The 182,748-nt window shown below is 48.0% G+C and carries 128 protein-coding genes, 2 tRNA genes, 6 pseudogenes and 1 riboswitch; of the genes and pseudogenes, 71 read left to right on the forward strand and 65 right to left on the reverse strand.

What is annotated here, in order from left to right:
- The first annotated feature begins 212 nt into the window (after nt 1-212).
- Nucleotides 213-416: a transposase family protein gene (locus NG795_RS15135; RefSeq protein ID WP_367289493.1), complete on the forward strand. Its 204-nt coding sequence runs from the start codon at nt 213-215 to the stop codon at nt 414-416.
- Nucleotides 417-513: 97 nt separating this feature from the next.
- Here NG795_RS15135 and NG795_RS15140 read toward each other — a convergent pair.
- Nucleotides 514-766, reverse strand: a pseudogene (locus NG795_RS15140) (ISAs1 family transposase); the annotation flags it as partial.
- A 116-nt stretch (nt 767-882) separates the two neighbouring features.
- Here NG795_RS15140 and NG795_RS15145 point away from each other — a divergent pair.
- Nucleotides 883-2,276, forward strand: a pseudogene (locus NG795_RS15145) (ISKra4 family transposase).
- Between the two features lie 13 nt (nt 2,277-2,289).
- Here NG795_RS15145 and NG795_RS15150 read toward each other — a convergent pair.
- A pseudogene (locus tag NG795_RS15150) lies at nt 2,290-3,119 on the reverse strand (ISAs1 family transposase); the annotation flags it as partial.
- A 196-nt stretch (nt 3,120-3,315) separates the two neighbouring features.
- Here NG795_RS15150 and NG795_RS15155 point away from each other — a divergent pair.
- Together NG795_RS15155 and NG795_RS15160 are read left to right on the forward strand one after the other, a co-directional pair.
- Nucleotides 3,316-3,564 carry a tetratricopeptide repeat protein gene (locus NG795_RS15155; protein WP_367289494.1) on the forward strand — a complete coding sequence of 83 codons (249 nt, stop codon included), beginning with the start codon at nt 3,316-3,318 and terminating at the stop codon, nt 3,562-3,564.
- 294 nt (nt 3,565-3,858) lie between these two features.
- Nucleotides 3,859-4,041 (forward strand): hypothetical protein, encoded by a 183-nt coding sequence (locus tag NG795_RS15160; RefSeq protein WP_367289495.1) that lies wholly within the window; start codon nt 3,859-3,861, stop codon nt 4,039-4,041.
- 8 nt (nt 4,042-4,049) lie between these two features.
- Here NG795_RS15160 and NG795_RS15165 read toward each other — a convergent pair whose 3' ends face one another.
- On the reverse strand, nt 4,050-5,246 hold the full coding sequence (locus NG795_RS15165; protein WP_367289496.1) for an IS4 family transposase: 1,197 nt from the start codon (nt 5,244-5,246) through the stop codon (nt 4,050-4,052).
- An 88-nt stretch (nt 5,247-5,334) separates the two neighbouring features.
- Here NG795_RS15165 and NG795_RS15170 point away from each other — a divergent pair, with 88 nt between their 5' ends.
- On the forward strand, nt 5,335-6,267 hold the full coding sequence (locus NG795_RS15170) for a CHAT domain-containing protein (RefSeq protein WP_367289497.1): 933 nt from the start codon (nt 5,335-5,337) through the stop codon (nt 6,265-6,267).
- A gap of 124 nt (nt 6,268-6,391) precedes the next feature.
- On the opposite strand, the gene NG795_RS15175 is transcribed toward NG795_RS15170, so the two are convergent.
- On the reverse strand, nt 6,392-7,693 hold the full coding sequence (locus NG795_RS15175; protein WP_367289498.1) for an ABC transporter substrate-binding protein: 1,302 nt from the start codon (nt 7,691-7,693) through the stop codon (nt 6,392-6,394).
- A gap of 277 nt (nt 7,694-7,970) precedes the next feature.
- On the opposite strand from NG795_RS15175, the gene pilM reads away from it, so the two are divergent.
- The 7 genes and pseudogenes from pilM to NG795_RS15210 all read left to right on the forward strand — a co-directional run bounded on the left by pilM (nt 7,971) and on the right by NG795_RS15210 (nt 16,641).
- Nucleotides 7,971-9,086: a type IV pilus assembly protein PilM gene (gene pilM / locus NG795_RS15180; protein WP_367289499.1), complete on the forward strand. Its 1,116-nt coding sequence runs from the start codon at nt 7,971-7,973 to the stop codon at nt 9,084-9,086.
- Between the two features lies 1 nt (nt 9,087).
- A complete protein-coding gene (locus NG795_RS15185; protein WP_367289500.1) occupies nt 9,088-9,894 on the forward strand; it encodes a PilN domain-containing protein in 807 nt (268 codons plus the stop codon).
- Nucleotides 9,891-10,742 carry a hypothetical protein gene (locus tag NG795_RS15190; protein WP_367289501.1) on the forward strand — a complete coding sequence of 284 codons (852 nt, stop codon included), beginning with the start codon at nt 9,891-9,893 and terminating at the stop codon, nt 10,740-10,742. Before NG795_RS15185 ends, NG795_RS15190 begins: the two co-directional genes overlap by 4 nt.
- Nucleotides 10,743-10,994: 252 nt before the next feature.
- Nucleotides 10,995-13,343 (forward strand): secretin GspD/PilQ domain-containing protein, encoded by a 2,349-nt coding sequence (locus NG795_RS15195; protein WP_367289502.1) that lies wholly within the window; start codon nt 10,995-10,997, stop codon nt 13,341-13,343.
- A gap of 434 nt (nt 13,344-13,777) precedes the next feature.
- Nucleotides 13,778-14,059, forward strand: a pseudogene (locus NG795_RS15200) (HU family DNA-binding protein); the annotation flags it as partial.
- A 23-nt stretch (nt 14,060-14,082) separates the two neighbouring features.
- Nucleotides 14,083-15,195 (forward strand): threonine-phosphate decarboxylase CobD, encoded by a 1,113-nt coding sequence (cobD, locus tag NG795_RS15205; protein ID WP_367289503.1) that lies wholly within the window; start codon nt 14,083-14,085, stop codon nt 15,193-15,195.
- 18 nt (nt 15,196-15,213) lie between these two features.
- On the forward strand, nt 15,214-16,641 hold the full coding sequence (locus NG795_RS15210; RefSeq protein WP_367289504.1) for a dihydrolipoyl dehydrogenase family protein: 1,428 nt from the start codon (nt 15,214-15,216) through the stop codon (nt 16,639-16,641).
- Between the two features lie 81 nt (nt 16,642-16,722).
- Here NG795_RS15210 and NG795_RS15215 read toward each other — a convergent pair whose 3' ends face one another.
- Entirely contained in the window at nt 16,723-18,030 is a 1,308-nt protein-coding gene (locus tag NG795_RS15215) for a hemolysin family protein (RefSeq protein ID WP_367289505.1), read from the reverse strand.
- A 271-nt stretch (nt 18,031-18,301) separates the two neighbouring features.
- Here NG795_RS15215 and mfd point away from each other — a divergent pair, with 271 nt between their 5' ends.
- Complete coding sequence (gene mfd, locus NG795_RS15220; RefSeq protein WP_367289506.1) at nt 18,302-21,772, forward strand: transcription-repair coupling factor; 3,471 nt, start codon at nt 18,302-18,304, stop codon at nt 21,770-21,772.
- Between the two features lie 190 nt (nt 21,773-21,962).
- Here mfd and NG795_RS15225 read toward each other — a convergent pair whose 3' ends face one another.
- A complete protein-coding gene (locus tag NG795_RS15225) occupies nt 21,963-22,511 on the reverse strand; it encodes a Uma2 family endonuclease (RefSeq protein ID WP_367289507.1) in 549 nt (182 codons plus the stop codon).
- A gap of 6 nt (nt 22,512-22,517) precedes the next feature.
- A complete protein-coding gene (locus tag NG795_RS15230) occupies nt 22,518-22,847 on the reverse strand; it encodes a hypothetical protein (RefSeq protein ID WP_367289508.1) in 330 nt (109 codons plus the stop codon).
- A 133-nt stretch (nt 22,848-22,980) separates the two neighbouring features.
- On the opposite strand from NG795_RS15230, the gene NG795_RS15235 reads away from it, so the two are divergent.
- Both NG795_RS15235 and NG795_RS15240 read left to right on the forward strand, forming a co-directional pair.
- The gene (locus NG795_RS15235) at nt 22,981-23,811 is read left to right on the forward strand and encodes an alpha/beta hydrolase (RefSeq protein WP_367289509.1); all 831 of its coding nucleotides are present in this window, start codon (nt 22,981-22,983) and stop codon (nt 23,809-23,811) included.
- A gap of 205 nt (nt 23,812-24,016) precedes the next feature.
- Nucleotides 24,017-24,646 carry a precorrin-8X methylmutase gene (locus tag NG795_RS15240; RefSeq protein ID WP_015148597.1) on the forward strand — a complete coding sequence of 210 codons (630 nt, stop codon included), beginning with the start codon at nt 24,017-24,019 and terminating at the stop codon, nt 24,644-24,646.
- A gap of 32 nt (nt 24,647-24,678) precedes the next feature.
- Here the strand turns inward: NG795_RS15240 and NG795_RS15245 are convergent, their stop codons facing one another.
- On the reverse strand, nt 24,679-25,371 hold the full coding sequence (locus tag NG795_RS15245) for a DUF8619 family protein (protein ID WP_367289510.1): 693 nt from the start codon (nt 25,369-25,371) through the stop codon (nt 24,679-24,681).
- A 162-nt stretch (nt 25,372-25,533) separates the two neighbouring features.
- Entirely contained in the window at nt 25,534-26,361 is an 828-nt protein-coding gene (gene dapB, locus NG795_RS15250) for a 4-hydroxy-tetrahydrodipicolinate reductase (protein ID WP_367289511.1), read from the reverse strand.
- Nucleotides 26,362-26,697: 336 nt separating this feature from the next.
- On the opposite strand from dapB, the gene NG795_RS15255 reads away from it, so the two are divergent.
- The 3 genes from NG795_RS15255 (at nt 26,698) to ruvC (ending at nt 31,604) form a co-directional block, all read left to right on the forward strand.
- Entirely contained in the window at nt 26,698-29,397 is a 2,700-nt protein-coding gene (locus NG795_RS15255) for an EAL domain-containing protein (RefSeq protein WP_367289512.1), read from the forward strand.
- Nucleotides 29,398-29,944: 547 nt separating this feature from the next.
- Nucleotides 29,945-31,036 (forward strand): magnesium chelatase ATPase subunit I, encoded by a 1,092-nt coding sequence (gene bchI, locus NG795_RS15260; RefSeq protein WP_367289513.1) that lies wholly within the window; start codon nt 29,945-29,947, stop codon nt 31,034-31,036.
- 67 nt (nt 31,037-31,103) lie between these two features.
- The gene (gene ruvC / locus NG795_RS15265) at nt 31,104-31,604 is read left to right on the forward strand and encodes a crossover junction endodeoxyribonuclease RuvC (protein ID WP_367289514.1); all 501 of its coding nucleotides are present in this window, start codon (nt 31,104-31,106) and stop codon (nt 31,602-31,604) included.
- A 91-nt stretch (nt 31,605-31,695) separates the two neighbouring features.
- Here the strand turns inward: ruvC and NG795_RS15270 are convergent, their stop codons facing one another.
- From NG795_RS15270 to NG795_RS15285, 4 genes are all read right to left on the reverse strand, one after another.
- Nucleotides 31,696-33,015, reverse strand: a complete 1,320-nt coding sequence (locus tag NG795_RS15270) for a nucleoside recognition domain-containing protein (RefSeq protein ID WP_367289515.1) — start codon at nt 33,013-33,015, stop codon at nt 31,696-31,698.
- 74 nt (nt 33,016-33,089) lie between these two features.
- Complete coding sequence (locus tag NG795_RS15275) at nt 33,090-33,680, reverse strand: FHA domain-containing protein (RefSeq protein WP_367289516.1); 591 nt, start codon at nt 33,678-33,680, stop codon at nt 33,090-33,092.
- 560 nt (nt 33,681-34,240) lie between these two features.
- Nucleotides 34,241-34,531, reverse strand: coding sequence for a DUF7219 family protein (locus NG795_RS15280; protein ID WP_367289517.1), 291 nt, complete (start codon nt 34,529-34,531; stop codon nt 34,241-34,243).
- A 40-nt stretch (nt 34,532-34,571) separates the two neighbouring features.
- Complete coding sequence (locus NG795_RS15285; protein WP_367289518.1) at nt 34,572-34,712, reverse strand: hypothetical protein; 141 nt, start codon at nt 34,710-34,712, stop codon at nt 34,572-34,574.
- 252 nt (nt 34,713-34,964) lie between these two features.
- Here NG795_RS15285 and NG795_RS15290 point away from each other — a divergent pair, with 252 nt between their 5' ends.
- From NG795_RS15290 to NG795_RS28505, 4 genes are all read left to right on the forward strand, one after another.
- Nucleotides 34,965-35,807, forward strand: coding sequence for a prohibitin family protein (locus NG795_RS15290; RefSeq protein ID WP_367289519.1), 843 nt, complete (start codon nt 34,965-34,967; stop codon nt 35,805-35,807).
- A 114-nt stretch (nt 35,808-35,921) separates the two neighbouring features.
- Nucleotides 35,922-37,256, forward strand: a complete 1,335-nt coding sequence (locus NG795_RS15295) for a cytochrome P450 (protein ID WP_367289520.1) — start codon at nt 35,922-35,924, stop codon at nt 37,254-37,256.
- A gap of 267 nt (nt 37,257-37,523) precedes the next feature.
- Nucleotides 37,524-38,519: an IS630 family transposase gene (locus NG795_RS15300; protein WP_367289521.1), complete on the forward strand. Its 996-nt coding sequence runs from the start codon at nt 37,524-37,526 to the stop codon at nt 38,517-38,519.
- The gene (locus tag NG795_RS28505; protein ID WP_495855882.1) at nt 38,500-38,667 is read left to right on the forward strand and encodes a DUF8778 family protein; all 168 of its coding nucleotides are present in this window, start codon (nt 38,500-38,502) and stop codon (nt 38,665-38,667) included. The genes NG795_RS15300 and NG795_RS28505 overlap by 20 nt, the downstream gene beginning before the upstream one ends.
- A 105-nt stretch (nt 38,668-38,772) precedes the next feature.
- On the opposite strand, the gene NG795_RS15305 is transcribed toward NG795_RS28505, so the two are convergent.
- Nucleotides 38,773-38,853 (reverse strand) — tRNA-Leu (locus NG795_RS15305).
- A gap of 71 nt (nt 38,854-38,924) precedes the next feature.
- Nucleotides 38,925-39,875 (reverse strand): DNA polymerase III subunit delta', encoded by a 951-nt coding sequence (locus NG795_RS15310; protein WP_367289522.1) that lies wholly within the window; start codon nt 39,873-39,875, stop codon nt 38,925-38,927.
- A gap of 75 nt (nt 39,876-39,950) precedes the next feature.
- Here NG795_RS15310 and NG795_RS15315 point away from each other — a divergent pair, with 75 nt between their 5' ends.
- A complete protein-coding gene (locus tag NG795_RS15315; protein ID WP_367289523.1) occupies nt 39,951-41,264 on the forward strand; it encodes an FAD-binding oxidoreductase in 1,314 nt (437 codons plus the stop codon).
- Nucleotides 41,265-41,652: 388 nt separating this feature from the next.
- Nucleotides 41,653-43,047: a (Fe-S)-binding protein gene (locus NG795_RS15320; RefSeq protein WP_367289524.1), complete on the forward strand. Its 1,395-nt coding sequence runs from the start codon at nt 41,653-41,655 to the stop codon at nt 43,045-43,047.
- A gap of 132 nt (nt 43,048-43,179) precedes the next feature.
- Here NG795_RS15320 and NG795_RS15325 read toward each other — a convergent pair whose 3' ends face one another.
- From NG795_RS15325 to glyS, 4 genes are all read right to left on the reverse strand, one after another.
- A complete protein-coding gene (locus NG795_RS15325) occupies nt 43,180-43,746 on the reverse strand; it encodes a hypothetical protein (RefSeq protein ID WP_367289525.1) in 567 nt (188 codons plus the stop codon).
- A gap of 467 nt (nt 43,747-44,213) precedes the next feature.
- On the reverse strand, nt 44,214-44,414 hold the full coding sequence (locus tag NG795_RS15330) for a hypothetical protein (protein ID WP_367289526.1): 201 nt from the start codon (nt 44,412-44,414) through the stop codon (nt 44,214-44,216).
- 475 nt (nt 44,415-44,889) lie between these two features.
- Nucleotides 44,890-46,266: a UDP-N-acetylmuramoyl-L-alanine--D-glutamate ligase gene (murD, locus tag NG795_RS15335; protein ID WP_367289527.1), complete on the reverse strand. Its 1,377-nt coding sequence runs from the start codon at nt 46,264-46,266 to the stop codon at nt 44,890-44,892.
- 346 nt (nt 46,267-46,612) lie between these two features.
- Nucleotides 46,613-48,775, reverse strand: a complete 2,163-nt coding sequence (gene glyS, locus NG795_RS15340; RefSeq protein ID WP_367289528.1) for a glycine--tRNA ligase subunit beta — start codon at nt 48,773-48,775, stop codon at nt 46,613-46,615.
- A 377-nt stretch (nt 48,776-49,152) separates the two neighbouring features.
- On the opposite strand from glyS, the gene NG795_RS15345 reads away from it, so the two are divergent.
- A complete protein-coding gene (locus NG795_RS15345; protein WP_367289529.1) occupies nt 49,153-51,177 on the forward strand; it encodes a CHASE domain-containing protein in 2,025 nt (674 codons plus the stop codon).
- A gap of 33 nt (nt 51,178-51,210) precedes the next feature.
- Here NG795_RS15345 and NG795_RS15350 read toward each other — a convergent pair whose 3' ends face one another.
- Nucleotides 51,211-52,080 carry a tetratricopeptide repeat protein gene (locus NG795_RS15350; RefSeq protein WP_367289530.1) on the reverse strand — a complete coding sequence of 290 codons (870 nt, stop codon included), beginning with the start codon at nt 52,078-52,080 and terminating at the stop codon, nt 51,211-51,213.
- 397 nt (nt 52,081-52,477) lie between these two features.
- On the opposite strand from NG795_RS15350, the gene NG795_RS15355 reads away from it, so the two are divergent.
- The 5 genes from NG795_RS15355 (at nt 52,478) to cheB (ending at nt 62,888) form a co-directional block, all read left to right on the forward strand.
- The gene (locus NG795_RS15355) at nt 52,478-54,526 is read left to right on the forward strand and encodes an elongation factor G (RefSeq protein WP_367289531.1); all 2,049 of its coding nucleotides are present in this window, start codon (nt 52,478-52,480) and stop codon (nt 54,524-54,526) included.
- 510 nt (nt 54,527-55,036) lie between these two features.
- Nucleotides 55,037-56,362 carry a methyl-accepting chemotaxis protein gene (locus NG795_RS15360; RefSeq protein WP_367289532.1) on the forward strand — a complete coding sequence of 442 codons (1,326 nt, stop codon included), beginning with the start codon at nt 55,037-55,039 and terminating at the stop codon, nt 56,360-56,362.
- Nucleotides 56,363-56,710: 348 nt separating this feature from the next.
- Nucleotides 56,711-58,189, forward strand: a complete 1,479-nt coding sequence (locus NG795_RS15365; protein ID WP_367289533.1) for a methyl-accepting chemotaxis protein — start codon at nt 56,711-56,713, stop codon at nt 58,187-58,189.
- Nucleotides 58,190-59,007: 818 nt separating this feature from the next.
- Nucleotides 59,008-61,608, forward strand: coding sequence for a hybrid sensor histidine kinase/response regulator (locus NG795_RS15370; RefSeq protein WP_367289610.1), 2,601 nt, complete (start codon nt 59,008-59,010; stop codon nt 61,606-61,608).
- A gap of 83 nt (nt 61,609-61,691) precedes the next feature.
- Nucleotides 61,692-62,888 (forward strand): chemotaxis-specific protein-glutamate methyltransferase CheB, encoded by a 1,197-nt coding sequence (cheB, locus tag NG795_RS15375; RefSeq protein WP_367289534.1) that lies wholly within the window; start codon nt 61,692-61,694, stop codon nt 62,886-62,888.
- Between the two features lie 466 nt (nt 62,889-63,354).
- Here cheB and NG795_RS15380 read toward each other — a convergent pair whose 3' ends face one another.
- The 5 genes from NG795_RS15380 to NG795_RS15400 all read right to left on the reverse strand — a co-directional run bounded on the left by NG795_RS15380 (nt 63,355) and on the right by NG795_RS15400 (nt 73,379).
- Nucleotides 63,355-68,649, reverse strand: coding sequence for an AAA family ATPase (locus NG795_RS15380; RefSeq protein WP_367289535.1), 5,295 nt, complete (start codon nt 68,647-68,649; stop codon nt 63,355-63,357).
- A 16-nt stretch (nt 68,650-68,665) separates the two neighbouring features.
- Nucleotides 68,666-70,015, reverse strand: a complete 1,350-nt coding sequence (locus NG795_RS15385; protein WP_367289536.1) for a cytochrome P450 — start codon at nt 70,013-70,015, stop codon at nt 68,666-68,668.
- Nucleotides 70,016-70,316: 301 nt separating this feature from the next.
- Entirely contained in the window at nt 70,317-72,557 is a 2,241-nt protein-coding gene (locus NG795_RS15390) for a TOMM precursor leader peptide-binding protein (protein WP_367289537.1), read from the reverse strand.
- Nucleotides 72,558-72,682: 125 nt separating this feature from the next.
- Nucleotides 72,683-72,997: a hypothetical protein gene (locus NG795_RS15395; protein WP_367289538.1), complete on the reverse strand. Its 315-nt coding sequence runs from the start codon at nt 72,995-72,997 to the stop codon at nt 72,683-72,685.
- 100 nt (nt 72,998-73,097) lie between these two features.
- On the reverse strand, nt 73,098-73,379 hold the full coding sequence (locus tag NG795_RS15400) for a hypothetical protein (RefSeq protein WP_367289539.1): 282 nt from the start codon (nt 73,377-73,379) through the stop codon (nt 73,098-73,100).
- A gap of 675 nt (nt 73,380-74,054) precedes the next feature.
- On the opposite strand from NG795_RS15400, the gene NG795_RS15405 reads away from it, so the two are divergent.
- Nucleotides 74,055-74,624, forward strand: coding sequence for a Uma2 family endonuclease (locus NG795_RS15405; protein WP_367289540.1), 570 nt, complete (start codon nt 74,055-74,057; stop codon nt 74,622-74,624).
- A gap of 20 nt (nt 74,625-74,644) precedes the next feature.
- On the opposite strand, the gene NG795_RS15410 is transcribed toward NG795_RS15405, so the two are convergent.
- The 6 genes and pseudogenes from NG795_RS15410 to NG795_RS15435 all read right to left on the reverse strand — a co-directional run.
- Nucleotides 74,645-75,139 (reverse strand): chemotaxis protein CheW, encoded by a 495-nt coding sequence (locus NG795_RS15410; RefSeq protein WP_367289541.1) that lies wholly within the window; start codon nt 75,137-75,139, stop codon nt 74,645-74,647.
- A 255-nt stretch (nt 75,140-75,394) separates the two neighbouring features.
- Nucleotides 75,395-78,244, reverse strand: coding sequence for a hybrid sensor histidine kinase/response regulator (locus NG795_RS15415; RefSeq protein ID WP_367289542.1), 2,850 nt, complete (start codon nt 78,242-78,244; stop codon nt 75,395-75,397).
- A gap of 303 nt (nt 78,245-78,547) precedes the next feature.
- A complete protein-coding gene (locus NG795_RS15420; protein ID WP_367289543.1) occupies nt 78,548-82,231 on the reverse strand; it encodes a methyl-accepting chemotaxis protein in 3,684 nt (1,227 codons plus the stop codon).
- Nucleotides 82,232-82,556: 325 nt separating this feature from the next.
- Nucleotides 82,557-86,327 carry a PAS domain S-box protein gene (locus NG795_RS15425; RefSeq protein WP_367289544.1) on the reverse strand — a complete coding sequence of 1,257 codons (3,771 nt, stop codon included), beginning with the start codon at nt 86,325-86,327 and terminating at the stop codon, nt 82,557-82,559.
- Nucleotides 86,328-86,374: 47 nt separating this feature from the next.
- A complete protein-coding gene (locus NG795_RS15430; protein ID WP_367289545.1) occupies nt 86,375-86,896 on the reverse strand; it encodes a chemotaxis protein CheW in 522 nt (173 codons plus the stop codon).
- A gap of 604 nt (nt 86,897-87,500) precedes the next feature.
- A pseudogene (locus NG795_RS15435) lies at nt 87,501-87,851 on the reverse strand (transposase); the annotation flags it as partial.
- 90 nt (nt 87,852-87,941) lie between these two features.
- On the opposite strand from NG795_RS15435, the gene NG795_RS15440 reads away from it, so the two are divergent.
- On the forward strand, nt 87,942-88,937 hold the full coding sequence (locus NG795_RS15440; protein ID WP_367289546.1) for an IS630 family transposase: 996 nt from the start codon (nt 87,942-87,944) through the stop codon (nt 88,935-88,937).
- Between the two features lie 358 nt (nt 88,938-89,295).
- Here NG795_RS15440 and NG795_RS15445 read toward each other — a convergent pair whose 3' ends face one another.
- From NG795_RS15445 to NG795_RS15460, 3 genes are all read right to left on the reverse strand, one after another.
- Nucleotides 89,296-89,619 (reverse strand): helix-turn-helix domain-containing protein, encoded by a 324-nt coding sequence (locus tag NG795_RS15445; protein WP_367289547.1) that lies wholly within the window; start codon nt 89,617-89,619, stop codon nt 89,296-89,298.
- 7 nt (nt 89,620-89,626) lie between these two features.
- On the reverse strand, nt 89,627-90,040 hold the full coding sequence (locus NG795_RS15450; RefSeq protein ID WP_367289548.1) for a type II toxin-antitoxin system RelE/ParE family toxin: 414 nt from the start codon (nt 90,038-90,040) through the stop codon (nt 89,627-89,629).
- A gap of 526 nt (nt 90,041-90,566) precedes the next feature.
- On the reverse strand, nt 90,567-90,926 hold the full coding sequence (locus NG795_RS15460; RefSeq protein ID WP_367289549.1) for a response regulator transcription factor: 360 nt from the start codon (nt 90,924-90,926) through the stop codon (nt 90,567-90,569).
- A 611-nt stretch (nt 90,927-91,537) separates the two neighbouring features.
- Nucleotides 91,538-91,633: riboswitch (TPP riboswitch) on the forward strand.
- 6 nt (nt 91,634-91,639) lie between these two features.
- Between NG795_RS15460 and thiC the strand changes: the two genes are divergently transcribed.
- Nucleotides 91,640-93,013, forward strand: coding sequence for a phosphomethylpyrimidine synthase (gene thiC / locus NG795_RS15465; RefSeq protein WP_367289550.1), 1,374 nt, complete (start codon nt 91,640-91,642; stop codon nt 93,011-93,013).
- A gap of 71 nt (nt 93,014-93,084) precedes the next feature.
- On the opposite strand, the gene NG795_RS15470 is transcribed toward thiC, so the two are convergent.
- The gene (locus NG795_RS15470) at nt 93,085-94,557 is read right to left on the reverse strand and encodes an N-6 DNA methylase (protein ID WP_367289551.1); all 1,473 of its coding nucleotides are present in this window, start codon (nt 94,555-94,557) and stop codon (nt 93,085-93,087) included.
- A gap of 74 nt (nt 94,558-94,631) precedes the next feature.
- Between NG795_RS15470 and NG795_RS15475 the strand changes: the two genes are divergently transcribed.
- Both NG795_RS15475 and NG795_RS15480 read left to right on the forward strand, forming a co-directional pair.
- Nucleotides 94,632-96,023 carry an FAD-dependent oxidoreductase gene (locus NG795_RS15475; RefSeq protein WP_367289552.1) on the forward strand — a complete coding sequence of 464 codons (1,392 nt, stop codon included), beginning with the start codon at nt 94,632-94,634 and terminating at the stop codon, nt 96,021-96,023.
- A 262-nt stretch (nt 96,024-96,285) separates the two neighbouring features.
- The gene (locus NG795_RS15480; RefSeq protein WP_367289553.1) at nt 96,286-97,833 is read left to right on the forward strand and encodes an adenylate/guanylate cyclase domain-containing protein; all 1,548 of its coding nucleotides are present in this window, start codon (nt 96,286-96,288) and stop codon (nt 97,831-97,833) included.
- Here NG795_RS15480 and tsaE read toward each other — a convergent pair.
- Together tsaE and NG795_RS15490 are read right to left on the reverse strand one after the other, a co-directional pair.
- Nucleotides 97,805-98,335: a tRNA (adenosine(37)-N6)-threonylcarbamoyltransferase complex ATPase subunit type 1 TsaE gene (tsaE, locus tag NG795_RS15485; protein ID WP_367289554.1), complete on the reverse strand. Its 531-nt coding sequence runs from the start codon at nt 98,333-98,335 to the stop codon at nt 97,805-97,807. The genes NG795_RS15480 and tsaE overlap by 29 nt on opposite strands.
- Nucleotides 98,336-98,588: 253 nt before the next feature.
- Nucleotides 98,589-99,986 (reverse strand): gluconeogenesis factor YvcK family protein, encoded by a 1,398-nt coding sequence (locus tag NG795_RS15490; RefSeq protein WP_436836056.1) that lies wholly within the window; start codon nt 99,984-99,986, stop codon nt 98,589-98,591.
- A 410-nt stretch (nt 99,987-100,396) separates the two neighbouring features.
- Here NG795_RS15490 and NG795_RS15495 point away from each other — a divergent pair, with 410 nt between their 5' ends.
- The gene (locus NG795_RS15495) at nt 100,397-101,179 is read left to right on the forward strand and encodes an ABC transporter ATP-binding protein (RefSeq protein WP_367289612.1); all 783 of its coding nucleotides are present in this window, start codon (nt 100,397-100,399) and stop codon (nt 101,177-101,179) included.
- Nucleotides 101,180-101,320: 141 nt separating this feature from the next.
- On the forward strand, nt 101,321-103,024 hold the full coding sequence (locus NG795_RS15500; protein WP_367289555.1) for an MlaD family protein: 1,704 nt from the start codon (nt 101,321-101,323) through the stop codon (nt 103,022-103,024).
- A gap of 154 nt (nt 103,025-103,178) precedes the next feature.
- Here the strand turns inward: NG795_RS15500 and NG795_RS15505 are convergent, their stop codons facing one another.
- From NG795_RS15505 to rlmD, 4 genes are all read right to left on the reverse strand, one after another.
- On the reverse strand, nt 103,179-103,604 hold the full coding sequence (locus NG795_RS15505; RefSeq protein ID WP_367289556.1) for an AbrB family transcriptional regulator: 426 nt from the start codon (nt 103,602-103,604) through the stop codon (nt 103,179-103,181).
- Nucleotides 103,605-103,905: 301 nt separating this feature from the next.
- Nucleotides 103,906-104,955, reverse strand: coding sequence for a UDP-3-O-(3-hydroxymyristoyl)glucosamine N-acyltransferase (gene lpxD / locus NG795_RS15510; protein WP_367289613.1), 1,050 nt, complete (start codon nt 104,953-104,955; stop codon nt 103,906-103,908).
- 479 nt (nt 104,956-105,434) lie between these two features.
- Entirely contained in the window at nt 105,435-105,755 is a 321-nt protein-coding gene (locus NG795_RS15515) for a YkvA family protein (RefSeq protein WP_367289557.1), read from the reverse strand.
- A 255-nt stretch (nt 105,756-106,010) separates the two neighbouring features.
- On the reverse strand, nt 106,011-107,441 hold the full coding sequence (gene rlmD / locus NG795_RS15520; protein ID WP_367289558.1) for a 23S rRNA (uracil(1939)-C(5))-methyltransferase RlmD: 1,431 nt from the start codon (nt 107,439-107,441) through the stop codon (nt 106,011-106,013).
- A 78-nt stretch (nt 107,442-107,519) separates the two neighbouring features.
- On the opposite strand from rlmD, the gene apcD reads away from it, so the two are divergent.
- From apcD to recJ, 4 genes and pseudogenes are all read left to right on the forward strand, one after another.
- Nucleotides 107,520-108,005 (forward strand): allophycocyanin subunit alpha-B, encoded by a 486-nt coding sequence (apcD, locus tag NG795_RS15525; protein WP_367289559.1) that lies wholly within the window; start codon nt 107,520-107,522, stop codon nt 108,003-108,005.
- 581 nt (nt 108,006-108,586) lie between these two features.
- Nucleotides 108,587-110,029 carry a right-handed parallel beta-helix repeat-containing protein gene (locus tag NG795_RS15530; protein WP_367289560.1) on the forward strand — a complete coding sequence of 481 codons (1,443 nt, stop codon included), beginning with the start codon at nt 108,587-108,589 and terminating at the stop codon, nt 110,027-110,029.
- Nucleotides 110,030-110,292: 263 nt separating this feature from the next.
- A complete protein-coding gene (locus NG795_RS15535; RefSeq protein ID WP_367289561.1) occupies nt 110,293-112,560 on the forward strand; it encodes a DUF1565 domain-containing protein in 2,268 nt (755 codons plus the stop codon).
- Nucleotides 112,561-112,662: 102 nt separating this feature from the next.
- Nucleotides 112,663-114,438 (forward strand): annotated as a pseudogene (gene recJ / locus NG795_RS15540) (single-stranded-DNA-specific exonuclease RecJ); the annotation flags it as partial.
- 692 nt (nt 114,439-115,130) lie between these two features.
- Here recJ and NG795_RS15545 read toward each other — a convergent pair.
- On the reverse strand, nt 115,131-116,267 hold the full coding sequence (locus NG795_RS15545) for a PAS domain S-box protein (protein ID WP_367289562.1): 1,137 nt from the start codon (nt 116,265-116,267) through the stop codon (nt 115,131-115,133).
- An 857-nt stretch (nt 116,268-117,124) separates the two neighbouring features.
- Between NG795_RS15545 and NG795_RS15550 the strand changes: the two genes are divergently transcribed.
- Together NG795_RS15550 and NG795_RS15555 are read left to right on the forward strand one after the other, a co-directional pair.
- Nucleotides 117,125-117,586: a response regulator gene (locus tag NG795_RS15550; RefSeq protein ID WP_367289563.1), complete on the forward strand. Its 462-nt coding sequence runs from the start codon at nt 117,125-117,127 to the stop codon at nt 117,584-117,586.
- A 743-nt stretch (nt 117,587-118,329) separates the two neighbouring features.
- Nucleotides 118,330-118,566 (forward strand): hypothetical protein, encoded by a 237-nt coding sequence (locus NG795_RS15555; protein ID WP_367289564.1) that lies wholly within the window; start codon nt 118,330-118,332, stop codon nt 118,564-118,566.
- Between the two features lie 434 nt (nt 118,567-119,000).
- Here the strand turns inward: NG795_RS15555 and psb30 are convergent, their stop codons facing one another.
- A complete protein-coding gene (gene psb30 / locus NG795_RS15560) occupies nt 119,001-119,132 on the reverse strand; it encodes a photosystem II reaction center protein Ycf12/Psb30 (protein WP_367289565.1) in 132 nt (43 codons plus the stop codon).
- 280 nt (nt 119,133-119,412) lie between these two features.
- On the opposite strand from psb30, the gene NG795_RS15565 reads away from it, so the two are divergent.
- The 3 genes from NG795_RS15565 (at nt 119,413) to NG795_RS15575 (ending at nt 120,828) form a co-directional block, all read left to right on the forward strand.
- Nucleotides 119,413-119,790, forward strand: a complete 378-nt coding sequence (locus NG795_RS15565) for a YkgJ family cysteine cluster protein (RefSeq protein ID WP_367289614.1) — start codon at nt 119,413-119,415, stop codon at nt 119,788-119,790.
- A 131-nt stretch (nt 119,791-119,921) separates the two neighbouring features.
- A complete protein-coding gene (locus NG795_RS15570) occupies nt 119,922-120,407 on the forward strand; it encodes a TMEM165/GDT1 family protein (RefSeq protein ID WP_367289566.1) in 486 nt (161 codons plus the stop codon).
- Nucleotides 120,408-120,489: 82 nt separating this feature from the next.
- Entirely contained in the window at nt 120,490-120,828 is a 339-nt protein-coding gene (locus tag NG795_RS15575; RefSeq protein WP_367289567.1) for a TMEM165/GDT1 family protein, read from the forward strand.
- 87 nt (nt 120,829-120,915) lie between these two features.
- Here NG795_RS15575 and NG795_RS15580 read toward each other — a convergent pair whose 3' ends face one another.
- A complete protein-coding gene (locus NG795_RS15580; RefSeq protein ID WP_367289568.1) occupies nt 120,916-121,431 on the reverse strand; it encodes a hypothetical protein in 516 nt (171 codons plus the stop codon).
- A gap of 250 nt (nt 121,432-121,681) precedes the next feature.
- On the opposite strand from NG795_RS15580, the gene queC reads away from it, so the two are divergent.
- Both queC and NG795_RS15590 read left to right on the forward strand, forming a co-directional pair.
- A complete protein-coding gene (gene queC, locus NG795_RS15585; protein ID WP_367289569.1) occupies nt 121,682-122,368 on the forward strand; it encodes a 7-cyano-7-deazaguanine synthase QueC in 687 nt (228 codons plus the stop codon).
- 586 nt (nt 122,369-122,954) lie between these two features.
- The gene (locus NG795_RS15590; protein ID WP_015148666.1) at nt 122,955-123,128 is read left to right on the forward strand and encodes a ribbon-helix-helix protein, CopG family; all 174 of its coding nucleotides are present in this window, start codon (nt 122,955-122,957) and stop codon (nt 123,126-123,128) included.
- 72 nt (nt 123,129-123,200) lie between these two features.
- Here NG795_RS15590 and NG795_RS15595 read toward each other — a convergent pair whose 3' ends face one another.
- Nucleotides 123,201-124,928 (reverse strand): hemolysin family protein, encoded by a 1,728-nt coding sequence (locus NG795_RS15595; RefSeq protein WP_367289570.1) that lies wholly within the window; start codon nt 124,926-124,928, stop codon nt 123,201-123,203.
- 178 nt (nt 124,929-125,106) lie between these two features.
- Nucleotides 125,107-125,781 carry a hypothetical protein gene (locus NG795_RS15600; RefSeq protein ID WP_367289571.1) on the reverse strand — a complete coding sequence of 225 codons (675 nt, stop codon included), beginning with the start codon at nt 125,779-125,781 and terminating at the stop codon, nt 125,107-125,109.
- A 350-nt stretch (nt 125,782-126,131) separates the two neighbouring features.
- On the opposite strand from NG795_RS15600, the gene NG795_RS15605 reads away from it, so the two are divergent.
- A tRNA-Ile gene (locus tag NG795_RS15605) sits at nt 126,132-126,204 on the forward strand.
- On the opposite strand, the gene NG795_RS15610 is transcribed toward NG795_RS15605, so the two are convergent.
- Complete coding sequence (locus NG795_RS15610) at nt 126,176-126,322, reverse strand: hypothetical protein (RefSeq protein ID WP_367289572.1); 147 nt, start codon at nt 126,320-126,322, stop codon at nt 126,176-126,178. The genes NG795_RS15605 and NG795_RS15610 overlap by 29 nt on opposite strands.
- 20 nt (nt 126,323-126,342) lie before the next feature.
- Nucleotides 126,343-126,747: a hypothetical protein gene (locus NG795_RS15615; RefSeq protein WP_367289573.1), complete on the reverse strand. Its 405-nt coding sequence runs from the start codon at nt 126,745-126,747 to the stop codon at nt 126,343-126,345.
- Between the two features lie 93 nt (nt 126,748-126,840).
- On the opposite strand from NG795_RS15615, the gene pyrE reads away from it, so the two are divergent.
- Nucleotides 126,841-127,461: an orotate phosphoribosyltransferase gene (gene pyrE, locus NG795_RS15620; protein ID WP_367289574.1), complete on the forward strand. Its 621-nt coding sequence runs from the start codon at nt 126,841-126,843 to the stop codon at nt 127,459-127,461.
- Between the two features lie 1,135 nt (nt 127,462-128,596).
- Here the strand turns inward: pyrE and NG795_RS15625 are convergent.
- Nucleotides 128,597-129,934 (reverse strand): dihydroorotase, encoded by a 1,338-nt coding sequence (locus NG795_RS15625; protein ID WP_367289575.1) that lies wholly within the window; start codon nt 129,932-129,934, stop codon nt 128,597-128,599.
- 535 nt (nt 129,935-130,469) lie between these two features.
- Between NG795_RS15625 and lepB the strand changes: the two genes are divergently transcribed.
- The 5 genes from lepB (at nt 130,470) to NG795_RS15650 (ending at nt 137,480) form a co-directional block, all read left to right on the forward strand.
- Nucleotides 130,470-131,099: a signal peptidase I gene (gene lepB / locus NG795_RS15630; protein WP_367289576.1), complete on the forward strand. Its 630-nt coding sequence runs from the start codon at nt 130,470-130,472 to the stop codon at nt 131,097-131,099.
- Between the two features lie 166 nt (nt 131,100-131,265).
- Complete coding sequence (locus NG795_RS15635) at nt 131,266-131,427, forward strand: hypothetical protein (protein ID WP_367289577.1); 162 nt, start codon at nt 131,266-131,268, stop codon at nt 131,425-131,427.
- Between the two features lie 77 nt (nt 131,428-131,504).
- Entirely contained in the window at nt 131,505-132,914 is a 1,410-nt protein-coding gene (locus NG795_RS15640) for a sensor histidine kinase (RefSeq protein ID WP_367289578.1), read from the forward strand.
- A 651-nt stretch (nt 132,915-133,565) separates the two neighbouring features.
- Nucleotides 133,566-136,280: a sensor domain-containing diguanylate cyclase gene (locus tag NG795_RS15645; RefSeq protein ID WP_367289579.1), complete on the forward strand. Its 2,715-nt coding sequence runs from the start codon at nt 133,566-133,568 to the stop codon at nt 136,278-136,280.
- 276 nt (nt 136,281-136,556) lie between these two features.
- On the forward strand, nt 136,557-137,480 hold the full coding sequence (locus tag NG795_RS15650) for an Npun_R2821/Npun_R2822 family protein (RefSeq protein WP_367289580.1): 924 nt from the start codon (nt 136,557-136,559) through the stop codon (nt 137,478-137,480).
- 113 nt (nt 137,481-137,593) lie between these two features.
- On the opposite strand, the gene NG795_RS15655 is transcribed toward NG795_RS15650, so the two are convergent.
- The 4 genes from NG795_RS15655 to iscB form a co-directional block, all read right to left on the reverse strand.
- Nucleotides 137,594-137,971, reverse strand: a complete 378-nt coding sequence (locus NG795_RS15655; protein ID WP_367289581.1) for a hypothetical protein — start codon at nt 137,969-137,971, stop codon at nt 137,594-137,596.
- 234 nt (nt 137,972-138,205) lie between these two features.
- Entirely contained in the window at nt 138,206-139,891 is a 1,686-nt protein-coding gene (locus tag NG795_RS15660) for an ABC1 kinase family protein (RefSeq protein ID WP_367289615.1), read from the reverse strand.
- A gap of 393 nt (nt 139,892-140,284) precedes the next feature.
- Complete coding sequence (locus tag NG795_RS15665; RefSeq protein ID WP_367289582.1) at nt 140,285-141,409, reverse strand: DegT/DnrJ/EryC1/StrS family aminotransferase; 1,125 nt, start codon at nt 141,407-141,409, stop codon at nt 140,285-140,287.
- Between the two features lie 78 nt (nt 141,410-141,487).
- Nucleotides 141,488-142,765, reverse strand: a complete 1,278-nt coding sequence (gene iscB, locus NG795_RS15670; RefSeq protein ID WP_367289583.1) for an RNA-guided endonuclease IscB — start codon at nt 142,763-142,765, stop codon at nt 141,488-141,490.
- 485 nt (nt 142,766-143,250) lie between these two features.
- Between iscB and NG795_RS15675 the strand changes: the two genes are divergently transcribed.
- From NG795_RS15675 to NG795_RS15685, 3 genes are all read left to right on the forward strand, one after another.
- Complete coding sequence (locus NG795_RS15675) at nt 143,251-144,030, forward strand: ABC transporter permease (protein WP_367289616.1); 780 nt, start codon at nt 143,251-143,253, stop codon at nt 144,028-144,030.
- 564 nt (nt 144,031-144,594) lie between these two features.
- Nucleotides 144,595-145,329: a ZIP family metal transporter gene (locus NG795_RS15680; protein ID WP_367289584.1), complete on the forward strand. Its 735-nt coding sequence runs from the start codon at nt 144,595-144,597 to the stop codon at nt 145,327-145,329.
- Between the two features lie 82 nt (nt 145,330-145,411).
- Nucleotides 145,412-146,395, forward strand: coding sequence for a TIGR03885 family FMN-dependent LLM class oxidoreductase (locus tag NG795_RS15685; protein WP_367289585.1), 984 nt, complete (start codon nt 145,412-145,414; stop codon nt 146,393-146,395).
- Nucleotides 146,396-146,587: 192 nt separating this feature from the next.
- Here the strand turns inward: NG795_RS15685 and NG795_RS15690 are convergent, their stop codons facing one another.
- From NG795_RS15690 to NG795_RS15700, 3 genes are all read right to left on the reverse strand, one after another.
- Nucleotides 146,588-149,596 carry a DUF7948 domain-containing protein gene (locus tag NG795_RS15690; protein WP_367289586.1) on the reverse strand — a complete coding sequence of 1,003 codons (3,009 nt, stop codon included), beginning with the start codon at nt 149,594-149,596 and terminating at the stop codon, nt 146,588-146,590.
- A gap of 142 nt (nt 149,597-149,738) precedes the next feature.
- Nucleotides 149,739-152,816: a DUF7948 domain-containing protein gene (locus NG795_RS15695; RefSeq protein WP_367289587.1), complete on the reverse strand. Its 3,078-nt coding sequence runs from the start codon at nt 152,814-152,816 to the stop codon at nt 149,739-149,741.
- A gap of 117 nt (nt 152,817-152,933) precedes the next feature.
- Nucleotides 152,934-154,802, reverse strand: coding sequence for a hypothetical protein (locus tag NG795_RS15700; protein WP_367289588.1), 1,869 nt, complete (start codon nt 154,800-154,802; stop codon nt 152,934-152,936).
- A 512-nt stretch (nt 154,803-155,314) separates the two neighbouring features.
- Between NG795_RS15700 and NG795_RS15705 the strand changes: the two genes are divergently transcribed.
- The 3 genes from NG795_RS15705 to NG795_RS15715 all read left to right on the forward strand — a co-directional run bounded on the left by NG795_RS15705 (nt 155,315) and on the right by NG795_RS15715 (nt 158,900).
- Nucleotides 155,315-156,499, forward strand: a complete 1,185-nt coding sequence (locus tag NG795_RS15705; RefSeq protein WP_367289589.1) for an ATP-grasp domain-containing protein — start codon at nt 155,315-155,317, stop codon at nt 156,497-156,499.
- 10 nt (nt 156,500-156,509) lie between these two features.
- The gene (locus NG795_RS15710; protein ID WP_367289590.1) at nt 156,510-157,427 is read left to right on the forward strand and encodes a succinate--CoA ligase subunit alpha; all 918 of its coding nucleotides are present in this window, start codon (nt 156,510-156,512) and stop codon (nt 157,425-157,427) included.
- Between the two features lie 135 nt (nt 157,428-157,562).
- Nucleotides 157,563-158,900, forward strand: coding sequence for an ATP-binding protein (locus NG795_RS15715; RefSeq protein ID WP_367289591.1), 1,338 nt, complete (start codon nt 157,563-157,565; stop codon nt 158,898-158,900).
- A 43-nt stretch (nt 158,901-158,943) separates the two neighbouring features.
- On the opposite strand, the gene NG795_RS15720 is transcribed toward NG795_RS15715, so the two are convergent.
- Complete coding sequence (locus tag NG795_RS15720; RefSeq protein WP_367289592.1) at nt 158,944-159,414, reverse strand: GIY-YIG nuclease family protein; 471 nt, start codon at nt 159,412-159,414, stop codon at nt 158,944-158,946.
- 189 nt (nt 159,415-159,603) lie between these two features.
- Here NG795_RS15720 and NG795_RS15725 point away from each other — a divergent pair, with 189 nt between their 5' ends.
- From NG795_RS15725 to NG795_RS15760, 8 genes are all read left to right on the forward strand, one after another.
- Nucleotides 159,604-160,191: a 2'-5' RNA ligase family protein gene (locus tag NG795_RS15725; protein ID WP_367289593.1), complete on the forward strand. Its 588-nt coding sequence runs from the start codon at nt 159,604-159,606 to the stop codon at nt 160,189-160,191.
- Between the two features lie 311 nt (nt 160,192-160,502).
- Nucleotides 160,503-161,222 carry an SRPBCC family protein gene (locus tag NG795_RS15730; RefSeq protein WP_367289594.1) on the forward strand — a complete coding sequence of 240 codons (720 nt, stop codon included), beginning with the start codon at nt 160,503-160,505 and terminating at the stop codon, nt 161,220-161,222.
- A 120-nt stretch (nt 161,223-161,342) separates the two neighbouring features.
- On the forward strand, nt 161,343-161,711 hold the full coding sequence (locus NG795_RS15735; RefSeq protein WP_367289595.1) for a hypothetical protein: 369 nt from the start codon (nt 161,343-161,345) through the stop codon (nt 161,709-161,711).
- Between the two features lie 332 nt (nt 161,712-162,043).
- Complete coding sequence (locus NG795_RS15740) at nt 162,044-163,210, forward strand: zinc-dependent alcohol dehydrogenase (protein ID WP_367289596.1); 1,167 nt, start codon at nt 162,044-162,046, stop codon at nt 163,208-163,210.
- A gap of 159 nt (nt 163,211-163,369) precedes the next feature.
- On the forward strand, nt 163,370-163,996 hold the full coding sequence (gene rimM / locus NG795_RS15745; protein WP_367289597.1) for a ribosome maturation factor RimM: 627 nt from the start codon (nt 163,370-163,372) through the stop codon (nt 163,994-163,996).
- 293 nt (nt 163,997-164,289) lie between these two features.
- Nucleotides 164,290-164,445 carry a hypothetical protein gene (locus tag NG795_RS15750; RefSeq protein WP_367289598.1) on the forward strand — a complete coding sequence of 52 codons (156 nt, stop codon included), beginning with the start codon at nt 164,290-164,292 and terminating at the stop codon, nt 164,443-164,445.
- Nucleotides 164,423-170,455, forward strand: coding sequence for a hybrid sensor histidine kinase/response regulator (locus NG795_RS15755; RefSeq protein WP_367289599.1), 6,033 nt, complete (start codon nt 164,423-164,425; stop codon nt 170,453-170,455). Before NG795_RS15750 ends, NG795_RS15755 begins: the two co-directional genes overlap by 23 nt.
- The gene (locus NG795_RS15760) at nt 170,452-171,951 is read left to right on the forward strand and encodes a hybrid sensor histidine kinase/response regulator (RefSeq protein WP_367289600.1); all 1,500 of its coding nucleotides are present in this window, start codon (nt 170,452-170,454) and stop codon (nt 171,949-171,951) included. The genes NG795_RS15755 and NG795_RS15760 overlap by 4 nt, the downstream gene beginning before the upstream one ends.
- 286 nt (nt 171,952-172,237) lie before the next feature.
- Here the strand turns inward: NG795_RS15760 and NG795_RS15765 are convergent, their stop codons facing one another.
- From NG795_RS15765 to NG795_RS15780, 4 genes are all read right to left on the reverse strand, one after another.
- A complete protein-coding gene (locus tag NG795_RS15765) occupies nt 172,238-173,242 on the reverse strand; it encodes an Npun_R2821/Npun_R2822 family protein (protein ID WP_367289601.1) in 1,005 nt (334 codons plus the stop codon).
- A 27-nt stretch (nt 173,243-173,269) separates the two neighbouring features.
- On the reverse strand, nt 173,270-173,401 hold the full coding sequence (locus NG795_RS15770; RefSeq protein WP_367289602.1) for a hypothetical protein: 132 nt from the start codon (nt 173,399-173,401) through the stop codon (nt 173,270-173,272).
- A 110-nt stretch (nt 173,402-173,511) separates the two neighbouring features.
- Complete coding sequence (locus tag NG795_RS15775; protein ID WP_367289603.1) at nt 173,512-174,798, reverse strand: Glu/Leu/Phe/Val family dehydrogenase; 1,287 nt, start codon at nt 174,796-174,798, stop codon at nt 173,512-173,514.
- 496 nt (nt 174,799-175,294) lie between these two features.
- On the reverse strand, nt 175,295-175,435 hold the full coding sequence (locus NG795_RS15780) for a hypothetical protein (protein ID WP_367289604.1): 141 nt from the start codon (nt 175,433-175,435) through the stop codon (nt 175,295-175,297).
- Between the two features lie 30 nt (nt 175,436-175,465).
- Between NG795_RS15780 and NG795_RS15785 the strand changes: the two genes are divergently transcribed.
- Entirely contained in the window at nt 175,466-176,068 is a 603-nt protein-coding gene (locus NG795_RS15785) for a DUF4126 domain-containing protein (protein ID WP_367289617.1), read from the forward strand.
- Between the two features lie 87 nt (nt 176,069-176,155).
- Here NG795_RS15785 and hemH read toward each other — a convergent pair whose 3' ends face one another.
- Nucleotides 176,156-177,319: a ferrochelatase gene (gene hemH, locus NG795_RS15790; RefSeq protein WP_367289618.1), complete on the reverse strand. Its 1,164-nt coding sequence runs from the start codon at nt 177,317-177,319 to the stop codon at nt 176,156-176,158.
- 122 nt (nt 177,320-177,441) lie between these two features.
- Here hemH and NG795_RS15795 point away from each other — a divergent pair, with 122 nt between their 5' ends.
- Nucleotides 177,442-178,074, forward strand: coding sequence for a class I SAM-dependent methyltransferase (locus tag NG795_RS15795; protein ID WP_367289605.1), 633 nt, complete (start codon nt 177,442-177,444; stop codon nt 178,072-178,074).
- A gap of 317 nt (nt 178,075-178,391) precedes the next feature.
- On the opposite strand, the gene alaS is transcribed toward NG795_RS15795, so the two are convergent.
- From alaS to NG795_RS15810, 3 genes are all read right to left on the reverse strand, one after another.
- Nucleotides 178,392-181,022, reverse strand: coding sequence for an alanine--tRNA ligase (gene alaS, locus NG795_RS15800; RefSeq protein ID WP_367289606.1), 2,631 nt, complete (start codon nt 181,020-181,022; stop codon nt 178,392-178,394).
- Between the two features lie 273 nt (nt 181,023-181,295).
- Nucleotides 181,296-181,562 carry a hypothetical protein gene (locus NG795_RS15805; RefSeq protein WP_367289607.1) on the reverse strand — a complete coding sequence of 89 codons (267 nt, stop codon included), beginning with the start codon at nt 181,560-181,562 and terminating at the stop codon, nt 181,296-181,298.
- A 556-nt stretch (nt 181,563-182,118) separates the two neighbouring features.
- Nucleotides 182,119-182,748, reverse strand: a 630-nt coding sequence (locus tag NG795_RS15810; protein ID WP_367289608.1) for a DNA cytosine methyltransferase, incomplete at its 5' end; no start/stop codon positions are given.

A 182,748-nucleotide genomic window follows, 5' to 3' on the forward strand; every position in this document is an offset into this window, starting at 1 on the left:
TAAAGACCTCCAAATTCGGAAACGGGAATAGCCCAAACTCTTCTTTTTTCAACCCGGTTATGCCCTTTTTCTATTTGCAGGGTAAGCGCATCTAATTTGGTATTAAATGTAACAGACCAACAAAAGATGGTGCAGTATTATAGCTGCCCAGTTTGTCCGAGAGATTCTAAAATGACTCTCTTTTATCAGTAGAAAATAGGAATGAATATTCTATGACTAAAGGATTTTCACCCCGGGTCGCAAGCGCTAAACTAAAAACCCTCAAAACCCAGCCTCAACCTATTTCTATGCAAGAACTAGAAGGGGGTTTGTTGAATTATTTTGATGATGTACCTGACCCGAGAGTTGACCGCACTAAACATCACTTACTTAAAGATATTCTAGTGATTGCTTTGTTAGCAATAATAGCAGGGTAAGAGCATCTCAATCAGGCTTGACACAAGGATTTGAGAATAAGCATCATGTACTCCTCACTCATGGCTGCCCGGTTCCTTTTTTGTCTCAAGCTACGGGATAGGGTGGTTTCTTGATTGAGGGCATTAAGGGCCATCCGTCTAAGTACAGCCAAATTTCGAGGACTATTAAACGCTCGGACCCTAGATTTATCTTCTTCAAAAGTTACATCTAAAACCCAATGTTCTTTATTTTCAATGCTCCAATGTTCCCGGATAATAGAACCATGTTTTTGGGCATCTACGGTTAAAAAACTTAGATAAAACTGGACTTCATGAGATCTGCCATTCTGCCATTCGGGCGCATCCAGCAGTTAGGGGAGGGGCCTTCACAGGTTGGAGTGAGGGAGACGACCAGGAAGGGGTAGAATAAAAAGAGGGAATGCGTGCAAACACATTCCCATTTCACTAAAAATTTAAACTTAAGAGTATGATAACACGCCTCGAAGAATTGATAGCTGCTCACATAAACTGTCCAAACCATTGGTCAAAACTAGAAACCGCATCGAGTCTGGGGGCACTCGTGTGGGTAGCATGGGGCATTGGATTAGAATTGGCTAGGTTTTTGGTAGAGCGCGAGTTGACAAGACGCGCCCTCTTACCGACCCAATGGCCTTCTTGTCCACATTGTGGGACTCGTTTGAATAGCAAGGGTTTTCAACCCCGTTCAATGCTAACCCTTGTCGGACAAGTCAAGTGGTCTCGCCGAGTGGGGCGTTGCCCGAAAAAATGTCCGGGTAGTTTAAGAGTACCTCTTGATGAATGCTTCTTAATAAAACCTGACCAAAAAACCTCAGAGGAAGTGGTTAAACTGGGATGTTTATTAGCAATTTTTGTACCGTTTGAAATCACTTCTCATTTACTCGAACAGTTAACGGGCATTAAAGTTTGCGCTCAAACAATAGCCAATTGGGTTACTCAAAAGGGACGGCTGGCAACGTCCAACCTTTCGTTTGAGCTCACGGCTTTTTCCCAAGGAGAAAGCCCAACTCCTGAACAGCTATCGACTAAGGTAGAGTCAATGACTTTAGCTGTGGGGGGGGACGGGGTGATGGTGCCTTTTAGACCCCAGGAAAAAAGTCCGTCGGGAGCTACACAATGGAGAGAAGTAAAAGTCGGGATAATAGCCAGATTAGGAGCGCATTTTACCCGCAAGGGTAAGCCCGCCACCCGGTTACATCACCGTCGTCTAGTCGGCGTTCTCGGAAATATTCATGACCTAGCTCCCCGACTGATGGTAGAAGCTGTGCGCTCTGGACTTGAGGATGCCTCTAAAGTAGCCTGGTTATCTGACGGAGCCGTAGGATTTTGGAATTTATATGAGCAATTTTTGGAGCCGTTAAATGTAGTGGGGGTTTTAGATTTCTATCATGCGGCTGGACATTTATGGTCGGCTGCTGCTGCATATAAAGATGGCCGGACTCGGGCTGAAGAAAAGACTGGTTTAAACATTGGCGGCATGAATTGAGGCATGGCAATTCAATTGGAGTAATCAGTGAGCTAAATAGTCTGGCCAATTCTCCATCTTTAAAAGCTAGTCAACGCCAGAGTATCCGACGAGTACATGATTATTTTAAGGCTCATGAAGAACACATTACTTATCAATCTTTTGAAGAGCAAGGAATACCTAGAGGCTCTGGTATGGTCGAGAGTGCTTGTAAATGGTTGATACAACAGCGCTTTAAAGGGGTGGGTATGCGGTGGAGTAGTCAGGGATTTAATCACCTGTTACATTTGCGTCTGGCCTGGGTAAATAGTCGCTTTGATGACTTGTTTGAAAAAGGGAGTTGTTTTGAGCCTTCTACCTCCTCCCCCAACTCCTAGATGCGCCCCTGCCATTCCACTCGTCTCGAAACCGCTCGACTATAACAATCGTCTGGAGTCCCGCCCATTTGTCTTGATTATAAAGACCTCCAAATTCGGAAACGGGAATAGCCCAAACTCTTCTTTTTTCAACCCGGTTATGCCCTTTTTCTATTTGACGATACTCGGTCATTTTAACCCCAGAAAATTGGCTCTTTACTTGAAATTGAAACCAAGATTTAACTTGATTGTAAAGAGTTGGGTGATTGCTTTTTAAGCAGACTACATAATTAGCTTTTTGATGAACAATCTGTTTAACAATATCCGTTTGAGTTCCCATTGCATCCATCGTAACAATTGCGCCAGTTACGTCGATTAATTCTAACAGGGCTGGGATTGCTGTAATTTCATTGGAATGGCTGTCTACCTTAACTTGGCCGAGGACTCAACGATTTTTTGAAGCCCACGCTGTCACTAAATGTAAATTTTTTTTGCCCTGATTTCGGTCATAAGACCCTCGAAGACTTTTTCCGTCAATCGGAATAACTTGGTCAGCAAATGAGCCTATAAATTTTTGAACCCATTGAGTTAACTTCTTTTCTAAAATTTTGGGGTCGATTTTTTCAAAAACTCTACGAAACGTATCATGATGAGGAATCCCATTTGGTAATTCTAAAAATTGTTTGAGCCAGTTTTTTTACTTATTCCATAATTTTCCATATCTTCCCATCCGTTACCTCCAGCTATTATTGCTAACAAAGCAATCACTAGAATATCTTTAAGTAAGTGATGTTTAGTGCGGTCAACTCTCGGGTCAGGTACATCATCAAAATAATTCAACAAACCCCCTTCTAGTTCTTGCATAGAAATAGGTTGAGGCTGGGTTTTGAGGGTTTTTAGTTTAGCGCTTGCGACCCGGGGTGAAAATCCTTTAGTCATAGAATATTCATTCCTATTTTCTACTGATAAAAGAGAGTCATTTTAGAATCTCTCGGACAAACTGGGCAGCTATAATACTGCACCATCTTTTGTTGGTCTGTTACATTTAATACCAAATTAGATGCGCTTACCCTGCTACAACAGCCAAGAAAACTATCAACTCGCCACAGAATTCTATGAGCCAGCCTTGATGATTCGGTGGGAATTAAACGATAGAGAAGGATTGGGTAATACCCTCCATCACTTAGGATTAGCTTACTATCGGTTGGAACAGTATGACCGGGCAGAAGAATATTTATTCGCCGCCATTGAAGTCGGAGAAAAATTGTATCCCAGCTTAACCGATGACCAAAAAATATCATTATTTTAACAACAATTATATACTTACGACCGGCTACAAAAAGCCCTGATTGCTCAAGATAAAACCGATAAAGCCCTGGAAATTTCAGAACGGAGTCGAGCCAGAGCGTTTGTCGAACTCCTCGCTCAAAAAAACACCGAACCGTTAGAAGAAAACCGGCTATTAGTCCCGCCTCCTACCCTGGAAGAAATTCGCCAAATTGCTGCGTCTCAAAATGCTACCCTAGTCCAATATTCCTGAGTTCGTGGAGATTTTTCTCGGGAAAGCCCAACATTTTTAAAAAATTTAGAACTCTATATTTGGGTGATTAAGCCAACGGGAGAAATCACGTTTCATCGCACTGACCTCCATGATTTATGGCAAGAGCAAGACACTTTGTTAGCTAAAATTGTGGCCAATGCCCGATGTTTTGACAACTGGGTTTGTCGCCAGAATATTACAACGGCTCAACGGAGTGATATTTCGGAAGTTTACCTGAGAGGGTGACAAGACAGCTAGACCAATTGCTGTACAAGGGATAGAGCATTTAGTCCTTGCCGGAAATTCTGAGCTTTATGAGGCTTAAGGGCCATCAATGCTAACATCTCTTCTTGCCAGAAAAGGAGGGACTGGCTCCAAGCATAACCCGATAATCCGAGCCAAAAAATACTATGATGGGGAAAATTATTCGGAGTTTTTTCGCTACGACCGAGGTAAGGTACTAAGTGGTTAGATTTCAACTCATGACCCGAATTAGTCGCTAACCAATAAGCGAAAGTAATCAACAAAACCAAGGCCAAAAATCGGGTTGAATCCACCCGAGTAGATTCCATATTATAGCCGCCACTTTTACAATCTCTAAACATCATTTCGATACCCCATCGCGCTTGATAAAGTTCTTTAACCAGCTTAGGGTTAGAAATCGTAGTTAGTAAATACCACGGTTCTTTCACCTTTTTGCCTCGATGACTTTTTTCCCAATAAACTCCTAGATTGAATCCCTGAATAGGCTCAGATTTTTGAAAGGTTACATCAGTGAAAAAATGGGATTCTCCCGATTTAAATCCTTGGGTTTTTAAAGACTTACCTCTCTGGCATGAAGTGGCTACAAAAGCACTCTTTTTCTGGCGGAATACAACGTCTATACTCCTTACCCTGAGCCAGTCTGCGAGTTTAGCGCTATGAAATTCTCTGTCTCCTATCACTACAACCGGATAAGGTTTTAGAAGGGCCAGCACCGGCCCTAATACCCGTTTCTGTTCCCGGAAAGAGCTACTGCCTAACTTTGGGAGTAGCTCCCAATATATTGGTAAAGCATGATTTCCCCAAATTATCGTGACCATCAGGAGATTACGGTCTCTCCATTGAGTGCGGTCGAGAGCAACCGCTACATAATTTTTGGTTTTAAATCTTAATTTTGAGCGCTTTCTCCGTTGCGCTCTATTTAAATGTTTTTCTCTGAATTCGGATTTTAAAGCGGCCTTGATTATAGGAAACCAGAGCAACTTCGCCGAAAGTTGGGGGAGTTGCAGAAATCGTTGAAGACTTTTGACGCGACTCTTATATTGAATGGGTTGTGGAAAAATATTGGCAAGGGTTGATAATCTGACTTGCCGATAACTTTGAAGCATCAAAACTAAGAGTTCTAAGGTCTGTGTTTGACTCTCGCTCAAATGGATTCGTAATACCTTTTGATATAATGTCTTTAGCATTTTTTGTTAGGGTGGCTCCAAGGGCCACCCGCTTTTTTACGACTTCTCCATTATCTCAAACAACTGCCCTGTCTGGGTTTTACCTCCGTTGTCACCCTCTCAGGAAGTTTACAGTCAACCGATTTCGGAATTTAATCAACAGGCTGCCCGGGGCCAAACGGTTAATCCCTCGCAACGGGGCAATGAGCAAGAGTTGCATCAACTCTATCAATTATTAATTGAACCCATTGCGGATTTATTACCCTCAGACCCCAATGAACGGGTGATTTTTATTCCACAAGATTCATTATTTTTAGTCCCCTTTCCCGCCTTGCCCGATGCCAACGGGAAATATTTGATTGAAAAGCATACAATTCTCACTGCGGCTTCGATTCAAGTCTTAGATTTAACTCGCAGACAGAGACAGCGACTTCCCCAAACTCAGACCGATATCTTGATTGTCGGTAATCCCACCATGCCGATGAGGGGAGAGCAACGACTTTCGCCTCTAGTGGGTGCAGAAACAGAAGCGCAGGCGATCGCCCAACTGCTGAATACAACGCCCTTGATTGGGTCAGAAGCCACCAAAGCCCGGGTAATCGAGAAGATGGCAACCTCCCGAATTATACATCTGGCGACTCACGGCAGTTTCGACCCTGAGCGTGGGATTGGCAGTTGGCTGGCCCTGGCCCCTACCGGGTCCGATGATGGATTTTTGACCGCAGAGGAAATTTTGGACCTCCAACTGAGTGCCGAGTTAGTGGTGCTTTCCGCCTGTGATACGGGACGGGGGAAAATTACTGGGGATGGGGTAATCGGGCTATCTCGGTCGTTTATTTCCGCTGGGGTGTCTAGTATTCTGGTGTCATTATGGAAAGTGGATGATAGAGTGACCGCTTACCTGATGGGTGAGTTCTACCAAAACTGGCAACAGGGGAGTAACAAAGCTCAGGCACTCCGTGAGGCGATGCTGAGGACGATGCAGCAATATCCGGGGGTAGAAAATTGGGCCGCTTTTACCCTGATTGGAGAAGCAGAGTAAGGCGATCGCCCTCGATCCAACCCGAACCTAAAAGAGCAGAGATCGCCATCCCACGATGACAAAATGGGGGGCAGTTCCAAAACTGCCCCCCATCTCAGAGTCCAGGAGATCCGGTACAGTGAGTCTAATTGCGGGCTTCCCACTGCTGGGCCGCATTGGTAACCGCTTGATCCACCGACTGTTGACCCAACATGGCCCCTTGCAAATTATCGTAAATAATCCGTTGCAGTTGCTGGATATCTTCCATCGCCGGGATGAGGGCCTCTGCACTCTTGAGATCCTCAGCACTAATAATTCGGGCGCGATCGATCTGGGGGGCATCAGCGGGCAATACCTGGAAATGACTATCCTGGAGAGCTTGCAGGGTAGAAGGCAAGACGTTGGCATCCTTGGCAAAGCTCAACTGATTCTGATCATTGGTGACAAAGAGGGCAAACTTAACCGCTGCTTCTGGGACATCCGTATCCCGAGGCACCACCAAATTCATGACGGCGGCGGTTTTCTTCCCAGTTTGGCCGGTGATTTGGGGGGCCGCCGCAGAGACAGCAGCAATACTCGGGGCATTTTCGGCGATCGTCTTGAAAAATTGGGGTCCGGAACCGAGGATGGCAATTTCTCCCGCTTGATACAGTTGGACCGCTTGACGATGCCCTTGGGTGAGGACTTCCCGAGGCAACAGACCCTTTTCATAGAGGTCTACCCAATATTGAAAAGCGGCGCGTCCTTCTGGAGTATTAAAAGCAGCTTTGCCTTGCTCATCCACCAGTTGCATTCCCATTTGGACCATCGATTCGAGGACCTCCGAGGAATCCCCGGGAACAAATGTCACGAATAGGGCATATTTGCCGGTTCTGTCGCGAATTTGTTGGGCCACCTGTGCTAATTCAGCATAAGTGCTGGGAGGTTGGTCAATGCCCGCTTCGTTGAAGAGTTGGGTATTATAAATAGAAATTCGGGTGGTCAGATACCAAGGAATACCAAAGCTTGTGCCATTTAAGGTACTCGCTTTCCAGATATTGGGAAGATACTGCTGGCGAATCTCATTTGGGATCTGATCATCCAGAGTGAGCCACGCATTGCGACTGGCAAGAAGCGTGGCAAAATTAGGATTCAGGTTGACCACATCCGGGGCAGTTTTGGCGGAAACGGCGGCCAAAATCTTGCTTTCCATCGCGGACCAAGGCACATCAACCCAACGCACTTTGATTTCGGGATTTTCTGATTCAAATGTAGCGATTAAACTGTTGAAATAGTCCGTAAACTGGGGCTGGAGTTGCATTGTCCAAAATTCAACTTCCGCAGTCCCCGAGGCGGGTTGGCTCGAATTGGAGCCAGTACCGGGAGTGCAGGCGATCGCCCAACTCAGCAACAAACCCGACAAGACAAAGAGTCCAAAGCGTTTCCAACGGTTGATTCTTACTCTCATAACCTAATTAACATTATGACCCAGAGGGTCGGGTGAGATAACGAGCATCAAGGGAATTTGACCCAGGCAAAGCCTGCTGATCGTAACGTAAATTGGTTAGATTATGAATACTGTATCCCCCTCGGGGACTGTTTTGCGAGACTCCCAGTTAGGGAGAGCCTGGGGCGGTTTGGTGTCTGGGCGGCCAGGGTAAGATTAGGGAGAAGCACTGCCTGCTGTCTACACTGGTTTTGATGACTTTCAACTCACCACCTTGAATTTAATATGGGACAAAACCGTGGTTAATTTCTTTAAAAAATTCCTGTCTAAAGGATCCAATGGAATTGGACTGGAAATTGCTCCAGAACGACTCAATATCGTGCAACTGCGTCAACAGGGTGCCTCCTATCAACTAGAAACTTATGCTACGGCGGAAGTCCCCGAAGGCGTTGTGCAAGAAGGGTTGATTGCGGACCCCCCGGAGATGGCTCAACTGATCCAAGAAACCCTCGCCGAACACAATTTAACAAATATCAAGCGGGTCGCTACGGCTGTACCGGCGCGGGAAGGGGTAATTCGGATTATTCCCGTTCCCAAAGAACTGAATGATTTGGAATTGCGGGAGTACATGAACCAAGAGGCGGGACTCTATTTGCCCTTTCCCCGAGAAGAGGCGGATGTGGACTTCCAAAAGTTAGGGGAGTTCATGGATGAGGATGGCATCGAAAAGGTCCAGGTGCTGCTCGTGGCCACTCGCAAGGAAGTGACGGATACTTATATTAGTACCTTTCAAGAAGCGGGTTTAGGGATAGAAATTCTGGAGATTTCGAGTTTTGCCCTGTTACGGACGATTCGAGAACAACTGCTCCAGTTACCGCCAGAAGAGGCGGTGGTGCTGACAGATATTCAGTTTGATAGTACCGAAATTGCGATCGTGGTGGATGGGATTCCCCAGTTTTCTCGAACCATCCCGATCGGGACCTATCAGGTGCAAACGGCCCTATCCCAAGCGATGAATTTACCCCCTTCTCGCAATACGGATATGTTGCAGGGGATGACCATTCCGGCTAACCCAACAGAAAGTACGGGGTCAGGTACAATGGGGGGAGGAAGTAGCCCGGGGACACAGGCTATTATTAAAGTGTTTTCCGAGTTAGGGGACGAACTGCGGCGCTCAATTGATTTTTATATGAATCAGAGCGAAGGATTGGAGGTCGGACAGCTCCTGCTGGCAGGACCGGGCGCATCGATTGGAGGGTTGGATGACTTTTTCAATCAGCGATTAAGTTTATTAAGCATAGTAGTGGATCCAGTGGAGAATTTAGCCCTGGAAGTAGACGAAGAAAAAATGCCCCTAATGCAGCGCCCAGGATTGGGAGTTGTGCTGGGGTTAGCCATGCGGGAGGCCAAATGAAATGTATAGTCTAGAAATTAATTTTCTCAACGATCGCGCTGATTATAAGCCCCCAGTTGTGAAAAAAGCGCCCGGTGCAACTTCCAGGCAACAAACGACAATGTTGATTGGGGGAATGGCTGCCGGAATATCGGCGATCGCCGTAGTCATGGGGGGCTGGTTTGTGGTGAATAACCAAAACACCGAACTCAAGGGACAGTTGGCTAACCTGGAAAGTCAATCCGGGAGTTTGGGTGCTCAAGTTCAAGAGGTTGAAGCCATCAATGCTGAAATTCAGCAGTTGAATACCCAAATTACATTTTTTGCCAATATTTTCAATACTTCAGTCAAGCCGATGTCAGCGCTGTTACAAGAACTGCGCGATCGCCTCCCGCCCGGGGTCCAAGTGGCTAATCTCAACCATACAATCGAACAAACGCCTCCAGAAGAAATTCAAGCCTCCTCACCCTGGACGAAAGTCAAACAAAAGATTCAGATCCGGGGATATGCCAAAACCTTTGATGATGTCAATGATTTTGTGCTCACCCTGAAGCGATCGCCCTTCTTTAATGAGAGTCAAACCCAGTTAATCGATGCCACCCTGGTAGACAATCCGGTGGCGGTGGAATGCGACCCTAGTTTCCAGGGTCAACAAGTCACCTGTCCCCCGACAGACTTTCAACTGCCCAAAGTTGTCGAATATAACATTAATGCCACGGTGAGCAACGTTCTGGCTTCAGAAATTCTCGCTGATCTCCAGCGAACTCGGGCAGAAGGACTGACCACTCGCATCAATTCACTCGAACAACAGGGGGTAATTCAACGATGACCGTCAGCGAACAGTTTATGGCAATGGAGGCAGCCCGGGCTGAGGCGGCTCCACCGCCAGGAAGTTATAAAATTGGTAGCTTTGTCCTCACCCCACAAATTCAAGGGATTTTAATTGCCGTCCTTGGGTTGGGACTCGCCGGATTTGCAGGCTTTAAGATGCTGTTGCCTGCGATGGAAGAGCAGACGAACTTAAAGGCGCAAATTGCAGCAAAAGAAGCCGAAATCGCAACTCAACAATCAAAAATCCGCCAAAGAGACGAGGCCAGAGCAAATTTAGCCACAACCAAACAACAAAAGGAAAATGTCTTAGCCTTATTTGCTCAAGGGGCGACCTTAGAAACCTTGCTGTTGGACATTAACCAAATTGTTCGGCAAAGTGGGGGAAATTTAGAATCCTTCAAGCCCTTAGAAACCAGCCCGAATGACTGGATTTTTACCGAAGGCACCGCCACAGCTGCAGGGGCAGCAGCTCCTCCCCCGGCTGACCCAGCCGCCGCTGCTGCTGCCGCCCCTACGCCTTCCTTAACGCTGTCCCAAGCCGTGGAAGGGAAGACAATGGAGCTGGCAATGGCCGGAAGCTATCAGCAAACCCTAGATACCTTGCGACGGCTGGAACGGTTACAACAGATGGTTGTATTTGGTGAATTTACCAGTACATTGGGTGAAGGCAGTCAGAGGATTTTTGTCGATCCAGATGGTAAAATTACCGAACAGTCACCCGCAAATCTCGAAACCAATTTTAATTTGATAGCGGTGATGCCGTTACCACCAGAGCAGCTCGAAAATTTAGCAGCCCCACCGCCCCCACCCGCGGCGGCGGCAGGAGAACAACCACCGGCTCAATAAGGCTGAAAATGGCGATCGCAGTTACAGGAGTTTCAGAACATAAAGGTCACGGCAGCGGAAAGCAGGGTCGGGCGATCGCAACCCATTTCCATACAGCCGTGTCCCTTTACAAAAATTTAAAGTCAAAATCCGGATAGGGGAGTATGAATGAATCAAACCTATCCGTTTTTTGACAGTTAGGGATTGAAGGGCTATATAAGACTTTAATCGCAGTTTAATCAGAGTGGACTTTTTTTAAGGGAGGAGGGAACGGTGAAACAGCCTCATGCACTCGGGTGCTTATTCGGAGCTAGTGCGATCGTGATTATGGCCAGCGCCCCAGCAATGGCAGTCACTCAAATCACAGGAGTGAACGTCAGTACCAGCGGTGGCGGAGTCCAGGTAATTTTGGATACCCAGGGGGGCGATCGGCCCCAAGTCTTTACCGTCAACCGAGGTACAGACGTTATTGCAGATATTATCAATACTCAACTCAGCCTACCCGGGGGGCAGAGTTTCCGTCAAAATAACCCAGCACCAGGGATTACCTCCATCGTCGTCACCCCCCTCGATGCCAATAGCGTCCGGGTGATCGTCAGTGGCAGCAGCAGCGCCCCAGAGGTCGCCATCAACCAAGCCGATGCGTCTGGAATTAACCTTGGCTTCAATACCGGAGGGGGCGTTGCCGCCTTACCTAATGTCAGCCCTTCCACCCCTCCTCCACCTCCTGGCATGACGCCACCCCCGGGCATCCCATCGAGTCCAGACGTACTCGTGCCAAATCCGCAAATCACCATTGAGGGTGGCCCTGCTCCGATTGCCAGACCCAACCAGGCATCAGCACCCCCTTTTCAGCCGCGAGCGGTTGCCCCACCCTTAGGGGATATTGCCGTTGGCAACGTTGATTCTTCTGCCTCCATCATTACTTTAGGAACAACTGAAGTCATTCCCCGGCTGGTCCTACGGGATGCACCTGTGCGAGATGTATTGGCACTTTTAGCGCGATCGGCAGGTTTTAACCTAGCCTATAGTCCACCCCCGCGTAATGAAGGGGGTCAAGCGCAGAACGTAGAAGACGATGGGGGACCTAAAATTTCCCTAGATATTGAAAACGAGCCGATTGAAAATATCTTCAACTATATCCTCCGCCTAGGAGGACTTGAAGCAAACCGAGTCGCCGACACCATTTTTGTAGGAGTTCGACTGCCAGATTCGGCTCGCAACGTAGTTATTCGGACATTAAGGCTTAATCAAGTTAGCGCGCTAGATGCAGCTAACTTTCTTGTTGCACAAGGGGCAGAAAGACAAGAGATTGCAAGCCAAGTTCAGGTACAGACATTTTCCCAGGGAGAGGGTCTACCTCCGCGTTTGATAGAAACAGTAGACAACGATTTTCAACGATTAGCGCCTGAGCTACCAGAGCAAGAAGGAATACTGGGGCCAAATAGATTGGGCGCTCCCTACCTGCTGAATGGGATATTGGTGACCATAGACACGCGGATGAATTCCGTCACTCTCATTGGGGAACCTCGGAAAATTGAAATTGCTAGTGCTTTAATCAGTCAAATCGATCTTCGTCAGCGTCAAGTGGCAGTGAATGTCAAGATTATTGACGTCAACTTAGCTAATGTCGATAACTTTAGCAGTAGCTTTTCTTTTGGCATTAATGATAGTTTCTTTGTCAATGATGCAGGAGCAGCAGCCGTTAACTTTGGTGGAGTGAATCCCCCCAGCCGTACTACTCTGACCGCAAGTCCTTTAGTTCCTCCGGTTATTACTAATCCCGCTGGGGCAGATGTCCAGTTCGATCGCAACCAACTCATTCAAGTTCCCCTCACGGGTCCACGAGGAGCAGAGGGACTCTTTCTGCGTCCCATTCCTGGAATTAGTAGCGATCCTCTGAGGGTAAACATTTCAGAGTACGAGGGGTTTGAAGTCGATCCGACAACGGGGGTTATTACAGCCGGTGAGGCTACTTTTAGTCTGCCTACCTTGTTCCAATACCCGAAACGATTTTTGTCCCTACTCCAGGCGCAGATTCAGAGTCGGAATGCGAAAATTTTGACGGATCCGACCCTGGTCATTCAACAGGGAGAAAGCGCTCAGGTTAACTTGACTCAGGATGTTCTTCAAAGTGTTACCATTCAAACTCAAGATACGGTTGCAGGACCCCGAGAAACCAGAAGCCCTACATTGATCCCGGTGGGTTTAACACTGGCGATCGCCGTTGAAAATATTGATGACAATGGATTCATCACGGTGCAGCTCAATCCTGAAGTGAGCTCACCTGTGGGTCAAGAAACGACAGGTGACGGAGGATTTGTCACCCTGGTACAGCGCCGCAGCCTCTCTTCTGGACGGTTGCGCCTGCGGGATGGGCAGACTTTAATCATTTCCGGCATCATTCAGGACCAAGACCGAACCACGGTAAGCAAAGTCCCAATTTTAGGGGATTTACCTCTGATTGGTTCGTTGTTCAGAAGCACGAACCGGCAAAATGAACGGGCTGAGGTGATTGTCCTGGTGACGCCTCAGATTCTGGATGATTCGGATAATGCTGGCTTTGGTTATGGGTATTCCCCTGGGCAGGAGGTCCAACAAATGCTGAATCAAAATCGGTAATTTTTTGGGGTGAGCTCACCCTACTCCGGGCTTCTATTCCTTTAGATTTATTTTTTGGGGAGACTTCCCAAAGGAGAATCGAGAATTAATAAAACCTCCTGTTAAATAAAAAACAGGCGGTTTTATTGTTTAAAGGAGCTTAAGCAATTCCACTGTAGCTACGATTGTACAATTTTTTAGGACAACTCTTTGATGGATCCATTGGTGGAACCCTTGGGGACAATGAAAAAAAAATCCTCAAATCTATATAAATTAAAGGTTTCACCGATCCATATTGGGTTGACACCCTTTAGAATAATGCAGTGAAAAGTCGAATCAGTGGGAGTTTCAGCGATTTATTTCTGCTTTCTCCCTTAAACTATTGGGGGACCTCCTAAATTGCCCTGGCAATTGAGGTCCCTTGGATTCACTCAAATTAACCTGTACGGAGTAACAAAATGAACAAAGGTGAACTCGTCGATGTTGTAGCTGAGAAGGCTAACGTCACTAAAAAACAAGCAGATGCGGTCCTGACTGCGGCCCTCGATGCCATTATCGAAGCGGTCTCCTCTGGGGATAAAGTCACCCTGGTGGGATTTGGCTCGTTTGAAGCTCGTGAGCGCAAAGCGCGTGAAGGTCGCAACCCCAAAACCGGCGACAAAATGGAAATTCCGGCAACCAAGGTCCCTGCCTTCTCTGCTGGTAAGTTCTTTAAAGAAAAAGTGGCTCCTAAGTAAGGGAGTCACATCCCGATCGCCCTTTGAATCAGCCAAAGCATGGGGGGAATTTAGCCTGGGCAGCAACTCTGGCAGGCTGTCCCCCTTCCTCTATCCTGGATTTCTCCGCCAGCATTAGTCCGTTGGGGCCGCCCCCATCGGTCAATGCGGCTATTCACAGCCACTTGGGCGAACTGCGAAACTACCCTGACCCCAGCTACTATTCCTTGCGATCGCAGTTGGGTCAGGCTTGCAGTCTTCCTCCTGAGTGGATCCTGCCCGGTAATGGGGCGGCAGAGTTGTTAACCTGGGCAGGATACTCACTCTCGACCCTGCCTACTACGTTTCTGTTAACCCCCGCCTTTGGCGATTACCGTCGGTGTCTGCAAACTTTTGGCGCAACGGTGGTGGATTGTCCCCTTTTGGGAGATGAGGAAGGGGAATTCCTGGGGGTGGGTGAAGCAACAGCTAAAACCCCCTCGGGATTAGACTGCCTCATTCCTAAATTGCAGCAGCAGAAAGCCCCAGGCGGTCTGTTGCTGAATAATCCGCACAATCCCACGGGTCAACTATTTTCAAAAACCGAAATTCTGCCCTATCTGGAGCATTTTGCCCTGGTGGTGGTGGATGAAGCCTTTATGGATTTTCTCCCCCCCGAGGACCAGGAAAGTTTGATAACGGTGGTCCAGGATTACCCCAATTTAGTGATTCTGCGATCGCTGACTAAGTTTTACTCTATGCCTGGACTCCGCCTGGGTTATGCGATCGCCCATCCCGACTGCCTCCAACAGTGGCAACAGTGGCGCGACCCTTGGCCGGTCAATATCCTAGCGGCAGCAGTTGGGGAAGCGGTGGTCCAGGATATAGCCTTTCAGCAACAAACTTGGGCCTGGTTGCCGACGGCGCGATCGCAACTGTTTGACGGGTTAGCCGGAATACCCGGATTGCAGCCCCTGCCTTCAGCGGCGAATTTCTTACTGGTGCGATCGCAGCATTCCTGTTCCCAACTGCAACAGGACCTACTCACCCGTCACCGCATCCTAATCCGGGACTGCCTCAGCTTTCCCGAACTCGGCGACGCCTATTTTCGGGTGGCGGTGCGTCTCCCGGAAGAAAACCAGCGCCTAATTGCCGCCTTAACCGATATTTTGTCTTAGATTGGGGAATCGAACACCGTGACCTTGGATTACGATTTAGTCGTTATTGGCGGCACTCGCCCGGGAATAGAAGCGGCCATTACTGCCGCCAAACTGCAAGCGCGAGTGGCCCTGGTCCAACCGCCTCAACAGGCCGTCAATGCCCCTCCGTTTTATGAGGGGACAGGGCCCTTACAAACAGCGGAGTTATTTGATTCCCCTTCGATTCTCTGGGGTGCGCCATTTCCCAAGGACCTCTCGGAACTGGCCCGCGCCCTGGCGCAGTCAACCCAGGCCCTGGCATCCTTGGGGGAAGAACGGTCCCCGGCAGTTCTCGCTTCTCTCGGCATTGATGTGATTGCAGAGGCGGGAGAGTTTATTTGCATACCACAACTTACCCTAGATGTCAAGACTAGACGCCTAATTTCTCGCCATTATTTATTAGCCCCCAGTTTTCGGTCAGCGATTCCTGACATTCCGGGACTGGCAACCACGGGATACCTGACCCGGGAAACCTTCCATCACTTCACCCAAGGAACCCTCCCGAATAGCATTGCAATTATTGGCAGCGACCCCAATGGCATTGAACTGGCACAAATCCTAGTTCGGTTGGGAATTGCCATCACTCTGATCACTTCTGCACCCCAGATTTTGCCGAAAGAAGACCCCGAGGCGGCACAATTGATTCAGGCACAACTGGAAGCAGACGGCATTCTTGTCTTGACGGATTCCCCAGTTATGGCAGTTAAATCGAGTCAAGGGAAAAAGATTGTTCAGACTGAAAACCGGGCGATCGCCTGCGATGAAATTTTTATTGCCTGTGGTTTCCAGTCGAATATTGACGGATTAAACCTAGAAAACGTAGGCGTGAAATTCTACCGGACCCCCCTAGGTCAAAGGGTGCAACTTAACGCTAAATTACAAACAACTAACCCGCGCATTTATGGCTGTGGTAACCTAGCAGGGGGCTATCCGCTGGTTAATGTAGCCCGACATGAAGCTGAAATCGCGGTTAAAAATGCCTTATTTTTCTCCCGTCATCGCGTTAATTATGGGGGCATTCCCTGGGCGTTTCAGACTTATCCTGAAATTGCCCGAGTCGGACTGACTGAACCCCAGGCGAAAGCTCGCTATGATGATGTGATTGTTTTGAGGCAATATTTTAAAGGCATTGCCGGGGGTCGATTGCAGCAAGAAACCACGGGTTTTTGTAAGGTATTAGTCCGGAAAAAGGGAGAGATTTTGGGCGCGCATATTTTAGGACCGGGAGCATCGGAACTGATTCACAGTTTTGCTTTAGGGATGCAAAATAACTTGAAGGTAGAGGCGATCGCTACTTTACCCCATATTTGGCCCAGTCTGTCGGAGATTAATCAACAAACGGCCCAACTCTGGCAGGAGGGACGGTTCAAGCAAAATACGTTCTGGCAAAACCTTCTTGATATTTGGTTTAATTGGCGGAGATAATTCCCTAAATTCACTTCACCTGGGTTCCGCTTCCCTGGGTAAGGGGAACTCAGGTGAAGGTTAGCTCATCGGGAGAGAATTTTAGAGAGTCCCCTGTACCGGCATGACTAATATTTTATCAACGCGATTTCCATCCATATCCATGACTTCAAATCGAAATCCCGCCCATTCAAAATGGTCCGCTGCCATCGGAATCCGTCCCAAATGGGTGATGACGAAACCTCCCAAGGTGTGATAGTTTCCTTGTTGTTCTCCGGGTAACTCTTGCAAATTAAAAACTTCCCGGAATTTTTCAATAGAGACCATGCCATCTAATAACCAAGACCCATCCTCGCGCTGGACAATTTGCAAGTCATCCGGTTGATTCATGGAGGGCAAATCCCCAACGATCGCCTCTAAAATATCGTTCAAGGTCACCAATCCCTGAAGCACTCCATATTCATCGACGGCTAAGGCAATATGAGTGCCGGTTTGCTTGAATAACTCTAAGACTTTGAGGGCTTTGGTATGTTCAGGAACGAACAAAGGTTGCCGCAAAGCATCGGTGAGGTCAATGGGTTGGGAGAGCAGAGAACGGGCTAATAAATCATTAATCTGAATCACCCCCAAGACATTATCCAACACATTTTGACAGACCGGAAAACGGGTGTGGGTACTGCTAATAATCTTGTGGCGGTTCTCTTCTATTGAGTCATCTAAATTCAGCCAAATTACGTCGGGGCGGGGGGTCATTAATGAACTCACGCGCCGTTCATCTAAGCGAAACACGCGCTCAACCATCGCCTGTTCTTCTTGCTCAAATGTACCGGCTTCCGTGCCTTGTTCGAGTAAAATTTTAATTTCTTCTTCGATGACTTGAGGTTCGTTCGAGGGTTGAGTTCTCAACAGTCGCAACACCAAATCTGTAGAAGCACTCAACAAATGAACCACGGGTGCGCCAATTTTGCCTAACAAGCGCATGGGAATTGCAATGCGGGTGGCAATTCGTTCGGGATTGTTTAAAGCAAGGCGTTTGGGGACCAGTTCTCCTAAAATTAGAGACAGGTAAGTAATGCTAACCACCACAATTAAGAGGGCAACGGCCCCTTTATAAGGCACCGTCACCGGAAGACGATCTAACTGAACTACCACGTTCTCGGCAATGGTGGCACCGCCAAAGGCCCCAGCGAAGATTCCCACTAACGTGATCCCAATTTGTACCGTGGAGAGGAAGCGATTGGGGGAATTTGCCAATTCTAAGGCTACTCTGGCCTTAATGTCTCCCTGATTCGCCCATTGTTGCAGTCGGGCCTTCCTTGCCGAAACGAGGGCAATTTCAGACATGGCAAATATCCCGTTGATGAGAATCAGGAGTAAAATGATGAGAATTTCCAGGGTAAAAGAATTCATTGTGATGTGGAATTTGCCTCGGGTTTCGGCGAATATGGCCATCGCCCCTGATCATGGGGGCGATCGCCACAGTGAACATCAGCATTTATTGCCAGATTTTATGTAAGTTAACATTTCTCGGCAATAGCAGAATCATCCCCACCCTAGAAATTGTGATCCTAAATTTCTCCGTCTGGGGTGAGTGCACAGTTGGTCCCCTGGCTTCTAAAATAAATAGAGGAAAAAATCCGGGGATTTTTTTCAACCCAAGCTATCGCATTTGTGACAAGTCATGGCCTGTTCTTCCATCATCCGCACCTTGGGGCGATCGCCGTTAGCGACCGAACTCCTCACGAAACTCGATCGGCATCACCACATCGAACTCAACGGCATCTCCCGCTTCCCAAAAGGATTGGTCGTCTCGGCGATCGCTCAAAAACGGGACCAGAGTTTATTGGTCGTCACCGCCACCCTGGAAGAAGCAGGGCGATGGGCCGCCCAACTCGAAGCAATGGGGTGGCCTACGGTGCATTTTTACCCCACCTCCGAAGCATCTCCCTATGAACTCTTTGACCCGGAAGAAGAAACTACCTGGGGGCAAATGCAGGTCCTCGCAGATTTAGTCCGAGGAGAAAACAATCTCGCCATTGTCACCACAGAACGGGCGCTACAACCCCATTTACCCCCGGTCAATCAGTTTAAACCCTACTGCCTCACCCTCACCGCCAAAAGCGAGTGGAACTCCAAAACTCTGGATGAACAACTGGCGCGCATGGGATATGAACGTGTGGCCCTTGTGGAAACTGAGGGCCAATGGAGTCGCCGAGGGGATATTGTGGATATTTTTCCCGTTTCTGCCGAACTTCCGGTCCGCCTAGACTGGTTTGGGGACGAACTGGAGAACATCCGAGAATTTGACCCCTCCACCCAACGTTCCCTGGATAAAATTCCCCAACTGGTCCTGACTCCCACCTCCTTCAGTCCCCTGATTCAGGCCCATCTACCGGAGGCATTGAGAACCACAGGCACTCCTATCCCTGATGATTTAGGACTGGAAGACTCCGCCGAAATCCCCTCGGTGCAACGGTTTCTCGGGGTGGCCTTTGAGCAACCCGCTTCCTTGCTGGACTATTTGTCCCCGGATACTATTGTGGCGATTGATGAACCCGATCGCTGTGGTGCACATGGCGATCGCTGGGCGGAACAAGTGGAAGAACATTTCCGAACCCTCCCCTCGAAACCGATTCCCCTGTCTCGGGTGCACCGCAACTTTAGCGAATCTCTTGCCACCGCAGAAACTTTTGACCGCATTTCCCTTTCAGAACTCGACATCCCTCGTAAAAAAGACGGTCCTAATATTAGCTTTGATTTAGATAGTCGCCCAGTTCCGGTGTTGCCGCATCAGTTCGCTAAACTTGCCGAATTGTTAAGAGAAGAACGCGATCGCAGGTTTAATGTCTTTTTAATTTCCGCGCAACCGAGTCGATCGGTCTCTCTGTTGCAAGAACATGACTGTCCCGCCCAATTTATTCCGAATCATCGGGATTACCGGGCGATCGAAAAGCTGCAAGTCCAACATATTCCCGTTGCCCTGAAATATAGTGGACTCGCCGAACTTGAGGGGTTTATTTTGTCCGCTTTTAGAATCGTGATTATCACCGATCGCGAATTTTATGGACAACATACCCTCGCTACCCCCACCTACGTTCGGAAACGTCGGCGCGCCGCTTCTAAACAAGTAGACCCCAATAAACTGCGTCAAGGGGATTTTGTCGTCCATCGCCATCATGGAATCGGCCAATTTATCAAACTAGAAAAACTCCAAAACCGGGAATATTTAGTTGTTAAATATAGCGATGGACTGCTGCGAGTTCCTGTAGACCAACTGGAATCCCTCTCCCGCTTCCGGACGACTGGGGGGAAAAGACCGGAACTCAATAAACTCACCAGCAAATCCTGGGAAAATACCCGCAACAAAGTCCGCAAAGCAGTGAAGAAACTGGCGGTGGATTTGTTGAATTTATATGCCAAGCGATCGGATCAACAAGGGTTTGCTTATCCGCCGGATATGCCTTGGCAGCAAGAGTTAGAAGATTCCTTTTCCTATCAACCGACACCGGATCAGTTGAAGGCGACTCATGATGTGAAGCGGGATATGGAAAGTGAGCGCCCGATGGACCGCTTAGTCTGTGGGGATGTGGGATTTGGTAAAACCGAAGTAGCAATCCGGGCCATTTTTAAAGCGATTACCGCCGGAAAACAGGTAGCATTGTTGGCCCCGACCACAATTTTAACCCAACAACATTATCACACCATTAAAGAACGATTTGCTCCCTATCCGATTCAAATTGGATTACTCAATCGGTTCCGCAGTCAAGCAGAACGCCAAGATATTCAAAATCGCCTCGCTACGGGGGAATTGGATTTAGTCGTGGGAACTCATTCGGTTCTGAGTAAATCGATTCAGTTCCGAGATTTAGGACTGTTAGTGGTAGATGAAGAACAACGGTTTGGGGTGAATCAGAAGGAAAAAATCAAGGCATTGAAAACCCAAGTGGATGTGCTGACATTAACTGCTACGCCCATTCCTCGTACATTGTATATGTCTTTATCCGGTGTGCGAGAGATGAGTTTGATTGCCACCCCTCCGCCCTCCCGTCGCCCGATTCAGACTCACTTGGCCCCTTATGACTTAGAAACCGCGCGATCGGCCATTCGCCAAGAGTTGGACCGAGGGGGACAAGTGTTTTATGTGGTGCCTCGGGTGGAAGGCATTGAGGAAGTGGGGGCGGCATTGCAACAGATGGTTCCTAGTGCCAGAGTGGCGATCGCTCACGGTCAAATGAACCCCTCAGAATTAGAAGCAATTACGATTGCCTTTAGTTCGGGGGAAGCGGATATTTTAGTCTGTACCACCATTATCGAATCAGGATTAGATATTCCTCGGGTAAATACGATTTTAATTGAAGATGCTCACCGCTTCGGATTGTCCCAATTGTATCAATTACGGGGACGAGTGGGACGGTCTGGAATTCAAGCTCATGCTTGGTTATTTTACCCCAAAAGTGGCCGATTAACTGATGAAGCGCGCAAACGATTAAGGGCGATTAAAGAGTTTGCTCAATTAGGGTCAGGATACCAACTCGCCATGCGAGATATGGAGATACGCGGCGTGGGTAACCTATTAGGTGCAGAACAGTCCGGTCAATTGGATGCGATCGGGTTTGACCTCTATATGGAAATGTTAGAAGAGGCCATCCGAGAGATTCGCGGCCAAGAAATTCCGACGGTAGAAGAGACACAAATCGACCTCACCTTAACCGCGTTTATTCCTGGGGATTACATCGTGGATTTGGACCAAAAGATGAGTGCTTATCGGTCGGTAGCATTAGCAACCTCCGAGAAAGAACTGGCAGAAATCGAAGCGGATTGGCGCGATCGCTACGGACCGATTCCCAAACCCGTCAATCAACTCATGCAAGTCATGAAACTAAAACAAATCGCCAAACCTTTAGGATTCTCCCGAATCAAACCGGAGGGAACTCAAAACATTGTTTTAGAAACCCCAATGGAGGAACCCGCCTGGAACTTACTCGCCCAAAATCTACCCTCCAATGTACAAGAAAAGTTTGTTTATAGACCGGGCAAAGTCACCGTTCGCGGCATTGGCATCATGCGCGCCGAGTATCAATTAGAAACTTTAATTGATTGGTTAGGACGGATGCAAGGCGCGCTACCGGAAGCGGCCATTTCGCAGGGGTAATTCGTTCAACACTGGCGGTTCAAAACCGGCGGGGGTTAAAACCCCCGCCTAACCAATCAAGTCGGTTAAAACCGACTGCAAGAAACTCTTATAAGTTCATGTTTTTAGTCGGTTTTAACCGACTTTAGCTATTAGGCGGGGGTTTTAACCCCCGCCGGTTGTTGCTTGCTTACCCGTCGGGTATTGCCACTCACACAATAATTTCTGAAACCGCAATGGAAATATCAGGAAATGCAACCGGAGTGATTTCCCCCTCCGTAAAAGTCATTTTAGAACCATATTCCCCATCCCGAGGGGTTCTAAAAATAATCAGTTCACGACGCTTCAAATTGACTAACCAGTATTCAGGGATTCCCGCTTCGGCATAGATGTGATATTTTAGGTTTGCATCTTTTTCCAGGCTGGTATTGGCATACTCAATCACCCAAAATATTTGGTCAGGATAGGGATGATGTTGCAGATAAACTCGTCCCAAACGCTGCACAATAGCTAAATCCGGTTCGGGTTCTGAATTGTTCGGGAGGGTAATCGGTTTGGCATGACGAACTAGGGCTTGCTCACCCAATAAACGGGCCAGATAATCCCCAGCTTCTGTACTAAAATAAGCGTGGGCTTCTCCTTCTGGGGACCTTTCTACAATTTCTCCATGCAGCAGTTCCACCGGGCGATCGTCGAGTAATCCGATGTCCACCATGCGATGATAGTCTTCAATTGTCCATTTAGCCAGAGAGATGGTCATCTTGAGTTATCCTTTGACACCAAATAACGCATCATCCTGCATGGTAACATTGGGGACAATGGCAAGCAAATCCCGGAGAATGTCAAGCTGCGATCGCGCTTCGATGGTTTCCAAAGTTTCTAACATGACGCTCATAGAAACAGGGAAACCAGGGGTATCCGGATGGAGGGGTAAGATAACTGCCACCGCATTACCTAGGTTGATTTCTTTCCGCCAAATGATTGCTTTCTGGGGAATATACTGTTGTTGCTGCCAACCGCGATCGCTCAGATAAGCAGCAACTTGTGACGGTTGCAGAGTTTGAAGGATATCAATATCTTTGATTGTGACTTTCATAATGTTTTTCCTCGGGCAATCCGTATTTTTTATTTGATGATAAACTCTAGCATTGGATGATATTTTATAATTATAGCATTGGGCTGTTGATCGCCTGCTCAAAAGCTCCTTTATAACTGGGCTGCTGTAATTTATGAATCCTAAGCTGAAGCATCTTCTGATTGGCGAGTTCTCGGTCAAGCGGTTGGTTAAGTCGCTCCTGTTTGTTTATGTCTCCATTGGTATTTATGGCTACTTCTTTTCCGAACGGATGATATTTATCCCCCAACCCGCTTCCTATTCTCAACTGCCGGGGATGCGGATGTTGACTTCGGCGAATGAGAAGCAAATTGCAGCGGTTTATTTAGCAAATCCTCAAGCAGACTATACGATTCTCTATAGTCATGGCAATGCGGAGGATTTAGGAGATGTTTTGCCGGTTTTGACTGAATTCCAGACGATTGGGTTTTCGGTGTTGAGTTTTGATTATCAAGGGTATGGAATTTCTGAGGGGAATCCCACGGAACGGAGGGCGGTTCAGGATATAGAGGCGGCTTATTTTTATTTAACGGAAACCCTGAAGATTCCGCCAGAGCGGATTATTGTTTATGGGCGATCGGTGGGTGGGGGACCGGCGCTGGAGTTGGCAGTGCGCTATCCGGTGGGGGGATTGGTGGTGGAAAGTTCGTTTACTTCTATTTTTAGAACGGTGACTCGAATTCCAATTTATCCCGTGGATAAGTTTAATAATATTCGGAATATTCAACGGGTGAATTGTCCGGTGTTGGTGATTCATGGGACTAAGGATGAGGTGATTCCCTTTTGGCATGGGGAGGCATTGTTTGCGGCGGCAGCGGAACCGAAGCAGGCGCTGTGGGTGGAGGGTGCTGGACATAATGATTTAATCTCGGTGGCAGGCGATCGCCATTCTGCGGCCCTCCTGGGGTTTGTGGCGTTGCTGGAGGGGAACGAACCGGCAGAGTGAACCCGAGTTAAGCTCTAGGGCCGAAAATCCGGTCCCGCGAAACCAAAACGGAGCTATTGGTAGAAGGGCGATCGACTGGTATGATTGTGCTGGCTAAGGGAAATAGCACACTCTTTGCGCGATCGCTCTTTTAGGCTGTCCCGAAACCGGGATAAACTAGGGCGATTCAGTTTGAAAATTAATGATTCATCACAAAACGCTCAAGATGGAATGGCACGGTAGCGATGCTCAGAGTCTGGCAATTATTGACCGGGAAATCGGGGATCACATTTTCTCCCCGGCGGAGTATGAGATTGTGCGGCGCGTCATTTATGCCACCGCCGATTTTGAATATAAATCCCTGATTCGCTTTTCTGAACAAGCGCTCCAGGCGGGTGCGGCAGCGTTGGCGGCACGCTCAACGATTGTGGTGGATGTGCCGATGGTGCAAGTTGGCATTTCCCCCCACATCCAAAACACCTTTGCCAATCCGGTTTACTGTTCGATGGATGCGCTCACCCGTCCTCAAAAAGAGAAAACCCGTGCTGCCTGGGGCATCGAAACCCTCGCTAAACGCTATCCTGAAGGCATTTTCATCCTGGGTGAGGCCCAAACTTCCCTGACAACCCTAGTGGAGTTAATCGAAGCGGAGGAAATTCGTCCTGCTTTAGTGATTGGGACTCCTGCCGGGTTTGTCGGGGTGGATGCAGCAAAGGCGAGACTGAATGACTCGATGATTCAAAATATCCGGGTGGATGGACGCAAAGGGAGTGCGGTGGTTGCGGTTGCTATTTTAAATGGATTGGTAGATTTGGCATGGCAAGCGTATGGACAGGAAGGACGGGGAATGATTTGAGGATGAATTAGAGACTTTATAGTCCTCAATCTCTACCTAAATTCTTCTCGGCGGACTTTTTTTCTGCGGGGTCGCGGTTGATTTAATGCTTCCATTTCTTGGCTGATTTCTACAAATAAATCCCGGCGTAAATAGGGGTAATCACTAATCCAAAAGTCAATCCGGGGGAGGTAAATATCCGAGACTTTGGCGATGCGTCCGAGGTCCGGACGGTTGGACATGACTACCATTTCGGCCATATCTCCCGGGGCGATCGCCTTATGTTCTTTCCGCAGGGGAACCAGCACTCGCGTACTAAACCCAGTTTCGTCACCGACTTCTAAATTCAGTCTGCGTTCGCGGTTTTCCAAAATCACCAGTTCTCCCCGGGGACTGACGGTTTCTTTTGTGCCGACGACTTCTTCGGTGACAAAGACATCCCAAACTTCTCCTCGCCAAAATCCACTGTATTTATAACGCCGACATTGGTAGTTTTCTCGGGAGGCGGAGGCGATGGGTCCCCATAACCAATAAAGACCGAAGATGATGCCAATAATTAATAAAAAAGGTCGCCAGTTGTCGGGAAGTGCATTGGCGGTTAGGGTCAGCAGTCCAATTCCCGCCACGGAAATCAGGACGCGCTTTAAAATTTTGTCAATTTTGCCACCATAATAGGCATATTGCGCGCCGGTGGCAATGCCGGGAATGAGTTGTTCAAAGGTTTCACGGGTTAAGGGAATTAGCATTGTTAATCCGGTTCAGAATGGGTTGATTTATCAAAGATAAAGGCAAGAAACTGTTCGAGAAAGTTAGGGAAATTCAGGGCAGTTTTAGAGGTAATCCTCGTGAGGGGCTGCTGCCCCCTCACGAGGAAAAGCCCCCAAGAGGAAAACTGATAGAAAAAGCACTTACAAGAGTTTTTCTAGGCCATAAACGAGGGTTTTGAGTTGGAGAATTTTGCGAATAGAGAGCAAGACTCCGGGCATATAACAGGCCCGATCGCTGGTGTCGTGACGGAGAGTATAAACTTGACCCGGGGCACCAAAAATCACCTCTTGGTGAGCGATTAAACCCGGGAGGCGGATACTATGAATGCGAATCCCTTCTCCCGCATCACTCCCTCGGGCCCCGGCAATTTTTTCCGTTTCTTTAACCTGGGGAGGATTAAAGGTTTTACCCATTTCTGCTAACATTTGAGCGGTTTGAATGGCGGTCCCGCTGGGGGCATCTGCCTTTTGGTTGTGGTGGAGTTCGATGATTTCCACATGATCAAAATGTTGCGAGGCGGCGATCGCCGCTTGTTGTAACAAGACCATGCCAATGGAAAAGTTGGGAATAATGGCACAACCTATGCTCGATTTTTCCGCAAAAGCAGCGAGTTCTTGAATCTGTTGCGGACTCATGCCGGTGGTGCCAATCACAGGGCGGATCCCGTAGGCGATCGCCGCCCGGGTATTTTCATAAACCGAGTTGGGATGGGTAAAATCTACCATCACCGCTGATTGCTTTTCCTGCAATGCCATCCCCAGGGTGCCTTCCAGGTCATTTAAAACCGGAATTTCTAAAGGTCCGCATCCGATGACTTCCCCAATATCTTGACCCAGATATTCAGGATTGCGATCGACTGCCCCTACTAAAATCATATCTGGAGCCTCAGAAACCGCTTGAACGACTTCACGGCCCATTTTGCCCCCAGCGCCATTGACGACAACTGGAATCGGAAGTTGATTTGCCATACTTTAATAAAGTCCCCTGGAACTAGATGAGGGAATTTTACCCCGCTTCGGGGGAATCTCCATATCGATACTATAGTAAGGCGGAGTGGGAGTTGCCCGGTTGAGATTGCCGTGCGGATTGAACCTTGAGCCATTTTAATCCCGGGGGTGGGTGGATCTTAAGTTAAGGTGGGCCGTTGACAATCTAGGGCAGGAAAGGCAGGATCAAGAGGAGCGGAATTTAGACCGGAATAGACTCTACAACTGACTCAGAATGCGGCCAAACCGGATTGAGCCGATCGCTCCTTTTCCCTTGCTCCTCCATCCTCCTTTTAACCACTTTTTTAACCAATAACGGTGCTTGATAAATTTTCTCGCCAAGTCAACTCGTTGGTATCTGGGGTTTATGAACAGATTGCCAAAATCAAGCTCAATCGGGTGCATACCCCTGTCAGTTCCGTGACCCTTGCCATTGCCGTTGCGATCGGACTCGTTCTCACCATTCGAGAAACCGGCGGGTTTCAACCCTTAGAACTGGTCACATACGATTGGATGATGCGAAATCGCTGGTATAATCCGGGACTCGATGACCGATTATTACTGGTAAAAATTACCGAAACCGATATCCAAACTCAACAAAAATGGCCGCTTTCCGATCGCATTGTCGCCCGAGTTTTGGATGAAATCGCCAAATTGGAACCGGCAGTGATTGGGTTGGATTTGTATCGGGATGTCCCCCAGTCCCCGGGTCATCAAGACCTGCGTTTGCAACTCCAATCCCTGGATAACGTAATTGGCATTACTAAACTTTCTGATGCTCAGGAACCCGGAGTTCCCGCCCCACCTCATCTCCCCTCAGAGGCAGTAGGATTTAATGATATTGTCAATGATCCCGATGGCATTGCCCGTCGAAATTTACTTTTTGCCCAGGACCAAGAGGGAAATACTTTTTACTCCTTTGCCTTGCGGGTCACTCTCAAATATCTGAGCGATCGCGACATTGCGATCGACAATAGTCCCACCCATCCCCAGGGAATTGTCTTAGGAAAGGCCCACATCACGCAGTTAGAGTCTCATTCTGGAGGGTATCAAACCATTGATGCTGAGGGGTATCAAATTCTCCTCAACTATCGATCTCCCGGTTCGATTTCTCAAGAAGTGACCCTCAACCAAGTCTTAAATCGTGAAGTTGATCCCAGTTGGATCAAAGATAAAATTGTTTTAATTGGTACCACCGCATCCAGCGAAAAAGATTTATTTTTTACCCCCTATGGCATCAAAACGGAAACAGAAACCTTTAAAATGCCCGGGGTGAGATTACACGCCCAAATGGTGAGTCAACTCCTGAGTAGCGCCCTGGATGGTAAGCCAATTTTTTGGTTTTTACCCAACTGGATGGAAATTGTATGGATTATCAGTTGTGGTGTCATCGGAGGACTGGTCCCTTGGCAGATTCAACATCCCCTTAAACTGGGATTTAGGATTATCCTCGGGGTTGGGGGAATTATCGTCATGGGATTTGGGCTGTTTCACTGGGGTGCATGGATTCCGATGGCTGCTCCGACGGTGGCCTTTACGATCGCCCTTCTGGGAGTTGTTGCCTCAAAATTACTCTATACCGCCTTTCATGATGACTTGACCGGACTGCCGAATCGCGCCTCATTCATGAATGAACTGGACCGCGCCTATCGGCGATCGCAACCGAAGACTCTGCCCTTTTTCCTAACATTAGGAAAGTCCACCCAAACCGTTCCAAACACAAAAGTTCCTGTTGTCTCTTTAGACTCTAAATTTACCCCCGTACCCCGGTTATTAGCAGTATTATTCCTGGATTTAGACCGATTTAAAATTATCAATGATGGACTCGGCCATGAGATGGGGGATCTGCTGCTAATTGCGATCGCCGAACGAATCCAGACCCTGATGCGCCAACCCAGGACCGATGGCATTGAGGCAGTCACCCTCGCCCGAGTCGGAGGGGATGAATTTGCCATTCTCCTCGACAATCTCTATCATTCCGAAGATGCCATCCATCTTGGCGAATCCCTCTACCACCAAATTGCCCGACCCTTTACCCTGAAAGGTCAACCCATCTATACCACCGCCAGCATTGGGATGGCCCTAGGTCGGGCCGATGACTCCCGCAATTTATTACGAGATGCTCACACCGCCATGTATCGCGCCAAAGCGTTGAGCAAAGCTCGCCCTCAAGTCTTTGAAAGCGCCATGCAAAACAACGCCGTGGCCCGATTTCAGCTAGAAACCGACCTCCGGCGCGCCATTAATGCCGGGGCGACCCCAGTCAATGGCAAGATTGAATCTGAGTTTTTGGTCTATTATCAACCCTTGGTTGATTTAAAATCCGGTAAAATTACTGGATTTGAAGCCCTCGTGCGTTGGCAACATCCGGAACGGGGTTTAGTCTTTCCCGGTGAATTTATCCCCGTTGCCGAGGAAACGGGTTCAATCGTGCCATTAGGTGAATTAGTCCTCGTGATTGCCTGTTGGCAAATTTGCAAATGGCAACAAGAATTTCCCCAGTCTCCCCCCTTAATGGTGAGTGTAAATCTCTCGGGAAAACAGTTTGCTCAACCCAATTTAATTGAAGTCATCAAACGAACCTTAGACCAAACCCATCTTGATCCAACTTGTTTGAAGTTAGAAATAACCGAAAGTGTGGTGATGGATGAGGTAGAGTTGGCGATCGAGATGCTGTCTCAAATGAAAGCTTTAAATTTAAAGTTAGGCATTGATGATTTTGGCACCGGGTATTCCTCCTTGAGTTATTTGCACCGTTTTCCCACGGATACCTTGAAAGTCGATCGGTCCTTTGTGATGCGGATGGTGGAAGGGGACCAAAATTCAGCCATTGTTAAAACGATTATTGCCCTCGCCCATAATTTAAAAATGGACGTGATTGCTGAAGGGGTGGAAACAGCAGAACAATTAGCCCAATTGCGATCGCTCGGCTGTGAATGTGGTCAAGGGTACTTTTTCGCGAAACCCTTACCGGCAGAACAAATTGAAGCCCTATTAAAATCCAACCCCACCTGGTAATCCCACCCAGTCCCCCGTTCAACGTCCCGACTTCAGTCGTTTCTTTTTCCCCCGTTCAACGTAACGACTTCAGTCGTTTCTTTCTTAAGTTCAACGTCCCGACTTCAGTCGTTTCTTTCTTAAGTTCAACGTCCCGACTTCAGTCGTTTCTTTCTTAAGTTCGTAATCCCCTACAAACCAATTGGTGGTCGCAGTCCCCTACGAACCCGGAAACGACTGAAGTCGTTACTACAAACGAAGAGAACGACTGAAGTCGTTACTACAAACGAAGAGAACGACTGAAGTCGTTACTACAAACGAAGAGAACGACTGAAGTTGTTACTACAAACGAAGAGAACGACTGAAGTCGTTACTACAAACGGGGGAAACGACTGAAGTCGGGACGTTGAACAGTTAAGAACGACTGAAGTCGGGACGTTGAACACCGGATCACGACTGGGGGTGATGACCTAGGACCCCCAAGACCGATCGCAAAAGGACAGACAAGGGGGGTTAAACAATGGCACAATGAGAAACGCCATAAACAGATAGAAATATAGGTAAAGTCGTGAGTCCGATTGCCCAAGCTATTCCAACTCAACCCGCGATCGCGCGGCGTGCTGTGTTTCCCTTTACTGCTATTGTGGGGCAGGAAGAAATGAAACTGGCATTGCTGCTGAATGTCATTGACCCCAAGATTGGCGGGGTGATGATTATGGGCGATCGCGGCACTGGCAAGTCTACTACCATCCGTGCCTTAGCTGATCTGCTGCCAGAAATTGAAGTGGTGGCAGATGACCCCTTCAACAGTCATCCCTCGGATCCTGAACTGATGAGTGATGTGGTCCGCGATCGCGCCTCTCGGGGGGAAACGTTACCCTTGATGCAGCGCAAGGTGCAAATGATTGACCTCCCTCTCGGTGCCACAGAGGACCGGGTTTGTGGAACCATTGATATTGAAAAAGCCCTCTCAGAAGGGGTAAAAGCCTTTGAACCGGGTTTGTTAGCCAAAGCCAATCGCGGTATCCTCTATGTGGATGAAGTCAACCTCCTCGATGATCACCTCGTGGATGTCTTATTAGATTCCGCTGCTTCGGGATGGAATACCGTTGAACGGGAAGGGATTTCCATTCGTCACCCGGCGCGATTTGTGTTGGTGGGCTCCGGTAACCCGGAAGAAGGAGAACTCCGTCCCCAATTGCTCGATCGCTTCGGGATGCACGCCGAAATCCGCACGGTGAAAGAACCCGCTTTACGGGTGAAAATCGTTGAAGAACGCTCAGGATTTGACCAAAATCCTCAAACCTATTTGCAACAACACGAAACGGAACAACAAGCGTTACAGCAAAAGCTGATTGACGCTCAAAACCTGTTACCTTCGGTGAATTTGGATTATGAAATGCGTGTTCAAATTTCCCAAGTTTGTTCTGAGTTGGATGTGGATGGGTTGCGCGGAGATATTGTCACCAACCGCGCTGCCAAGGCGATCGCTGCTTTAGAAGGTCGCACAGAAGTTACCCTCGATGATATTAGCCGGGTGATTACCCTCTGTCTACGTCACCGCTTACGCAAAGACCCCTTAGAATCCATTGATAGTGGTTATAAGGTTCAAAAAGTCTTTAGTAGTGTCTTTGGTGTAGAAATGCCAACCGAAGGTTAAATCGGTGTAGTGGCGCTAGGGTGAAGTTCATCAGAAAAGCCCTCAAGCGCCTCTACATCCAACCGTTATGGAAAAGCGAATTTTAGGATTAGATCCCGGTTTAGCTACATTAGGATTTGGGGCGATCGCCGCTCAAACCGGAGGCACCGGCAGAAGTCGCAGCGAAACCGTTTCTCTGCTGGATTTTGGCATTATTCAAACTCCCGCCAAGACGGACCTCGGTCAGCGGTTATGTACGATTTATGAAGATATGCACGCCCTAATTGAGCAATTTAAACCTGACTTAGTGGCAGCGGAAAAATTGTTCTTTTATCGCATGGGAAATACCATTTTAGTGGCCCAAGCGCGAGGGATAATTTTACTGGTGGTAGCGCAACATCAATTACCCTTAGTTGAATATACTCCTGCACAAATTAAACAAGGCATTACCGGCTATGGCAATGCGGATAAATATGATGTGCAACAAGCGGTAGCTAGAGAGTTGAATTTAGAAACCATTCCCAAACCTGATGATGCAGCCGATGCCTTAGCTGTAGCCTTAACCGCCTGGTTTCAAATGGAACATTAAGAGGAATTTGCTGATAATTAAGGGAGATTTAGTATAATCACGCCTGAACCCGAGATTCCGGGGCGATCGCCCGGATCTCAAGGCAGAAGTCTCAGAACGTGAGATGACAAATCAGCAAAGAGGCGAGCATTCCCGTCACATCGGCTAACAGCGCAGCCGGTAAGGTGTGGCGGGTTCGGCTCACTCCTATACTACCAAAATAAACCGCCATCACATAAAAGGTGGTTTCTGTGGAACCTTGCATGGTAGAAACTAAGTAAGACAAAAATCCATCGGGGTCATTCTCCACAATTTCTGACATTACCCCAAATGCGCCACTGCCAGATAAAGGACGAATCAGTGCCATCGGTAAGGCTTCCGGTGGCATGGCAATCAAGTTGGTGACGGGGGATAAAACTGCCGTCATCACATCCAATGCGCCACTGGTGCGAAACATCCCGATCGCCACAAAAATTGCCACCAGAAATGGGATAATTCTCACAGCAATATCAAACCCTTCTTTCGCACCTTCGGTTAACACTTCATAGACTTTCACTCCCCGAAAGTAGCCAATCAGTAGGAAGCTACAAATCACCAAAGGTAACAACCCATTAGAAATTGCCTCAATGATTTGGGTGGTTGCCAATCCGGCAGTTCCGGTGATGGTTAAGCGATAGAGAATTGCACCAAAAAATAGCACAATTAACCCGCCAAAGAATAAGCGTCCCACCAGTCCCGGGGGTTCTAAGGGTTCAATCGGTTGGGCATATTCTGCGGGTTCTAAAGGGGTATCCGCGTCCGATTCTGGGGCATTTATCGGGGAATTTGGGGCAAAGTCTTGGTTACGATGGGCGAGGAATTTAGCGGCTACAATAGCTACAGTGGTGGAAGCAAACGTGGCAACAATCGAGGGAATAATGATAGCACCTGGATTGCTGGCCCCAGCAGAGGCCCGCACGGCGATCGCCCCAATGGGTAAAATGGTGACTGAGGAGGTGTTAATGGCTAAAAATAAGCACATGGCATTGGTGGCAGTGCCTGGGTCCGGATTCAGCCGATTCAGTTCCTTCATCGCCTTGAGTCCAATGGGAGTGGCGGCATTGCCTAACCCCAAGGCATTGGCGGAGATATTTAAGATAATGGCAGACATCGCCGGATGATCCGGGGGAATATCGGGAAACAGTCGGATCATCAAGGGACGAATCCCTCGGGCGATCGCCTCCATGAGTCCCGCCACTTCCACCACCCGCAAAATTCCCAACCACAAGGCTAACGCCCCAATTAACCCGATCGCCAAGGTAACCGCATTCGCTGCCGACTCAAATGCCGCTTCTGTCAGTTCCGGCAGAGTCCCACGCATTGCTGCTACGACGGTAGACCCTACCATCAGAAACAGCCAAATGCTATTGAGGGGAGATTCAGATTTTTTCACAGACTTTTCACCGGGAAAGTTTCCGAGTTATGGTAGCATTAGCGACCCAACGCGATGAACCCATCTCTCTCCCGTCAATCCGCATGAGTTGACATCAAAACGCTATTGGCCGAGTCCAAAGATGTGCCACACCAGGGACAACCAAAATCGAGCAGTTTATAATGAGAAATCTTCTGACAATTCGGACATTTTAAACCATAGGTTGGAAGCGGTTTGCGGTCCAAGCGACGGCGTAGGGGTTGACTGAAGGAGGGTTCGCTATCATCATCCTCTGGGGTAGAAACGGCGAAAGTCCGGTCCAAGCGAGGGTCAATCGCAATGACTTTGAGTTTGACTTGTCCCAAACAAATGATGCTTCCTGGGGTTAACATCGTCTCACCCTGGGTCAAAATTTGCCCATCCACTTTAGAAGGATTGCTGGGTCGCAGATTTCTCAGATAAAAATGACTTTTCTGGGAGTCATAAAAGATTTCAACGTGCAACCCAGATACCGTCGGATGAAGCAAAACGATATCGCAGCGGGTGGGATCGCGACCGATCCGGACGGTCCCGGGATTTTTGCTCGGTTGCTTATCCCATAAGGTTTGAGTTCTGAACTCACCGGCTTCAATCCACTTTAGGGTTAGTTCATGCATAGCGATCGCAAGTTTCCATAGTAGCAGCACCTGTTTTCCGCCCCTGACTCGGGAAGATTTCTTTATTATCTAGCTTTTTTCGATCCAGCGGCAAGTATAGAAGCACACCATTCGACGGATCCCTTCTCCTTTGTCCGTTTTCACAGAAAAGGTAGGAAGTTCACAGCGATTTCGAGTTTTGTACAGAAACGATTGAGTTTTGGCCCACATCAGGCCAAGAAACTCGGTTTCCCCTCGTCTGCACCGGCTGCCGATGCTGTGAGCTGTTTTCCGGTTGATCACTTCTGTTGAAACTGTACCTGGTTACCTCCCTCGATGGAGTAGGTTTAACGAATCTTCATACTTGCGATCGCCTTCGGTTCCTGTGTGAGCATCAGTGGTCTTTTCCTTCCTAGAGCATCGGTAGCAAAGGAGAGATCAAGGACCAGAAACCGGATTTTTGGCTCAAATTCGCTGCAAATTTCGCAGAATTTTTGCAAAAAAACCCGGTTTCTAACCTTTTCCTGGGTCACCCGGGCGAATCGCCATTGAGTCGCACCCCTTGACCCATTTACCCGTCCCGATGAGCCTGAAAAATTACCCTAATTTCCCTAGGGGACCGTCTCACTCAAATCCTCCCATAGGGTATTCATCTTGGCAAAAGCATCTTCTAAAGAAATTTTTCCACCCGTTGCCAAACTACTGAGGATACTGACGCGATTACTAAATTTTTGCAAATTTTGATGAAAAATCAATTGTTCTGCGTCCCGATTTCCGTGAGAATGATTGGGGGAATCAATAAATTGGAAATGAGCTGTCATGGCAGAACCCTCCCATCGCTGATTATTAACAGCGATCGCTTCTTGAATATTGTTATTATCTCCTAGAAACTCCAACGGCACAGCGATCGCCTGAACCTTCTAGCTGCGATCGTCATCAAATCTAGCCGTGACCCAAATCTGGCCGGAGTGCGATCGCGATCGCACGCCGTAGGACCTGTGGGAAAAACGCGGCGATCGCCTCCATGACTCCCTCGGGTTCCCCTGACCCCGCAACCCTTGCCCACTGCCACAGTCCCGGCATAGGTCAAGTTTCATAACATTTTATAACATTTAGAACCCATTTCTTAAATTGCCGTTTAGGATTTAAAGAGTGAATGAATCTGGAGCAAAGTTCGGGAGAACCCTGTCCGATGGCCCATTCTTCCTCGCTTTAATCTCCAGAGTAGACCCATCCGGACGCAACTGGTTAATACCTTAAGTCAAATTTCCTAACCGTTCGGAATCGAGTCTTGAATAGAAACCGATAGCTTCACCCTCATCAAGGTTAATTCCCATGAAAGCTAAAACCAGTTATTCTTACGACGCCAAGACCCTTTTTTGGATTACCGGGTCAGTCATTGGGGCAATATTTTTTTTAATCTTAGCCGTCAATTTAAAGCCCTTTGTGATTATCAACGCTGGGGAACGCGGCGTTGTCATGAAATTTGGAAAAGTCCAGGAAGGCATCCTGGATGAAGGGATTCACGGAATTATTCCCTTAGTCACTCGCGTGGAAACCCTCAGCGTTCGAGTCCAAAAAGACGAACTTAAAGCCGATGCTGCTTCTAAAGATTTACAGTATGTAACCATCAACGTTGCCCTCAATTGGCGCGTGGATGCCACTCAAGTGAATACGGTTTATCAGACCATTGGCGATGAAACTCAAATTGTAAATCTGATTATTTCTCCCGCCGTTTCTGAAGTCGTTAAAGCAGCTACGGCTAAAAACAATGCTGAAGAAATCATCACCCGACGCCGGGAGTTAAAAGAAGAAAGTGATAGCGATATTCGGCAAAGGCTGGCTAGTTATGGCGTTTTGGTTGATGATATTTCGTTAGTGAATATTGAATTTTCTCCCGAATTTGCCAAAGCCATTGAAGCCAAACAAATCGCTGAACAAGAAGCCCGACGAGCTTCGTTTATTGCCCAAAAAGCCGAACAAGAAGCAATTGCTGATATTAATCGGGCCAAAGGTCAAGCTGAAGCCCAACGCTTGTTACGAGAAAACCTAACTCCATCAATTCTCCAAAAAGAAGCCATTGAAAAGTGGAATGGACAGTTTCCAATGGTGATGGGTGGTAATGGAGCATTGCCTTTTATTAATATTACCCCGCCTGCTTCTACGGCTAATCCCTAACTCTAAAGGAGGCGGGAAAGGTCATCAATTCGCCTAACAAGATTGAGTCGGGTTTCACTTTCGGGCTCTCCAGTGTCAAAATAGAGGCGGAGTAATTTAGAGACAGCCAAACCCATGACTTCCAACGAGACCCGGCGATCGCTTCCCCTCCCTCCTGGAAAATTCGGATTACCCGTGATTGGGGAAACCCTGAGCTTTTTCGGCGATCGCGACTTCAACGACAAGCGTCAAAACCAATATGGGTTAATTTACAAAACCCACATTTTCGGACAACGAACTGTCATCATGAGCGGTTCAGAAGCGAATCGCTTTTTATTCACCCATGACAATAGCTATTTTACCTCCACTTGGCCTTATAGTACCCGCACCTTACTCGGTCCCCAATCCCTCGCCACTCAAAGCGGCAATGAACATACCAGTAGAAGGCGCTTAATGGCGCAGGCATTTCTTCCCAAGGCGATCGCCGGATATCTTCCCGGCATGGAACAAATCACCGATCGCTATCTCAAACAATGGGAAACCCCAGGAGAAATGACCTGGTATCCGGAACTCAGAACCTATATGTTTGACATTGCCAGCACTGTATTAATTGGCACAGAAACCGGATCCGAAACTGCCTATCTCAGCCAAATTTTTAAAACCTGGTGTGAGGGATTATTTTCTATTCCCATTAATCTCCCATGGACCCAATTTGGAAAAGCCCTGCGCTGCCGAACCTTGCTCCTAGAAAAAATTGAAGAAATTGTCCGCCGCCGTCAACAAGAAACCGGCCCAAGAACTGATGCGCTCGGCTTACTTTTAGCCGCCCAAGATGAAGAGGGAAATGGATTAACCTTAGATGAACTCAAAGACCAAGTATTGCTCCTCCTCTTTGCCGGTCATGAAACCCTAACCTCCGCCCTTTCTTCCTTCTGTCTCTTGCTGGCACAACATCCCCAAGTCATCACCAAACTGCGAGAGGAGCAGCAAAAAGTAGGCTTTACAGGGTCTCTCACGATGGAGATGCTCAAAGAAATGGCTTACTTAGAGCAGGTTATTAAAGAAGTGCTACGATTAATCCCCCCCGTAGGTGGGGCATTTCGCAGGGTGGTCAAATCTTGTGAATTTAATGACTATCAAATTCCCGAAGGTTGGATGGTTTGGTATCAGATTAATACCACCCATCAAGATAGTTCAATTTATCCCAATCCCAAAGAATTTGACCCGGAGCGCTTCCGTGCAGACCGGGCAGAAGAAAAGCAAAAAGCCTTTGGATTTATCCCTTTTGGCGGAGGGGCGCGAGAATGTGTAGGAAAGGCATTTGCAATGTTAGTATTGCGGGTCTTTGGAACCCATTTAGTCCACGGTTATGACTGGGAATTATTACCCGACCAAAACTTAGAATTAATCACCGTACCCACCCCCTCTCCTCGGGATGGATTGCGGGTCAAGTTTAAACGAAGAGGATAGAATGGGAGGGAGTTAAAAAGTTAAAGGAGTAGGGTGGGCACTGCCCACATAGCTGTTCGGACGGGGCATTGCCCACCCTACAATTGCTCAAATCTTGAGTTGATGCAGTTTTAAAATTTGTAGACACAATGACCCCCAAGCATACCCGTAGCCGATTTATTAATAATATTCTCTTAAGCGGTCATGCAAAATAAATTGCATATTTTATAATTTTGAGGTAAAATCAGTAATTTAGACATAAATATGCATAGACAAGGAGAATAATCTATGAAATTTATAAATTTATATCCCGAAACTGAAAAAATGCTAGAAAGAATTTATCACAATAGCCAGCATCATAAAGTTAGGCAAAGAGCTCATTGCATTCTTTTAAGTTATAGAGGCTTTAAAATGGAAAAGTTATTAGAAATTTTCAAAATAAGTCGTCGAACTTTACAATATTGGTTTCAACGCTGGGAGCAAAACAAATTAACCGGGTTGTATGACCAACCGGGAAGAGGAAGAAAAGCCAAGTTAACACCTCCCCAAAAACAGCAAGTTAAGGAGTGGGTAAAAGCAGAACCAAAAGACTTAAAAAGGGTCATAAACCAAGTTCAAGACTCATGGGGAATTAAAGTCAGCAAAGACACGATAAAACGAATATTAAAAAAGTTAGGTATGACCTGGAGAAGAATGAAGAGAGGATTGGCTGGAAGTCCCTTTGAATGGGAATATGAGTTCAAACTGGAAAAATTAAAAGAATTAAAAGAGTTAGATAAGAATGGAGAAATCGACTTGAATTTTTTAGATGAATCAGGGATGTCTTTGACGCCTTCACTACCTTACGGATGGCAAGATAAAGCAGAGAAGATTATTCTTCCAAGTTCTTCCAGTAAAAGGTTGAATGTATTGGGAGTAATGAATCGACGGAATGAATTAAAGTATGAAACATATTCTGGAAATCTAAACAGCGAAAAACTGATTAAGTTTTTAGATAAATTTAGTGAAAACTTAACCCAAAAAACTGTCGTAGTAATGGACCAAGCCTCAATTCACACCAGTAACGCAGTTCTAGGAAAACTAGAAGAATGGAAGACCAAGAACCTGGAGCTATTTTGGTTGCCTCCGTATTCACCTGAACTAAATTTAATTGAAATTTTATGGAAATTTCTCAAATATGAATGGATTAAAATAGAAGCTTATAAAAGCTGGCAAAATTTAGTTGATTATGTGACTAATGTCCTCGATAATCTGGGAAAAGAATATGCAATTAATTTTGCATGACTGCTTACAACAAAAACAAAATCGGTTGAGTAGAGAGCTTGCAGATGCTTATCGAGAACAAAGTAATGACCTCGAATTTCAACAAGAGGTCTTAATTTGGGACGTTACTGTAAGCGACGGTTTAAATGCCTCACCGCAGTTTCAATGATCCACAAGGCGAAATCTGGTGGGTGGATCTTCAGCCCGTTAGGTTAGGCCAAAATAAAAGAGTTTACAACTTTTTCTAATCTGTCAACTCTTGTTCATAATAGAGTGCGGACGGGGAGACTCGAACTCCCACATCAAAGACACTAGAACCTAAATCTAGCGCGTCTACCAATTCCGCCACGTCCGCATAAGTTCATCTTAGCAGAGGTTGCCTTCTTGCACAAGCATTTTGTGCCAACCCCCAAAAATCTCGGTTCCTCATCCCTTCATCCCCATGAGGGTGACTTCCCAGACGAGGCGGGGACTGGCATAACTCAGCAGATAGCGTCTGGCGCGATCGAGGAGATGGAGGGGGTTGGCATTGAAGGTCCCTCGCTGTTGGGACGATAACCAGTACGCTTGTTGCAGATATTCAATCAGCCAGAGTTGGGACTCGGTATCCAGACTGCGATCGATTTCTTTGGCAATTTCTAATGCTTGTTTGGTGGAGAGGGAGGGTTTCAGGGGTTTTTCCAGAAGTTCTGCCGGGATTTCCTGGAGTTTTTCCCAACAGGCGATCGCCGTTCCGGGAGACCCCTGCGCCATTGCCAATACTGCGGGATTCTCCAAAATCTGCGGGTATCCCACGGTTGCCAACACTTCCCCCATCTGTGCATCAGTGAGGCGATAAAAAGGAATTCGCTGACATCGAGAGACTAAGGTGGGAAGCAGAGAATCAATTCCCGGTGCAATTAAAATGATACTCGCTCGTCCCGGTTCTTCGAGGGTTTTTAGCAATCCATTGGCAGCACTTTCTTTCATGGTTTGTGCCTCTTCTAGGACCACCACCTTCCGGAGGGCCTCTAAAGGATGGCGTCCCAAAAATTCCCCGATTTGACGGATTTGTTCAAGACGAATTTGCGGGGGGGATTTGCGCTTAAACCCAGTTGCTGCCGCTTCTGTGGCAGTGAGCATTTTGCCTTTATCCAGATAGGTGGGTTCTATCCAGAGTAAATCCGGGTGATTTTCCAGTTTGCGGGTGGATGGCGGGGTTGCGCCTGGGTTTCTGGCGGTGAGGAGGAGTTCGAGGAAATACCGCGCTGCCAAACTTCGACCCACACCGGGAGCACCAGCAAAGAGGTAGGCGGGTGCAATGCGATCGCGATAGACTGCCTGATTCAGGAGTTCGATAGCTTGGGGTTGTCCGATGAGTTTAGCAAAAACAGTCATAAATTTTAGTTTTTAAAATTTAGATGGGAGAGTGCAAAGATAGTAAGAGATGTCCTAGGGTTCAACCGTTCTATCATGTCAGCGATCGCCCAAACTTTATCCAGTATTCTTGGTTCCGACAGCGTTATCGAGTGGCAAAATCTCGATTCTGACACCCAACAGCGTTTGTGTCGCGCTTTTCCTGAGTCTTCCCTTCCCCATTGCATTGCCTATCCTTCAACTCAAGCAGAATTAGTTGAGGCGATCGCCGCTATTGCTGCAAGTCGCTGTGCCTTCGTCCCTGCTGGGTCCTTGAGTAAAATCGATTGGGGTGGAGTTCCCTCGGGAGTGCAGGTGATTTTGAGCACCGCACGTCTGAATCGCCTGATTGAACACGCTGTTAATGATTTAACGGTGACGGTAGAAGCGGGGATGACTCTCGCCTCATTACAATCTATTCTGGCTGATTCGGGTCAGTTTTTGGCTTTAGATCCAGCTTATGGCGATCGCGCTACATTAGGAGGAATTGTTGCCACTGGGGATACTGGCAGTTGGCGACAACGGTATGGGGGAGTGCGCGATCAACTGTTGGGGGTTTCCTTCGTGCGATCGGATGGGGAGTTGGCGAAGGCAGGGGGTCGCGTCGTCAAGAATGTGGCGGGATATGACTTGATGAAATTATTCACCGGGTCTTACGGCACATTAGGGATGATTTGTCAAGTCACGTTTAGAGTTTATCCTCAAGCGGAGGCATCGGGGACGGTGATGTTGTCTGGGGATACGGGTGCGATCGCCTCTGCGAGTCAAACGTTACTCGGTTCGGCCCTCACGCCGACAGCAGCGGATTTGTTGTCACCGGGATTGGTGAAGCAACTGGGCAGAGGGGACGAGATCGGATTGCTAGTGCGCTTTCAAAGTGTAGCAGAAAGTGTGCAAGAACAATTGGCGCGGTTGATGGCGGTGGGGGAAACGTTAGGATTAAAGGGGACTTGTCATACTCAGAAGGACGAGGCGGATTTATGGCAAGGATTGAGAGAACGAATGCAACCGGATGGCACAGAAGAGGCGATCGGCTGCAAAATAGGAGTACGTCCTACAGAAGCGGTGGCAGCTTTATCGAAATTTGCGGCACTTTCTGAGGGTAGTGGGTTAGGTCAAATTCATCTTAGTAGTGGGTTGGGTTGGTTGCGGTTTCCAGAGGGGACGGTGAAAGAGTCGGTTTTATCGATGCGGCAATTCTGTCAATCTTCTGGGGGATTTTTGAGTGTGATGGTTGCACCGATTTCCGTTAAAAATCAGGTCGATGTTTGGGGGTATCAGGGAAATGCTCTTGAGGTGATGCGAAAGCTTAAGCAGCAGTTTGATTCAGATAATATTTTAAGTCCTCATCGATTTATTGGGGGAATTTAATTGGTATTAAGGTGTCATTCCCTCGTTCGTAGTGACGACTTCAGTCGTCTCCGGGTGAAGCATGAGTGTTTGTAGTGACGACTTCAGTCGTCTCCGGGTGAAGCATGAGTGTTTGTAGTAACGACTTCAGTCGTTTCCGGGTTAAACATGAGTTAGGAGAAGTCATGAAATTTTGGGATTGATGAAGAAGGGGATAACGACTGAAGTCGTTACTACGAACTAAGAAAAGAAACGACTGAAGTCGTTACTACGAACTAAGAAAGATAACGACTGAAGTCGTTACTACGAACTAAGAAAAGAAACGACTGAAGTCGTTACTACGAAATTGGGAAAGATAACGACTGAAGTCGTTACTACGAACATTGGGAAATATATTGAGTTGGTGAATATGCAACCTGTTGAATCTACTATTGCGGCTAAATCTAGTAACTTTTTGGGGCAAAATCCTCATTTGAATGAGTTAAGCGAGTCGGAAGTGTTGCCGGGATTTGATGCAAAACATCCACCGGATCCGAAACTGATTGATACTTGTGTTCATTGTGGGTTTTGTTTGTCTACTTGTCCGAGTTATCGGGTGATTGGGAAGGAAATGGATTCGCCGCGAGGACGGATCTATTTGATGGATGCGATCGCCACTGGGGAAGCACCTCTGGCAGAGGGAACAGTAGAGCATTTCGATACTTGTTTGGGATGTTTAGCTTGTGTCAGCACTTGTCCCTCGGGGGTGCAATATGATAAATTGCTGGCGGCGACTCGTCCTCAAATTGAGCGCAATTATGAACGGTCCCTAGGCGATCGCGTGATTCGTAGTCTGATTTTTAATTTATTCCCCTATCCCAATCGTCTACGTCCTTTGTTAGTTCCCCTTTATCTGTACCAAAAGTTAGGAATTCCCAAATTAGTGCGTCAGACGGGATTATTAAAGAAACTCTCCCCACGATTGGCGGCGATGGAGTCAATTTTACCCAATATTACCGGGGAGTTTTTCAAGGGGAATTATCCCGATGTGATTCCGGCACAAGGAGAGAAACGGTATCGGGTGGGGATGTTACTCGGATGTGTACAGCGGTTATTTTTTAATCCGGTAAATGAGGCAACGGTGCGGGTTTTAACTGCCAATGGCTGTGAGGTGGTGATTCCCAAAGGACAAGGCTGTTGTGCGGCGTTACCGGCACACCAGGGACAGGAAGAACAGGCACAGGCGATCGCCCGTCAGATGATTGATAGCTTTGAAGGCACTGAGGTTGATTTTATCATAATTAATGCCGCAGGATGTGGTCATACGCTCAAAGAATATGGTCATATTCTCCAGGATGACCCGAATTATCGAGAAAAAGCTCAAGCCTTTGCCAATCAGGTGAAAGATATCCAAGAATTCTTGGCAATGGTAGGATTAACGGCTAAACTTTCTCCTTTAACCGAAGGGAAATTAACCGTTGTGTATCAGGATGCTTGTCATTTGTTACATGGTCAAAAAATTAGTCAGCAACCGCGCCAGATTCTTAAACAAATTCCGGGGGTTGAACTGAAAGAACCCATTGATGCTGCCTTATGTTGTGGCAGTGCGGGGGTTTATAATATGCTCCAGCCGGAGGTATCGGAAGAGTTGGGTCAGCAAAAAGTGCAGAATTTGCTTAATACAGGTGCCGAATTAATTGCCTCTCCTAATCCGGGTTGTGCATTGCAAATTCAAAAGCATTTGCAGTTAGCGGGAAAAGATATCCCGCTGATGCACCCGATGGAATTATTAGATTTATCAATTCGGGGGGTGCGGTTGAAATAGGGGTGGGGGTGCGTCAGAATGTAGATCTCCTGATGGTAGGAATGAGTGAGATTCTGACGCACCTTTGAGGGCTAAAAAACCAGCACACTGACTAACAGTAGACACATTTTCGATGGGGTTGGAGAAATCGGGTTAAGTCAAGTCTTCGATCAGTCTTTCCAACTCGTTGCGGAGTTGGCGGGTATTGGGGTTGGTGGGTTCGATTTCCAGGGACTTCTCAAAGGCGAGGAGGGCTTGTTGCAGTAGGGGAACGGCTTGGTTGGGATTGGGTTTTTCTGCCGCAAACCGGATGAGGGACCCGCCAAAATTCAGCCAGCCACTGGCTTCGGTTCTGTCTCCCCAGTTGCCATCGCCAGTGAGGGCACGGCGACAAGAGTCTACGGCGTCTTGATAGCGATCGAGTTCCAGAAGGGCCATGCAGCGATGGGTTAATGCCAGGGAATAGTCAGGTTTGAGGGTAATCGCCCGCTCACAAGCGGCGATCGCCTCGCTGAAGCGCTGTTGCTCAACGAGATTGCTACATTCGTTTCCCCAAGCGTTATAGGTGTTTTCTGGGGCTTGGGCGATTTCAGCCGTGGCATTCACCGCCACCTCAAAGTCCAGTTCTGAATCAGCGGCAGTGGCTGCTAAGACTGGCATTTCCAGACAGAGGCAGGTTGCTACCGTGAGGAGTCCAGATCCAATAAGATTGGGTTTCATTGTTACGATTTGTGAACGGAGGAGTTTACTTTGACTATGAAACCATACCTGTTACCTCAAATGTCAAGTTTAATGATAAGATTTTAGCCGATTTTTATCTGATTAGAGAAAGTTATAGGCATCGGTGAGGATCACTTATATAGCGCGTCTAAATCATGGTGACCCTCAAAGTTAAGGAGTGGGAGCATCTTGCTCCCTTTTATTGAGAGGCGAACTCTTAAAATGGCCCAATTTTGGCAAGGTCATCCAGTCAGTAGAGGCTAAACCGGAATGGCCTCGACTCAGGATCGGGTGGCATTTCCCCCGATCCTGGACCCTGAACGGAAAAAATAACGACTGTATCAGTCGCTATTGCGTTGAGTGAGATAAAACAGTTTCGATCGCCCCGTAAACAGAAGCGGACCTCAATGGCGATCGCGCTTTCAAAAAATCAGGTGCAAAATCAGCAAGATTCGGCTGGGAATAGCTTACGCACTCACTTTGAGCCATCCGCGACGGACCGCATAAAACAAGCGATGAACGAGCAACACATCTTCCCGACTCAGAGCGTTATTGAGTAACGCAACCTGAAGGCGATGCTGTTCGATCGCGGTTAGTTTCCCGGAAAACCAGGCTTGGGCGAACAGATCCGTGAGGTTATCTTCCAGATTCAGAGTAGGTGCTGGCATAAGTTCGGATTCAACTCTACTGCGCTTCTAGTTTGCAGTACCGGGTGGAGGTGAGCGGTGATTTGAGTATTACTTCCCCCGTGGATTAATCACCGGCACTTGTGATTCAAATCGCAGCCCATTGAGATTTCCTGTAGTCAACAACCGGCGGGGGTTCAAACCTCAGCCTAATAGAATCAAGCTCAACACTGGCGGGTTTGAACTTTTTAGCCTGTAGAGGCGCTTTGATAAGCGCCTCTACGGCGGGGGATAAATCCCCCGCCTAATAGCTAAAGTCGGTTAAAAACCGACTGCAAGTCTGATACAGAGGTGTTTTCAGTCGGTTTCAACCGACTTGAGCTGTTAGGCGGGGGATTTATCCCCCGCCGGTTGTTGCAACAGGTGCAAGATCTCAGATTTATCCGACTTGAGCTGTTAGGCGGGGGATAAATCCCCCGCCGGTCCTAACACTAACCCTCTGACCCTCTCTCCCCCATCACTCTGGCAGCATTTCTAAACAGAGTTGACGGAAATGATCCCCGCGTTGCTCAAAGTTTTGATATTGATCAAAACTGGCACAAGCGGGAGACAGGAGGACCACCTGCGCCTCCAGTTCTTCTGCTAATTCGGCCCCCCGAATTACCGCCCGTTCCATGCCATAGACAATTTCATAGCGCTCATTCCCCACTTGTTCTAAGCGTTTGGCAAAGGCATCGGCAGCATCGCCAATCAGCAGCACTTGGGCAACTTTCGCCTCAATGGTTTGCAACCAACCCGTATCATCCCCTTCTTTCGCTTCACCGCCAGCAATTAAAATCACCGGCGCAGCAACGGAGGCTAATCCCACTTGTGCGGCATCGTAGTTGGTGGCTTTACTATCATTAATAAAGTCAATTCCATGCCAAGTGCGAATCAGTTCTAAACGGTGAGCAACACCGGGGAAGTTGGCAACAGCATCGGCGATCGCCGCTTTATCAATTCCCGCCAATCGCGCCACACCCACGGCCATTAACAGATTCGTCAGGTTATGTTCCCCCGGCATTTTCAAGGCATCAATGGGCAAGACTGCCTCGCCCATTGCCACCGCCCAACCGTCTTCAATATAAACGCCCTTATCGGGATTCCCTAATAACTCACTTTTACCTTTAATGCTCGTCCAGCAGGCATTCGGCCAGCGATCGCTTAAACTTTTTCTTAAGTAAGGGTCATCCCCATTTAAAACTTTTTGCTCAGAGCGTTCCAACAGAGATGCCTTAATATTAAAATAATTTTCTAACGTACCATGACGGCTCAAATGATCCGGCGTAAAGGTTGTCCAAACCCCAATTTGCGGCGCTACAGTTTCTGATGCCTCCACTTGATAGCTACTAATTTCCGCAATCACCCAATCGGGATACTGGGGGGTTGCCGGGTCCGAGTCAAATCCTTTTAATGCCAACTCCGTCGCTGCATATCCGATATTGCCACAAGCCGGTGCATTAAATCCGGCCGCTTGAAAAATTGCGGCAATTAAAGCGGTAGTCGTCGTTTTCCCATTGGTTCCCGTAATCCCCACCCAGGGACAAGCTTTGAGATTGCGCCAAGCTAATTCCATTTCCCCCAGGGTGGTAATTCCCATTTGCCGCGCCTTCACCAAGGCGGGAAGATCCCAGGGAACTCCCGGACTGACGACCACCCAATCTAAAGACTTCTCCGGTTCAAAGGACTGATTTAGATGTACATCGATGCCATCAGCAGCCAACAGTTGTTGTTGTTGTCGCAAGGAGTCATTATCTGAGCGATCGCTCAAAGTAACATCCCATCCTTGCTTTTTTAATAACCGCGCTGCGGCAACCCCTGACCGTCCTAGTCCAATGATATGAGCCTTTGGCATACTTTTATGGATCGCATTTTTTCAAAGTCTAACCTTCATCTTACCGTTTGTTGTTCTGTCTACAGGGTGTTTTCTCTGCAAAAAGATTTCAGGCAATAACCGCCGGGGGTTTTAACCCCCAGCTCAGAGTGGCAACAACCGGCGGGGGTTAAAACCCCCGCCTAACAGAATCAAGTCGTCTAAAGACGACTGAAAACACCACTGTATCAGACTTGCAGTCGGTTAAAAACCGACTCGCAGCTCTTAGGCGGGGGATAACAAGTCTTATCCCTTGGTGTTTTTAGTCGGTTTTCAACCGACTTGATTCTGTTAGGCCGCCAATCGATTTATCCCCCGCCGGTTGCAACTATTGGGGCTTGACAATCGGGCCGAAATCCGCCAGAACCCGCGCGTGATTTCGCAGTAAACCAATGGAGTTGAGGCGGTTACGCCGGATTTCTGGGTCCGGATCCATCACCAGTACGCTGTCCTCCCCATCAAAAAACTGACTGACGATTGGGGTAATTTCTGCTAAAGCATCCACCAACTGCTGATAGTTGCGCTGCGATCGCGCCGCTTGAGTCGTCGGCATTAACCGGATCAAAGCATCATAAAACCCTTGTTCTGAGGACTTTTGGAACAATTCCGGTTTCAGCACTTGAGTCGGATCTAGGACCGAAGTCTCTAAATCTCCTTGTTTCGCCAATCTTGCAGACCGATTCACGGTTTCATAGATAGTATCTAATCTGCCATTATTACGAATGGATTGGAGGAATAAAGCCCGATCGCGAACATCCAAAACATCCTCTAAAGCGCGTTGGCTATATTCCTGGTCTTCTTCCCCCAAAACTGCATTCACCAAGTCATAATCAATCCCCCGTTCCTCTTGCAACAGCGTCCGAATTCGTTGTAAGAAAAACTCCTGTAATTGCAAGAGCCATTCTGGGGAAGTTTTCGGATGGCTGGGTGGAAACAAGGCTGCAATCCTCCCTAATAATTCCCCTAAGTTCAAGGGTAAATTCGCAGTCCAAGTTAAATTAATTACTGCATTGGCGGCCCGTCGCAAGGCAAAGGGGTCGGAGGAACCTGTGGGAATCATCCCCAAGCGAAAAATAATGACTAACGTATCTAATTTGTCGGCTAATCCGACCACTTGACCTACAGGAGTTTCCGGTAATTTATCTCCGGCATTTCGGGGTAAATAATGTTCATAAATGGCAGTGGCGACGGCTTCCGATTCCCCACAGGCCCGGGCATAGTTTTCGCCCATGACGCCTTGGAGTTCCGGGAATTCATAGACCATTTGGGTGACTAAATCGGCTTTACAGAGTAAAGTCGCCCGCGCAATTTCCTCTTGTTGTTCGCCCTGAATTTGCAATTGTTTCGTAATCAAAGCGGCAACCTGACAGAGGCGATCGACTTTTTGGCGCATTGAGCCTAAATCTTCCTGGAAGGTGACTTCTTCTAGTTTAGGTAAGTAAGCTTCTAGGGATTTGGCCCGGTCGGTTTTATAGAAAAATTGACCATCGGCTAATCGGGCGCGAATCACCCGTTCGTTGCCGAGGCCAATGAGGTCAGATTTGGCCGGGTCACCGTTAGAAATGGTGATGAAATAGGGGAGAAGTTCGGGGGATTTGCCGGATGTTTCGGCGGATTTTAAGACCGGGAAATACCGCTGATGGCTGACCATGACTGTGGTAATCACTTCGGCGGGTAAAATGAGGAAGTCTTCATCAAATTTACCTAAAACTGCGGTCGGCCATTCTACCAAGTTGGTGACTTCTTGGAGTAAATCTGGGGAAATTTCGGCAGTTCCACCGACTTTTGCTGCTACGGCTTTTACTTGGTCTTGAATAATAGCTTGACGGCGGTCTGGATCTACGGAAACAAAGGCATTTTCTAGGGATTTGACGTAATCTGAGGCAGTGGCAATTTCTACGGGTTGGGGATGTAAGACGCGATGACCCGAGGAAATGCGATCGCTGGTGAGACTTTCGGACCCGTTGTCCAGTTGAATTGGCAAAATATCCTGGTCAAATAATGCCACCAACCAGCGCAAGGGGCGAGAAAACCTCATTTCGCCATTCCCCCAGCGCATTAAGCGTTTCCCTTCGAGTTTGCTAATCCATTGCGGGACCAGTTCCTGGAGAATGTCTGTGGTGAGACGTCCGGTGATGGTTTTCCGCAGGAAGACAAAATCCCCTTTATCCGTGGGGCGAATTTCTAAGGCATCGAGTTCGACCCCTTGTTTTTTGGCAAATCCTTCTGCCGCTTTGGTGGGTTTGCCGTCTTTATAGGCAGCGGAGGCGGGGGGGCCTTTAATTTCTTCCTCGCGATCGCCTTGTTGAACCGGCAATCCTTCTATCACCACCGCTAACCGGCGAGGGGTTCCATATACATGAACTGCGTCATTTGTCAAGAAATTTTCAGCCAGGGAGTCAGGAATGCGCGATCGCCATTGGGTAATTGCGCTATCGAGAAACCCTGCGGGTAATTCTTCTGTACCGACTTCTAATAAAAAGGTAGCCATATCGGATCGTACTCTAAAGGCTCTAAAGGACTAGAAGTCGCTTGTGCCTTCCCACTGAAGCCCACAAGCCACCCCATTTAACAACTCTTTCCAGAATACGCCAAGAAAGCCCCTGGATTCTACCCACCCTTGCCACTCCACGCCGGATTCCCCTAGACAAGGTGGTTGAGTGAAATCTGTAGAAAGGCGGGTTTTTTCGGATCCTATCCCCGGATTGAAAATGTTATTGTAGAACAGATTGTCCCAACCGTAGCGATTTTTGAACCCAATCAGCGATCACTCAGAGATTCTCAAGGCTCGAAGTTTTTTGACAGTAGTAATCAGCAGGGTTTTTCTAAGAGCGAAGCCGGTTAAATTAGAAAAAAAACAACGGTTCTATGGCGGTTCATTGGAAAAATGTCGGACGAATTAAAAACGCCCTTTTGGGAATCCAGACCTACCTTCCGGTTGGCTTAACTTTACTCGTTGGTTTGTCCCTGTCTGCGATCGCTGCCCGAGGAGTGTATGAATGGGAACGAAGAGCCGCACAGGACAACTTATTTCAACGCCGGGAGAGCATGAAGATCACCTTACAAAGTGATCTGGATGAATATGTTAAAGTCACCCGCTCCCTGGGTGCATGGTATGATATTTCCGGTCAGGTGACTGAGGAAAATTTTCAGCGGTTTTCCCAATCCTTTTTTGAGAATTATCCGGGAATTTTCGGGATGGCATGGCTAGAAAAAGTGCCGAGGTCACAACGGAGGGCTTTTGAGCAGCAAATGCAAGCTCAAGGGAAGGAAAATTTCCAGATTCGCGATCGCGACCCCGATGGCAACTTAGTCCCGGCGGGCGATCGCCGGGAATATTTTCCCATTCTCTATGGACAACCCGCCACTCGCTATAAAGGACCACTGTTGGGACTGGACCCCAGTTATGAACCCAGGGTGAGCGCGGCGATCACCCGAGGAAAAAACCAGGGAGAGATAGCGCTAACGGAACGATTTCTATTAGCCGATGGGAAGACTTATGGGGTGGCGATGTTTCGACCTGTGTACCGGGGAGGCGATCGGCCCGCCGGAATCCGCGATCGCCGCAATACTTTTAGGGGAATGACTTACACCGTCTATAGTCTCTCCAATTTGTTGCAACGGTCCCTCGGCGGATTAACCCTTCATCACCTAGATTTTTACTTACTCGACCCGGGAGCGGAACCCAATAATCAGGTCCTGATTTTTTATGACTCGGCCACCCAAAAATTTATTGCCGATACCCGTCTGAAAGAACCTGAACCCCTCTCTCCCCAGTCTTTGTGCTACAAAAATCCCAGCCTCTGTACCCAGACCCTTAACGTGGCCGATCGCGAATGGACTCTTGTCCTGCGTCCCACCCCAAGCTTTCAGGGATTCATTTGGGACACCTTAGCAATCCTGGCGATCGGCTTGCTCCTCACCATAATCATCGCCATTTATTTAGGACTATCCATCCGCCGGACCAGAGATTTAGAAGCAGCAATGCAGAAGTTACAAACCACCCAGGGTCAACTGATTCAAGCGGAAAAAATGTCCTCCATTGGTCAATTAGTCGCCGGGGTTGCTCATGAAATTAATAACCCCGTCAGTTTTATTTACGGTAATGTTAATCATGCCGACGAATATGTAAAAGACTTACTTTTCCTGCTGGGGCTCTATCAACAACACTATCCCGACCCGGCGGCGGAAATTCAAGAAGAAGCCGAAGCAATGGATGTAGATTTTATTATAGAAGATTTACCCAAAACCATTAAATCCATGACAGTCGGGGCCGAACGGATTCAAAATATCGTCTTGAGTTTGCGAAATTTTTCCCGCACGGATGAAGCAGAAATCAAGGCCGTAGACATTCATCAAGGGCTGAATAGTACATTGATGATTTTGCAACATCGACTCAAAGCCACCGCTGGACATCAGGCGATTCAAGTCGTCAAAAAATACGCCGAGTTACCCTTAGTGGAGTGCTATCCGGGGCAACTGAATCAGGTGTTTATGAATCTCCTAGCCAATGCAATTGATGCCTTGGAAGACACCCTGGCTGAAAACCCTTCAAAAGACTATATCCCCACCCTCACCCTCTGTACCGAAGTCCTGCAAAAAAGTCCACCGGCAAACCCGATTGACGGGGCTGCGGTGAACCCGGAGTTCATCGTAATTTGGATTGAGGATAATGGAGGAGGAATTCCTCCGGACATTCTTCCCAATATTTTTAACCCATTTTTTACCACTAAACCCATTGGGAAAGGAACCGGATTAGGGCTGTCAATTAGCTATCAAATTATTGTTGAAAAACATTTAGGAAAGTTAAACTGTTTTTCAAAACTGGGAAAAGGAACAGAATTCCGGATTCAATTGCCGGTGAGTCACATCGGGCAGAACCACCCATCGTAATCCAGAGCGATCGCTCAACCGAGAGCCTCCGAATTAGGGATTGCGCGATCGCTCTAACAATCGTTCAGCATTCATCGCCCGTTCTGTATTTCCCTCCAAAGTATAAAGGTCTCGGGCATATTCCAACACTCGTTGAGCCTCGGTGAAATTCCCCTGACGCAGAAACACTAACCCAGCCCCATAATAGGCATTAGCATAATTGACATTCCCTTGAGCCGCCTGACGAAATGAGTCTAAAGCCGCGTTCAAATCCCCTTGATTATAAGCAATAAACCCCAGATGATAGTGAGCCGCAGCATGAGTTGGAGTAATGCTGATTGCCCGGTTAAATGCTGATTTAGCCGCCTCCAGTTTCCCTTGTTCCAGATAAACCAGTCCGAGATGATAGGGCGGTTCAGGAGTCGTGGGACTATATTGCATCGCCTGCTGAAACGAAGCCGCAGCAGCATCCAGTAACTGTTGTTGCTCCAGGACCAGACCTAGATTATAATGAGCCAATCCCATTTGGGGGTCCAAGGCGATCGCCCGTTGTAAATAATCCCGGGCGCGATCGAGATTATTCCCTTCAATCAGGGCCGCCCCTAAATTGGCAAAGGCAAGAGTAAATCTAGGGTCCGCTTGAGTTGCTTGGTAAAATGAATCCGCCGCCCCTTGCAAATCTCCCGATTGCCGCAGAGCCAAGCCCAGATTATAATGAGCCACAGCTAGGGTCGGGTCCAGTTGAGTTGCTTGACGAAACGCCGCGATCGCCTCAGATACCTGACCCGCTTGAATCGACCCCAGTCCCCGGTTTACCCAATCCAGGGCCGCCTGGGAACTCCCCTGGGCGATCGCGCGCATCCCTGCGCCATCCCACGGTATCCACAGCAACGGCATCATCCAAATCCCCAGCGTCACGCCCACGATTCGGGCCCTTATGTTCCGTTGTAATTGCATCGCCCCTCCTGGAAATGAGTCGAGGTGGTTTAACCTAGTTTTACCGTGACATCCCTGCCTCTGACTAGAGTCGGCCAGAATTTTAGAGCCAACACTCACCCGCCACGATAATTTTCAAGGGATAACACTGCTTTAAAATTCAAAAAAAAAGGATTAAGCTTAGAAAAATAAGTCCCTCAATCGGTAATTCTTTGGTTCAAAAATACGGTAATCTAAAATACATCAAGACCCATCCGAGAAGTGCTGATGCTGATCACCTTGTTTCCCATAGAGTCAGGATAAGGATTTTACTTTAAATAGGCTATCCACCTTGGCCCTCTTAAAAATTTTTTAATCTTTAGTAACTAACTCACAGGAGTGAATCATGACCGAAAAAGTTGTCTCCGACGTGCGAAACGTCGCAATTGTAGGCCCATATCTGAGTGGAAAAACCACCTTACTCGAAAGCCTGTTGTTTGTAACAGGTGCAATTAGTAGGAAAGGGAACGTCAAAGAAGGGACAACCGTGGGGGATAGTTCCCCCGAAGCGCGCGATCGCCAAATGAGTGTAGAGATATCCTCCGCCACCACCGAATACAAGGATGTCCGCTTCACCTTCGTAGACTGCCCCGGGTCCATAGAATTTATCCAAGAAACCTACAACGCCCTCAAAGGAACCGGTGCCGCCGTCGTCGTCTGCGAACCGGAAGTCAGCCGGGTGCTCACCTTAGCCCCCTTATTTAAGTTCTTAGATGACTGGGAAATCCCCCATATCGTCTTTGTCAACAAAATGGATCGCGCTAAAGATAGCTTTATGGACGTACTCCACGCCCTCAAAGCCGTCTCCACCCGGCCCTTAGTCCCCCATCAATATCCCATTCTCAAAGGCTCAGACCCCGTGGGGTTTATCGATCTGGTCACGGAACAAGCCTATCACTACCACGGTGGCAGTGACCCCGACCCCATACCCCTCCCCGAGGAACTCAAACAAGAAGAACATGAGGCTCGTCAGGAGATGTTAGAAGAGTTAGCCAACTTTGACGATCGCCTCCTCGAAGAACTCCTTGAAGAGATTGAACCCTCCCAGGATGAAATCGTCGCCGACCTCAAAATGGAATTAGGGGCCGATTTAATCGTCCCCGTCTTTATGGGCGTAGCGGATTCAGATTATGGCGTCAGACCCTTGCTTGATGCTCTGATTCGGGAAGCACCGGAACCCAAAACCACCGCCGATCGCCGGGGAATCCCCCTGCATTCCGGTGAACCCTTAGCCCAAGTGATTAAAACCTATTACACCCCGCAAGGGGGCAAAATGTCCCTCGTGCGGGTGTGGAAAGGAGAAATCACCGATAACATGACCCTCAACGGCGTCCGGATTGGGGGAATGTATCGGATGAAGGGACAGCAAACGGAAACCATTCAGAAGGCAGTCGAGGGAGATATTGTCGCCCTCTCGCGCATGGAAGGGATTCAGACGGGAGATACCCTCACCACCGGGGAAGGTAAGCTCAAATCAGAATTACCCAAAGCAGAACAACTGCCTCCAGTTTTTGCCCTGGCGATCGCCCCAGAACGGCGCAGCGACGAAGTGAAAATCAGCGCCGCCTTGACCAAACTCCTAGAAGAAGACCCCGCCCTCGCCTGGGAACAAAATCCCGATACTCACGAAATTATCCTCTGGGGTCAAGGGGAAATTCATATCAAGGTCACCTTGGATCGTCTGCGGCGCAAGTACAACCTGCCGATGATTACCCAAGTCCCTCATGTGCCCTACAAGGAAACCATTCGCAAAGCAGCGCCCCGGGTTCATGGCCGCTACAAGCACCAAAGTGGGGGTCATGGCCAATTTGGAGATGTTTACCTGGAAATCAAACCCATGCCTCGGGGGGAAGGGTATCACTTCAACGATAAAATCGTCGGCGGCGTGGTCCCTAAACAGTATATTCCTGGGGTAGAAATGGGGGTGCGCGAGTACCTGAATCAAGGACCCTTGGGATTCCCGGTGGTGGATATTGCCGTTACCCTCACCGATGGGTCCTATCACTCCGTGGATAGTTCAGAACAGTCCTTTAAACAGGCCGCACGTTTGGCAATGCAAGAGGGGTTAGCCCAATGTGAACCCACCTTGCTTGAACCGATCGCCTCGGTGGAGATCTGTGCACCGACGGACTTTACCTCGAATATGATGCAACTGATCAGCGGACGACGGGGGCAAATTTTAGGCTATGAACCCCTAGAAAACTGGAAATCATGGGATAAGGTCTTGGCCTATTTACCCCAGGCAGAAATGCAGGATTTGATTGTGGAGTTGCGATCGCTGACGATGGGAGTTGGGTTTTTCCGCTGGAAGTACGATCACCTCCAGGAAGTCCCAGACAAACTGACCGATCGCCTCTTAGCTGCCGCCGCTAATGGCAACGGGAATTCTAAATAATCGGTGAATTCTAAACAGGCAAAAGGTCCGAGTTTTTCCTCAACCTTTTGCCTGTTTTTTTTTCTTCCAGGTCCTGTTACTACAATTGGAGGCGCTGAAAATCCCGGCTCTTTCTTATTCTCAAGTGCTCAGCCATAATTTTAACCCACAGTTGTTTGACGAGGCTTCCAGGGCAACAAATCCCCTTAGCACTTTTGAAAAAGCGTGATAAAATTAGAATTGTCAAGACAGTAAATCCGGTTTTTTGATATCGGGAGTTAGTTCGTTCAAATTTGGGGAAAACTTCTACTAATTTCTTAAGGTTCAGGCAGTTTATAGCAGTTTTCTGGCCCAGATTGCGCTTAACAAAACTTAAAATCCCCTGGTTGAGGAGAAGGTCAGGGTTACGGAGTGAATGGCTGCACCTGATTTACCTTAAAATTGCTATTTCGGGGTAAAAATCAAATACTGGACGAAGTTTTGAATTGAAATCAACCCGCCCGATTTGAAAATAGCACGTGAGGATTTTCCATGTTGTTTAATTTAAAGTTAAAAGCCAGAATTCTCTTAGGTTATTCCATCCCTTTAATATTTTCCATTAGTTCCGCAGCCTTAGTTTTTGTCAGCAGCCAGAAAGTTCAGCAAGAAGTCAGCAATTTAGAAGAGGGGGCGGCTCTAGTCCGGGAGTCTGACCGTCTAGCTCTAAGGTTAATGTCCATCCAACGCTCGGCAAGAGGTTACGTTATCGACCAGGAAGAATTTATTCCCGAGGCAGTTGAGGCCGACCTCACCCGCTTTGAAAATTCGGTAAACTATTTAAAAAGTCATGTAGAAGAACCTGGACAAAAAGAAAGATTAGAGGGAATTTTAACCCTGAGTCAAAGAACGATTGCCTTTAATAAAAATCTGATTAATTTAGTCCAACAAAACCGAGTACCGGAGGCGATAAAAGCCTATGCCACTCCGGAACGAGAACAATTGAATCGGGAACTAGAAACCCTCTTGGAGGAGTTCAACCAACGGGAAGATGAGCTTCAAAAGGAAAAAAGCGAGCGCACCAATGAGGTCCTCAACTTATTGAGCATCTTGGTGTTAGTGAGTACCGCAATCACGGCGATCGTAGCCTGGGCATTGGGATGGGCGATCGCCAGCCGGATTACCGACACCCTCAGCGACACCACCAACACCATCGCCTCCTCCTCCACAGAAATCGCTGCGATGACCGAACAACAAGAGCGCGTTGCCAACCAACAAGCCAGTGCAGTTCATGAAACCTGCACCACAATGGAACAACTGGGCCTCTCCTCTCAGGAGTCCTCCGAACGCGCCGAAGCCACCACCGTTCAAGTCGAACAAATTGCCAATCAAATTTTGCATCTGAGTGAGCAAGTCAACCAAATCGACAAAATTGCCGGATTAGTCAGCGATATCGCCAATCAAACCAATATGTTAGCACTCAATGCGGCGGTCGAAGCAGTCCGGGCCGGAGAGCAAGGTAAAGGCTTTGGCGTTGTCGCTTCAGAAATTCGGAAACTGGCCGATCGCAGCAAACAATCCGCCGAGAAAATTAGCGACCTAGTAACCGATATTGAACGGGCGACCAATTCAGCGGTGATGGTCACCAAAGACGGAACTCGCAGCGTAGAAAGCGTGGTTTCTGCCGTCAATCACATCGCCGTCAACGCGCAACAAATCTCCTTGAGTGCCAAACAACAAGCCCTGGCGATCCAACAAACCCTGGATGCCATGAATAGTCTGACTCAAAGCGCCCAAGAAACCGCCAGCGGGATCGCCCAAACCAAAATCAGCATTCAACAACTCAATCACATCGCCCTCAAGTTACAGCGGGAAATTTAGGCGGGAGAATCCCTAAATTCTATTGCCACAATGAGTTAGACTCGCTATATCAGAACCCCGGATCCGTAAGTCCGGTCGAGATCTCCGTGTCCTGAATGTGGAGGGGCTTTTCCGACGGGGAAAGCCCCCGACTCTCCCCTGGATACGAAACTCCTAAGTTAAGATAATCTGCAAGCGGGAACAACAATATAGCCGATGGGACAGTCAATCATCAGAATCCATAGATTCTGAGTTTACGCACCTCCTTCTGGGAAATCTCATCATAATTGAGGTAAGCCACTCAGGGCTGCAATAAACCCGGTTTAAATCGGTGGGTTGAGGTCAAAATTAAGGAGTCATCATCTGATTATGTTGGACAGCTTAAAACTGAGGGGACGAATTCTTGCCTGCATTATTATCCCATTGTTAGTGTCCGGTGTACTGGCTACCCTGATTGTTTCAACGGTTAAAAAAGCCGAGGAACTCGATGAACAGATTGGGGTTTCTTCAGAAGTCATTGATCATTTGGCCGAAGCCACCCTGCAAGCGATTCGCATGGAACGCTCAACCCGAGGATATTTGGTGAGTGCAACCGATCGCCATCGCCAAGGATTTGAAACAGGTAGCGAGTCCTATAGCCGGTTGATTAATAGCTTAGAACCCAAAATTGCTCAACTGGAGGACCCGGTACAACGGCAGCGATTTCAGGAGTACACTCAGTTAGGAAATCAACTGCGACAAGCTGATCTGCAAATGCTCCAACTGGCACAAACGGGTCAAAGGGAGGCAGCGGTGGCCTTATTTTCAACGGACCAAAGTAGCAATATCGTCCGGGATATCGAGTCGATTTACAATGCCTTTGTCCAACAAGAACGAGAGACAGTGGCGGCTAGAAAAGTACAAGCGCAAGCAGCGTTACATTTGTCCCTCGCCGTTGCCGGGTGGGGAAGTGCCCTCGTGGGGTTGATGACGATCGCCATTGGTGCCAAACTCGCCTCTAGCATCCGCGATCGCATCGAACGTGCCATTCATGAAGTGGCAACCTCCTCTACGGAATTTGCCGCTACCTTCAGTCACCAGGAAACTTCCACGAACGCTCAAGCGATTTCCGTCAACCAAACGACGAGCTCAATGGAAGAGTTGAATGCATCCTCCAAAGCCACTGCGGAACAAGCCGAATCTGCTGCGGCTAACGCGATTCTGGTCTTAAACTTAGTGGATTCCTCCACCCATCATGAACTGCCGGTGCATCTGTCCTACGGTTTGGGTTCCAATAACTCCACCCTTCTATCCCGCAATCGCCAGATTGGACAGCAAAATACCAGTTTAAAACAAACCGTCCATCAGATTGCCAACCGCATCGAACAACTCACCCAACAACTGTCTCAAATTGATGGAATTGCCAGTAACGTTAGCAATATCGCCAATCAAACGAATATGTTAGCCCTCAATGCTTCCGTTGAAGCCGTTCGGGCGGGGGAAGCGGGGAAAGGATTTGGGGTGGTTGCCACAGAAATTCGCAAACTGGCGGACCACAGTGGCCGATGTGCCGATCGCATTAATTCTCTGGTTAAAGAAATTCAATCGGCCACTTCCCTAACCGTTCAGGTTACAGAAGAAGGGACAAAAACCGTAGAAGTAGTGGTGGAAGCGATTGATGAAATTGTTAATAATACGCAACAAATTTCATTAACCGCCCAACAGCAGGCGATCGCCATTCAGCAGGTTTTTGAAGCCATGAATGCCCTAAATAGAATTGCCTCAGAAACTGTTAACAGTATTTCTCAGGCAAAAATGGGCACTGAAAAACTCAATCAAGCCGCCCTCGACCTCAAAGAAATGGTCTGAGTATTCTTTCTATTGGGGTTCTGGGGGATTCACAAGTTAGGGCTTTGCTCTTTCTTGGAGAGCGAATAGGAATCAGTCAGGGAGGCATCTTGTATTCCCGCTGAATTATCCTGAATCCGGTTATCCCTTGGGAAATCAGGCATCCATCAGAGGTGCTTTCCCTTGCCTTTGTCCGCAAATTATGCGAAAATTGCAATAGGCCAAAATATCGCAGCCGTTTCGATGAGGCCCAGAGGTGGAGAGAGTCCCCAGACCCAGACTTGGGCCGGAGAAAGAGCGGGAACGTCGGGGAATTGGGCCTCAATCTCCCGAGATTCAGGGAGGGAAAACTCCTGTGGGTGGGGTTTGCCGTCTGAATCGGCGACTGTTCATTGAGCAACCTGTTCAGGAATCCAGCGGGCGATCGCCTCGGAGTTTTGGCTCCTCACTGCTCCTCAATGGAGGTCTCTCCTCAACAAGCAGTTAAGTTACCAGAAAATCAGGGTGAAAACCATACCAGGAACGACCAAGTTCACCATCAGTTCAGGAACTAAACCGGGGATGATAGGAGCAAAAAGATTGCCAATTTCACCCCCCAAAAGATTGGCCTTTAGGAATGGGTCCAAACTGTTAAAATGAGCTTATGAAAACTCGAATCAATCTGGAGAGTTTTGGGCCAGGATTGCCAAAATTAAACCGGTCCAAAACCGAGTCGATCACGCCGGGAAACAGGCCGAGGAGAACCGGGGGAAATTTGAGTAAAAAAGGGGAATCTTCAAGGTAGGGGAAATTATCCCCCAGGAATCCCTAAATCGGACTTTGGAGGAGCTAAAACCATGATGATCGACGATGAAGAACTCAGAGTTACATTCAAAGTAGCCAGTGAAGAGCATCTGCAGAAACTCAACGAAGGGTTATTGCACCTAGAACAGCAGCCGGATGACTTGGGGAAACTCGAAGAATTGATGCGAGAAGCCCATAGTCTGAAAGGAGATGCGGGAATGCTGGGGGTGAAAGATATTGCCACCCTGGCACATCAGTGGGAACATCTGCTGGGAACGGTTAAGCGCAAAGAAACCCCCTTAACCCCAGAGTTGTGCGATCGCCTTTATCATGGCTTAGATGCGATCGCCAAACTCGTTGAGGAATCCGTCACCGGCGAAGATGCCGGAGTCAATACCTTTTACGTCCTCGCCTACTTAATGGGCGCTTCCTCCGACACCAAGGAGACCGAAACTAAAAGCGCGCCACCCCAACCCCAGGAAACCGAAAACTCCCCACCCAGAGAACCGATCCCCCCGGAACAGAGGGACAGTCTCCAAGAGACCTTAGACCGGGTAGACTCTGTAACGGAAACCGAAGGGACAGAAAGCTTCCAGGCAACGGAGGAACAGAGCGACCTAAACCGGGAACAAGCCCTAGAAGAAGCCCGCTTTGAAATGCTAGAGGTCATATCCCAGGTAGAAATCGCCGCCAGTTCCCCGGCCACAGTCAGCGCCACAGTCAATGGGCATAATGTGGCTCAAAAACATCCGATTCCGGGGAACTCTAAACCCCTGGGCAGTAGCCCACCTCCCCCACCCCTAGGGGGCGATCGCCGTCGAGACTCCGGCCTAGCTCAACCTCCAGTCCTGCCCCCCCTCGTCCCAGTCACCCCAGCTCAAACCGATACCAGCAACTACCGGATCGACACCATTCGGGTCGAAACCCGCAATCTGGATAGTCTGATGACCCAAACCGGGGAACTCACCGTCAGCAAAATCCGAATTGCCCATCGCCTCTCGGAAGTCGAAGAAATTGTCACCCTCTGGGAAGAATGGAGTCGCGATAGCTTTGTCAATCGCTTTGCCCTCGAAGAAGTCATGCGGGGCAACCGCAATGGCTCCTTAGACCGCTTGCAAAGCTTTCATCATCGCATCGAAGACCGACTCGAACGCCTCGGCCAAATTGTCAACCGCCTCAGAAATTCAGTTTATGAAGATAACGCCCGCCTCGACACCATTGCCGAGGAACTCGAAGAAGGCATCCGGACCTTGCGCCTGCTGCCCTTATCCACCATCTTTACCCTATTTCCTCGGATGGTGCGGGATTTAGCCAAACAAGAAGGCAAGCAAGTAGAACTGCTGATTGAAGGGGGAGACACCCGCGCCGATAAGCGCATCCTGGAAGAAATGAAAGACCCGTTGATGCATATCATCCGCAATGCGATCGACCACGGCATCGAAACCCCTGGCGATCGCCAACAAAAAGGCAAACCCCCCAAAGCCACCATTATCCTCAAAGGCTACCAAACCGCCAACAACATCGTCATCGAAATCCGCGATGATGGGCGCGGACTCGACCTAGAAAAAATCAAACAAACCGCCCTCAAGCGGGGAATCTGCCGAGAAGAAGAACTCGCTGCCATGACCCCCCACCAAATCCATAGCCTAATTTTCACCCCAGGATTCTCCACCCGGACCTTCGTCACCGAGGTATCTGGGCGCGGGGTGGGACTGGATGTGGTTCGCACCAACGTCGAACGGCTCAAAGGCAGTATTCATATTGACTCCACCCCGGGAGTGGGCACCACCCTGCGCTTATCTCTGGGCACCACCCTCGCCACAGCTCATGTTCTCCTGGTTGAAGTAGAAGGGATTGCCTACGCCCTGCCGGTGGAGTTCGTGCAACTGGCTCGTTTAGTTCCGGAGAGCGATATTTTTGCCCTAGAAGGACGGGAAACGATTATTTTAGACGGACAACCCGTTTCTGTGGTCAAACTCGCCGATTTGCTGGAACTGCCCCCAAGAGGCATTCTCAATTCCTCCAAAAGCATGAATACTTCCAGTCTGCCTTGCATTATTCTCCAAGTGGGGGAAGAACGCCTGGGAATCCTGGTGGATGCCTTGGTGGATGAGCAAGATGTGGTGCTTAAACCCCAAAGCAAACTGCTCAAACGGGTCCGGAATGTGGCGGGAGCAACGATTTTGGGAACTGGGGAAGTCTGTATGGTGTTAAATCCCCATGACTTGCTCAAGTCTGTGCGAAAGCCGAGAAAATCTATTGCTCCGGCGAAACCGCAGCCCGAGAGCGATCGCAAATTATTAGTCTTGCTCGTAGAAGACTCGATCGCCACCCGCACCCAAGAAAAACGCATTCTCGAAAATGCGGGATATGAGGTCGTCACCGCTGTGGATGGTGTCGATGGCTACAATAAACTTAGAACTCGGAACTTTGATGCGGTGATCTCCGATGTCCAAATGCCGAATTTGGATGGTTTAGGGCTAGTGACCAAAATTCGTCAGCATAAGGAATATTCTGAATTGCCGATTATTCTGGTGACCTCCCTAGCGAGTGATGATGATAAACGCCGGGGGGCCGAAGCCGGGGCTAATTCCTACATTCCCAAAAGCAGTTTCAATCAAGACCTGTTATTACAAACGCTCAAACGGCTGATTTAGACTCGCTATAGAGGGAGTTCCCGATTCCTACCTGAACCGGGTTCGGTGATGGGTCCCAGGGTAAGCAGCAGCCAGAGTAAAGTATGAACAAAAAGCCGATTCGAGTTTTGCTGGTGGAGGATTCTCTAGTGGCGTTGATGATTTTTAAGCGCCTACTGGGATCAACTCCCGAGATTGAAATTGTGGGGACGGCAAGGACGGGAATTGAAGGGTTGGAGTTGATTCCCCAGGTTCATCCCCAGGTGATTTGTACCGACCTGCATATGCCGAAAATGGACGGGTTGGAGTTTACCAAAGAGGTGATGGCAAGGTTCCCCTGCCCGATTTTGGTGATCAGTTCTTCGGTACAAGCGGAGGATACTCATACGGTCTTTAATTTGCTCAAGGCAGGGGCGGTGGATGTGTTTCCCAAACCTCGACAGGGGGTGATGGGGAATTTTGAGGCGATTCGCCACGAACTGATTTCTAAGATTAAAGTGTTATCTGGGGTGACGGTGTTTACGTTGCATCGTCGGGGTGCAGAACATCGGGAGACCCGACGCGCATCCCCGGAGGTTCTTCCCCCTAAAAATGCTGGCAAAATCCTCATCCCGGAACAGAAGCGAGTTGAGCCGGTGGTTCAAACCGTGAAAATTCCCTCGTCTTACACCCCGACTCCTCGTTATCCCTCTGCGCCTGCGAGTCCGGATGCGGCGGGTTCATTTCGGGGGGTAAAAATTGTGGCGATCGGGGCTTCGACTGGAGGACCCCAAGCGTTACATACGATTTTGTCTCAACTGCCTCCGAAGTTTCCGGTGCCGGTGATTTGTGTGCAGCACATTAGTGAGGGGTTTTTGAAGGGGTTGGTGGATTGGTTGGGTTCGGAATGTCACTTGCCGGTGAAAATTGCTCCGGCTGGTGAACGACCCGAAGCGGGAATTATTTATTTTCCCCCGGAACAAAAGCATTTAGAGTTGGATAATAGCGGTCGGTTTCTGTATTCAACTCTCGGTCCAGTTTCGGGACATCGCCCTTCGGTGACGGTGACGTTTAATGCCGTGGCGAAGTTTTATCGCCGTGCCGCATTGGGAATTTTGCTCACAGGCATGGGTCGCGATGGGGCGGATGGGATGTTAGAACTCTTCAAGCAAGGGGGGGTGACGATCGCCCAAAATGAGGCCAGTTCTGTGGTGTTTGGAATGCCCCGAGAGGCGATCGCCTTAAATGCGGCGCAGTATATTCTCCCGATTACGGATATTGCTCCCCTGCTCCTCCATCGCCTGATGAGCGATCGGCATTAGGGATTCTCACTTCATAGAAGGCGATCGGGAGCAATTATGGTGATTTACCTCAAATTTAAGTACGCCTCCCTCCGGTCCCCTCCCCTGTGTCTTGGGGAGGGTTAGGGTGGGGTCCTCCTGACGTGGCCAAGCCAAGTCAGGAAGAATGATTGGGTAGAGGGTCATAGTGACGAGGCGATCGCGCGTCACGAAGAAAGAGGTTGGACCCCCCTACATACAGGCGCTTAAGCTGGAAAGAGTGCGTTATGTGGCGGTAAGCGGAGCTATCCCGTAGGGAATCGCCACATAACGCGGACCCCACCCTAACCCGGACCTTGGCAAGGGGAGGGGACCGGAGGTGCAGTTCATAGAAAGGCGAATCACCATGAACATGAAAAACGTACTCTTGTAAGCATACTCCCCATCCTCCCCATCCTCCCCATCCTCCCCATCTCCCCCATCCTCCCCATCTCCCCCATCCTCCCCATCACCGCTGCTTCATCACCACCAAAGTAATATCATCAAACACCTTCTGTTCCCCAATAAACTCCCGCACATCCTGAATCACCCCTTCTCGAATCGCCTCCACCGACTCCTGCCAATACTGCGACACCACCTCACACAATCGGTCCATCCCATAGAACTCTCCCGCCATATTTTCCGCCTCCGGTATCCCATCGGTATAAAGCACCACCCCATCCCCAGGATTTAACTCCACTTCTGCCTGAGTAATAAAATCAGAAATATCCATCTCTAATCCCACAGGAAATCCTAAATCCACCGTATCCAGTCGCTCAATTTCTCCCGTTCCCCGAACCACCAAAACCTCCTCATGTTGTCCCGTAATCCGCAACAGGCCATCGGCATAATCCAGTAACGCCAACGTCAGATTCTTATCCGTCCGCATCCGCTGCACGTTATCATGAATCATCCGGTTGATGGTATTGAGAAACTTCACATAATCCGTTTCATCATTCACCAACAAAGTCCGCACAGCAGTTTGGACCATCACCATTACCATTCCCGCTTCTAATCCATGTCCCGTGACATCCCCAATCCCGATTTTGATATGTCCCTCATGGTTCAACACATCATAATAATCTCCCCCGATTTCATCAGCCGGTTCCATAAATCCAGCGATTTCTAACCCAGGAATCGCTTGCAATTCTTCAGGGCGAGGCAACATTTTCTGTTGCAATTGGCGGGTGACATCCAGTTCTGCACTCATCCGCAGGTTGTCGGATTTGAGCATCTCATTCAAGGCGCTGATTTCTTCGTTGGCTTCCGCGAGTTGAGCAGTCCGTTCAATGACTTTATCTTCTAAGGTGCGATAGAGTTGGGCATTTTCTAAGGAAATTGCGGCTTGGGCGGAGATGACTTGTAACAGTTCAATCCGTTCTGGGGTAAATGCGCCGGTTGCTAAGTTGTTTTCCAGGTAAAGAATGCCGATGAGTTTGCCTTGGTTGACAATGGCGGCACAGAGAAGGGATTGGGTTTGCTGTTGGAGAATGTAAGGTTCTGAGGTGAAAATTCCCTCTTCGGTGGCGTTGGCAAGGATGACATTTTCCTGAGTCCGGGCGACATAATTAATGATACTTGGGGGGACAAAATTTCCGGTTTCTAGGGGGAGGGATTCCAGGATTTGGACTTCCCCATTTGGGAGTTTGGCGGCTTCAATTTTGAGTTGATTATTGTCCGATAAAATCAGCACGCCTTTTTGTGCACCGGCATTTTCTATGGCAAGATTCAGGAGTTGGGCGAGGAGTTTATTGAGTTGGATTTCGCTGGAAATCGCTTGGGAGGCTTTGAGCACCGTGGCGATATCCAGGGTTTCCCCGGAACTGCTGCCACTGGTGGAGGTGGCGGAGAGTTTGCTGCCGGTGGAGGTTCTTAACTCAATGAGTTGGGGATAGCGGGTTTCTAGGTGTTGAACTTTGGCGGTGGCCCCCCAGCGTTGATAGGCATAGTGGGCTTCTTGGAGGTAGAAGCGGGCTAAGTGAGGGATGTTGCGCGCGATGTAGAAACGGGCGGCGAGTTCGTAGGCGAGGGCTTCTTCGTTGAGGTATTCGTGTTCTTTGGCGAGGGTAATGGCGCGATCGTAGTAGTCTCGGGCATCGGAGGGGTTGCACAAGACTCGGGCGCGTTCGGCTTCGACGAGATAATATTTATGCAGGTAGTTCATGGGGGCGTGTTGCGCCCAAAGTTGCATTTTTTCCTGGTTGGCAGTGACTTTTTCCAGGATGCGCTGTTGTTCGGGTTCGGAGGACTCGGGATAGAGGGCGAGGTGGGTGAGGGAATCGTAGAAATGGAAGAGAGGAACCGGATACTGGGCGATCGCCATTCCCACATACTCTTCCCCCAAGGCTACATTTTCAGCCGCTTCTGGGAACCGTTCAAACAGGTAGCACAACATGATTTTGTTTAAATAACTCAAACAAAGCGCAATTCTATCCCCTGTTTGTTGATAAGATAACAGTTGACTCGATTCATCAAACGTATCACTATTGAGCGTCCAAGGTTCTTCAGTCGGAGTTAATAGCTTAAAACCCGATTCTCGAAACGATTCCATCCACCGTAACGATATAGCTTGCTTTAATTTGATGAGTTCATCGCTGTAAGTAGAAATTGCATTGTTGATATGAAGCAGTTCTTGGCCTGCCCAGTAGGAATGGACGCAGTACATCAACAACGCAGAACCCCCATACAGGATATCTCCGGTTTCTAATCCACTTTGATAGGCTTGTAACAATTTTTCTACGCTATGGCGGATAGGCTCCTTCCAGTGTCGAATGAACGTATTAAAAATATATAAAGTTTTGGTTTCTATCTCTTTGGTGTTTAGGCGATTCTGTAAATTCAAACCTAATAAACCAAATTCATATCCCGATTCTAAATCATTTTCTACCCCACATAAAAGTATGGCATAAGCTACATATCCTCCTGGAGATTGAGAGGTAGTACCATACTGGAGGAATAAACCAGCCATCCGGAGTAAAATGAGGGGATAAATTTCAGGAAATCCAATAGCGGCAGCGCTAGATAAACTCACAAAAACCCGAGTGGCTGCCAACTTATAAGGGTCGAGCATCGGTGGCATATCAATTAAATCGGAAATCCGCTTTCCTGCCCAAACTGATCGAGTTTCTGTCATCGCCTGCCCAATATCAGAGGGAGTGGGTTGCTCCGGAAGTGGCATTCCTAACCGTTCCAGAATTTCTAGCCCACTTTTTTTCGCTTCTCCTAGTTCATTCTGTGCAACATACCCTTGTATCTTCAGTTCATACACTTTCACGGTGTCCAAAACCGTGATAGCTTGGTGCAAAATTACTTCACTGAATTCTTCCATCAAGGCATAAGAAGCACTAAACAAGGCGGCTTCAACCGCTTCTAAATACAGGGCCAAAGTTAAATCATATTGATCTTCCCAACTGTTTTGGGGAAGTAACTCGATCGCCGTCTGGAAGTAACGTAAGGCCGATTTAAAAGCAGCCGAGGCTTTGGCTTTTTTACCAGCTCTCTCATTTAATAAAACTAACTCCTGTTGTAAGGATTCCTCAACAATGGCTTCCCGGCCCAAGTTGAGTTGATGGACGATATCAAAGATATTCTGCTCGCGGTTTTCTAAGGGGATATTTTCGAGGAATAACTGACCAATTCTTAGATGGACCGCTTGTTTATCAGTGTCCGGAATTAAAGAATAAGCCGCTTGCTGGATGCGGTCATGAGCAAATTTATACCCCACTGTTACCCCCTCTGCAATCTCGGGGATATCCAATTCCATTAGCTTATAGTCGTCCCCCAGGGGTAAAATCAAAGTCTCGGAGATGGCCTCCCATAATGCGGCTGCCGTTTCTGAACGGGATTTCTGAGAGACAAGGGCCAAAGTTTCTAGGTCAAAGCGATAGCCCATACAAGCCGCTAATTTTAAGCAAGTTTGGGTAGTTTCGGGTAGTTTTTGAACTTGCTCTACCATCAAATCCACCACATTATCTGTAATATTTTGGGCCGCTATTTGATGAATATCCCACTGCCAGCAGCGACGGTCCGAGTCAAAATTTAAGATTTTATTTTTATAAAGAGAGCTTAAAAACTGGGTGAGAAAAAATGGATTTCCCTTAGTTTTGACCTCTACTAACTCCGCCAGGGGTTGGGCAATTTCTTCCGTAGTATTTAGGGTATCGGCAACCAACTGGGTGACATCACTCAGACTCAACGGAGTCAGAAAAATTTGATTGACGATCGCTTGGTTTTTTTGAAGTTCCTCTAGGGTGAGCATCAAGGGATGTGCGGAGGAAACTTCGTTATCGCGATAGGCCCCGATGAGATATAAATACTGACTCGCCGGGGTGGTCATCAGAAGTGCTAACAATTTCAGGGAAGCGTTATCAGACCATTGCAAATCATCTAAAAAGACAACCAGGGGATGTGACGCTTGGGTAAAGACTTGGATAAAGTTTTGGAAGACTAATTTAAAGCGATTTTCCGCTTCTGTTCCCGGAAGTTCGGGGATAGGGGGTTGTTCACCAATGATGGCTTTCAGTTCGGGAATGACATCAATGATAATTTGTGCATTAGGCCCGAGTGCCGTCAGCAGTTTCTCCCGCCAAGTGGCGATTTGGGTCGCGCTTTCTGTCAGCAATTGCAAGATTAAAGACCGAAAGGCTTGCACCAGAGAAGCATAAGGAATATCCCGTTGCAGTTGGTCAAATTTGCCGGAGATAAAATAACCCCGTTGACGGGTAATCGGTTTATAAACTTCCTGGACTAAGGCTGATTTCCCAATCCCAGAATATCCCGCTACCAGCATCAGTTCAGTCTGTCCACCGCTACAAACTCGCTCAAACCCCAAGAGCAGTTCGGCGATTTTTTGCTGCCGTCCATACAGTTTTTGCGGCAATTGGAATCGGTCCGAACTATCCTGAGTCGCGAGAGGAAAAGGTTGGATTTGTTCAGTGTTTTGCCACTGGCGCAAACCTTCTTCTAAATCCCTCTTTAATCCATAAGCGGATTGATAGCGGTCTTCCGCATTTTTGGACATCAATTTTAAGATGATGTGCGAAATTGCTTCAGGAATCCCTGGATTAAGCTCATGGGGTGGAATGGGTTGTTGAGCGAGATGGGAATGCACCAGGGCCAGGGGGTCATCGCTGGGAAAGGGAACTCTGCCGGTAAGCAGTTCGTAGAAGGTCACCCCGAGGGAATAAAAATCACTGCGATAGTCTACAGTGCGATTCATCCGTCCGGTTTGTTCTGGGGCAATATAGAGGAGGGTTCCTTCTAAGAGATTCGGATTGCGAAAGGTGGGATTTTCTCGACTGAGTTGGGTGGAAATACCAAAATCGATAAGTTTGAGTTCTTGAGTTGTGGGGTTAAGAACGAGGTTGCTGGGGTTAATATCTTTGTGGATAATTTGTTGCTGATGGACGTGATCCAAGATGTCGGCAATAACAATGGCAATGGGTAAAAATTGACTCAGGGTTAGAGGTTGATTTTGAATGATTGTCTTGAGGGAAACCCCGCCAAAATCTTCAATCACCATCACCCATTGACGCTCCGACCTTTCTAAGCGATAGGCATTGATGATCCCGGGAAAATTTAGAGACCTAGTGGTTTCATACTCCCGCTTAAACTGGGCGATTTTTTCCGGGGAGGGGTAGGCTTGATTGAGCAGTTTGAGGATAACGGGTTGGTTATCGGATAGACCCACGGCGCGATAGATTCGGGAGTTGCTGCTTTCGTGGAGTAGTTCGCCGATTTGGTAGTCTAAAATTGCGATCGCCATCAGATTCTGTCCTGGTTTAGGGTCTACAGGGGATACCGACCCTCATCCAGAGTTCCCGATCCGGACGGATGGTTAACCCCGCCTTGGGTAGGATATTCCCTTCACCCTGTAATGTTAGTCGATAGCATTGAGCAATTGTAGATGAAATTAACTGAATTTGCATCAGAGAAAATTCATTGCCGATGCAAAGGCGAGGTTCTACCCCAAAGGGAAGGTAAGCATATTTAGAATGCTGGGCGTTTTCTTTCGCGAAGCGATCGGGCCAAAATCGTTCGGGATGGGGAAAATTGCGCGGGTCACGATGCAGCAGATAGGGACTCACCCAGACTTGGGTTCCGGGTTGTAAGGTATAATCCTCCAGGGGAATTTCTGCTACAATTTCGCGCACGATCGCCGAGTTGGGAGCATAAAACCGCAGGGTTTCTTTGACCAGTTTTTGTCCATACCCTAAAACCCTCAGATTCTCTGCATCCGGAAGTTTTTCTCCTAATACTCGGTCTAACTCTTCCCGAAATAGAGTCTCGATTTCTTCTACATTTTGGGAGAGAGAGTAAAATAGCCATATTAAACTGGTGGGAATGGTATGATGCCCTGCAAAAAACATCTGCAAAACTTCCCCAATGATTTCTGATGGCTCCAGGGGCGTCCCCGAGTCATCTTTAGCACTGATGAGAAATGAGAGCATATCCCCTCGGTCTTCTCCTGCGGTAAGGCACTGCTCAATCAGAGATAAAGTTGCCTCCATTTTGGGTTTAGCTCGCAACCGAGTTAAGGAAAAAATGTTAGTAATCCCCTGTCCTTGGCTGACTGTAAATGCCTCGCCCAGGGCTTCCTCCAAGGGAATCAGGCCCGCCCGTTTCTGGTTTTCAGTTGCCGATCCATAGCCTTCGAGTTCGGCATCAAATAAGACTCGGGCTGCAATCCGTGCGCTGAGAATCAGGAATTCTCGATCCAGGTTCACCCGTTCTCCCAGTTCCCACCCCGCCAGCATTTCTCGGGTACAATCCACAATAGTTTGAGCGTAAGCGGCAATCCGCTGATGGTGAAAGGCAGGCTGCATGAGACGGCGGCGCGTTTTCCAGATTTCTTTTTCTAAACTGGTTAATCCATCTCCCCAATATCCCCGATTTGATTGTTTGAGGAGTTCAGGTTTTAGCAAGTTTTGGGCATTTTTAACAAACACTTCCTGAACTAAATCGGGGTGATTAAGCAAATAAATACTATTAGACCCCATTTGGAAGAAACAAATATCACCGTAGCGGTGGGCCACGGTTTCTAAAAATCCCAGAGCATTGGCTTGAAAGTGGATGGTATTTCCCATCCCAAACAAGCCTCCATCAGGACCGGGCGGATAAGAACGGTTCATAACGAGTTCAAGGTAATACGGAATTCGGTTGTGATACTCCATACGGTACTAATAAGTCTAGAAAAACAATCGGCATCAAGCGGTATGTGTAGGGGCCTGCGCATCGAAGCCCCTACAATCCGTTTTTATAGACCTTTAAATACCGTATGGAGTATGATAGGTATTTAAAAACGAGTAGGGTGGGCACTGCCCACCTTTCCTTCCGGTGGGCAATGCCCACCCTACTTTTAACTGCCCACCTTTCCTTCCGGTGGGCAATGCCCACCCTACTTTTAACTACTACTTTTAACTACTTTCTCTCTTACAGAAACATGGCAATCGGATTTAACTGTTCTTCCGTTAGGGGTTGACCCAAGTCTCCTATATGCACGGGGACTTCATAGAGGCGACCGGGAGCAAATCGGGCCCAAAAGTGCCGCATCCCTGGAACAATGGTTTTAACGACATGGAGTCCAGTATCGGGTCGGGTTTGGTCTAACACCAGAAGAGATAATCCTTTTGAGCGCACGATTTCCCCGCAGGTGATGACATCGGCATATAAATCCTGACTGGAGAGGGAAGCATAATCCGATCGCCTTTTCTGCGGTAAGCTCGGATCCGGAGTCAGATAGGACTGATTCTCCGTGGTGGCTAGGGTCAACCACTCCAGCACTTCCCGGTCTTCGATGCGATGATCTGGGGTTTCTGCAATCAGGGTGGGTAAAAACTGATTGAGTTCGGTCAAGGCTCGCAGAATCCCTATTTGCGGATCAAAATGTGCTCCGAATGCCAGAATCACCTTTGACCCCGGTTGATCCCGGCGTGCCGAAATCGCAGCGAAAGTGGGGATATTAAAATCACTGGTGATATCTAGGACCCACAGACTGCGATCGCGGCTGTGGTAATAGTCTAAAAGGGTCTGAAAGTAAGGTTCATCAAAGCTGGCGAGGTCTACTGCTGGTTTCTTGAGTCGATTGTACCACCACAGGGCGACGCTATCTCGCTCTACCAATTCCATAAATCCTTGCAATATTGCTTCTTCTTTGCTATTTCCCGCCGCACAGCCGTTAGAATCACCCCGAGCAAAGGTGGCGTGATGTTGACGGGAATAACCGTAGAAGCAATAGGCAGTGGGGAGATAACGGGGTTCGGACTCGGTTAAAGACCAGACTGGAGTCCAGTCAATCTCTTGGGTTTCATCGAAGGGTTCGGGAACCCAGTTGAAGCGGGTTTGTTGAGCATTCAGGCGATCGCGTTCTTGATACTGGCGATCGCTAAACAGCATACAAGCGTTGGGGTGAATAGCAGTTTCCAAATCTTGATACCGGGCGCGGATCCGGGCTTCATCCCCTTGAAAAACACCGGAATACCGCTCGATCGCCTCACATAAGGCGCTGGTTTTAGCTTGAATCTCCAATTTCCCCTTACCACCGGCTAGGGTCCGCAACCCTTGCCGGAGAAAATAGAGGTTATTATCGGCTAGGGCAAAGTTATGATTCGCAATATAAGAATGCAGGGGTGACTGGTCATCTCCAGCAATCAACGAGGGTTGCAAGCTGCTAATCATGCCGGTAATCGGACTGATGTGATGCGCTAATTTCTGATAGGTTTCCTCGGGAGAGCAACTGCGATGTCCGCCATCCTCCGTAAAGGTTTTGGGGCGAGTTTGCAATTGGGGGGGCACTGACTGCTGTTTGGCAACCCAGTCAGGGTTCCCACAGGCGGGACATTGGGGCCGTTGGAGGAGGGGATGGTGCTGTTTTGCTAAGGTGAGGGCGTTGAGGGTAATCACCTCACCTTGTAGGACTGGGGGGCGATCGCAGACAATCCATTGAGCAATTGCTGTAGCAGCGACGGCAAAAGCCATTTGCACCGTGGAAGGCAAGGCCAAAAATCCGGGAGCAAAAGGACCACAACGCCCTTTCTCTTCCAGATAGGTTTCTAGTTGGCGATGTCCCCGTAATCGATGAGCTAGACAGTGCCAGCATCCCGTCTGTTTGGGGATAAAAATCGGGCCGATCCACAGTTCCTTTCCCAAAGGTTTGAGCAACAGCCAAGGACGGTTAGCAGTGAGAGCCTTTTGGCTATAGGTTTCCAGTTCCGGACGGAGGTAATCATCGGTGATCACCACTGCGCGATCGCCATCCTCCCCGATTCGCACACCGATTGCTTCCAGACTTGCTTGTAAGGGTGCGGTATCCAGGTTGGCGATGGGGATCAGCGACACCGTAGTTGCTTCCAACCGTTGGACTACAGTTCGTGAATTTATCCCGAGTCCATCCCAAAATGCTGCTTGCTGGGGTGTCAGGAGTGCAGGTTCATCCACAAGATGCCCGCCATCGCGTAACCGTTGGAGAATATAAAAGACTTCCGCAATGGATAAATGTCCATCCAGATGCTTGATAATTTCCGTTTCCGTATATTGCCCATCCAGCAGGGGGGCAATCTGGATATATGCCTCACCCCCCAACAGAAATTGTCCGGTTTCGGACAGCAAAAATACCCCTTCCGAGGGGATTATTTCATACCGATAACCGGCTTTAAACTGGGGGCGAGGAATCATAGGTTCGTCAGTGACTTCTGATGGATTGGGTCAAGGTTTGGATGCCATCGGGTTAAACGACCTCAGACCGGATGTAAGCATCCCGCATCTGCCAGTTAAACAGGAGACCATCTGTTTTAAAGGCTTTAAATGGTCAAGTAAGGAATAACGTGAGTCTGTTTTCCGCTCAGAATATCATTGATTTCTGTTTCCTTCATCGCCGTAGGACAAGGAGGGATCTCAAAGAACCGCTTGAATCGGACTTTTTGAAACAACTCAATGATTCCTAGTCGAGTAGCGTTGTTTTCATCCTCTACATTATGGGAGTTGAGAAAATCTTCAATTGCCTTGCGAGGATGTAACTCAAACTCATTTTTAAAGGTTTCGTTAGTCCAAGCATAGGCAACTATTCTTGCCCATTCTTCTAAGGAAATGTATTCTTCGGAAATTTCTAGGGACATCTAATTTTCCTCTAAATTTAAACGAACTTTCTCCAACCCCTTCTTCACTGCGACGCCCTACTCATCATGAGGTAAGCCAGTTCCCGCGTTAGATTTTTGACTAACAAAGACAGGTATAAGGCAGTGCAATTGCCGGTTCATCACCGCTGGCAATGGCTTGTATATTCGGAATATCCCCTGGATTGGGTGGAATTCGCAGCACACGAACCTGGGTCATATCTTCTGGAAAAGCACCCGGGGGAAATTTGTCCTTAAACTTTTCTATGGCTACACGGGGATGTTTTTCAAACTCATCTTTAAATTCGGTATCTTTCCAACATAAAGCCATGATCAACCCCCATTGCAAGGAGGTTAAATATTGCGGTTCCGTTTGGTTTTCCATGTTGAGTTAGGTCATAATAAGTGGTTAGACTGGCATGATTAATTAATCTTCATCCATTCTCGGCCTTGAACACTCTAGTCTGCGTTACAGAACAGGATGTTGACAAGGGAAGCACACTTAGATTCTGGGTTCATAATGATAGGTTAGCCGTGATTATATACGGAGTCAAGAGCAAAAGGTCAATTTAATTTTTATTAAGGTTGATTGACAAAGACAGTCATCTGTTGTAAGGCACTTAAAACCAAGGGACCTCGGTCTTATAGGGTAAAACTTCAGGCGTAGGATTCAGGATTTGTAACCATTTAGGGGATTGCCAAAAATAAATCATAAAACGTTCGTAGTGACTCCTTGATGGAGTCTTCTTTAAAGAAACCCCTAAAGGGGGGACGTTGAACGTTTGGAGGTTTTTTTTGAGTTCCCTTAGCTATCCTAGGGTCAGCCCAGGCAAACAACAATTTATTCCCCTGTTTAATCCAAGATTGAGCCGCTAAGGTGAGAGAGAGTGTCCCCGTTAAATTCAGGTTCCGCCGAATACGACGATAAGAACCGTTTTGCTTGCTCTCGGGAATGATAATTCGTCCCGAGGACTTCCCCTCCCCATCAACCCGGGACAAATGACCCATGACCAATGACATAAAAAATGATAAAATCAGATGAACGGTTCACGAGGTTAGCATGGGCGATCGCCAACTCAACAGTTACACCCTTCCTTCCCCTGATTTAGCACCGGAGAACGGTCTGTCTTACCCCTTTACCTCGGATCAGACTCCCGGATCGCAGCAATCTCCCACTCAGGAACGGGTTACCCAAACTCTCTCTCAGCTTTTAATCCAGCACCTGCGTGGTACGAATGCTGTTGTTTCTCTTCATCCGAGGCCGGTTTATATTGAAGCCGCATCTGCCTACTGTTATCCTGATTTAATGGTCAGCCATGACCCTCGGGATTTAGATCGCCCCCACGGACGCGATGGGGTGATTCAATATCCCTGTTTGATTATCGAGGTGATATCTCACTCGGGTTCTGCCGGTGAGAAACTGGGTCAATTTGAGCAGTATCGTCAAATTGAGACTTTAGAGGAATATGTTTGGCTTGATCCCACTCAACCTCAACTGAATTGTTGGCGTCAAATTGAACCGGGAGTTTGGGAAATCTATCGCTATGAACCCGGGGATGATGTTTATTTGGATAGCCTAAGTTTTCTAATCGAAATTGAGGCTATTTATAACCGGGCCCTGATTTCATGAGGTCATTCCTCAAACCCGTCTCAATCCAGGAGTTTATCCAAGTTCAGATAGAAGGCGACGGTACCGGCATCGGTGGTAATAATTTTTTCCACGGCTGCCGGTGCCGTATTTTTACTGTCCTTGCCTTGTCGATAGGAGATGGGAACTTCTGCAAAGTGATCTTCAGGAATATCTAAAATGGCGGGTAAATCTTGGAGGGGAATGCCGATACGATCGCCGTTGGTGAGGGTGCAGACAATTAAATAAGACCGTTCCTCCTGAGAATCCTTTGGGGTGACAAATAGCCTGGATAGATCTAATAGGGTAATCAAATCTGCATCAATTTTAACGAGGCTGCGGCCCCCTTCGAGAGTCCCCTGGGGGGTGAATTCGGTGAGGACACGCTGCACCCGTTCGATGGCGATCGCGTATGTTTCCCCTGCGACTTCAAAGAGAACGAGTTTGCGCGCGGGAGTGCGCTGAATGGTGGTCTTTTTATTGTGGAATCGGCGGCTGTACTTGGAGGGTGAAAACATAGCAGGGATGCTCCATTAGGGAAGAGTGGATTGAGAACAATTATAAGACTTAGGACGGGATGAAATATAGAGATTCTTAGTCAGGTAAGGTACAGATCCGATGGTGAGGATATGGACTTTGGAGTGCGAGCATCTTGCTCGCTATTTTTATAGCAAACTGATTTAGAGGCGCTATATCCTGCTTACGAAGGCAGAGAACGACAGCAAATCGGGAGGTTGAACGAAGAGAACGACTGAATTTGGGGCGTTGAACTGTTATAGGGTGGCTCCGACTAATTGAGCGATCGCATCTAATAATTGACGTTCATTATAAGGTTTGGTAAAGTATTGAACGGCACCCAATTCCATTGCCCGTTGACGATGTTTTGCACCGCTGCGGGAGGTCAACATCGCCACGGGAATGGTTGAAAATTGGGGATTTTCTTTGACTGCGGCGAGGAATTCAAACCCATCCATGCGGGGCATTTCAATATCTGCAATGATTAAAGCACATTTTAACCCCTGATGCAATTGTTCCAGAGCATCTTGACCATCTTTGGCCTGGGCGACGCGATAGCGAGCGCGAGTGAGGGTTAACGAGAGCATTTGGCGAATGGTATAAGAGTCATCAATCACTAGAATTTGGGGTTGAGAAGGCAGGGGGGGAAGCAGGGGGACGGGGCTGCGAGTGCCTAGGGGCAGGAAATGATTTCGTCCCAGGGTTTCATTTTGAATAACCACGGCTTTTTGGAGGTGAGGATGGAGTTGTCCAATTAAGTCATCCACATCGAGAATGTTGACGACTTCCCCATCGCCGAGAATGGTGCAACCGAGGATGCCGTTGGGTTTTGATAAGGGTTGGGGGAGGGGTTTAACCACGAGTTCCTGTTGTCCGACGAGGCGATCGACGACGATCGCCAGAATTCCCTCACTTGAGCTTAAAACCAGGACCGGCATATAGTCTTCCCCAACCGGAATCGGAGAAGGAACATCCACAGAGGACTCGTTGTAATGGAGTAAATGATTCAAGGGAACCAATCGAATATACTCGTCCCGCCACCGTAACATCGGTTGATGCATCGCCATCTGGATTTCACTGGCGTTAACGTGCAGAATCTCTTCTACGGCATCCAGGGGTAAGGCGAGGGTATGATGTTCGATCCGGACTAATAAGGCATCGGAAATCGAGAGCATCAAGGGGAGTTTAATGATAAAGGTAGTTCCCCGACCGATGCGAGAGTCTACTTTAACCGTGCCTCGCACTTGGCGCAGGTTGCTTCGCACAATATCTAAGCCTACCCCACGTCCTGATAAATCAGTGACCTCACGTTTGGTACTGAATCCGGACCAAAATAGGAAGTCGTAAAGTTCGTTGAGAGAGAGTTCTAGGGATTGTTCTTCGGAGACGAGACTTAATTCAACCAGACGGGAACGAATGGTTTCGGGGTCGATGCCTTGGCCGTCATCAGAGATGGTGATGATGGTTTGTCCCCCTTGATGGCGCGCTTCGATTTCGATTTGGCCGTTGGGGGGTTTACCGGATGCTTTGCGGTCTTCCGGGGATTCGATGCCGTGGTCGAAGGCATTTCGCACTAGATGGACCAGGGGGTCGCGCAAGGCGTGTAATAAGCTTTCATCGATTTTGGTATCTCGTCCGATGAGGAGGAGGTTGACATCTTTATGATAAGTGCGAGACATATCGCGGATGGCGCGAGGCAGGTGGTCTACGGCGCGACTGAAACTGACGACGCGCAACTGCATGACTTGAGACCGGAGGCGATCGCAAATTCGTCGGAGGCGATCGGTACTCCGGTCCAGATTGAGGGCTACTTCGTCGATTTTGGCACTGGAGTGGGCGATCGCCTGGGTGGTTTCGATGGTTTCTCGGGCTGTATCATGAAACTCCGTATAATGATCCATTTCTAGGGCGTCGAAACCCAGGGGATGAGCGGGACTTCGACCCTGATGGCTTTTTTCTCCGGCAAGACGGTCATATTCTTCCCGCAGTTGTACCCCAAATTGATTCAAATCGCGGATGTGCCGTCTCAGACGTTTGACTTCCCCGCGCAGTTGAGTTTCCTGCACTTCTAAATGGGTGCGACTGATCACTAATTCTCCCACGAGGTCCACCAGTTCAGTGAGGCGATCGAGTTCCACCCGGATGGTGGGTTTGACTCCGGATTCACTGGGGGAGGAAGTCGGGAGTAGGGAGGGGTCGGCAGGAGGCGCACTCGGGGGACTGTCCGAGGGGAGGATCTCCGTGGGAGAAGGGACTGGAGAAATTGCTACATCCGGGTTAGGATGGGGAATATCCATCGGTTGTAAGACGATGGGTAATTCTTGTAATACTTGTTCCCGGAGGGTTTCTAAATTTTGGGCAATTATCCAGCCCACTTTCTTCAGGTCTTCTCCGGATAAATTGGGGGTATCCACAGCGGTCCGCAGAGATTCGGCAATTTCCCCCAGTTCCGGGACTTCCAACATACCGGCTAATCCCGAAAGCTGATAATAAATTTCATTAAAAACCTGATAAGATTTCTCTAAATTGTCCTCTTGCATTTGCGAGAGTTCAGTTTCTAGTCGGTTAAAGATGGGGGGTAAATCTTGTTTAAAAATGGTCTGAATTACCCCGGTATTGGCGGGATGTTTTTGCATCCATTCGGCGGGTTCTTTTAATCCACCACATTCGGCTTCTAACTCTTCTTTGATGAGGGCGATCGCCTCCAAATCCGCCTGGAAATCTTTCGGGTCTTCTGTTTGCTTTTCCCGGACTAATGCCGTAGATTGGGCGGTGAGTTTTTTTAATAAGTCAACCCCTTGGAGGAGTTGAGTAATGGAACGGCTACTTAGGGGAGTATCTTCCGGGCGATCGCGCAAAATTGCAAAACAATCTTCTATCCGGTGTGCGGCAGTCGAAAGCGACTGAAAACCAAACATCAACGCCGAACCCTTAATCGAATGGGCGGCCCGAAACATTTCCTTAATGGTGCTTTTTCGCGCTTCTGCGGTCTCAATTTGTTCCATCGCCAACAACTGAGTTTCTAACGCCTGTAAAAACTCATCGGTTTCCGCGATAAATGCCCCCAGAAGTTCTTGAATATCGTTAAAGTCCATTAATGATGACATGGTGGTTCAGAGTAGAAGTGTCCGTGACCAAATTCGATGAAACCGCACGCAGGTTCAACGCTTCCTGTGTCCCGATTCGTTGACTATCAGTTTGTAGTAACCCCTTCATGGGTTATTTTAAGATAACTCAATCAAAGAGTCACTCCCAACAGTTTGTAGTAACCCCTTCATGGGTTATTTTAAGATAACTCAATCAAAGAGTCACTACCAACAGTTTGTAGTAACCCCTTCAAGGGTTATTTTAAGATAACTCAATCAAAGAGTCACTACCAACAGTTTAAGAATTTTAGCGTTTTAAATTCCCTAACTGCGGAAATTAGAAACCGAGTCCTGAAGCTGAGTGACTGCGATCGCCAGTCCATCTAAAGACTGACGAACTTGCAAAGATTTTTCTGCCGTTGTGGTAGAAATTGAACTCACTTTTTGCATCACTCCCGCAATTTCCGAAGCATTTTCGGTTTGATTATTCGCGGCCCGGGTGATATTTTGAACCAGGGCATTCATCTGGCGACTGACTTCAATAATGGCAACTAAATGATGTTTCGCTTCAGCAGCTAATTTAGTTCCCGCGACTACCTCCTGAGTGCCTGCTTCCATTGCTTCGGTGACCCGTCCGATTTCGCTTCTAATTTGTTCGACAATTTCGGAAATTTCCTCCGTGGCTGAACCCGAGCGATCGGCTAATTTGCGGATTTCTTCGGCAACTACGGCAAACCCTAACCCCTGTTCTCCGGCGCGGGCCGCTTCAATGGTAGCATTCAGGGCCAATAGGTTGGTCTGAGCCGCAATTTGAGAAATTGACGTCACAATTTTACCAATTTGTTGAGAGCTTTCTCCCAACCGTTTAATCATTTTCCCGGTTTGTGAAATGGTTTGACGCAGTTCATTAATGCCTTCAACCGCCCGGTCTACGGATTGGCCTCCCACCTCCGCAGTTTCGGCGGCTTGATGGGCGACCTTTTCTGCTTTTTGAGCCACGGTACAGATATCTTGAATTGAGTTAGCCATGCGCTCAATTTGGCGCAAGGAGAACTCAACTTGTTGAGCTTGTTCTCCGGCCCGTTCTGTTAAATCTTGAGTATTGGCGATGGATTCACGGGTGGCGCTACGGACTTCCGTGGCGAGTTCTTGAATCCCGGTTACGACTTTTTTGAGGGAAGAAACCAAAAAATTAAAGGAGTCGGCTAAAGCCCCGAGAACACTATTATTAACTTCGGCGCGCACGGTTAAATCTCCTTTAGCGGCCCCTTTGATTTCCATTAACAGTTTGAGAACCTGTTGAGTCAGTTCATCGGCTTCAAATTTGCGGTCTTGGGCGAATTTTTCCAACTCGTCGGCGACTTTTTTGCGCTCGGTGATATCAAACCGGATGCCAATATATTTGACAACTTTACCCTGAGCATCAAAAATGGGAGAAATGGTGGTATCTACCCAATAATATGTGCCATTTTTGCACTGGTTTCTGAGTTCTCCTTTCCAGACGCGACCGTTACTGATAGTTTTCCACATCTCCTCAAAGAGGGCTTTGGGATGATATCCGGAGTTAATCATCCGATGATTTCTGCCCAGGAGTTCGCCGCGAGAGTATCCAGAGATTTCGCAGAATTTATCATTGACAAAGGTAATGTTGCCTTCGCTGTCGGTTTCACTGACGATCGCTGCTTCATCGAGGGCATTTTGACGAGTTTTGAGTTCTTGAAGCAGTTGAGCTTGTTCGGCCGCCAGGACTCGAAATTGTTCCTCGGTTTGTTTGAGGGGGGTGATATCATGAGCAACGGCATAAAGCAGTTGCTGTTCTGTAGAAGGATTAGCACTCCAAGCTAACCATTTATAAGAGCCATCTTTACAGCGATAGCGATTTTCAAAATAGAGGGTTTCTATGCCGGTAGTCAGTTTTTGGGTTTCGGCAATGGTGGCTTCAATGTCATCGGGATGAACAAAGTCCATAAACGATTGACCGATGAGTTCCTGTTCACTGTAGCCGAGGATACTGGTCCAAGCGGGATTAACCCGCTGGAACGAGGAGTCAAAGCCGAAGATACTCAGCAAATCTAGGGAAATGGTAAAGAATTGATCGCAGGTGACTTGGGCTAATTTGCGATCGGTAATATCAGTATAAACCCCTAACCATTCGCGAATACTGCCATCGGTGGTATTGAGAATGGGAACCGCACGAACACTCATATATCGATACTCGCCATCGTGACGGCGCAGACGCTGTTCAATTTCATAGAGCACGCGATTTTGAACCGCGTGGTCCCAGGCTTGGGCCGTCTGTTGACGCTCATCGGGATGAACCGCATTGAGCCATCCTCGACCCTTGAGTTGGTCGAAGGTTTGGCCGGTGAAGCTAGTCCAAGCCGGTTGTTCCGTGACGAATTCGCCATCGGCAGCGGTGTTCCAGATGATTTGAGAGGTGGCTTCAATCAGGGAACGGAAGCGCGCTTCGGAAGTTTGGAGGGCTTTTTCGGCTTGTTTGCGATCGCTGATGTCGATGCCCATTTCCAGGACCAGCCGTTTCCCATCCACATCGTTACAGGGGTAATCATATATTTGGTAGGTGCGCCCGGTGTTAGGGTCTTGCCATTCCCACTGCTGCGGCTGTTTGGTTTCAAAGACTTGGGTGCGAATCTCGGAGTGCAGTTTGCCACCGGGGTTCAAGAGAGTGGCAGCAGAACCCGGGTCCCCAAAGAACTCGACAAATTGGCGGTTGGCTAACTGGACGGTATTGCTGCGATCGACCAGGTAGAGGAAGGCGGGAATCCCATCAAACAGGGTGGTGAGTCGCTGGCGTTCCGCTTCTAATGCCTTCTCAATGGCTTTGCGATCGCTGATATCCCGGACTAAAGCCAGCAGGAGGGTTTCTCCCAGGCGGGAAAATTTGCCCAGGCGGATTTCTACGGGGAAGGTACTGCCATCGGCACGTCGGTGGAGACTTTCCAGGGTGAGGGCTTCGCTAGGATGTAACTGGGCCACAGCGAGGGTGCGTTCCTCACTGCGAAATCGCGGTTCGATCGCCTCTAAATTCAAGGTCAGGAGTTGATTCTGGCTATATCCTAAGCTCTGGCAAGCCCGCTGATTGACCGCTAAGATTTTGCCATCTAAGGTGGTCAAGAAGAAGGCATCAGCCGCATTTTCCACCAACTGCCGGAACCGTTCTTCACTCTCAGCGAGGGCGTTTTCTTGTTGTTGGCGATCGCTGATATCCCGAATCACCGTAGAAATACAATCAATTTCCCCGTTGTCTTCTATGTGGGCGACGAGCACTTGGGAGGCGGGAAATAATTCCCCATTGAGGCGTTTCATCAGGATTTCCCCAGTCCAGACCCCCTCAGCAATGGTTGTGGCGATCGCCTGTTCTAATTTCTGGCGATCGGGTCCGTCTTTAACAAAATCAAAAGCGGTGAAATCCGAGGCGGGTTGAGCTTCTGGAATCCCCGTCATTTTGCGGGAGGCTCGGTTCAGGTAACTGACCTTACCCTGACTGTCGCAGACGCCGACAAAATCGGGGGTATTTTCAATAATCCGCGCCAGTCGTTTCAGGGCCGCTTCGGCTTGTTGGCGTTCTTTAATTTCCCCTTCCAGGGCTTGATTAGCCTGCTCTAGGGCAGCTTTCGCACTGGGTAGGGCCAGGGCTGCCGGTAGCGTCGGGACCATTTCGAGGGCCGTTAATAGGGAAATACCAGCGGTGAGGGCTTTGATACTCCCGGAAACCCAATAGTCTGGACGCCAAAGGGTCCAGACTTCCATCACATGGGTGAATCCACAAGTAATAATAAAGGCCGCAAATAACAGAAAAATCCGACTAAAGGGTAAATCCGGGCGTTGCAAGACGAAATAAATCAACATCCCCACAATCGAAAAATAGGCCACGGCGATCGCCAGGTCGGATCCGGCGTGCAGCCACACTAAAACTGGATTCCACAGGTAACAATGACCGTGGGGAATAAAATTTGCCGTGAGGAGGATGGATAAGGGTTCCAACATACAGGGTGCGTCAATCAGTAACGGCGTTTAGGGGGGTCAGAATCACAGAGAGAATAGAGAGGAGGGGCCGTATATCAACTGCCCCACCTCCCGAGCACAGACCTTCTCCAAATGGGGGGGTCCTAGACATCGGTATCGTACAGGGAAGATCAACTGGGTTTCTTGAAAAGCTTTCTAAATCAATTGCCACCCATTGAAAACAGCAACCCGGTTTTTAGTCTGCTTAAGTTGAAACTGTAGATGCCCTGGGAAAATTATCTCCTTGAGGAGAAAAAGCATACAGAACCAAAAACCCTATCCGGTTGAGTTTTGGTTTACTCCTGGGCTAACTTCGGAAATGGGCCACAGATTGCTGAAGACTCTCCACTGAGACTGCCAAGCCATCTAGGGAATTTTGAACCTGGACTGATTTTTCTGCCGTATTTCCAGAAATGGCACTAACGGCACGAATCATACTCACAATCTCCGTAGCACTATTTGTCTGCTTCGTTGCTGCGAGGGTAATATTTTCCACCAGAGCATTCATTTCCCCACTGACTTGGATGATCTCAATTAAATGGGTCTTGGCTTCTGCGGCCAGTTTAGTTCCGATCGCCACTTCCTGAGTGCCTGCTTCCATCGCTACAATCGCCCGTCCAATTTCACTCCTGATCTGTTCGACGATTTCGGAAATTTCCTCCGTTGCCAATCCTGAGCGATCGGCTAACTTGCGGATTTCTTCAGCGACAACAGCAAAACCCAGCCCTTGCTCTCCGGCTCTGGCCGCTTCAATCGTAGCATTAAGTGCCAATAAATTGGTTTGAGCCGCAATTTGGGAAATGGAAGTCACAATTTTGCCAATCTGCCCGGAACTGTCCCCTAACCGTTCGATGGTTTTCCCCGTTTGAGAAAGGGTTTGTCGCAGTTTGTTAATTGCCTCCACCGCCCGATCCACCGACTCCCCACCCACTTGGGCTTTTTCGGCAGATTGTTGGGCCACATTTTCCGCTTGTTGAGACAGGGCAAACACTTCTTCAATCGAGTTGACAATCTTCTGAATTTTCTGGATTGTCTCCTCAATTTTTTGGGCTTGTTCTTGGGCTTGGTGGGCCAACTCTTGAGTATTGGAAATCGATTCCCCGGTGGCAGTATTGGCTTCCGTTGCCAGGTGTTGAACTCCTTTGACCACTTTTCGTAAGGAGGAAATCAAAAAGTTAAAGGAGTCAGCTAAAGCCCCGAGAATGTCGTTGGTGACTGCCGCCCGCACGGTTAAATCCCCCTTCGCTGCCCCTTTAATTTGTTCCAACATTTTCAGCACCTGTTGCGTCAGGGAATCCATCTCCGCTTGCCGTTGAGCGGACATGATTTCTAGGTCCGCGATTAACTGGGTCTTGGACGCTTCTGCACCAATGCGATCGCCCACTTCTTGTTGTAGTTTCTCGTTGATTTCCTGCAACTCCTGGGTGCGCTGGGCGACTCGATTTTCTAAATCGGTGGCTAACTGTTCTAGGGCTTCTTGATTCCGCCGTTGTTCGGTCACATCTCGGGTAATTTTAGAGAATCCCTGCAACTCTCCTTGGGCGTCCCGTAAAGGGGTAATAATCACATTGGCCCAAAATTGACTCCCATCTTTTTTGACCCGATACCCTTCATCTTCAAATCGTCCCTCGGTTTGGGCCGCTTTGAGTTCGGCTTCCGGTTTGCCACTGGCGCGGTCCTCTAGGGTATAAAACCTCTGGAAAGGCTGACCTAGAATTTCTGGAGCACGATATCCTTTAATTCTTTGCGCCCCCATATTCCAACTGGCCACTCGACCCGCTACATCCAATCGAATAATGGCATAATCCTTGACACTCTCTACCAAAGAACGAAACCCTTCGTCACTTTCTCGGCGCGCTTCTTCCGCTTGTTTGCGTTCGGTAATATCTAACCCCGAGGCAATATATCCGAAAAAATTGCCCTCGCTATCAAACCGAGGCAATCCACTCATCCAACTCCAACAATACTCCCCATCCCAGCGTTTGAATCGCACTTCTAATTGGAAGGGTTGCCGCTGCTCAAATGCGGTTTGATAAATATTAACGTATCGGTCTCTATCCTCAGGATGCAAAATTTGCATCCAGCCATAACCGAGGTCTTTTTCTAACGGTCGTCCAGTAAACTCGACCCACCGTTTGTTAAAATAGCTCACCTGTTTATCGGGCCCGGCAATCCAAATGATGGCCGGAACTGTATCCGCCATCAACCGAAATTGTTGTTCACTTTCTTGTAAAGCGCGTTCGGCTTGTTTGCGTTCGGTGATGTCCAAGGCGATCGCCACACAGGAGAGTTTATGAGTCTGTTGAATGAGTTGAATATACATCTCAATCGGATAGATACTCCCATCTGCTCGGCGATGCATTGCTTCAAACCGAATTCTCTGTTCGCGGCCCTCTAATAAGGGAGCCAAAGCAGTTTTAGCTTCCCCTAGATTCACCACTGCTGGATTGATATCCAGTGCTGTTTTTTTAAGGATTTCCTCCTGAGAATACCCCAAATTCAGACAGGCTCCTTTGTTTACATATTCAAAGCCCAGGGTATCCACATCAAAAACATAAATCTCGTTCAGACTAGACTCGACGAGATTAAACAACCGCATCCGTTCTTGTTCAGATTGGACCCGTTCCGTAATCACTTCGGTCAACAGCATAATGCCGCCGATTTCTCCGGTGCGATCGCGCCAGGGATACATCTCCCATTTCACCCAATCGATGCTCCCATCTACCCGGGTATAACCTTCCGCGTCACAGCTAAAGGATTCTCCTCCTAAGACGCGCCGGAGCATATCTTTCACATGATCCGGCAGTTCCGGAAATAGCTCGTGGTGCGATCGCCCAATAATGTTTTTAACCCTCTGAAAGTCTTCTCTCTTATCCAGTTTATAATCTTTAACCCACCGTTCGGAGGCGACTACATAGCACATTTGGCGATCGAGCATCGCCACTGCTGCCGGAAGATGTTCCAGAAATAATTTGAATTCTTCTTCCCGTTGGTGCAATTCCGTTTCCAACTTCCAGCAACGGCTGACATCTCGCACACTCACCCAAATCACCTCACGGTTATCTACAAGGGTGAGCGGTTTTCCCGAAATTTCCAGTTCCAATACGCTACCCCCTTTCGGTTTGAGGGCTTTCCATCTTAACGAGCCTCCCTCGCTCACTGCCGCTTCAAAATCAGCCTGAGATTGCCCGAAACTGGATAACTGGTTAAAAAAGTTTTTGCCTCGGAGTTGGGTCCGTTCCATGCCGTACAATTGACCGGCTTTTTCATTGGCATCTAAAATCGTTCCATCCCGTTGCTGAATCAAAATTCCCTCATTAATTTGATTCATAAAATCCGGGAAATCCGAGGCAATTGCTTCGGTATATCCCGAAATTTTTTCATAGGTTGAAATGATTCCCACTGGCTTTCCCTGGGGAGTTTTAACCGGCCATTGATGAATTTTCCAAAGCGATTCTGACCCCTCGCCTGGGTGGGGATTCGGCACTTGTACTAACAGGGTTTGTGAATCCTCTGGGTTAATTTTCACCCAATTTTTCAACAGCTTACCCCCCCAAGAGAGTGCGCCCTCAGTTTTGCCGATGATTTGTGCTGGAGATGCCACACCCACTTGTTCCGCAAAGCGCTGATTTCCCCCCAGGTAAACTCCTTGGTAATCTTGCCAAGATACCGCCCAAGGTAAGCAGTCCAGGGCCATTTGTAGGAATGAACCGCTCGCAAAGATTCCACTGCCGAGGGTTTCCCGGATGCCTTGACGGTAAGTGAATAGGGCAAGCATCAAGGCGATCGCACTCGCGCTTTCCAAAGCATAGCTTAGGGTTTCCCCAAGGGTTGAAACCGGAAGGGCGGCTGTGGAGAATAGATGGAAGAAGCGACTCCCGGTGGCGACTGCTAAAAAAGCACTCACTATCCATAAGAAACGGCAATGCAGACGAAACACTGTGATTTGCAGGAGGATTAAAGTCATCCCCAAATAGGACAGTGCAATGATCCATTCTGCCCCATTCTGCATCCCTACCCAATTCGTATCGCTCCCGATGGCAAAATACAGTTGAGAACCTATCCCATTTATTAACATAATTCCCCCTCAAAGTAAAACGAAATTTGCCCGAGGTTATAAACGATTTACCACCCTTCCGATTGGGCGATCGCTTCCACATCTAAAATCATCACTAAGCGTCCCGTCCAATCATATAATCCCCTTAAAAAAGGAGCGAGTTCTTCCCCCACATCCATGCTAGAAACCATGCGTTCCAGATGAACCGAAATCACCCCTTGCACCCGAGATACAGCCAAACCCATTCGCATCATCACCAAGTTTCCATCTCGCGGATCCGGGGCTTCTAAAATTAAAATTCGACTATGCACCGAATGACTATCCACCCCCTCAGTCCGCAAAAACCGACCGAAATCCGCCACCGCTAAAATTTCTCCCCGCAAATTGGTCAATCCTAAGACAAAATGACGGGTATTCGGCACGGGTGCGATCGGTTGCTGCCCCAAAAATAGCACCTCCCGCACTGACAACAAATCCACCGCAAAGAGACTCTCTCTTTGACCAAACAACAGAAATTGCTTCAGATTCCCTGCATTGGGGGAAACCGGCAACTCACTCATCCCAGAATTGAGTGTCAATTTTCCAGCCATACCGCCTTAATTTTTGAGAAACCACAGCCTTTAAATCTTAGAGTCTTTCGACTGAAGGAAGGACAAAATACACTACAATCAATTATTATAAAGCAAAACTTTCATCCCGTTGGTCTGGGGAGAAATTCTCCAACTCTTCTCAATCAGGGACATCGATAGCGTTTCCCACAGTTATGAGGTCCGTTTTGGGAGTGCGAGCATCTTGCTCGCTATTGTCCCAAGCGAGCAAGATGCTCGCACACGTTTTCTTTGAGGAACCTGATAGATACAGTTTACGCGAGATGAAAAAATCAAAGGTGTCGGATGACCCCCATAAGCGCCAGTCTTTAGAAACGCTGCTGGCACAGATGAGGGGCCTGTTGTCTTAGGAGGAGTGGGGGTCTGTTTGAAGTGGGGGAATTGTGGGTGCCTGGTGGGACATGGCGGGATTTGATTGCCGTCGCCACTAGGAAAAGTTGTCACTCAAATCTATATTTTCCGACTCACCGGAAATCAAACGGCGATGGTGAGTAACAAGGGTAAAAAAAATAGGGTGGCCCGGTGTTGTTGCTCGACTATCTTGCATGTTTTTTTTAATATAGCAATCGCCAATCCAGTTAGGACGTTAGGCGCAGGCCAAGTGAAGGACATTTTCTATGGCCTCTCGTAAGGTATCAAAATCTTTGAGTTGGTGTCGAATGCGGCTTTTTAGCCACGACCAACAGTGTTCAATTTTATTGAGGTCTGGAGAGTAAGCTGGCAGATACCAAACGGAGCATCCAGCCTCAATTACCATCTCCTCAATACGGCCCCCTTTATGAAAGGTCGCATTATCAATAATCAAGATCTGTCCGGGTTTCAAAGTGGGGATGAGACAGATTGAAAGCCACAGTTCAAATACGTTTCGATTGCAGGCCCCTTCTCCGGTAAAAGGAGCCAATAATTCTCCATTACACAAAGCTGCAATCATATTAAGCGGTCAGGCAAAATAAATTGCATATTTTATGATTTTGAGGTTAAATGAGTAATTTAAGCAATAAATATGCCTAAATAAGGAGAATCATCCATGAAATTTATAAATTTATGTCCCGAAACTGAAAAAATGCTAGAAAGAATTTATCACAATAGCCAGCATCATAAAGTTAGGCAAAGAGCTCATTGTATTCTTTTAAGTCATAGAGGCTTTAAAATGGAAAAGTTATTAGAAGTTTTCCAAATAAGTCGTCGGACTTTACAATACTGGTTTCAACGCTGGGAGCAAAACAAATTAACCGGGTTGTATGACCAACCTGGAAGAGGAAGAAAAACCAAGTTAACACCTCCCCAAAAACAGCAAGTTAAGGAGTGGGTAAAAGCAGAACCAAAACACCTAAAAAGGGTCATAAACCAAGTTCAAGACTCATGGGGAATTAAGGTCAGCAAAGATACGATAAAAAGAATATTAAAACAGTTAGGTATGACCTGGAGAAGAATGAAGAGAGGATTGGCTGGAAGTCCCTTTGAATGGGAAGTTGAGTTCAATCTGGAAAAACTAAAAGAATTAAAAGAGTTAGATAAGAATGGAGAAATCGACTTGCATTTTTTAGATGAATCAGGGATGTCTTTGACGCCTTCACTACCTTACGGATGGCAAGATAAAGCCGAGAGGATTATTCTTCCAAGTTCTTCCAGTAAAAGGTTGAATGTATTGGGAGTAATGAATCGACGGAATGAATTAAAGTATGAAACCTATTCGGGAAATCTAAATAGCGAAAAACTCATTAAGTTTTTAGATAAATTTAGTGAAAACTTAATCCAAAGAACTGTCGTAGTAATGGACCAAGCCTCAATTCACACCAGTAACGCAGTCCTAGAAAAACTAGAAGAATGGAAGACCAAGAACCTGGAGCTATTTTGGTGGCCTCCGTATTCACCTAAACTAAATTTAATTGAAATTTTATGGAAATTTCTCAAATATGAATGGATTAAAATAGAAGCTTATAAAAGCTGGCAAAAGTTAGTTGATTATGTGACTAATGTCCTCGATAATCTGGGAAAAGAATATGCAATTAATTTTGCATAACTGCTTAGGTTGGGTTGAGGAACGAAAACCAACAAATATCCTGCGGATTATTTTAGAAAACCAACAAATACCCTATTATTTGATTATTTGGGGTCATTTGGCTTGGTTATTCGGTTTGATATTCCTGTAATGATTAGCCTGGTAGGTTGGGTTGAGAAACGAAACCCAACCCTTACAAGCATTTACCCATCCAGAAACTCAAAGATTCCCTCCGGGACGTGAAAGCGATCGCGCCCATCATCCAATAGTTGTAACCTAGGTATAGAAACCGGGGTTTTCCTGGGGATGCTGCATTCTCACAGAGATTTTGCCATAAACCAGGTTTCTCCACATATAAGCGATCGCCTTTAATCTGCCATTACAACGCCACCACTCGTGTTTCAGCTTGTCTGAAAGACTTCGGTTTGACTACGATTTCCACATCCCGACCCAACGCATTTAAAAAACGAAATAGCCGAGTCGTGGAAAAACCCGATAGCTTGCCATTCACTAATGCCGACACTTTAGGCTGGTCAATTCCTAACAGTTCTGCCGCCTCAGTTTGAGTCATATTTTGGGCGGCGATAATCCCACTAATTCTCCGGGCCAGTTCTGCCTTGACCAGTAATTCATCAGAATTTTCTAACTCTAAATCTGCGAATATATTGCCACTACCTGCTTGTACTTTAATCGGTTGATTCATATTTTTTCTACGGAGTGATATAATTTTCTGAGTAATGTTCTTTGGCCCGTTTAAGCCTTGCCTCAATTAGCTCAATATCCTGCTTAGGCGTTGCAATCCCTTTTTTTGACTTTTTCTGAAAAGCGTGTAGGACATAGACCACCCCAGCTAATTTTAAAGTGTAAACTGCTCGATAAGTGTCTCCGTCAAAATCTTCGACAACTTCAAGCACCCCAGCCCCCTTAAAGCCTTTGAGCGGTTTCGCAGACGGGTGCTTTTCACCACATTGAGCCAGATATAGCGCATAACCAACACCTTGCCGAACCTCCTCCGGGAACTCCTTTAAATCCTCACCAACACCTTGCCGAACCTCCTCCGGGAACTCCTTTAAATCCTCAAGAGAACTGCCAACCCACTCAACTGGTTTTAGTAATTCACTCATGCCTCAATTATGCTACTTTTGGCATATCATGTCAATCCCTGAATCCTGCTAGACTGAACTTAAGAAACTAATGAAGCTAAGTTGATGAAAATTAAAGCGATTATTCATCCAGCAGAAGAAGGGGGTTCCGCAGGCAGAAGTCCCAGCCCTTCCCGGCTGCATTACCGAAGGCGGTACCGGGGAAGAGGTTACGCAGAATTTACAAGACGCAGTTGAGAGTGGGCTGAGTGTTGCGAATAATAGCCTAAAAAAACAGAGCCTACAGACGAAGCCGACTTGGGAATGATCGCCTCAGACTCAGAAACCGGGTTTCTCTGATAAGTTTCTGCCTCTTTCCCAAAATTTCACCAGAAACCCGGTTTCTCCGCATAGTCTTTTTGCTCTTATTCTGGGATAACTTCAAAAGCATTTTGATTCAGATAGCGGTTACCGAACTCTCAGGGTACAGAGGCTTAAAGCAGTGAGGCAATCGGATAAAATTGGGATAAATTTAGTGATTTTGGTCTAAATTTTGCCGCTTTCCTCTTTATAATAAGCGTTCCACAATGTTAACCAATTGCTGGGGGTCAACAGGTTTGGTAATATAAGCATCAGCTCCCAAATCCATGCCCCAAGTCTTATCAATCTCGGTATTTTTCTGACTACAAAAGACCACAGGTAACTTGGACGTCTTGCGATCGCCGCGTAACTCTCGGATCACCTCAAATCCATTCATCCGAGGCATCACCACATCCAGAATGACCAGATCCGGTGCCGTCTCCTGAATCCGGGCGATCGCCTCCTCCCCATTGGTTGCCACAACTACCTCCATCCCGGCTTTTTTCAAAATCCGGCCAATCATCTCCAGTTCGCTCGGCACATCATCTACCACTAAGATTTTGCTCATCTGACGGTTCCCTCGCTTAACAACATTCTTCTAATCTTATCTTAGCTTGCTCGTTAGAGATTTCCTCACCCTATCCCCAACTTCAACCCCTCCATCTTTACCCCGGCAAGACAATCCAAATTAACAGATGCCAAACTTCAGAAAATTCCCCTCTAAACCATCAATTCCCCATAACAACAAAAACCCCCTAAGTAGTTAGGCGAAAAGATTCCTCTATTCGCTTTGCCTAAAACCCTTGCACCGTAATGATTATGCCGCTCATCCAAGCAGGGATTAATTACGCCTACCTACTTAGCCCATTCTAAATCTTTGAGGAAAATTAGAAATCCCCCCAAAGAACCCACTCGCCTTCCCCTATTGTACCCACATCTGAGGCCCAACCTAAACATTCCAGATTCTGGAGTTGAACACCCTCAAACCCGAGAGGTTTGCGGAAGGTTTTAGAACCCGGGGACAAAAAACCGGGTTTCTGGCCCTAATTGGCTACCCAGCAGGCAGAGAGTTCCTCCAGAAACCCGGTTGTCTTCCCCCTCTACAACTCGCCAGACCCCGGCGAATTGTAAAGATTTTTAAGCCAAATCACTCTTCCCTACAAACAGTGATAGAATCCGAAATTGAGCTAGGGGTGTCCGACCAAAGGGCTGAGAACAAACCCTTAGAACCTGAGTCCGGGTAATACCGGCGGAGGGAAGCTGTTATTTGAGGACTTCAAAATGCGAAAAGAATGGGTTGCCAAACGTCAGGGCCAGAGTAATGTTACTCAAATGAACTATGCCCGACAAGGCATCATCACCGAAGAAATGGACTATGTAGCAAAACGGGAAAACCTCCCCGTTGAGCTGATTCGGGACGAAGTGGCACGAGGACGGATGATTATCCCCGCCAATATTAACCACCTCAACCTCGAACCGATGTGCATCGGTATCGCCTCCAAATGTAAAGTCAATGCCAACATCGGGGCATCCCCTAATTCTTCTGATATTAACGAAGAATTAGACAAACTCAAACTGTCCGTTAAATATGGTGCCGATACTGTGATGGACTTGTCCACCGGCGGTGGAAACCTCGACGAAATTCGCACCGCCATTATTAATACCTCCCCGGTCCCCATCGGCACGGTTCCCATTTATCAGGCATTAGAAAGCGTGCATGGTAATATGGAAAATCTCACCCCCAATGATTTTCTGCATATCATTGAAAAACACGCCCAACAAGGTGTGGATTACATGACCATTCACGCTGGGATTTTAATCGAACATCTGCCCTTGGTGAGAAACCGGATTACCGGCATTGTCTCCCGTGGCGGTGGCATTTTGGCCCGGTGGATGCTGCATCATCACAAACAGAATCCGCTTTATACTCATTTCGATGACATCATCGAAATCTTCAAAAAATACGATGTTTCCTTTAGTTTAGGAGATTCCCTCCGTCCCGGTTGTCAACATGATGCCTCGGATGAAGCGCAACTCGCCGAACTCAAAACCCTTGGACAACTGACTCGCCGCGCCTGGGAACATAACGTCCAGGTGATGGTCGAGGGTCCGGGTCATGTGCCAATGGACCAAATTGAATTTAATGTCAAAAAGCAGATGGAAGAGTGTTCTGAAGCACCTTTCTATGTGCTAGGTCCTTTGGTCACTGATATTGCGCCGGGATATGACCATATTACCTCGGCGATCGGGGCGGCAATGGCGGGATGGTACGGAACGGCGATGTTGTGTTACGTCACCCCGAAAGAGCATCTGGGATTACCCAATGCCGAAGATGTGCGAAATGGGTTAATCGCCTATAAAATTGCCGCCCATGCTGCGGATATCGCACGGCATCGCATAGGAGCACGCGATCGCGATGACGAACTGTCTCACGCCCGGTATAACTTCGACTGGAACCGCCAGTTTGAACTCTCCCTCGACCCGGAACGTGCGAAAGAATACCACGACGAAACCCTGCCAGCAGACATCTACAAAACCGCCGAATTCTGCTCCATGTGCGGACCTAAATTCTGCCCCATGCAAACCAAAGTAGATGCCGATGCCTTAACCGAATTAGAGAAGTTCTTAGCGAAAGAACCTGTCACCCAAGGTTAAGAGTAGAAGAGTAGGGTGGGCATTGCCCACCTTATTTTCTGACCTGATAAATTTATGACCGATTTTTCAGATTACGTCACCCGAATGAGATTTTTGCAAAAATTCTGAATCTTGACCCTTGTTTCTTCTGTAAAATTGAGGTCTTTCCAGATGATTTGATTAATTTGTTCTACATATTGACGGGCGGCTTTGGGTGAGACTTGGTTGAGATAGGCTTCACGGGCGATCACACTCATTTGAGTTAGAGCAATCCGGCTAAATTTAGGAATCGGAATCCGCGCAACATAGCCCGAGGTAATCATATTCGACCGATTTAAAAGACTTCGCACGATAAAAGTCACGAGATGACTGTTCAAATAGGCTAACAGCCACCAGGTATCCGAGTCCGAGGTAATAATATTAGCATTGACTCCATAAGTGGAATTGGGGGGAAGATAGCAAGCAGAAAAGGTGACTCCCATTGAGGAACAAGTAATCCCGGGCTGATATAATAAAGATTTATTCCGAATGGTGAAATTGGGAATGGTTTCCGCTACCGATAAAAAGTCATCGACTAAGTAAGCATTCGGTTTCGTAAAAAAGCGACAGGACCCGGGATTTTTATAAAAGGGAATGGTAAATCCCGGGCGAGGATCTTTGGATAAATAGGTGCGATCGCTGCCTGTAGAAATCCCAGTTACACAAGAAAAAAGATTTCCCAGTCGTGGAGACTCGAACAAGTTTTGGATCTCATCGGGAATATCAATAATAAATTCTGAATTATCCGCTTCCCCCGCTAGGGTGATTTTTTCGAGGGGCAATTCTGTCCATTGTTTCTGAATTAATATCCGCTGAAAATCCCGTTGATTCAGGGTACGATTCGCCACCTTAACCGTCCCTTGATAATCAGTTCCTTTTTGCAATATCATGATACAAGTCCGGACATCTGCCCCTTGGTCTAAAAATAAATCATTAGAACAAAGCAGCAGGTAATGAACGGCACAGGTTTTTAAAATTTTATGGCGTAAGTTCTGATGCGCTTTAGCAGTTAAGAAGGAATCGAGGGTAATCAATCCGATTAAAGCCCCAGGTTTTGCACAATCGATTAAAGCCGCTATAAATAAAGCGTACATATTATGCACCCCGATGTCCCAAAAGAGACGAGATAAGCGGGTTTTGTTGTCTCGAATATAGGTGAGTTCATGACAATTATAAGGAGGATTAGCCAGATAAAAGTCATAATCTAAATCTATCGGCGTATTGAAAATACTCAAAAGTTTCTTTTGCTGATAGTATTGCAAAAAATCGGTTTGAGTAAAATTAATGACAGCGGGTAAATCAAACGGTAAAATGTCCATTCCCTCCACGGAAATGCCCTGATTTAACAATGGAATTACCATTTCACCTTGACCGATACAAGGATCCAGTGCAGTGCGGCCCTGGGGGTTGAGTTTTATCAACACCTGGGCGATGAACTCAGCGACAAAATCTGGAGTGGAATAATACCCGGTTTCTCGCCGGTCAATTCCCGCCTTAGTTTCAATTTTTTTTAAATGTCGTCCCATACTTATTGTAATAAATTTAGACCCAATCTATAATAAAATGACCAATCCATTTCTGGGTTATCGCTTAATTGCCTATGTCCTCTATCCCTCTTGTCAAAGGGCTTTTTAACCGCCGTCGGTTCCTTCAGTTGAGTTTATTTGCTAGTACATGGGGTTTGAGTTTAGCTTGTTCTGAAAACCGGGCTCAATCTTCACCGCCCAAAGTGTTAGTAATTGGGGCGGGAATTGCGGGTTTAGCCGCAGCGCGAGAACTTCAGGGACAGGGGTTTCAAGTGACGGTTTTGGAAGGACGCGATCGCATTGGCGGCAGAATTCACACCAGTCGCACTCTGGGGTTTCCGGTGGATTTGGGCGCATCCTGGATTCATGGGATTACGGACAACCCCATCGCGACTCTAGCGCGCGGGTGGGAAATTCCCATCTTACCCACAGATTTTGACAATATTATACTATACAACAACCAAGGAAATCCAATTAGCGATCGCGATTTTGAGGTGGGTTATGGAGTCTACGAACAAATTCGCGATCGCGCTGCATCCATAGCAGAAAACTCCGAACAGGACCTTTCCATTGCTTCCGCATTACAACAAGTTTTAGCCGCCCAAATCCTAACCCCTCAACAAGCTCAACTGGTTGAATGGGGGTTCAATTCTGAATTTGTGACGGAATTCGGGGCGGATTTAGAGAGTCTCTCCAGTTGGTATGCCGATGAGGGTTCAGAATTGGACGGAGGGGATTATCTCTTTCCCCAAGGATATGACCAAATTATCACGGGATTAGCGAATAATCAGGAGATTCAGTTGCAACAAAAGGTTACTGAAATCCGTTACAGCAGTTCCGGTGTCTCTGTCACGACGGAACGGGAAAGTTTTACGGCAGATGCGGCGATCATGACGTTACCCCTGGGGGTTTTTAAATCTGAAGCTATCAAATTTTTCCCAGAATTACCGGACAACAAACAAGCGGCTATCAATCGCTTGAGTATGGGAGTTTTAAATAAAGTTGTCTTAAAATTTCCTGAACAATTTTGGCCTCAAGACTCTCAGATATTGGGCTATCTTCAGGAGAAGGGTCCCGATTTTTCGGAATTTTTAAATTGGCAATTTTATAGTCAACAACCGGCATTAATCGCTTTGATGGGGGGTAATTTTGCGCGGGAGATTGAACAACTTTCTGAGGGAGAAATTCGCTCACGAGTGATGGGGGTGTTGCGACGGAGTTATGGCGATCGCGTTCCCGAACCCGAAAGCATGATGGTGACGCGATGGAGTCAGGATCCGTTTGCCTTGGGGTCCTATTCTCATATTGCCGTCGGGGGAGACAGTGGCGATCGCGATATCTTGGCTGAACCCATCGGCGATCGGCTCTTCTTCGCGGGAGAAGCCACCTCTCGGGACTATCCCGCCACCGTACATGGCGCTTACCTCTCCGGCATTCGGGAAGCGAAACGATTGATTAACCGCTAAAAACCCCTTTCATACTTCTCAATTCTCACCGTGATCGAGTAAGATCTAAAAAATACCGACTGCTAAAATAGTCAAGCGGTTACTGAGTCAAGCGCGAAAAACAGCAAAAATGTCAACCCCCCATCGGCATAATAAAAATCGGCGAAGAGAGAGAAATAAAACTGGGTTCAACCTTCTCAAGCAAATCATAAAGTGGAGCGTCGCTTCCCTTCCCGTAAAATTTTTTATCCGGAAGTTTCAGCGGTTTTTTGGCCCGCATTCCATGCAATCGGCAGCGTTACCCCCTAATGAAGAAGAACGCTTACAAGCTCTCTACCGCTATAGCATTTTAGACAGTGAGGTTGAAGACTCATTCGATGATTTAACCGCCCTAGCTGCTTCAATTTGCGGAACTCCCATTGCCTTAGTCAGTCTGATTGATTCCAATCGTCAATGGTTTAAATCTAAAGTTGGTTTAAACGCCTCCGAAACTCCCAGAAATATCTCGTTTTGCGCTCATGCAATTCTGAACCCCAATGATATTCTCGTTGTTCCGAATGCGTTAGAAGATGAGCGGTTTGTGGGTAATCCCCTCGTTACTTCTAATCCCAATATCCGGTTTTATGCGGGAACGCCGGTTGTCACCCCCGATGGATTTCCTCTGGGAACCCTTTGTGTGATTGATACCATCCCGCGCCATCTTACTTCCGAACAATTGGAAGGACTGCGGTTGTTAGGACGACAGGCGATCGCCCAAATGGAATTACGACTCCAAGTTAAACGATTAGAACGTCAAATTGCTCGACAAAAAGATGCTACAGCCAAACTCCGTGCGACCGATTCCCAAATTGTCGATTCGTTAGAAAACATGACCGATGCTTTTTTCGCTGTTGATCGCCAATGGCGGTTTAGTTATGCGAATCAAAAAGTTGGAGAAATTTTACAACGAGACCCCAATAATCTGCTGGGAAAAATTATCTGGGAAGAATTGCCTGAAACCGTGGGTTCTACATTTGAACGAGAGTATCGAAAATCTGCCTCGGAACAAGTCAGCGTCACCTTTGAAGACTGTTCTCCCATCACCAATCGCTGCTTTGAAGTGCGGGTCTTTCCATCCTACGAGGGACTCTCTGTATTTTTTCATGACATTACCCAACGAAAAAAAACTGAAGAGGCACTCTGCCGGGAACAAGAAAAAGTCCAAGAATTACTCTTAAATATTTTACCACCAACCATCGCCCAACAGCTTCAAAAACAACCGGGTCTGATTGCGGAGAAATTTGAGGCGGTCACTATTTTATTTGCGGATTTAGTGAAGTTTACGGAACTCTCCACCCAGGTTTCCCCCCAGGAACTTGTGACTCTTCTCAATACCATTGTTTCCACTTTTGATCGCCTCACGGAAAAACATGGATTAGAGAAAATTAAAACCATTGGGGATGCCTACCTCGTAGTCGGTGGCGTTCCCCTCTCTCGACCGGATCATGCCGAAGCGATCGCAGAAATGGCCTTGGATATGCAAGAGGCGATCGGCCAGTTCAACACCGAATATCTCACAAATTTAAGTCTACGAATTGGCATCAACACCGGACCCGTGGTCGCCGGTGTCATTGGCATCAAAAAATTCACCTACGACCTCTGGGGAGATGCTGTAAACACCGCCTCTCGCATGGAATCCCACGGAATCACGGGAAAAATTCAGATTTCCGAAACCACCTATCATTTATTACAAGATAAGTATAAAATTGAGGAACGCGGTCTGATCGAAATTAAAGGCAAAGGAGAAATGAAAACCTATTTTCTCACAGGTCGAAATCGGTCTGCTCTTTAAATGTTCCTGCATCAGGTTCGCGATCGCCTCCGATCGCCAAGGGCATCAGGGCATCCAAATTAAAGTCCCCAACGGGGATTAATTCTACTTGACGACCCTCTTCCTGATGAGTCAGGACCAGGCGTAAATAATCATCAGGCTTGTAGGGTAAGCGTTCCGCCCATTCGATCGCCACCAGACCCGGTTCCGTCTCCGTCCCTTCCCAGTAACTCTCCAGATTTAGTCCTGAGACTTCAGTGGGGTCCAAGCGGTAGAGGTCCAAATGATACAGGGGGATGCGGCCTTCCAGATATTCCACAATTAAGGTAAAGGTGGGACTGACAATGGATTCAGCGATCGCCAAACCCGACCCAATCCCTTGCACCAGGGTGGTTTTACCCGCGCCTAAATCTCCTTCGAGTAAAATTGTGGTCCCTGGAAGGCAGCGTTGTCCGAGGATGAAGCCTAGAGATTTCGTCGCATCTGCATCGGGCAACAGGAACTTAAGGATGGATTGACTCATAGATGAAAGAATAAGCGAAGACCAGAACTGGGGAATCCGAGAGAAAAGTCTTAAAAATTATAACAGAATGACCGATAAAAAGACGATTAATTGGACTCCCTATTGAGCCGTTAACTCTTGAGTAGTTTAGCGGTTAAATAGGGGGATTTGGTCCAGTTCAGTGCTGTGGGAAAAGGTTAGTAATTTATAAATCTGAACCTGAGAAACGATGTAAGCGAAAGGTGTGTGAGGAGACCGAAACGGTGAAAGCGCACTAGCGGGCGGCCGAGAGGATACCGGCAGTGCTTTTAATATGAACGTGAGCATACCAGCGGATCAACACCTGGGCCAAGAGTTGGTGATCATGACGGACATAACCCGTTTCCCGGTCCTCCTGCATCACATTAGCGAACACCACACTGCGGCCAAGTTCAGTAATCGTGGGGCGATCGACATATACGGGATGAGAGTTATCTTGGGAATAGCGAATCAAAGATTGAGCCGAAGGCATTTGCTGTTGTACCAATACGGAACTAAACAGCTTTAATCCACAAGCGCGATCGATAGCTTTAATATGATCGGCAACAGTGTAGCCATCGGTTTCGCCCGGTTGGGTCATGATATTGCAAACATAAATTTTAGGAACATTGCGCTTGGCAATTTCTTCGGCAATTTCCGGCACTAATAGATTAGGAATTACGCTGGTATAGAGACTTCCCGGGCCCAAAATAATGAAATCAGCCTCACGAATCGCCTGAATGGCTTTAGGTAGCGGGGGTGGATTAGCTGGAGTGCAGCCAATTTTGACAATTTTGCCATTGGCTTCCGTAATACTGGATTCTCCCTCAATGCGACGACCATCAGCCAACTCCGCCCAGAGATTGACATCACAGAGGGTAGAGGGGAGGACTTGACCCCGGACCGCCAGAACCTTAGAACTCGTGGCGATCGCCCGTTCCAAATCTCCACTAATATCACTCATCGCCGTCAGAAACAGATTCCCAAAACTATGGCCCGTCAGCCCATTTCCGGCCTTAAAACGGTATTGAAACAGTTCCGTTAATAACTTTTCCTCATCAGCGAGGGCCGCTAAACAGTTGCGAATATCTCCCGGAGGCAGCACCCCATTTTCTCGGCGCAGCCGTCCCGAGGACCCACCATCATCGGCTACAGTGACGATCGCCGTAATGTTAGCACTATAAGTCTTGAGTCCCCGGAGTAGGGTAGAAAGACCCGTGCCACCTCCAACCACCACAATTTTCGCGCCCCGATTTAACTTACGGTGATGCAGCAAGACATCAATCAACTCATCCTCGGCACCGGGTCTTAACACTTCCGTAATCGAGCCTACAGTGCGGGTTTGGCCCCAGAGAATAAAGAAAATCCCAAACAGGAGGACAAAGGGACCGCTGATATAGCTGGGAATCACCGTTGCCAGTTGGGTCAGTGTTTTTTCAATCAACTGAATCGCGAAAAAAATCGGAGTCAGTTTAACCCAGATTGCCAAACCCAGCAGGGTTAATAAGACCCCAACCGCACTTAAGAGCAGCCAGCGTTTGACGAATAATCCAGGGGCTAACCATTTAAACCAATGGTTAAATCGCATCCCTCGCCGGAACAGGGGGTCCGGCTTGAGGGCATGGAAAGCTTGTTTGAGTAAACCAATTGACATGATTAATTTTAGGAGAGGGGATTAAAAGAGGAGAGAGTCGAAAGTTACACCTTTTTGGTTTTGATTCTAATTGCAAAAGGTCTGTTCCGAACTCAACCGGACAATAGCCTGTCACAGATCAGAGGTCACCTCCTTCTGCTAGATAGGGGAATATGCTTACCAGGATATCGGGATTGTTCCCGAATGGCGAGAGAGCCCGGCCAGAATCGCCCCCGTAGAGAGGAGGGAGTCCGGATTAGAATCGATCAGGGTGAGGCTGTGTCGCGCAACAATCCTCCAGGTTGAGTTGAAGCGAGAGCTTTCAATCCCTAGGGAGAGAAGCAAAGATGGACTTCCCACCAGCCCGGTGGCTGGACTACTATACTTAACCTTTAGTGACCAGTCCGCAGAGCGTTACCGCAGTTGAGCCGATGAGTGATCCGTTGATTGAATTGAAGGGAGTGTCTAAGTCCTTTGGGCGGAATGTGATTTTAAACGAAGTGGATTTATGCATTTACCGCAACGAGGCCCTCTCAATCATTGGACCCTCTGGGACAGGCAAATCAACAATTTTGCGGATTATTGCGGGATTGCTGGAGCCTGATGCCGGGGAAGTTTATGTGCAGGGAATTCGCCGCGATCGCTGGATGGATGATTTAGCTGATCCCATTGGCATTGGTATGGTCTTTCAGAATGCGGCCCTATTTGATTCCTTAAACGTGGATGAAAATGTCGGATTTTTCCTCTACGAACACTCCAAATTATCCCGCAAGCAAATTCGACAACTGGTCACCGAGAAGCTAGAAATGGTAGGGTTGCCAGGAATCGGCAATAAATACCCAGCCGAACTGTCTGGAGGGATGCGAAAGCGGGTGAGTTTTGCCCGGGCGATTATGGCGAATCCAGATGACCCCACCGCCAGTCCAGAAGTGCTGCTCTATGATGAACCGACGGCAGGTTTAGATCCGATCGCCTCTACGGTGATTGAAGATTTAATCCGAGAGTTACAGGCGGCCCGAGGCGGCTGTAGCACTTATGTGATGGTCACGCACCAAGATAGCACCATTCGCCGAACCTCTGATCGGATCGTGTTTTTATTTGATGGGAAAGTGCAGTGGCAAGGTGGAATTGAGGAGATTGACACCACCGAGAACCCCTTAGTCCGACAATTTTTCAGTGGGAGCATTACGGGACCGATTCAACTAGCCGGTTGAGCATAAGGCGATCGCAAGACAGCATGAAGGTAAGAGTGCCGTGGCAGTATGGCATTATCAGAGTCTGGGTAGCACTGCACAGGTGGGAGTCAAAATCATAGCAACAACGTCAAGAGAGCAACTATCGCAGAAGGAGAATCCATGCGTTCGTCACGAAAGCTGAGAGAAGGATCAATTGGTTTATTACTTTTGGCCGGTTTAGGATTATTTGGCGGCATTATTTTATGGCTGCGCGGGGTTGGATTAGGCCGCGAAAGCTATACCCTGGTTGTCTCATTCCCTAACGTTGCGGGGATGCAGGTGGGGGGGCCGGTACGCTACCGGGGAGTCTCGGTGGGCCGGATTGCCAATATTATCCCCGGAACCAATGGAGTCGATGTGGAGCTGATAGTGGCTCCAGCGACCCTGGTGATTCCTAATGCCGTGTTGATCGAGGCCAATCAGGGGGGGTTAATTGGAGAAACCTGGGTGGATATCAACCCCCTCCAGGCTTTACCGCCTCAAATTATTAAAACCACCACTCCCCTCGCTTCAGACTGCAATACGGAGTTAATTTTGTGCAATCGGGAGCGTCTTGAGGGACAGATTGGGGTGAATTTTGACGAACTCATTCGCGGTTCGATGCGCTTTACGAATTTATTTTCAGATCCAGCCTTTTTTGCCAATCTGAATGCCTTGGTGAAAAACTCCACGGTTGCCACGGCTGAAATTACCCAACTCAGCCGGGAAATCGGGGTCTTGACCCAATCCGTGGAACGAGAGTTAGGTCTTTTCTCCACTGCCGCCCTTCAATCGGCCTCGGCCCTGAATACTGCTGCTGGACAAATTGGCAATACGGCGAATCAGGTGGGGGCAATTTCGACCCAACTGGGGAGGACGGTGAATCAATATGGGGCGATCGCCGGGGATATCCGGGCCGCCACCAATCAAATTGGGGCGACTGCCAATCAATATGGGACGATCGCCGGGGATATCCGCACCGCCACCAATCAAATTACCGCCATCTCCAATCGCTATGGGGCGATCGCTGGGGACCTCCAACGCACGGTGAATCAAGTGGGTGCCGCTGCTGAAGAATATCGCGTCGTTGCCGGGACCTTTGGTGCGAGTGCCGAACGGATCAGTGGAACCATCGATGGACTCGGTGGCACCATTAATGGACTCGGCGGCACCGCTGGAGAACTCAACGTCACCGCCAGGGACCTGCGGACCCTAATTGGCAGTGTCAATGAACTCGTTGCCACCAATCGCGGTACCCTCGTCACCACCCTCAACAACATCAACACCACCAGCGAACAACTGCGAATCAGCGCCCAACAAATTACCCCCCTCGTCGCTAGGGTTGAACAACAACTCAATCAATTTGAGGATTCTCAACTCTTAGCAAACCTAGATACCCTCTCCGTTACCGCAAATCAACTCGCCGCCAATGCCTCCGCTGCCTCTGCCAATCTCGCCCAACTCACCGATACCGCCATCTCCCCGGCCAATCTGCTGTCCTTACAACAAACCCTAGATTCAGCCCGCGCCACGTTCCAAAATGTCCAAAAAATCACCTCGGATTTGGAAGAGTTAACCGGCGATCCCGCTTTATTTGAGAGTATTCGGAATATTTTGCTGATCCTGGGGGATCTGCTCTCTTCTACGGAACAACTCGAAGAGCACGCGCGGTTTGCGATGGCTTTAGCGCCCCTTTCTCATACCGTCAGCGACCCTTCCTTACAGTCCCAACTCCTCCCGCCTGCTTCCGGAGAACAGAGACCCCAACAGCTTGATCCGGCTGTTGGGCCCCAGACTGCATCCCCAGGCCCTAATCCTGATAAGCTCACCGCACGCACCCGTTGAGTCCCCAAACCCATCCCCGGGAAAACGGGTTAACCACAAAGAAACCAGTCCCCCTCCTTGAGGCTCAATTGAGCCGCAGATGAGGGAGACTGGTCTAAATTTTGAGGGAATGTTTAGAAAACTCGACTAAAACAATGGGTTGTTTTGCAGTCCTCTAATCGTCATCTTCTTCGTCGAACTCCTCATCGTCTTCGTTGAGCAAGTCATTTTTACTGTTATCGACCTGAATCAGGTGGATGTGCTTGTAACCCAGTTTAATTTCAAACTCATCACCGGGCTTTAATCCCATTGACTGGGTATAAGTTGAACCAATGACAATTTGTCCGTTTTTGTGGACGCTGACTCGAAAAGTTGCCTCTCGACCGCGACCATCTTTTGACCCCTCTGGACTCAGGGGAATCCCGCGAGCTTCCAGCACGGCATCATAAAAGTCCGTGAGGTTTACCCGGAACTCTTCATTTTTTGACTTGCTGTAGTATCCACAGCGCTTGGCGGTTTCTCGGCGGGGTAAGTGCGAGAGTTCTTTTACTTTTTGAAGCAGCGCCTTTCCTTTAAGGGGGGTTGTAGCAATTTCACTCATTGCTTTCAATGATTATCCTTCCCGATCTAAAAACTGAAAATTCAGCCGCATCATTCAATTTGGCCTAGTTAAAAATATATCCTCAAATCTGTGATTTTTAACCATAATTTTTTATAAAAAAATTAAACGGCTCAATTTTTCACCCCGGTTCACCTGAATAGACCCGGGGGGGTTCAAACCCCGGCCTTATAGCTAAATCGGTTAAATCCCGAGTAAAAACATCGCCCCATAAGACTTTCAGTCGGTTTTAACCGACTTCATTTGTTACACGGGGGATTGATCCCCCGTCGGTTGTTGCCACTTAATTTGACTTGGAGCCCAACAAGCGCTGGAGTTGCTTGAGGGATTGATAAATTTCCGGAAGACGGTTGTAGATGGCAACGGTTTTCAGCCACTGTTTGTTAGGAATCGCTGGAAAACCCGAGACGATCGCCCCGGGAGGAATATCACTGGTAATGCCGGTTTTGGCGGAGGCGATCGCACCATCTCCCACTGTCACCTGATTGTTAACCCCCACTTGACCGCCTAAAATCACGTTGTTGCCTAACTTGGCCCCACCGGCTAATCCCACTTGAGCGGCTATAGCACAATTTTTGCCAATTTTGCACCCATGACCAATCTGCACTAAATTATCAATTTTTGTATTCTCCCCAATCCGGGTTTCCCCGACTGCGGGACGGTCGATGTTGCTATTACAACCCACTTCTACACCATCCTCTAGGACGGTGTAGCCCGATTGCTCCATTTTCACCCAACCGGCGCGAGAGGGCACAAATCCAAACCCTTCAGACCCAATCACGGCCCCCGCGTGAATGGTGCAACCCTTGCCGATGCGGGTGCGTTCATGGATGACGCAATGGCTATGCAAGACGGTCCCTTCGCCTATTTCAGCATGGGGATAGAGGGTGACGTTGGCATGAATGCAGACATGGTTGGCAATTTTGACCCCCTGGGCGATGGAGACAAAGGCCCCGATCGCCACATTCTCGCCCAAGGTGGCACCCGGGTGAATCGAGGCGGTGGGATGGATGCCTGATCGGAGTCGAAAGGGTTGATAAAACAAGGCGATCGCATGAGCAAATAATAATCGCGGTTCCCGGGTCGCCACCCAGACGATTCCGCGATCGCTCGCCTGTTGCTGCAACTGGGGATTCATCGGCAAAATCAACGCCGTAGCAGCAGTCCCCGCGATGCGATCGGCAAATTTACCCCCTTCGATATAACTCAGACTCCCGGGAGTTGCCTCGTCTACTGCTGCCACTCCCGTGATTTCCGGGTCCTCCCCCCTGAAAACAGGGGGACTATCAGGCAGATGAATGGCAAGTTTTTGGACAATTTCACTAAATTTCATAATGGCGATCGGCATATCTCGAAGGTTTGCCCGGGTAATAAAAACCCGCACCCTCAAGGGTGGGGCTACACAAACAAAGCCTGCCTTCGCAGGCTACAAGAGGGGCGATTCGCGAATCGCCTCTACATTTAGCGTTTAGTAAGGGGATTGCAAAAAATAAATCATCCAGATGTTCGTAGTAACCCCTTTAGGGGTTTCTTTAAAGATGACGGGCGTGAAGGAGTCACTACAAACGTTTTGGCGGTTTTATTTTTTGGAGTTCCCTAAAAAAAATTGCGTAAGTCCTATTCTCCCAGAAGTCGAGTTGTTTTCTGCCAGTTCTCCGTGGCACTAAAGTATCCACTCCAAACGGTTTCAACCGCTAAAAATACCATAAAACTTGTCCCAGGCTTTAACCTCCGGACAATCCCTACCTCTAGCAAAAAACAAAGCCTACTGATCCAGCAGGCTTGAGGGGTGCTATTTATTTAAGAAATGAATTATTGATTGACGGAACTGGCTTCTACATCTACTACCGTAGAACCCCCCACCGTTGAGGCGGTATTGACAGGATTGGTGGATTCTCCTACTTCACCTTTTCTGGCTTTAAAATAATCCATTGCCATTTGGGACAACTCAGAAACTAACAAAGTTGCCAGGGCGATGTCGTCAAGTTGCCCAATCACGGGGATGAAATCGGGAGCAACATCAATCGGGCTGAAGAAATAAGCCACGGTTCCCAAAATAATCCACCAGCGATATTTGGGGTTGCGAAGGGTGTTGCGATACCAGTTGTAAATTGATTGAATAGAGTTATTCATAAGTTGGTCCTCCAGTTACTCTTCAATCTTGACAAAGCGATCGCCCAATTGTCGGTGTAGATAACCCCCCTATTTTTACCAGGGAAGTTCTACTATTGACCGATCTCTCTGTTGAAGACTCCCCCTTAAACTAGCTCTGTGAAGAGGCAACCCCTGAAGGGGTTACTACAAACGTTCGTAGTGACCCCTTTAGGGGTCATCTTGATATCAGGACAGACGGGGTTACCCCTTAAACCCATCGTCTCCGAAGGCAATTTATGCCTCCGCCACGAGGAAGGCGACGGCTTCCACATGGGAGGTTTGGGGAAAGAAATCTGCCGGTTGTAGGCAACTAAGGCGATAAATTCCGCTATCACAGAGGATTTTTAGGTCCCGGGCGAGGGTGGAGGGTTTGCAACTGATGTACACAATCTGCTGGGGTGCAATCTGAATCAGGGTCTCCAAGACGCTGCGATCGCAGCCTTTTCTCGGGGGATCCAATAAAACAATATCCGGTTTCTCTCCAGAGGGTAATCCCAGACTCTCTAATTGCGGCAATAATTTTTCAACGGACCCTTCATGAAAGGAGACATTTGTCAAGCCATTGAGTCGGGCATTTTCTTGGGCGATCGCGATCGCTGCTGGATTGATTTCCAAGCCGATCGCCTGTTGGACCCGTTTGGCGAGGGGGAGGGTAAAAGTGCCAATCCCGCAATAGGCATCCACCAATCGCTCAGTCCCCTGCAAATCCAGGCGAGAGGCGATCGTCTCTAACAGGACTTCTGCCGTTTCCGGATTCACCTGAAAAAACGTATCTGAGCGGAGTTGTAACTGGACTCCGGCAAATTCATCCACAAAATAGGGTTGACCCGCAACACAGCGCGTTTCCTCCCCTAAAATTGCATTGGTCCGGTTGGGGTTGTAATTGAGGCAAACTCCCACCAAATCCGGATAGCGACTCAACCATTCCTCCGCCTGAGTCTCAATATCCATCAACTTCCGATTAGCAGAGACCAAAGTCAGCAAAATCTGTCCAGTCCGGCGACCTATTTGCAGCGCCAAGTGCCGGAGATTGCCCCGGTGTTCCGTTTCATTGTAAATCGACCATCCCCGGTCCTGAATGTCCTGTTTCACCTCAGCCAGGAGCGGATTTAATCGGGGGTCCTGGACCGGACATTGATTGATGTTAACCAAGTGATGACTATTTTTTTCATAGTATCCCGCTTGGACCTTGCCGGAAGAGGAACGACTGAGGGGATAGGTGGCTTTGTTGCGATAGCCAAAGGGAGAAGGAGAGGGCAAAATCGGCTCCACCTGCGGGTTCTCAATGCCGCCAATTCTGGCGATCGCTTGAGTGACGAGATTTTGCTTGGCTTGGAGTTGAGCAGAATAAGCCACACTTTGCCACTGACAACCCCCGCATTTATCCGCGACGATACAATGGGGGCGGATCCGACTTGGAGAGCGTTCCAGGACCTCTAGGAGTTTGCCATGGGCATATTGAGGCTTCACCCGCACCAGCCGGACCAACAGGCGATCGCCGGGAACCGCATCGGGAACGAAAACCACTCGCCCCTCATAGCGCCCCACCCCGTCCCCGGTGTCGCTTAAATCCTCAATTTCTACTTCGATCGCGCAACCTTGTTGCCAATTTTCATCCTGCCGATCCCCGACTGGGTACTTGTTTTGCCCATTAGTGGCACTCACTGTAAATTTACCTCTCTTTATTTGTGTTCCCCTCAATGGCTAAACTACAGAAATGGATCTCCGATGTTTTGTAAAACCATGAGTGTAGTTAGTCAAGTTATTCTCAAAGCCGACGATGAACTCCGTTATCCGACGAACGGGGAACTCACCAGTTTAACACAATTTTTTCAAACCGGCCAGCAACGGGTGCGAATTGCTACTACGTTAGCTGAGAGCGAGAAGAAAATTGTGGAGCAAGCCAGCAAACGCCTTTGGCAAAAGCGCCCCGATTTTATCTCTCCGGGGGGCAATGCCTACGGCCAACGTCAACGGGCTCAGTGCCTCCGGGACTTCGGCTGGTATCTGCGTCTAGCCACCTATGGCGTCCTCGCCGGAGACAAAGAACCGATTGAAAAAATCGGCATCATTGGTGCCCGGGAAATGTACAACGCCCTCGGAGTTCCCATGCCAGGAATGGCCGAGTCCATTGTCTGCCTCAAAGAAGCATCCTTGGCCCTTCTGAGTCAAGAAGATGCCACCGCTGCTGCCCCTTACTTTGACTACATCATTCAAGCGATGTCCTAAGTCAAAGAGCCTTTCAAATCCAATTTTGATGAGCTAGATTGTAGCGGATAGAGATTAGTGTAGCAAGCATTAATACCTATCCGCTATTCTTTTGGAAAAAACCGACATCCCTACATTTAACTGCACATCCGGTCCCCTCCCCTGTGTCTTGGTCCGGGTTAGGGTGGGGTCCTCTTTAAGCTTAAGCAGGTGAGGAGGAATGAATGGGTAGAGGGTGTCGGCGGTGACCCGCTTAAGCCAGTTACGAAGAAATAGGTTGGCACCCGGGGTTCCATACAGGTGCGATCGCCTTCAAGAGTGGGTGAGGAGGCTGGAGCCCCCGAAGAACCCCACCCTAACCCTCCCCTTGGCAAGGGGAGGGGACCGGAAGTAAGGCAAATCAGTATGAGCGTAAAAAACCTACTCTTGTAAGTCTTCCCCATCTCCCCCATCCTCCCCATCCCTTGAGTAAATAAAAAAAAGATCCGGAAAATTTATAAAAAATTGGCTTATTTAGACGAGCATTAAGATAAGCAGCTAATCAGTAGCGTCAGGGTTCATTGGATGCAATTCCTATCAATATAATCCACAAGAACTGGTCTATGATGAACAAAATCAGCAGCTATCCCCTCGTTCTAATTACCTTATCGTTACTGAGTGCAGCAACGGTTACGCTAGGGAGTCAACAAGAGAGATTCGATGGGGGTAAAGTCCTAGCAAATGTTCCCACGGTTCAGCCGAGTATGAACGCCCAGCAACGGGTTATTTATGTTGATCCTAAGCGGGGAAATGATTCAGTCAGTGCCGGTCAAAGTGAGGCGAATGCGTTACGAACCATTACCGCTGCATTGGGACGGGCACAGTCGGGAACGGTGATTCAATTGGCACCGGGACGCTATCATGCCGGGGAAGTTTTTCCCTTGAAACTGCAACCGGGAGTTATTCTGCGCGGGGATGAAAGTGGCCGGGGTGATGGGGTGGTGATTACTGGAGGAGAAACCCATCTCAGCCGCATTTGGGCGGGTCAAAATATTACGATATTAGCCGGAGATAGTAGTCAAATTCTGGGAGTGACGGTCACCAACCCTAATCCTTACGGGACTGGAGTTTGGATAGAAAATGCCAATGCGATTGTTAGAAATAGTACCTTTACGAATAATAATCGGGAGGGTATTTTTGTATCAGGGACGGCTCAACCGATTATTGAAAATAATCAGTTTATGTATAATGGAGGAAATGGAATTTCAGTAACGAAGGAGGCGAAAGGGGAAATTCGCCGGAATGTGTTTCAGGATACGGGTTTTGCCTTGGCGATCGGGCATAATGCCGCCCCGGTGGTTGCCGGTAACCACATTCATCAAAATCGCATTGGGATTGTGGTGACGCAAGCAGCACGTCCTATTTTAGAGGGGAATATTATCGAAAATAATAGCGATTATGGGTTAGTGGCGATCGCTGAATCTCAGCCTCAGATTGCTGCTAGTAATACCTTTCGCGGGAACGAACGGGAAAATCAACTGATCGCCCGCAATCCCCAGGGAATTCCGCCGACTCCGGAAGAATCCACAGGCGTTCAGCAGGCTTATTTCACCTGCGAACCCTACGGCAACAATTATGCAACAGTGGCTCAACAAGGGTATGCCTCAATTCCCCAAGCGATGATTGTTTGGAAGACTTCAGAGGTGGATTTACCTGAAAATCGCTGCAATGAAGTGACCCAGAAGTTAAACCAAAAGGTGACGGCTTATGGGGGTCAGTTGCATAAAATGTTATTCGCTACGGGACGGGTGAATAATGATAAAGTCGTTTGTTTGGTGAAGGATTTACAAGAGAGTTGTCAGCCGGATAATATGTTGTTCACGTTGAGTGGATTTAATGCCAGTGACCCCACTCAAGTGTTGCGCCAGTTGATTGCCTTTAGTGTGGAAGGCAAGGGCAATCCGGTACAAGAGTTTGGTGAGGAGGCGATCGCCCCCTTAGAATCAGTGGCCCACAATTTAGAACCGGCATTGGGATTGTGGTTTGTCAGGGGGTTAACTCAATAACCGTGCAGGCGATCGCCACTCTTTCTTTAGTTTCTTTTTCTCTCAACACCTTGGGCAGTTTGCCTATATCAAGGCGCGGTTTATTCTGCGTCTTTTTTGTCTTCTTAAGGGATAAAAAGTTATAAAATGGGGGTTTATTAAGGTTAAAAACCTGCTAACTCACCTCATTATCTTGTATTTGAATCACGGGAAGCAAAGCCTATAAATGTGCGAAATTTGCCCGCTCTAAGTCCCTATTTATAACCTACAAATAACAAATAATCATGAATTTTAATCATCAATTGTTGGCAGGAATTGTCACCATTGCAGTGGCAACTTGGAATCCCATTGCCTTAGCATTGACTCAGGCGGAAGTGGATGCGGTGGCATGGCAAGTTTCGGTTTTAATTAGTCCGAATTTGACCCAGCGGGGGGATGCGTTTTTGATTGAAGGAGAAAAAACGGGGAGTGGGGTGATTGTAGCGCGAGAGGGGAATAATTATTATGTGCTGACTGCTTTGCACGTCGTGTGGAAACGGGGGGGATTTCATGCGATCGCCATGCCTGATGGCCAAGTGTACTACGTTGATGCATCGGAAAATAGTCCGGATATCATTCCCCTGGGACAACCTTCCGGAGAGTTGGGACAAACGATCGCCGGATTGGATTTGGCGTTACTGCGTGTGCAAAGCGATCGCACCTATCCCTTGGCCCGAACTGCCCCGAATCCCCTCCAGGCGGGAACTCCAGTATTTGTGAGTGGATGGCCCAATCCCGATGATTTGCGGGAAAAAATTCGCGATCGCCAGTTAGTCGAAGGTGCGATCGCTGAAGTGACTCCGCCCTCGGATGATGGCGGGTATCGCTTACTCTACAGCAATCCGACGCGCAGTGGCATGAGTGGAGGCGGTATCTTTAATGCCAATGGTGAACTGATCGGGATTCATGGCAGGGGACGGGGAGTTCAAAATAATTGTAGTACCCCAGAAGTCAATGCCAACAACAGTTGTGGAATGTATATCGGGGAGTTTTTAGCAGACGATCACGTCCAAAGTCTCCAGTTATCCTGGAATCAAACTCCCATCGATCCAGGGATGATTCAATATGGATTGACTTATACCAGTCAAACTAATCGCGTCAATGGTTCTCCCGTAGCGCGCAGTACCCCACCCCCTGTCATCTCCCCAACAATCACACCGGAGACGCCCCAACCCTCGCCATCCCCTGCACCCCTTGCCGAGTTTCCCACCCCCTCCCCAGAGGCGATCGCCTCGGCACAAACGATTTATTATGTTGACCCCAATCAGGGCACCAATGCCGCTACTGCCGGATTAACCCCAGAAAATCCCTTTCGGAGTATCTCCTATGCCCTACAAGGTGCGCGTCCCGGAACCGTAATTTATCTCGCCCCGGGATTGTATAGCGCCCGGGAAACCTTTCCCCTCAAACTGAATCCGGGGGTAATTTTAATCGGCAATGAATCCCAACAGGGAGAAGGAGTAATTATTCGCGGGGGAGGAATTACGTCAACTCGCACCGCTGGGCGGCAAAATTATACCCTATTTGCTGGAAACAATAGCCAAATTTTAGGGGTAACCCTCACCAATCCGCATTCCAACGGAACGGCAATTTGGATTGAAGATACAACCACTGTTTTAATTCGCAATAATACCTTGATGGATAATCCCCGAGAAGGCATTTTAATCGGAGGAACCGCTACTCCCATCCTGGAAAAAAATCGGTTTATTAACAATGGCGGAAATGGAATTTCGGTCATCCAGCAAGGGGCGGGAGAGATTCGCAGTAATGATTTTACCAACAATGGAATTGGGGTGGCGATCGCAGGCATGGCAAATCCCTCGATTTCGGACAATCATATTCGCAGCAACCGCAACGGCATCGTAGTTACTGCATCAGCAACGCCTACTATTCAAGGGAATATTCTGGAAAATAATCAAAATTATGGAATTTTAACCCTCGGATTGGCCGCATCCTCCCTCGGAGAGAATAACCTATTTAGAAATAATGGAATCAGTAGTCAACTCACCGCTAGAGTTCAAGACTGGGGGGTAGATCTTCCTTCCCGAACCGTCACTTCTACAGTTTTTGGTTGTGTGGAATATGAAGGGGGTTTAGCTACTTTTGCTTACACCGGCCCCGGGTCGATTCCCCTGCCCTTTTTGAACTGGAATCATACCGCTTCTGACTCGGGATTAAACCGATGTCGGTTAGTCACGTCCAGTTTAAATAAAATTGTAGCGTTAACGGGTCAAGAGTTATCGAATATGGCACTTTCTACCGGACGAGTTCATAATAATAATGCGGTTTGTTTGGTGGAACAGTCCGGGGGAATTTGCCAAGATAGCAACTTGTTATTTTACCTCGGAGGAGAAGAACAGCGTAATCCCGGTGAAGGATTATCCTCGTTACTTCCTTTCAGGGGGGCAACGGCAGGAAATCCGGTACAACAGGTAGAAACCGGGGCATTCATCCCCTTAAAAGACTTTGCACAACGCTTGAAACCCGAATCAGGGTTATGGTTTACGGATTAGGGGGCGACTGCCTCAAGATTGGGTAAAAGTCGGTGAAAATGAATAGCCATTGACTGATAGGATAGATCAAAGCAACTCCAAATCAGCTCTAGGGATAACGTTATGGTTCCGAGTACCGCGATCCGTTTACCCAATCACAGGTGGCAGATTTACCCTCAAAAACCCGAACTCGCCCAGCAAATTGCTGAGGCAGTGGCACTGCCACCAATTTTGGCGCAAGCACTGATTGATCGCGGCATTGAAACCGTAGAAGAAGTCAAGGCATTTTTAGACCCGGAATCGGTGAGTTTGCCTCCTCCGGTGGAGGAGTTTCCAGACTTGGCACTGACGGTAGACTTATTAGAAAAGGCGATCGCCACCGGGTCAAAAATTGCGATTTGTGGCGACTATGATGCGGATGGTATGACCAGTACCGCCCTGTTAATGCGGGCATTACGGGCATTGGGCGCGAATGTGGATTATGCCATTCCCAGTCGCATGGCAGAAGGTTACGGCATCAATGAGCGGATTGTCCGAGAATTCCACAGTGAAGGGGTGAAAATTATTCTAACCGTGGATAATGGTATCGCTGCGGTTAAACCCATCGCCCTCGCCCGAGAATTGGGGATGGATGCGATTATTACGGACCACCATGAACTCCCAGACGAATTGCCTCCGGCGACAGCAATTCTCAACCCGAAACTGATTCGGGAAGCATCTCCCTATCGCGGAGTTGCTGGGGTGGGAGTCGCCTATATCTTAGCTATTTGTTTAGCACAAAAGTTAGGACAATCCCAACCCTTAATTAAACCTTTACGAGAACTATTAACCCTCGGAACCATTGCGGATTTAGCCCCGTTAACCGGAGTGAATCGCCGCTGGGTTAAACGAGGATTGCGCCAGTTACCCGAGTCGGAGTTGGCAGGGGTACAAGCGTTAATTCAAGTTTCCGGTGCCAGTAGCAGTGGGAAAACCATGAAACCGGATGAAATCGGGTTTCGGTTGGGACCGCGCATTAATGCGGTGGGACGGATTGGCGACCCGCAGGTGGCGATCGAACTGCTGACGACGGATGATCCAGGGATTGCCTTAACTCGGGCGATGCAGTGCGAACAAATCAATCAGGACCGTCAGCAGATGTGCGAAACCATCGAGGCGGAGGCAGTCGCCTGGGTTGAAAGCAGTGGCATGGATTATTTAGGCAGTCGGGTGTTAGTCGTGGTCCAACCGGGTTGGCATCATGGTACCATTGGCATTGTAGCTTCTCGCTTGGTAGAACGCTACGGTGTGCCGGTATTTATTGGCACTTATGAGGACGATCGCCAGGAACATATACGCGGATCGGCGCGGAGTATTCCAGAATTTCATGTGTTTGAGGCGATGCAACATTGCGATCGCTGGTTGGGAAAATATGGCGGACATCGCGCAGCAGGCGGATTTACCTTAAGTGCCCAGAATTTAGACGGGTTTCGCCAAGGGTTAAGTGAGTTTGCTCATGGATGTCTGGAACCCCATCATCTCAAACCAGCGATCGCCATTAATGTGCTGGCGGAATTTGAGCAAATTGACCTGGAATTATACCGGGAAATCGATCGCCTCCACCCCTGCGGCATTGAAAACCCATCCCCCGTTTTCTGGACGCCGAATGTAGAAGTAGTGGACCAGCGCATTGTCGGCAAAGGACATATCAAAGTTACCCTAGAAAGCTCAACGCACAGTTTTCCCCCCGATTCGCCCAAAATTGCCACGCCGCGCCGGATTCAAGGGATTGCATGGCGCTGGGGGGATTATTTTCCCCTGCCTCGATACCTTGATGTAGCCTATAAGTTGCGGGAAAATACTTGGAATGGTCAGACGAATGTAGAACTAGAACTGATCAGTGCCCGTCTGCCGGAGAACGAAGAGAGTCGTCCGAGTGAGATTAACCACCAGTCTGTGCCATCCCCCCTGCCAGTTCGGCGATCGCTGAAAATCCCAGCGAAACCAGCAATCCGGGAATCCTTTCCCCAGACAACCGGGAGAGTTACTGCGCCTCGGGTGACTCCGGTGCTCCCGGAAGCACCTCCGGTGACGGTTAATCCAGAATGGTTATCGGGAATTGCCTTACAATCCTTACTCACTCACTTACAGGGTCGGGTGTTGTTCTATGGTGCCGGTAGACCCGAAATTGGCGAAACAGCCTGCGAAATTGAGTGGAACTTTCCCAAACGTCCCTGTGATACGTTGTTGCTCTGGACTTTACCCCCTTCCGGGACTCACCTGCAATGGTTACTGGCAAAAGGGATGCCGCGTCAGGTTTATGTTTACAATCACTTACCGCCTTTGCCGTCCCCCATGCAATTGCGATCGCACCTGCGCGATCGCCTCCAAGAGGCGGGGACTCAACCCTTGAACCTGTTACAACTCGGGCAAGAATTGTGGGTGGCACCGAGTACCTTGCTGGCTGCTTTACGCGAATTGGGCGATTCCTATCCAGAATTTCCTCCCACCCAAACCCTCGATCGCGAATTAGAACGGTTGTATCGTTGGTATGCCTTTCCTCCCGGGAAATTAGCGCAAATCAATTGGCGATCGCATGAGCATTAGTCGCACTATTCCCGAATCGTAATATGATGGGTGTTATCGATACTAATTTTTCCCTGATGCTGTAACTCACTCAGGAGGCGGGTAACGGTAACGCGAGTTGTGCAGGAAGCTTCAGCGAGTTCCTGATGAGTGAGGCGCAGACTCAACCGGGTCCCCTTGGCAACGGGTTCGCCGATGATGGTTTTTAAAACTTGAAGGAGGGTCAGGAGGCGATCGCTCGCTCGCCTTCTGCCAAATACGGATAAGAACAATTCAGATTGCTGTAATCGCAGAGTGACCCCTTCGGAAATCAACTGAGTCAAGTAAGGGGACTGAGCGATTTCCCGATGGGAAATCGCGATTAATTCTACGGTTTGGGAAAGGGCTGTCGCTTGATAGATGGGGAGGGCAGTTAAAGTCGCACAAAAGGGGCTTCCTTGACCCGCTATTCCCATCAACACCTCACTATTATTTTCCGTCAAGGTACTCAATTTTACCCACCCTTTACAGATCAGCCAGAGGGCATCCGGTTGTAACGGGATATGTTCTCCTTTACAAAAACTGTGCCGGGTGCGATCGCAAAACAGGTCCTCGGTGCACTTTTGTTTCTGCGCTTGCGCTCGTTGGCGATCGCTGATGTCGCCGATACAGAGGCAGATGGAAACAATATTACCCCAGGCGTCCCGTTCCCTAGAGAGGGTCAGCGCCGCGTCAAAGGGTTCCCGATTGGGGGAATAGAGTCTCACTTGCCACTCCTGCTCCTCCTCCCCCTGTTGCCGCCTTTTCAGTTCTTCCCGAAACTCCCGTCGGCCCTCAATCGGAACCAAAAGAGTGAAGGGTTTGTGCAGTAGCAATCCCTGAGTGCAGTCGAATAATCGGGTCGCGGCACGATTCACTGAGGTGATCGTACCGGCGCTATCCAGGGCCATGTAAGCATGGGGTGCTTGCTCAAATAGGTTTTGATAACGCCTGCGTTCTGCTTCTAGTTGGGTGCGAGATTCAACCAGTTGTTCCTGTTGCTCGGCCAGTTGTTCTAAAGCAACGAGCAATTCTTCCGAAGCGGTCCCGAGTTCTTTAAAGGCGATCGGCAGTAAATCACCGTTAGGCTGGATCTGCGAAGGTTCAGAACTGCGGTAATACAGACTTTCAATGCGCTGATTCATCGTGGTGACATACTGGGTAAATAAATCGAGTTTAAAAATACCTTCCTCCTTAGCAATCTTATCGATTTGCTGTTAGTATAGTGGGTTGACTGGAGTTAAATCTTGGCTTTCTAGTCTTCTGTTCCGAGAGTAGAAAATTAATACTGGTCAAATTATACCCGAGTCCTTATGAATAGGCAAGCTTTAGACTGTTTTTTCCAGAGTGCAGAACCCGGGAGAAACTCTTCTGTTCAACCCTTTTAGGGTTCCCCTCTTCCCCAAGGGCGATCGCCCCAGGGTCCACAACTGGCGATTGCCCGGTAACCCAGTTTCCGGAAAATTAAGGACCCTTCCCTTTGGGTCCGTAGTTGGACAAACTCCTTTATCCATAAGGGCTTGAGCATTTCCTGTATCCCTGAATACATGAAATGCTCAAAAATAATTCTCTCTCGGGATAGAAGCCAAACTTTAGACTGGGTTTTATAGTCAGGTGAAAATTAAATCTTCCCCGAAATAAATTCGGCTTTGGACTGAATGAGCTTACCTCAAAACAGGAAACTTATTCCCAGTTTTTAGAGTCATTGACTCCCCAGGCAACCTTGAAAAAGTCAGGATTATTTCCCAATAAACTGGCCCTTCCCAAGCAGGGATGTATGAGTTGATATTATGAAAATCATTAAAATTATAAAATCACCTCAAAGTTCGCCCCTCTCTCTTTTAAGCTCATAAATTTATCGGAGAAATTATTTTTGACCCTCAGAATGTTTAATCTGTAGACCGAAAAAAGTTTCTCTGTAACCGAATTTCCATCTATCCCAAGTAGAAAGTAGCTCTACCGTACCGGACCGGAACAACAAATATAATCTGAGAAGAAACTTATGAATCGAGTAGCAACGCGCACCAAAATATTAGTCGTTGAAGATAATTTAGCTTATGCCAATATCTTAAAAATCACCTTTGACTACTCGAAATTTTGGGCAGAAGCGGAAATCAAGACCGTCAATGATGGAAAGGAAGCGATCGATTACCTCTGTGGGGTTCAGGGAAATTCAGGCGATTGCCAGGAGTCGGGCCAGTTACCCGATTTGATTCTCTCCGATATCAATATGCCCCATTTATCCGGATTAGAATTACTGGCTTGGATTCGACAAACGCCTCATCTGAAACATTTACCTGTTATCCTGATGAGTAGCCATATCCAGCCTTTAGAACTGGAAATTATTAAGAGCTTAAAGGCTAATTATTATTTTATTAAGCCTTTAACCATTCAAGACTTATTAAGTCACCTGAATCACAGCATGGAGCAACTTCAACCGAGTCAAGCTCACGTTGTAGACTAACCCCACTTCATGAATTCCGAACCGAAAGAGGCTAGGGGATTAACCCTCTCTTCTCTTTATCCCCCAGAACAAAGCTGTTTTCAGGGGGTTTTCTCTTGTTTGGGCGCAATTCAAGTTTTGAATATCTTTTTCAAATTCTCCTGATTCCCCAACCTATCCGCCGGTCAATTCATCCTAGGGATGTCATTTCCACCGGCTTAAAGGGTACAAGATGGCTGGCCATTCAAACCTAATCACCGACTAATCCTCATTAATCCTTGAAACGAGAGGAGATAAGCAGGCGAAATCAGTCAGGGAATCGGGTAATTGGGGTTCGGGTAATTAGGGTTGAGAAATTCAACGGAAATCCAGGCGACTTCCCTCAACTCCGTCGTATCCGTCGCTACGTTAGTGCATTACATTCAATCCTATCCTCAGATAGAAAAGCGACTGTCCAAAAGCCGTTATCTTAGGGAACAGGGTAGTCTGGATAAATTTAACTTGATAGTGAGTCTACACCCGTTCGGCACTCGTGGCTACTATTGCGATGGAGAATTCCGGGTCTAATTGGGGGTAAAATGAACTCTAAGGGTTGATCCAATTGTCCTAAATTCGGGAATTCTCAAAGTAGTCATTTGGCCAGGGGACCAGATGAACGGGGCCGCTTTACCGCTGGGGTTAAGTCAACAATAGAAAATACACAGAATTACCAGTTTTTATCGTCCCCTGTGTCCGTCAAGAGCGATTGTAGCAAAGAGGCGAATATGAGCCAACAATGGTTTGCTGAACAGGATAGCTTATCCGATGCAGTAGAAGAACTTGCAGAAACGACCGTTTCCCTAGGGGTAATCTCTAGTTTTATGGTTCGCTATCAGGGTCAAAAGCGTCAATTTTATTTACCGAGTCAGAGTGACCCTGAACCTCTGACAGCAGAACAGGCATACTTGCGGTTGAAACAGTTGATGGAAGAATCGGGGCTATTGAGGCAGATCTCATCCTGAGCGCTTTCTGGGATTCCAGCCATTCACCGCCAATTTCTGTATCCCTTTCCGGGATTAGGGGGTGCCGTGGACTCCCACGGTCCTCAAGGGTCGTCTGCTGTTTCTGCGCTAGCAGAAGCGATCGCCTTTAATGAAATTTTTATTTTGGGGGATTTCCAGACCCCTACCCTACCTTAAGCCCTGGGAGTTGGGAGAAAGCAAGACTCCACCGGAGTCTTACTAGAGCCATTCTCCCAGGCTGTTTGTGCAGGGGTGAGTTTCTCGGGTCGGCTTTGGCAATCCAGGGTCCTAGGGGGGACTCCTAATCACGAACCTCATGAAGGCGACTGCGAGATTCAAAGGCGATCGCCCTTATCCATAGCTAGGATGGTGACAAAAAGCCAGAAAATAAAGCGCTACAGTGTTGATGCAGCGGCTCGAATCGCCGCTGCATCTTACATATCGCCGCCGCGAAATGCCAGCAAAAAGATGACAACTGGACCCGCAATCAAAATCAATCCCACGAAAGTGAGTTGAAGAATTGTTTCCAGATTGAGGTTGCTTGCAAAACTACTTAAAAAATCCATTTTTCCTCCCAACGGTGCCTGTCCTGAGTAGATATCTAAAACTAACAGTGCTTTACCCTACCCCGAATGAGAGAGGGGATTTGCCACACTGTAAATCAAAATCCGCATACAATCTTACAAGTGAATGGCTCATTTTTTTAAGGAAGTTTACAAAAATCTGGAAAAGACATGAACCTAGACCGGGTGTTTTTTTGCCCCCGGGTCGAAGATTCCCCTGCGATCGGCGAGTAAAAAGCGCTATTGTGAAAAGGCACGAGGGTTCTATATGAGGGATTTAACCGTGGCAAGTTGGCGTTGTATCAAGCAGTGTGGAGCCTGCTGTCATCTGGAGCCAGAGGAGCGTCCAGAATTGGCAGAGTATCTATCCGAGGAAGAGTTGGGCTTATATCTGAGCATGGTAGGGCCAGATGGATGGTGTATCCATTTGGATCACCTCACCCGGGAATGTACAATCTATGACGATCGCCCCCGCTTCTGTCGGGTCCTCCCCAATGTGTTTGAGGAGATGTACGGCATTGAACCCGAGGAATTAGACGAATTTGCCATCGAATGCTGTCAGCAGCAAATCGAGGCTGTTCACGGCGATCGCAGCTTGGAAATGCTCCGGTTTAATCAAGCCGTTGGGGTTTCCCTACTTGAACTGCCCCCCCTCGATTAAGCCCGTTCTCTGTGTCCTCGATTGCTCTCTCCTCCTTGATCTTCCTGTGGGTAGAGGAGTTTGCCCCAGGGACGCTCTGCTCTACCGTCCGGTTGATTTTTGGGGAGAGAGTCGGGAATAATGAAAGAACAATGAAAAAACAACAGCAGTTACTCTCCATGCCAGCAAACACTTCTTCTGTTACCGAACTCACCGAGAGCCTTTCCCCCTTGTCTGCCGCCGTCCCCCCCAATGCAGAAGCCAGCCTAGAACACGCCCTCACCCTACCCGCTTCCCTAGAACTCTCACCACCCCCACCACCCCAGGCTGCACCCAAAACCCGTAGCCCTAAATCCCGTCAGGGGGCCTGGAGTGTGTTCGCTTCCACCTTCGTGACCATTTTCCTAGCTGAATTAGGGGATAAAACCCAAGTCGCCACCCTGTTAATGACCGCTGAATCCCAATCTCCCTGGATTGTCTTTGCCGGTGCCGGTTCCGCATTGGTCGCGACTAGCTTGTTAGGGGTCCTCCTTGGTCGCTGGTTAGCAACTCGCATCTCCCCCAAAACTATCGAAAAATCAGCGGGAGTTGTCCTGCTGTTTGTCTCTGCCATGCTGGTGTGGGATATTCTGCATTAAAATCGACTCTTCACGGCAGCCCCACCCTTTCCCTCGTTTCTTTGTTCAGGACCCTTTTAAACCTCAAGCAGGATAGCAAACAATGGACTGGCAACTTCTCGGCGTAAGTTTTATCACGATTTTTTTAGCAGAATTGGGAGACAAAAGCCAAGTGGCGGCGATCGCCCTCGGAGGTAGCTCAAAATTCCCGCAGTCGGTATTTTTCGGAACTGCTGGTGCCCTTGTTTTAGCCAGTTTGCTCGGAGTGTTAGCAGGAGAAGGGGTAGCCCAACTCCTTCCGGCCCATCTCCTCAAGGCGATCGCCGCCCTGGGTTTTGCCATCATTGCCCTACGTCTCCTGTTCGGCAAAGAAGAGGACGACGACGAAGACTCTTCCTCCGACGCAGAAACCCCCGCAATTGCCCTCTCAGACCCCGATTAAATCTGCGTAAGTTCTGCCTAAGCATAAGCAAAAGCCCCCAGATAACTGGGGGCCTTTTACTGACTTAAATTTTCTATCCGAAAACCCTTATGAAGCGAGGCGTTGTTGTTGATTGCGATACATCCAACTCAGCAAAATGCCACTGCTGCCTAGTTTGAACAGTTCCAGCATCCAATACCCTTGCTGCATTTGATTCATGCCCGAGGGAATCCCTTGCATCGGCTCAAATACATTCAGTTGCATCGCCAAAGCGCTCATTTGCGGCGTTAAGCTATAGGTATCAATCAACACCACCAATAGCAGGATAACGGATAGGAGAATAGCAGGAATGGTCCAGTTGGGGTTAAATTGATGCCGTTTAACCACCGTGAGAATTCCGGTCAAAACTAACGCGGCACATAATAATTCAATCCGATTAAACATCCCAAATAGTAGATAACCGGCGGAAGCAAACCCGGCGGCTTTCATCATTCCTGCTGCATACATACTGGGCAGAATCACCAGATCTAGCAACAGGCAGGCACTCAGCCAGAACCCCAGGCTGAATAGGACGATGGTTTGCCAGATCGGTTGTTTGATTGTAACCGTTGGATTCGTTTCCATAAAATTTCCTCTACCGCTCCGTCTTTGTTTTTAGCTTAACGAATCAGCCCGGGAAAATCCATAAAGTAACATTTCAAAAGGATACAAAATGTTACTAAAATGAAGGGAATTACCCGAAAAAATGTAAACATTTATTGCAGAGGGTCCAAGGGAGGGGAGGAATGGGGTCCCAGGACCCGGAGACAGATGCCGGGGCGATCGCATTCCACTCCCTGGGAGAATAGTAAAAAAGGCTCACCCAGAAAAAAGCGTGAAAGCAGTTATTTTATTATCCGGAGGATTGGACTCCTCCACGGTGCTCTACCAAGCCAAAGCCGATGGCTGCACCTGTTATGCCATGTCCTTTGATTACCAACAACGGCATCGCCGGGAACTCGAAGCAGCCAGGGCGATCGCCCAATCGGCGGGGGTCGCCGAACATCAAATTGTCTCCTTTGACTTGCGACAGTGGGGAGGGTCCGCCCTCACCGACGACAACATGGACCTCCCCTGCGATCGCTCCCTAGAGGAAATGGCTCAGAGTATTCCCATCACCTACGTTCCTGCTCGAAATACCATCTTTCTGAGCTTTGCCCTCGCCTACGCCGAAGCCATCGATGCCCGTCGGGTTTACATTGGGGTGAATGCGATCGACTATTCCGGCTATCCCGACTGCCGTCCCGACTATATCCAAGCCATGCAGAATGTCTTTCGACTCGGGACAAAACAGGGGAGAGAATCCGAGACAACAGAAATTGTCACCCCCCTAATTGAGCTGAAAAAAACCGAAATCATCGAACTGGGGAATCAGTTAGGGGTCCCCTGGGAAAAAACCTGGTCCTGTTATGCCGGAGGCGATCGCCCTTGTGGAGTCTGTGACTCTTGTCAGTTAAGGTTAGCCGCATTTTCAGAACTGGGATTAACCGATCCCCTCCCCTACCTTCAACGGGGTTCTTAACCCGAAATTATCACGAATCCCCCTGCTCGGGGTCGGTTTTACATAGGGAGAACACCCCGGGTTTTAGTCCCTTCGCCATCCCGTAGGGCATCGGCTTTTTAAAGACTGAGAAACTCCTAGAGTATGCTCTATTCCCCCTGAATCGAGTCAAGGGGATTCGCTTTCTTGTGCCTAAATTTAAGGGTTCATCTGAAAATTTGCCTGAGTCCGGCAAAAGAGCAAAACCATTCCTTAAGATAGAGGGTTGCCTTTGCCAACGGCTCTACAATGTTTAAAGTCTACAGCCTAAATTAGGCAGGAAAGCAGTGACCCGGTTCGGGACAACTCAAACCTTGCCCAAATCCCCGCCCCTGGGGTATCCGCCAGAATTGGCAGGGTTCCAAACCCACATCCTCAAGGTCGAGTTTTATAGGGTGGCGGACTCCACCAGACAAAGCTTCCTCTATCTGGAGAATCATGATCTGCTCTTGTTAATCTAACTTTTTTCAAAAGTATCATCTTCCTCTGGTTTGTTGTCATATTCTCAGCCTAATTGTTAACCTAGAAATGTTGTAGCAACGATAGGAACGACATGGCTAGAGATTATATGCTTAGGATTCGATTAAATACTCAAGAATTAGACCGCCTGAAAGCAGAAGCTGAACGGCGTGAACTTTCAATGTCAGAAGTAATTCGAGACTACATTAAACGAATGCCTAAACCCAAAAAAGGTTCAGATGGATTATTAGATGAAGTTCAAACGCCAGCAATGGTGGAATGAAAATTTCTGTCACATCAGAATATTTTCAGCAAGATAGCATCTTGAATTGGATCGGGTACTTAAAAACGAGTTCTAATGATCATCAACATCTAAATCGGGTGGGGAAGAGGAGACTGACTCCTCATCCTCATCCTGATTCTCATCCTCATAGAAATCGAAATGCTGTGAAGAAGACCGGAGCAATTCGTCCTCCTCCAGATCGAAATCGCGGGATGCAGAGGAGGAGTGTTGCTCAGACTCATCGAGATCGAAATCCGATCCTGACGAAGGAGACTCCTGCTCTGGGGTATTCAGTTCTAAATCCGTGGGCAAGGAGTCAAACGAGTCTAGGTTAGATGAGATGGGGTTTGTCACTTCGGGACGATAAATCCGAATTTGGTTCAAACGAGGGCCTTCCGTAGAGACCACCGTAAATTCCAAATTATCGTAGAGGAGGGTTTCCCCCTCCGCTGGGATTTTTTGGAACTGATAGAGGAGGAAACCCCCCAGGGTCTGATATTCATCGGTCAGGGGTAAGTCAAAATTGAGCAATTCATTGACTTCTTCCAAGTTCATTTGAGCTTGGACCATCCAGGTTTGCTCATCGACCATTTGGATGGTTAACTCTTCAGAATCGGAGAGTTCGGGACTCTCGCCAATAATTTGGGCGACTAAATCACTAATGGTTACTAAACCGGCAGTCCCGCCAAATTCATCAACCACCATGACCATTGGTCGTTGCGATCGCTGGACGATGGGCAACAACTCGCTTAAAGGGGTATATTCGGCAACGAACCGCGCCGGACGAATCCAGGGCGCTAGGGGAGTATCTGGGGTGAGGACTCCCTGGGCTAAAGGTCCGGCCAATTCTTTAAAATAGATGATACCGCGAACGTCATCTAAAGATTCCCCAATCACCGGATAGCGGGAGTGACCTGTACTCACCACCTCGTTGAGCAACATTTGAAAGGTGGCATCATAAGAGATCCCATGAATGCTCGTTCGAGGCACCATCACTTCCCGAGCACAGACTTCCCCAAATTCAAACACATTATTGAGCAGTTCTCGCTCCTCGGCTTCTAATCCTGTGGATTCGCGTTCCGTGGCGATAATCAGTTGTAATTCTTCAGGAGTGATGCGATTGGACCAAGCCTGAGCGTTAAAGCGAATACCCCCTAGACTGAGGAGCCAGCGGGTTGAGCGGTCCAGGATCCAGATAAAGGGGTGAAAAAATCGGGCGATCGCCAAACTCGGGGGGCCCAGGAGTCGCGCCAGTTGCTCAGAATAGAGCAACGCCAAAGTTTTGGGACATAATTCGCCGAGGACAATTTGCAAATAAGCCACGATTAAAAAGGCCAGGGGGATTGCCAGGGAATGAGCGATCACCTGAGCAATATCCGGCCTAATTGGCAACCAGACGATCCATTCGGCCACTAAAACCGCCATCGTATTTTCCCCAATCCAGCCTAGGGCCAGACTGGAGAGGGTAATGCCTAACTGAGTCGTCGAGAGCAGACGCTCGATATTGCGATGGAGATGTTGGACAATTTTGGCCTGGATGTCGCCATTATCGGCCAAATGATTAATCCGCGATCGCCGCACGGAAACGATCGCAAATTCCGTCGTCACGAAAAAAGCATTAATGGCGATCAGTCCAAAGACCGCAAGCAACCGCAGTACGACATCTTGCCAGGTCTGAAGGGAATTCCCCGGGACCACCACCGCTAAATGACTCGCGATCGCACTGCCGGAGTGCAATCCCACGACCCCCAGGGTGACCATCCCACCCACCGCAGAAAAATAGCTTAAAGAACGCACCACTGCAACTCATCTTGAAACATTTGGATTACCCATTTTAACCTTGACCGTTTGGCACTGGAGCGTTAACGGCGAAAAATTAGTCCCCGTCGCCATAGCAGGACATCCCCCTAACTTAACCCCAATGCTAGGGTTGATTAGAGGGCTTGTGGAACGACCTGTGCTCAGAAGAGTCCCCGGTCTATTGGACCGGAATTTCTGACATTTTTAGTTCAAGTTCCTGATCGGGATAGTCCGTCAGGGTCAAGGACAGTTTCTGTGCATTTTCCAGCAAGGCCGAGGGAATGCTGACGGTCCCGGAATAGCTCTGATCCCCCGGGGGCAAATCTCCCGGCAATCCTTGGGTTGTCGCACTCAGCGATCGCCCCTTATCATCGGTGACGTTCAAGAAACTGTACAGAAACTGTACCGATCGCGAACCGCCATTTTTTAAACTGACATCCAGCAACAGCGCGGACCCTTCTCGCCGCACCCCGGTGACCTGCAAACTCACGTCCTGGTCCTTGGTGGCGATCGGAAACCGCTCGTCTTTCTTCGGTTCTTCGGCGGCTTTGGCTTCTGCTTCCGGTTCCGCTGCTTTCGTTTCGGCCGCTTCCGGTTCCACTTCTTTGCCCGAGATTCTCGCCTTGACCGTTTTGATTACTTCGTCTTCCTTCAACAGCTTGAGCCCTTGACCCTTCCCTGTCGCCGCAGGGGAATTTGATTCTCCCGAGGTATTCGGACGAACGTCAGGCTGGGTGACTTCCTTGAGCGCAGCTTTGCCTAACTCTAATCCTAGGGAGGCACTCAAGGCACCCGCGCCAAACATCATGGATAACAGTAAAAACGTCAGGACAACAGTTGGGTTGACTTTCATAGTGTTTTTTTTCTTTTATGCGATCGCCGCAATACCGACTCATTGTTCTAGCTTCAAGAGTACCTCGCCTTTCCCGGGGGGAAAATGACACCAGCCCTTGATAAACCCAGGCATCTCGATTTTAATCCCTATTTTTTTATTCCATCTCGTTCTCAAAGAATCCGTTTCCCGCTTGGCTCCAACTGATGAGATCTCCGGTTGCACTCTACCCCTAGACAGGTTACACCCCCAGGGATTATAATCTTTACAAGGTCTGTTGCTGGGCCCTAAATTCCCAGGTTTGGGAGTCATCAAAAAAGCAAATTGCCATAAGACTCTACCCTGAGTCTGCTACAATCAATAAAAAAAGACGGCAGTTGGCCGAGCGGATGAGGCAGCGAACTCATAATTCGCCTTAGGCAGGTTCAACTCCTGCACTGCCGATTAAATTTAAGATAACGGGAATGGGGGACCAACCCCACTTCTTCTGGGCGATCGCCCAGAAGAAATTCAGAACTCCCGTCAATTTCGCGAGTTCCCCCCCTTTCTCGGGGCAGTACATCAACTGCCCCGAATTTCTGCTTACCGCAGGGGCAGAATTTCGTTTTGAGGGTTGAAAGGGATCCCACTTGGGGTATAACTGGGCATCGTCTGCAAAGACTCGTTAAACGGGTTCGTCAAATCCCGGGTTCTAATAATAGGATCGCTAGAGGTTTGGACCTCCATAACGGCCTGATAGAGCTTGTTGACCCGTTCTGCATCCCGTTCCGCCTGTCTTTCCGGGTAAGTCATCGGCAGCAGATAATAACTGATTTGGTCAAAAATTGAGCGATTCTGGTAAAACGTATCAGAACTACGAAAGAAAGCCCGCTCAAATTGTTCAGCAATGGTTCGACGTTGGCTTTGGGCGAGGGCCTCTGGTGCCACCACCAGAGATGCGCCTAACAGGGCCACCGCCCCGATCGCGGTCTTTAACTGGAGTCTCATGAATTTTCTCCTCACTTTTGGCTCGATATTAGCTCAACTTCCACGATAAGATAATTATCGGCTGAAATTTTCCTCCTGTCACTACAATTAACCATGACCGAGATTACTCAAGGATTGGATGAGACATCGGTCTCAGTTCACCCTACCGATTTAAACGCTCAACGCCAACAGCTTCTGGACTTACTCTGCCAGTTAGCCTATCGCGAGGGGGACTTCACCCTATCCTCCGGCCAGAGCAGCCGCTACTATATCAATGGCAAACAAGTCACCCTCCACCCCATCGGCGCACTCCTCACGGGTCAGGTGCTATTCTCCATGCTCTCCTCAGAAACCCTGGCAGTCGCCGGGTTAACCTTGGGCGCTGACCCGATTGTAACCGCCGTTAGCGTCGTCTCTGCCTACGAAAACCGACCGATTCCGGCCCTAATTGTTCGCAAAGAAGCCAAGGGACATGGGACCCAAGCCTATATCGAGGGACCCCAACTGGCTCCGGGGACCCAGGTCGTTGTCCTAGAAGATGTGGTCACCACTGGGGCCTCCGCCATGAAAGCAGTTCACCGTTTGCGCGACGCCGGGTACAAAGTAGAGGAAGTGATTTCCCTAGTCGATCGCGAACAAGGGGGGGCCGAGTTGTATCAAAAAGAAGGATTAAAGTTTCGCGCCGTCTTTACCATCGCCCAAATTCAAGCTCGCTATCAGGAGTTGGGATTATAAGTGAGGAAAAGTAGCAGGAATTTGAACGAACATTAGACCTCTTGCCAACTACCGGATTGATCTCCCTTTCCCTCCCGTGAGCTCCCCCTCCCCTTCCCCTTAAGATTCTGTTGGCTAATCACATGGGGGATGTTACCCATACCCATCAAGCTAACTTCTGAAACTCCAATCTGATCAGGATTTGGGGCCATTTGTCCAGGCCGGGTCCAGGAGGAATGGCTCCCAAGTGGCTCCTAAAGCTAGAGGGTATATGCTCTTAGGGAACTCCAAAAAATAAAACCCGCAAAACGTTCGTTCGTAGTAACCCCTTGACGAGGTTTCTTTAAAGATGACTCAATCAAGGAGTCACTACGAACGTTTATATGATTTATATTTGGCACTCCCCTTAATGGAATTGAAGAATCTTTAAAATTGTCTAAAAAATAGACAGCGCCAGCGTTTTGACTTTAAAATAGCACCTTCTCATCTATAGCAGTCCTACATCCGTTGTGTCATAGATCTAAGCCGGAGAGCCTTGATAGTGCGAGCATCTTGCTCTCTACTTTTGTTACCAATGACTGAAGACTGCTATAGTCCCCCAAAAGTAAAAAATCGTTATGAATTCAACCTTTTATCCTCATCTACATCTTATACGGAATCCGGTAGTTATAGGTCTGTTAAAAGGAGCGCAACTTAGTGGATCCCACCCTAACCCGGACCTTTCCAAGGTCCGGGAACCATCAGATGAAATTAAAACGACTTTTGATAACCGGATTCCGTATAAGTGGTTGAAAGCCGCCTACGAATATAAAGAAGAATGTGGCCAGATTTATGAAGCCAGTCAAACCGTTTCTGAAGGAAGGTCAAAAGTGCTTTGAAGAAGGGTTAGAAAAAAAAAATTTTTTACGGCAAAGTTATTTAGACTATAGAGGACCATTTGCCAACCCTCTGTAATTACTTGATTAGTCATTCTAGCAGTGGAACTATGGAAGTAATTAACAACAAGATAAAGGTTACCTTTAACTCATAGACAGCCACCTCCATTACCTGGATAGTTTTCAGGGAACCCCCATCCCTGAAAACATTTACCCGATAAGGATGGAAGCCTTAGCTTGATGCGTATGGGGTGTTACCCCCGTTGGACTTCTGGGCGGGATTAACCCCCAAAAGATAAGGCTGTGCCGCGAATGTCGGTGTGGAGTTTTCCGTGATCATAGACCACTTGACCGCCAACAATGGTTACGACGGGCCATCCGGTGAGGTTCCAGCCCTCGAAGGGATTCCAGCCACATTTACTGACGACTTCTTCCCGTAAGACGGGACGATAAGTGTTTAAGTCCACTAGGACTAAATCCGCATCGTAACCGGGGGCGATCGCCCCTTTGTTGGGGATTCGATACCCTTTGGCAACGGCAGTGGACATCCAATGGGCGACTTGGGGGACTGTGCAGCGTCCCTGCATGGCTTGAGTCAGCATCAGAGGCAGGGAGGTTTCCACTCCGGGCATTCCCGAGGGGGTATTGGGATAGCCTTGGGCTTTTTCTTCTAAGGTATGGGGAGCATGGTCCGTGGCAATAAAATCAATCACGCCATCGAGGAGGGCTTGCCAGAGAATTTCATTATCCCGGGGCGATCGCAAGGGGGGATTCATCTGCGCCAGGGTGCCAATGGTGTCGTAAGCACTGGTATTCAGCAGCAGATGTTGGGGGGTGACTTCGGCAGTAACCCAACTGGGTTTATCTTCGCGCAATAGCAGGGCTTCATCTCCCGTGGACAGATGCAAAATATGCAGGCGGCGTTGATATTTTTTAGAGAGGCTTAAGGCGCGCTTGGTGGCGATTAAGGCGGCTTGAGTATCCTGAATTTCAGAATGCACCGCTGGATCCGTGCGACTGCTAAACTGTTGACGGCGTTCCTCAATGCGGGTGCGGTCCTCAGCATGGACGGCAATCAGGCGATCGCCTTGACTAAAAATCGCCTCCAATGCCTCCTGATCATCCACCAACAACGGACCCTTCATCGACCCCATAAAAATTTTAATCCCGCACGCGGGATGAGCTTCCACCAAATCCGGTAAATGTTCTGCCGTTGCCCCAATAAAAAAGCCATAATTAACTAAGGACGAACGAGCCGCCCGCGCCAATTTATCATCCAGAGTTGCCTGGGTGGTGGTCAGCGGTCGGGTGTTGGGCATCTCCAAAAAGGAAGTCACCCCGCCCCTAGCACAGGCGCAACTGGCTGTAAACAGGTCTTCCTTATATTCGAGTCCCGGTTCCCGGAAATGAACCTGGGGATCGATGACCCCAGGCAACAAAGTCAGTCCAACTGCGTCAATCACCCGCAGATTATCCTCAGGGTCGGGATTTTCACCTAAACTCGGAATATCCGGTCCTATCTGGCGGATTTTTCCCTCTTGGATCAGGACATCACCCTGTAAAAATTCTCCATCGGGCTGTAAAATCCGGGCTTGTCGGATTAATAAATGGTTTCTCATGGTCCAGTTCCTGGTATTTTGTTGAACCTAGTTGGCTCAAGTCAAGGATATCCCGTTCGGGGGTTTTATGGGGGGCGTCAGTTCAGCCCTCTAGTTGCCAAAATCAGACCAACATTTTACACTGGATTAAGGAGTGGGCATTGATACAATAAATCATCGATGTTGGGGCGTGATTCACCCTCTTCCCGGATCGATGGGCTCGATCTTCGTACTCCCAGCTTAACTAGGATTTTCAGGTGATTTTCTCAACCTGACTTGGAATGAGGTGACGGACGAAGACAGAGGGGAAAAGCGTCAACGGTTTAATCCCAGTGAGGTTAACATGATCCTATGAATATTTGGCGTCAATTCCTCAATCATCCAGCTCAGCGGCTTGTTAAAAATACACAGAAGGTTCCGTTTATAATTGATGATTAAAGGTTCGAGGAATAGAGGGTATTTTAATTCCGGTCTACTTCTCCAGGGAGATCCTATTTTCCCTCCTCCCCAATATTGTGTTAAAAACTAGCAGCACTATTAGGTCAAAAGTTCAAACATGACTCGTGCAAAAGAAACCGTGTCTGATATAAATTCTCAGCCAATTCCCCCTATCAAGCCGGAACTCCAGCCAGAAAATCCTTGGGTAGAAGCACTCAAGACAATTGGCTTGAGTGCGATTTTAGCAATCGGGATTCGTCACTTTGTGGCAGAAGCACGCTACATCCCGTCCGGTTCGATGCTACCGACCCTGGAAATTAACGATCGCCTAATTATCGATAAGTTGAGCTATCGCTTCACGCATCCAGAGCGTGGCGATATTGTCGTATTTTATCCCACCCAAACCCTCCAAGACCAAAATTTTAAAGATGCTTTTATCAAGCGGGTGATCGGGCTGCCTGGGGAAACCGTGGAGGTCAGAGGGGAACGAGTTTACATTAATAATATTCCCATCAAGGAACGCTATATTGAAGAAGGACCGAACTACCAATATGGGCCAGAACTTGTTCCTGAAGATCAGTATTTAGTGCTCGGGGATAATCGCAATAATAGCTACGATAGTCATTACTGGGGTTTCGTCCCTCGGGAGAAGATTATCGGTCGTGCGGTGATTCGGTTCTGGCCCCCTAACCGCATGGGAGAATTGAATCCACAGCCGGTCTATATCCAACAGATTCCCGAGGAGTAGCGGACTCCGTTGGGGTGTTTCCATCCCAGGGAACCTGTTCCCGGATGACCAGTCGGCGAACTAGGGCTTTGTGTTGAAGGACCGGGTATTTTTCTGGTTTTACCCGTCCTGAAATCCCTGGATATAAAACAGGATAAGTTGTCAAATTTGACCCTTCTCTAGCTTCATGTCGCGCCCTCACCCTCAATCCCTCTCCCATTTTGGGAGAGGGACTTTGATTTTTCTCCCCAAGAAAATACCGAATGGAAATCAGGACGAGCTCAATCGGGCGATCGCAACCTTTTGGTTTATGATGAGTGCACCCATGTCTAACGGCGATCGTCCCTAGGGTGGACCACCCATCTACCACCCGATTGTCATTCTAACTGTTTAGGCGTCGGTGTTGACCGGCGATATCCCTTGACTGTGCCAAATCAACCCCATTCTGAACTATCAAAGCCTGTATTTTTTGAAGGAAGTTATCGAGATCTGCGCGTCGAATCAACCCTGGGAGAATTACCCCTGTTTGATTTTCAGGTGGATGTCACCCGCCGCTGCGATGATATCGTTCGCACGTTTGAAAAATATCCCCTTCTGACTGGGGTGATTTTGCGAGATGTGGGAGAATTTGTCGGGATGATCTCTCGACAGCGACTGCTAGAATATTTGATTCGTCCGCGCGCAAGTGAGTTGTTTTTAAATGCTCCTTTGCAAATGCTCTACAGCTACGCCCGGACTCAAATTATGCTATTAAGTTCCGAAACAACGATTGTTAAAGCGGCCAGACAGGCATTACGGCGATCGCCTGAATTATTAGGGGAACCTCTGGTTGTCCAAACCAGTGCCGATAACTATCTCTTACTCAATATTCATGAGTTAAACCTCGCCTATTGGCAAATTCGCGGCATTGAAACTCAATTGCGATTTGAACAAATTCAAGCGCAACTGGTACAGACGGACAAAATGGCGAGTTTGGGACGGTTGGTGGATGGGGTGGCTCATGAAATTCTTGATCCCGTGGGATTTATTTGGGGAAATTTAACCTATGTTGCCAGCTATTCTGAGGAGTTAATGGAGTTGGTGGCCGTTTATGAAAAATATTTACCAGAGTCGGTCCCAGAAATTGAAGATTTCCAGGAAGAGATTGAATATGATTTTTTAAAAGAAGACTTGCCTCGGGCCATTTCTAGTCTCAAAAATGGGGCAGACCGCTTAAAACAGTTAGCCAATAGCTTGCAAAACTTTTGTCATATTGATGAGGTTTATCCCAAGGCTGCTGACCTTCATGCCTGTATAGATAGTGTTTTATTATTGCTTAAAAGCCGCCTGAGTGGCGAAATTGAAATTATCAAAAACTACGGACATCTCCCCCCGATTTGCTGCTATGTCTCTCAATTAAATCAGGTATTTATTAATATTATCAGTAAAACGATGGATGGATTAATTCATGAAGCCATTCATCACAAATTTTCTTTAGAGTTCAGTGAAGCGGGCTTTCGCTCTAAACCGCAACCGGCTCCAAACCCGTCAAAAATTGTCATATCCACGGAATTAATATCCCGACCGGCTTTAATGCCAAATCAGCCGGACTCTCGATGGGTTTCAATTAAAATTTCTGACAACGGATTGGGGATTCCTCAAGCTAAAATTAATGAGATTTTAGCCTCTTTTGGGATGTCTAAGTTAGCCGAAAAAGAAACCAGCTTTGCGGTGAGTTATTGGATTGTCACGGCCAAACATGGGGGAGAACTTTATCTGCGATCGCGCACCCTGAATTCAGAAGATTTACCCCCAGACATCGGCACCGAGTTTGAAATTCTCTTGCCGGGGGTTTAACCGGATGAAGTCCTGGAGAAGTTCCCTGAGACAGGATTGCCGGAGTGGGGTGTTCCCGTGCCTCCGACAGCGTAAAGAGGTGACTGCTCCCTATTCCTCGGGGGCCTAAATCTGGCTCGTCAGGAGCAGAACCGCCAAAAGCCTTAGCCGGGGGGGACCGGAGAGCTTAAAAACAGGTTTGCTGACCCAGATTTATCGCTCTGATGTAGACAAGTTGTCAAAAAACCTGGTTTCTGGTCCCGGGGGTCTAAAAACTGTACCCATGCTCTTGGTCAAAACTTCAGGGAAGATGAGAGTGCCAAACCCGTTGTCCTGGGGACTTGCCTGTGCTGGGTGACGGGCAATTGGAGGCTCCACCCTTCCCCAGGCGGTGCAATACCTGAAAAACAATTAAATTTTGTGACAGAACAGCCCTTATAATTTATCTTAGCTACGCCAGTATCTTAAAGGGTTAGTTATTTTGTTTTTATAGTTTTTTCAATCATTAATCTGAGCAGGACTCGCTTAAAAAGCCAGAAGCTCTAAGGGAAAGCGGCAGGAAATCTCGTCTGATGCTGTTGGTCGATCGCCCCAGAGAAACTGTCAAAATAGAAGCTGAGTATCCTCTATTAATTTTGTAACGTAGAAAATCTCAGGGGAGGCACTGGCATCATGAATGGTAAACCCCAATTAATTCAACAGGAATCCAGGATAGAACCGAGTTCTGAGTCCAATCAGGGGCCGGAACTGGATACTCAACTGAGTCGATCGCCCCAGGCAGCAGGGCCTCCATCCTGGGACGGGGAGGGGAGAGACCCACTCTGGGGCGATCGCACTCTATCCCCCTGGCTCAAACCCTTAATTGAAAGCCTAGAAGAAAGCGTCATCCTCAAAGATGAACGCGGATGTTGGCTGCTGGCAAACCAAGCCGCCTTGAGGCTATTCCAATTAATCGGGGTGGAGTATGGCGGTAAAACCAACCACCAGTTAAGTCAAGACTATCCCCTCGCTCAAGAAATCTTGAGTGCTGATGCCGAATCTGATCAAACGGCTTGGGAACTGTCTACCACCATTTATCACCGAGTGGAATGGACCGCCCCTTCCGGGGAACTACAGTCCGTGGACATCAAAAAAACGCCTCTATTTAACAGCGATGGCACCCGACAAGGGACCATTTCGGTGGTTTGGGACCCAGAGGTCAGCGATCGCCTCCGGGTTGAGGAGGCATCCCGAGGGACCTTGGGCAGACAGAAGGACGCGATGGAGACGATTCCGGATTTGATGCTGTATTTAAAAGCAGATGGCACTATTTTGGACTGCAAAAATGTGCCGGAACAGACGACAGCGATCCCGCCCAATTTTGAAATCGGGCTGTCTATCTATGAAATTTGGCCCCTATCCATCGCTACGGAAGGGATGAAATATGTACTTCAAGCCTTGGAAACTGGGGAAGTTCAAACCTGGGAGTATGAGGTAACCGTTCATGGCAAATGCTACAACCGGGAAGCGCGGATTATGGCCTGTGCGGAAGACCGAGTGGTCGCAATTTTGCGGGATATCACCGATCGCAAACAAGCGGAAGCGGCCCTAGAGTATGTGGCGCAAGCAGTGGAAAGTGCCAGTGATGCGATCGCCATCAGCGATGCCAATGGCAATCATATCTATCATAATTTGGCCTTTTCTACTCTGTTTGAGTATGGCACCGTTGAAGAGTTGAAAGCCGCAGGAGGTCCCTCAATTCTCTATACTGACCCGGAAGTGGCCCGGGAAATCTTTGAGGCGATCGCCCCGGGTCAATCTTGGATCGGCTCAGTGGAACAGCGCACCCGCAGCGGTAAAATTGTTCAGGTGTTACTCCGCGCCGATGCAATTAAAGACCCCACGGGTAAAATTATCGGACGGATTGGGATTAGTACAAATTTGACCGCACAAAAACAGGTTGAAGCCGCACTGCAACAGTCCAAACAAAAACTCTCTCTGCACCTGGAACAAACGCCCTTGGCGGTGGTGGAATTCAACCTCCACGGCGAGATTGTGGAATGGAATCCAGCGGCAGAAACCATTTTTGGGTATAGCAAAGGGGAAATCCTCGGACAGGGGATGGCGTTGCTCTTTCCAGCCACGGAAGAACGGGATGCGGGTCAACGATGGCAGGATCTGTTGGAGCAAAAGGGAGGCGCTTGCTCAATTTGTGAAAATGTCCGGAAAGATGGGCAGCGGACTATTTGTGAATGGTACACGACTCCCTTGATTGACCGGCATGGTGAGACGATCGCCGTCGCATCCCTGGCCCAGGATATCACGGAACGGGTACGGGCGGAGGAAGCCATGCGTCACCAGTCCGACCGGGAACGATTGGTAAGCCGGACCCTGGCCCGCATCCGCCAATCGTTGAATTTAGAAGAGATTTTGAATACGGCGGTTTCGGAAGTGAGACAATTTCTGGATTGCGATCGGGTGGTGGTGTATCAGATTTGGCCGGATCAGTCGGGGAGTGTGGTGACAGAATCGGTGATTCCTCCTTGGCCCTCAATGCTGGGACAAAGTTTCGGAGAAGAAATTTTCCCCCCCAGTTGTTATGAGCGGTATTGTAACGGAAGGGTTAAGGCGATCGATGATCTCAAGGCGGCGAATTCTCCCCAGTGTTTGATTGATTTTTTGCAACCCTTTGGGGTGAATGGGAAAATGATTGCCCCGTTGTTACATGAGAACCGCCTCTGGGGGATATTGGTGGCGCATCAATGTAATGGGATTCACCACTGGCAACCGTTTGAGATTAGAGGGTTTGAGCAGTTGTCCACTCAACTGGCGATCGCCATTCAACAATCGACCCTGTTTAAACAGTTGGAAGCGGCGAATGAAGAATTACAGCGGATTGCTTCGTTGGATGGATTGACTCAGGTCGCTAACCGGCGGGCTTTTGATGAATGTATCCATCGCGAATGGCGGCGAACTATTCGCGAACATTCGATGATGTCTGTGATTTTATGTGATATTGATTTTTTTAAGTTATACAATGATACTTATGGGCATCAAGCCGGGGATACTTGTTTAAAACAAGTCGCCCAGGCGATCGCAGATGCCGTCAAGCGCCCCGCCGATTTAGTGGCGCGCTATGGTGGAGAGGAATTCGCCGTTATTCTTCCCCATACCAATGCCGAAGGCGCGATGCAGGTGGCGCAGACCATCCGAAATCAGGTCAAAGCCTTGCGGATTCATCATGCTCAATCCCCAGTGGGTTATGTGTCGATTAGTTTGGGAGTTGCGGTGACTTTACCTCGCCCTCAAGACTCGGTGGAAAAATTAATTCGGAGTGCAGATCGTGCACTATACGAGGCGAAATCTCTCGGGCGCGATCGGGCAGTTTTGGCAAAATATTCCGCCTGATTGTGAAGGGTTGCTGGCTCTCGGATTGCGTTGAGATTGCCTATCTGGGCCTGATTAAAACCGCCGTGAACCGTCAGTTGACAGGTCAGTAAAACGGTGATATAGTATGCCTATTATCTGCATTGATTAAGTGCGATCGCCAAGGGCGTGGGGTAATTCGAGGGCAAGTCTGATTCAACACAGGGCGATCGCCTCCTAATGGTTTTAACCCAGAGGGCTCTACCGCCAGGAATGCGCGTACTCCAACCTATTGAATAACCCAGTGAGGAAACCCCAATGAGTCGTGGAATTTATATCATTGCTAATGATAAAGTCACGGAGCAAGCGATTGCCCTTCTTAACAGCATCCGATTGTACGATACCGCTGTGCCTGTTGTCATGATTCCTTATGACGAAACCTATCAACAGGTCGCTGCCATTTTAGGGGATAAGTTTGGCGTCACAGTTTATGAAGATTTAGACTTTATTAAACGATTATCTCAAACCCTTCAAGAGATTTTTGGCAGTGAGTTTTTCGCCCGCCCCAATCAATTTAGAAAACAAGCCTGTTGGTTCGGACCTTTCGATGAATTTTTATATATTGATACCGATATTGTCGTTTTTGAAAAAATTATTGATAATTTAAACTATCTTCAAGAGCAAGACTTTATTTGTTGCGATTATCAACATCGGGGGGGAATTACTAATGTATTTACCCCCCAAGTTATTGAAGATAAAGTCTTTACCCCCGAAGAACTGACCAGTATTTTTAATGGAGGATTTTGGGCGGCCAAAAAAGGGGTGATTTCTGAGCAAGATTTATACGATAGCTTTGCAGAATGTGCCGCCCATCCTGAATATTTCGATTTTTCCCAAAAGACCTCCGACCAGCCGATTATCAACTATATGATTTTGAAACGAGTTAAGCGCCGGTTTAACATCGTCCAACGACCCGAAAAGGCAGCGGGAAACTGGGCCGGAACGAACAAGTTTCAGCCGATGGAGGGATATAAATTGTTCGATCCGGATAACAATCAACCCCTCCAATATTTGCACTGGGCCGGGATTCGCATTCAACCGGGATGTCCGTACTGGGAAATTTGGGAACATTATCGTTATTTGAATGAAGCAAAACCCACCTTTTATGAGACAAAATCTGAGAAAAAAACTTTTTTGAATGCTGTGCGCGATCGCTTCAGAAAACTTAAAGCCAATCTCTGAGAAAAAGGTCTTACATCAGCCCATTACTTGAAAAAAGAAAGGGAAAAAGGACGTGGCTTTTTCCCTTTCGCTCTGGTTATTAATAAAATACAGGCTGATGATTGAGCGGCCCTTTATTCCCAAGAATCAAGGTCAAGGGCTTTAGAACCACCGCGTTGGAGTTGCATCAAGAGATTGCCCAACTGAGACCAAACCAGCCAAGCGGTCAAAATGGTTAAGGGGAAGGAAAAAACGTAGGAAATAAACAGAGTAAATCCAAAAACCTGTAACCCGGACGCGAGAAAGACACAAATCGCCCCAGCCATTCCCAAAAAAGGCAGTTGTAATTCCATGCCTCTAGCTTGAGAGAGACTGCGGGTTGAGCGATTCCGAGACCAGGCTTGCACCAATTGGGTGAGGGTGGCATAGAAGGCCGTTCCCGAGGCGACTGCAGCGATAAACGCAGCAGCTAACAGGAAATAAGGTGGCTCTGGATAGGGAAAGTTAGGCACGAATCTCTCCTACAAGACTGTCAACTCAGAAGGGTCAACTATCAACGGTAAAGGGGAAAGGCTCAACTGTAAAGAGGCGGGGGTTAAAACGATTGGCGGCCTAACAGAATCAAGTCGTCTAAAGACGACTGCTGGTCTTATCCCGTGGGATTTTTAGTCGGTTTTAACCGACTTTAGCTATGAGGCCGCCAATCGTTTGAACCCCCGCCGGTTGTCTACCCCCGCCGGTTGTCGCTACTTTTCCTCGAAAAAGGGGATTCCCGTGGGCATCGAAGGTAATAACGCTGCTGCACCTTCCCGAGAGAAATCAGCGATCGCACCCCAAGCGGCATCGAATATCCGATTAGGTTGGATATCTTCCTTGATCAAGTTCCACAGACGGCGGACTTCTTCCGTATGCAGTTTGTCATCTTCCACTAACGCCAGTAAGATTTGACGGCGCAGAAACTCACCTTCTTCCGAGAGGAGATAGCGCAGACCTAACTCGGCCGTGGGGATAATATCAAAATTGGTATCCGAACGGGCGATCGCAATTAAGTTTTCCAGACGACTCCATTGGAACTTGCCATCCTTAAACAACACATCAATCAACCGTCGTCGTAACTGCGGTGATTCTCCCGCCAGTAACCGTCGGGCGACATAAGGATAGGCCACATCAACGATTTTGAAATTAGGATCCATCGTCAAGGCTAACCCTTCCTGAGTCACCAGAGAGCGAATAATCAGGGCAAACTTGGCCGGGACCCGGAAGGGATACTCGTACATCAACTCCGAGAAGCGATCGGTAATCGTCTTAAAGTTGAAATCCCGCACACTTTGGCCGAGGATATCCCCTAATACCGCTTCTAAGGCAGGGACGATCGGCCAGATATCCGTCTCCGGCGTTAAAAATCCCAGTTTGACAAATTGTTCGGCTAATTCTACATAGTCTTTATTGATCAGATGAACGATCGCCTCCACCAGGTTTTCCTTAGTGGTTTCATCCAGCTGATCCATCATGCCAAAATCAATGTAGGCCATGCGACCATCCGCCAGTCCAAATAAATTCCCGGGGTGCGGGTCCGCATGGAAAAAGCCAAACTCCAAAAGCTGCTGTAACCCGCTGGTGACCCCAACTTCGATTAAGGCATTGGTGTCGATTCCCGCCCCTTGCATAGTGGGAATATCATTGAGCTTATACCCCTCAATCCACTCCAGAGTTAGGACCGTATTGCTGCTATATCGCCAAAAAATACTAGGAACCTTGACCCTTGGATTCCCACTGAAGTTGGTCGCAAATTTTTCAGCATTGCGTCCTTCATTGAGATAATCCACTTCTTCAAAGAGTTTGGTGCCGAACTCATCGACAATTAAACCCAGGTCATGGCCTAAATTCAGCGGCAGCCAAGGTCCGACTGCCTTTGCACCCCAGCGCATTAAAAACAGGTCCAGGGTGAGAACGGGTTTCAAGTTCGGGCGCTGTACTTTGACCGCAACTTTTTCGCCACTGTGCAAATAGGCTTGATAGACTTGGCCTAAACTAGCTGCCGCAACAGGTTGGGGGGTAATTTGAGCGAACAGTTCTTCAACGGTTTTGTCGAGTTCTCGCTCAATGATGCGGTAGGCCACTGTACTATCAAAAGAAGGCAGTTGGTCTTGTAGCTTGATCAGTTCATCGAGGAAGTCTTTGCGAATCAAATCCGGACGAGTCGAAAGAGCTTGACCGACCTTGATGAAGGTGGGTCCTAGATTGGTTAAGATGTTCTGAAGTTGAGTTGCTCTTTTGGGTCGTTTTTGTTCCGCTTGATTGGTCCACTCATCCCACTTCAAGCCCAAAATAAAACTAGACAAATACCAAATAATGGTGATGGCTCTCCAGATCACTTTCCAGGGACGGGAGCGATAGTAACTGGCGATCGCCTGCGGATCATACCGCCGCATCTGGGCTATGGTTTTAGAACTCACGCCTTTCCTTGCCTCTAATACTTGGGTTGGATCTGAAGTGGCCACCAGCCTTGCGGTTTGGCTTATTCAGATTATTTACTTATTTCTTAATATCTTAACCCATCTTTACAATTCTTTAACCCTTCTTGACCGATAGAATTCACTCTATTTCCCTCACGGGTGATGTTGATGGATACAAGGAAAGAGACGCCTGAAGGCGTCACTACGAACGAAGAAAGAATCACTTCCCCTGTTTGTAGTAACGACTTCAGTCGTTCTCCCCTGTGAAGTCTTGGGAAAAAGAGACGACTGAAGTCGTCACTACGAACAAACAGAAGAAACCATTCCCCCGTTTGTAGTAACGCCTTCAGGCGTTATCCCCTCTGGGATTCATAAAAAAGACTTTAAACTATAAACCACCTCTTGCTGCTGTTCCTCAGATAATTCAGGGAACATGGGTAGAGAGAGTACCTCCCGAGATGCCTGTTCTGCGATCGCCAAGTCACCCAAGGCATAACCCAAACCTTGGTAAATTGGCTGTAAATGAAGCGCCAGCGGATAATAAACCGTTGCTGCAATCCCTAACTCATTTAACTGCTGCATAAGCCGATCGCGGCGGTGGCTATTATTTTCTTGACTTTTCACCCGAATGGTGTATTGATTCCAAACCCCTTGACCCCCGGGCAATTCTTGCGGGGTGATAATTCCATCCAAAGGTGCGAGAAGGCGGTGATAATTTTCGGCGATCGCCCGTCGGCGATCGGTCCAAAAATCCAGATAGCGTAACTTAATCTGAAGAATCGCTGCCTGTAGCGCATCGAGACGGCTATTAATTCCCACCGATTCATGATAGTAGCGCCCACTCGCCCCATGCTCTTTTAAAATTCGCATTTTAGTGGCGATCGCCGGGTCATTCGTTGTAATCGCCCCGCCATCGCCAAAGGCCCCTAAATTCTTCGTGGGAAAAAAGCTAAAACAGCCCACATGACCGATACTCCCTACCTTCTGCCCTCCCCAAGTCGCCCCCGTAGATTGGGCACAGTCTTCGATTACGGCAAGATTATATTGATGGGCGATCGCCATTAATCGAGTCATCTCCACCGGCTGTCCATAGAGATGCACCACCAGAATCCCCCGAGTTTTTTCCGTAATCGCCGCCTCTAGGCGTTCCACATCCAAATTAAACGTCTCAGGGACAATATCCACAAAAACCGGCGTTGCACCCACCCGGGAAATGGTTTCACTCGTAGCAAAAAACGTGAAGGGAGTGGTAATCACTTCATCCCCAGGGCCAATATCCAGGGCGCGGAGGGCCAGATATAAGGCATCAGTGCCGGAATTGCAGGAGACGCACTCGGTTGTGCCGATATAGGCGGCAAACTGTTGCTCGAATTCTGCTACAACGGGACCGCCAATATACCGTCCCGAGGCCAACAGTGCTAAGACTGAGGCTTCTACTTCTTGGGCGATCGTGTGATACTGCAACGAGAGATCCAGGGGGGGGATATGATTCACGTAGAACTCCTGGGATGATTGGAAACCTTTAGAGCAGGGAGGAAAACTGACTCAAGGGGCTTTAGCCTCCTACAGTCTTTAAAGCGCATAAGCATAGCCATCCTTTTTGTGAATAGGTTTGCAATATTTGTGGTTAATTCCTGCCACTCTTCCAGACTGGGTAACGATGTCAAAACTGCCTGACGCACGGCACAGAACCCGCCCCATGTAGGAACCAATTTTCTGGCCAGCCATAACGGTTGCCTTGACAATATCGCCCGTCTGAAAACCTTTGTGAATCTGCACTCTCGACTTATGGCGAATTGGAAACCCGAACCTATTCGTGCCACACATCTTCCTGGTTCCATGCCCTTTTGCTACAATCAACAGCGGTTTTGAACTCAGCACTTCGAGTGAGTCAACCGGACCAACACAGGCCGCATCGAGCCAGTGCGATTTAGGAATTTCTAGGCGAGTCCGATTGAATTTTGTTTGTCCCCCCGTCCCGGTTTTTACGGGTAGCCCCGTCGCTTTCAGTGCGTTGAACAATGCCCCACGGGTAGAGTTGACCGCAGCCGCATCTTTGAGCGGGGATTTTGCTTGCTTGAGAAGGCGATTTAGAAGCTCAGGCTTGCCGGATAGAAAGTCTCGAACATCTTGATTTCCCTTGGTCTGATTGCACTCATGACAAGCCAGAGTAAGATTAGAAACTCGGTCGGAACCCCCTCTTGAGCGCGGTTGAATATGTTCCACTTCTAGCGGAATATTTTTGGCATCGCAGTAAGCACATTGGCGTCCCCACTTTTCGAGCAAAAACTCTCGGACTTCATAGCCTTGCAATTCGCCCTGTTGATACTCCACCCCTGAGATTTCAGGATTTTGCATCAGTTGCAGGTCAAATCTGACTAACTCCTGAGCAATGCTGCCAATAGGAGCGAGTTTGCGGAGTCGGTTGACCCAGATCAGAATCGTATCTACTCGATGCTGTAATGACGGGGCCAGCCAACCGATTGGACGAGTCCGATTGAGAAATCGTGCTTTCCGATAGCGAGTTTGGCGATTTCTCCTACTTCGTCGCGATTGACGACGCGACAGCAGCGCATCCTTGATTTGTTGTCCCCGATGTTGTAATTCGGCTCCAAAAATGATTTTGTTGCTTTGCTTAATTGCAATTCCTGTGGTCTTGGAACCCGGATCTAGTTTGAGTTCCAGGTCTTGCACGGGAACATCGGGACGCGCTTGTTTCAAGATGATGGCGAAGGGATAGCGACGGAACACCGCAGCCTTCCCTGCATTGAGGAGGTGACGCGCTGTTCCAGGGTGAACTGGATCTAGGGGTCGTTTGTCAGTATCGAGAACAAATACAAAGTTGGACATTGAAAGTCTCCGTAAAACGGGTAATGTTTTCCTCGCCAATGTTTTTTAGGCTTGTTCGGCTAACGACACTGCCTTACCCCTCGTAAAGCTGTTTAATCGTTAACGACAGAGCTACAAACTGGAAAGCATTTGTAGGTGTCATGACCTGAAAAACTTAGTCACTCAAGACTTAGGCTGGTCAGCTAACTAAAGGTGAGGCATGAAGCCCCGTCACTTCAGTGCGGGGTGCTGACGCCTCTACACCTTTTTAGATACAATGAGATTTTGCCAGAGGGAGCAACATAGAAAATGCCAACCTGTACAGCCTAGAAGTGGCCCCATCCCCATTCAACCCCTCGATTGGCGATCGCGCCCAGGCAGCTACGCTCCAGTGAAGTCGGGAGGCGGGATTCAAAAAACTATCAGGCATTTTATAGTGAATGGGCAGTGGAGCACAAGTCATCTTTCCCGAAGCGTTAAAAAAAACATCACAAATCACCACCTTTATGGATCGCATTGAACTAGATTTTATCGATTTGGGATTAGCCTTGGGATTGATGATATTGGCGATCGCCCTCTCCGCATGGCAACGCCTGGGATTAGAGGGTCAATTGGCTTTAGCCAGTGCTAGAACGATGATCCAGTTGCTGATGGTGGGATTTTTCTTAGAAGCCGTGTTTACTTGGAGAAATCCCCTGGCGGTGTTGGCAGTCCTGATGGTGATGCTCACTATTGCTGCAATTGTGGCCCGGAACCGGATTAGTCAAAAGGTTCCTCGGCTGTTGCCTTGGGTGTGGGGTTCGATCGCCATCAGTAGTGCCATCACCTTGGTTTACGTCAATTTGTTGGTTCTGCGACAGCCGGAAGCTTGGACCAATCCTCAATATATTATTCCCTTGACCGGGATTGTGTTAGGAAATGCGATGAACAGTGGGGCGATCGCCGGGGAGAGATTTGTGAGTACCCTGAATGCTTCCCCAGTGGAAATTGAGACCTATTTATGTTTAGGGGCGACTCCGGAACAGGCGATCGCCACCTACCGCAAAGATGCCATTCGCGCCGGACTGATTCCCACCATTAATACCATGATGGTGGTCGGACTGGTGACCCTCCCCGGGATTATTACAGGTCAATTACTCAGTGGAGTCAATCCCCTGAATGCCGCCGCCTATCAAATTTTAATTATGTTTATGCTGGCGTTTGCTTCTCTTGTAAGTGCCCTGTTAATTACCAAAGGGATTGCCCGAGAGTTTTTTAACTCAGCGGCACAACTTCAAAAGTTTTGAAAGGGGTCTGCAATTTCCCGGGAATAGGGCTGCTTTGGGGGATTTATTGCCCCCGATAGAGGGGGCTAGGCGTAGATTGTAGTAATTCTTTTGGCCTAACCTGACTTGGAGTGCCACAAACGGGAGTAATTTGAACGGAGATAGCTCAATTTTTACCCCGATCGCACCCCGGGAAGTTCGAGGGCGATCGCGCCGCAATTTTCCGCAAACCTCTTCACCCCTTTAGGCCCTAATCTCTTCCTTTAGGGGGAACAAATCCAAGTTGACTTTAAATAAAATTAACAGAGTAAACTCTAAAGCTCCGAATAGTATTCTACTGAAAAACCTGCCTTTTTTGCAGAGTAAAAAAAGCTCAAGACTTTTTTGCTTGACTTCAATTCGACCTGAATGGGTTGCTAAACAACAAAAAAATTTTGACGCTTTTGGGTAATTCGTGAAATTACCCAAAATTTCAATGCCAATTATTCCGAGTTGCCCACTAACCTAACCCTAAAAGTCAAAAATTAAACAGGATTAAAAGAAACGGGATTTTTTATAAATTACAACCTTTCCATAACATCTCTTATGAACCCTTACTTAAGCACATTAGCTCTATCAGCCATGCCAGCGATCGGGAGCTATATAGGCGGACTTTTGTCCGAATTTATTCCTCCCTCTAAAAGTAACTTAAGTTTAACTCTTCATGGCGCAGCCGGGATTATTCTATCGGTGGTGGGAGTTGAAATTATGCCTCAAATGTTGGCAGCGGATCCACCTTGGCTAATTTTCCTAGCCTTTTTTGTAGGTGGAGGCTTCTTTATCCTGATGAGAAGAGCGATTAAATTTTTCCAAAAACGCTCGAAAAAATCCGAAAAGCAATCCTCAGCCTGGGGGATTTCCGTAGCCGTAGGAATCGATTTATTTAGCGATGGTTTAATGGTGGGGACGAGTTCAACCATTGCCTTAAGTTTGGCCCTGATGGTTGCCCTGGGTCATGTCCTGGCCAATATCCCCACGGGAATGGCAGCCATTTCCAGTTTTAAGCAGGGTAAAACCTCAGCCCTCTTTCGCCAAATCTTATCGGCTTCCTTTATCTTTCCTCCAGTGATTGGTGCAACCCTGGGATATTGGGTGGTCGTGGGTCAACCGGAAGTGATTAAATTTATGCTACTGGCCTTCACTGCTGGTATTTTGACCACCCTGGTTGTCGAAAATATGGTGCCGGAGGCCAGCGAACATGAAAAGGAAAACTATCAAGAAACGCTCTGTTTTGTCGGGGGATTTGCGTTTGTAGCCCTCCTATCTACCTATTTAGGCTAGGTTTAAACCCTGAACGAATGCTGTATTGATCAACAGGTTTAAGGGCTCTTAATTCATGTTGTTTATTGATTAAATAACCATAATGACTGAATTTGCTTATCACGCTTCTCATGAACAATTTAAACCCAGCGTCCTGCTCAAGTATATCCAGATGGCGGAACGGGCTGGATTTACTGCGGGGTCTTCGTCAGATCACTTCAAACCCTGGAACGATCGCCAGGGAGAGAGTGGGTTTTCCTGGGCCTGGTTAGGTGCGGCGATGCAGGCGACCTCCCTACCCTGTAGCGTCGTTTGCGCCCCAGGTCCGCGCTATCACCCGACCATTGTCGCCCAAGCGGTAGCAACCCTCGCCGAAATGTTCCCTCACCGATTTTCCGTGGCATTAGGCAGCGGAGAGGCAATGAATGAGCGGATTACCGGCGATCGCTGGCCGAGTAAACCCGAACGGAACGCTCGCCTCAAAGAAAGCGTAGATATCATTCGCGCCTTGTTTGCTGGAGAAACCGTGAACCACTCCGGGTTATTCACCGTCCAACAGGCCAAACTTTATACCCGTCCTGACTATACCCCTCCCATTTTTGGAGCGGCAATTACGTTAGAAACAGCGGAATGGGTAGGGTCCTGGGCTGATGGACTCTTAACCACTTCTCGTCCTCGGGAAGAACTCCAAAAAGTCGTCGAAGCCTTCCATCGAGGGGGGGGAAAAGGGAAGCCGATGCACGTCAAGGTACAACTGTCTTACGCTCAAACTTTGGAACAGGCAAGGCAGGGGGCTTATGAACAGTGGCGCACCAATATCTTTAAAAGTTCAGTTTTAGCTGAACTCTCTACCCCAGAGGAGTTAGAGGCTGCCGCGCAGTTTGTTAAACCCGAGGATCTCGACGCTCATGTGAGAATTTCTGCGGATTTAGAACAGCATATCCAGTGGTTGCGTGATGATATGGAACTGGGATTTAGCCGCCTAATTCTCCATAATGTCAACCGCCAACAGGAGGAGTTTATCAAAGCCTTTGGCGATCGCGTCTTACCGGCTTTATCTGGCGATCGGGTCGCCAGTTTTGTATAAAATATCAAGCGGGGGTTTAAACCTAATAGAATCAAGTCGGTTTAAACCCGACTGCAAGTCTGATCCAGTAGTGTTTTCAGTCGGTTTCAACCGACTTGAACTCTTAGGCCGCCAATCGATTTATCCCCCGCCGGGTGTTGCCACGGGTGCTTTAGCAACAGAGCAAGATGCTCCCACTCCCTGGACGAATTATCAAATTCCAACCCGTCCTTCTCTAGATCCAAACCGCAAAAAGTGGTCAAATCCACTGGGGAAATTACCGGCAGCTATGGCTGCGGCAACATCGGGATAAGTGGTCCGATAAAACTGTTCATTAAACAGAGGATTTGGTTGCCGTCCCTCTTTTTCCCCTGCGAAGGCAAAATGCTCGAATCCACTGGCAAGACTTCCGTTGGCTATCGCTGCGGCGACATCGGGATAAATAGTCCGATAGAAAGCTTCATCAAAGAAACGGTTAGGATTGCGTCCTTCCCGTTGTCCGAACTGAATGTAATGGTTAAATCCGAGATTGCTCAGATTTCCGGCAACAGCCGCAGCAATATCCGGGTAGGTATTCAGATAGAAACCTTCGTGGAATAACTGAGTCCGGCGATCGCGTTGCTCCCGGAATCCCAAACTGAAAAAGTGGTCAAATCCGCTACGAAATCCCCCGGCCGCCACTGCCGCTGCTACATCAGGATTCTGGGCTAAATAACGCCCTTCATTATAAAAAGCACTCGGTTGTCGTCCTTCAAATTGACCGAAATAGAAGAAGTGATTAAATCCATTAGGGAACACACCGGAGGTTATTGCCTGAGTTACATCCGGATTATTGGACAGGTAAAAGCTTTCATCAAATAAGATGTTTCCCAAAGGAGTGCCTATCATGATCGTCCCCCCACTGGAGGCTAAGAAAGCATCAATTAAATTGATAAAGGGCAACTCTACCCGGGGTCCGGTTTGGGGTGTAATTTTAGCCACAAAGGCATTCAAATTTCCCCCAAACCGATTCAAACTATTGGGTAAATCCCCGGAATAAGTATTTCCCGCCAGATAAACCGTCCCTGCATTATCAACTTCGATGCCAATGCCCGTATCCTCGGCAGTCCCACCCAGATAAGTGGAATATTCCAGAGTACCATTGGCAGCAAATTTCGTGACAAAGGCATCTCCCTGGCCGCTATAACCTTGAAAGCCATTAATCCCAGGGAAATTGGCAGAATTAGTTGTTCCGGTTACATAGAAATTGCCGCCATTATCAACGGCAATCCCGGTCCCATTATCATTACTACTACCACCGAGTAATGTCGAATAAATCAGCTGACTACCATCGTTCGCCAGTTTAGTGACAAAGGCGCTTTCTGAGCCACCGAGATTCGTTTGAAAGGGATTGAGGGGGGGAGGAGACGTGAAGGTGCGGGGACTCCCGTTTTCCGGGGAAAACTGGGTCGCAGATGGGTCAGAGAAGGTGCGATCGGCGATCGTCGGCAAAGAGGGTAGAGGCACGACAACCGGCAGCAACGGTGCATTTACCGTTCCGGTGATATACACATTTTGGTTAGTATCCACGGCGATACTTTCTCCCAGTTCACTCCCCGTTCCCCCGATATAGGTCGAGTAAACTAAGTTGCCATCGGCAGCAAGTTTGGTGATAAAGGCATCTTGCACACCGCCAAAGCTACTTTGAACGGCATTTTGGATCGGCAAATTATTAGAATAAGTCGCGCCGGTTATATAAGCATTGCCGTTGCTATCGGTGGCAATTCCTAAACCTCCGTCATCATTATTACCCCCGAGATAAGTCGAGTACAGTAACTGACCCTCAGGAGAAAGTTTCACCGCAAAGGCATCTCCCAGGCTCAAGGAAAAATTGTTCTGAGTGCCCCCATAAGCCGGTTGAATGGCATTGAGAAGGGGAAAATCTGAGGAAGTAGTTTCCCCGGTGATAAAAACATTGCCATTATTATCGGCAGCAATACTGCGAGCAGCATCGTAACTACTGCCCCCAAACAAGGTGGAATAAACTAAACTTCCGGTGTTAGACAGTTTGGAGATAAAGGCTTGGTGGGACAAGGATGAATTCCCTTGAATAGCATTTAGGATGGGGAAATCATTAGACAAAGTAACGCCGGTTACATAAGCATTGCCTGCATTATCGATGGCAATTCCTTCCCCTTGATTGAACCCATTTCCGCCCAGAAAGGTGGTATAAAGTAACGTGCCATTATTAGAGAGTTTGGAAATAAAGGCTTTTCCCTCAGTAGGTGGCGGGGTGCCTGTACTGGCAAAGTTAGGTGAATTATCACTTGATATCGGAGAAAAGCGGGGTGAAGCATTAGCATTTCCCATTAGATAGATATTTCCATCATTATCTACCGCAATATCTTGCGGTGAGTCAAATTGACTCCCCCCGAGATAGGTTGTATATTCTAAAGTGGGGTCGATCGCCAGAGGGACAGAGGGATCATACTCCCCAATGGTAAAGCCAACTTCTGCATTGCCCAAGAGTTGATAAGCACCACTGACGGTGACTCGTTCTCCGTTGATATCTTGGTACAGATAGGGGGCAGATTCAACTAATTCACCGAAGGGAGTCTCGATGACTAAGGCTCCATCTTCGCGGATGTTCAGGCGATCGCTCCCTTCATAGTTCATCCGAATTTGGCCCGGATCTACACCGGGACTAACGATAAACTCACTCTTGAGTTCTCCCTCATCCCCACGATAAATTAAATCAATTCCATCATAAAGATTTTGATAGGTAATACCCTGATAGGTGGGAACATTTTCATGCCATTGGGACGGGTCATCTCCGGTAATAAAATTAGCGACTCCCGGCAAGGGTGCGAGCTCATCAATGGTGGGGTCCGGATTAGCACCGGCAAATGAAACCTTAACTTGATGAGAGACAGTTTCATCGTCGATGACTTGGGATTTGTTTAAAACAATTTCATCCGGAGTAAAGAAAATATCATGTTGCGCGCCTTGGACGAGAAATTCTACCTCGGGGTCCAGTTGTCCCACATTGGCAATAAAACTTAAAGGAAGATTGCCTAAACTAGAAACCGATGGGTCCGGCTCGAATTCAGAGTTTAGAAAATCCCCATTGCCGATAGGAACTGCGGGGTTTGTAAGTGGAGAAAAAGGGTCGTTTGTGAAATCGGCGATCGGCATCAGGTTTCCAGGCTGATTGAGTGTTGTCAAGGCTAAATTGTCATCCATGTTTCTGGTGGTTTTAAGGGTAAAAATTGAGACAATTAATCAGAAATGAAGGAGAAGAGAATGGCCTGGATTGAAATAACCCCCTAGATCAATCCATTCTCTCCTTCTATCGATTATAAAGAGTCATAAAGTTAGACGTCAATTAACCCACTCCTGCCCGTCCTTCTCTAGATCCAAACTGCAAAAAGTGGTCGAACCCACTGCGGAAACTGCCCGATGCTACTGCTGCGGCAACATCAGGATAAGTCGCCCGATAAAACTGTTCATTAAACAGAGGACTGGGTTGCCGTCCCTCAATTTCGCCATTGTAGGCAAAATGCTCAAATCCACTGGCGAGAGTACCTGCTTCTACTGCCGCTGCTACATCGGGATAGGTGGCGAGATAGAAGCTTTCGTCAAAGTAACGATTGGGATTGCGTCGTTCTCGCTGTCCGAAAGCGATATAGTGGTTATACCCTGAAGCGAAACCCTGAGAGGAGACAGAGGTGAGCGCAGGGATAATATCCGGGTAAATAGTGCGATAAAACTGTTCATCGAATAAGGTAGTCCGGCGATCGCGTCCTTCCGAGAACCCAAAAGACCGAAAATGCTCGAACCCACTGCGGAATTGCCCGGCAGCTACTGCAGCAGCTACATCGGGATTTTCCGCTAAATAACGCGGTTCATTATACAGAAGGCTGGGTTGTCTGCCTTCCACTTGACCAAACCGTTCAAAATGGTCAAAGCCGCTTAAGAAAATACCCCCAGTGACTGCTGCATCCACATCGGGATTGGTGGCACGATAGAAGTTTTCATCAAATACGATAAGAGGCCCAATGAAATAGTTTTGCATCAATGAAATCTCTACCAAACTAATAAAAGGAAACTCTACCAACGGTCCGGACTCGGGAGTAACTTTAGCCAGGAATAAATTATTCCCCCTGAAAGCAGTCCCCCCTTTCGGGTTAGGTAAGTCTGGGGATGAACTCGTGCCAATCACATAAACATTCCCCTGATTATCTAATGCAATTTTTCGACCTGTATCATCTCCACTGCCGCCGAGATAAGTAGAATATTCCACCTGACTTCCATCGGCAGTCAATTTGCTGACAAAGGCATCAGGACTAGAAAAAGTAGACCTTGGATTGAAAGAGCGGAATTTTGTTTGAAAAGCATTTACTGTTGGAAAATCAGCAGAACGGGTTAAACCCGTGACATAAGCATTTCCACTTTGATCCACGATGATTCCATGCCCTTCATCCCAATTGGTTCCCCCTAATAAAGTAGAATAAATCAAGCGACTCCCATCATTGGGAAGTTTAACTACCACTGCACTGGGGTTACCCCCGAGATCGCTTTGAAAAGGATTGACAGTTGGGAACGAAAAAGCACGTTGATTCTCATTGGACTCGGTTGCAGGGGAATTGATAGCTGAATCCGTCGCTAAGGAGCGATCGCTGCTCATGTAGGGGGGTGGGGGTAGTACACCTGGGGGTGGTTCTGTTAACCCCATTGGAATAGGTCGCCCTGACACATAAGTAGTACCGATCAGATAAATCTGATTACTCTCATCCAAGGCAATATCCCCAGGGATCTCCCCATTCGTTCCCCCGAGATAGGTGGAGTAAACTAATCTGCCATTACTAGATAGTTTAGTTAGAAAAATATCTAAAAAGCCGCTCAAATTGGGTTGAATCGCATTTAAAACCGGAAAGTTACTAGAATAGGTTTCCCCAGTGATATAGGCATTGCCTTCGGCATCTGCAGTAATGGCTATGCCCCCCTCATCATCACTACCCCCGAGGAATGTGGAGTAGACTAATTCACCCTCACTCGAAAGCTTTGTCACAAAAGCATCCCCGAGAAGAGATGGAAAAGTAGTTGAGCTGCCATTATATGTATTTTGAACGGCATTGAGTAGGGGAAAGTCACTGGACTGACTGTATCCAGTCACATAAATATTGCTATTATTATCCACCGCAATATCCCGGCTGACATCGCTATCCATGCCGCCTAAAAAAGTGGAGTAAACTAAGCTACCCGTATTAGACAGTTTTGTAATAAAAGCATCTGAGTTCCCGTTTAAAGCCGATTGAATTCCATTTAGGGTGGGGAAATCATTCGCAGTCGTAGTTCCAGTGACGTAAACATTGCCCCCACTATCGGTGGCAATTCCTTCACCGAAACTGGCATTATTGCCACCGAGGAAAGTGCTATAGAGTAACGTCCCGTCATTGGAGAATTTAGAAATTAATACATTCGGCGGAGTGCTAGTCGGGGGAAGGTCCGGAGTAGGAAATTGTCCAAAGGGAGTCGTTCCTATTACATATAAATCACCGCGATCGTCTATGGCAATATCGGTATTCCCGTCAAATCTGGTCGGTGCAAGATAGGTTGTATAGTCTAAAGTGGGGTCGATCGCCAGAGGGACCGACGGATCATATTCCCCAATGGTAAAGCCAACTTGTGCATTGTCTAAGAGTTGATAAGCACCACTGACGGTGACTCGTTCGCCGTTGATATCTTGGTACAAATAGGGGGCCGATTCGACTAATTCACCGAAGGGCGTCTCGATGACTAAGGCTCCATCTTCGCGGATATTGAGGCGATCGCTCCCTTCATAGTTCATCCGAATTTGGCCCGGATCTACACCGGGACTAACGATAAACTCACTCTTGAGTTCTCCCTCATCCCCACGATAAATTAAATCAATTCCATCATAAAGATTTTGATAGGTAATACCCTGATAGGTGGGAACATTTTCATGCCATTGGGACGGGTCATCTCCGGTAATAAAATTAGCGACTCCCGGCAAGGGGGCGAGTTCATCAATGGTGGGGTCCGGATTAGCACCGGCAAATGAAACCTTAACTTGATGAGAGACAGTTTCATCGTCGATGACTTGGGATTTGTTTAAAACAATTTCATCCGGAGTAAAGAAAATATCATGTTGCGCGCCTTGGACGAGAAATTCTACCTCGGGGTCAATTTGGCCTACGTTTGCAATAAAACTTAGGGGTAGATTGCCCAAACTAGAGTCAAGATGGGGATTGGAGGTGTCTAAAAGAGTGGGAGAAATATCCGATGGGGAAATAAAATCTGAGTCGGGTTCAAGTCCTATTCCGGTGTTACCCATAACCGGGATATTTTGAATAGGAGGAAGCCACTCCAGTGGGGAAGTGGGGGTACTTGGAATAGTAGGAGTCAGATCTAATCCTGACTCCTGGAGTAGATTATCCATTTGTTAGGGAAATTCAATTTAATGGAGGTCTAAAAAGTAGACTATTTCCCCAGTAAATTCGCTCAAATTTAAAATAAAATCTATCTACAGATAGATTTTATTTTAAATAGGCCCCGATTAGTTGGGAGTATGACGCCCGATAAAGGCCCCATAAGGGTCATAAAGTTCCAAGGGAAGCTGGGCGTTATCGGCGATCGCTTCTAAAGCAGTTCGCAGAGTATTCACGTGCAGATCCAACCCTTGACGGACTTTCGGGTCAGGGTTTGTTTGGGCAACGGTCGCCGTTTGTTGAATTTTTCGGATATAGTCCGCACTTAACCACACACTGATCACCGTATCAGTCAGGGTATATTCACAAACTTTGGGATTGCCTTGACAGGTATTGTTCAGATCCGCCCGAGTTTTGGCGATGAGGTTAGCTTTTTTGAGTTCCTCTTGCGCCACTTCTCGTTGTGCCTTGAACTCCGGGAGGGAGGCTGCGGTTTTGGGGTAGGAATAGGTGCCGGTGGGGACTTGTTCCGCCGAGGCAATAGCCTGATTCCAGTAGTCTACTGCCTGGGACCATTGATTATTGCGGGTGGCATTTTCGGCGCGATCGGCGGCGAGAATGGCTTCTTCATAAGCCTCCGTCGCAATTTTCTCCTTGGTTTTGCGATCGCGAGAAAGTTCAAGCTGCGATCGATAACTCGGCAGGAGTTGACTGGCTTCCTGATGGGCCATCGTGCCTCGTGGCAGGGCCTCTAACTGTTTAATCACCTGTTCCCAACTGGCATAGATGGTTTCCCAGCTTTCCACAGACTGAGCCACACCACTGCGAGCTTGGGCGACTTTAGCCACGGATAGAATCGCCTGCATTTGTTCGCGTCCGGTTTTTTCAGCCTGAATTCGCCCTTGAATTTCAGTTAAATTGGCGCGATAAGTCGGTAATTTTTCTACTGCTAGAGGATACACCGGACTATCGGGGGGGACCGATTCCAGAAGGGCGATCGCCTGTTGCCAGTTGGCGGCGACCCCCTCCCACACCTGTAGCGGATGAGGCGGATTTTTCCCTTGAGCAACGGCAGTTAAGGCGCTATCCAAGGCATTGACCATTTCATCCAAACCGGCAGTCAGGTTGCGATTTCGCCGGAGTAGGCGTTGGGCGGTGCCGTAATCTTTGGACCAGAGGGGAATGGAGGCTAACAGTTGACTGGCGGCGGTGAGTTGCCCTTTGGCAGTTTGAATTTGTTGTTGATATTGAGCCGCTTGCAGCAGTTCTGCTGAATCCTGGGTCAACTCGTTGGCGGCGATGATTTCCTGACAGGTGCCGATCGCGCAAGGACGAGACAAAGCGTAAAACGTGGCTGACCCCAGAACTAGGGCAACGGACGCACAAGCACTAAAGGGCAGTAACCAGGAACTGGGCTTGTTGTCCGACTTCCGTTGCCGTTGCTGTGGGCGTTGCCGTTGCTGTGGGCGTTGCCGTTGCGGTTCCGGTTCCAGTTCGAGTTGCTCCTCAAAGGCTTCCTCGGGCGGTGGGGTCTCAAAGGGATTGACGGGAAAGGCGGCGACGGCCAAATCCATTGCCTGCCTTGCCTCTTCACTAACCGGAGGAGCGGTTTCTCGGCGATTGGGGGGGCGATGGGGAGGGCGATCGAGCAGGAGTATGGGTTGGCCCCCTTGCGGATCCATGACCGCCCCGAGGGGTTGGGGCGTTTTGAAGGCATGGTAAGCGTAGGGGTTTTTTTGACCCTTGATTCTCAGATAAAGTCGCAATTGACCTGGGAGATAGCCCACCAAAGCCAAAATCGCTTGTTGAATCGCTTTAAAGGTCGGTGGCAGGTCCAGTTTGACCTCGGGAGTATGTTCTCCGAGGACGATTAAATTTCCTTGCTTGTAGGCGCACCGAATTCGCAGCGGCAAATTTTCCGGCAATTCAGCGTGCAAGCGTTCTTCGATGAGTTCGGCGATCATTTTTAAATCGCCTTGGCGGACTGCGGTTGTCATAAGTTTTTACCCCCGGTACACATCCTGTTAGTGCAGGTTTGGTGCTTACCGGCACGGGTTACGAACTGGCAAGCCTTCAAGTTAATTATTAGATAGCATACAACATCGTCAAAAGGGTCATAAGTTAGCTTTTTTTGACGCAACGGGGGTGAGCTGGGGGATGCACGGACTAGCAAGGGTTTGGCGGAGTCGGGGAATGGGGGCGATCGCCCCTGTGCGGTAACCGAATGTGGTATTCTATCAAGTTTGGTGGGTTTGAGACTTAACAAATCCCGATTAGAGATGGCAAATCCCCTAGGGAACAACCGCGATCGCAAGTCGGGTCAGTCCGATGCGCTCCTACCCTCACCCTCAATCCCTACTGGATTGGCACTTTCATCAAAAGTAGGCCACACTACAAACGGAGTAAACCCCAGAATCGAGAGGCCCACAATTGCGATAATTTAAACTGGCTTTTATGCCCTTGATTGTTCAGCCTTTGATCGTTCACACCCACCGTTTTTCATACATTCATGGATTTATTAGAGTATCAAGCAAAAGAATTATTCAGGGAAATGGGCATCCCAGTTTTGCCCTCGCAACGGATCGACCATCCCAAAGACTTAAAGGGACTCAAGATTCCCTATCCCGTTGTCCTCAAGTCCCAAGTCCGTGCAGGAGGACGAGGCAGAGCAGGTGGTATCAAGTTTGTAGCGAATACGATTGATGCGGTGGCAGCGGCTCAAAATATTTTTCACCTTCCCATCAATACGGAATATCCCGAGGTGCTCTTAGCTGAGGCTAAATATGACACCGATCGCGAATTTTATCTCGCGGTGGTCCTCGATCGCGCTGCCCGTCGTCCCCTATTGTTGGGTTCGCGCCAAGGGGGGACCAGTACGGAATTGGCGATGGAACAGATGCAGCAGGTGGTGGTAGATGAGGGCTTTTCTCCCTTTTATGCCCGTCGTTTAACCCTGAAGATGGGTTGCACGGGTCCTCTGATTGAGGCGGTGAGTGATATCGTCGAAAAGATGTATCTGTTGTTTGTGGAGAAGGATTTGGACCTGGTGGAAATCAATCCCCTGGGGATTAGTCCGGTGGGGGAAGTGATGGCCCTCGATGGCAAGGTGACGGTGAATGATGAGGCTCTCGGACGCCATCCGAGTCTGTTACAGTTGCTGCCGAAGACTCAACCTGATGAGGGATTGCTGGCGGGGTCTGGTTCTGAGGTGATGGCGGTGCCATCGGAATTGAATTTTGTGGAACTGGATGGGAATATTGGCCTGTTATGTAATGGGGCGGGCCTGACGATGGCGACTCTGGATTTGGTGTATGCGGCAGGAGGCAAGCCTGCTAATTTTGTGAATATCGGTGGAGAATGTCGTTGGGATTTGACCCCAGAACTCCTGTGCGATCGCATCAAGCTCGGGTTGGCCCTGGTGAGTCAGAAGAAAAATGTCAAGGTGGTGTTGGTGAATTTGCTCGGGGGTTTATGCTCCTGCACTCAGGCAGTAAAGGCGATCGCCGATTACCAAAAGCAGAGTCAGCGCGAAACGGCCACGGGAAATCCTCAAACTCAGGTTAAGGTGATCGTGCGCTTATATGGGAGCGAAATTGACCAAGCGCGCGAAATTTTGCAGGCGGTAGAAGTCACGGTGGTGGAAAACTTGGATGAGGCGATCGCCTTGTCCGTCTCGTTGGCAACGAATGGGTAAAGGAGGGTTGATGAATTTTACGCCGGATACCAAAGTTTTAATTCAAGGCATTACGGATGTGATCGGTTCCACTCATGCGGCTTTAATGAAAGCTTATGGAACCAATGTGGTCGCTGGAATTAGTCCGGGTTGTGGGGGCCAAACGGTTCAGGAGATTCCGGTTTTTGATATGGTCGAACAGGCCCTGCGCCAGGTCGGTCCGGTGGATGTGACGGTGATTTTTGTCAAACCTTACGCGGTTTTGGATGCGGCGTTGGAGGCGATCGCTGCTGGCATCCGTCAGATTATTATCATCACCGAGGGAATGCCGCCTCTGGATATGGTCAAACTCGTGAGAAAGGCAGAGGCAACGGATACCTTAGTCCTCGGCCCCAATACCCCGGGGATTATCGTCCCAGGAAAAGTGTTGCTGGGTATTCATAAGAGCGATTTTTATACCCCGGGTTCCGTGGGGTTAATCAGTCGCAGTGGTACTCTCACCTATGAAATTGCTCTGCAACTCACTCAGGCTAAGTTAGGACAGTCGATCGCCATCGGGATTGGCAGTGATGCGATTTTGGGTTCCTCCTTTGCCCAATGGCTGCAAATTTTGGATGAAGATGACCACACCGAGGCGATCGTTTTAGTCGGCGAAATTGGCGGCAGTAGTGAAGAGGAAGCTGCACACTATATTGCCGCTGCCATTGATAAACCCGTGGTGGCTTATGTCGCCGGTCATCATGCACCGAAAGGCAAGCGCCTCGGTCATGCGGGGGATATTATGGCCGCCCGACTTTCTACAGGTAAAACTTTTAACATTGTTGGCGCTGATCCAGATACGGCTCAAAGCAAAATTCAAGCTTTTAAGGCGGCAAAAATTCCCGTGGCTTCTAGTCCAGCGGAAATTCCAAATCTGGTTAAAAAAGTCCTGAAACAAAAGAAAAAGTAAGGGTAATTTTAGGATAAAATTTCTCCCTTGAAGGGGAGAAATTTTAAAAATTTAAGCCCGCCTGATCGGGCTAAATTAATCCATTATTTAACCCATAATTGGATTTTGACTTGTCCCTCTTGATTGTGTCATTAAATGGATAGTGAAACGGTTAGTGCCATTCAATATTTAGAAATTAAAGCGGCCTCTTTATTGCTGTATCAAGGGGTTTTTCGCACTGAACTGGGGAAATCTTTTCTAAAACTGATCCAGTTGATCTATGAAAGTTCGGGGGGAGGTGCTGGAGGCCGGGTGGGATTAAATTGTCTCAAGGCTTATGGCTGCTGGTTTAAACGCTTGGCGGCAGAAGAAATGAGCTGGCAAGACTATCTGCTAAATCGCATCCTGAAAGACGAAAATCCGTTTACTTATCAGGTGCAACGGAAGCCGTTTGAAGAAATTCCTCCGCCATTAATTGCAGCAGTCAAACATGATTTAGAGGGATTGCAATGTTTCTATGACTGTGACGGCGATCGCCTCCGTCAGTGGGTAGAAGCCGCCAGTGGTATCCCGATGCCTCCCGTAGTCTGGAATTCATCCGCCACCGAATCCGAAACGATGGATCAATTGCCCCTGGGTTCACCAGAACGGGCTATCTCCGCCCTCAAATCCAAAAAAAAATGGCCTGATACTCTCCAGGAGTTAGTTGCCTATTACCAAACACAAGGTACCGGGCAATTTACAGAGTATCAAGCCTTTACTTGGCAGTCAGGGAAACTAAAAACCATCCCACACCCTGACCCGGTGCGGTTGACGCAATTAGTGGGCTATGAGTTCCAGCGCGAAACTTTAAAAAAGAACACGGAATTCTTATTAGCCGGTAAACCCGCTTTAAATGTTTTACTCTATGGCAGTCGAGGAACGGGGAAATCTTCCTTAGTCAAGGGATTATTAAATGAATATAGTAAGCAAGGGTTACGATTAATTGAAATTCCCAAATCTCAACTTCAACATTTACCCGAAATTGTCGATGAACTCCGCGATGCCCTTGAGAAATTTATTATTTTTGTAGATGATTTATCCTTTGAAGAGGATGACGATTCTTTTAAGGCATTAAAAGTAATTTTAGAAGGCACTCTGACTGCCCGTCCTCCTAATGTAGTGGTCTATGCTACCTCTAACCGTCGTCATTTAGTCCGGGAGTTTTTTGAGGAAAGACCCCGCCCTTCTCAGGCAGATGAAGTTCATGCTTGGGATACCCTTCAGGAAAAACTTTCCTTTAGCGATCGCTTCGGATTAACCCTAACCTTTGAACCCGCAAATCAAGACAAATATCTGGCGATCGTCCGTCATTTAGCCACAGAAGCGGGATTAAAATTATCTCCCGAAGACTTAGAGTTTCAAGCCTTACAATGGGCCACTCGCCATAATGGTCGTTCCGGACGCACCGCCCGTCAATTTGTGGATTTTCTCCAATCAGAACAAGGGATATAATTAGGGAGCATCTCAATTTGGAAACAATTGAAATGCTCCCTAATTACATCTCCTCATTAAACACCGGATGGAGCTTTTGAATTAAAGATTGCTCCCACATTTGCAAGGTTTCTGAGGGTACCATTCCAGGCAGGAGGGTAAAAGTTCTAATCAGAATTTCAATGCCCAATTTGTGCATTTTTCCAAACATTGGCACTTGATGATTGGACTTCCATCGCTGACTGATACTGGTAGTGGCAATGCCAATATAAACTAAATTTTCCGTCCATTTTCCCTTAGAATCATAGATGATAAAATAGACGAAATATAAGCCAGGGAAATCCGGGAGTTGATGGAGTCCCTCCTCATTGACCACATCTTTAAAATCAACATATTGCAAATGATATCCCGCCCACTCGGAAATCTGTTCCGGAGTCAGGGAGTCAAAAGGATTAAGGGTAGAAAGGGGAACGAGAGAACTTTCAGTAGCCATACTTCGGGACATATCTTTTAAAGCGATCGCATCAGTCATCATGATTTGCTGATATTTCCGCCAAGTGATTGAGGATTAGGTTACTCTATATCCTTGACGGAATGATTTATCGTAAGTTTATCTGGGTCAGAACTCCAGGGTTCTCCGGTTTAGGGCGATTACCCCAGGAATACTCCAAGCTTGAGGCCCCGATGGACAAACCGATTGTATGTTGACACCTTAAGGAATGCCATGATTTCAACTGATCCCACGTTATATTTTATTGCACTTTTGCCCCCGGAGGCAATTCAAGAAGAAGTCACCGGATACAAACAGCACTTTGCTGAGAACTACCAAACTCGTCAGGCCCTCAAGTCTCCCCCCCATGTGACTCTACAACCCCCTTTTGAATGGGAGGTGGAGAAACAGGGACTACTCGAAGAGTTCCTCAGAGGGTTTGCGGAGGTTCGTGCCCCTGTGCCGATGGTCCTGTCGGGGTTTGGTTCGTTTCCGCCCCGAGTGGTTTATATTAATGTCAAGAAAACACCAGAATTATTGTTGTTTCAGTCGGAGTTAGCGACCGATCTCAACTCGTCCCTGGGAATTTATGACCCGAAATCTAAGGGGCGATCGTTTTCGCCGCACATGACGATCGCCTTTAAAGATCTTAGACGGCATCATTTTAATATGGGATGGGCCGAATTTAAAGACCGAGAGTTGTACTATGAATGTTCAGCCAGTCATCTGACTTTACTGGTATTTCAGGACAGGCGGTGGCATATTTGTGGAGAATTCCCCTTAAAATTACAGGTTGCTGAACCCTTAGCTGAACCGAATTAAACCCCACAGCAACCCGTCGAGATTCTACTCATTTTATTCCCGCTTAGGCGGGAATTTCAACCCAATCCGGTTGGTTAAAATCGGTTTTTCTATAGGCGAATCCGCTAAGGTGTAGTTTTTTACTCAACGGGTTCAGAATTAATTGACCATCGGGCGATCGCTTCATCATCTATCCCCACCGAGTGAGCATCGCTTCCCTCTTTTGACAGAGTGCACCGGAGTTCCCCCTCGCTACAGTGGTCAACAGACTTATTTGTTATTCGCGAGTTGCCCCTAATAGGGACGACTTCGATTGATTTGAGGAAAAAATTATGTCATCCACATCCGATTCAGTTCCCAATTCTGAACCGCGATCGCCTGAAAATGCCACCATGAGCGATACTGAACGTTGGGGTTCCTTGATTGGCGGCGGTGCAATGGTTTTAATGGGATTGCAACAAGCTTCATTACGCGGGGCTTTACTCGCGATCGCCGGTGGTGGTTTAGCCTATCGTGCCGCCACCGCTGAAACCAGTCTGAAATCTACCGTCGAGTCCGCAATGCAAAGCACCGATAAAATCTCCGTTGAACAAACCGTCACGATCGCCAATCGTACTCCCGATGAACTCTACCACATCTGGCGCAATTTTGAAAATCTGCCCTTATTTATGAAGCATCTCCAGTCCGTTCGAGTTCTGGACGAGAAGCGCTCTCATTGGGTCACCAAAGCGCCTTTAAATACCACCTTAGAATGGGATGCCGAAATTATCACAGACCAGAAAAATCATCTGATTGCCTGGACTTCTGTCGAAGATGCCGATATTGAAAATTCCGGATTTGTCCGCTTTCAAACCGCCCCCGGAAACCGAGGCACTGAAGTAAAAGTTGTCTTAGAATACAAACCCCCCGGAGGCAAACTTACTGATGCCTTTGCCCACCTGGTCGGTCAATCTGCTGAACAGCAAATTCGCGATGATATTCGCAATTTTAAAATGCTGGCAGAAGCGGGAGAAATTTCCACTATAGAAGGTCAGCCTTCTGGCGCTTCTTAATGTAAGCCTAATTAAAATGAGGATTTATTCCTAAAGAAAGAGGCAGTCTTCGCTGATTATTGTTCCAATGAAAATAAGTTTTTACCAAAAACTTGAAAACCATTAAAACCAATTGAGCTTATGAATTTAAACAGAACTTGGCTAAAAAATATTCGCCTCAATCGCACGATTGGCTGGTGTCTAGCCACCCTCACCTTACTGTTCGGATTTGTATTTGGAGGCGTCACGGATAATAGCGCCCAGGCTGCTAAATTAGTGACCCCGGACTATAATCCCGAACAAGTAGACTCAGCTACGGTTAAGAAGATTAAAAACAGTGCGGAAGATTTCCCCAGTGAAGAAATTGGGGATACAGGTTTGAAAAATATTCGCAACTTGGGGAAAAATATTCCTAAAGTGATCGAGCAGAATATTGACGAAACCCTCAATCCGGATAACCCCAATGCTCCCGGAACTACTTCCGCCACTCCTCGTTCCAATAGCCGGTAATTTGAGAGGGATGTTTCTACTCTGTAGAAATCCCAAGCTTTCCGTTGGGGACTGGATGAATTAGGGAGGGTTTTTTTCCGGGGAAATTGGGAAGAACCCCACCCTAACCCTCCCCTTACCAAGGGGAGGGGACCGGATTGATTTGGGATGGGTTTTTTCTGGGGAAATTGGGAAGAACCCCACCCTAACCCTCCCCTTACCAAGGGGAGGGAACCGGATTGATTTGGGATGTAGAGCATCGGGATCGCGATATTCACAAAATATCGGGTTCATCAATGCGGTAAGCGCTATATAAATCGCCCATCATTTAAAAATTAGGAGAAAATCACACAATGAAAGCAGTTTGCTGGCATGGTAAGAACGATGTGCGGGTTGAGAACGTTCCTGACCCCAGTATTTTAAATCCTAGAGATGCAATTTTAAAAATTACTTCAACGGCGATATGTGGGTCTGATTTACATCTTTATGATGGGTATATTCCCACCATGCAAAAGGGAGATATTCTCGGCCATGAATTTATGGGGGAAGTAGTCGATAAAGGGTCAGAAGTGAAGAACCTGAAGAAAGGCGATCGCGTGGTGATTCCCTTTACTATTGCTTGCGGTCATTGTTTCTTCTGTAATCGGGATCTGTGGTCGTTGTGCGACAACTCCATCCCCGATGGTAAAATAGCGGAAAAGGCTTACGGTCATACCCCTTCAGGATTATTTGGATACTCCCATATGTTGGGAGGATATGCCGGAGGGCAAGCGCAATATGTGCGAGTTCCTTTTGCAGATACGGCAGCTTTGAAAATACCCGACGGAATGACCGATAAACAGGTTTTATTTCTTACAGATATCTTTCCCACGGGCTATCAAGCGGCGGAATATTGTAACATTCAACCGGGGGATACAGTGGCGATTTGGGGTTGCGGTCCTGTGGGACAATTTGCTATCCGGAGTGCCTATATGTTAGGTGCAGAACGGGTGATTGCCATTGATCGGGTTCCGGAACGGTTGGCGATGGCGCGAGAAGGGAAAGCGGAAACGATTAATTATGAAGAAATTGATGCCGGGGAAGCGCTTAAAGAAATGACTGGCGGCATTGGACCGGATTCCTGCATTGATGCGGTGGGATTAGAAGCTCACGGGACGGGATTGGATGCATTTTATGATAAAGCGAAACAAAGTTTACGCTTGGAAACCGATCGCCCGACGGCATTGAGACAGGCGATCGTTGCTTGTCGCAAAGGCGGTACTCTATCGATTCCCGGGGTGTATGGCGGATTTGTGGATAAGTTTCCTTTGGGGGCGTTGTTTTCTAAAGGATTAACGGTGAAAGCGGGACAAACTCATGTCCATAAATACCTCAAACCGTTACTTGAGCGCATCCAGAATGGGGATATTGATCCAACCTTTGTGATTACCCATGAGATGAGTTTAGAGGAAGCACCCCAAGGGTATGAAATATTTAAGCATAAGCGCGACAATTGCATTAAAATTGTCTTAAATCCTTAACTCTCAGATGAGGGTGACTGCATGGAGTCATCTATGCAGTTTTCGCCCTCTATCTTGTGAAGTGCGGAACTTAAAAGCGGGCGATTGTCATGATGGCGATCGCCCGCTATCGCCGCAGGGATTCTCTATCCTTCCCTCTTTTTGTCGTGATAACTCACTATGAAACAACAGCCCTCAACTCCGAAAACACGCCCTTCCGACGAGTGGATCGAAATTGGTAAAATCATTGGCGTGCAAGGTCTCAACGGTGAAGTGCGGGTCTATCCCTCCACGGACTTCCCAGAACGGTTTGAGGAACCGGGACAGCGATGGTTAAAGTATCCTAATCAAACCACTCCTCAATCGGTGGAATTAGTTCACGGTCGATTGATTGAAAATAAGGGAATCTTTATCGTCAAATTGGCAGAGGTGACCGATCGCAATCAGGCCGAAGCGTTGCGCGGTTCTATATTCTTTGTTCCCCAAGGCGATCGTCCCCATTTAGAGGAAGATGAGTATTACATCCAAGATTTAATTGGATTAGTGGCGATCGACCAACGCACGGGAAAGGAAATCGGGACCGTCGTCGAAATTCTCAGCGCAGGTCATGATATTTTGGCAATTAAACCTCCGGTTGCACCTCTTGAAACACCTGACATTTCTGAGACTTCCGAGGCTCCCGCAAAACGAAAATCTCAGCCCAATATTTTAATTCCATTTGTGAAAGAAATTGTCCCAATTGTGGATATGGCAGCCGGTCGCGTGGAAATCAATCCACCCCCGGGTTTACTAGAAGTGAATAATTAGATTTATTGCCAAATTCTTAAAAGCCCCCCTTAATCTAACAACCAAGGGGGGCTTTTGAGAATTTGGCTCCCCGTCTATTCTCCCGAATCTCCTTACTGGGTAAGTATTTTTACGAAAAATTAAAGAGCACCGGACACAGAGCAGGGACGAGAAGAGTGCTTCTTCCGAGTTAGATTAATTTTTATTAAATTTGAAAGACTTTGTATCATTTTTGGGAAGGTTAGATTAAAATAGAATCGGACTAATCTTAACGCAAGTCTCAGCATTTAAAGGCTGTCAAGACTGGGGTTAGGATGAAAGGTTTTGAACTCGCCGATGTAATGGCAGGTAAAGACTGCGGATCAAAGGCGATCGCCACGGGGAAGCGCTCAACCTCCAACTCACAATCAAACCCTCATCCTCAATTTCCGACCTGGGAGAATCATCATGGCTGTCAACTTAATAAATAACTATGAATTCCTGGAAACCCTGCACTCAGGAGGCAGAACAGTTATTTATCGCGCTCGAAACCCTGAAGATGGGTCCAAGGCGATCGTCAAGACCCTCAAATCTGAATACCCCAGCCTCGCGGATATTACCCGCCTGCGCCACGAATATCAAATTTTAGAAAACCTTCACATCAACACCATTATTCAACCCCTCGGGTTAGAAACCTATAAAAACGGGTGGGCGCTTTTCCTAGAAGATACCGGGTCGATATCTTTAGGTGAGTGGATAGTTTCTCACTCTCTTTCTCAGATTAAATTTCTCGAAGTCGCAATTTCCCTCGTGGATGCTATCAGCGAACTCCACAACCATCACATTATTCATAAAGATATCAAACCTCAAAATATTATTATCAATCCCCTCACCGAAACGATTCAACTGATTGATTTCAGCATTGCCTCACGCCTCGAACGAGAAAGTCCCACCGTGAGTCATCCCGACTTACTCGAAGGGACCCTCGCCTATATGTCTCCGGAACAAACCGGCAGAATGAACCGCAGTATAGATTACCGGACTGATTTTTACTCCCTGGGAGTAACCTTCTATGAACTGTTAACGGGAACCTTACCCTTTACCAGTAACGACCCCTTAGAACTGGTCCATAGTCATATTGCCAAAATCCCAATTCCCCCCCATCAAGTCAATCCAGAAATTCCCGAAGCAATTTCTGCCTTGATTATGAAATTGCTCTCCAAAACCGCAGAAGAGCGCTATCAAAGTGCCGCCGGATTAAAATTTGACCTCGAAACCTGCTTAATCCAGTTACAAACCACCGGAGAAATTACCCAGTTTATTCCGGGTCATGCGGATCAAGCCGGACAACTCGCCATTCCTCAAAAACTTTATGGACGGGATGCCGAAATTACCACCCTGTTAAACACCTTTGAGCGGGTTGCGAATGGCAGCACTGAACTCATGCTAGTTTCCGGCTATTCCGGGATTGGAAAAACGGTTTTAGTCGCTGAAGTTCACAAACCAATTGTCCGACAACGGGGCTACTTTATTAGCGGTAAATTTGACCAATTCAAACGAAATATCCCCTTCGCTTCTCTGATTCAAGCCTTCCAATCCTTAATTCGGCAACTGCTCACGGAACGAGACGCCCAAATCCAGATTTGGAAAGAACGGCTATTATCCGCTTTGGGAAACAATGGACAAGTTATTATCGATGTGATTCCCGAAGTCGAACTCATTATCGGCCAACAACTCCCCCTCCCGGAACTAGCTGCCACCGAATCCCAAAATCGATTTAGTCGAGTCTTCAAACAATTTATCAGTGTATTTACCACAAAAGAACACCCCCTAGTTGTCTTTTTAGATGACCTACAGTGGGCCGACTCCGCCTCATTAAAACTGATTGAATTATTAATGCTCGATAGCGAGAGTCAGTATTTTCTCCTCATAGGAGCCTATCGAGATAACGAAGTCTCCCCCGTCCATCCCACGATTCAAACTATTGAAAGAATAGAACAAGCCGGGACAGTCATTCATAACATTGTCCTATCTGCCTTACAACTGAATCATGTTGAAGAGTTAGTGAGTGAGACTCTGAAGGAAACAGTCCGGTCCCAACCCTTAGCGGAACTGTTATTTAATAAAACCGGAGGAAATCCCTTCTTCCTGACACAACTGCTCTTAAGCTTGTATCAAGAAAATTTACTGGTTTATCACTTGAACAGTGGGGAATGGCAGTGGAATATGGCTCAGATTCACGCCATTGGGATTACCGATTATACCGTGGTTGAATTAATGGGTCGCAATATCCGCAAATTGCCGAAAGCGACCCAGGAAGTGGTCAAGTTAGCCGCTTGTATTGGGAATAGTTTTAATTTAGAAGTGCTGGGAATTGTCAAGGAGCAATCTAGTTCATTGACCGCAGCAGAATTATGGTCGGCCCTGCAAGCGGGGTTAATTTTACCGTTAAGTAATGAATATAAAATTCCCTTGGTCTTTAGTGCCGAGGAATCCTCCGGAATTTCCTTAAGCGATGTCCGGGTAGATTACAAATTTTTGCATGACCGAGTACAACAAGCGGCCTATTCTCTGATTCCCGAAGAGGAGAAAAAACAGACGCATTTAAAAATTGGAAAGCTGCTTTTACAGTCTACCAATGAGGAAGAACGGAAAGAAAATATTTTTACCTTGGTTAACCAACTCAATTATGGGACGGATTTACTCACCTCGGAATCGGAAAAATATCAACTGGCCGGTTTGAATTTGATGGCAGGACAAAAAGCCAAAGCAGCTACGGCTTATGAATCTGCGGTTAAATATTTAAAGGTGGGGTTGAGCTTATTAGAAGAAGGCTGTTGGGAAACTGACTACCCTCTGATATTATCGCTTTATAATGAGGCCGCAGAAGCGGTCTATCTGACGGGGGATTTTCCCCAGATGCAGCGATTGATTGAGGTAGTCTTACAGCAGGCTTTATCCCTCCTGGATAAAGTCAAGGTGTATGAAATCCAGATGCAAGCCTATTTAGCCCAAGGGCAGGTATCAGAATCCCTCAATTTGGGGCTATCAGTCTTAAAAGAATTAGGAATCGACTTGCCCGATGAGCCCAATTTTTCGGATGTTCAGCAAGCACTTTCTCATACCTCATCCGTTTTGGGGAATAAGGAAAATGAAGAGTTACTGAATCTTCCACTCATGAGGGGTCCTCATCAATTGGCCACGATTAGCATTCTGTCCCAAATTTGGTCTTCCGCCTATATGGGGTCACCCTTAATGATGCCTTTAATCGGGTGTAAACAGGTAGATTTATCGGTGGAATATGGGAATGCGCCAGTTTCTTCTTTGGCCTATGCTTTATATGCGTTTTTCTTGTGTGGCTTTGGGGAGATTGAGCGAGCTTATCAGTTAGGGCAAATGGCTTTAGGGTTGGCTTCTCAATTTAATTTAAAAAATATTGAAACCAAAACGGGTGGAATTGTTTATGCAGGAATTGTTCCGTGGAAAGAACCGTTGAGCAAGACTTTAGAGCCATTGCGCTCTAATTATTTTTTGGGACTAGAAAGCGGCGAATTAGAATATGGACATTATTGCATTTATGAGTACAGTTATTACTCATTTTTTGCCGGGAAGCCGCTGGGGTCGCTAGAGCGAGAAGTTGCAAAAATTAGTGAGGCCCTGAAAAATGCTAACCAAGAAAACTCTCTGGAGTATCAGAAAATGGTGTGGCAAGGGATTTTAAATTTAATTGGAGAGGCAGATAATCCAGAGATACTCAAGGGAAAAGGCTATGATGAAAAGATGATGATGACTCCGGAGAGCCAGACGGACAATCAATTGGGGCGTCATTATTTTTTAACCTATAAAGTCATGCTTTGTTGTCTGTTTGGCAATTACTTAGAAGGGTTGCGGGCTATTGCGATTCTTGAGGATTCATTGGGCGCAACTTCAGGACAGGTGACGGTCACTATCTATTATTTCTATGAATCTATCCTCCGGTTGGGTCTATATGAAAATGGAGCGGATGCTGAGAAAAATTTGATTCTGGCGCGGGTTGAAGAAAATCAAGCCAAACTCCAGAAATGGGCGACTCATGCACCGATGAATTTGTTACATAAATTCTATTTAGTAGAGGCGGAACGGTATCGGGTTTTAGGGAAAAAGTTGGAGGCGATCGAGATGTACGATCGCGCGATCGCCTTAGCGAAAGAAAACCATTATATCCAGGACGAAGCTTTCGCCTGTGAACTGAGCGCCAAATTTTATCACTCATGGGGTAAACAAACGATTGCTACAGCCTACATGACTGATGCTTACTATGGTTACATCCGCTGGGGTGCGAATGCGAAAGTCCAAGATTTGGAACAAAGGTATCCTGAATTATTGGCTTCAGTCTTGAATCCGGCGAGCAATATACAGACGACTTCCACGACTGCCTCCATCACCCAGGAAACGATCACGTCATCCAGTGCGATCGATACAAGTATTCTGGATATGGCATCGGTGATCAAAGCGTCCCAAGTGATTTCTATGGAAATTGTGCTGCCGCATTTGCTGGATAAATTGATGAAAATTTTAATTGAAAATGCGGGTGCAGAACGGGGAACCCTGATTTTATCCCATGAGGGGAAATGGTTAATTGAAGCCAGTGGGACGAAAGAAGACGTACAGGTGCTACAATCCCTCCCGGTTGAAGAAAGTACAGACTTGGCGATCGCCGCTATTAAATATGTAATTCAAACCCAGGAAGATGTCATTCTCAAGGATGCGAGTACAGAGGACTTCTTGAGTAATGACCCCTACCTTCAGGTCCACAAAACCAAGTCATTACTCTGTTTACCGATTCTGTCCCACGGTCAACTTAAAGCCATCTTATATTTGGAAAATAATTTAATTTCCGGGGCTTTTACAACTAGGCGGGTCGAGGTCTTAAAAATGTTGTCATCCCAAGCCGCGATCGCCTTGGAAAATGCCACCCTTTACCATACCCTAGAACTGAAAGTTGAAGCCAGAACTCAGGAATTAAAAACAAAAAACGACCGTTTAGAAATCGAAATCAAAGAACGGCAACGGGCCGAAAAAGCGGCTGATGCTGCGAATCGGGCCAAGAGTCAATTCCTGGCCAGTATGAGTCATGAACTGCGAACTCCCCTCAACGGAATTTTAGGCTATGCCCAAATTCTCAACCGAGACAAAACCCTGAGTCAAACTCAGAAAAGTGGGGTAAAAATTATTCACAAGTGCGGCGAACATTTGCTAAATCTAATTAACGATGTCTTAGATTTGTCCAAAATAGAAGCTGGAAAAATGGAATTGCAAACCAGCCCATTCCATCTACCGGAGTTTTTACACAGTATTGCCGATATCTGCCGGGTTCGCGCCGAAAGTAAAGGGATTTCCCTGATCTATGAACCCTCCTCTCACCTGCCGCTAGGGGTTTGTGCCGATGAAAAACGGTTGCGCCAGGTGTTGATTAACTTACTCGGGAATGCGGTCAAATTTACCGAAAGCGGTGGAGTCACCTTTAAAGTGGAAGCTTTCCCTCCGCAGACCCCAGATTCGGAACCTCCTCTGATTACCCTGCGATTTCTAGTCCGGGATACAGGAATTGGGATTGAACCGGAGCAAATCGGCAACATCTTTTTACCCTTTGAGCAGGTGAATGGAACTGTTCGTCAAACGGAAGGGACGGGATTGGGACTGGCGATTAGTTCTCAATTAGTCCAAATGATGGGGAGTTCGATTCATCTGGAGAGTGAGGTGGGAAAGGGGAGCCAGTTTTGGTTTGAAGTCGAATTGCCTCGGGTAGAAAATTGCCCCGAGGAACTCAACGAATCTCTACAAATTATTCGAGGATTTGTGGGCGCACCTCGGAAAATTTTGGTGGTGGATGACCGATGGGAAAATCGATCGGTCTTGGTGAATTTACTCACTCCCCTCGGATTTGAAGTCCAAGAAGCAATGGATGGGCAAGATTGCCTAAATCAAGTGTCTTCTTTTCAACCGGATTGCATCATCATTGATTTGGTGATGCCGGTGATGGATGGGTTTGAAGCGATGCGTCGGATTAGAAAAATGCCCGAGGCGAAAAATGTGATAGCCATCGGGACCTCCGCGAGTATTTTTTCGTCCCAAGAACAATCTTGTTTGAATATTGGCTGTAATGATTTTCTACTCAAACCGATTCGAGATGATCAACTGTTGAGTTGCTTAGGAAGCCATTTGGATTTAGAATGGATCTATGAGGAGCAAGCAGTTGGGAGTGCTGAATCCAGTCTGATCCCTGCTTCTATCCCCCCTCACTTGAGTGAAGCGATCGCCCCTAAAGCAGAGGAATTAGCTATTTTATTCGATTTGGCAATGAAGGGCGAATTGGTCACGATTCAAGAACGAGTGCAACGCTTGGTAGATGGGGAACCACGTTATGCACCGTTTGCAACTCAGGTGATTCACTTGGCTAAAACCTTTGCCGAAGAGGAATTACTAGCTTTTGTTCAAGGGTATATGGAGGCAGGACAATGAGCGATCGCAGTCTGGAGTTAGGGACCATCTTAATCGTCGATGATATGCCGACCAATTTAGGCTCGGTGGTCGAGTTTTTGAGCGAATCTGGGTTTAAAATCTGGGTCGCTCGTAGCGGAAAAAGCGCCTTAAAAAAAGTCGAGTATTCTCAACCGGACTTAATCCTGTTAGATGTGCTCATGCCCGAAATGGATGGGTTTGAAACCTGCGAACAGTTGAAACAAAATCCGGTGACCCGAGATATTCCGGTGATTTTTATGACGGCCCTAGACGATACGGAAAATAAAGTCAAAGGGTTTAATGCTGGTGCAGTAGACTATATTACGAAGCCGATTCAACATGAAGAGGTCTTAGCGCGGGTGAAAACCCATTTGAGTATCCGCCATCTCACCCAAAAGCTGGAAGCGGAAATTGTGGAACGCGATCGCGCCAGGGCTGAACTGGAATGCCTTGCCCAAGAGTTGGAAAACCGGGTGGAACACCGGACCCAGGCATTGCTGGAAACCAACAATCGCCTCAACCAAGAAATTAATGAACGCAAACAAGCCCAGTTTGCCTTACAGGAATCGGAAAACCGAGAGCGACAGAAAGCCCTCCAACTCGAACGCTCCCTGTTGCAACTCCAGCAAATGCAAAGCCAACTGATTCAAATTGAAAAGATGTCGGCTTTAGGACAATTGGTCGCCGGGGTTGCTCATGAAATCAACAATCCGGTGAATTTCATTTATGGCAACCTCACCTACGCTCATAACTATACTCAAGACTTGATCGAAATTGTCGAGCTATATCAGCAGCATTACCCGGCACCGATTTCTGAGATAGAAGAAGCGATCGAATCCACCGAACTTTCTTTTCTTAAGGAAGATTTACCGAAGATTTTGGACTCCATGCAAGTAGGGGCCGATCGCATTCGGGAAATTGTCTTATCCTTACGGCATTTTTCCCGGCATGAGGGATTTCAGATGAAGTCGGTTAACTTGCATCAAGGACTGGACAGTACCTTGATGATTTTAAATAACCGCCTGAAAGCCAAACCCGATCGCCCAGAGATTGAAGTGATCCGCGAGTATGATTCCCATTTACCGGAGGTGGAATGCTATGGCGGCGAACTGAATCAAGTGTTTATGAATATTCTGGCCAATGCGATCGATGCGATCGATGAGTGGAACGACCGGAGAACCTTCGCTGAAATGAAAGCGCATCCCACACGCATTGTAATTCGCACGGAAGTTACGGGCAAAAATCAGGTGACTATTCGCATTTCCGACAATGGACCGGGAATGTCCGAAGCGGTCCGAGGCTGTATCTTCAATCCCTTTTTCACCACAAAACCCCCCGGGAAAGGAACTGGAATCGGACTCTCGATTACATGGCAAATTGTGGTAGAAAAACACAAGGGAAATCTACGCTGTACCTCTTCCCCCAATCAAGGCACTATCTTTGAAGTGGAAGTTCCCATTTCCCATCAAGTTGAGCTGTTATCCCTATCTGCTTAGAGGGACAATGCTAACTCGCGCAAAGACTTAGGGGGGGGAATTTAAAGACCTCATTCAACTAGTCGGCTGTCAGAGAGAAAACAGGGCTTTGACAGCCGACTAGAGATTTGCACGGCATATTGGTTGGGGACAATTTCGGCAATTTGATGAGAGTTTTAATGACCGGGAATCATCCCGATCGCAGTCTCTGGGTCATACAACCGAATGCTATTCAGCCGGGCGATCGTTTGCTCCTGCCCCCAAGTATTGGCAACCCTATAACTTCCGAGACTCATCCTTCTTTTCCTCACCGGGTTAATCCTAATTTTCTCATCACACGATTGACTAGACTCGGAGGGGTATTGTAAGGTTTGGGTGGGGTGGTAAACTGAGGTCGCTGGGACGGTTCGTGCAAGTACCGATAATGTAAAAAGATATCGCGATAGGGAACATCGATATTTTCTCCGGCACAGAGGCGATCGAACAGTTTGGAAGAGAGGCCAATATAATGGAGATAGGTCAACTGTTGTCCTTTATCATAAACTGATGTATCTCTCATCTCGAAGTGGGGAGAGGTCACGGAGTTGCCGGTGACTTGTTCTTTAGGCAAATGAAACACTAAATTATAAAAGGGAATTCCTAATCTCATTCTCATATAATTGAGAAGCGTTTGATCCGGGGCATTGGGATACAAAACCTCTCCCTCTCCCTCCGATAATTTCGACAACAACCCCTGACGCTGCTGCGCGTCAAACAACCCACGCTTACTGCCGTAGAACCCGGAGCAAAAAATATCTCGCTCAATTTCTTCCGGTTTGAATAGTTGTCTTAATTTGTCGGACTGACCATTAAAAACATGAGATAGATCTTTATACTGGAAGTCATAAACGACAAAATCTTGTTGCTCTAGGGCATTGAAAATGAGCTCTAAGGAATTGAGGACGACAATATCGGCATCACAGTAGATAAATTTTTCAAAGGGACTTTCGGGATCGAAGGCACAATAGCGGCGATGGGTGCCGCTGCGATGCACCCCTTTGATGCCTTGTTCTGCCCAGGATTTCTTGGCCGTTGGATGGGTAGTCCATGCCTGATCTGCGAACTCGTCCCAGCGAGAAATTCGTTGGGTATCCGTGAGGAGGGTGACGTTAGTTCGGGTGTCTATTTCGGCTCGAATTTTCTCAATGCGATCGTCGTAAGGAACCACACAAACGGGAAAGTTTGGCCCCACATTGACTTCAATGCTGTTTAAAAGGGCGACAAGCTGGTTATAAACGACGTCATTGGCTAAGGTATAAATCCCTTTAGTCATGGCTGAAACTCTCCGTTTTTTCTAACCTTATTTTATCCAATTCATCACCAGAGTTGGTCCGGGACCGATGCGATCGCCCGATGTCCGGTCAGACCCCGGGTCACACCCCCCCGTTGCTGAGGCGATCGCCCCCTTAGCTTTTCGGTTAAATCTTGACACTTACCCTAGCATGAATTGACCCGGATTTCAATGACCCTGGCTTCTACTCCCAGTCAGCGGTGGCTGAGTTGTTCTGGAACCTACCACCGCCCTCTGAGTCCGATTCTGACTTATTTCTTCACATAATAATCCCGGGTTCCCTTGGCGCTGAGGGCTTCTCCGAGACGGTTTAACCCATGCACATAGGCAGCTGTTCGCATGGAAATGGAGAATTCATCAGCAATCTGCCAAATTTTCTCCGTTTCTTTTCGCATTCTCTTCTGCAAACGTTCCTCAACTTCCTCCAATTCCCAATACAAACCGCTGCGATTTTGCAGCCATTCAAAATAACTGACGGTTACCCCTCCGGCATTGACTAAAATATCGGGAACGACATAAATGCCTCGGTCTTCTAGGATGCGATCGGCCCCGGAACTAATCGGTCCATTGGCAACTTCAAAGATATATTTTGCCTTGATATCTTGCACATTGGCTTCTGTGATTTGATTTTCCAAGGCAGCGGGAATTAGGATATCCACCTCTAAGGCCAACAGTTGCTCATTGGTGATAATTTCATGTTCTACAATATTACAAACCGTGTCTTTACAATAAACGGCTTGAATCCCCGGGTTAGATTTTTTGTAGTGGAGAATGCTGGGAATATCTAGCCCTTTTTTGGCATAAATTCCCCCTTGCGAGTCGCTGACGGCAACCACTTTGTATCCCGCTTTAGCGAGGAGTTCGGCCACTACGGAACCGGCATTGCCAAATCCCTGAACGGCAACGGTGGTTTGATGGGGAAGTCGGTCAAATTTGGCCATGATGGCTTCAATGACATAATAGGCCCCGCTGCCGGTGGCGGTATCGCGACCTAAACTGCCGCCTAGGGTGACGGGTTTGCCGGTAACAACGCCGGGATTGAGGGAACGACTGATAATATTATATTGATCCATCATCCAGCCCATGATGGTGGGGTTAGTATAAACATCTGGGGCGGGTATATCGATATTCGGGCCAATAAAGTCGGCGATCGCATCAATATAACCCCGAGTTAATCGTTCTAATTCCAGTTTAGAAAGTTCTTTTGGATTGACGGTAACGCCGCCTTTTGCACCGCCAAAAGGTAAGTCGAGAACTGCACATTTAAAGGTCATCCAAAAGGCGAGGGATTTGACTTCATCCATTGAAACATTGGGATGATACCGGACGCCTCCTTTTCCCGGACCTCTTGTATCGTCGTAGCGCACCCGATAGCCTTGAAAAATCCGTAAGGAACCGTTATCCATTCGCACGGGAATGGAGACGTTTAAACTAGCTTTAGGATATTTAAGATATTCGAGGGCGTCTTCGGAAATCGAGACGTATTTCATGGCCCGTTCTAAGCGTTTGCTGGCATCGGCAAAGAGTGAATCGGACATTTTAGTGTTCTCCATATTGGCGATCGCGCTGGTCCTCAAACCCTGAATTACCCTAGGTTTCTACTCACCGAGGGAAATTCAAGTCCTGTGAATCTGACGATGAGCCTCTTGCAGGAGTCCAAAGAGACCCCCTTGAGGCGTTTTCAGTTATTGATAAGCCTAAAATATAAAATTATTAAAACCGATATTTTAGGCTTATACTGTAAAAATACAGGGCAGTTGGGTTTGTTCTCAACGCACTACTGTAGTTTATTATACAGTTTTTAGCAAAATTTTAGGATATTTAAACGGGGCGATTCCGGCCAATTTCAGGGATAATTCGTTGAGACCTGTATCGAACTCGTCGATCCCCATGAATATTTAGAATAAAAGTGCATTTAATGCCCGGAAAAAGAACATCCTTTAAAAGGCAGGTCTAGGTGGGGAGTAACCATGCAGAGGGAGAGAAAAGCCGAAAGGGCCAAAGGGGATGGCAGGCAGATCACCGCCTAAGCATTTAAACTAGGAACAGGGGATGCAGCAAAACCCCAGCAAGGTAGGATGCGATCGCAACCCACTTCGAGAGTTGCGGCGAAAACCGATCAACGATCGCCGAGGGTTCAAACTCCGATAGCTGGACTGGATGAGCGGAAACCATAAGATTCCAAGAGACTAAATTGCCAATATGATGATTCCACTCCTAGCGGCGCTATCGGCCTCAGCAGCAGGGGGTCTGCGGATTGCCCTACCGCTGCTGTTAATCGGTTTGTTAAATGCGGATGAATTATGGTCCCAAGTTCCCTTCCTGTCGCAGATTTCCCCCCAGGTGGCGATCGGGGTTCTGGTGAGTTGGTCCTTATTTGAACTATTCGCCTCGAAACAACCCTGGGGACAGCGCCTCCTCCAAAACGTGCAACTGCTGTTTAGTCCGTTTGTGGGAGCAATTATGGGGATGGCGATCGCCGCGGCGAGTTTTCGGGACGACAGTGATGCCCCCACCTTTATTGTGGCCTTGATTGGCGTTATCGGGGGATTATTGGCCCTAGTGCTCCAACTGGTCCAAGTCGGGTGGTTCTATCGCCTCGGGAAATTACCCCTTTGGGCGATTCTCGCTCAAGATGCTTTATGTGTTTGTCTCGTTCTCTTCGCCTTCGACTCACCGACAGAGGGCGGTATTATTGCCTTACTCCTATTGTGGTTAGCGATTCGTTCCTCCCAGGAGTGGTATCGGTGGTATATCCAGCAAGGTGCGCGGAAAAATCCGCGTCAGAATAAAACCGAACCGGATTAAAGTTCGGCCACCCGGGGACTCTGGGGAATCTCTATCCCTAATTAGGCCCTGCCGGTTACTGAGAAATCCCTCAGTCTCCGGCAGCAACTACAGCAATCCGATAAAATGTAACGGTCCATGACCGCTGATTAATTCAATTAATAGTCCCATAAACCCCAGCATTGCCAGTCGTCCATTCCAGACTTCCGCAGCGGTGGTCATTCCCCATTCCCAACGTTCTTGGGGATACATTTTGAAGTTTTTCTGAGGACGCATCACCTGATCCAGGGTCAAGGGTGGTGCATCGATCGCCTCTACGACTAAATTGGCTAAATCCTCGATAAATACCGGATGGGTATTCAACGCCGGGACGCGATGGAAATTTTCAATTCCCGCCTCTTCTGCCACTTCTCGATATTCCATATCGATTTCTTGGAGGGTTTCGATATGTTCCGAGACAAAGCTAATCGGCACCACCAGTAAATCGTTGACCCCTTCTGCTGCTAATTCGGCGATCGCATCTTCCGTATAGGGTTTGAGCCATTCCACCGGACCCACGCGACTTTGATAAGCGAGGGTATGACGATTGGGACGATTCAGGGTTTGTACAATCAGTCTTGTACATTCCTCAATCTCCTGCTGATAAGGGTCGCCTGCTTCTTCCACATAGCTGACTGGGACCCCATGAGCACTAAAGAAAATGTGCACTTGGTCGGGATTTTCAAACCCATCCAGTTCTCGGGCGATCAATTGCGCCATCGCTTGCAGATAACCGGGACGCTGATACCAGGAAGGGATAACCGTGTGTTCTTGGGGGGCCACAGAGGGGTCGTCGGACCAAATTTTTTCTAATAATCGGAAACTGGATCCGCTGGTGCTGATGGAAAATTGAGGATACAGAGGGAGAATGACTAATTGTTCGACGCCATCGCGCTTGATGCGGGCGATCGCCTCTTCCGTGAACGGATGCCAGTAGCGCATTCCGATGTACACCTGCACCTCCTGTCCTTTGTCCTGTAAACTTTGTTGCAGGGCGATCGCTTGCTCCTCGGTAATCCGACGCAAAGGCGAACCCCCGCCAATTTCCATATAATTGGCTTGGGATTTTTTATGCCGCAGGCTGGAAATCAGCCATGCTAGGGGTTTTTGCATCCACGGAAAAGGCAAGCGAATGATTTCCGGGTCAGCAAACAGGTTGTACAAAAAGGGTCGAACATCTTCAATTTGCTCCGGCCCACCTAAATTTAGTAACAGTACCCCTACACGGCCCATAGCAGTCACAGTTTCCTTAGTGTTTTCATTATTGTTTACTTATTTTAACAATAATACCGTTGATTAAGTCACAGTTTGAGTTAAATCGGCATTTTTATCCATTTTTATTCAAGGGGGTATCCGTGGCTACAATTTTAAGAGACTGGAGTTATCGCTATCAGTGGCTTTACGATGGCATCTCCCGCATCGCCGCCCTCAGCGTCGGAGGGGAATCTCGCTTTCGTCAGTTAGCCCTCCAAGGGCTCACCCTCCATCCTGAGAGCAAAATCCTAGATTTGTGCTGTGGGAGTGGTCAAGCCACCGCCTATCTCGTCCAATCTTCCCAGAACGTCACCGGCTTGGATGCCTCTCCCCTTTCCTTAAATCGGGCGCGAAACAATGTCCCCGAAGCCTCCTACATTGAAGCCTTCGCCGAAAATATGCCCATTGGCGACGGTGAATTTGACCTTGTGCATACCAGCGCCGCCCTGCACGAAATGGATCCCCAGCAATTGCGGCAAATTCTTCAGGAAGTGTATCGGGTCCTGAAGCCGGGAGGAACATTTGCGATCGTGGATTTTCATCCGCCCACCAATCCCCTATTTTGGCCTGGATTGGCTCTATTTTTCTGGCTCTTTGAAACCGAAACCGCTTGGCAATTACTCCAAACTAATTTACCCGAACTGTTGCAAGAAATTGGCTTTAAAGTTGATTCTCCCCGACTCTATGCCGGGGGCAGTTTGCAAGTGATTCATGCTCAGAAATCCGCAGTATAAGGACTAGAAACCGGGTTTCTGCGACAATTGTTGTCTCTTGCCCTAAATTTATGAAAGAAACCCGGTTTCTTTAACTTTGGGGACCAGAAACCGGGTTTCTGCGATAAGTGTTGTCTCTTGCCCTAAATTTATGAAAGAAACCCGGTTTCTTTAACTTTGGGGACCAGAAACCGGGTTTCTGCGATAAGTGTTGTCTCTTGCCCTAAATTTATGAAAGAAACCCGGTTTCTTTAACTCACGAAACACATAGCAATCGTTGCTTCGTTTGGCTTGTCGAAATTAGCGGCAAGGGTGGGCAAAGGCCCACCCGATTGACGTTACTGCAACCCTTCTTTTAACTGGGTTTTAGCCGTCTCTAATGCTTCTTTTAACTGGTTCGGGTCCCGTCCCCCCGCTTGCGCCAGGTTCGGGCGTCCCCCGCCACCGCCACCACAAATTTTGGCGATCGCACCAATAAATTTACCCGCTTGCAATCCTTTGGCATTCACTTCTTTGCTAAAGGCAGCCACTAAACTGACTTTATCAGAACTGGGAACTGAACCCAAAACAACCGCCCCATTTCCGAGTTTTTGGAGTAACCGTTCCGCCGCAGTTTTTAACGCATCTGCATCCACTTCGCCGAGATTGGCAACAATCAGTTTAAACTCACCAATAAATTCAGCATCTACAAGTAATTGCTCTGATTTAACAATGGCTAATTCGGATTTGAGGGAGTCTAATTGCTTTTGAGTGGCTTTTAATTCTCCTTGGATGCTATCGATCCGATCGCAAATTTCCTCGGGTTTCACCTTAAACCGATCGCTCAATTCCCGAACCACGCGATCACGCACTTCCAAATAGTCCAAAATCGCCGGTCCCGCCACCGCTTCAATTCGCCGGACCCCGGAGGCAACCCCCGATTCTGAAACAATCTTAAACGCGCCAATTTCAGAGGTATTACTCACATGAGTTCCCCCGCACAATTCCATTGAAACCCCGGGAAAATCAATCACTCGCACTTCGTCGGCATACTTCTCACCGAACATGGCGACTGCACCTTTTGCCCTCGCCTCCGTCAGTCCCATAATCTCAATTTGCGCTTGATGCGCTTCCGCAATCCAAGTATTCACCCGGTCCTCAACTTGTTTCAACTCCTCCGGAGTCAGGGAACGAGGACAATTGAAATCAAAGCGCAAACGGTCAAAATCAACCAGGGAACCCGCTTGAGAAATTCCCTCATCCACCAGCAATTTTAAGGCCGCTTGCAGCAAGTGAGTTGCGGTATGATTGGCTTGAGCGCGACGACGACAAGCGCGGTCAATTTGAGCGGTAATGCGATCGCCAACCGAGATGGTTCCGCGTTCAATCCGTCCGAAATGAACAAAGAAATCCGATTCCTTTTTCACCTCTTCAATGCGAACCAAGCTATCTTGACCCGAGAGAAATCCCCGATCGCCAATTTGTCCCCCGGATTCAGCATAGAAGGGCGTTTTATCTAAGACGATTTGAACGCGATCGCCAGAGGTTGCGGATTCGACAGAGTTCCCCCCCATCAAAATAACCGTTATTTCTGAGGTGGTCACAGGTTCAGAATAGCCTAAAAATTCCGTGGCGTTGATCTGTTGGGCGAGTTTATCTAAACTGCCTTGTACCGTCAGATCAATGGTTTCATGGGCCGCTTGCGATCGCACCCGTTGTTCTTCCATTGCTTCCTCAAACCCAGGCAATTCCACCGTCATTCCCCGTTCTTCCGCAATTTCTTGGGTCAGTTCTAGAGGGAAACCATAAGTATCATAGAGGATAAACGCATCCCGTCCCGGAATTTCTTTGGGGTTTTTCTCCATCAATTCTGCTAACAGTTTTTCACCCCGTTCTAGGGTTTCCAAAAACCTTGTTTCTTCCCGTTGGAGTTCCGCCTTCAGACTCGCCTCGCGATCGCGCAGATTGGGATAGGCCCCTTCTCCCAGGGCGATCGCCGCTTCTGCCACCTCGGGAGTAAACACACCTTCAATGCCAATTAATCGTCCATGACGCACCACCCGACGAATTAACCGACGCAGAATATACCCTCTGCCAATATTAGAGGCAGTAATTCCATCGGCAATCATCTGCACCACGGCGCGAGAATGGTCCCCAATCACTTTCAGAGAAACTTTGGTTTTTTCATCCGCCTTGGCGTAATCAATTCCCGCAATATCCGCCGCTTTTTTGACAATCGGGAAAATCAGGTCCGTTTCATAATTGTTGGGAACTTTTTGAAGGATTTGCGCCATCCGTTCTAACCCCAATCCCGTGTCAATATTCTTTTTCGCCAACGGGGTGAGATTGCCTTCCGCATCCCGGTTGTACTGCATGAACACCAGGTTATAGAATTCGATGAAGCGGGTATCGTCTTCTAAATCTAGGTTGTCATCCCCGAGTTCGGGATGAAAGTCATAATACAATTCCGAACAAGGACCACAGGGACCCGTGGGACCCGACGCCCAGAAATTATCCGCTTCATCCATCCGCTTAATCCGATGGGGAGGAATGCCGATTTTGTCCCGCCAGATATTGAACGCTTCGTCATCTTCGCGGAAGACACTGACAACAATGCGATCCGCAGGAAGTCCATAGACTTCGGTGGAGAGTTCCCAGGCAAAGGCGATCGCCTGTTCTTTGAAGTAATCCCCAAAGCTAAAATTGCCCAACATCTCAAAAAAGGTATGATGGCGGGCAGTGCGTCCCACATTTTCGATATCATTGGTGCGGATGCACTTTTGGGACGTGGTAGCGCGAGGGAATTCCGGAGTGCGTTGTCCGAGAAAAATGGGTTTAAACGGCAGCATCCCGGCGATGGTGAGTAAAACCGTAGGGTCTTCTGGGACTAAAGAGGCACTCGGCAGGATTTGATGACCCCTAGCGGCATAAAAATTGAGAAACTTGTCGCGGATTTGGTTACCGGAGAGGGATTCAGGAACAGCAGGCATGAGTTAGTTAACGACTTTCATTGAGTGAACAGGTACTCTATTGTTGCATTCGTTGAGAGGCGATCGCTACATCAGTGGATTGAAGAGGAGTTGTAGAGGGTTAGGGTCCCTGAATCCGGGGGACTGGGGAAGGGATCAGAGGCGATCGCACCGCATCACCTCCCCTTCTCCTGTCTCACGAGTCAGAACATCACTCCCAAACAATTTCCCACCCTGAAAAAACCCAGTAGATCACCTACTGGGTTTCACTGTTCCGCTCAAAATTGATATTCATTAACTGGCAACAGAGTCTGTTCTCATTTCCTGGGAACTGGGTTGTGTAAATGTTGCACTAGAACAATCATCTCTTCTACCGCTACCCCGAGGAATCGTACATTTTTTTTCATCCGGATTTTGTTGAGTGACTGAAACAACGGTATTGGTATGATTTGAACTGATAAATTCCGTAGTCTTACTGAGATTGTCTTTAACTTGAGGCACCCCAATTACCGTACCAATAACTAAACTAAAAAAAACAACAAAGGTTACTTGCTTAAGCATGAAAATGGCAGGGGTAAATTGGTCACTCCCTCCTACCAGTGAGCATAAAAATTTCAGGAATATTTTTTAAAATCTTATGAATTAGTGCTTTTTTTGTCATTTGCGACTTAATAAAAACAGAGAAATACTAGAAAATCCGGTAAATTTTTAAAACTTTTTTCCTCAAGACAATCCGGGAAAACGCCCTCCCTGATCCGCGCAGTTACAAGGGTAAAATCCCCGTGAAATAGGGATTTCGCGAGACAAGCATAGTCTCTTGGACCCGTTTAAGACTGAATGAGACTCTGGATATCCTGAGTAAAGACAACAGACCGACTGTAGCGATCGTCTCGTTTTTACACCCAGCAACGCCGTGTTCAAGAGTGCAGCGCCTTCACCCAATCCGTAGGGTCTATGGTATTAGTTTGTATTAATTTTGACAGAGTAACTGGCCTTCCCACTTCCGAAAACAGAAACATCACGGGTTATTCTAGTTCAGGCAACCGCGATTCTTCAGTTTTCTGGAGGAATTGAGTGGAGCGAAAAAATTAGTTTATTCAGTTGTCTCAACACTATTCTAATTTTTTAAATTAAAACATAGCGGGATAGGTTCCTGAAACTGAAGAGATTTTTTAGAGGGCGATCGCAGCTTATTTTCTAAATACAGCCTCACCCTAACCGCTAACGACTTGGCCAAAATGGGTGGAACAGCATTGCCAATCTGTTTACACTGACTGTCTTCGCTGCCTTGAAATTCAAACCAATCGGGAAAACTTTGCAGACGTGCGCCTTCGCGAACCGTTAACCGTCGTCTACGTCCTGACGGTAAGCGAATTCTTAACATATCTCCGGTGGGTGCGCTGAGATTGCGACAGGTTACAGTTCGGGAGGGTCGATCTAAATGTAAATCTCTAGGGTTGACACATTTAGAGGCTTTTTCATATTTTCTAATATATTCATCCATGCTGGGCGTGAGAAATTTAGAGTTTGTAGGTGCTATAAATGCCAATTCTCCGAGGGCTTCTCCAGCAGTGTAGGGATGAGAGTGATGAGTTTTTTCCGGCCATTCCCATCCACCTTTATGGGCGATACAAAATAATCTCTGTCGGCGTTGAGGGACACCATAATCACTTACGGTTCGCTCATTTTTGACCCTACTCCCTGAGATAGGAAACCATAAGTGAAGGCTCACCACAAGTGGCAGGGG

This window comes from Laspinema palackyanum D2c, from assembly GCF_025370875.1.
In the GTDB taxonomy this organism is placed as follows: Bacteria; Cyanobacteriota; Cyanobacteriia; order Cyanobacteriales; family Laspinemataceae; genus Laspinema; species Laspinema palackyanum.

Bases quoted from the DNA above. Each gene is read 5' to 3' on its own strand.
- NG795_RS15135 (WP_367289493.1), top strand. From the start codon at position 213: ATGACTAAAGGATTTTCACCCCGGGTCGCAAGCGCTAAACTAAAAACC.
- NG795_RS15155 (WP_367289494.1), top strand. From the start codon at position 3,316: ATGCGCTTACCCTGCTACAACAGCCAAGAAAACTATCAACTCGCCACA.
- NG795_RS15165 (WP_367289496.1), bottom strand. From the start codon at position 5,246: ATGCTAAAGACATTATATCAAAAGGTATTACGAATCCATTTGAGCGAG.
- NG795_RS15175 (WP_367289498.1), bottom strand. From the start codon at position 7,693: ATGAGAGTAAGAATCAACCGTTGGAAACGCTTTGGACTCTTTGTCTTG.
- NG795_RS15185 (WP_367289500.1), top strand. From the start codon at position 9,088: ATGTATAGTCTAGAAATTAATTTTCTCAACGATCGCGCTGATTATAAG.
- NG795_RS15190 (WP_367289501.1), top strand. From the start codon at position 9,891: ATGACCGTCAGCGAACAGTTTATGGCAATGGAGGCAGCCCGGGCTGAG.
- NG795_RS15215 (WP_367289505.1), bottom strand. From the start codon at position 18,030: ATGAATTCTTTTACCCTGGAAATTCTCATCATTTTACTCCTGATTCTC.
- mfd (WP_367289506.1), top strand. From the start codon at position 18,302: ATGGCCTGTTCTTCCATCATCCGCACCTTGGGGCGATCGCCGTTAGCG.
- NG795_RS15225 (WP_367289507.1), bottom strand. From the start codon at position 22,511: ATGACCATCTCTCTGGCTAAATGGACAATTGAAGACTATCATCGCATG.
- NG795_RS15230 (WP_367289508.1), bottom strand. From the start codon at position 22,847: ATGAAAGTCACAATCAAAGATATTGATATCCTTCAAACTCTGCAACCG.
- NG795_RS15235 (WP_367289509.1), top strand. From the start codon at position 22,981: ATGAATCCTAAGCTGAAGCATCTTCTGATTGGCGAGTTCTCGGTCAAG.
- NG795_RS15240 (WP_015148597.1), top strand. From the start codon at position 24,017: ATGGAATGGCACGGTAGCGATGCTCAGAGTCTGGCAATTATTGACCGG.
- NG795_RS15245 (WP_367289510.1), bottom strand. From the start codon at position 25,371: ATGCTAATTCCCTTAACCCGTGAAACCTTTGAACAACTCATTCCCGGC.
- dapB (WP_367289511.1), bottom strand. From the start codon at position 26,361: ATGGCAAATCAACTTCCGATTCCAGTTGTCGTCAATGGCGCTGGGGGC.
- ruvC (WP_367289514.1), top strand. From the start codon at position 31,104: ATGGAAAAGCGAATTTTAGGATTAGATCCCGGTTTAGCTACATTAGGA.
- NG795_RS15285 (WP_367289518.1), bottom strand. From the start codon at position 34,712: ATGCCGGGACTGTGGCAGTGGGCAAGGGTTGCGGGGTCAGGGGAACCC.
- NG795_RS15290 (WP_367289519.1), top strand. From the start codon at position 34,965: ATGAAAGCTAAAACCAGTTATTCTTACGACGCCAAGACCCTTTTTTGG.
- NG795_RS15295 (WP_367289520.1), top strand. From the start codon at position 35,922: ATGACTTCCAACGAGACCCGGCGATCGCTTCCCCTCCCTCCTGGAAAA.
- NG795_RS15300 (WP_367289521.1), top strand. From the start codon at position 37,524: ATGAAATTTATAAATTTATATCCCGAAACTGAAAAAATGCTAGAAAGA.
- NG795_RS28505 (WP_495855882.1), top strand. From the start codon at position 38,500: ATGCAATTAATTTTGCATGACTGCTTACAACAAAAACAAAATCGGTTG.
- NG795_RS15310 (WP_367289522.1), bottom strand. From the start codon at position 39,875: ATGACTGTTTTTGCTAAACTCATCGGACAACCCCAAGCTATCGAACTC.
- NG795_RS15315 (WP_367289523.1), top strand. From the start codon at position 39,951: ATGTCAGCGATCGCCCAAACTTTATCCAGTATTCTTGGTTCCGACAGC.
- NG795_RS15320 (WP_367289524.1), top strand. From the start codon at position 41,653: ATGCAACCTGTTGAATCTACTATTGCGGCTAAATCTAGTAACTTTTTG.
- NG795_RS15325 (WP_367289525.1), bottom strand. From the start codon at position 43,746: ATGAAACCCAATCTTATTGGATCTGGACTCCTCACGGTAGCAACCTGC.
- NG795_RS15330 (WP_367289526.1), bottom strand. From the start codon at position 44,414: ATGCCAGCACCTACTCTGAATCTGGAAGATAACCTCACGGATCTGTTC.
- murD (WP_367289527.1), bottom strand. From the start codon at position 46,266: ATGCCAAAGGCTCATATCATTGGACTAGGACGGTCAGGGGTTGCCGCA.
- glyS (WP_367289528.1), bottom strand. From the start codon at position 48,775: ATGGCTACCTTTTTATTAGAAGTCGGTACAGAAGAATTACCCGCAGGG.
- NG795_RS15345 (WP_367289529.1), top strand. From the start codon at position 49,153: ATGGCGGTTCATTGGAAAAATGTCGGACGAATTAAAAACGCCCTTTTG.
- NG795_RS15355 (WP_367289531.1), top strand. From the start codon at position 52,478: ATGACCGAAAAAGTTGTCTCCGACGTGCGAAACGTCGCAATTGTAGGC.
- NG795_RS15360 (WP_367289532.1), top strand. From the start codon at position 55,037: ATGTTGTTTAATTTAAAGTTAAAAGCCAGAATTCTCTTAGGTTATTCC.
- NG795_RS15365 (WP_367289533.1), top strand. From the start codon at position 56,711: ATGTTGGACAGCTTAAAACTGAGGGGACGAATTCTTGCCTGCATTATT.
- NG795_RS15370 (WP_367289610.1), top strand. From the start codon at position 59,008: ATGATCGACGATGAAGAACTCAGAGTTACATTCAAAGTAGCCAGTGAA.
- cheB (WP_367289534.1), top strand. From the start codon at position 61,692: ATGAACAAAAAGCCGATTCGAGTTTTGCTGGTGGAGGATTCTCTAGTG.
- NG795_RS15380 (WP_367289535.1), bottom strand. From the start codon at position 68,649: ATGGCGATCGCAATTTTAGACTACCAAATCGGCGAACTACTCCACGAA.
- NG795_RS15385 (WP_367289536.1), bottom strand. From the start codon at position 70,015: ATGAACCGTTCTTATCCGCCCGGTCCTGATGGAGGCTTGTTTGGGATG.
- NG795_RS15390 (WP_367289537.1), bottom strand. From the start codon at position 72,557: ATGATTCCTCGCCCCCAGTTTAAAGCCGGTTATCGGTATGAAATAATC.
- NG795_RS15395 (WP_367289538.1), bottom strand. From the start codon at position 72,997: ATGTCCCTAGAAATTTCCGAAGAATACATTTCCTTAGAAGAATGGGCA.
- NG795_RS15400 (WP_367289539.1), bottom strand. From the start codon at position 73,379: ATGGAAAACCAAACGGAACCGCAATATTTAACCTCCTTGCAATGGGGG.
- NG795_RS15405 (WP_367289540.1), top strand. From the start codon at position 74,055: ATGGGCGATCGCCAACTCAACAGTTACACCCTTCCTTCCCCTGATTTA.
- NG795_RS15410 (WP_367289541.1), bottom strand. From the start codon at position 75,139: ATGTTTTCACCCTCCAAGTACAGCCGCCGATTCCACAATAAAAAGACC.
- NG795_RS15415 (WP_367289542.1), bottom strand. From the start codon at position 78,244: ATGTCATCATTAATGGACTTTAACGATATTCAAGAACTTCTGGGGGCA.
- NG795_RS15420 (WP_367289543.1), bottom strand. From the start codon at position 82,231: ATGTTGGAACCCTTATCCATCCTCCTCACGGCAAATTTTATTCCCCAC.
- NG795_RS15425 (WP_367289544.1), bottom strand. From the start codon at position 86,327: ATGTTAATAAATGGGATAGGTTCTCAACTGTATTTTGCCATCGGGAGC.
- NG795_RS15430 (WP_367289545.1), bottom strand. From the start codon at position 86,896: ATGGCTGGAAAATTGACACTCAATTCTGGGATGAGTGAGTTGCCGGTT.
- NG795_RS15440 (WP_367289546.1), top strand. From the start codon at position 87,942: ATGAAATTTATAAATTTATGTCCCGAAACTGAAAAAATGCTAGAAAGA.
- NG795_RS15445 (WP_367289547.1), bottom strand. From the start codon at position 89,619: ATGAATCAACCGATTAAAGTACAAGCAGGTAGTGGCAATATATTCGCA.
- NG795_RS15450 (WP_367289548.1), bottom strand. From the start codon at position 90,040: ATGAGTGAATTACTAAAACCAGTTGAGTGGGTTGGCAGTTCTCTTGAG.
- NG795_RS15460 (WP_367289549.1), bottom strand. From the start codon at position 90,926: ATGAGCAAAATCTTAGTGGTAGATGATGTGCCGAGCGAACTGGAGATG.
- thiC (WP_367289550.1), top strand. From the start codon at position 91,640: ATGCGAAAAGAATGGGTTGCCAAACGTCAGGGCCAGAGTAATGTTACT.
- NG795_RS15470 (WP_367289551.1), bottom strand. From the start codon at position 94,557: ATGGGACGACATTTAAAAAAAATTGAAACTAAGGCGGGAATTGACCGG.
- NG795_RS15475 (WP_367289552.1), top strand. From the start codon at position 94,632: ATGTCCTCTATCCCTCTTGTCAAAGGGCTTTTTAACCGCCGTCGGTTC.
- NG795_RS15480 (WP_367289553.1), top strand. From the start codon at position 96,286: ATGCAATCGGCAGCGTTACCCCCTAATGAAGAAGAACGCTTACAAGCT.
- tsaE (WP_367289554.1), bottom strand. From the start codon at position 98,335: ATGAGTCAATCCATCCTTAAGTTCCTGTTGCCCGATGCAGATGCGACG.
- NG795_RS15490 (WP_436836056.1), bottom strand. From the start codon at position 99,986: ATGTCAATTGGTTTACTCAAACAAGCTTTCCATGCCCTCAAGCCGGAC.
- NG795_RS15495 (WP_367289612.1), top strand. From the start codon at position 100,397: ATGAGTGATCCGTTGATTGAATTGAAGGGAGTGTCTAAGTCCTTTGGG.
- NG795_RS15500 (WP_367289555.1), top strand. From the start codon at position 101,321: ATGCGTTCGTCACGAAAGCTGAGAGAAGGATCAATTGGTTTATTACTT.
- NG795_RS15505 (WP_367289556.1), bottom strand. From the start codon at position 103,604: ATGAGTGAAATTGCTACAACCCCCCTTAAAGGAAAGGCGCTGCTTCAA.
- lpxD (WP_367289613.1), bottom strand. From the start codon at position 104,955: ATGAAATTTAGTGAAATTGTCCAAAAACTTGCCATTCATCTGCCTGAT.
- NG795_RS15515 (WP_367289557.1), bottom strand. From the start codon at position 105,755: ATGAATAACTCTATTCAATCAATTTACAACTGGTATCGCAACACCCTT.
- apcD (WP_367289559.1), top strand. From the start codon at position 107,520: ATGAGTGTAGTTAGTCAAGTTATTCTCAAAGCCGACGATGAACTCCGT.
- NG795_RS15530 (WP_367289560.1), top strand. From the start codon at position 108,587: ATGATGAACAAAATCAGCAGCTATCCCCTCGTTCTAATTACCTTATCG.
- NG795_RS15535 (WP_367289561.1), top strand. From the start codon at position 110,293: ATGAATTTTAATCATCAATTGTTGGCAGGAATTGTCACCATTGCAGTG.
- NG795_RS15545 (WP_367289562.1), bottom strand. From the start codon at position 116,267: ATGAATCAGCGCATTGAAAGTCTGTATTACCGCAGTTCTGAACCTTCG.
- NG795_RS15550 (WP_367289563.1), top strand. From the start codon at position 117,125: ATGAATCGAGTAGCAACGCGCACCAAAATATTAGTCGTTGAAGATAAT.
- NG795_RS15555 (WP_367289564.1), top strand. From the start codon at position 118,330: ATGAGCCAACAATGGTTTGCTGAACAGGATAGCTTATCCGATGCAGTA.
- psb30 (WP_367289565.1), bottom strand. From the start codon at position 119,132: ATGGATTTTTTAAGTAGTTTTGCAAGCAACCTCAATCTGGAAACAATT.
- NG795_RS15570 (WP_367289566.1), top strand. From the start codon at position 119,922: ATGAAAAAACAACAGCAGTTACTCTCCATGCCAGCAAACACTTCTTCT.
- NG795_RS15575 (WP_367289567.1), top strand. From the start codon at position 120,490: ATGGACTGGCAACTTCTCGGCGTAAGTTTTATCACGATTTTTTTAGCA.
- NG795_RS15580 (WP_367289568.1), bottom strand. From the start codon at position 121,431: ATGGAAACGAATCCAACGGTTACAATCAAACAACCGATCTGGCAAACC.
- NG795_RS15590 (WP_015148666.1), top strand. From the start codon at position 122,955: ATGCTTAGGATTCGATTAAATACTCAAGAATTAGACCGCCTGAAAGCA.
- NG795_RS15600 (WP_367289571.1), bottom strand. From the start codon at position 125,781: ATGAAAGTCAACCCAACTGTTGTCCTGACGTTTTTACTGTTATCCATG.
- NG795_RS15610 (WP_367289572.1), bottom strand. From the start codon at position 126,322: ATGTACTGCCCCGAGAAAGGGGGGGAACTCGCGAAATTGACGGGAGTT.
- NG795_RS15615 (WP_367289573.1), bottom strand. From the start codon at position 126,747: ATGAGACTCCAGTTAAAGACCGCGATCGGGGCGGTGGCCCTGTTAGGC.
- pyrE (WP_367289574.1), top strand. From the start codon at position 126,841: ATGACCGAGATTACTCAAGGATTGGATGAGACATCGGTCTCAGTTCAC.
- NG795_RS15625 (WP_367289575.1), bottom strand. From the start codon at position 129,934: ATGAGAAACCATTTATTAATCCGACAAGCCCGGATTTTACAGCCCGAT.
- lepB (WP_367289576.1), top strand. From the start codon at position 130,470: ATGACTCGTGCAAAAGAAACCGTGTCTGATATAAATTCTCAGCCAATT.
- NG795_RS15635 (WP_367289577.1), top strand. From the start codon at position 131,266: ATGTCGCGCCCTCACCCTCAATCCCTCTCCCATTTTGGGAGAGGGACT.
- NG795_RS15645 (WP_367289579.1), top strand. From the start codon at position 133,566: ATGAATGGTAAACCCCAATTAATTCAACAGGAATCCAGGATAGAACCG.
- NG795_RS15650 (WP_367289580.1), top strand. From the start codon at position 136,557: ATGAGTCGTGGAATTTATATCATTGCTAATGATAAAGTCACGGAGCAA.
- NG795_RS15660 (WP_367289615.1), bottom strand. From the start codon at position 139,891: ATGCGGCGGTATGATCCGCAGGCGATCGCCAGTTACTATCGCTCCCGT.
- iscB (WP_367289583.1), bottom strand. From the start codon at position 142,765: ATGTCCAACTTTGTATTTGTTCTCGATACTGACAAACGACCCCTAGAT.
- NG795_RS15675 (WP_367289616.1), top strand. From the start codon at position 143,251: ATGGATCGCATTGAACTAGATTTTATCGATTTGGGATTAGCCTTGGGA.
- NG795_RS15680 (WP_367289584.1), top strand. From the start codon at position 144,595: ATGAACCCTTACTTAAGCACATTAGCTCTATCAGCCATGCCAGCGATC.
- NG795_RS15685 (WP_367289585.1), top strand. From the start codon at position 145,412: ATGACTGAATTTGCTTATCACGCTTCTCATGAACAATTTAAACCCAGC.
- NG795_RS15690 (WP_367289586.1), bottom strand. From the start codon at position 149,596: ATGGATGACAATTTAGCCTTGACAACACTCAATCAGCCTGGAAACCTG.
- NG795_RS15695 (WP_367289587.1), bottom strand. From the start codon at position 152,816: ATGGATAATCTACTCCAGGAGTCAGGATTAGATCTGACTCCTACTATT.
- NG795_RS15700 (WP_367289588.1), bottom strand. From the start codon at position 154,802: ATGACAACCGCAGTCCGCCAAGGCGATTTAAAAATGATCGCCGAACTC.
- NG795_RS15705 (WP_367289589.1), top strand. From the start codon at position 155,315: ATGGATTTATTAGAGTATCAAGCAAAAGAATTATTCAGGGAAATGGGC.
- NG795_RS15710 (WP_367289590.1), top strand. From the start codon at position 156,510: ATGAATTTTACGCCGGATACCAAAGTTTTAATTCAAGGCATTACGGAT.
- NG795_RS15715 (WP_367289591.1), top strand. From the start codon at position 157,563: ATGGATAGTGAAACGGTTAGTGCCATTCAATATTTAGAAATTAAAGCG.
- NG795_RS15720 (WP_367289592.1), bottom strand. From the start codon at position 159,414: ATGATGACTGATGCGATCGCTTTAAAAGATATGTCCCGAAGTATGGCT.
- NG795_RS15725 (WP_367289593.1), top strand. From the start codon at position 159,604: ATGATTTCAACTGATCCCACGTTATATTTTATTGCACTTTTGCCCCCG.
- NG795_RS15730 (WP_367289594.1), top strand. From the start codon at position 160,503: ATGTCATCCACATCCGATTCAGTTCCCAATTCTGAACCGCGATCGCCT.
- NG795_RS15735 (WP_367289595.1), top strand. From the start codon at position 161,343: ATGAATTTAAACAGAACTTGGCTAAAAAATATTCGCCTCAATCGCACG.
- NG795_RS15740 (WP_367289596.1), top strand. From the start codon at position 162,044: ATGAAAGCAGTTTGCTGGCATGGTAAGAACGATGTGCGGGTTGAGAAC.
- rimM (WP_367289597.1), top strand. From the start codon at position 163,370: ATGAAACAACAGCCCTCAACTCCGAAAACACGCCCTTCCGACGAGTGG.
- NG795_RS15750 (WP_367289598.1), top strand. From the start codon at position 164,290: ATGAAAGGTTTTGAACTCGCCGATGTAATGGCAGGTAAAGACTGCGGA.
- NG795_RS15755 (WP_367289599.1), top strand. From the start codon at position 164,423: ATGGCTGTCAACTTAATAAATAACTATGAATTCCTGGAAACCCTGCAC.
- NG795_RS15760 (WP_367289600.1), top strand. From the start codon at position 170,452: ATGAGCGATCGCAGTCTGGAGTTAGGGACCATCTTAATCGTCGATGAT.
- NG795_RS15765 (WP_367289601.1), bottom strand. From the start codon at position 173,242: ATGACTAAAGGGATTTATACCTTAGCCAATGACGTCGTTTATAACCAG.
- NG795_RS15775 (WP_367289603.1), bottom strand. From the start codon at position 174,798: ATGTCCGATTCACTCTTTGCCGATGCCAGCAAACGCTTAGAACGGGCC.
- NG795_RS15780 (WP_367289604.1), bottom strand. From the start codon at position 175,435: ATGGTTTCCGCTCATCCAGTCCAGCTATCGGAGTTTGAACCCTCGGCG.
- NG795_RS15785 (WP_367289617.1), top strand. From the start codon at position 175,466: ATGATTCCACTCCTAGCGGCGCTATCGGCCTCAGCAGCAGGGGGTCTG.
- hemH (WP_367289618.1), bottom strand. From the start codon at position 177,319: ATGGGCCGTGTAGGGGTACTGTTACTAAATTTAGGTGGGCCGGAGCAA.
- alaS (WP_367289606.1), bottom strand. From the start codon at position 181,022: ATGCCTGCTGTTCCTGAATCCCTCTCCGGTAACCAAATCCGCGACAAG.
- NG795_RS15805 (WP_367289607.1), bottom strand. From the start codon at position 181,562: ATGCTTAAGCAAGTAACCTTTGTTGTTTTTTTTAGTTTAGTTATTGGT.